At 37.8% G+C, this 230,686-nt stretch carries 210 protein-coding genes, 2 tRNA genes, 1 pseudogene and 1 riboswitch (2 of these 214 running past the window's edge); of the genes and pseudogenes, 104 read left to right on the forward strand and 109 right to left on the reverse strand.

Translation table 11 applies throughout. The annotated features are described in order from the left end of the window. From DUT68_RS01405 to DUT68_RS01455, 11 genes are all read right to left on the reverse strand, one after another. A protein-coding gene (locus tag DUT68_RS01405; protein ID WP_113635047.1) for a cytochrome-c peroxidase crosses the window boundary here: on the reverse strand, positions 1 to 212 show its beginning. 829 nt of this gene lie to the left of the window's left edge; the window shows 212 of its 1,041 coding nt (coding positions 1-212); the start codon lies at positions 210 to 212; the stop codon falls past the left edge of the window. A 2-nt stretch (positions 213 to 214) separates the two neighbouring features. Continuing rightward, on the reverse strand, positions 215 to 1,054 hold the full coding sequence (locus tag DUT68_RS01410) for an MbnP family protein (protein WP_113635049.1): 840 nt from the start codon (positions 1,052 to 1,054) through the stop codon (positions 215 to 217). 5 nt (positions 1,055 to 1,059) lie between these two features. Further along, positions 1,060 to 2,127 carry a cytochrome-c peroxidase gene (locus DUT68_RS01415; RefSeq protein WP_113635051.1) on the reverse strand — a complete coding sequence of 356 codons (1,068 nt, stop codon included), beginning with the start codon at positions 2,125 to 2,127 and terminating at the stop codon, positions 1,060 to 1,062. Positions 2,128 to 2,129: 2 nt separating this feature from the next. Beyond that, positions 2,130 to 2,918, reverse strand: a complete 789-nt coding sequence (locus DUT68_RS01420; protein ID WP_113635053.1) for an MbnP family protein — start codon at positions 2,916 to 2,918, stop codon at positions 2,130 to 2,132. Positions 2,919 to 3,209: 291 nt separating this feature from the next. Next, complete coding sequence (locus DUT68_RS01425) at positions 3,210 to 3,587, reverse strand: hypothetical protein (RefSeq protein ID WP_113635055.1); 378 nt, start codon at positions 3,585 to 3,587, stop codon at positions 3,210 to 3,212. Between the two features lie 51 nt (positions 3,588 to 3,638). Further along, positions 3,639 to 6,089: a ligase-associated DNA damage response DEXH box helicase gene (locus DUT68_RS01430; protein ID WP_113635057.1), complete on the reverse strand. Its 2,451-nt coding sequence runs from the start codon at positions 6,087 to 6,089 to the stop codon at positions 3,639 to 3,641. A gap of 119 nt (positions 6,090 to 6,208) precedes the next feature. After that, a complete protein-coding gene (locus DUT68_RS01435; protein ID WP_113635059.1) occupies positions 6,209 to 7,387 on the reverse strand; it encodes a class I SAM-dependent methyltransferase in 1,179 nt (392 codons plus the stop codon). 7 nt (positions 7,388 to 7,394) lie between these two features. Next, positions 7,395 to 8,660: an aspartate kinase gene (locus DUT68_RS01440; protein WP_113635061.1), complete on the reverse strand. Its 1,266-nt coding sequence runs from the start codon at positions 8,658 to 8,660 to the stop codon at positions 7,395 to 7,397. Then, positions 8,661 to 9,470 (reverse strand): DUF3298 and DUF4163 domain-containing protein, encoded by an 810-nt coding sequence (locus DUT68_RS01445; RefSeq protein WP_113635062.1) that lies wholly within the window; start codon positions 9,468 to 9,470, stop codon positions 8,661 to 8,663. A 10-nt stretch (positions 9,471 to 9,480) separates the two neighbouring features. Continuing rightward, the gene (locus DUT68_RS01450) at positions 9,481 to 9,948 is read right to left on the reverse strand and encodes a GNAT family N-acetyltransferase (RefSeq protein ID WP_113635064.1); all 468 of its coding nucleotides are present in this window, start codon (positions 9,946 to 9,948) and stop codon (positions 9,481 to 9,483) included. 21 nt (positions 9,949 to 9,969) lie between these two features. Further along, positions 9,970 to 10,665 carry a YggS family pyridoxal phosphate-dependent enzyme gene (locus DUT68_RS01455; RefSeq protein WP_113635067.1) on the reverse strand — a complete coding sequence of 232 codons (696 nt, stop codon included), beginning with the start codon at positions 10,663 to 10,665 and terminating at the stop codon, positions 9,970 to 9,972. Between the two features lie 76 nt (positions 10,666 to 10,741). Between DUT68_RS01455 and DUT68_RS01460 the strand changes: the two genes are divergently transcribed. The 6 genes from DUT68_RS01460 (at position 10,742) to DUT68_RS01485 (ending at position 16,656) form a co-directional block, all read left to right on the forward strand. Beyond that, entirely contained in the window at positions 10,742 to 11,122 is a 381-nt protein-coding gene (locus tag DUT68_RS01460; protein WP_113635068.1) for a DUF4296 domain-containing protein, read from the forward strand. A 1-nt stretch (position 11,123) separates the two neighbouring features. Further along, positions 11,124 to 13,496, forward strand: coding sequence for an endonuclease MutS2 (locus tag DUT68_RS01465; protein ID WP_113635070.1), 2,373 nt, complete (start codon positions 11,124 to 11,126; stop codon positions 13,494 to 13,496). A 48-nt stretch (positions 13,497 to 13,544) separates the two neighbouring features. Continuing rightward, positions 13,545 to 14,624: a PQQ-dependent sugar dehydrogenase gene (locus DUT68_RS01470; RefSeq protein ID WP_113635462.1), complete on the forward strand. Its 1,080-nt coding sequence runs from the start codon at positions 13,545 to 13,547 to the stop codon at positions 14,622 to 14,624. A 198-nt stretch (positions 14,625 to 14,822) separates the two neighbouring features. Beyond that, positions 14,823 to 15,536, forward strand: a complete 714-nt coding sequence (locus tag DUT68_RS01475) for a CoA transferase subunit A (RefSeq protein ID WP_113635071.1) — start codon at positions 14,823 to 14,825, stop codon at positions 15,534 to 15,536. A 24-nt stretch (positions 15,537 to 15,560) separates the two neighbouring features. Continuing rightward, on the forward strand, positions 15,561 to 15,917 hold the full coding sequence (locus DUT68_RS01480) for a four helix bundle protein (protein WP_113635073.1): 357 nt from the start codon (positions 15,561 to 15,563) through the stop codon (positions 15,915 to 15,917). Between the two features lie 79 nt (positions 15,918 to 15,996). Beyond that, positions 15,997 to 16,656, forward strand: a complete 660-nt coding sequence (locus DUT68_RS01485) for a CoA transferase subunit B (protein WP_113635075.1) — start codon at positions 15,997 to 15,999, stop codon at positions 16,654 to 16,656. 122 nt (positions 16,657 to 16,778) lie between these two features. On the opposite strand, the gene DUT68_RS01490 is transcribed toward DUT68_RS01485, so the two are convergent. Beyond that, positions 16,779 to 17,621 (reverse strand): NAD(P)-dependent oxidoreductase, encoded by an 843-nt coding sequence (locus tag DUT68_RS01490; protein ID WP_113635464.1) that lies wholly within the window; start codon positions 17,619 to 17,621, stop codon positions 16,779 to 16,781. A 92-nt stretch (positions 17,622 to 17,713) separates the two neighbouring features. Continuing rightward, complete coding sequence (locus DUT68_RS01495; RefSeq protein WP_113635077.1) at positions 17,714 to 19,447, reverse strand: phospho-sugar mutase; 1,734 nt, start codon at positions 19,445 to 19,447, stop codon at positions 17,714 to 17,716. A 226-nt stretch (positions 19,448 to 19,673) separates the two neighbouring features. On the opposite strand from DUT68_RS01495, the gene DUT68_RS01500 reads away from it, so the two are divergent. Beyond that, positions 19,674 to 20,987, forward strand: a complete 1,314-nt coding sequence (locus tag DUT68_RS01500; RefSeq protein ID WP_113635079.1) for an aspartate kinase — start codon at positions 19,674 to 19,676, stop codon at positions 20,985 to 20,987. Between the two features lie 243 nt (positions 20,988 to 21,230). Then, positions 21,231 to 22,382 carry a diaminopimelate decarboxylase gene (gene lysA, locus DUT68_RS01505; RefSeq protein WP_113635081.1) on the forward strand — a complete coding sequence of 384 codons (1,152 nt, stop codon included), beginning with the start codon at positions 21,231 to 21,233 and terminating at the stop codon, positions 22,380 to 22,382. Positions 22,383 to 22,438: 56 nt separating this feature from the next. On the opposite strand, the gene DUT68_RS01510 is transcribed toward lysA, so the two are convergent. The 4 genes from DUT68_RS01510 to DUT68_RS01525 all read right to left on the reverse strand — a co-directional run bounded on the left by DUT68_RS01510 (position 22,439) and on the right by DUT68_RS01525 (position 25,294). Next, a complete protein-coding gene (locus DUT68_RS01510) occupies positions 22,439 to 22,651 on the reverse strand; it encodes a hypothetical protein (protein WP_113635082.1) in 213 nt (70 codons plus the stop codon). 45 nt (positions 22,652 to 22,696) lie between these two features. Then, positions 22,697 to 23,494, reverse strand: a complete 798-nt coding sequence (locus tag DUT68_RS01515; protein ID WP_157960752.1) for a hypothetical protein — start codon at positions 23,492 to 23,494, stop codon at positions 22,697 to 22,699. 97 nt (positions 23,495 to 23,591) lie between these two features. Beyond that, positions 23,592 to 23,981, reverse strand: a complete 390-nt coding sequence (locus DUT68_RS01520; RefSeq protein ID WP_113635086.1) for an SRPBCC domain-containing protein — start codon at positions 23,979 to 23,981, stop codon at positions 23,592 to 23,594. A 122-nt stretch (positions 23,982 to 24,103) separates the two neighbouring features. Further along, a complete protein-coding gene (locus DUT68_RS01525; RefSeq protein WP_113635088.1) occupies positions 24,104 to 25,294 on the reverse strand; it encodes an acyl-CoA dehydrogenase family protein in 1,191 nt (396 codons plus the stop codon). 147 nt (positions 25,295 to 25,441) lie between these two features. Between DUT68_RS01525 and DUT68_RS01530 the strand changes: the two genes are divergently transcribed. Beyond that, a complete protein-coding gene (locus DUT68_RS01530; RefSeq protein WP_237088234.1) occupies positions 25,442 to 25,798 on the forward strand; it encodes a dihydroneopterin aldolase in 357 nt (118 codons plus the stop codon). An 11-nt stretch (positions 25,799 to 25,809) separates the two neighbouring features. Here DUT68_RS01530 and DUT68_RS01535 read toward each other — a convergent pair whose 3' ends face one another. Next, positions 25,810 to 26,301 (reverse strand): acyl-CoA thioesterase, encoded by a 492-nt coding sequence (locus DUT68_RS01535; protein ID WP_113635090.1) that lies wholly within the window; start codon positions 26,299 to 26,301, stop codon positions 25,810 to 25,812. 78 nt (positions 26,302 to 26,379) lie between these two features. On the opposite strand from DUT68_RS01535, the gene DUT68_RS01540 reads away from it, so the two are divergent. Continuing rightward, on the forward strand, positions 26,380 to 26,814 hold the full coding sequence (locus DUT68_RS01540; protein WP_113635092.1) for an Hsp20/alpha crystallin family protein: 435 nt from the start codon (positions 26,380 to 26,382) through the stop codon (positions 26,812 to 26,814). Between the two features lie 392 nt (positions 26,815 to 27,206). Continuing rightward, on the forward strand, positions 27,207 to 28,520 hold the full coding sequence (locus DUT68_RS01545; RefSeq protein ID WP_113635094.1) for a nicotinamide mononucleotide adenylyltransferase: 1,314 nt from the start codon (positions 27,207 to 27,209) through the stop codon (positions 28,518 to 28,520). 17 nt (positions 28,521 to 28,537) lie between these two features. Here the strand turns inward: DUT68_RS01545 and DUT68_RS01550 are convergent, their stop codons facing one another. Together DUT68_RS01550 and DUT68_RS01555 are read right to left on the reverse strand one after the other, a co-directional pair. Further along, the gene (locus DUT68_RS01550; RefSeq protein WP_113635096.1) at positions 28,538 to 28,990 is read right to left on the reverse strand and encodes a GNAT family N-acetyltransferase; all 453 of its coding nucleotides are present in this window, start codon (positions 28,988 to 28,990) and stop codon (positions 28,538 to 28,540) included. Positions 28,991 to 29,118: 128 nt separating this feature from the next. Beyond that, the gene (locus DUT68_RS01555) at positions 29,119 to 29,610 is read right to left on the reverse strand and encodes a YajQ family cyclic di-GMP-binding protein (protein WP_113635098.1); all 492 of its coding nucleotides are present in this window, start codon (positions 29,608 to 29,610) and stop codon (positions 29,119 to 29,121) included. 66 nt (positions 29,611 to 29,676) lie between these two features. Here DUT68_RS01555 and DUT68_RS01560 point away from each other — a divergent pair, with 66 nt between their 5' ends. The 3 genes from DUT68_RS01560 (at position 29,677) to DUT68_RS01570 (ending at position 33,311) form a co-directional block, all read left to right on the forward strand. Further along, positions 29,677 to 30,288 (forward strand): hypothetical protein, encoded by a 612-nt coding sequence (locus tag DUT68_RS01560; RefSeq protein WP_113635100.1) that lies wholly within the window; start codon positions 29,677 to 29,679, stop codon positions 30,286 to 30,288. Between the two features lie 90 nt (positions 30,289 to 30,378). After that, on the forward strand, positions 30,379 to 32,433 hold the full coding sequence (ppk1, locus tag DUT68_RS01565; RefSeq protein ID WP_113635102.1) for a polyphosphate kinase 1: 2,055 nt from the start codon (positions 30,379 to 30,381) through the stop codon (positions 32,431 to 32,433). Further along, positions 32,433 to 33,311, forward strand: a complete 879-nt coding sequence (locus DUT68_RS01570) for a Ppx/GppA phosphatase family protein (protein WP_113635104.1) — start codon at positions 32,433 to 32,435, stop codon at positions 33,309 to 33,311. Before ppk1 ends, DUT68_RS01570 begins: the two co-directional genes overlap by 1 nt. A gap of 42 nt (positions 33,312 to 33,353) precedes the next feature. Here the strand turns inward: DUT68_RS01570 and DUT68_RS01575 are convergent, their stop codons facing one another. Further along, a complete protein-coding gene (locus tag DUT68_RS01575) occupies positions 33,354 to 33,746 on the reverse strand; it encodes a hypothetical protein (RefSeq protein WP_113635106.1) in 393 nt (130 codons plus the stop codon). Positions 33,747 to 34,000: 254 nt separating this feature from the next. On the opposite strand from DUT68_RS01575, the gene gatB reads away from it, so the two are divergent. From gatB to DUT68_RS01590, 3 genes are all read left to right on the forward strand, one after another. Then, a complete protein-coding gene (gene gatB, locus DUT68_RS01580) occupies positions 34,001 to 35,470 on the forward strand; it encodes an Asp-tRNA(Asn)/Glu-tRNA(Gln) amidotransferase subunit GatB (RefSeq protein WP_113635108.1) in 1,470 nt (489 codons plus the stop codon). Between the two features lie 42 nt (positions 35,471 to 35,512). Beyond that, a complete protein-coding gene (locus DUT68_RS01585; protein WP_113635110.1) occupies positions 35,513 to 36,628 on the forward strand; it encodes a TlpA disulfide reductase family protein in 1,116 nt (371 codons plus the stop codon). A gap of 98 nt (positions 36,629 to 36,726) precedes the next feature. Next, the gene (locus tag DUT68_RS01590; protein WP_113635112.1) at positions 36,727 to 37,416 is read left to right on the forward strand and encodes a response regulator transcription factor; all 690 of its coding nucleotides are present in this window, start codon (positions 36,727 to 36,729) and stop codon (positions 37,414 to 37,416) included. A gap of 47 nt (positions 37,417 to 37,463) precedes the next feature. Here the strand turns inward: DUT68_RS01590 and DUT68_RS01595 are convergent, their stop codons facing one another. Next, positions 37,464 to 38,522, reverse strand: coding sequence for a helix-turn-helix transcriptional regulator (locus DUT68_RS01595; protein WP_113635114.1), 1,059 nt, complete (start codon positions 38,520 to 38,522; stop codon positions 37,464 to 37,466). Positions 38,523 to 38,841: 319 nt separating this feature from the next. On the opposite strand from DUT68_RS01595, the gene DUT68_RS01600 reads away from it, so the two are divergent. From DUT68_RS01600 to DUT68_RS01615, 4 genes are all read left to right on the forward strand, one after another. Continuing rightward, complete coding sequence (locus DUT68_RS01600) at positions 38,842 to 40,266, forward strand: RtcB family protein (protein WP_113635116.1); 1,425 nt, start codon at positions 38,842 to 38,844, stop codon at positions 40,264 to 40,266. Between the two features lie 156 nt (positions 40,267 to 40,422). After that, positions 40,423 to 41,013: a class I SAM-dependent methyltransferase gene (locus DUT68_RS01605; protein WP_113635118.1), complete on the forward strand. Its 591-nt coding sequence runs from the start codon at positions 40,423 to 40,425 to the stop codon at positions 41,011 to 41,013. Then, the gene (locus DUT68_RS01610) at positions 41,010 to 41,510 is read left to right on the forward strand and encodes a hypothetical protein (protein WP_113635119.1); all 501 of its coding nucleotides are present in this window, start codon (positions 41,010 to 41,012) and stop codon (positions 41,508 to 41,510) included. Before DUT68_RS01605 ends, DUT68_RS01610 begins: the two co-directional genes overlap by 4 nt. A 6-nt stretch (positions 41,511 to 41,516) precedes the next feature. Continuing rightward, positions 41,517 to 41,885: a diacylglycerol kinase family protein gene (locus DUT68_RS01615; RefSeq protein ID WP_113635121.1), complete on the forward strand. Its 369-nt coding sequence runs from the start codon at positions 41,517 to 41,519 to the stop codon at positions 41,883 to 41,885. A gap of 58 nt (positions 41,886 to 41,943) precedes the next feature. Here the strand turns inward: DUT68_RS01615 and DUT68_RS01620 are convergent. The 5 genes from DUT68_RS01620 to DUT68_RS01645 all read right to left on the reverse strand — a co-directional run bounded on the left by DUT68_RS01620 (position 41,944) and on the right by DUT68_RS01645 (position 45,932). Further along, positions 41,944 to 42,028: transfer RNA gene (locus DUT68_RS01620), tRNA-Ser, on the reverse strand. Positions 42,029 to 42,593: 565 nt separating this feature from the next. Beyond that, the gene (locus tag DUT68_RS01630) at positions 42,594 to 43,574 is read right to left on the reverse strand and encodes a YihY/virulence factor BrkB family protein (protein WP_113635125.1); all 981 of its coding nucleotides are present in this window, start codon (positions 43,572 to 43,574) and stop codon (positions 42,594 to 42,596) included. A 125-nt stretch (positions 43,575 to 43,699) separates the two neighbouring features. Next, complete coding sequence (locus tag DUT68_RS01635) at positions 43,700 to 44,107, reverse strand: acyl-CoA thioesterase (RefSeq protein ID WP_113635127.1); 408 nt, start codon at positions 44,105 to 44,107, stop codon at positions 43,700 to 43,702. Beyond that, entirely contained in the window at positions 44,107 to 45,156 is a 1,050-nt protein-coding gene (mltG, locus tag DUT68_RS01640; RefSeq protein ID WP_113635128.1) for an endolytic transglycosylase MltG, read from the reverse strand. The genes DUT68_RS01635 and mltG overlap by 1 nt, the downstream gene beginning before the upstream one ends. Before the next feature lie 8 nt (positions 45,157 to 45,164). Continuing rightward, positions 45,165 to 45,932, reverse strand: a complete 768-nt coding sequence (locus tag DUT68_RS01645) for a PASTA domain-containing protein (protein WP_113635130.1) — start codon at positions 45,930 to 45,932, stop codon at positions 45,165 to 45,167. 165 nt (positions 45,933 to 46,097) lie between these two features. Between DUT68_RS01645 and DUT68_RS01650 the strand changes: the two genes are divergently transcribed. Next, positions 46,098 to 47,081 carry a D-alanine--D-alanine ligase gene (locus DUT68_RS01650; RefSeq protein WP_113635132.1) on the forward strand — a complete coding sequence of 328 codons (984 nt, stop codon included), beginning with the start codon at positions 46,098 to 46,100 and terminating at the stop codon, positions 47,079 to 47,081. A gap of 3 nt (positions 47,082 to 47,084) precedes the next feature. On the opposite strand, the gene DUT68_RS01655 is transcribed toward DUT68_RS01650, so the two are convergent. Beyond that, positions 47,085 to 47,696 (reverse strand): MarR family winged helix-turn-helix transcriptional regulator, encoded by a 612-nt coding sequence (locus tag DUT68_RS01655; protein ID WP_113635134.1) that lies wholly within the window; start codon positions 47,694 to 47,696, stop codon positions 47,085 to 47,087. 148 nt (positions 47,697 to 47,844) lie between these two features. Between DUT68_RS01655 and DUT68_RS01660 the strand changes: the two genes are divergently transcribed. From DUT68_RS01660 to DUT68_RS01670, 3 genes are all read left to right on the forward strand, one after another. Then, positions 47,845 to 48,798 carry a fasciclin domain-containing protein gene (locus tag DUT68_RS01660; RefSeq protein ID WP_113635135.1) on the forward strand — a complete coding sequence of 318 codons (954 nt, stop codon included), beginning with the start codon at positions 47,845 to 47,847 and terminating at the stop codon, positions 48,796 to 48,798. Between the two features lie 129 nt (positions 48,799 to 48,927). Next, a complete protein-coding gene (locus DUT68_RS01665) occupies positions 48,928 to 51,363 on the forward strand; it encodes a TonB-dependent receptor (RefSeq protein ID WP_198659515.1) in 2,436 nt (811 codons plus the stop codon). 42 nt (positions 51,364 to 51,405) lie between these two features. After that, on the forward strand, positions 51,406 to 52,173 hold the full coding sequence (locus DUT68_RS01670; protein ID WP_113635138.1) for a tryptophan-rich sensory protein: 768 nt from the start codon (positions 51,406 to 51,408) through the stop codon (positions 52,171 to 52,173). Positions 52,174 to 52,182: 9 nt separating this feature from the next. Here DUT68_RS01670 and DUT68_RS01675 read toward each other — a convergent pair whose 3' ends face one another. The 3 genes from DUT68_RS01675 to folE are packed head-to-tail and all read right to left on the reverse strand — an operon-like array spanning position 52,183 to position 54,188. Beyond that, positions 52,183 to 52,815: a flavin reductase family protein gene (locus DUT68_RS01675; RefSeq protein WP_113635140.1), complete on the reverse strand. Its 633-nt coding sequence runs from the start codon at positions 52,813 to 52,815 to the stop codon at positions 52,183 to 52,185. A gap of 3 nt (positions 52,816 to 52,818) precedes the next feature. Then, positions 52,819 to 53,538, reverse strand: a complete 720-nt coding sequence (locus tag DUT68_RS01680; protein WP_113635141.1) for an SDR family NAD(P)-dependent oxidoreductase — start codon at positions 53,536 to 53,538, stop codon at positions 52,819 to 52,821. Beyond that, positions 53,538 to 54,188: a GTP cyclohydrolase I FolE gene (gene folE / locus DUT68_RS01685; RefSeq protein ID WP_113635143.1), complete on the reverse strand. Its 651-nt coding sequence runs from the start codon at positions 54,186 to 54,188 to the stop codon at positions 53,538 to 53,540. Before folE ends, DUT68_RS01680 begins: the two co-directional genes overlap by 1 nt. Before the next feature lie 169 nt (positions 54,189 to 54,357). Between folE and DUT68_RS01690 the strand changes: the two genes are divergently transcribed. Beyond that, positions 54,358 to 55,707 (forward strand): PhoH family protein, encoded by a 1,350-nt coding sequence (locus tag DUT68_RS01690; RefSeq protein ID WP_113635145.1) that lies wholly within the window; start codon positions 54,358 to 54,360, stop codon positions 55,705 to 55,707. A gap of 63 nt (positions 55,708 to 55,770) precedes the next feature. Here DUT68_RS01690 and DUT68_RS01695 read toward each other — a convergent pair whose 3' ends face one another. From DUT68_RS01695 to DUT68_RS01720, 6 genes are all read right to left on the reverse strand, one after another. Further along, on the reverse strand, positions 55,771 to 56,778 hold the full coding sequence (locus DUT68_RS01695; RefSeq protein WP_113635147.1) for a FecR family protein: 1,008 nt from the start codon (positions 56,776 to 56,778) through the stop codon (positions 55,771 to 55,773). Between the two features lie 8 nt (positions 56,779 to 56,786). Continuing rightward, a complete protein-coding gene (locus DUT68_RS01700) occupies positions 56,787 to 58,751 on the reverse strand; it encodes a T9SS type A sorting domain-containing protein (protein WP_113635149.1) in 1,965 nt (654 codons plus the stop codon). Positions 58,752 to 58,818: 67 nt separating this feature from the next. Next, positions 58,819 to 59,379, reverse strand: coding sequence for an RNA polymerase sigma factor (locus DUT68_RS01705; protein ID WP_113635151.1), 561 nt, complete (start codon positions 59,377 to 59,379; stop codon positions 58,819 to 58,821). Positions 59,380 to 59,464: 85 nt separating this feature from the next. Then, complete coding sequence (locus DUT68_RS01710; RefSeq protein WP_113635153.1) at positions 59,465 to 60,679, reverse strand: TCR/Tet family MFS transporter; 1,215 nt, start codon at positions 60,677 to 60,679, stop codon at positions 59,465 to 59,467. Between the two features lie 370 nt (positions 60,680 to 61,049). Beyond that, entirely contained in the window at positions 61,050 to 61,298 is a 249-nt protein-coding gene (locus DUT68_RS01715; protein WP_113635154.1) for a hypothetical protein, read from the reverse strand. Positions 61,299 to 61,428: 130 nt separating this feature from the next. Continuing rightward, the gene (locus DUT68_RS01720) at positions 61,429 to 63,597 is read right to left on the reverse strand and encodes a S46 family peptidase (RefSeq protein WP_113635156.1); all 2,169 of its coding nucleotides are present in this window, start codon (positions 63,595 to 63,597) and stop codon (positions 61,429 to 61,431) included. Positions 63,598 to 63,781: 184 nt separating this feature from the next. On the opposite strand from DUT68_RS01720, the gene DUT68_RS18270 reads away from it, so the two are divergent. Next, the gene (locus DUT68_RS18270) at positions 63,782 to 63,940 is read left to right on the forward strand and encodes a hypothetical protein (RefSeq protein ID WP_157960753.1); all 159 of its coding nucleotides are present in this window, start codon (positions 63,782 to 63,784) and stop codon (positions 63,938 to 63,940) included. Here the strand turns inward: DUT68_RS18270 and DUT68_RS01725 are convergent, their stop codons facing one another. The 4 genes from DUT68_RS01725 to DUT68_RS01740 are packed head-to-tail and all read right to left on the reverse strand — an operon-like array spanning position 63,941 to position 67,704. Continuing rightward, entirely contained in the window at positions 63,941 to 65,080 is a 1,140-nt protein-coding gene (locus DUT68_RS01725; protein WP_113635158.1) for a cytochrome-c peroxidase, read from the reverse strand. Between the two features lie 18 nt (positions 65,081 to 65,098). Beyond that, a complete protein-coding gene (locus tag DUT68_RS01730) occupies positions 65,099 to 66,475 on the reverse strand; it encodes an MATE family efflux transporter (protein ID WP_113635159.1) in 1,377 nt (458 codons plus the stop codon). A gap of 45 nt (positions 66,476 to 66,520) precedes the next feature. Further along, entirely contained in the window at positions 66,521 to 67,171 is a 651-nt protein-coding gene (locus tag DUT68_RS01735; protein ID WP_113635161.1) for an AlbA family DNA-binding domain-containing protein, read from the reverse strand. A gap of 47 nt (positions 67,172 to 67,218) precedes the next feature. After that, positions 67,219 to 67,704, reverse strand: a complete 486-nt coding sequence (locus tag DUT68_RS01740) for a DUF4442 domain-containing protein (RefSeq protein ID WP_113635162.1) — start codon at positions 67,702 to 67,704, stop codon at positions 67,219 to 67,221. Positions 67,705 to 68,007: 303 nt separating this feature from the next. On the opposite strand from DUT68_RS01740, the gene gyrA reads away from it, so the two are divergent. The 4 genes from gyrA to DUT68_RS01760 all read left to right on the forward strand — a co-directional run bounded on the left by gyrA (position 68,008) and on the right by DUT68_RS01760 (position 73,517). Then, complete coding sequence (gene gyrA / locus DUT68_RS01745; RefSeq protein WP_113635164.1) at positions 68,008 to 70,551, forward strand: DNA gyrase subunit A; 2,544 nt, start codon at positions 68,008 to 68,010, stop codon at positions 70,549 to 70,551. A gap of 85 nt (positions 70,552 to 70,636) precedes the next feature. Beyond that, positions 70,637 to 71,719, forward strand: coding sequence for a tetratricopeptide repeat protein (locus tag DUT68_RS01750; RefSeq protein ID WP_113635165.1), 1,083 nt, complete (start codon positions 70,637 to 70,639; stop codon positions 71,717 to 71,719). Between the two features lie 80 nt (positions 71,720 to 71,799). Then, positions 71,800 to 72,942 carry a tetratricopeptide repeat protein gene (locus DUT68_RS01755; RefSeq protein ID WP_237088235.1) on the forward strand — a complete coding sequence of 381 codons (1,143 nt, stop codon included), beginning with the start codon at positions 71,800 to 71,802 and terminating at the stop codon, positions 72,940 to 72,942. 242 nt (positions 72,943 to 73,184) lie between these two features. Next, complete coding sequence (locus DUT68_RS01760) at positions 73,185 to 73,517, forward strand: type II toxin-antitoxin system RelE/ParE family toxin (RefSeq protein ID WP_113635167.1); 333 nt, start codon at positions 73,185 to 73,187, stop codon at positions 73,515 to 73,517. Here DUT68_RS01760 and DUT68_RS01765 read toward each other — a convergent pair. Continuing rightward, the gene (locus DUT68_RS01765; protein WP_113635169.1) at positions 73,478 to 73,786 is read right to left on the reverse strand and encodes a hypothetical protein; all 309 of its coding nucleotides are present in this window, start codon (positions 73,784 to 73,786) and stop codon (positions 73,478 to 73,480) included. The genes DUT68_RS01760 and DUT68_RS01765 overlap by 40 nt on opposite strands. Positions 73,787 to 73,918: 132 nt before the next feature. Between DUT68_RS01765 and DUT68_RS01770 the strand changes: the two genes are divergently transcribed. The 3 genes from DUT68_RS01770 (at position 73,919) to DUT68_RS01780 (ending at position 77,947) form a co-directional block, all read left to right on the forward strand. After that, a complete protein-coding gene (locus tag DUT68_RS01770; RefSeq protein ID WP_113635170.1) occupies positions 73,919 to 74,815 on the forward strand; it encodes a 3-hydroxybutyryl-CoA dehydrogenase in 897 nt (298 codons plus the stop codon). A gap of 103 nt (positions 74,816 to 74,918) precedes the next feature. Continuing rightward, positions 74,919 to 75,941, forward strand: coding sequence for a Holliday junction branch migration DNA helicase RuvB (gene ruvB, locus DUT68_RS01775; protein WP_113635172.1), 1,023 nt, complete (start codon positions 74,919 to 74,921; stop codon positions 75,939 to 75,941). 497 nt (positions 75,942 to 76,438) lie between these two features. Beyond that, positions 76,439 to 77,947, forward strand: coding sequence for a carbon-nitrogen hydrolase family protein (locus tag DUT68_RS01780; protein ID WP_113635174.1), 1,509 nt, complete (start codon positions 76,439 to 76,441; stop codon positions 77,945 to 77,947). Positions 77,948 to 77,962: 15 nt separating this feature from the next. Here the strand turns inward: DUT68_RS01780 and DUT68_RS01785 are convergent, their stop codons facing one another. Continuing rightward, the gene (locus DUT68_RS01785; protein WP_113635176.1) at positions 77,963 to 78,184 is read right to left on the reverse strand and encodes a hypothetical protein; all 222 of its coding nucleotides are present in this window, start codon (positions 78,182 to 78,184) and stop codon (positions 77,963 to 77,965) included. A gap of 106 nt (positions 78,185 to 78,290) precedes the next feature. Here DUT68_RS01785 and queG point away from each other — a divergent pair, with 106 nt between their 5' ends. Together queG and DUT68_RS01795 are read left to right on the forward strand one after the other, a co-directional pair. Further along, positions 78,291 to 79,223, forward strand: coding sequence for a tRNA epoxyqueuosine(34) reductase QueG (gene queG, locus DUT68_RS01790; protein ID WP_113635178.1), 933 nt, complete (start codon positions 78,291 to 78,293; stop codon positions 79,221 to 79,223). Continuing rightward, positions 79,220 to 80,059 (forward strand): hypothetical protein, encoded by an 840-nt coding sequence (locus tag DUT68_RS01795; RefSeq protein ID WP_113635180.1) that lies wholly within the window; start codon positions 79,220 to 79,222, stop codon positions 80,057 to 80,059. The genes queG and DUT68_RS01795 overlap by 4 nt, the downstream gene beginning before the upstream one ends. Here DUT68_RS01795 and DUT68_RS01800 read toward each other — a convergent pair. The 10 genes from DUT68_RS01800 to DUT68_RS01845 all read right to left on the reverse strand — a co-directional run bounded on the left by DUT68_RS01800 (position 80,056) and on the right by DUT68_RS01845 (position 88,783). Then, complete coding sequence (locus tag DUT68_RS01800) at positions 80,056 to 80,661, reverse strand: DNA-3-methyladenine glycosylase (protein WP_113635181.1); 606 nt, start codon at positions 80,659 to 80,661, stop codon at positions 80,056 to 80,058. The two genes, DUT68_RS01795 and DUT68_RS01800, sit on opposite strands and share 4 nt — an antisense overlap. After that, positions 80,654 to 81,130, reverse strand: a complete 477-nt coding sequence (locus DUT68_RS01805; protein WP_113635183.1) for a GAF domain-containing protein — start codon at positions 81,128 to 81,130, stop codon at positions 80,654 to 80,656. The genes DUT68_RS01800 and DUT68_RS01805 overlap by 8 nt, the downstream gene beginning before the upstream one ends. Positions 81,131 to 81,204: 74 nt before the next feature. Beyond that, positions 81,205 to 82,299 (reverse strand): DNA polymerase IV, encoded by a 1,095-nt coding sequence (gene dinB, locus DUT68_RS01810; protein ID WP_113635185.1) that lies wholly within the window; start codon positions 82,297 to 82,299, stop codon positions 81,205 to 81,207. Beyond that, complete coding sequence (locus DUT68_RS01815) at positions 82,296 to 83,246, reverse strand: hypothetical protein (RefSeq protein ID WP_157960754.1); 951 nt, start codon at positions 83,244 to 83,246, stop codon at positions 82,296 to 82,298. Before DUT68_RS01815 ends, dinB begins: the two co-directional genes overlap by 4 nt. A 10-nt stretch (positions 83,247 to 83,256) precedes the next feature. Next, positions 83,257 to 84,003 (reverse strand): hypothetical protein, encoded by a 747-nt coding sequence (locus DUT68_RS01820; RefSeq protein ID WP_113635188.1) that lies wholly within the window; start codon positions 84,001 to 84,003, stop codon positions 83,257 to 83,259. A 35-nt stretch (positions 84,004 to 84,038) separates the two neighbouring features. Next, a complete protein-coding gene (locus DUT68_RS01825; RefSeq protein ID WP_113635190.1) occupies positions 84,039 to 84,722 on the reverse strand; it encodes a pseudouridine synthase in 684 nt (227 codons plus the stop codon). 32 nt (positions 84,723 to 84,754) lie between these two features. Beyond that, positions 84,755 to 85,654, reverse strand: a complete 900-nt coding sequence (locus tag DUT68_RS01830) for a histone deacetylase family protein (RefSeq protein ID WP_113635191.1) — start codon at positions 85,652 to 85,654, stop codon at positions 84,755 to 84,757. 14 nt (positions 85,655 to 85,668) lie between these two features. Then, positions 85,669 to 86,529, reverse strand: coding sequence for a bestrophin family protein (locus tag DUT68_RS01835; protein WP_113635193.1), 861 nt, complete (start codon positions 86,527 to 86,529; stop codon positions 85,669 to 85,671). Then, positions 86,522 to 87,817 (reverse strand): kynureninase, encoded by a 1,296-nt coding sequence (gene kynU, locus DUT68_RS01840; RefSeq protein WP_113635195.1) that lies wholly within the window; start codon positions 87,815 to 87,817, stop codon positions 86,522 to 86,524. Before kynU ends, DUT68_RS01835 begins: the two co-directional genes overlap by 8 nt. Before the next feature lie 30 nt (positions 87,818 to 87,847). Beyond that, a complete protein-coding gene (locus DUT68_RS01845; RefSeq protein WP_113635196.1) occupies positions 87,848 to 88,783 on the reverse strand; it encodes a 3'-5' exonuclease in 936 nt (311 codons plus the stop codon). Between the two features lie 212 nt (positions 88,784 to 88,995). Here DUT68_RS01845 and DUT68_RS01850 point away from each other — a divergent pair, with 212 nt between their 5' ends. Both DUT68_RS01850 and DUT68_RS01855 read left to right on the forward strand, forming a co-directional pair. Then, complete coding sequence (locus tag DUT68_RS01850; protein ID WP_113635198.1) at positions 88,996 to 90,972, forward strand: DUF3857 domain-containing protein; 1,977 nt, start codon at positions 88,996 to 88,998, stop codon at positions 90,970 to 90,972. Next, positions 90,969 to 92,870, forward strand: coding sequence for a DUF3857 domain-containing protein (locus DUT68_RS01855; RefSeq protein ID WP_113635199.1), 1,902 nt, complete (start codon positions 90,969 to 90,971; stop codon positions 92,868 to 92,870). The genes DUT68_RS01850 and DUT68_RS01855 overlap by 4 nt, the downstream gene beginning before the upstream one ends. A gap of 57 nt (positions 92,871 to 92,927) precedes the next feature. On the opposite strand, the gene DUT68_RS01860 is transcribed toward DUT68_RS01855, so the two are convergent. The 5 genes from DUT68_RS01860 to mutS all read right to left on the reverse strand — a co-directional run bounded on the left by DUT68_RS01860 (position 92,928) and on the right by mutS (position 97,788). After that, positions 92,928 to 93,542, reverse strand: a complete 615-nt coding sequence (locus DUT68_RS01860) for a thioredoxin family protein (RefSeq protein WP_113635201.1) — start codon at positions 93,540 to 93,542, stop codon at positions 92,928 to 92,930. A 36-nt stretch (positions 93,543 to 93,578) separates the two neighbouring features. Further along, entirely contained in the window at positions 93,579 to 94,055 is a 477-nt protein-coding gene (locus DUT68_RS01865) for a TlpA disulfide reductase family protein (RefSeq protein WP_113635202.1), read from the reverse strand. Positions 94,056 to 94,059: 4 nt separating this feature from the next. Further along, positions 94,060 to 94,623: a redoxin domain-containing protein gene (locus tag DUT68_RS01870; protein ID WP_113635204.1), complete on the reverse strand. Its 564-nt coding sequence runs from the start codon at positions 94,621 to 94,623 to the stop codon at positions 94,060 to 94,062. Beyond that, positions 94,623 to 95,081 carry a C40 family peptidase gene (locus tag DUT68_RS01875; RefSeq protein WP_237088236.1) on the reverse strand — a complete coding sequence of 153 codons (459 nt, stop codon included), beginning with the start codon at positions 95,079 to 95,081 and terminating at the stop codon, positions 94,623 to 94,625. The genes DUT68_RS01870 and DUT68_RS01875 overlap by 1 nt, the downstream gene beginning before the upstream one ends. Before the next feature lie 97 nt (positions 95,082 to 95,178). Continuing rightward, a complete protein-coding gene (mutS, locus tag DUT68_RS01880; protein ID WP_113635208.1) occupies positions 95,179 to 97,788 on the reverse strand; it encodes a DNA mismatch repair protein MutS in 2,610 nt (869 codons plus the stop codon). 251 nt (positions 97,789 to 98,039) lie between these two features. On the opposite strand from mutS, the gene DUT68_RS01885 reads away from it, so the two are divergent. Further along, positions 98,040 to 98,417 carry a response regulator gene (locus DUT68_RS01885; RefSeq protein WP_113635210.1) on the forward strand — a complete coding sequence of 126 codons (378 nt, stop codon included), beginning with the start codon at positions 98,040 to 98,042 and terminating at the stop codon, positions 98,415 to 98,417. 2 nt (positions 98,418 to 98,419) lie between these two features. Here DUT68_RS01885 and DUT68_RS01890 read toward each other — a convergent pair whose 3' ends face one another. The 3 genes from DUT68_RS01890 to mqnE form a co-directional block, all read right to left on the reverse strand. Further along, the gene (locus DUT68_RS01890) at positions 98,420 to 99,145 is read right to left on the reverse strand and encodes a menaquinone biosynthetic enzyme MqnA/MqnD family protein (protein WP_113635469.1); all 726 of its coding nucleotides are present in this window, start codon (positions 99,143 to 99,145) and stop codon (positions 98,420 to 98,422) included. A gap of 6 nt (positions 99,146 to 99,151) precedes the next feature. Beyond that, complete coding sequence (locus DUT68_RS01895; RefSeq protein WP_113635212.1) at positions 99,152 to 99,766, reverse strand: histidine phosphatase family protein; 615 nt, start codon at positions 99,764 to 99,766, stop codon at positions 99,152 to 99,154. A gap of 81 nt (positions 99,767 to 99,847) precedes the next feature. Further along, positions 99,848 to 101,032: an aminofutalosine synthase MqnE gene (mqnE, locus tag DUT68_RS01900; RefSeq protein WP_237088237.1), complete on the reverse strand. Its 1,185-nt coding sequence runs from the start codon at positions 101,030 to 101,032 to the stop codon at positions 99,848 to 99,850. 174 nt (positions 101,033 to 101,206) lie between these two features. Here mqnE and DUT68_RS01905 point away from each other — a divergent pair, with 174 nt between their 5' ends. Then, the gene (locus tag DUT68_RS01905) at positions 101,207 to 101,626 is read left to right on the forward strand and encodes an acyl-CoA thioesterase (protein ID WP_113635215.1); all 420 of its coding nucleotides are present in this window, start codon (positions 101,207 to 101,209) and stop codon (positions 101,624 to 101,626) included. 182 nt (positions 101,627 to 101,808) lie between these two features. Continuing rightward, on the forward strand, positions 101,809 to 103,233 hold the full coding sequence (locus DUT68_RS01910; protein WP_113635216.1) for an MATE family efflux transporter: 1,425 nt from the start codon (positions 101,809 to 101,811) through the stop codon (positions 103,231 to 103,233). A 583-nt stretch (positions 103,234 to 103,816) separates the two neighbouring features. On the opposite strand, the gene rplT is transcribed toward DUT68_RS01910, so the two are convergent. From rplT to DUT68_RS01945, 7 genes are all read right to left on the reverse strand, one after another. Continuing rightward, a complete protein-coding gene (rplT, locus tag DUT68_RS01915; protein WP_113635218.1) occupies positions 103,817 to 104,161 on the reverse strand; it encodes a 50S ribosomal protein L20 in 345 nt (114 codons plus the stop codon). A gap of 72 nt (positions 104,162 to 104,233) precedes the next feature. Then, complete coding sequence (rpmI, locus tag DUT68_RS01920) at positions 104,234 to 104,434, reverse strand: 50S ribosomal protein L35 (RefSeq protein ID WP_113635219.1); 201 nt, start codon at positions 104,432 to 104,434, stop codon at positions 104,234 to 104,236. 24 nt (positions 104,435 to 104,458) lie between these two features. Beyond that, entirely contained in the window at positions 104,459 to 105,031 is a 573-nt protein-coding gene (gene infC / locus DUT68_RS01925) for a translation initiation factor IF-3 (protein ID WP_113635221.1), read from the reverse strand. Between the two features lie 12 nt (positions 105,032 to 105,043). After that, positions 105,044 to 106,969: a threonine--tRNA ligase gene (thrS, locus tag DUT68_RS01930; RefSeq protein WP_113635223.1), complete on the reverse strand. Its 1,926-nt coding sequence runs from the start codon at positions 106,967 to 106,969 to the stop codon at positions 105,044 to 105,046. A gap of 240 nt (positions 106,970 to 107,209) precedes the next feature. Next, positions 107,210 to 108,145, reverse strand: a complete 936-nt coding sequence (locus DUT68_RS01935) for an ABC transporter substrate-binding protein (RefSeq protein WP_113635224.1) — start codon at positions 108,143 to 108,145, stop codon at positions 107,210 to 107,212. A gap of 69 nt (positions 108,146 to 108,214) precedes the next feature. Continuing rightward, a complete protein-coding gene (locus tag DUT68_RS01940) occupies positions 108,215 to 108,820 on the reverse strand; it encodes a DUF6580 family putative transport protein (protein ID WP_113635471.1) in 606 nt (201 codons plus the stop codon). 104 nt (positions 108,821 to 108,924) lie between these two features. Continuing rightward, positions 108,925 to 110,793: a TonB-dependent receptor plug domain-containing protein gene (locus DUT68_RS01945; protein ID WP_198659517.1), complete on the reverse strand. Its 1,869-nt coding sequence runs from the start codon at positions 110,791 to 110,793 to the stop codon at positions 108,925 to 108,927. A gap of 97 nt (positions 110,794 to 110,890) precedes the next feature. Then, positions 110,891 to 111,084: riboswitch (cobalamin riboswitch) on the reverse strand. A gap of 240 nt (positions 111,085 to 111,324) precedes the next feature. Here DUT68_RS01945 and DUT68_RS01950 point away from each other — a divergent pair. Continuing rightward, complete coding sequence (locus DUT68_RS01950) at positions 111,325 to 112,524, forward strand: serine hydrolase (RefSeq protein ID WP_237088238.1); 1,200 nt, start codon at positions 111,325 to 111,327, stop codon at positions 112,522 to 112,524. 45 nt (positions 112,525 to 112,569) lie between these two features. Here DUT68_RS01950 and DUT68_RS01955 read toward each other — a convergent pair whose 3' ends face one another. Next, the gene (locus DUT68_RS01955) at positions 112,570 to 113,571 is read right to left on the reverse strand and encodes an LLM class flavin-dependent oxidoreductase (protein WP_113635229.1); all 1,002 of its coding nucleotides are present in this window, start codon (positions 113,569 to 113,571) and stop codon (positions 112,570 to 112,572) included. A 282-nt stretch (positions 113,572 to 113,853) separates the two neighbouring features. Here DUT68_RS01955 and DUT68_RS01960 point away from each other — a divergent pair, with 282 nt between their 5' ends. The 11 genes from DUT68_RS01960 (at position 113,854) to gcvP (ending at position 130,615) form a co-directional block, all read left to right on the forward strand. Next, positions 113,854 to 114,531, forward strand: a complete 678-nt coding sequence (locus DUT68_RS01960) for a response regulator transcription factor (RefSeq protein ID WP_113635231.1) — start codon at positions 113,854 to 113,856, stop codon at positions 114,529 to 114,531. A gap of 127 nt (positions 114,532 to 114,658) precedes the next feature. After that, positions 114,659 to 116,179, forward strand: a complete 1,521-nt coding sequence (locus DUT68_RS01970; protein WP_157960756.1) for a hypothetical protein — start codon at positions 114,659 to 114,661, stop codon at positions 116,177 to 116,179. Between the two features lie 109 nt (positions 116,180 to 116,288). Then, positions 116,289 to 117,659 carry a sensor histidine kinase gene (locus tag DUT68_RS01975; RefSeq protein ID WP_113635237.1) on the forward strand — a complete coding sequence of 457 codons (1,371 nt, stop codon included), beginning with the start codon at positions 116,289 to 116,291 and terminating at the stop codon, positions 117,657 to 117,659. A 115-nt stretch (positions 117,660 to 117,774) separates the two neighbouring features. After that, complete coding sequence (locus DUT68_RS01980) at positions 117,775 to 119,037, forward strand: TolC family protein (RefSeq protein WP_113635239.1); 1,263 nt, start codon at positions 117,775 to 117,777, stop codon at positions 119,035 to 119,037. Position 119,038: 1 nt separating this feature from the next. Further along, positions 119,039 to 120,133: an efflux RND transporter periplasmic adaptor subunit gene (locus tag DUT68_RS01985; protein ID WP_113635241.1), complete on the forward strand. Its 1,095-nt coding sequence runs from the start codon at positions 119,039 to 119,041 to the stop codon at positions 120,131 to 120,133. A 77-nt stretch (positions 120,134 to 120,210) separates the two neighbouring features. After that, on the forward strand, positions 120,211 to 123,327 hold the full coding sequence (locus tag DUT68_RS01990) for an efflux RND transporter permease subunit (RefSeq protein WP_113635242.1): 3,117 nt from the start codon (positions 120,211 to 120,213) through the stop codon (positions 123,325 to 123,327). A 108-nt stretch (positions 123,328 to 123,435) separates the two neighbouring features. Continuing rightward, complete coding sequence (locus tag DUT68_RS01995) at positions 123,436 to 123,786, forward strand: DUF6370 family protein (protein ID WP_113635473.1); 351 nt, start codon at positions 123,436 to 123,438, stop codon at positions 123,784 to 123,786. 275 nt (positions 123,787 to 124,061) lie between these two features. After that, positions 124,062 to 124,793, forward strand: coding sequence for a pyridoxine 5'-phosphate synthase (locus DUT68_RS02000; protein WP_113635244.1), 732 nt, complete (start codon positions 124,062 to 124,064; stop codon positions 124,791 to 124,793). Positions 124,794 to 124,878: 85 nt separating this feature from the next. After that, entirely contained in the window at positions 124,879 to 125,790 is a 912-nt protein-coding gene (locus DUT68_RS02005; RefSeq protein WP_237088239.1) for an EamA family transporter, read from the forward strand. A 129-nt stretch (positions 125,791 to 125,919) separates the two neighbouring features. Further along, the gene (locus DUT68_RS02010; protein WP_113635248.1) at positions 125,920 to 126,477 is read left to right on the forward strand and encodes a hypothetical protein; all 558 of its coding nucleotides are present in this window, start codon (positions 125,920 to 125,922) and stop codon (positions 126,475 to 126,477) included. Positions 126,478 to 127,735: 1,258 nt separating this feature from the next. After that, on the forward strand, positions 127,736 to 130,615 hold the full coding sequence (gene gcvP / locus DUT68_RS02015; RefSeq protein ID WP_113635249.1) for an aminomethyl-transferring glycine dehydrogenase: 2,880 nt from the start codon (positions 127,736 to 127,738) through the stop codon (positions 130,613 to 130,615). 644 nt (positions 130,616 to 131,259) lie between these two features. Here the strand turns inward: gcvP and DUT68_RS02025 are convergent. The 3 genes from DUT68_RS02025 to DUT68_RS02035 form a co-directional block, all read right to left on the reverse strand. Beyond that, positions 131,260 to 132,471, reverse strand: coding sequence for an exo-beta-N-acetylmuramidase NamZ family protein (locus DUT68_RS02025; protein WP_113635253.1), 1,212 nt, complete (start codon positions 132,469 to 132,471; stop codon positions 131,260 to 131,262). An 88-nt stretch (positions 132,472 to 132,559) separates the two neighbouring features. Continuing rightward, positions 132,560 to 133,864, reverse strand: coding sequence for a M23 family metallopeptidase (locus tag DUT68_RS02030; protein ID WP_113635254.1), 1,305 nt, complete (start codon positions 133,862 to 133,864; stop codon positions 132,560 to 132,562). Between the two features lie 2 nt (positions 133,865 to 133,866). Then, a complete protein-coding gene (locus DUT68_RS02035) occupies positions 133,867 to 134,772 on the reverse strand; it encodes a diacylglycerol/lipid kinase family protein (RefSeq protein ID WP_113635256.1) in 906 nt (301 codons plus the stop codon). Positions 134,773 to 134,852: 80 nt separating this feature from the next. Between DUT68_RS02035 and surE the strand changes: the two genes are divergently transcribed. The 7 genes from surE to DUT68_RS02070 all read left to right on the forward strand — a co-directional run bounded on the left by surE (position 134,853) and on the right by DUT68_RS02070 (position 145,954). Beyond that, the gene (surE, locus tag DUT68_RS02040; protein ID WP_113635258.1) at positions 134,853 to 135,578 is read left to right on the forward strand and encodes a 5'/3'-nucleotidase SurE; all 726 of its coding nucleotides are present in this window, start codon (positions 134,853 to 134,855) and stop codon (positions 135,576 to 135,578) included. 124 nt (positions 135,579 to 135,702) lie between these two features. Beyond that, positions 135,703 to 136,407: an SDR family oxidoreductase gene (locus tag DUT68_RS02045; protein WP_113635260.1), complete on the forward strand. Its 705-nt coding sequence runs from the start codon at positions 135,703 to 135,705 to the stop codon at positions 136,405 to 136,407. Positions 136,408 to 136,605: 198 nt separating this feature from the next. Beyond that, a complete protein-coding gene (locus DUT68_RS02050; RefSeq protein ID WP_113635261.1) occupies positions 136,606 to 138,222 on the forward strand; it encodes a CTP synthase in 1,617 nt (538 codons plus the stop codon). 18 nt (positions 138,223 to 138,240) lie between these two features. Continuing rightward, positions 138,241 to 140,037 carry a membrane protein insertase YidC gene (gene yidC, locus DUT68_RS02055; RefSeq protein ID WP_113635263.1) on the forward strand — a complete coding sequence of 599 codons (1,797 nt, stop codon included), beginning with the start codon at positions 138,241 to 138,243 and terminating at the stop codon, positions 140,035 to 140,037. Between the two features lie 342 nt (positions 140,038 to 140,379). Further along, positions 140,380 to 143,268, forward strand: a complete 2,889-nt coding sequence (locus DUT68_RS02060; protein WP_113635264.1) for a S9 family peptidase — start codon at positions 140,380 to 140,382, stop codon at positions 143,266 to 143,268. Between the two features lie 130 nt (positions 143,269 to 143,398). After that, positions 143,399 to 144,556: a M14 family zinc carboxypeptidase gene (locus DUT68_RS02065; RefSeq protein ID WP_113635266.1), complete on the forward strand. Its 1,158-nt coding sequence runs from the start codon at positions 143,399 to 143,401 to the stop codon at positions 144,554 to 144,556. 120 nt (positions 144,557 to 144,676) lie between these two features. Continuing rightward, positions 144,677 to 145,954, forward strand: a complete 1,278-nt coding sequence (locus DUT68_RS02070; RefSeq protein WP_113635268.1) for a nucleoside recognition domain-containing protein — start codon at positions 144,677 to 144,679, stop codon at positions 145,952 to 145,954. Positions 145,955 to 146,023: 69 nt separating this feature from the next. Here DUT68_RS02070 and DUT68_RS02075 read toward each other — a convergent pair whose 3' ends face one another. The 3 genes from DUT68_RS02075 to DUT68_RS02085 form a co-directional block, all read right to left on the reverse strand. Next, a complete protein-coding gene (locus tag DUT68_RS02075; RefSeq protein WP_113635269.1) occupies positions 146,024 to 147,478 on the reverse strand; it encodes a RagB/SusD family nutrient uptake outer membrane protein in 1,455 nt (484 codons plus the stop codon). A gap of 19 nt (positions 147,479 to 147,497) precedes the next feature. Next, complete coding sequence (locus DUT68_RS02080) at positions 147,498 to 150,728, reverse strand: SusC/RagA family TonB-linked outer membrane protein (protein ID WP_113635271.1); 3,231 nt, start codon at positions 150,726 to 150,728, stop codon at positions 147,498 to 147,500. Between the two features lie 97 nt (positions 150,729 to 150,825). After that, the gene (locus DUT68_RS02085; RefSeq protein ID WP_113635272.1) at positions 150,826 to 151,275 is read right to left on the reverse strand and encodes a PaaI family thioesterase; all 450 of its coding nucleotides are present in this window, start codon (positions 151,273 to 151,275) and stop codon (positions 150,826 to 150,828) included. Between the two features lie 28 nt (positions 151,276 to 151,303). On the opposite strand from DUT68_RS02085, the gene DUT68_RS02090 reads away from it, so the two are divergent. Then, a complete protein-coding gene (locus DUT68_RS02090; protein WP_113635274.1) occupies positions 151,304 to 151,708 on the forward strand; it encodes an OsmC family protein in 405 nt (134 codons plus the stop codon). Between the two features lie 17 nt (positions 151,709 to 151,725). On the opposite strand, the gene DUT68_RS02095 is transcribed toward DUT68_RS02090, so the two are convergent. Next, positions 151,726 to 153,306 carry a Na+/H+ antiporter gene (locus DUT68_RS02095; protein WP_113635275.1) on the reverse strand — a complete coding sequence of 527 codons (1,581 nt, stop codon included), beginning with the start codon at positions 153,304 to 153,306 and terminating at the stop codon, positions 151,726 to 151,728. 138 nt (positions 153,307 to 153,444) lie between these two features. Between DUT68_RS02095 and DUT68_RS02100 the strand changes: the two genes are divergently transcribed. Continuing rightward, on the forward strand, positions 153,445 to 153,876 hold the full coding sequence (locus DUT68_RS02100; RefSeq protein WP_113635277.1) for a DUF1801 domain-containing protein: 432 nt from the start codon (positions 153,445 to 153,447) through the stop codon (positions 153,874 to 153,876). A gap of 84 nt (positions 153,877 to 153,960) precedes the next feature. Here the strand turns inward: DUT68_RS02100 and DUT68_RS02105 are convergent, their stop codons facing one another. Beyond that, positions 153,961 to 155,157 carry a cytochrome-c peroxidase gene (locus DUT68_RS02105; RefSeq protein WP_113635279.1) on the reverse strand — a complete coding sequence of 399 codons (1,197 nt, stop codon included), beginning with the start codon at positions 155,155 to 155,157 and terminating at the stop codon, positions 153,961 to 153,963. A gap of 867 nt (positions 155,158 to 156,024) precedes the next feature. On the opposite strand from DUT68_RS02105, the gene DUT68_RS02110 reads away from it, so the two are divergent. Both DUT68_RS02110 and DUT68_RS02115 read left to right on the forward strand, forming a co-directional pair. Next, a complete protein-coding gene (locus DUT68_RS02110; protein ID WP_113635281.1) occupies positions 156,025 to 158,181 on the forward strand; it encodes an FUSC family protein in 2,157 nt (718 codons plus the stop codon). An 86-nt stretch (positions 158,182 to 158,267) separates the two neighbouring features. Then, positions 158,268 to 158,678 carry an organic hydroperoxide resistance protein gene (locus DUT68_RS02115; RefSeq protein WP_113635475.1) on the forward strand — a complete coding sequence of 137 codons (411 nt, stop codon included), beginning with the start codon at positions 158,268 to 158,270 and terminating at the stop codon, positions 158,676 to 158,678. A 45-nt stretch (positions 158,679 to 158,723) separates the two neighbouring features. Here DUT68_RS02115 and mgtE read toward each other — a convergent pair whose 3' ends face one another. From mgtE to DUT68_RS02130, 3 genes are read right to left on the reverse strand one after another with little or no spacing between them, the layout of a single operon-like run. Then, positions 158,724 to 160,073, reverse strand: a complete 1,350-nt coding sequence (gene mgtE / locus DUT68_RS02120; RefSeq protein ID WP_113635283.1) for a magnesium transporter — start codon at positions 160,071 to 160,073, stop codon at positions 158,724 to 158,726. Between the two features lie 26 nt (positions 160,074 to 160,099). Then, the gene (locus DUT68_RS02125) at positions 160,100 to 160,804 is read right to left on the reverse strand and encodes a DUF3307 domain-containing protein (protein ID WP_113635285.1); all 705 of its coding nucleotides are present in this window, start codon (positions 160,802 to 160,804) and stop codon (positions 160,100 to 160,102) included. A 1-nt stretch (position 160,805) separates the two neighbouring features. Next, positions 160,806 to 161,414, reverse strand: coding sequence for a transcriptional regulator (locus tag DUT68_RS02130; RefSeq protein ID WP_113635287.1), 609 nt, complete (start codon positions 161,412 to 161,414; stop codon positions 160,806 to 160,808). Positions 161,415 to 161,571: 157 nt separating this feature from the next. Here DUT68_RS02130 and DUT68_RS02135 point away from each other — a divergent pair, with 157 nt between their 5' ends. Further along, positions 161,572 to 162,606 (forward strand): ligase-associated DNA damage response exonuclease, encoded by a 1,035-nt coding sequence (locus tag DUT68_RS02135; RefSeq protein WP_113635289.1) that lies wholly within the window; start codon positions 161,572 to 161,574, stop codon positions 162,604 to 162,606. Then, positions 162,603 to 164,195, forward strand: coding sequence for an ATP-dependent DNA ligase (locus tag DUT68_RS02140; protein ID WP_113635291.1), 1,593 nt, complete (start codon positions 162,603 to 162,605; stop codon positions 164,193 to 164,195). Before DUT68_RS02135 ends, DUT68_RS02140 begins: the two co-directional genes overlap by 4 nt. Before the next feature lie 47 nt (positions 164,196 to 164,242). Here DUT68_RS02140 and DUT68_RS02145 read toward each other — a convergent pair whose 3' ends face one another. From DUT68_RS02145 to DUT68_RS02165, 5 genes are all read right to left on the reverse strand, one after another. Further along, entirely contained in the window at positions 164,243 to 164,464 is a 222-nt protein-coding gene (locus tag DUT68_RS02145) for a DUF2795 domain-containing protein (RefSeq protein WP_097129232.1), read from the reverse strand. A 77-nt stretch (positions 164,465 to 164,541) separates the two neighbouring features. Then, the gene (locus DUT68_RS02150) at positions 164,542 to 165,096 is read right to left on the reverse strand and encodes a cob(I)yrinic acid a,c-diamide adenosyltransferase (RefSeq protein ID WP_113635293.1); all 555 of its coding nucleotides are present in this window, start codon (positions 165,094 to 165,096) and stop codon (positions 164,542 to 164,544) included. A gap of 95 nt (positions 165,097 to 165,191) precedes the next feature. Next, a complete protein-coding gene (locus DUT68_RS02155; RefSeq protein ID WP_113635296.1) occupies positions 165,192 to 165,950 on the reverse strand; it encodes an ABC transporter ATP-binding protein in 759 nt (252 codons plus the stop codon). A 163-nt stretch (positions 165,951 to 166,113) separates the two neighbouring features. Next, the gene (gene gatC / locus DUT68_RS02160) at positions 166,114 to 166,404 is read right to left on the reverse strand and encodes an Asp-tRNA(Asn)/Glu-tRNA(Gln) amidotransferase subunit GatC (RefSeq protein ID WP_113635298.1); all 291 of its coding nucleotides are present in this window, start codon (positions 166,402 to 166,404) and stop codon (positions 166,114 to 166,116) included. Between the two features lie 63 nt (positions 166,405 to 166,467). Next, a complete protein-coding gene (locus DUT68_RS02165; protein ID WP_113635300.1) occupies positions 166,468 to 167,190 on the reverse strand; it encodes a lysophospholipid acyltransferase family protein in 723 nt (240 codons plus the stop codon). Between the two features lie 199 nt (positions 167,191 to 167,389). On the opposite strand from DUT68_RS02165, the gene trpS reads away from it, so the two are divergent. The 13 genes from trpS (at position 167,390) to pgl (ending at position 176,933) form a co-directional block, all read left to right on the forward strand. Continuing rightward, on the forward strand, positions 167,390 to 168,388 hold the full coding sequence (gene trpS, locus DUT68_RS02170) for a tryptophan--tRNA ligase (protein WP_113635301.1): 999 nt from the start codon (positions 167,390 to 167,392) through the stop codon (positions 168,386 to 168,388). Between the two features lie 84 nt (positions 168,389 to 168,472). Next, a complete protein-coding gene (locus DUT68_RS02175) occupies positions 168,473 to 169,087 on the forward strand; it encodes a deoxynucleoside kinase (RefSeq protein ID WP_113635303.1) in 615 nt (204 codons plus the stop codon). Next, on the forward strand, positions 169,088 to 169,288 hold the full coding sequence (locus DUT68_RS02180; protein ID WP_113635305.1) for a DUF5808 domain-containing protein: 201 nt from the start codon (positions 169,088 to 169,090) through the stop codon (positions 169,286 to 169,288). Then, positions 169,285 to 170,013: a 3-deoxy-manno-octulosonate cytidylyltransferase gene (gene kdsB, locus DUT68_RS02185; RefSeq protein ID WP_113635306.1), complete on the forward strand. Its 729-nt coding sequence runs from the start codon at positions 169,285 to 169,287 to the stop codon at positions 170,011 to 170,013. Before DUT68_RS02180 ends, kdsB begins: the two co-directional genes overlap by 4 nt. 33 nt (positions 170,014 to 170,046) lie before the next feature. Next, positions 170,047 to 170,580 carry a hypothetical protein gene (locus DUT68_RS02190; RefSeq protein WP_113635308.1) on the forward strand — a complete coding sequence of 178 codons (534 nt, stop codon included), beginning with the start codon at positions 170,047 to 170,049 and terminating at the stop codon, positions 170,578 to 170,580. Positions 170,581 to 170,631: 51 nt separating this feature from the next. Beyond that, on the forward strand, positions 170,632 to 171,267 hold the full coding sequence (gene pdeM, locus DUT68_RS02195) for a ligase-associated DNA damage response endonuclease PdeM (RefSeq protein ID WP_113635310.1): 636 nt from the start codon (positions 170,632 to 170,634) through the stop codon (positions 171,265 to 171,267). 130 nt (positions 171,268 to 171,397) lie between these two features. After that, positions 171,398 to 171,482 (forward strand) — tRNA-Ser (locus tag DUT68_RS02200). A 98-nt stretch (positions 171,483 to 171,580) separates the two neighbouring features. Then, positions 171,581 to 172,138 (forward strand): hypothetical protein, encoded by a 558-nt coding sequence (locus tag DUT68_RS02205; RefSeq protein WP_113635477.1) that lies wholly within the window; start codon positions 171,581 to 171,583, stop codon positions 172,136 to 172,138. After that, entirely contained in the window at positions 172,135 to 172,578 is a 444-nt protein-coding gene (locus DUT68_RS02210; protein ID WP_113635312.1) for a hypothetical protein, read from the forward strand. Before DUT68_RS02205 ends, DUT68_RS02210 begins: the two co-directional genes overlap by 4 nt. 148 nt (positions 172,579 to 172,726) lie before the next feature. Next, positions 172,727 to 173,050, forward strand: a complete 324-nt coding sequence (locus tag DUT68_RS02215) for a hypothetical protein (protein WP_113635313.1) — start codon at positions 172,727 to 172,729, stop codon at positions 173,048 to 173,050. 9 nt (positions 173,051 to 173,059) lie between these two features. Next, on the forward strand, positions 173,060 to 174,478 hold the full coding sequence (gene gndA / locus DUT68_RS02220; protein WP_113635315.1) for an NADP-dependent phosphogluconate dehydrogenase: 1,419 nt from the start codon (positions 173,060 to 173,062) through the stop codon (positions 174,476 to 174,478). A 154-nt stretch (positions 174,479 to 174,632) separates the two neighbouring features. After that, positions 174,633 to 176,141, forward strand: a complete 1,509-nt coding sequence (zwf, locus tag DUT68_RS02225) for a glucose-6-phosphate dehydrogenase (protein ID WP_113635479.1) — start codon at positions 174,633 to 174,635, stop codon at positions 176,139 to 176,141. A 72-nt stretch (positions 176,142 to 176,213) separates the two neighbouring features. Beyond that, positions 176,214 to 176,933 carry a 6-phosphogluconolactonase gene (pgl, locus tag DUT68_RS02230; RefSeq protein ID WP_113635316.1) on the forward strand — a complete coding sequence of 240 codons (720 nt, stop codon included), beginning with the start codon at positions 176,214 to 176,216 and terminating at the stop codon, positions 176,931 to 176,933. 150 nt (positions 176,934 to 177,083) lie between these two features. On the opposite strand, the gene DUT68_RS02235 is transcribed toward pgl, so the two are convergent. Both DUT68_RS02235 and alaS read right to left on the reverse strand, forming a co-directional pair. Beyond that, positions 177,084 to 177,608 carry a hypothetical protein gene (locus DUT68_RS02235; RefSeq protein ID WP_113635318.1) on the reverse strand — a complete coding sequence of 175 codons (525 nt, stop codon included), beginning with the start codon at positions 177,606 to 177,608 and terminating at the stop codon, positions 177,084 to 177,086. A gap of 31 nt (positions 177,609 to 177,639) precedes the next feature. Next, on the reverse strand, positions 177,640 to 180,255 hold the full coding sequence (gene alaS / locus DUT68_RS02240) for an alanine--tRNA ligase (RefSeq protein ID WP_113635320.1): 2,616 nt from the start codon (positions 180,253 to 180,255) through the stop codon (positions 177,640 to 177,642). Positions 180,256 to 180,459: 204 nt separating this feature from the next. Here alaS and DUT68_RS02245 point away from each other — a divergent pair, with 204 nt between their 5' ends. From DUT68_RS02245 to DUT68_RS02280, 8 genes are all read left to right on the forward strand, one after another. Next, the gene (locus tag DUT68_RS02245) at positions 180,460 to 180,795 is read left to right on the forward strand and encodes a MerR family transcriptional regulator (RefSeq protein WP_113635481.1); all 336 of its coding nucleotides are present in this window, start codon (positions 180,460 to 180,462) and stop codon (positions 180,793 to 180,795) included. 93 nt (positions 180,796 to 180,888) lie between these two features. Then, on the forward strand, positions 180,889 to 181,692 hold the full coding sequence (locus DUT68_RS02250; RefSeq protein WP_113635321.1) for a PorV/PorQ family protein: 804 nt from the start codon (positions 180,889 to 180,891) through the stop codon (positions 181,690 to 181,692). After that, on the forward strand, positions 181,682 to 183,724 hold the full coding sequence (locus DUT68_RS02255; RefSeq protein WP_113635323.1) for a ComEA family DNA-binding protein: 2,043 nt from the start codon (positions 181,682 to 181,684) through the stop codon (positions 183,722 to 183,724). Before DUT68_RS02250 ends, DUT68_RS02255 begins: the two co-directional genes overlap by 11 nt. A gap of 147 nt (positions 183,725 to 183,871) precedes the next feature. After that, a complete protein-coding gene (locus DUT68_RS02260) occupies positions 183,872 to 185,839 on the forward strand; it encodes a ComEC/Rec2 family competence protein (protein ID WP_370738844.1) in 1,968 nt (655 codons plus the stop codon). Positions 185,840 to 185,843: 4 nt separating this feature from the next. Next, positions 185,844 to 186,623 (forward strand): enoyl-CoA hydratase/isomerase family protein, encoded by a 780-nt coding sequence (locus DUT68_RS02265; protein WP_113635326.1) that lies wholly within the window; start codon positions 185,844 to 185,846, stop codon positions 186,621 to 186,623. Between the two features lie 18 nt (positions 186,624 to 186,641). Beyond that, positions 186,642 to 187,322 (forward strand): DUF4412 domain-containing protein, encoded by a 681-nt coding sequence (locus tag DUT68_RS02270; RefSeq protein WP_237088240.1) that lies wholly within the window; start codon positions 186,642 to 186,644, stop codon positions 187,320 to 187,322. Positions 187,323 to 187,400: 78 nt separating this feature from the next. Next, complete coding sequence (locus DUT68_RS02275) at positions 187,401 to 189,266, forward strand: LTA synthase family protein (RefSeq protein WP_113635329.1); 1,866 nt, start codon at positions 187,401 to 187,403, stop codon at positions 189,264 to 189,266. A 6-nt stretch (positions 189,267 to 189,272) separates the two neighbouring features. Then, positions 189,273 to 191,435, forward strand: a complete 2,163-nt coding sequence (locus tag DUT68_RS02280; protein ID WP_113635330.1) for a S9 family peptidase — start codon at positions 189,273 to 189,275, stop codon at positions 191,433 to 191,435. Between the two features lie 55 nt (positions 191,436 to 191,490). Here the strand turns inward: DUT68_RS02280 and hemF are convergent, their stop codons facing one another. The 4 genes from hemF to DUT68_RS02300 form a co-directional block, all read right to left on the reverse strand. Further along, the gene (gene hemF / locus DUT68_RS02285; RefSeq protein ID WP_237088245.1) at positions 191,491 to 192,387 is read right to left on the reverse strand and encodes an oxygen-dependent coproporphyrinogen oxidase; all 897 of its coding nucleotides are present in this window, start codon (positions 192,385 to 192,387) and stop codon (positions 191,491 to 191,493) included. A 225-nt stretch (positions 192,388 to 192,612) separates the two neighbouring features. After that, positions 192,613 to 193,839, reverse strand: coding sequence for an MFS transporter (locus DUT68_RS02290; RefSeq protein WP_113635334.1), 1,227 nt, complete (start codon positions 193,837 to 193,839; stop codon positions 192,613 to 192,615). Positions 193,840 to 193,936: 97 nt separating this feature from the next. Beyond that, positions 193,937 to 195,055 (reverse strand): magnesium/cobalt transporter CorA, encoded by a 1,119-nt coding sequence (gene corA / locus DUT68_RS02295; protein ID WP_113635336.1) that lies wholly within the window; start codon positions 195,053 to 195,055, stop codon positions 193,937 to 193,939. 38 nt (positions 195,056 to 195,093) lie between these two features. Beyond that, a complete protein-coding gene (locus tag DUT68_RS02300; protein ID WP_113635337.1) occupies positions 195,094 to 195,696 on the reverse strand; it encodes a WbqC family protein in 603 nt (200 codons plus the stop codon). 37 nt (positions 195,697 to 195,733) lie between these two features. Here DUT68_RS02300 and DUT68_RS02305 point away from each other — a divergent pair, with 37 nt between their 5' ends. Further along, positions 195,734 to 196,606 carry a lysophospholipid acyltransferase family protein gene (locus DUT68_RS02305; RefSeq protein ID WP_113635339.1) on the forward strand — a complete coding sequence of 291 codons (873 nt, stop codon included), beginning with the start codon at positions 195,734 to 195,736 and terminating at the stop codon, positions 196,604 to 196,606. Between the two features lie 19 nt (positions 196,607 to 196,625). After that, a complete protein-coding gene (locus tag DUT68_RS02310) occupies positions 196,626 to 197,645 on the forward strand; it encodes a glycosyltransferase family 2 protein (protein WP_113635340.1) in 1,020 nt (339 codons plus the stop codon). Here the strand turns inward: DUT68_RS02310 and DUT68_RS02315 are convergent. Next, positions 197,640 to 198,368, reverse strand: a complete 729-nt coding sequence (locus tag DUT68_RS02315) for a TlpA family protein disulfide reductase (protein ID WP_113635342.1) — start codon at positions 198,366 to 198,368, stop codon at positions 197,640 to 197,642. The two genes, DUT68_RS02310 and DUT68_RS02315, sit on opposite strands and share 6 nt — an antisense overlap. Positions 198,369 to 198,392: 24 nt before the next feature. Further along, a complete protein-coding gene (aroQ, locus tag DUT68_RS02320; protein WP_113635343.1) occupies positions 198,393 to 198,824 on the reverse strand; it encodes a type II 3-dehydroquinate dehydratase in 432 nt (143 codons plus the stop codon). A gap of 126 nt (positions 198,825 to 198,950) precedes the next feature. Here aroQ and xerD point away from each other — a divergent pair, with 126 nt between their 5' ends. Further along, positions 198,951 to 199,850 (forward strand): site-specific tyrosine recombinase XerD, encoded by a 900-nt coding sequence (gene xerD, locus DUT68_RS02325; protein WP_113635345.1) that lies wholly within the window; start codon positions 198,951 to 198,953, stop codon positions 199,848 to 199,850. 73 nt (positions 199,851 to 199,923) lie between these two features. Here xerD and DUT68_RS02330 read toward each other — a convergent pair whose 3' ends face one another. Both DUT68_RS02330 and prmC read right to left on the reverse strand, forming a co-directional pair. After that, positions 199,924 to 200,787, reverse strand: a complete 864-nt coding sequence (locus DUT68_RS02330) for an OmpA family protein (RefSeq protein WP_113635347.1) — start codon at positions 200,785 to 200,787, stop codon at positions 199,924 to 199,926. Between the two features lie 105 nt (positions 200,788 to 200,892). Continuing rightward, entirely contained in the window at positions 200,893 to 201,771 is an 879-nt protein-coding gene (gene prmC, locus DUT68_RS02335) for a peptide chain release factor N(5)-glutamine methyltransferase (protein WP_113635349.1), read from the reverse strand. A gap of 113 nt (positions 201,772 to 201,884) precedes the next feature. Between prmC and ribD the strand changes: the two genes are divergently transcribed. The 5 genes and pseudogenes from ribD to DUT68_RS02360 all read left to right on the forward strand — a co-directional run bounded on the left by ribD (position 201,885) and on the right by DUT68_RS02360 (position 205,913). Then, positions 201,885 to 202,937, forward strand: coding sequence for a bifunctional diaminohydroxyphosphoribosylaminopyrimidine deaminase/5-amino-6-(5-phosphoribosylamino)uracil reductase RibD (gene ribD, locus DUT68_RS02340; protein WP_113635483.1), 1,053 nt, complete (start codon positions 201,885 to 201,887; stop codon positions 202,935 to 202,937). Continuing rightward, a complete protein-coding gene (locus DUT68_RS02345; protein WP_113635351.1) occupies positions 202,934 to 203,800 on the forward strand; it encodes an EamA family transporter in 867 nt (288 codons plus the stop codon). The genes ribD and DUT68_RS02345 overlap by 4 nt, the downstream gene beginning before the upstream one ends. After that, positions 203,790 to 204,404 (forward strand): annotated as a pseudogene (locus DUT68_RS02350) (IMPACT family protein). Before DUT68_RS02345 ends, DUT68_RS02350 begins: the two are co-directional and overlap by 11 nt. 116 nt (positions 204,405 to 204,520) lie before the next feature. Beyond that, on the forward strand, positions 204,521 to 205,393 hold the full coding sequence (locus tag DUT68_RS02355) for a nucleoside phosphorylase (RefSeq protein ID WP_113635485.1): 873 nt from the start codon (positions 204,521 to 204,523) through the stop codon (positions 205,391 to 205,393). A 7-nt stretch (positions 205,394 to 205,400) separates the two neighbouring features. After that, the gene (locus tag DUT68_RS02360) at positions 205,401 to 205,913 is read left to right on the forward strand and encodes a GtrA family protein (RefSeq protein WP_113635353.1); all 513 of its coding nucleotides are present in this window, start codon (positions 205,401 to 205,403) and stop codon (positions 205,911 to 205,913) included. Here the strand turns inward: DUT68_RS02360 and DUT68_RS02365 are convergent. The 4 genes from DUT68_RS02365 to DUT68_RS02380 are packed head-to-tail and all read right to left on the reverse strand — an operon-like array spanning position 205,910 to position 209,841. Continuing rightward, the gene (locus DUT68_RS02365) at positions 205,910 to 206,686 is read right to left on the reverse strand and encodes a polysaccharide deacetylase family protein (protein ID WP_113635355.1); all 777 of its coding nucleotides are present in this window, start codon (positions 206,684 to 206,686) and stop codon (positions 205,910 to 205,912) included. The two genes, DUT68_RS02360 and DUT68_RS02365, sit on opposite strands and share 4 nt — an antisense overlap. A 3-nt stretch (positions 206,687 to 206,689) precedes the next feature. After that, positions 206,690 to 207,619, reverse strand: coding sequence for a glycosyltransferase family 2 protein (locus tag DUT68_RS02370; protein WP_113635357.1), 930 nt, complete (start codon positions 207,617 to 207,619; stop codon positions 206,690 to 206,692). Then, positions 207,609 to 208,778, reverse strand: coding sequence for a glycosyltransferase family 87 protein (locus DUT68_RS02375; protein WP_113635358.1), 1,170 nt, complete (start codon positions 208,776 to 208,778; stop codon positions 207,609 to 207,611). The genes DUT68_RS02370 and DUT68_RS02375 overlap by 11 nt, the downstream gene beginning before the upstream one ends. A gap of 19 nt (positions 208,779 to 208,797) precedes the next feature. Continuing rightward, positions 208,798 to 209,841 carry an aldose epimerase family protein gene (locus tag DUT68_RS02380; RefSeq protein WP_113635360.1) on the reverse strand — a complete coding sequence of 348 codons (1,044 nt, stop codon included), beginning with the start codon at positions 209,839 to 209,841 and terminating at the stop codon, positions 208,798 to 208,800. Between the two features lie 131 nt (positions 209,842 to 209,972). On the opposite strand from DUT68_RS02380, the gene DUT68_RS02385 reads away from it, so the two are divergent. The 4 genes from DUT68_RS02385 (at position 209,973) to DUT68_RS02400 (ending at position 213,081) form a co-directional block, all read left to right on the forward strand. Then, the gene (locus DUT68_RS02385) at positions 209,973 to 211,136 is read left to right on the forward strand and encodes a galactokinase (protein ID WP_113635361.1); all 1,164 of its coding nucleotides are present in this window, start codon (positions 209,973 to 209,975) and stop codon (positions 211,134 to 211,136) included. Between the two features lie 32 nt (positions 211,137 to 211,168). Beyond that, complete coding sequence (locus DUT68_RS02390) at positions 211,169 to 211,699, forward strand: RNA methyltransferase (protein WP_113635363.1); 531 nt, start codon at positions 211,169 to 211,171, stop codon at positions 211,697 to 211,699. A gap of 24 nt (positions 211,700 to 211,723) precedes the next feature. Then, positions 211,724 to 212,386, forward strand: coding sequence for a YdeI/OmpD-associated family protein (locus tag DUT68_RS02395; protein WP_113635365.1), 663 nt, complete (start codon positions 211,724 to 211,726; stop codon positions 212,384 to 212,386). A 68-nt stretch (positions 212,387 to 212,454) separates the two neighbouring features. Next, a complete protein-coding gene (locus DUT68_RS02400) occupies positions 212,455 to 213,081 on the forward strand; it encodes a hypothetical protein (RefSeq protein ID WP_113635367.1) in 627 nt (208 codons plus the stop codon). On the opposite strand, the gene DUT68_RS02405 is transcribed toward DUT68_RS02400, so the two are convergent. The 8 genes from DUT68_RS02405 to DUT68_RS02440 all read right to left on the reverse strand — a co-directional run bounded on the left by DUT68_RS02405 (position 213,073) and on the right by DUT68_RS02440 (position 220,589). Continuing rightward, positions 213,073 to 213,534: an RES family NAD+ phosphorylase gene (locus DUT68_RS02405; RefSeq protein WP_113635369.1), complete on the reverse strand. Its 462-nt coding sequence runs from the start codon at positions 213,532 to 213,534 to the stop codon at positions 213,073 to 213,075. The two genes, DUT68_RS02400 and DUT68_RS02405, sit on opposite strands and share 9 nt — an antisense overlap. Beyond that, positions 213,531 to 213,962, reverse strand: a complete 432-nt coding sequence (locus DUT68_RS02410) for a hypothetical protein (protein WP_113635370.1) — start codon at positions 213,960 to 213,962, stop codon at positions 213,531 to 213,533. Before DUT68_RS02410 ends, DUT68_RS02405 begins: the two co-directional genes overlap by 4 nt. Before the next feature lie 45 nt (positions 213,963 to 214,007). Further along, a complete protein-coding gene (locus DUT68_RS02415; RefSeq protein ID WP_113635372.1) occupies positions 214,008 to 214,697 on the reverse strand; it encodes an SIR2 family NAD-dependent protein deacylase in 690 nt (229 codons plus the stop codon). A gap of 102 nt (positions 214,698 to 214,799) precedes the next feature. Then, positions 214,800 to 215,690: a hypothetical protein gene (locus tag DUT68_RS02420; protein ID WP_113635374.1), complete on the reverse strand. Its 891-nt coding sequence runs from the start codon at positions 215,688 to 215,690 to the stop codon at positions 214,800 to 214,802. A gap of 110 nt (positions 215,691 to 215,800) precedes the next feature. Beyond that, entirely contained in the window at positions 215,801 to 216,538 is a 738-nt protein-coding gene (locus DUT68_RS02425; protein WP_113635376.1) for a (Fe-S)-binding protein, read from the reverse strand. A 17-nt stretch (positions 216,539 to 216,555) separates the two neighbouring features. After that, positions 216,556 to 217,947, reverse strand: coding sequence for an MFS transporter (locus DUT68_RS02430; RefSeq protein ID WP_113635378.1), 1,392 nt, complete (start codon positions 217,945 to 217,947; stop codon positions 216,556 to 216,558). 44 nt (positions 217,948 to 217,991) lie between these two features. Beyond that, positions 217,992 to 218,621 (reverse strand): putative polyvalent protein kinase domain-containing protein, encoded by a 630-nt coding sequence (locus DUT68_RS02435; RefSeq protein ID WP_113635380.1) that lies wholly within the window; start codon positions 218,619 to 218,621, stop codon positions 217,992 to 217,994. 72 nt (positions 218,622 to 218,693) lie between these two features. Further along, positions 218,694 to 220,589, reverse strand: coding sequence for a RecQ family ATP-dependent DNA helicase (locus tag DUT68_RS02440; protein WP_113635381.1), 1,896 nt, complete (start codon positions 220,587 to 220,589; stop codon positions 218,694 to 218,696). A 551-nt stretch (positions 220,590 to 221,140) separates the two neighbouring features. Between DUT68_RS02440 and DUT68_RS02445 the strand changes: the two genes are divergently transcribed. Beyond that, positions 221,141 to 224,392, forward strand: a complete 3,252-nt coding sequence (locus DUT68_RS02445) for an amidohydrolase family protein (protein ID WP_113635383.1) — start codon at positions 221,141 to 221,143, stop codon at positions 224,390 to 224,392. A 335-nt stretch (positions 224,393 to 224,727) separates the two neighbouring features. On the opposite strand, the gene DUT68_RS02450 is transcribed toward DUT68_RS02445, so the two are convergent. Further along, positions 224,728 to 225,915 (reverse strand): BaiN/RdsA family NAD(P)/FAD-dependent oxidoreductase, encoded by a 1,188-nt coding sequence (locus tag DUT68_RS02450; protein WP_113635385.1) that lies wholly within the window; start codon positions 225,913 to 225,915, stop codon positions 224,728 to 224,730. Positions 225,916 to 226,116: 201 nt separating this feature from the next. On the opposite strand from DUT68_RS02450, the gene DUT68_RS02455 reads away from it, so the two are divergent. Further along, a complete protein-coding gene (locus DUT68_RS02455) occupies positions 226,117 to 227,256 on the forward strand; it encodes a 5-(carboxyamino)imidazole ribonucleotide synthase (RefSeq protein WP_113635387.1) in 1,140 nt (379 codons plus the stop codon). Between the two features lie 231 nt (positions 227,257 to 227,487). Continuing rightward, positions 227,488 to 227,970, forward strand: coding sequence for a 5-(carboxyamino)imidazole ribonucleotide mutase (gene purE / locus DUT68_RS02460; RefSeq protein WP_113635389.1), 483 nt, complete (start codon positions 227,488 to 227,490; stop codon positions 227,968 to 227,970). A gap of 248 nt (positions 227,971 to 228,218) precedes the next feature. Here purE and DUT68_RS02465 read toward each other — a convergent pair whose 3' ends face one another. Beyond that, positions 228,219 to 228,782: a YqgE/AlgH family protein gene (locus DUT68_RS02465; protein WP_113635391.1), complete on the reverse strand. Its 564-nt coding sequence runs from the start codon at positions 228,780 to 228,782 to the stop codon at positions 228,219 to 228,221. Positions 228,783 to 228,881: 99 nt separating this feature from the next. On the opposite strand from DUT68_RS02465, the gene pdxH reads away from it, so the two are divergent. Then, on the forward strand, positions 228,882 to 229,532 hold the full coding sequence (gene pdxH, locus DUT68_RS02470) for a pyridoxamine 5'-phosphate oxidase (protein WP_113635393.1): 651 nt from the start codon (positions 228,882 to 228,884) through the stop codon (positions 229,530 to 229,532). Between the two features lie 89 nt (positions 229,533 to 229,621). Next, positions 229,622 to 230,686 carry the 5' portion of a peptide MFS transporter gene (locus tag DUT68_RS02475; RefSeq protein ID WP_113635395.1) on the forward strand. 396 nt of this gene lie beyond the right edge of the window, so 1,065 of the gene's 1,461 nt are visible here — the first part of the coding sequence; it begins with the start codon at positions 229,622 to 229,624; its stop codon lies beyond the right edge, outside the window.

The following is a 230,686-nucleotide window of genomic DNA, read 5'->3' on the forward strand; positions in this document are numbered from 1 at the left end:
TTTCTCGATAATCTGACATCGTAGAATAACTTTCTTCCCAACTCAAATCCCTCTTTTGTAATTGGATTATTGGCTAAATTATAAACCGGAGCCGGAAAGTTTTTGGGCGATTGAAAGCCTAAAAATGTTTCAGCTTGCTGCTGAACATCTTCACTTTTTTTACAGGCATAAACAAACACCAACAATAAAAATATGTATTTGAAATATTTCATGGCTAGTTTTCAGTATGATCGTGGGTAAAAAGTCCAGTGAAATTGTCGGCAACGCTTGATGAAAAATCGCCAAACATTACATTAGGATTTTGTTGAATACTGATTGTATTTTTTCCGTTGAACACTTTCATCAAATCCACAAACAAGTGAATATTACTTTGCCTATCTTTTCTAACTTTAGCAATACCTGCAGTAGTCAAGTCAATAGTGACTTTTCGGATATTATTGATTGTTTTAACCTCATATCCACCGAAAAAACCGATGTGATATTTGAACTGCTTTTTACCCGTCGGATCACCTAATTGATCGTTACTTACCACATTTGAATTGCCTTCGAACCTGAAAAATATATAACCAGAATTCCATCCCCAATACATGCCGCCACTATCATGATCGCCATTTGCTGCTGGGTCTAACACACCGGTTCTTTTGTCGATAGGCATAGTACTTCGCAGGCTATCAACCCCAACAATGAAACTCACTTGACTGTAATCACCTTCTGGTACTTTAACTTTTGCAAACCGAGTGGCTTTATCCGAGCCTTTGATTAGGAAATAGGAGCTATCTTGTTTCACCGTGTATTTTTGGCCGCTTGTGGTAGTAACTTCAATATTGCTAATGAAATATTGAACCAAGCTGATGGTAAATGATTCACCTTTGGCATTGGTATAAGGCACTGCCGTATTGTTGAATGTTAATGTTCTACCTCCAACAATGTTGTCGAACTCCACAGATAGCGGTGCTAAATTTTGCTCTTCAAAATCTGGAGTGATATCTGCTTTTTTTGAGCAAGCAGTTAATATGATTAAAAATGCTACTATTATAAAATTTGTCCTTTTCATTTTAATTATCCATTTGGATCACTAACTGTTTTGTTGTTAATCAGTTCTTGATCAGTAAGTGTATTAAGGAAAGCTTTTATTGCTACTTTTTCAGTTGTAGTTAATGGTATGCCTAAAGTCCCATTGTTTTGAAACAAATGCTTGTCAACCGTTGCTGATGGTTTGATGCCTGAGCTGTAATGGCCAAGCACCTCGTCAATGGTTTTAAACCTGCCGTCGTGCATATATGGTGCGGTAAGCATAATATTCCTGAGTGTGGGCGTTTTGAAAGCGCCAAGGTCTTGCGGATTGAATGTTACCCGGAACCTCCCTTGATAAATCCCCTCTACATCATCACTGAAACTAATGTCGATTCCATTATTGTGAAATTTGTTATCGGTAAATAATTCACCTTGATGGCAGCTTTTACATTTTTCTTCCACCAGCTTTAACCCCTGTAGTTCCATTTCACTGAGGGTTATTCCTTCGTTACGTTTAAATTTGTCGTAGCGGGAACCTGCCGATATTAATGTGCGCTGAAATTGTGCCAGCGCCTTCACCACATTAGCTGAGGTAATTCCGTTATTAAAAGCCTTTTCAAAAAGTTCCCTATATTTTGGTACCGCCTTTAACTCTGCCTCCAGTTCGTATAGGTTTTGCGCCATCTCGTCTGAACTCGTTAACGGTCCAAAAGCTTGTGATTCTAAATTAGTAGAACCGCCATCCCAAAAAAGCCCGCTATTGGCCCAAAGCAAATTAAAGATAGTGGGGGTGTGCCGATGTAACTGTTGTTTAGAAACACCAGTATCATTTAAAGCCACCCCATCACTAAATGCCAATTGCGGTTGATGGCATGAAGCACAAGATAATTGGTTATTTCCCGAAAGTCTTTTATCGTAAAACAGCAAACGACCTAATGCCACACCACTTTTAGTTAAGGGGTTGTCTACATCATCAACCCAAGCAGGCATGTTATTAGGCAAAGCGAGGTGATACTTTTCATCATCGACCATAAGGTTAGTTTCCTCCTTTTTACAGGAAGAAACTAACAGCAATAAAGCTAAGCATAAAGTATACGCAGTAACTTTAGTCATTTTTAGTTTACTGAGACTACGCTAAAAACCTTCGTATTATAATTGTTGGCAACGGCTGTCATTGTGGTCGCTTGTGCAGCACCAACAGTTGGTGTAGTTATTACATCAATACCGTCTAATGCCATGCCTACATCTGCTTTTAAGTTAATAGCTGTAGCCTTTGATGAGCCAATTTTTACGTTTTGAGGGAAGCTCAACGAAACCGTTTTATAGTTGGCATTGAGGCCTGTTTCAACTTTTATTGTTTTGTTGGTTGTTCCCTCGGTAACTTTTCCACCAACGGCGGTAAAAATATAGCTAGTGTGCCACATCCAAGATACATTCGTCATTCCGTTCAATTGGGAAAGTTCTCCAATAGTTAAACTTAGGTTGTCGTTATATTTTTGCTCAACGCCAATTCCGAATTTGATGCCTTTATAATCGCCAGCGGCAATGTTAGTGAGCTCAACTGATTCACGCTTGTTGGCAGGATAGGTATAAGCCCCTTCCTGTACGGCAACTGCTGAAGTTTCCTCTAACAAATAGCATGATTTAGGAACGCTAACCTCCTCGCCATTGGCCTTGATTAAAACTATATTGCTTACCCAATACCTAAACTTATCAAAGTTGTAGGTTTTTGTGCCTGAGGTAAAATTTGTATTTAGAGCGAAATCAGATGTCCCAAAAACCGCATCAAAGTTAACAGTAACTTTCCCCGGGATATCTAGTGTTTCAGTAATAGCATCATCTTTTTTATCGCAAGAAGAGAAAATGATAGCAGCAGTAATTAATAAAAGAATATTTTTTTTCATTTTGTATAAGTGACAATTCTGCTATAAGCAGAAGAAAGTGATTTAATTAATAAGATTGATATCGATTATACCCGTTTGATACTAGTTTACTTGTATTTAGGGTATGTTAAATGCATTACCGAGATGGTATTCAACATTAAAACATATTTTATGTTAGAGATGATGAACCGCATTCACGATAATTTTAATATGAGTAGTTGTGGCATTTAACCCAACTGATTTTTGCAGTATAGCAGAAAAGCAGACCTTATATTTAAGGCCGTAGCATACAGCATACCACAAAAATTGAAATTAAACTGTTTTAGGAGGATGAAAGATATTGTTAACAGCGCCGATTGGACTTTTTTGTAGGTAATGAGGAACTGAATAAGGAAGGTTTTCTTCAAAATTTTCGAAAACCAACGATGCCAATTGTGGCGCCACGCTCTCGATCAAGCGTTTAGAATGCTCCTGTTCCTGTTTGTTTTTTTGCTCCAGCTCTTTCAATTTAATGTCTAAAAAACATTTACCCTCACAATGAAGTTGAGGTTTATCTTTATTAGAACATAAAACAGTGGAGATATAAGATTTATTGAAGTGGTAAGAAGATGAGATAATCAAGTAGTTGAAGCTATTCGACAATACGCCGAACAATAAAACTACTGCAATTAACCTTCTTAATAGTAACATTGTTGCAAAAGTAGTAAAAATGTAGTTGCTGCAAAAAGAAAAATCGTTTAGTTATTTGAAAACTTCTTTTTTCATACGTTCAATACGTTGCTCCAATTCTTCCGAACTCATATTGGCACGTAAGCTATCTACTTTAATTGGAAACGATAAAGGAGTGAACCGAGTAGGATAGGTGATAATGATGTTGCTTTGCTGAATACGGTTTAACGCTGCTGCTAATCGTGGTTCTTCCAGCTGCTGATAGAACACCTCCTCATAAGCTTGTCGCAATAGCAGGTTTTGTTTATCAAAATCGTTAAACACATTAAAAAATAACCCAGCACTACTTTGTAAGTGTTTGTTGGCAACATATTTCCCTGGATAACCCTGAAAAACCAACCCAGAAATACAAGCAATATCCCTGAACTTTCTTCTAGCCATTTCAGTAGAATTGATGCTTAACGTGATATCTTCCGCTAAATTTTTAGGAGAGAAAACCTCGTAGGCAATGCCATCATCCATCGGTATTTCGGTATCGCTAAGCAACTCAAAGCCATAATCATTCATGGCAATAGAAAATGTAATAGGCACCAACTTACTTAAACGATAGGCCACCAAAGCGCCTAAAATTTCGTGGACAAGGCGGCCTTCAAAAGGATAAGCAAATAAGTGAAATCCTTCTCTGTTGTGGATCATTTCAATTAAAAGTTCATCGCTTTGCGGCACATGTGAACGTTCTTGCTGCGTTAAAAATAGGGGGTAAACCACATCCAATTCTTCATCCTGATGTTGCTTATCCAGTACTTCGTTGTACTTTTTTCGAAGTACTGCACCCAAGTTGGATGAAAGCGGCAATCGACCACCCAACCAACTTGGCGACATTGCTTTTTTCTGTTTGCTGCGCCGCACAATTACCGTCATGTCTTTGATTTGCACAAATTCTAAAATTCGGCCGGCTAGCACAAAACTATCCCCCGGCTTAAGTTTCGAGACAAAATATTCCTCTACCATGCCGATATATCCGCCACTCAAAAACTTTACTTTCAGCATGGCATCGCTCACAATGGTACCAATATGTAGCCTATGTCGCATGGCAATTTGCCTGCTTTTCACCTTCCACAAGCCATCTTCATCTTTCACCACTTTTTTAAATTCGTTGTAGGCAGTAAGGCTGTTGCCTCCCGACGTGATGAACTGCATGGCCCAGTTCCATTCCTCAGGCAAGAGCTCGTTAAAAGCGTTGGTTTGTTTAATTTCCTCGTAGATTATTTTGTCATCAAAGCCATCGCCAACGGCTAGGGTTACCAAGTATTGGATTAAAGTGTCGAAAACCATTACAAACGGCTCTCTGCTTTCAATGTTGTTTTCTTTGGCTGCTTCCTTAATGGCAGCGGCTTCCACCAATTCAAGCGCATGGGTGGGTAAAAAATAAATTTTGGAGGTTTCGAAAGGAGAGTGCCCCGAACGACCGGCACGTTGTAGAAAGCGGGCCACACCTTTTGGAGACCCTATTTGTACTACGGTATCCACTGGCTTAAAATCAACCCCCAAATCCAATGACGAGGTTGCAATTACTGCCTTGAGCAGTCCGCTGTGTAAGCTTTCTTCAATCCAATTACGTAATTCAAAATCGATTGAACCGTGATGGATTGCAATACGTCCCGCTAAATCGGGCTCTACATCCAGCAGGTGCTGATACCAGATTTCAGATTGCCCACGTGTATTGATAAAGATAAGCGTGGTTTTACTTTCGTTGATAATTGGAATGAGCTTATGCGCTAATTTTAGGCCCAAATGACCAGCCCAAGGTAAGGTTTCAATATGATCAGGTAATATCGACTTGATTACGATTTTCTTTTCCAATTGCGCTCTGACGATGATTTTTTTAACGTCCTTTTCAGGAACAATTACATCCAAAGCTTCCTGTATATTCCCGATGGTTGCTGAAATGCCCCAAACCCTTAAAAGTTGCTCGCCATTGGCCTTTTGCAAACCTTTAATTCGAGATACCGCCAACTCTACCATTACGCCGCGTTTACTTCCAAGCAGCTCATGCCACTCATCGGCAACAATGCATTTCAACTCCTTAAATAGATTGGAGCTCCCTTTTTGAGCTAAAAGTAAATGCAAACTTTCCGGAGTAATTAGCAGAATTTGAGGCATGGTTTTCTTCTGCTGCAATTTTTCCGCTTGCGTGGTGTCACCATTGCGTACGCCAACTTGCCAATCTAAATCAAGCGCTTCCAGCACTTCACGCATGGCTCTTGCAATATCTTTTGCCAAGGAGCGTAATGGGGTAATCCAAATAAGTTGTAAGCCTTTTACCGGTTTTGGTTGATTTAAACCTTCGATTACTGTGGCTAAAAATACCGAGAATGTTTTTCCAAATCCAGTTGGTGCATTGACTAAACCACTGTAACCATCTAAATAATACTGCCAGGTGTCTTTTTGAAAATCAAAAGGCTTTCTGTTATCGGCTTTTAGCCATGAAATAACTTGCTTATAGCCTTTAGTTTTCTGCATATTTTTTTAACGCCAATTTATAGAATTGTAGGCGATATAGAAACCAATGAAAATCATTTATGTGTTAAAAAAAGTGATTTTAGTTGAAGATTTTCAGCGTTTGGTTAGCAAAAGCTTAACTAATAATACTGCACAATATTGGTTTTGACAACCACGTAGTTTTGACCAAGCTGCGTAAAAAGATAAAAAGTTTGCTGATCAGGTTTGATTTTGAACTTTTTGACTAAGTTTTCCGCTTTTTCTGGAAAGTTACGTACAATCACGTTGCCAGTTAATTGTTTCGCTTTTTTTAGTTCATTGGGATTTAGCACTGTATCAATTTCAAAAATACGTCCTGCAAAAGACGTTTGCTTGGTTTTGCTGTAGTAGAGATGACTTTGCTTACCCAATTTCTGCAAGTCGTATAAATTAGCAATGGCGTTAAAAGCACCGCTTTTCATTAAAGCCGCATCAGCTTCGTATAAAAAGCCTTCAGTAACATCTTCAATTAAATAGTTTGTTGTTGAGCTGTCGTTTAAGGGGAACTCAACCTGTTTGGTATCGGCATTTAAGGTAGCGCACACAATTTTTGGTTCACCTTTGAAACCCGCATCCAGTATCCAAACTAGCTCTTTGCACTCGTTTTTAATGCTCAAAATGTGAACTGCTGAAACTTCCCGAAGTTCACTCAACCCAGCATGAATATCCAACAAAGGTGATGTTTTGATGATTACTCTTTCCGCTTTCTGTAGCAGTAAATCCAAATGTTCCACCACGTTTGGTGTACAATCAGCAAGTTTGAAAACCTTTCCGCCGCTATTTCTGCGGGCCGGGTCAACGTAAATGGTGCCAAATTTTTCTTTGCTTTTTTCAAGAAAAGCTAAACCGTCTACCGCTAAGCAGTTGATGTTGTTTAAACCCAAAACTGATGCATTATGGGCAGTAATTTCAGAAAGTTGCGGGTTGATTTCACAGCTAAAAACCTGTTGCGCTTTTTTTGCAAAATAGTAGCTATCTACACCAAAACCCGCAGTGATGTCCAACACACTACTTCCTCTAATCAATTGTTGTTTGTAAGCTGCAGTATCTTCTGATGAAGTTTGCTCAATAGATAGGGTACTTGGATAAATAATATTTTCCTGATTAAACCAAGTGGGTAATTTCTTTTCCGCTTTCTTTTTGGCAGCAATTTGATTGGCCAATTCAGCGGCACTAACCTCAGCAAAAGGAGATTTACCTAATACAATTTTACTCACATCAGCATTGATATTGCTGTTGATGTAAAGCTGTACTTCTTTCGCTAACAGGTCAGTATTCATAAGGTAACTACTGAATATTTTTCATCACCATTTGGCAAGTATTCCTACTTTTCACCTCCAACCAAACTTTTTTGTTTAGCGTAACCCTGTCAATGGTTTGCTGATTGTAGTAACGGATAGTCACCAATTCCATATCCTTGTTGTATTTCACCTTAAAGTTCACCGACAAATCAGCTATTAAGCGTTCAATTTTTTGTTGGTCATCATCAATGCTAACCGAAAAACTGATTGCCGAATTGAGCATGGTGTTAACTTTTACCTTGTTTTGATGGAAAATAGCGAATATATCACTTAAATTTTCCTCGATGATGAACGAAAAATCTTTGGGAGAAATCGATAACAACACCTGATTCACTTTAAATATGAACGAAGGTACCGGAATGGTGGTAGCCTGAGTACTTACTTCGGTTCCTGTTTCGTTAGGGTGAATAAAAGACCTCACGAATAGCGGAATGCCTTTATTTTTGATTGGTTTTATGGTTTTCGGGTGGATTACCGTAGCTCCGTAATAGGTAAGTTCAATAGCATCATGGTAGGAGAGTTGAGGTATTTTCTCTGTTTCATCAAACCATTTCGGGTCAGCATTCAACACACCTGGCACATCCTTCCAAATAGTCATTTTTTCAACGTCCAGTGCAGCGCTAAAAATTGCAGCAGTATAATCTGAGCCTTCGCGACCTAAGGTGCTGGTGAAGTTTTCGCTTGTAGCACCAATAAAGCCTTGAGTGATGACCACACCTTGCGATAAATAGCTAGGCAATTGTTTTTGAATCGTAGCAGTGGTTTTGTCCCATTGTACGTTGGCTTCACGGTAGTTGTTATCTGTTTGGATATAATTACGGGCATCTTGCCAAATGGTAAATGTGCCTTGTTGGTTCAGGTAAGCGGCAATAATTTTCGATGATACCAGTTCTCCAACCGATACAATTTGATCATACAGATAGTCTGCACTGTCTTCCGCTTCTTCTTCCAATAGCCATTCTATCTCCACAAAAGTATTCGCTACATCATTGTAAACAGGATTTTGCGTATCTGTAAATAGCTTCGAAATAATATCGAAATGAAAGGACTTGATATCCTCCAACAGTTGATGCTTATTGTCGTCGCCGTTGATATGGGCAAAGGCTAATTCCTGCAATCTATCAGTAGTTTTATCCATTGCGGATACCACAACTAACAGGTTGTTTGTGCCGTAAGCTTGAATAATTTGAGTAACGTTTTTAATTCCTTCGGTGTTTTTGATGGATGCACCACCAAATTTATAAACTTGCATTTATGGTGTAGGTGTTAAGATGGTTTGTGGTTTGGCGATATCGGTAAGTTTTGCAAACGGAATTGTCAATTCGGTGATACCGCTTGCGTATGGTTTAATTTCATATTGATTATAAAGAAACGTTAAGCCTTTGTTGCTTACATAAAAAGCCGCTGGCAAAGAAAATTTCCCATCAGTGAAAAAATAACGGTCTTTTAAAGGTTCCGTAGCACTAATGTTTTCATCTTTCCTAAATATTTCTTCCGCAACTTTAAGCAGTGCCAATTTTTTATCAGGCCTAATTAAAGAATCAAGCGTAATTAAACTGGAGGTTTTTGGATTGAAATTGATGAACGTAATGTTAGTACTGCCATGAGCGCCACCTGCATAGGAAGCATTGATGTATTTTAGCGCTACATAATTGTGCAATTGCCTTACTACTTTCACATCAATTAGCAAATACCACCATTGTGCAGTACCTGGATTTTCTAAATAAAATTGATTGTATTTTCGGATGAAGCTGCTGGCAATATCCTCATAAGCATTGGGATGATCTTCTTCTTTAAAAAAATCGAAGACCTGTTGTTTCACAAAGTTGTTAAGTTCGTCATTGTCGAAAATTGGATATTTCACCACCGCATTGGCAGTATCAGCATAGCTATTAAGCTCGGGCTTTACCAAATTGTTGCTTAGTACTTTAACTGAATCATACCTGTAGGTTAAGGTATCATTTTCGGCAGTAATTACATGTGCCACTTTTTTATCGTTATTGCTGTTGGTACAGGCCAATAATAGGCTTGCTGCTAACAAAGAGAGAACTATTTTCTTCATCACTTAAGTTTTAAAGTTTACCCAATTGCTCTTTGGTGAACGAAGCGTTTAGCCATTCGCTCTCGTAATTAGCGCCGTACTTATCATAAAAATTAATAGCTGGCTGGTTCCAATCCAATACTTGCCAGTTCATTCCATTAAAGTTTTTTTCCTTTGCTTCCTTTACTACACGGTCGAAAAGTAAATTTCCAATTCCCTTACCTCTGTAATTTTCCGTAACCAAAAAGTCTTCCAAGTATAAACGGCAACCTTTCCAAGTTGAGTATCTGATGTAAAACAAAGCTAAGCCAACTATGGTTTGCCCATCAAGTGCTACAAAGGCTTTCCATACTGGATTATCGCCAAAGCCGGCCTTCACAAATTCATCTAAAGTAACTGTTACTTCCTGGGGCGCCTTTTCATAAACGGCCAATTCCATAATCAGTTCCAATAAACGCGGACAATCAGCAGCAGTGGCGGTTCTTATTTCTATATTCATGAAATGTATCTTTCGAAATGCTTAATTTTCGTTGTTTTTCCAATGCTTAATTACTCTCTTTCCAAAAATATTGCTTCCAATTCTCACCATAGTACTTCCTTCGTCAATCGCTATTTTGTAATCAGAAGACATTCCCATTGAGATCTCTTTGAAAAAATCATCTTTCCTGAAAAAGCTTGTTTTTATGCCATCAAAAAGTACCTTTAACTCATTAAATTCAGCACTTGTTTGTTCGTCGCTTGCAGTATTGGTGGCAATTCCCATTAAGCCAACAATACGTACGTTCTTCAACGCATCAAATTCTTCAGAGCGTAATAATTCAATTGCCTCATCGAAACCTAAGCCAAATTTGCTTTCTTCATCAGCAATGTAAATTTGTAATAGGCAGTCGATTACACGGTTGTTTTTTGCAGCATGTTTGTCTATTTCCTTCAATAATTTTAAGCTATCAACCGATTCGATAAGTTTTACAAACGGCGCAATGTACTTCACTTTGTTAGTTTGTAAATGTCCAATCAGGTGCCACTCAATATCTTCAGGTAGTTGGCCCTGCTTTTCAACCATTTCTTGTACTAAATTTTCTCCAAAAACCCGTTGTCCAGCGTCATAGGCCTCTTGTACAGCCTCCGCCGGATGATTTTTAGATACAGCTACTAACTTTACGCCAGCACTTTCAATTTCTGTTTTATATTTTAATAAGTTATCGGCTATGCTCATTTATCGCTATTTTTGTGGGTAAAATTAGATAACCTTTTTTAATTTGGCTATAAAAGCCGAAGTTTTTAATATACAGATGACGAGATTTTTATTGATGTTGCTAGTTGTTTGCTCAATTTTTGCCTGCAAACCTGGTATTCCAAAAGATATCATCCAGCCCGCCGAAATGGAAAATATACTACATGACATTCATGTGGTTGATGGATATGTAGCTAACATACCAACACCAGATAGTGCGAAAAAAGTAGTATCGCCGTTATACAAAGGTATTTTTAAAAAGTACGGGGTCGACTCAGCTTTACATGCCAAAAGCATGACTTATTACTACCTTCACCCTGATGTGCTTACCAAAATGTACGATAACATTAGTACAAGGTTAGGGAAAGAAAGGGACATCGAAGCAAATAAACAACAAAAATCTACCACTCCAGAAGCGCCAAAGGAGTTGAAAAATTAATATGCTATATCCAGAAAATTGTGAAGAGAGATTAGGCTTTAACGAAGTTAGGCAAATGGTGCGTCAGCATTGCTTGAGTACCATGGGACAAAACTTGGTTGATAAAATGCAAGTAATGGCAAAACATGATCAGATCGATAAGTTTTTACGCCAAACAAAGGAATTCAAAAGCATTTTAGAAAACCAAGAACCACTACAAATAAGTGCTTTTTTCGATATTAAAATATTAGCTGATAAAATTAGGGTTGAAGGAAGTTATCTCATAGAAGATGAACTTTTTAAAATATACACCTCTTTACAAACCGTTTTTGCCGTTATTAAATTTTTTGATGATAGAAAAGACGTATATCCTAGCTTAGAGGCACTTTTTGAACATTTGCCTATAGAAAGGAATATCCTCCGGAAAATTGAAGATTTGCTAGACGCCAAAGGTAAAATTAAGCCCAACGCCTCTAGAGAATTACTTGATATTACTACAGCAATAGCGAAAGGTGAGCAGGAAGTTCGCCGTAAAATGGATAGCATTTATAAAAGTGCGGTAGCTAATAATTGGGTGGCAGATGGTAGTTTGACAGTTCGTGACGGTAGGATGTGTATTCCTATTTTGGCCGAAAATAAGCGTAAACTTAAAGGTTTCATCCATGATGAATCTGCCAGCGGCCAAACTGTTTATTTGGAGCCAGAAGAAGTTTTTACGCTCAATAATAAGTTAAGGGACTTGGAATTTGATAGGAGGCGGGAAATTATCAGGATTTTGATTGCCACCACCAACGAGCTTCGTCCTTACATTCCCATCTTGTTATCGTACCACGGTTTTTTAACTAAACTTGATTTTGTTAGAGCTAAGGCCTTATTTGCCATTCAGGTTGGTGCACAAATGCCGGTATTGTTGAAGGAAGCTAAAACCAAGCTGATCAATGCTCGCCACCCTTTGTTATTGTTATCCTTCGCTGCCGATCAAAAAACAGTAGTGCCGCTTAATATTCAATTAGATGAAGGTACTAGGGCGGTGCTGGTTTCTGGACCAAATGCCGGAGGAAAATCGGTGTGCATGAAAACCGTAGGATTGCTACAAATGATGTTGCAAACTGGGCTACTTGTGCCGGTTGATGAGCACAGTGAAATGGGTATTTTCCATCAAATTTTCGCTGATATTGGTGATGATCAATCTATTGAATCGGATTTGAGTACCTACAGTGCCCATTTAAATAAGATGCGCTATTTCGTAGCTCATGCCAACGCAAAAACTTTGGTTTTAATTGATGAATTTGGCACAGGAACAGATCCTCAATTTGGCGGGCCAATGGCCGAAGCAGTACTGGAAGTGCTTAATAACAAGAAAGTAAGAGGTGTGATTACGACGCACTATAGTAATTTGAAATTGTTTGCTGGCGATACCGATGGACTTGAAAATGCATCGATGTTGTTTGATAATAGCAGGATGAAGCCACTGTATATTCTTGATATTGGGAAACCTGGAAGTTCCTATGCGTTTGAGATTGCCCAAAATATTGGTTTGCAGAAAGATGTGTTGGAATTAGCGAAGCAAAAAATCGGAACTAATCAAAACAGTATTGATAGCTTATTGGTGGATTTAGAAAAGGAAAAGCGCCAAGTACATGAGTCAAAAGTAAAGCTGGCCAACCAGCAAAATAGGCTAAATCAGTTATTGGCAGAAAACGAAAAGCAGAAATTATATCTTGAGGAGAATAAGAGAAATTTAATTAAAGACGCCAAATTACAGGCTCAAAATATCATTAAAGATGCCAATAAGTTGGTAGAAAATACCATCGCACAAATCAAGAAAAAACAGGCTGATAAGGAAGCGACACGTGAGTTGAGGCAAAATTTACAAAAAGGCTTGGTTAAGAACGAAGTGAAGATTGAGGAGCCTAAACCGGTTGTGGTTTACGAAAATACGGCAATTGAAGTTGGCGATTGGGTACAACTCAACGGAACAGAAAGCACTGGACAGGTGATGGAAGTGAACAAAAGTAATTTGGTTGTTGCTTTTGGTGATTTGCGATCGGTGGTTAAAATGAACCGTGTACAGAAAATTAGCAACAAGCAAGTGAAGAAACTAGTTCAGCGTAGCTCTTATACCAATAGTTTAAGTGATGCAGTGAGCAGCTTTAGAGCCGAGTTGGATTTGCGAGGAATGAGGGGAGAAGTTGCACTACAAGAGCTAGAAAATTACTTCGATAAGGCAATTATGCTTGGCTTTCCATCTGTTAAAATTATTCATGGCAAAGGTGATGGTATTTTACGTAAGTTAATTAGGAATCATCTTAAATCATACAAACAAGTGGATAGGATGGAGGATGAGCACTTGGATAGAGGTGGAGATGGAATTACCTACGTTTACATGAAATAAAACCAATGCTGCCCAAAGTTGTTAATCAAAAAACAAAACGTATTGGGTATGAAAAAGGTAGTGTTCTTTGCAGCTATTTTAATTTTAGCTTTGTCGTGTAAAAAAGATCGTAATGATGTTGAAGATTTAACACCAGTAGACTTAAAAACAAAAGTCTTAGTTGGAAATTTAACCATGCCTTGGGAGTTAGTTTATGGCCCAGATGGTTTGATTTGGTTTACGGAAAAATCAGGCAAAATCAGTCGATTAAACCCAAGTAGCGGTCAAGTTAGCCTATTACACACCATTAGCGAAGTTAGAATGCAAGGTGAAGGTGGTTTATTGGGGATGGCCCTGCATCCTAATTTCAGCACCAATCCATATGTTTACGTATTTTACGGCTACGGCAGCAGTTACAAAAATAAGTTAGTGCGCTTCACGTATGGGAATAATTCCTTGAATAGCGCAATAACACTGTTAGACAATATTCCTGCGTCCAACAATCATAACGGTTCGAGAATATTGATTTCTGGAGATAAACTGTTTCTTACCACTGGTGATGCCGAAGATTTAAGTACTCCTCAAAATATTAACTCGCTAGCTGGGAAAATATTGCGTTTAAATTTAGATGGGAGCATTCCTTCGGATAACCCTTTTCCGAATAATCCCGTATGGTCATACGGACATCGAAACCCTCAAGGCCTAACTTTAGTGGGAAATAGGCTGTTTTCTTCTGAGCATGGACCATCATCAGATGATGAAATCAACATCATAGAAAAAGGCAGAAATTATGGCTGGCCCAATGTTACGGGTAAATGCAATGCAACAAATGAAACGGCTTTCTGCAATCAAAACAATGTAGCCGAATCGATTTTCGAGTGGACTCCAACTATTGCACCTAGTGGAATGACTTATTACAATTCTAATTATATCCCTCAATTTAAAAATTCGCTACTCCTTTGTTTGCTTAAAGATAGTAGATTAAAACAGCTAGTATTAAATGATGCCCAAAATGCCATTAGTGAAGTGAAGGATTTTTATGTTGGGGAATATGGCAGATTAAGAGCAATATGTCAATCTCCTGAAGGTAAAATTTACTTTTGCACAAGTAACGGCAGCGCCGATAAGATTGTTGAAATTTCAAAATAATTACGGTTCAAGGTAGTTGAATAATAAGCTGAAATTTTGGTACTTACAAGTTGTAAACGTGTGGTTTAACTTATGTTTAGAAGTTGACGTTAGTGTATAAATTACAACACACCGCTACAACTTTTGCTTTTGTAAAGCAGTAAAGAAACCCTAATTTAGCCAACGCTTTACCCGAACATTCGGGAAAATATACCAAATATGATTAATAAAGTTGTAGCAAATGCTAATGAGGCCGTAGCTGATATTACGGACGGTAAAACCTTAATGTTAGGCGGGTTTGGTTTGTGCGGTATCCCAGAAAACTGCATCGCCGCTTTAGTGGAAAAGGGTGTTAAAGAACTTACCTGTATTTCAAATAATGCCGGAGTTGATGATTTCGGAATTGGTTTGATGTTGAAACAACGCCAAGTCAAAAAAATGATTTCTTCTTATGTAGGTGAAAACGCTGAATTTGAACGTCAGCTGTTGAGCGGAGAGTTGGAAGTAGAGTTGATTCCTCAAGGCACCTTAGCCACGCGTTGTTTAGCTGCTGGATACGGTATGCCAGCAATTTTTACCCCTGCTGGTGTTGGAACCGAAGTTGCCGATGGCAAAGAAACAAGAAATTTTAACGGCAAGGATTATTTAATGGAATATGCTTTTGATGCTGATTTTGCCATCGTTAAAGCATGGAAAGGAGATACCGCAGGGAATTTAATCTTTAGATCTACCAGTAGAAATTTCAATCCCGTAATGGCCATGGCTGGAAAAATCACCATTGCAGAAGTGGAGGAACTGGTAGAAGTTGGTCAACTAGATCCTGATCATATTCATACCCCAGGTGTTTACGTACATCGTATTTTTCAAGGAGCAGCTTATGAAAAGCGCATTGAACAGCGAACTGTTAGAAAATTAGATGATATGAAAATATGATCATTAGCTAATTAATACCTACCTATGAATGATGAGAGAATTAAAAACAACATTATTGTTAAAACAAGCTTCGAGTTTGCGTTAGAGATAATAAAATTTGCTGAAGAGTTGGAGGAGAGAAGAAAATTTGTGGTTGCAAATCAGCTATTAAAGTGTGGTACTAGCATAGGTGCTAACATTTGGGAAGCACAAAATGCTGAAAGTAAAGCCGATTTCGTTCATAAAATGAAAATCTCTGCAAAAGAGTGCGAAGAAACCAAATACTGGCTATTGCTGTGTAAACATTCCGATAATTATCCAAACAGTAGCAACCTGTTAAATAGCATTGAAGTTGTTCAAAAAATACTAAACAAAATTATAACCACTGCTAAACATAATTAACTCAGCGGATAATTATAGGCAATGATAGCCCGCTAGTTCATTATCAAATTAGCTAATAAGCAAATCATCACATTAATATATGCTTGATAAAAATGGTATAGCGAAACGCATCGCTAAAGAAATAAAAGACGGTTACTACGTTAATTTAGGTATCGGTATCCCAACCTTGGTTGCAAACTATATACCTAATGGTGTTAACGTAGTTTTACAGTCGGAAAATGGATTGCTTGGGATGGGACCGTTCCCGTTTGAAGGGGAGGAAGATCCTGATTTGATCAATGCAGGCAAACAAACCATTACTACACTTCCAGGTTCGTCAATCTTCGATTCGGCCATGAGCTTTGGAATGATTAGAGCGCAAAAGATAGATCTTACTATTTTGGGAGCGATGGAAGTTTCTGAAAATGGAGATATCGCTAACTGGAAAATTCCTGGTAAAATGGTAAAGGGAATGGGCGGTGCAATGGATTTAGTGGCATCTGCAAAAAATATCATTGTAGCAATGCAACATGTAAACAAAGCCGGAGAAAGCAAATTATTACCTGCCTGTACTTTACCCTTAACTGGTGTGAACTGCATTAAAAAAGTGGTAACTGAACTTGGTGTTTTTGATATTTTGCCTGAAGGCGGATTTAAATTGTTAGAACGAGCACCAGGAGTAACAGTAGAAGAAATTAGGAATGCTACGGCCGGCAAATTGTACGCTGATAACGATGTTCCTGAAATGATAGTGGATTAGTTTGGTAATTAGTTCATTGGTTCAATAGTTCACTGGTTCAATAGTTCATTGGTTCAGTAGTTGAGATTTACGAAGTTTTTAAAACTTCGTAAATCTTGCATTGCCACAGCAAAAATATCAGTCTACTTCATCGCTTCAATGATAGCAATCACATCTTTTTTACCCAAGCCCTTTTCATGCGCATCTTGGTAAGTGGAAATCATAGCCTGCGACAAAGGAAAACCAGCTCCTGCTTTTTGAGCTAACAGAACATCCTTAAGCATCAAATCCAATGCGAAAGCTGCCGGATATTCGTCCTTAATAAGAAGTGGTGTTTTAATTTTAGTTGCACCGTTTCCACAAGCACTCTCATTGATAATTTCCAGCATGTCTTTGCGTTCAATGCCCATTTTTTCAGCAAATAATACCGTTTCCGCCAATCCTTGGTAAATTAGCGAAAGGAAATAATTGATGGAAAGCTTTGCAGCAATGCCACTTCCATTTTTCCCTAAATGCTTGGTTAATTTTCCTAAAACATCAAAGTAAGCACTAGCTCGTTTCACATCATTTTCTTCGCCGCCAACCATCATAATCAATGTTCCGTCGGTAGCAGGAGCAGTACTCCCAGCAACTGGTGCATCTAGAAACGCCGCATTTTTAGCTTTAATTAGTTCGGCTATTTTCAAAGAACAGCTTTGTGATATCGTACTACAGTCTATAAATAATTTGCCTTCAATATCCTGCTCAGAAATTTCATTGTAAACTTCAGTCACGGCATCATCATTAGTAAGCATGGTGAAAATTACATCGCTTTGCGCAATCAAATCCGCAATACTGGTAGAAATGGTTGCCTTGTCCTTAAAGTCTGTAGCTTTATCTGAAGATCTGTTATAAACTGATAATGGAAAACCAGCTTTAATCAAATTGTTGGCCATTGGTTTCCCCATATTTCCTAAACCTATCCAGCCTATTTTTTCGTTACTCATCATTTTAATTCATAAAAAAAGCGTTTATAAAAACGCTGCTAATTAAAAGAAAAGACTTACGAAATCGTAAAACTTCGTAAGTCTGAAAATTGTTATGCCTGTAAATCGTTCATGATAGTTTTAATCTTATCATTGAGTTTTTGTTCAGTGGCTTTAAAATCACTAGCGCTTGCCAATGGTTCGTTTACACTGCAATAAAACTTAATTTTGGGCTCGGTACCACTTGGCCTTGCCGAAATAATGCTACCATCAGCGGTAATAAACTGCAAAACATCAGATTTAGGAAAACCTAACTTTTTACTTGTGCCAGCATTAATATCGGTTTCCTTATTTAATTCATAGTCTTTTAAGGTAACTACCGCCGATCCTCCCAACGTTGCCGGAGGGTTGTTTCTAAACTTCTCCATCATCGCTTTAATTTCCTCAGCTCCAGTTTTTCCTTTTTTAGTGATAGAAACTAAATCTTCTTTGTACATGCCATATTTCACATACATTTCAATCATCGCTTCATATAAACTACTTCCCTTATCTTTATAAAAGGCAGTCATTTCGGCAATAAAAGCACAAGAAATCACGGCATCTTTATCACGAACTAAATCACCAACTAAATAACCATAACTTTCCTCGCCACCAACAACAAATTGTTTCTTGCCCAACAATTCAGTCATTACTTTTCCTATCCACTTAAATCCTGTTAGGGTATCAAAATATTCCACACCTTTTTCATCAGCTATAGCTTTAATTAGTGGAGTGGTCACAATAGTACTTACTACATACTCATTTCCAGTTAGCTTTCCTTTTTCTTGCCAAGCTGTTAAAACGTAGTTTACCAACAAGCTTCCCGTCTGATTTCCATTAAGTAGAACGAAATTGCCGTCCGTATTTTTTACGGCAATACCTACACGGTCTGCATCAGGATCGGTCGCTAAAACTAAGTCAGCGTCAATTTCCTCCGCTTTCTTTAATGCAAGCGTTAAAGCTTCTTTTTCTTCAGGATTAGGATAAACGACAGTTGGGAAATTACCGTCGGGTTTACTTTGCTCTTCAACCACAGTTACATTGGTAAAACCAAACTGGGCTAATGCTGGCGGCACTAAAGTAATCCCGGTACCGTGAATAGGGGAGTAAACAATTTTTAAGTTTTTTTGACGTGAAATGGCATCAGGAGATACCGAAAGCGCTGTAATTTGATTGAGGTATTTTTGGTCGATTTCATCACCAATCATTTCAATATTAGCTTCATTCCTTTGGAACTTCACTTCATCAATGCTTTGAATCGCTGCAACTTCGTCCATCACCATTTGATCATCAGGAGAGGTAAATTGACCGCCATCCGGACCGTACGCTTTGTAACCGTTATATTCCTTCGGATTATGCGATGCCGTTAGCATTACGCCACTTTTACAATCTAATTCGCGTATGGCAAAAGAAAGTTCTGGTGTTGGACGTAATGCAGTGAAGAAATAAACCTTAATTCCATTTGCAGAAAAAACATCAGCAGTAATGTTTGCGAAAACATCAGAGTTATTTCTGCTATCATGAGCAATAGCTACACAAATCTTCTCCGATGGATATTTTTTTAGCAAGTAGTTAGAAAGTCCTTGTGTTGCGGTACCAATGGTGTATTTGTTAATCCGGTTAGATCCTACGCCCATGATTCCACGCAAACCGCCAGTTCCAAACTCTAAACTTTTATAAAAAGAATCTGTCAGTTCTGTGCTTGCTTGCTCATCTATAAGCTGTTGTATGGTTGATTTTGTTTTTTCATCGTAGTTTCCGCTTAGCCAAGTATCAATGGTTTTCTGCGTTTGTGGATCTAATTGCATATTTAAATGGGTTATAATCGATATAGATAACAAATATTATTTGGTAGGGTTCATTAAAAATAAAAAAATCAACATTTTATTTCGGTGTTTTGACTAAAATTAACAGTCTTTTATTTATTTTCACACCCCGTTACAATAATAACAAAAATCTATATCCTATAACTTAAAAATGAAAACATTTCCGCTTTAATGAAATGTTTTTTAAAGTAAAAACAATTAAACTTAAATGAAAATCTTAAAATTCGGTGGCACCTCGGTTGGCAGCCCAGAACGTATGAAAAAACTGTTGGACATTATTGATCCATCAGAAAGACAAATTGTAGTGTTATCGGCAATGTCTGGTACTACAAATAACTTGGTTGAAATTTCAAATGCGTTACTGAAGGAAGACAAGAAGAAGGGCATCGAATTAATTAATACGTTAAAGGAGAAATACGATGCAGTTGTTGTAGAGCTTTTGCCCGAAGGCGAGTTTAGAGAGCAAGGACAGGAAGTAATTGATTATCATTTCAATTTCCTATTGAATTTGGCTAACAACCTGTTTACGGCTATCGAAGATAAAGTGGTATTGGCACAAGGCGAACTATTATCTACTACTTTATATCATGTTTACCTGAAGTCTATCAATGTGCCATCTGTTTTATTGCCGGCGTTGGATTTTATGAAGATAGATGAAGACAACGAGCCTGTAATTCCATTTACTACAGAAAATTTAACGCCTTTATTGGAAGCTAATCCGGATAATAAGCTTTTCATTACACAAGGTTTTATCTGTAGAAATAGCTTTGGCGAAGTAGATAATTTACGCCGTGGTGGTAGTGATTATACGGCATCATTACTTGGTGCAGCCATTTTAGCAGAGGAGGTTCAAATTTGGACTGATATTGATGGAATGCACAACAACGACCCGCGTATTGTAAAAGGCACTAAACCTATTGCAAACCTATCTTTTGATGAGGCTGCAGAGTTAGCTTATTTTGGTGCTAAAATTCTACATCCACAATCTGTTTTTCCTGCTCAGAAATACAAAATTCCGGTTCGTTTACTTAACACCATGGAACCGAAAGCTTTGGGTACAGTAATTAGTACGGAGAGTGAAAAAGGTAAAATCAAATCCATTGCGGCTAAAGATGGTATTACAGCCATCAAAATACAGTCGAGCCGAATGTTGCTAGCTTACGGTTTTTTACGTAAGGTGTTTGAAGTATTTGAGCGTTATAAAACGCCAATTGATATGATTACCACTTCGGAAGTAGCGGTGTCATTAACAATAGATTTTACCGATAACTTAGATAAAATTATTGATGAATTAAATGCTTTCGGAAGTGTTGAACTGGATAGAAACCTTACTATTGTTTGTGTAGTGGGCGATTTTGGAGCGGAAAGACATGGTTATGCCGCTAAAGTTTTGGATTCAATCAAACACATCCCTGTACGAATGATTTCTTACGGAGGCAGCGCTTACAATATTTCGCTATTGGTAAATACCGACGACAAAGTGGAGGCTTTGAGAAGCTTGCACAACAGGATTTTCGAATAATTTATTACAACACTTGAATTAAACTAGCGTATTTAGGTTGATTTTTCTCAGGTGTTTTAATTGAAAAACCTTTAACGATAGTAGAAGTAAATAAATATTATAATTAACAGTAAAAAAATCCAGATGCGAACTCTTCTTTGAAGTTCTAAACGGGTGATGTAGCCACGGCGATATTCAAAGTAATTGCCGATGTAAATTACGCCCAATAGCAACAAAAAAAGAAGTACTAGAATTTTCAAGATTATGTTTTCCGATAAAGATATAGCACATTTTTCGAATTTAGAAACACCATTTTATTATTACGACCTTAACTTGCTGCGCAAAACTTTAGAAGCTTGTAGCGAGGCTGCAAATAAACATCGTTTTCATGTGCACTACGCAATGAAGGCTAACTTTAACGATAAAGTGTTATTGCAAATTAAACAGGTTGGTTTTGGTGCCGATGCCGTGAGTGGAGGAGAAGTCAAAAAGGCAATTGACAGCGGTTTTCCTAATCAAAAGGTGGTTTTTGCCGGTGTAGGTAAATCCGATAAGGAAATTAATTACGCTTTAGACCAAGATATTTTTTGCTTCAACGTAGAATCACTACAAGAATTGGAAGTAATTAATCAGTTGGCCGAACAAAAAGGAAAAATTGCCAAAGTAGCTATTCGTATTAATCCAAATGTTGATGCGCATACCCATGCCAATATTACAACTGGTTTAGATGAAAATAAGTTTGGTATCAATTCATGGGATATGCCCGCTTGTGCAGATATCTTGAACATTTCGGCTAACCTGGAGTTTGTAGGTATTCATTTCCACATTGGTTCTCAAATCACCAATTTAGATGTTTACAAAAACCTATGCGTACGTGTAAACGAATTTGCCGCTTGGTTTGAAGACAAAGACTTTAGGGTGAAAGTTTTAAATGTTGGCGGAGGCTTAGGGATCGATTATCACAATCCAAATGAGCAAATTCCAAATTTTGAAGCCTATTTCAAGATTTTTGCAGATTTCCTAGAAGTAAAACCGCATCAGGAAGTACATTTCGAATTAGGAAGGGCATTGGTGGGGCAATCATCATCACTGATTAGTCGTGTGCTTTACGTGAAAAATGGTAAAAAGAAAAATTTCATTGTGTTGGATGCTGGCATGACAGAGTTAATGCGCCCAGCATTGTACCAAGCTTATCACCAAATTGAGAACTTGAGTCAAAAATCGAATGCAGTTAAGTATGATGTTGTTGGCCCAATTTGCGAAAGTACCGATTGCTTTGGAAAAGAAGTACCATTGCCAGAAACATTTAGGAACGATTTAATAGCCATTAGAAGTACAGGAGCTTACGGTGAAGTAATGGCCTCAAACTACAACTTACGCGATGCTATCGTTACTGTTACTAGCGAAGATTATTAACGTAACGCACATGAATAGATATGACAAAGCCAGTAATTTATTTACTGGCTTTGTTGTTATTTACGTTTGGATAAAGCAAAAATTGCAACGCCTGCAATTACAGCAACGCCACCAACATAAGGCGGCCAATTCACAGTTTTCTGTTTATCCGCTGAAATCTGTATCGGTCCTGCGTCAACAATTTTTTCCTTCTTGGTATAAGTAAAACCACTCCATACCAACATAATTAATCCAATTACAATTAATAATATTCCAAAAGGCTTGCCCATAATAAGTTGTTTTTTATTACGGAACAGCTACAGATATGTTTTGTTTTAGAAAGCGTAGCCTAATGTTATTTTTCCGGAGTTACTAAGCTTATTTGCGCCGCTGCTTAAAATTCCGTAAGCATTTCTTATTTTAAGATAGAAAGAAAAATCGCTAGCCAAGCCATTAATTTTCTCACTAGTATAGTTAATATTGCGCTGTAAACCTACTGTGGTTCCCAAAAACAAACGAAAGCCATACTGTCTATCTCTGTTTTTCTTTCCATACCAAATAATTTCTGTGGATCCACCTGTGGTAAATAAAGTGGTTTGGTTAGCGGCTATAGCTAACGGATCAGCTTTGGATCTTACGTTTTTTCGAAATTCGGCGTAGTTTCCTCCTTCAAAACTGAGTGAATTTTCCCAATTCAATATCCTAAACTCTGTATTGCCAGATTGTTCAGCAAATCCAACAGAGGTTCTTAATCCAAAGCCGTGGAAACCTTTTTCATAATATTCTTCACTAACTTTTCGGGTAGAGTTTTCATAACCTCTAGATGTACCACCAAAGTAAGCAAAACCGCCATAAGAGAAGTTCAGGTTTTTTAATACATGAGACCTATTGTAGTTAACGAATCCTGTGAGCATTTCTGCAGTTTCATACGGCAAAACACTGTTAGAAAAACTGCCACTAATATAGTTCTTTACTTTAACGCTGTCAGACATCATGGGTTTAGGCATGTACGAAACATCGTTTGAAACTGCTGCAGGTGTATAAAATACTGGTAAATTATTTATAGCACTTCCACAGGATTGTAGCAAAATCGCACCTGCGACTATGGCTAATAAAGAGAGAGATTTTTTCACGAATTTAGTTGGTAATAATTTGATTTATAAAAATATAAAAATAGATTTTGTTACCGTGTTAAATAATGTTAATAGCTGATAAATAGCGGAATAGTTCTTAAAGCATCTCTTCCTCAAAAAAATCTTCCAAACCACCTAAGTAATATTCTTTTATTCCTTCCGTAAAATCATCGAAATCTTCATCAGGAATATTAGTTTGTGAAAATTCTAGCGAAGTTCCTTTTTTATCGGGGTGTAATTTAATTGTAACTATAGATGGTTCGTTATCTTCACCAAAATACCATTGTTGAACAATTTTTTTTCCGTATTCAAATGATATGTTTTTGCCTACAATATCACCATCCCAAAAAGAAAATTCTGTATCTGGCAACTCTTCAAATTCTACCTCAGCGCCAGTCCATAATTGAATGCTTTGTGCTTTGGTAAGCGCTAAATAAACTTCTTCGGGAGGGGCGGGCAGGAGTATGTATTTTTTAAAAGGTTTCATCTGGATATTTTCTGTCTGTATCAGGATTTGCTTGATTTTAGGATTGTCAGGATTTCGGAGGCTTAATTTAATTTACTCTTACATTTAAAAATTAATCTTAAAATCCTGATGATGACATTATACTATTTAAACGCATTAAGACCAGTAACGTCCATTCCCGTGATTAGCAAATGCACATCATGCGTACCTTCATAAGTAACTACCGATTCCAAGTTCATCATGTGTCGCATGATTGAATATTCACCAGTAATACCCATTCCGCCAAGCATTTGTCGGGCATTGCGGGCAATATCTAAGGCAATTTCTACGCTGTTGCGTTTCGCCATCGAAATTTGTTCAGCCGTAGCTCTATTCTCGCTTTTTAATTGTCCCAAACGCCAAACCAATAGCTGACCTTTGGTAATTTCAGTGATCATTTCCGCTAATTTTTTTTGCTGCAACTGAAACCCGCCAATAGGTTTTCCAAACTGCACACGCTCTTTTGAATAGCGTAAAGCGGTGTCGTAGCAATCCATTGCGGCTCCTAAAGCGCCCCAAGCAATGCCATACCTAGCTTGGTTTAGGCAGCCCAACGGACCTTTGAGGCCTCTAATATCAGGAAACACATTTTCCTTCGGAACTTTAACATTATCGAAAACCAATTCACCGGTTGCTGAAGCTCTTAAGCTCCATTTATGATGTGTTTCAGGCGTACTGAAGCCTTCCATTTCTCTTTCCAGCACCATTCCTCTAATCTTGCCTTCCTCATCTTTTGCCCAAACCACGGCTATATCGGCGAAAGGGGCATTAGATATCCACATCTTAGCACCATTAAGCAAAAAATGGTCGCCCATGTCCTTAATGTTACTCACCATACCACCAGGGTTTGAACCGTGGTCTGGCTCAGTTAATCCAAAACAGCCCATTAATTCTCCTGTTGCCAACTTAGGGAGATATTTTTTTCGTTGTTCTTCGGTGCCGTAAGTATAAATTGGATACATCACCAATGAGCCTTGTACTGATGCCGTAGAGCGAATCCCAGAATCGCCGCGTTCAATTTCTTGCATAATTATGCCGTAAGCAGTATAATCTAAGCCAGCGCCGCCATATTCCACCGGAATTGTTGGTCCAAAAGCTCCAATTTCTCCAAGCCCTTTAATTAAGTGTCTTGGAAATTCTGCTCGTTGTGCATAATCTTCAATAATCGGACTTACTTCTTTTTTCACCCAATCTCTTACCGATGCCCTTATAAGCAAATGCTCTTCTGATAAAAGTTCATCAATTAAGTAATAGTCTGGTGATTCGTAAAGGTCTTTTCTTGAAGTATTGCTCATTTCTGTAAAGATTTTGGTTTTAAATGGTTGTCTTCCAAAGTTAGCAAAATACCGCAATCCTTAAACAAAATTTAGCTATTATTGTCCGTTAAATCATCAGTAATTAAATGTGGAGTTGTAAGTACTGCAGCAAATAAAATGGATCAAATGTATATACAAACCGTCGCTTTGCGAGATGTAAAATGCCATGCATTACATGGATATTATCCAGAAGAACAGCTAATTGGATGTTATTTTGTTGTTGATGTAGAAGTGAAATTTAACGCAAGTAGCGAAACCGAAAATTTGGATAAAACAGTAAATTACGAGGTGCTTAACCAAATCATTATTGATGAGATGGCTAAAACCCAAAAGCTGCTAGAAACCGTAGTTATGAATATTTTAAACGCAGTTAGAAGCAATTATCCATTTCTAATTAGCGGTACGGTGGGCATTAAAAAACTAAACCCACCTATGCAAGGGGAAATTGGTCATTCGTACGTCGCGTTAAGTTTTAACGTTTAATAAAACATCTGCTAAAACTGGTCTAACTGCTCAAACTCTATCATTTTAGCTCGCTCACGGGCTGGAATAGCAATAGGACTTTTGGTTTCATAGTCGTAAACCACACACACGGTTTTGCCTTTACTACAAACTACCTCTCTTCCATTAATGGTTTTAACAATAATATATTCTAGGTCGAAACTCGTAGTTCCAATCCTTGCCGTTCTAACGTAAATGCTAATTTTATCGCCTAAATGGATGGGTTTCATATAATTGATACCTGCTTTTCCAATTACTACACCAGTTTTTTTCCAATCCCATTGTATAGTTTGTTGCCAATATTTGGTTCGGGCAATTTCCATGTACGTAAAATACATCGCGTTGTTCACATGCCCCATCATATCTAAATCAGTGAAACGCATGTCAATGTCTGTGCGGTACTTAAAAATGTCGGTTTTTATTTCTATATCTGACTTTTTGTCTTTTGAAATTTCTTTTTTACGCCAAAATGTCTTAAAAATCATATTTTTTTGGATTGGAATGTAGTTTGAACAAGGATAGTTATCAATTAAAAATTAAAAAAATACACGGAGGATATAAAAATGAGCTTAGTTAAATTCAACAACAGAACCAGAAACACAGCACCTTACTTTAACAACGTATTTGATTCATTGTTTAGCGATGCATTAAATAAAAACTATGGTATCAGCAAAATGCCTGCTGTTAACATTGCCGAAACTGCTGTGAGCTACAAAATTGAGTTAGCTGCCCCAGGTTTAAATAAAGAAGATTTTAAAATTGAATTGAAAAAAGATAATTTATCAGTATGGGCAGAGAAAAAATCAGAACAAACTGAAGAACAAAAAGATTACACAAGAAAAGAGTTCGAATATCTGTCTTTTGCTAGGTCGTTCGTTTTACCTGAAGGCGTTGATACAGAAAAAATTAGCGCAGAATATGTAAATGGTGTATTGAACATCACACTAGGTAAAAAAGAACCAGCTAAAGATGAGCATAAAGAAATTGTAGTTTCATAATACAATGGTTTGATACGCCCTTAATGGGTGTGAGTTTAAGGTTGCAAGGGCACAAGTAAAATTGATGCCCTTGTTTTGTTTTTAGCCACAGATTTTTAATTATTATCCGTTCACTAATATTAGGTTGATATCTGTGCATCTGTGGCCAAACATCTCAAAGTCTTTTTCAGCCACAGATACACAGATTAATTTTTGTCTAATTCATCGAATATCAGATTTATCTGTGCATCTGTGGCCAAACATCTCGAAGTCTTTTTTAGCCACAGATACACAGATTTTTAATTCGTTAAATATCAGATTGATATCTGTGCATCTGTGGCCAAACTTGTTTAGAACCAAACCAAATTAAAACACATCATATCCTAATTAAGTGATTTTTGTAATTTTGCAGCATGCAACAGGAAACTATCGATATCAAACGCAAGGCATTAAAAATTAATTTAAACCCTAAAATCTACGGAACTTTCGCTGAAATTGGCGCCGGACAAGAAGTCTCTAGGGCTTTTTTTAACGTAGGCGCTGCTTCAGGAACCGTTGCAAAAACCATTTCTGCTTATGATATGACTTTCAGCGACGAGATTTATGGTGCTGAAGAATCTGGCAGGTATGTAAGTCAAACCCGACTTTTAAAAATGCTTGATCATGAATACACTTTGCTGATTGAGCGTTTAAAAGGAGAAAAACATAAAGACAAAACCTTTTTTGCGTTTGCTAATACAGTAACTACGTTAAACTACACTCGTACCAACGACCCTCATGGTTGGGTTGGTTTACGTTTTCAAAGCGAACCAGGCGGGCTGCCAAATGAAATTTACTTTCACGTACGCTTATTGGATACCGATGTGCAAATGCAACAGCGTGTGCTGGGCATGATTGGCGTTAATTTAGTTTACGCTGCATTTTACTATGCTAATGATCCACGAAAAATGATTGAATCATTGGTAGATAATTTGAACGTCGGTTCGGTGGAAATAGATTTGATTTCTGTACAAGGGCCAGCTTTTAAGGATGTAAATAACTTGCTGCTAAACCTTTATTTAATAGTAAAAGATTTTTCTACTGCAGCGATATTTGATTCAGATTCGCATCCTAGACAGGCGAAGGACTTGCTTTACAAAAAGGATGTGATGATTTTGCGTACCAAATACGGACAAAAATCAAATCCTAACTTTAGCTTATTTAATAAGGCAGCCGACCAGTTTAAGTTAGTAAACAAAGTGGAAGACAATAACTTAATTGTAATGATTGAGGTATTAATCACCAACGTACTTACGGCAGCACAGGAAACACCAGATGATATTGATTTAGAGGTGGTAGCAAAAAGGGCAGAAGAGATGTGTAAAACAGGTAACTTTGTAATCGTTTCCAATTTTACCCGTAAAAACAGGTTGGCAAAATACTTGGATAGATGTAGGCCTAAAAGCGTGGGGATGTCAACCAACATCAACAACTTAAAATTTGTATTTAATTCGGCTAATTTTGGTGAAAACTACACCGGACATTTGTTAAGCTATGTTAACGATATGTTTAGCAGAAATGTAAGGCTTTTTGCTTACCCATTTTTGGATAAAAAGAGCAATACAGTAATTACTACCGAAAATATGCCGGTTTCTCCAGAAGCTAAACCATTGTTCGATTTCTTGATTATGAACGGATATATCACAGATATCAAGGATTACGCTGAAGGGGAAGTAAAAACTGTTTAACCGTTATTAATCGTCTGCTAATTAGCTTCCTTAGCTTTACTGTACAAGTCTTTGAAAACAATTCCCATCTGCCGTTCGGGATGTTCTATGGCTTTGAAACCAAACTGTTCATATAGTCCATGCGCATCCAACGTAGCCAACTGGTAACGGCGTAAACCCTGCAAATCGGGATGAAAAAGCATTAATGACATTAGCTTTTTTGATAAACCTAATCCCCTGAACTCATCTAGCACATAAACATCGCATAAGTAGGCAAATGTGGCTTTGTCGGTAATCCAACGGGCAAAACCAACTTGTTGTTGTGCTTTATAAATACCAAAACAAAGTGAGTTTTCAATAGAGCGCTTTACCAAATCAAATGGAATATCCTTTGCCCAATAAGATGATATGCTCAGGTATTCATGCACAGCTTTCGCATCCACAAGGTTGCGGTCATCTGAAAATATGAATCCATTTTCTTTGATTTCCATTATATAGGTATCAGGGGTTAGGTATCAGGGATTAGTTGTCAGGCATAAATAGTTGGATATTAGCACTAATTCTGCTAACAATCGACAATTAACCAATTATCAAATTAACCAGTTATCAAATCATCAAATTAGTTTCTCATATTGATATATTGCAACGGCTGACCGAAGTCTTCAGTTCTGCAAAGCTGGATTACTTTCTGCAAATCATCAATGTTTTTACCCTGAACACGCACTTGATCTTCCATCATAGAAGCTTGGACTTTAATTTTGCTGTCTTTAATCTTAGCAACAATTTTCTTTGCCGTTTCTTTGTCGATGCCCTCTTTCACTTTTACTTCTTTTCTAATCATATTGCCAGAAGCGATAGTTTCCTTCCCGAAATCCAAACTATTTGGGTCTAAATGTTGTTTCATCATTCGAGAGATAATAGAATCAGTAATGGCTTTTAAGCGCATGTCATCTTCCGTTAATATCGTAACCACGTTCGTTTTTTTATCCAGCTCAATACTACTATTGGAAGAATGAAAGTCGTACCTGTTCAAAATTTCCTTTTTTGCATTATTAATTGCATTATCTAAGGTCTGACCGTCTATTTTGCTAACTATATCGAAACTTGGCATGTTATGATCTTTAATTTGAAAAGAATTGATAAATTTATTTTACCATACAAAAAACGCTAAAAAATTATGAAATCGAAAACTAATAAAGCAAAACCATCAAAAAAGTCGGTTAAAAAAGCAGCCAAAAAGCAATTGGAGCAAACGTTAACAGAAAAATTTCTGGATGCAATTAAAGGTTTGGGCCACAATGCCGAATCTATAGCTGCAGATGTAGCAAAAGCAAGTAAAGCGGTTGCGAAAAAAATGGCAAAAACCTTTGAGGGAGTGAAAGAGGTGGTAGGTCACAAAATTGAAGATATTACTTCATCGGCCAAGCCAGAAATTAAACAAAAAACCAAAGCAGTAAAAAAGGAAGGAGTTAAACTTGCCAAAAATATTGATAAATCGGCCACTAAAATAGTGAGGAAGGCTACAAAAAAGGCTAAACCCGTAGTAAGCAGTGTTAAGGTTGCGGCTTTGGAAACTGAAGAAAAAGTAGCGAAAGCTGTTAAAGCACCAGTTAAAAAAGCGGTTGCACAAACTAAAGCAGCGGCGAAAATAGCTACGGAAGCAGCGGCTGAAAAATCATCAGCGGTAGCTAAAAAAACAACTAGGGCAGTAGCACAAAAGGCGCCGGCAAAAGTAGCAGGAAAAACAGCAAAGGCACCTACGGCAAAAAAGCCTTCTAATGTTAAATAATTGATTTTTGTTAACTTGCAATTAATGATAAGTTAATATTAAAATTTTCTTTTTGGAAATCCCTTTTTAGGGATTTTTTTAATTCAACTAATGGCTAAACAGAAGCTTCCGTTTTTAAATAGAGAAATAAGTTGGTTGTACTTTAACGAACGTGTGCTGCAAGAAGCGGCCGACGAATCAGTGCCATTAATCGAACGTATCAAGTTTTTATCTATATTTTCTTCTAACCTTGATGAGTTTTACAGGGTACGTGTTGCATCTCTCAACCGATTGGTGAATTTAAACGATAAGGCAAAGGCCTTGCTAGGTTTCAATCCGAAAAAAGTATTGGATGAAATCAAAAACATCGTAGTAAAACATGAGCGAAAATTCGAAACGTTATTTCAAGATATTTTAATTACCGAACTTGCCCAGCAACGTATATTTATCCTCAACCACACCCAGCTTAACGTCGCTAGGGGCGAGTTTGTTCGACAGCATTTTAGGGATAAGATTTTATCTAATCTGGTGCCAATCATGATTGATGCCAATCACCCGTTTCCAGAATTGAGAGATAGGGCGCTATACTTTTTTGTGCAGTTGTCGAACAATTCCGGCAAGAGCAAAAAATATGCAATACTGGAACTTCCGGATAGCATTTCTAGGTTTTTAGTGCTGCCAGAAACCAACGATTTAAAGTTCATTATTTTACTAGAGGATATCATCAAATATTGTTTGGATGATATTTTTTACGTTTTCAACTATGCTGAAATTCTAGCCTATTCCATTCAGCTTACTAGGGATGCGGAATTAGATATCGACAAAAATGTAAGTGATAAATTTATTGAGGAGTTACGCAAAAGCATTGATAAGCGGAAAAAAGGCAAACCAATGAGGTTGCTTTACGATAGTGATATGCCCTTTGAGATGTTAAGTTTCTTGGTAAGCAAGCTTAAAATTGGTGCGGATGGCTTAATTCCTGGTAACAAGTATCACCGTTTTGGAGATTTTATTGCGTTTCCAAATGTTGGTGCGAAAGAATTGGAATATAGCCCGATGCCTGCTTTAAAGGTGAAAAACTTGCACCGTACGGAAAGCTTGTTCAAAAAGATTGCGGAGAAAGATTATGTGGTACATCTGCCATACCAATCTTACGACTACATTATTCTTTTCTTGCGTGAAGCGGCCATTGATCCAAAAGTTACGGAGATCAACATTACTTTATATAGACTGGCGGAAAACTCAAAGGTGATAAATGCGCTAATTAATGCCGCTAAAAACGGTAAAGTGGTAAACTGTTTAGTGGAATTGAAAGCCCGTTTTGACGAGAGTGCCAATATCTTTTGGACTAATAGATTGATGGAAGAAGGTGTAAACGTAAATTACGGATTGACTGACTTCAAAGTGCATTCGAAAATTTGCTTAGTTAAGCGTGTAGAAAAACGTAAAACCACGTATTATGCCAATTTAGCAACAGGAAATTTTAATGAGAAAACAGCTCGTATTTACTGTGATCACAGCATTTTCACTTGTAAAACAGAAATTACAAGCGAGCTAGTGAAGCTATTTGGCGCACTGAATAAACGTAGCGTAGCTAAAGGTTTTAAGCATTTAATTGTTTCCCCAATTGACTCAAGAAGCAGAATTTATAGTTTTATAGATAGAGAAATTAAACAAGCAAAAGCTGGGAAAGCGGCGTACATGATTTTAAAAGTTAACAGTTTGGCCGATGAAGGTATTGTGCAAAAGTTATATGAAGCCAGCAATGCAGGTGTGCAAATTAAACTCATTGTAAGAGGCATTTGTTGTTTGGTGCCTGGTGTTAAAGATTTTAGCGAAAATATTAGCGTAGTTAGTATCGTAGATCGATTTTTGGAACATGCCAGGGTCTTTATTTTTGGCAATGGCGGCGATGAGGAAATGTACCTTTCTTCTGCAGATTTGATGTCGCGTAATTTCGAACATAGGGTAGAAGTTGGTTTCCCAATCTTGGATTCGGATGTGAAACAAGAAATACGCGATGTGATTGATTTTCAACTACAAGACAACGTTAAAGCACGCATCATCGATAAAGCTAACGATAACAAATACCGCAAAAACAGGTCTTCAAGTAAAATAAGAGCACAGGTTCAAACCTATAATTACCTTAAAAATAAACACCAATAATGTTAAGATACGCCGCCATCGATATTGGCTCAAATGCCGTACGTTTACTCATTGCTGATATCAGCCATCACGAAAATCGGAATAGCTTTAAGAAAAATACCCTGGTACGCGTACCGCTTCGCCTTGGTGACGATGCTTTTTTGGATCAAAATCTCTCTGATAAAAAGATTGACGACTTGGTGAAAACAATGGTTGCCTTTAGAAACTTAATGGATGTATACCACGTTTCAGCATACTTAGCTTGTGCTACATCTGCCATGCGTGAAGCTAAAAACGGCAAATCAGTTATTGAAAAAGTAAAGAAATTAGCCAACATTGATATCGAAATTATTGAAGGGCAACGCGAAGCTAGCATCATTTATTCCAATCACATTGAGGAAAATCTCGATATTAAAAAAAGTTACTTATACATTGATGTAGGTGGTGGTAGTACGGAGCTTTCCATCTTTGTCAACAGACAACCCGTGGCTTCAAAATCGTTCAATTTAGGAACCATCCGTATTTTGGATAACCAAGATAAAGAGGAAACCTGGAATGAAATGAAAGATTGGATCAAACATCATACGAAGGAACTCAAGCAAACTGTAGGGATTGGTACAGGCGGAAATATCAATAAACTATTTCGTATGAGTGGAGAAAAAGATGATATGCCGCTATCATTTTTAAAACTCAAAAATATGTACAATGAACTGAATGCTTACTCTTTAAAAGAGCGTATTTCGGTACTCAAATTGAATCCCGATAGGGCAGACGTGATTATCCCAGCTTGCGAAATTTATCTAACGGTAATGAAATGGGCAGGTATTAAGCAAATCTTCGTGCCAAAAGTGGGAATGGTTGATGGGATTATTAACCTATTGATAGAAGAAAACCTGTAGTAGTTATAAATAAAAACCCCGAAGTAAATTCGGGGTTTTGGTTTAATGTCTTCCTTTTCCTCTATGGTGTTTCGGACCTTTATGATGCGGACCATGTTTATCAACCATAATCACCTGAGTCGTACGATTTCTTAAGTAAGGCCTAGGTTCGTTAATCACCACTTTCCTTCCTTTATATAAGTCGTAACCTCTATAGGCTCTAGGTAAAGTTGTTCTACGTACCCAACTATTTCCTTCGTAGTAAACGTAGCGCCTGGTAGGTACATGATAGTAGGTTCTAATTTCTGGCAAATAATAATATTCAACATAATCGTAACCTCTAGGGCCCCAATTAGGTTGTGCACCTATATTAATATTTAAACTAACTTGAGCGCTTGAGTTGTAAGCTGTAATTGCTACTATAGCAATAGTCAGCGTCATCATTAATCGTTTCATAACATTTAGTTCTTGTGTGTGTTAAAACTAAAACGAATACCGTGCCATTTGATTGTGTGCTATTTTCGTGTTTCAGTATTGATACAATAGCTTACGCTGATTTTCACATCATCAAAATAAGTGTAAACTTAAGCGCATCAGCTAATAAAATTGACGCAAACCCTTTGTGAAAACGGCAATTACTCCATATTTTATCCCTATATTTGAAACTAAAATACTACACTTGATATCCTTTAAAGGGATATTAGCCGATTATGAGCACAACTACAATTGCAAATGAAGTAACCGATTTCGAACTTGTTTCGGGATTAGAAATACATGTCCAGTTAAATACACAATCCAAGATATTTTGTACCGATAGCGCTGCTTTTGGTGCAGGCCCTAATGAACACATTTCAACAGTATCGTTGGGACTTCCTGGAGCTTTACCTAAATTAAATAAAGAGGTAGTAGAAAAGGCAATGCGAATTGGATTGGCACTTAACTGTGAAATCAACCAATACAATTTTTTTGATCGCAAGAACTATTTCTACGCTGATTTACCAAAAGGATATCAAATTACACAGGATAACAGTCCAATTTGTAAAAATGGGTTTTTAAGTGTTCGCTTAAGCGATGGCAGCGAGAAAAGAATAGGTATTAACCGAATTCACTTGGAAGAAGATGCAGGAAAAAGCATGCATGATCAGGATGAAAACTTTTCTTTTGTTGACTTGAATAGGGCTGGCGTTCCACTAATTGAAATTGTAACCGAACCTGATATTCGCAGTGCCGAGGAAGCGTCAGCTTTGTTAACTGAAATTAGGCAATTAGTGCGCTTCCTGAACGTTAGCGATGGTAACATGGAAGAAGGATCTTTGCGTTGCGATGCTAATATTTCCATTCGCAAAAAGGGTGATACTGCATTCGGAACGAGGTGCGAAGTAAAGAATCTAAATTCCATCCGCAATGTGCGCAGAGCGATTGATTTTGAATTTGGCAGGCAGGTAAAAGCAGTTGGCAATGGTGAACAGATTATTCAAAGTACCTTAAATTTTGATGCCGATAAAGGCACAACTTCGCCAATGCGCAGTAAGGAGGAAGCAAATGACTATCGTTATTTCCCTGATCCGGATTTACCGCCTGTAAAAATTTCAGATGAGTGGTTAGCGCAGGTTAAAGCGACAATGCCAATGCTGCCTAAACAAATTGCTCAAAATTTAGTGACCGAATTAGGTATCAATTTATCAGAAGCTGCAGTATTAGCTGATGAAAGTGCATTTTATGAATATTATGTTGCTGCCGCTAAGGAAGTTACAAATAAAAAGAGTTTAGTGAATTGGTTGCTTGGAAACATCAAAGCTATTTTGAATGAAAAGCAAATTGGCATTAACCAATATACATTGACTCCATCGCAGTTGGCGCAGGTAATCAATTTGGTAGATCTTAAAAAAATATCACAACAAAACGCCCTACAACAACTTTTGCCCGCTTTGGAAGCTGACGCAAATCAAAATGCAGAAAACTTAGCACAACAACTTAATTTATTGATAGTTGAAGATAACGCTGCGCTGGAAGGACTAATTGAAGAAGTGCTCACTAAATTCCAAGCTCAGGTTGAGGCATACAAAAAAGGAAAGAAAGGCGTTTTAGGTTTGTTTGTTGGCGAAGTAATGAAATTGGCCAAAGGTAAAGCCGATGCGAAAAGCGTAAATGAATTAATCCTAAAAAAATTGGAGCAATAGCTCAATTACTGGTAATCTCATATCTAATTCAAAAATTAAATAATGAAAAAAATAACATTGATTGTATTGGTTTTAGTAGCAGCTTTAAGCGCTTGTAAAGATAAAACCAAATTCACCATAGAGGGAAAGTTAAAAAACGCCAATATAAAAAATAAGGTGTATTTGTATGGTATGGCTAGCAATACCATGGTGTTGTTGGATTCTACCAATTTATCAGAAAATGGCGATTTTAAGTTCGTTAATACCAAGCCTGAAGCAGATTTCTTCAGAGTGAATTATTTGACCAACGAATATATTGTGATTGCAAAAAATGGTGATAAAGTTGATATCACCGCTGATGTAGCCGATAAAAATCAGCATTATACCATTGATGGTGCAGATGATGCCGCTAAACTAGCAGAGTTCAACGATTTGAAAATCAAATACCAAACGAAAATATTTGAAGTAAGTAAGCAATTTGAGGAAAAAGTAGCTGCCAACCCCGACCAAAGAGATGCACTATTACAACAGCTATCGCCGGTATACAACAACGCTTTAAATGATTTGAATCAAGCGATCATCAAATTCGCAATGGAAAACTCTAAATCTTTGGTGAGTTTTTACGCCATTAGCCTGGTTAATCCAATAGGAAATGAAAAAGCTTTGGTAGCTTATGCAGATAAAGTTGACGCAGGTTTAAAGCAGCACTCGGCAGTTAAAAATTTTGTGGAAAAAGTTGGTAGGTTAAAAGCAGTACAAATTGGTCAAACCGCACCTGATTTCACCATTCAAAGCATTGATGGTAAAACGGTTAAATTAAGCGACTACCGAGGAAAGTATGTGCTGTTAGATTTTTGGGCATCGTGGTGTGGTCCATGTAGAGCAGAAAACCCGAACGTGGTAAAAGCTTATCAAACTTACAAGGATAAAAACTTCACTATATTGGGCATTTCTTTAGATAAAGATAAAAATGCTTGGGCACAGGCGGTTAAGCAAGATAACTTAGCATGGGATCAAGTTGGTGAATTAAAAGATTTTGAAGGCGAAACAGTGAAGTTGTATCAGGTTGAGGCTATTCCAAGCTCATTTTTACTCGATCCAAATGGCAAAATCATCGCTAGAGATTTGAGGGGCGAGGAGCTTAATGCATTTTTAAACAAAACCTTACGCCAATTCTAAATCTATGTTAAAATATGGAGTAGTCTTAACAATTTATTAACTTCATTTTAACTAAATGTTGCAATTGTATACTTACTTTCGTAACAAATAAAACCGCAATGAGTACAGCTAAACAAAAGATCCTAATAGTTGATGACGAACCGGATATCCTTGAGTTAATAGAATATAACTTAAAAAAAGAGGGTTATCAGGTTTTTTTAGCCAGCAATGGTCAAGATGGTATCAATGTAGCTAAAAAGGTTCAGCCAGATTTGATTATTTTGGATATCATGATGCCGAAGATGGACGGTATTGAAGCTTGCCGTTTAATGAGGGCCATACCTGAATTTAAAAATACTTTTATGGTGTTTTTAACAGCTAGAAGCGAGGAGTATTCTGAAATAGCGGGTTTTAATGTAGGTGCAGATGATTATATTGCTAAGCCAATAAAGCCAAGAGCATTAGTAAGCCGCATCAATGCAATTTTGCGTCGTAATGCAAGTAGCGATGAGATTTCTGAAAATAGATTAGAAATTGGTGATTTGGTGATAGATAGGGAATCTTATTTAGTTTATCAAAATGGAGAAAAAGTGGTGTTAGCGAAGAAAGAATTTGAATTACTTTACTTATTAGCATCTAAACCAGGTAAGGTTTACACACGTGAATCCATTCTTAAAAATATTTGGGAAGATTCCGTGGTAGTCACCAACAGAACAATAGATGTTCACATCAGGAAATTACGAGAGAAACTCGGTGAAAATTACGTTTCAACCGTAAAAGGTGTTGGATATAAATTTGAGTTATCCTAATTGATAACAAAACGATAGCCCTGAGTTCCCCTCAGGGCTATTTTTTATTAAAGTGCCAGCTGGCTTTGTTTTCCTTTGGCTGCCTGTGCATCATCAAGTTCATATTTCGCAGCGGCATGTTTTATTCTTCTTCTGATTTTCTGTGCTAGTATTCTAGGGCCTAACACTTTCACACATTCCCCAAAACCAAGTATTTCGCGTTCCAATTCATAGTTAAGTACAACATCGATCCTAAAAACAGAGGTGACTTCTTTTTGTGCCACAAGTTGTTGCGAGTGGTGTAAAGGCTTAGTGATAATATATGGGGTAGTTGCAGCATCGAATTCTAAAATTACTTTTTGCGCCCTATCTGTAGCGTTTTTGGTAACGCCAATTAGGTCGTTGTAATATCGGTCAAAGTCAACTCCATCATAAGGTAAAAAAGGTTCATTTGGTAATTCCTGAAACTCAATAATTCGATCTAGTGCCAAATTCATTAACATGTTAGTTTTTTTGGCTCTAACAATTAAAAACCATCTGTTCCGATACTCCTTTAATAAATAGGGGTAATAAATGGTATTTTGCGATTTTTGGGCTTTGAAGGATTTGTACTCAATCAGCAGTGCTATTTTTTTTAAGATGGATTGATAAAGGGCAGGAATATATTCAGTTCCTTTAACTCTATTATTGTTTTCTAACTGAATGTAATTTCCATTTTTATGGGTCGATTTATGCAGGTTGTTTTCCAAACGAGCAATCATGTCGCTCATTTCATCGAAATAATTGAAAGCATTAAACTCTTTTAACACGCCAACAATTTCTTTCATTTTATCTACATCGGCGTTATTAATTGGCGCTTTCGTAATGCTAAAATTGGGATCTTCATAAACATAAAATCGTTTGTCCTTAACCACTATTGGTGCCTTATAACCCAACTTATCACTTCGCATCAGTTGGATATCCGCTTGTATGGTTCGCTTGCTTACGCCGGAAGTAATTCCTTCGAGTTCATAAAGCGTATCGGAAACTTTTTCGATGAGGTCTTCCAAAGTCCATTTCTTGTATCTGTTTCTTAAACAATCATCAATTGTTTTATATCTTATTAAAGCTAGTTTATTGACGGCCATATTAAAATTTTAATTGCTTTAGCAGTAGCTATGCAATAAAACTAATAAAAAATTATTCAATAATTAATTTGATCTGCGCATTGTATTTGCGCACATCAAATTTTTTGAAGTGTATTTGATGTTAATTTAATTTTAATTATATAAAAATCAATTACTTAAATAAAAATCAAAATAATTTACTTATTGCGCAATTGTACTGCGTACATCCGCTTGCATCTTTGTAATGTTGCCGGTTGATTATATCGTAATAGTTTACTGGATAACTAAATGACACCCTCGGCAAGTGAACGATGCTTGCCGAGTTTTAAGAAAGAATAATATGAAAACAATCATTACAGGAAATGAGCTTTTAACCGTGGGTTTCTCCGAAGGTAAAACAATAGGCTTAGCTTTAACTTTAATTGCTGAACATTTTGAAGATTTAGCTAAAGAAGAGATTTTGAATCTGTTAAAGAAAATTAAAAGCTATCCAGAAAGCTTTTTGGACGACGACAAGTTAGCACCATTGGCCGAACTAATTGTAGCAGAAAATAATACCGAATTGGACGACACCATTTCATTAAATAACGTATCAAAAGACTACCGTATTTTCGGGGAAAGTTACATTGAAGAAGGCGCCAGAAAGCAAATGAACATTGCAATGAAATTGCCAGTTACCGTTGCCGGTGCATTAATGCCAGACGCCCATCAGGGCTACGGATTGCCAATTGGTGGTGTTTTAGCTACAAATAATAGCATTATTCCTTACGGCGTTGGCGTTGATATTGGTTGTAGAATGGCTTTAAGCATATTTGATATACCGGAGAAGCATTATTTCGGTAAGGATGACAAGTATAAAAGAGAATTAATTGCCTTTACCAAGTTTGGTGCCGGTAGGGAATTTAGAGGTTTTGAGAGGGCCGACCACGAGGTGATGGAAAGTGAAACATTTCAAGCTACTCCGCTGCTAAGAGGGTTGCATGCAAAAGCTTGGGCGCAGTTAGGTACTTCTGGTGGCGGTAATCATTTTGTGGAGTGGGGCATCATTGATTTTGCGGAACGTGATGAGATCTTGAATATCGATAAAGGAAGATACGTTGCCTTGTTAACACATTCTGGTTCAAGAGGATTGGGTGCAACCATTGCTGGCCATTACACAAAAGTAGCAAAACAGCTTTGTAAACTTCCTGATGATGCCGCAAACTTAGCCTACTTGGATTTAAATAGTGCAGAAGGTCAGGAATATTGGATTGCCATGAATTTAGCCGGCGATTATGCCTCTGCCTGTCACGAAGTGATCCATAAAAGATTAACCAAAGCCATAGGTGCTAAAGTGCTAGCTAAAGTAGAAAACCATCATAATTTTGCATGGAAAGAAACTTTAAATGGCGAAGAAGTGATTGTGCATAGAAAAGGCGCAACGCCAGCAGCAAAGGGTGTGATGGGAATTATTCCAGGCAGTATGACAGCTCCCGGTTTCTTAGTAAGAGGAAAGGGAGAAGTGGAGTCAATCCATTCGGCTTCACACGGTGCGGGTAGGTTAATGAGCCGTTCAAAAGCTATAAAAAACATCACCAAAGCGGAGATGAAGGCGGTGTTGAAGGATCATGGTGTAACTTTGATTGGCGCCGGCTTAGATGAAGCACCGATGGCGTATAAAGACATACATCAAGTGATGGCTGCACAACAAGATTTAGTAGATGTAGTAGCCAAGTTTGAACCAAAAATGGTGCGTATGGCCGATGATGGGAGTAGAGAGGATTAAGTTAAATCCAATGGTGTAAATCATTGGATTTTTTTTATGTCCTAAAATTCTATTTAACAAAGTACTTTGAAATATAAAGTAAATGAATAAATTTGCTTGGCAATTATTCAATAGCTTTTGTGATAGTTGCTGGATTAAATGAAATTATAAGTTAACATGACTGAGCGTACCGCTAATTTTTACAATAAGTTTTCCATATGCTATCCTTTGGTAGATATTTTACTTAAGCCCCAAAAGAAAATTTTATTTAAAGAAGTGTGTTTGTTGCCAAAGGGAAATTTATTGGAGATAGGAGTGGGAAACGGGCAACACCTGAAATATTATGGCAAACATCAAATAACAGGCATTGATACCTCTATTGCGATGTTGAACGCGGCTAAGAAATATGATACGGGCAATGCTGATTTGCTTGAAATGGATGGTAAACAGCTCCATTTTAGTGATAAGGCATTTGATTATGCAGTATTATCGCATGTTATTGCAGTAGTGGATGATCCTAACAGAGTATTATCTGAAGTTTACAGGGTGTTAAAACCTGGCGGAAAGCTATTCATCTTAAATCATTTTACACCCAATAACTGCCTGAAGTACGTTGATAAAATGTTTGAGCCTTTTTCAAAAGCTTTTCATTTTCGTTCTGTGTTCAAAATAAGTGAACTCACTGTTTTAAAACAATTCACGTTAGTTAAGGAAGTTGGTTTTGGTTGGGGTAGTTACTTTAAATTGCTTGTTGTTGAAAAGCCATGAAAAAATATGTTGCTATTGGTTTGGCCTTATTGGTTAGCTTGCTGATTTATTTATTTTACAGAACAGAAAAAACTGTAGTCACCTGTTTGTTCATCCAATTGGTTTCTGCTGAAAACTATCTGCTTTTGAAGCATAGTATTGTAAATGCTGTTCCATTAAACAATATGCTTATTTATTCATTACCAGAAGGCTTATGGGTATTGTGCATTACGCTCACCTCTAAAAATTATGATATTAACTTTGGTAAATGGCGTTTGAATTGCACCTTTATTCCACTTATTTTTTGTTTTACCTTAGAGCTGCTGCAGTTATTTCATATAACCAATGGCAGATTTGATATCGTAGATATTATATTCAGCCTAGTATTTTGGTTATTGGCCAATGGATTTTGGAACGAAAAAATGGAGCGGCAAAACTTGCTCAAATCTAGAAATGCAAATGCTTTGATTTGTTTAGCAAGTTATTGCATTGTGTATTTGGCACACGTATTTAATTAAAAAGCAATGAGCAGATTAAATAAACATCTAAAAAGTTATCGGTATGCTTGGCGAGGTATTTTGCTGGCATTTAGAAATGAAAATAACATGCTCTTTCATTTGGTTGCGGCCATTTTAGTGATAGTGCTTAATACATTACTACAGGTTAATAAGTTTGATTGGCTAATTACCTTACTATTGATTGGCTTAGCTTGGACCGCTGAAATTTTCAATACGGCCATTGAAACACTGGCCAACCGTGTAACGGAGCAGCAAGACCCCTTGATAGGAAAAACTAAAGATTTAGCTTCAGGTGCGGTACTGGTAATTTGCCTCTTTGCATTGATTTGCGCAGCTATTATATACTTTCCGTACTTTTTGCTGTTGATAAACTGAATGGCCTGAAATAAAAAATCCTGCTACAATAATGTGCAGGATTTCTATTTTATTTCCGCGGAAAGTGAGGGATTCGAACCCCCGGTCCTGTGACAGACAACGGTTTTCAAGACCGCCGCATTCGACCACTCTGCCAACTTTCCGGGGACAAAAGTACAAACTCTAGGTTATTACGCAAATTATAGTTTAGGTATTTTATGAAGTTTGTTTTAAGCGCTTAGTTATCAGCTATAAAAAATGATAATTGACTTCACAAAAAATGCTTGAACGGTTTGCAGATTGAGGTTTTTGATTATTGCATGGCAGTTGGTTAACTAAACCCGGTAGTAACGGATACCGGCCAAGTGGATAAGGCCCAGCGTTGACTGAGGCGCTGGCGCAGGCGTATGAGTGGATAACGGGACTAACGAAAATAGTACTGGGAATTGGCTTTACTACTAATTAAGAGATAAATAACGTGAGTATGGATTAAGTACTTTTATAATTCTTTAAAAGCTGCATTAAATGTGTTTTTTTAGCTCGCCGCCGCTGGGCTCTTACTTTTTGACCGCAAAAAGTAACAAAAACTCTCGGTTGCTTATTTTTCTTTCAAAGAAAGTACTTTGGCTCATTAGTGCAGCCCGAAAAATAAGAGACCGAAAATTAGGTGAACGAAGATTTGAAGCGCTATCGCTAGCAAAAGCATAATTCTCTTATACGGAACCTATGTTAACTATTTTCGTCTTTATTGTTGCTTTTAAATAGATTAAAATTTGGCCTTATGATTTTTACACTTCTTTTAGAAAGATCAACGCTGGCATTAAGCTCGAAGCCCACCAACAAGATTAAAGAATTGAGGTATAGCCAAATCATTACCACCATCAACGTGCCTATTGAGCCGTAAATTTTATTGTAGGCACTGAAATTATTGATGTAAAAAGAGAAGCCCCAAATGGTTAGGAAGGCTAAAATGGTGGCTAGCCATGAGCCTGCACTAAAAAATTTCCACTTTTTTGCATGAGCAGGACCGTAGCGGTACAAAATGGAAACGTTAATAAAGTACAATACGCCCAATAATGCCCACTGTGTAATTTTGATGGCGTAAATTGTTAAACTTCCATTGTAGTTGATTTCTTTTCTGAAAAAATCGATGGCCAACTCGCCCAAAGTCATTGCGGCAATACAAATGATCATAGAAACCACCAAAACAATGGTGAGTACCAGAGCCACCAACCGTCTTTTAAGCAAGGTACGGGTTTCAACTATGAGCGATGATTTGTTGAACGCCATCATCAAGTTATGTACGCCATTAGTGGCAAAAAATAACGAAAGGAAAAAACCAATAGAGAGTAGACTTCCGTTTTGTATGTTCACAATATCGTTAATGGTGGCTTCGAACGCTAAATAGGCATTGTTTGGCAATACCAGTGCCAATAAAGACATCAAGCCCTCTTGAAAACCAATGCGTTTTGGGATGTATGGAATTAACGTAAATAGGAAAATAATTCCCGGAAAAATGGCCAACATAAAATTGTAGGCTAGCGAAGAAGCTTTGTTTACCAAGGTATCTTTACCTATTTCTTTAAAGAAAAAAGTGGCGACAGTGTAAATTGGCAACGGACTGAAACCGGGCAAAACACAAACCTTGGTCCACTCAATAAACAAAGAGTAGGGCCTCAACTTTAATAGCTGTTTGTGTAGCCAGTTCATTAAATATATTTACGATTTTAGATTACAACTACGATTTAAATATATCGCTTAATTATTTTAATTGTAGAAATGCATATTTAAGATGCTACAAATACATTTCAAAATTGTACTTCTACAATTTTAAATCAAAAATACTGCCTTACATTTTTCATAAAGTTTTCTGGTGGCTGACAAGGCCTCCGAGTGTGCTTATCTACAAATACTAGCGTTGTTTTTCCAATATTGATGAGCTCATTGGCTTCGTTGTAGATTTCGTATTCCACATGTAACCTTACGGTGGGCAACTCCTTCACTATTGATTTAATAGTGAGTACCTGGTTATAAAGTGCTGGCTTTAAGTATTTGGATTGCAATTCTAATATTGGTAGCATTACGCCATCAGCTTCCATTGAGGCGTAGGTCATACCAGAGCAGGCTTCAAAACATTCTGTACGGGCAATTTCGTAATATTGGGCATAATTTCCGTGATATACCACGCCCATCTGATCAGTTTCTGCGTATCTAACTTTAACCTTAGTTTCGTAAGTGAACATTATCTAAAGATATTTCTTTGATTTAAAGCCTCTCTGTATTTTTTAGCATTGATGTTATGCTCCTGAACTGTTGCCGCAAAGTTGTGGTAGCCAGAAAAATCTTCCTTAGCGCACATGTAAAGGTAGTTATTGTCTTGTTTGTTAAGTACGGCATCAATTGCGTTGATACTTGGCATGTTGATTGGTCCCGGAGGCAAACCTACATATTTATAGGTATTGTATCTCGAATCGGCACCTAGCATTGCTCCGGTAACACGTTTCACCGTAAAATCGCCATTGGCAAAAATTACCGTTGGATCAGCTTGTAACAACATTCCTTTTTGCAACCTATTCCAGTAAAGACCCGCAATTGTTGGCATTTCTTTGTCGTAAAGCGCTTCGGCATCAACAATTGAAGCCAATATGGTTGCTTTAATTGGATCAAGACCGAGTGCAGCAGCCTTTTGTTTACGATCAGCGTTCCAAAATTTAACGTACTCTGCATTCATCTTTTTGAAAAACTCTTTTGGCGAAGTATTCCAGTACATTTCGTAGGTGTTTGGAATGAACATGGTGTAAACATTATCTGTATTGAAACCATATTGTTCCACATAAGCGGCAGAGTCGAACAGTTTAATAAATGCGGTAGAATCTGGTTCTAAATTTTTAGCCAACAAGGCAGCTAAGCCATCAATTTTTCTGATGTTTTGAAATTTCAACTTCACAGGTTCCTGATTACCAGCTTTTAGCATATTGATAAAGGCTCTGTTATTCATGCCTTCTTTTAAGCGATACCTACCAGGCTTCAGTGGCCCTTGTAAGTTCATGTTTTCAGCAGCTTCCCAAAAAGTTCCAATGTCATTTAAAATATCCTTGTAACGCATGTCGGTTACTAAGTCTTCAAAAACATAGCCTGTTTTAATGTAAAGGTATTTTTCTTTACCAGTTACGTTTGGTGCAAAGTAAGTTTTATAAAATTTTAAACCGAAATAGCCTCCAACTAAGGCTACCACAGCCAAAACAACTAATGCAATTTTATAGCTTTTTTTAAGGGGTTTGTTTGTGCTCATTTGGTGGGTTATTGTTTGTTTGTTAGCGTTATGTTAATTGGCGTACCTATGCGAACTTTGCTTAAGCTATCTGTTGCTAAAGGAAATTGGCTTACGATTATGGCGTTGGCAGTATCAGTAATAGTACCTTGGTAAGTAATAGTTCCAATAGTTAGCATGGAGCCTTTTAGAGAAAACTTAGCCTCGTCAATAGTTAAACCTGTTAAGTTAGGCAGTTCAACTTCTTCATTTCCGCGGCCATCGCCTAAAACAAAATTGATTCTTGAACCTTTTGGCAAACTTTCGCCAGCTTTAATTGGCTGTCCGCCAAACAAAGCTTCCAAAACCACATCTCTAGCTACGTCTGGTTTGTAGGTGGTATCACCCAATTTTAAACCGTAGCTTTCAATAATTGATTTCGCTTCGCGGAGGGATTTAGCTTCGATGTCAGGAAATCTAACATTAGGAGCATTATTGGTATTAATTGTTAAATAGATGGTACGGTTGTCTTTCACAAAAGTTTGCGGGTCGGGATCCTGATCGGTTACAATGCCAGGCGGCTGATCCATAATGTAAACAGAGTCGATTTCGTAGCGTAAGCCCAAGCCTTCCAATTTGCTTATAGCATCTTCTATTTTTAAACCTTTTAGGTTAGGTACTTCTAAGCCCTCGCCGTGTTTGGTGTAGTAACGTAAACTGAAAAAAGCGATAAGTAGAAGTGCGAAGAAGGTGCAAATTGCCGCTATGATATTGGTTCGAAAAGACTTTGTTTTAAGGTACTCGGTAAAGTTGCCCATTAGCTTTTGATTAAAATTAAGCCCAAATTTAGCTTAAAAAAATATTTATCTTAAATTAAAAACAAATCTGTTTAACTAATTTCTATTTTTGAGGTATAAAGTTATTAAACTCATAATTTTTTATTTTCAATTAACACAAGCATAAATAAAACTAATTTTTAAAAGATGAAGAAGACCATTGCACTACTAACTGGCGGAACCACAGGCGAATGGGTGGTTTCGGTAAAGAGTGCTGCAACAATTGCCCAAAATATAGATACTAGCAAATACGAAGTTTATAAAATTATGCTTACTGAAAATGGATGGTTTTACGAACCAGCAGATTCAGTTAAAATTGAAGTTGACAAAAACGATTTCTCTCTAAACATTAAAGGGAAAAAGATAGTATTTGATGGCGTTTTTATTGCCATTCACGGATCGCCGGGAGAAGATGGAAAATTACAAGGTTATTTTGATATGCTGGGCGTACCTTATACTACTTGTAACGCGTTAACCAGTGCCATTACCATGAATAAAGGCTACACCAAAGCAATTGTAAATGGAATCAAGAATTTAAATGTGGCCAAATCACTTCAACTATTTAAAGAAGATTACGACGCTGAAGAAGTAAAAGCACAATTGAAGCTGCCTTATTTTGTTAAGCCTAACAATGGTGGCAGCAGTATTGGTATGAGCAAGGTAAAACATGTAGATGATTTAGCTGCTGCATTAGAGAAAGCCTTTAATGAAGATACCCAAGTTTTAGTAGAAGAATTTGTTGAGGGAAGGGAGTTCTCCATAGGTGTATTTAAAACCAAAGGCAAAATTGTGGTATTGCCCACTACTGAGGTGAAAACCAAAAATGAATTTTTCGATTTTGATGCTAAATATACACCAGGTGTTACCGAAGAAATTACTCCTGGAGATATGAGCGAAGAAGAAAAGGCTAGGGTAGAGCAGGTAGTTGCCGATGTTTATCAAAAACTGAATTGCCGAGGGATTGTAAGAATAGATTATTTCTTAGAACACGGAACTGGAAATTTTTACTTCATCGAAATCAATACCATACCCGGACAAACCGCAACTAGCTTTATTCCGCAACAAGTAGCCGCAATGGGTATGAAATTGCAAGACTTTTATACCCAGGTACTAGAAGAAACTATAGCCTAACGACTATAACTTAACAGCTCTTGCCTCGTGGAAGTCTTCCAATTTGGTAAGTAACCTGATAAGTTCCATTTTTTCTGCATTTGATAACGGTTCCGTAACATTTTGCGAAGCCGTTCTCATTTGCTCAATATGTTTATTTAAAGCACTTTTACCTTTTTCAGTAATACTGATCATCCTATTACGCTTATCATCATGCGTAGTTTCCTGCGTTACAAAACCGCCGGTAATCAGTCTATTTACAATTTGTATCCCTGCAGATTTTTCGTGCACATTAAGCTTAATTAATGCAGTTTTGGTCATGCTGCCATGAGACATTAGGCTAATCAGATAGAAGAAATCATCAGAAGTAGAGAATTCCGAACCTGCAATAGCTTCTTTAGCATGTTGTTTTGCGTATCGATATAAATGCACTAAAGAAGTATTAATTACGCTGTCGGCAGATCTACCGTAAATTTTTCCATTCCAATCAGGTTCAGGCAAGCTTACTGAAGTACCGTCCAAGTGTTGGTTAATCCATTGTACAAATCCATGTACATCATCTTTTTTTGCATGTACATTTTCTTGTTCGTAGCGTTCAGCTAATCCAATGATTTCTTTAACTAGGTGATATGACATTTCGTAAATATTTTAATACAAAAATAAATAAAATTAGTATAGAAATGAACTAAATAATAGTTGATGATATTTTAAAAAATACTTTAGTGTAATTTAAAACCTTTTGGTATTTATTTTGTAGTGATATTGTATAAAAAAATACTAAAATATGAAAACACTTAACTTTAAATTTTCGAAGCTAGCGTTAATGGTTGCGCTTGTTGGGTCTGCCTTTTTTTCTTCTTGCAAGAAAGATAATGATGTACAAGAAAATCTTTCAATTGCTGATATTGTTGCAGCTGATGACAATTTCTCTTTATTAGAAACTGCGTTAAATCATGCACAGTTAACTGGAACGTTGAAAGGTGAGGGTAACTTCACTTTATTTGCGCCAAACAATGCTGCATTTGCTGCTGCTGGTTTAGATACCGATGCAAAAATTACGGCAATGTCTGCTGAAACCTTGAAACAAATTTTACTTTACCACGTATTGCCTAACCGTACGCCTGCATCAGCTATACCAACGGCGTCAAACACGGCTGTTGCTACTTCGGCAAATGCCAACGTATTTGTAACTAAAAATGCTAACGGTGTATTCGTAAATGGTGCTACTGTGTTAACCGCAGATGTAAATGCTAAAAATGGTGTGGTACACATTATTAACCGAGTGTTGATGCCAGCAAGCGGAAATATAGTTCAAGCGGCACAGGCAAACGCTAACTTCAGCTTTTTAGTTGCTGCAATAACTAGGGCTAGTCAAGGAAGCACTAACGTTGCACAGGTATTATCGGGTACTGGTCCATTTACCGTATTTGCACCTACTAACCAAGCTTTCATCAATGCTGGATTTACAACCATTGCTTCAATTCAAGCAGCTAGTCCTGCAACATTAACTAATATTTTAACCTACCACGTAATTGCTGGTCGCGTACTTTCAAGTGATTTAACTGAAGGCGCTATGCCAACTACTGTACAAGGTGGAAAAGTAACCATAAGCTTAACAGGTGGTGCAAAAGTGAAAGGTTTAGGTAACACTACATCTTCAAACATTACTACTACTAACGTAATTACAACAAACGGCGTAATCCACGCTATCGACCAAGTATTGTTACCTGGTATCTAAAGATCGTTTTTTCATGGCTGATTCTCGCCGAGGTAGGTATAATTTTGTACCTATCTCGGCTTTTTTTATTAAGCCTTGCTTTGTAATTGGTTATATTTGTACACAATTAAACTTTTAAATCCATTTAAATTGAAAGTCAAACATTTACTTATTCTAATTTTATTAAGCTTTAGTCAACTTGTTAAAGCTCAAAACAGTGGTTTAATTACTGGAACTGTACAAAACGCAAATACCAGCGCTGGCGTTGTTGGTGCTACCATTTTGGTTAATGATATCAACTTGCAAACCGTAACGGATAGCCTTGGTAATTATAAGATCAAGGTGCCTGCCGGGACGTTTAAAATCTCGGTAAGCAGTGTGGGTTTTACCAGTCAAATTAAATATAACATTGTGGTAAGCACAGGTACGCCACAGTTGGTTAATTTTGATTTACAACCTGAATCGAAAAGCTTGCAGGAAGTTAATATTAAATTTAGCAAGCAAAAATCTGCAGTGGCAACTGATTTAGTGACGCCACTTTCTGTACAGCAGCTAACTACCGAAGAAATTAGAAGCAACCCAGGTGGTAATTTTGATGTTTCAAAAGTGGTTCAAACGTTGCCAGGTGTAGGAATCAGTAATGGAACTGGCGAAAGAAACGATATCATTATCAGAGGCGGTGCGCCAAATGAAAATGTGTATTACCTAGATGGAATTGAGATTCCAGTTTTAAATCACTTTCAAACGCAAGGTAGCTCTGGTGGTGCGCAAGGTATTTTAAATGTTTCTTTTATAGAAAGTTTGAAACTAAGCTCGTCAGCATTTGATGCTCGTTACGACAACCCTTTGGCATCTACCTTTGTAATTAAACAACGTGATGGCAATCCCGAACGCTTATCGGGAAATGCAAGGGTGAGTTTTACGGAAACTGCACTTACTTTAGATGGCCCTTTGGGTAACAACACCACATTTCTGGCTTCGGCCCGTAAGTCATACCTGAGCTTCCTGTTTAAACTAATTGACTTGCCCATACGCCCTGATTTTGAAGATTTTCAATTCAAGATTACACACAAGTTCAACGATAAAACTAAACTTACGGCTATTGGGTTAGGTGCCATTGATCGTTTCAGATTCGCACCTACTAAAGAATCGACATTAGAAAACACTTATATTCTGCGTTCAACACCATACATTAACCAATGGAATTATACGGTTGGCATTAATATCAATCATAAAATTGAAAACGGATTTTTAAACTTCACGCTTAGCCGAAACATGTTTGATAACAAGTTAGATAAGTTTGAGGATCAAATAATGGATGAGACTAAACGTGTGCTGAGGGTTGCGTCGCAAGAAGACGAAAATAAGTTCAGGTTTGATATCAATAAGTTTGTAAATGGATGGAAAATAGGTGCTGGACTGATGGCACAAGCGGTAGGCTACCAAGGAAATTTGTTCAATAAACTTAGCAACGCCGTTTACGACGGTAGTGGCAATCTCGTTAGTCCGCAACGTAGCATTGTTTTTAACAACAGCATCAATTTTTGGAAGTATGGCGCATTTTTTCAAGCCTCTAAAAACCTGTTTAATGAGCGTTTGCTAGTTTCAGGAGGTGTTAGAACCGATATGAATTCGTTCACGAACGGAGGAAGTAATCCGTTAAGCACCTTATCACCGAGGATCTCTTTCAGTTATCACTTGAACCCGAAATGGGATATCAATGCATCAGTTGGAACTTACTTTAAAATTCCTCCGTATACAGCGCTTGGTTACTTAGATAACTTTGGCAATGCATTGAATAAAAATTTAGACTATATCCAATCTACACATTATGTACTGGGTACTCAATTTCTACCTAAAACAGATTTAAGATTTACATTTGAGGCTTTTTACAAACGTTACAGTAATTACCTAGTTTCGGTAAACAACGGAATTTCATTAGCCAATCAAGGCGCTGAATATACTTCTTTCGGTAGCGAACCTCTGTTGAGTATAGGTGATGGAAGAACTTATGGTTTTGAGGTATTTGCACAGCAGAAATTAATTAACAAACTGTTCTACGTGGCAAGTTACTCTTATGTAGTGAGTAAATTTTCTGGGGCAGATGGTCGTTTTATTTCTTCATCTTGGGATAATAGACACCTGCTATCATTTACCTTGGGCTATAAATTGAGAAGAAATTGGGATTTAGGATTGAAATATCGTTATGCAGGCGGTACGCCTTATACGCCTTTTGATTTGACAGCTTCGCAACTGAACTACATTAGTTTGGGAACAGGTGTGCTTAACTTTAATCAGCTAAATTCACAACGACTGGGCGCCTTTAACCAACTGGATTTTAGGGTAGATAAACGCATCAACTTCAAGCGTACTGCGGTTAATTTCTATGTTGATATCCAAAATATTTTGAAAGCCAAAAATGACGATCTACCCAAATACACATTCCAACGTACATCAGATAACAGCAACTTTTTAACTACTGATGGGCAAGCTATTAAATCGGATGGATCAAATGCTATACCGTACATTTTAAACACAAGTTCAGGTAATCTGATCCCATCTTTAGGTGTAATATTCGAATTTTAAACATTTTAATAAATTGATGGTTTTGTATCAAAGCTAACAGTGATGAAAAAATTATTTCCAATTGTAAATGGTGTAGCATTAGTGAGCACCATTTTTGTCAACTATCTATCTAATACGGGCGTATTTAACGGAAACACCATGAAAACGGTATCCGATCGATACTTTAATTTTTTTACACCAGCGGGATACGCCTTTTCAATTTGGGGTATCATTTATGCGGGTTTATTAGCATTTGCTTTTTACACCGGCAGAAGTCTTTTCAACAAACAGCAGCCACATCCGGCATTGGAAAAAATAGGGTGGTGGTTTTTAATTTCCTGCATTGCAAACTCATGCTGGGTAGCCGCCTGGCTTTATGATTATACTGCACTAAGTGTAGTATTGATGGCCATTATCTTAATTTCATTATTAAAAATCATCGCTAATCTTCATATCAATTTAACTAAACAGCATACAAAGGATTATTCTTTCATCAATTTGCCATTTACTTTGTACGTTGGCTGGATATCTGTTGCCATTATTGCGAATGTGGCAGCCTTACTTACTAAAATCAACTGGGGTGCTTTGGGAATAAATCCAATCACTTGGACTATCGTTATGGTAGTAATTGCGGGGGTAATAAATGTGATCATAGTAACCCAACGTAACATGCGAGCCTATGGATTGGTAGGTATTTGGGCTTTATTAGCAATTGCATCAAATCAAAATGCAGAAGGCCAATCCATTGTTTATGCATGTTACGCTGTAGCCGTAGCCATATTGATGAGTGTTGTGTTAAACTTTATTAAACCGAAGTGGCGTACCGCTTAATTTTGTTCATTAGCTTAAATTAATGGGAACCACGTCTGGTTTAGCATACGTTAACCTGCCTAAAGCAGTAGCTTCGAAATAGCTATCTAAACCCGTAACGGTAACTGTTTGTGCCGCTTGATGATCTACATATCCATCAGTGCCCACTAAATTAGGCGTTAGTAAGATATGCTTTACCTCGCCAATAACTATGGTGGTGTTGTTTAAGTTGACTGGCATAATTTCCTTTAACTCCAAAGCAATTTTTACACTTGATTCTGCCACGAAAGGTGCTTCGAAATCTGGCAGGAAAAATTCTGTTAAGCCACATTCAACAAATTCAGAAACGCCACTAGGAAAACGAGCACTGGTGTGGTGCGCCTGTTTGTAAAACGATGGAAGCACGTTGTTAAGGGTGTAAAACCCGTTGCGCTTAATATTGCTTAAGGTATCGTGATCTTCGGACTGTGGCCTAAAAACCATCCCCAACAAAGCCGGTGACGCACCTAAATGAAAAATAGAATTAAACAATCCTAAGTTGCTGTGTCCGTTTTCATTTAAGGTTCCAACTAACTGCAAACATTTGTATCCCGGTAGCGAGTTAATGAAGGTTGCTCGGTACCTGTTATCCATTTGTTTAAGTTCTTCACTGCTGATTTTCATAGCTTAAATGTTCGTTCTAAGTTTACCCATTCCACCATCAACACCTAAAATTTGGCCGCTTACCCAGCTGCTATCATCACTTAAAAAGTAACTAATTGCCGCGGTAATGTCTTCAACAGCACCAACTCTACCCAAAGGATGTCTTTTGCCTGCAGCCTCACGCTTCTCTGGCGTGTTGAGCAGGCGCTCCGCCATTGGTGTATCCGTAAGCGAAGGCGCAACAACATTTACACGAACTTTAACAGGTGCCAATTCCGCGGCTAATGCCACCGCAGCACCTTCTAATCCAGCTTTAGCCGCTGCCACACTGCTATGAAATCCCATTCCGGTTTGCGCTGCTACAGAACTGATAAATACCACCGACGCTCCATTTGCCGCTTTTAACGCGGGAAGCACCTGCTGTGTAGTCAATACTGCACCCACAACGTTCAATTGAAAATCGTTCAGTAAATCATCCTTTGTGATTCTTGAAATAGGCTTTAGGTTGATGTTTCCCACAGCGTAAACCAAGCCATGCAACGGCGAAGGTATAAATGAGGATAGTGCGCTCAGATCTTCCTTCACATCCAAACTAAGGTACTGCACTTCAGTTGGCAATTCATCATTCTTTGTTCTTGAGGCAACATACACATTTGCACCGCTTGCAGTTAAAGATTTTGCCAATTGAAGTCCAATACCGGAACTGCCGCCGATAACTAAGATATTTTTTCCTTCAAAGTTCATTAACCAACGTATTTTAAAAATTCGTTCTTTGTTTCTGTATCTTTAAATTTTCCGCTAAAAGCGGTTGTAATGGTTGAGCTTCCTGCATCTCTAATCCCTCTGGCAGATACGCAGTGGTGGTAAGCATCAATCATCACAGCCACATGTTCTGTGCCTAAAACCTTTTTAATTTCTTCGCATATTTGGATGGTTAAGCGTTCCTGTACCTGCGGGCGACGGCTGTAATACTGTACAATACGGTTCAGCTTTGATAAACCGATTACTTTACCGTTACTGATATAAGCCACGTGTGCCTTACCTGTAATTGGTACAAAGTGATGCTCGCAGTTACTAAATACGGCAATGTTTTTCTCTACCAACATTTCTTGATATTGATAGGAGTTTTCAAATAGAGTAGGGTCTGGTTTGTTCGCAGGATTTAGTCCGCTAAAAAACTCGTTTACGTACATTTTGGCAATACGTTTCGGACTGTCTTTTAAACTATCGTCCTTCAAATCTAAGCCAAGGATGGTTAATATTTCACGAAAATGATTAGTGATCAATTCTATTTTAGTTTGATCATCCATTTCAAAAGCACCGGATAATAATGGTGTTTCAAAATCAGCTAGGTTAATTTTTGGGCTGATTAGTTCAGCTTGTTTGTTATTCATGATCCGGTAATTAAGTGAAAGTTTAATAAAGTACTTCAAAAGTATAATAATACACTTTTATGCGCAAATTGTTTCAGTCTGTTTAAAGTAATATTTAGCGCTATTCATTTTAATTTCCTGTAATGGCGGCAGCACTTTATAATTCGGGCATAAAATGATAAATTTATACATGGCAAAAAGAGAACATTCCGCAGTTAGCAGCTATAAAATTTTTGTACTTGATACATCGGTGATTTTGTACGATCACAATGCGATATACAATTTCCAAGAGCATGATGTAGCCATACCAGCCTTGGTACTTGAGGAGCTGGATAACTTCAAGAGTGGTAACGACACCCGCAATTTTGAAGCAAGAAACTTTATCAGGATTATTGATATCGCATCTAAAAGCAATTTGATTAACAACTGGTTTAAGCTAGGTAAAAGTAGCTTGGGTAGGTTCAAGGTACAAATTGCTGAAGTGCCTAAATCCACTAATGCAGAAACACTTTTTAGCGAAGGTAAATTTGACAATAGAATACTTAATGCGGCTTTAGCGTTGCAGGATGAAAATCCTGAGCATAAAGTAATTTTGGTATCAAAGGATATTTGCTTGCGATTAAAGGCGAAAGCGCTAGGGTTAAACGCAGAGGATTATGAAACTGGCAAGGTTAAAAATGTAGAAGAACTGTATAGCGGTAAAACTGAAATGAAAGTTGCCGACTTAAGTGTAGTGGAAAAGCTCAGAAGCGATGGTTACTTACCCATTTCAGAAATACCGCTACCACAACAAAGCAGCAATCATTTCTATGTTTTTAAGTATCAACGCAAAACGGCGGCAGCTTTTTACAGTGTTAAAGATAGAATGCTAAAGTTGGTAAAAAACGATACGGTGTTTGGTATTATACCGCGTAATATTGAACAGAGCTTTGCATTTGATGCCTTATTAAACCCGGCTATCAAGTTAGTTACCATACAAGGAAATGCAGGCACTGGAAAAACATTGTTGGCATTGGCCAGTGCTTTGGAGCAAAGGCGTGATTATAGACAAATCTACATTACTAGGCCAATTGTGCCGCTTAGCAATAAAGATATTGGCTTTCTTCCGGGAGACATGAAATCAAAGGTTGACCCTTACATGGCACCTATTTGGGATAATTTGAAGTTGATTAGGGAACAGTTTGCCAAAGATGAAAAGATGCAACTAAAAATTGATGAGTTGGTGAAAACGGAAAAAATTGAGATTGCACCTTTGGCGTTCATTAGGGGCCGTACGCTAAATAAAATTTTCTTTATTGTAGATGAAGCCCAAAACCTCACACCTCACGAAATTAAAACGATCATCAGCAGGGCAGGAGAAGATACTAAAATTGTTTTCACTGGCGACATTTACCAAATTGACACCCCTTATCTTGATTCAGAAAGTAATGGTTTATCTTACTTGATTGAGAATGCAAAAAATCATCCGCTTTATGCGCACATTACCTTGCAAAAAGGGGAACGTAGCGAACTCGCCAATTTAGCGACGGAGTTATTATAGTCACATCTTAAACAAAAGCCTATACCACAATTGCGATATAGGCTTTTATATAATGAAGATGAATTACTTCACAATGATGGTGTCACCTTTTTCTACATAAGAAATATTCTTACTAAAGCAGATGGCTTCGATTACAGTTTTGTAATCTGCATTTTTGAAACTTGAGTTATAGCTCCAATTGTTAGCGTTACTTTTATTAATGAGCTTTTTGCCGAAGTATTGTTGCATAGCCAAAGCAATATCATCAAAATTAGCACCGTTAAAAATGATCGTATTAGTTAACCACGCCACCGCCTGGTCGGTATCTCCTTGCTTTAAAATCAATTGGTTATTTGCTTTATCAAAAAGTGCTTGTTCTCCAGGATTAAGCAACACTTGTCCAATTTCATTTTTTCCGTACACTTTAACTTTGCCTTCTAACAACGACACCTTAACTTCTTTACTTGAGGGCAGGTTAGTCACATTAAATGCAGTACCTAAAGCTTGTGTGCTAATTTCTCCAGAATGCACAATAAACGGATGCGCTTTGTCTTTCGCCACTTCAAAAAATGCTTCACCTTCTAAAAAAACTTCCCTGGTTTCACCTTGATATTTTAGTGGATAACGTAAACTAGCGTTTGAATTTAAGGTTACTTTGGTGCCATCACTTAACGTAAGCTTAATTTTTTTGCCTACTGATGCAGTACTTGTTTCCCAGATTACCTCATTTGAACTTCCCAAATATTGATAGGAGAAGTAGCCTAAAATCAAGGCGAAGCAGGCAGCCAAACCAAACTTCAGCCACAAAGGAAATTGCCTTGTCGGAATTGGTGAGTTATCAATATTCGGCGCTGCTGAAGTGCTGATATGATTCAGCAATCTTTGGCGCTCATGGGACATTTCCTGAGCAGATGGAACATGATACACCGCATCCAACAGTTCGCATGCTGCTGTAGCTTGTGTTGCATTTTGGGGACTAGCTGAAATCCAAAGCTGCCATTTTTCTACATCAGCAGCATTTATACCGCGATAATAGTTAATGAAACTTTCGTTAGCAGCTAGTTCTTCAGGCGTGTAAAATGTAAAGTCCATCTATATAATTAATTTTTAACTACCGGATAAGATACCTTTTCGTTTCCTTGTTTGATGGTAAGGAAATACATCCCTTTGCTTAAGTTTGATACATTAATAGGATAAATACTTTGAAGATTTTTCCCATTTACGGATGCGTTAAATTGTATTTTGCCAGTAATATCTGTCAGGGTAAAGTTATATAACTTATCAGTAAATATTTGGTTAAGTTTAATTTTAAGTTCCGCCACCACTGGATTTGGATAAATCTGCGCTCCATTGCCAGATAAACTGAATGCCACTTGTGCGACATCGCTGTAGGAAAGTGTGCCGTCGGCATCTACGCCCTTCACCCGATAATAATTGTTGCCACTTAAAGGATTTAAATCTGTATAACTATATGCTGATTTTTTCAATGCGCTTACACTACCAATCTCAACAAACTTGCTGTCATCGCCACTGCGCTCCACTACGTACTTCATGGTATTTACTTCAGATGCCACATACCAATTAACCTGCACCGAAGAAGCAGACAGTTTCGCTTGAATACCTGTGTAGGTTACCGGAAGTACCCCAGTTGGCAGTATCCTCGAAGCATAAATTTCAGAATTTGTTGTGCCACTGCGGCCGTCTGTCCATGCAATAATGACATTATCGTTTCCATCAGTTTCGGCAACTACGTTTGCTTGAGAACCATTTGCATTACAAACAATCACACCAGCATCGTCCCAGCTTTTGGTTCCATCTGCATTCAATCGTTGTGCGTAAATGTCGTTACCTGTAGTAGCTGTATTTCTTGTATCCTGCCAAGCTAATATACTAGTACCAGCAACCTTTCCACTCATTAAAGTATATACTACTGTTGCGCTAACCACTTGGCCGGTTGCCACCGTAACCCCATTTGAAGCCCATTGTATCGCACCTAAACTGTTGACACGTTGTGCGAATATTCTTCTGCCAGTTGTTAAGTCGCGTGGATCCATCCAAGTAACAATAGCGCCATTATTTCCATCGCTAATTACTTGCGCAAAGTCTTGACTGGCAGTGGCGTTACATAAGGATATCCCTCCAGCTGTCCAAGAAACACTACCATTGGCATTAACTTTTTGCATAAAGATATCGGCATTTGTTGAGCCGTTTCTCAAATCTTGCCAAGTAATAAAAAAGCCACTTGTACCATCCAAGGCTATGGACGGTTTAATTTGATTAGCAGCCACACCAGGAGTAATATTTACGCCATTTGCTGTCCATAAAAGGGTGCCATCGTTGTTAATTCGCTGAACATAAATATCAGAATCGGAAGTAGTAATTCTAGGATCACCCCAGGCTAAATAAGCGCCACCACTGCCATCGGGCAATATCGACTGAGCAGTTTGCGTATTAGCAGCCGCAACCACATTTACGTCGCCAGTCCACACGGGAGTTCCATTACTGATGTTTATTTTATGAACGAAAAGATCGGTTCCTGTTCCGCTGTTTCTAGCATCACGGAAAAAAATCATCGCTTCAGTACTATTCACCATCTTAATTACGGGAGCTAGTTGGTTTGCGCTAACACTAATCAGCTGAACCCCATTGCTGGCATACACAATGTTTCCAGCAGCATCAACACGTTGCGTGTAAATTTGAGTGTTTGCGCCACGAGCATCGGCCCAAGCCACAATAACCCCATCATTACCATCTGGAGTAATTGAGGGCGATGACTGGTTTCCTGAGGCATTACAAACTAAAACTCCATTCGATGTCCATGCAACGCTTCCGTCATTATTGATTTTTTGAATATAAATATCATCTCCAGTAGTGGCGCTATTACGGCTATCCACCCAAGCAACAAATACATTGTTTTGGCTATCTTTGGTGGTAACAGGAGAAGTTTTAGTACTTGTGCTTACTAAACCAGCAACGAGGTTGTTTTGGCTAGGATCACCGCTCCAGGACTGCGAAAAAGCAAATAAAGGCAGCAAAGCCAGTAAATTAAGTAAAGTTTTTTTCATATCAATTAGGTTATAGTTAAAGGTTTTTTAACTACAGAGCACTAGTTCATAGAAATTTACTACGATTTTAAAATAATAATTTGAAAGAGGAGCGAAGGCGCTTCAAGGCATCATGAACTTGGTTGTATATAGTCCTAGGTTTGTTGTTCAACTGATGCGCAATTTCTTCGTAAGACATGCCATCGTAATATTTAAGCAGCATGATTTGTCTTTGAGAGGGGCTTAATGATTGGAATGCATTGGCCAATTTCGCAGCATTCATTTCTTCGGTTTGGTTGGCAATGATTTCATCTTCGATAGATGGCGCAATTTCCTCCTGTATATGAATTAACTTCGATGGTAGTTTAATGTCTTTTATGATTTTTCGTTTCAGACAGGTAAAGAGATAGGATTTGATGTTGTGAACTGTCGATAATCTCGTCCTTTTCTCCCATATCTCACAAAATAAATCATGGATTTGATCCTTCACAATATCAGCATCTTGGCAAATACTAAAACCAAAAAGATATAAGTGCTTGTAATTGGCATCATAAACTTGCATAAATGCAGTTTCATCTCCCGATTTTATTTTATTCCAGGTGATTTCGTCTGTGCTTCTTACTTTGTTGTCTGGGGAATTTTCTTGCACTATAGTTCAAAAGTAACGATTGCGCTCAGAAAATCAAAGAGATCCGGTCTTATTTGGTTAGCTTACCAATTCACGTACAACGTAGTTAATGATATTTTTTTAAGGTGCGATAACAAATTAATATCGATATACAGGCAAGCAAGGCGGCTGTAAAAAATGGAGCACCTGGAAAATAAATCGAACTGCTATTATGTTTAGTGAAATGGGCAAAAATGAACGACATTAGCGTTGGCCCAATGATATTAGCCAAACTCATAAAGCCAGTCATAATTCCTTGCATTTCACCCTGCTCATCGGCTTTTACTTGAGTGGAAATGATACCCTGCATAGCCGGTCCGGTTATCCCCGCTAGGGCATAAGGCACCATGAATGCAAACATCATCCAGCCTTCAGAGGCAAAAGCGAATAAAATAAAGCCAACTACATACAGCATCAAGCCCATCATTACTGCCTTTTTATTGCCAAATTTTGGAATGATAATGCGAATGAGCCAGCCCTGAACAATCCCAACGGTTAGGCCTACGAAACCTAAAGAATAGCCAACCCAAGCTTTATTCCAGCCAAATTTTTCTTTGGTGTAGTAGGTCCAAACGGTTTGTGTTGACTGCGCTGCAATATATAAAATCAGTAATGCTGCAAGCAACCCAAGTAAAGCTGGAAATTTCTTCAATCGCAATAATGCGCCAACCGGATTGGCTCTTTTCCATTCAAATGCTCTTCTGTTTTCTGGTTTCAGGGATTCAGGCAAAATGAAGTAACCGTAAAGCCAATTCAGCAGCGATAAGCCACCTGCAATCATAAAAGGTACTCTAGTACCAATTTCTCCGAAAACGCCACCAATTACAGGGCCAATAATGAAACCTAAACCAAACGCAGCACCAATTAAACCGAAGTTTTGTGAGCGCTTTTCAGGTGTGCTTACATCGGCAATATAAGCGGAAGCGGTAGTAATGCTGGCACCACATAAACCTGCTAAAATGCGGCCGATAAATAACAGTGTGATGGTATGCGCAAAAGAGAGGAAGAAATAATCAACAGCCATACCAAACAGCGAAATCAACAACACTGGCCGTCTGCCTAGTTTATCGCTCAACGAACCCAAGATAGGTGAGCAGGCGAACATCATTAACGAGTAGGTGGTTAGTAAAATACCACCATACTCCGAGGCTTTACTTAAACTCGAACCCGTAAGTTCTTGTATTAAATCCGGCATAATCGGGATAATAATTCCGAAGCCGATACAGTCGAATAGGATGGTTACTAGAATGAAGAATACGCCAGCACTTCTGTTGTTTGACATTTGATATTTGTTGACCTACAAATGTAATTTAATTATTTTCAATTATGGAGGTAGAATATAAAAGGAAATTAAGAGATCAAAGTAATCAACTTAATAATGAAACAGCTATTGAAGTGCGAAGATAGTATGGTCTTAAAAATTCAATCAAAACATCAAACTTACCATTTATTTGGTGAAAATAGTAACCAAATTAAATTCTAAATTAAAACATAACTATTTATAAATTAATAATATAAAAATATTAAGATAAAGTTTAAATTTATCTTAAACCCCAGTTACAAGCCTTAATTGTTTAAATATTCAAAATTATATTCTGTTTAATATAATTTTAAACTGTATTACAGCTATTTATGGTTTTTATATTAAGTATTTATTGCTGTCTTTGGTAAGCGGCAGTGAAATCTGATCTCATGGTTCTAAAGCGCTCCACTACACTGTCGATAAATGCTTCATCGATAATTTGAAAGACTTCATTTACGCCGCCACCGGTTAGGTCTAACTCTGATATTTTATAACTCTGCTCATACGGACCTTGCTCAAATTTGACGATGAATTTTTGATTCATACTAAAGATGCTAATCTTACATTGTGGATGTGGAAGTTCTGCGATTACTCTCATTTTAAATACGATTTGGGTTTAGAAATTAGCTAGGAAGATGTGTTGCTAAAGTGTTTGGCTGTTATCTTAAGAAATCAAAAAAGCGACACCCATTAATTATTTTAATGCAGTGCCGCCTTAATAAATTGAATTATAATTTAACGCCCATTTCTTGAAGTAGAAAGTCGGCTTTATCTATTTTAGATGCTGCCCAAAGTACGTATCTGATATCGACACCTATTGATCTGCTGTAGCTTTCATTCCAAGCATAATCATTAATGGTAGCGCCATAAGCACGGTCGAAATTTACGCCAATTAATTCGCCATTTGCGTTCATGATAGGTGAGCCAGAATTACCTCCGGTGGTATCCATATTGTAAAGAAATGCTACCGGAACATCGTTAAGTTCCTTTTTGGCGAACATTCCAAAATCCTTATTTGCCCATAATTGCTTAATGATGCTAGGGTAACCAAAATCTGGATTACCAGTAGCGCCTTTTTCCAAAATACCTTTGATTGTGGTATATGGCGACATGTAAGTTGCATCAGCAGGAGAGTATCCACGCACATAGCCGTAAGTTAACCTTAACGTGCTGTTGGCATCTGGCACAAAATTCTTCTTTAAGAACTTCTCTTTTACATTCACGTAGTCACCCATTAATTTGTTTAGTATACCATCTCTGCGATCTTTTTCTGGCTTCAGCTCCGCAATCTGACGAGCGATATCATTTTCAAAAAGCAGCAAACCATCATTATAATCACTAATAGATTTGCTGGATTTCAGCAGCGTATTTAGCACGTAATTTTGATCTTTTAATTTGGTTAACCCATAAGCATCGTTAATGTAGTCATCAACCATAGCTTCGTTATTGCTACCCCTGTTCGTAATTTTATCTACAGCGGCAACACGTTGGTTAGGTGTAAACGCAACGGCATCCATCATCATTCGCTTCAATATCTTTCGGTCCACGTCCACATCATAAGCTTCGTAAATGTTATTAAGCGCTTGTTTTACTCTGGCAATGTTATTATCAAAAAATGCCTGCTTTTGAGCCGCGGGTTGTTGGTTCAAAGCCGATTTAAATGAGTTGATATTTTTAGCCACGTTTAGTAAGCTTGTGGAGTTATAAATCTGACTTAGCCAAAGATCTCTATTTGCATCTCCATTAATCAATTGGTATAAACGATCAATATTTTCCATCAAATTGCCATACTGCGCCTTCATGTCCACGTTTTCATTGATGAATTGCGCCAAAGCAGCATCTTCTTGTTTCTTTTGAGCAACGAGGTCTATTCCCTTAATTCCAGCCATTTTACCGCGATAGTTTTTCATCACGTTGGCATTTCTTTTAATACGGGTAGCCAATTTGATTTCGGTAGCTTTACTCTTTTTACCTACACTTTCCATGGTGCTATTTTGAAAATCGTAAAGCTCAGAAGTATAAGGAAGCACGTAATTTGCCTGATACTCGATAAATTGAGCCGGACGGTGACGGAAAGTACGTCCAGGATAGCCTAGAATGAAAACAAAATCTTCTTCGTTAGTTCCGTTAGGATTTACTTTTAATGATTTTTTTGGCTTGAAAGGTACATTATCCTTACTGTATTTTGCCGGCTTGCCATCTTTGCCAACATAAGCTCTCATGAACGAATAATCGCCGGTATGCCTTGGCCAAACCCAGTTATCAGTTTCGCCACCAAATTCACCAATTTGTCGGTTTGGTACATAAACCAATCTTACATCCTGTATCGTTTTATACCTGAAAAGCACATAGGTTTTACCTATAAACATTTCAGATACTTCTGCCTTAATGCTTGGGTCCTTTTGCTCGGCTTCAGCAGCGATATTTTTCATTTGATTATTGATCATTTGCAAACGAGCTGCCGGATCATCAACATTCGCTACGGCTCCTAAAACTCTATCCGAAACATCTTCATAGCTATCTGTAATTCGGCAAGTTAGGCCTTTTGCTTCAATTTCCTGTTCACGTGTTCTAGCAACAAAACCATTGTTCAAATAGTCGTTTTCAGGTGTACTTGCTAATTGAACGGCACTAAAAGCGCAATGATGGTTGGTGATGATTAAACCTTCATCAGAAACAAACGAACCAGTACAGCCGCCTACGTTTACCAATGCGTCAACTAAACTGATGCCATTGGGGTTATAAACTTCGTTTTGATCAATTTTTAAACCAGCCTTTTTCAAGTCTACTTTATGGATCTCACTTAGCGGGAACATTCCTTCTTCACGCACATTATACCCAACTAAACTTACCGCACCAACAAGAAGTGAAGTAATTAATAAGCTCTTTTTATTCATTTTATTGTGAGTTAACTTGTAATGTTTCAAAGCTACTGAAATACTTTTAACTGCAAAAAACCAAGAGCTAGCAGCACAATGTTCGTCCAGCCAAGATTAGTGGGCTAACTACTTAAGATTTTGATGATAATTACTTAACAGACAATTAATTTAACCGCCGTAGCTTTGTATTAAAACAATAGCAATGAAAATCAATTTTATTATTGTTGCGGTAGCTCTGGTAGCTATTTTAGGCTTCATTTACTTTGTAATTAAGCGCAATCGAAAAGATCAGGCTGAGTTAGAAAAGGAGCTAAACCAAAGCGAATTGAAAGCACCAAAACATAGCGCTCCTAAAGTATAATTATCTGGGCAATTGATTAGGCGCCTGTATTTTTATTGGAGATGATAGCGCTTCTAAAAACGCGATAATTGCTTTTCTTTCTCCAACGCTCAACATAATCCCACGCAATAGCTTATCGTTTTTAGGGAATAATTTATCCAGTTTTTGATCTCCCTCGGGGGCAACATCAGGCATGCCCATGTTGTAAAGAATCATTAAACTATCCAATGTTTTTACCGAACCGTTATGAAACCAAGGTCCCGTTTGAGCTGCATTCCTCAATCCTGGCGTTTTAAATTTACCCACATCCTCGTTTTTCCTACTCACGTTGTAAAGTCCTAAATCTTGGTTTGCTTTTCCGTATTCGGATAAACCGAGATTATGAAACTCATTATCGGTAAAATATGGACCGTAGTGGCAATTCATGCATCTAGCTTTGGTTCTAAAAAGATGCAAGCCCCTCAACTGCTGGTCGGTTAAAGCAAGAGTATCTCCATTTAAAAAGTGATCAAATGCAGATGGTTCGCTAACTATGGTTTGTTGAAATGTAGCCAAACTTTTGAAGATACGTTCATTAGTCACTTTTGCCGTTCCAAAGGCAGACTTAAAATACATCTTATACCCCTTAATCTTCGAAATTTTAGAAGCTAAAGAACTTAAGTTTTGGTTCATCTCATTGTGTGCACTAATTGGACCTTCAGCCTGTTGCGCTAAGGTTTTTGCCCGCCCATCCCAAAAGAAGCTTTTGTAAAACCACACATTTTCCAAAGCCGGCGCATTGCGTATATTCGGTAAGTCATCATGCCCTAAGGAAACCTCTTTTGCATCGGCCCAAAACAAATTGGGAGCATGGCAAGTAGCGCAGGATATTTTTTTAGATGCCGATAGCCTCGGATCAAAAAACAGCAACTTCCCAAGTAAGATGATTGGTTGTGTTTCAATGTCAGAGGTATCAATAGGAGATTTCAGCAAAGTTCCAAGCTCGGTGAATTTCACGCTCTGATCTACGTTAGGCTTGGGCCAAAGGTGGGGTGGCCGCGAATATACTTTTCTAAGCGTGTCTGCATTTGATTGTATTTCAACACTCCATTCTGACGACTTGAACGAAAGCAAAATCAAGCCGATAAATAAAATAGAAAGTAAACTAAGCGCTTTATTCATGCCACAAAAATACAAACCCTAAACTTTTAGCTTAATTGGGTTCTCCAAAAGCTTTTTCGTTCTATTTTGAAATCTGATAAATAGCAGGATAGAGGCGGCAAGTAAGCCAAAAGTTAATCCATACCAAATCCCATCAACACCTAATCCAAGTTGGAAGCCTAATACATAACCAACCGGAATACCAATAATCCAATAGGAAAGAAAAGTAATAAATGTTGGCATATTTACATCACCTAGTCCGCGTAATACGCCTAAACCAACCACTTGGGTACCATCAAATAATTGAAACAGTGCCGCTAATAACAAAAGCTTGGCAGCAATGCTGATCACCTTTAAATCGTTAGTGTAAATGTATGGCAGGTAGTTATTTGCAAAAACAAAGATCAAGGCAGTTAATGACATAAATGCAATCACAATGTGATAACTGGCAATGGCCGATAAACGCAATTCTTTATAGTTTTTAGCACCGAAGTTATTGCCAGTTTTAATAGTAGCTGCATTGGCAATTCCGGAGGCCAGCATATAGGTAAATGCCGCTAAAGAAAGTGCCGAAAAATGTGCGGCCTGTTCTACCTTGCCAATCGTTCCAATTAAAATGCCTGCCCCGCTAAATGCGCTAATTTCAAAAGAATATTGCATTGCTACCGGAGCACCCAATTTAATGATTTTTTTAATGCGACTCAAATCAACTGAAAACAGCTTAAACTGCACTAAGTAAGCTTTAAAATTTTTGGAGTTGAACACATAAGTTCCCATTGCGGTGGCCATCAATATGCGGTCAATTAACGTTCCTAAACCTACTCCTGTAACGCCCATTGGAGCAATGCCAAACATGCCCTTTACAAAAACTATCCCCAACAAAACATTAATTAAATTTCCCCAAATAGAAATCATCATGGCTTGTTTGGTGAAGCCTAAGCCTTCGGTAAACTGTTTAAACGCTTGAAAAAGCATTAAGGGAAAAATTGATAAACCCAATAACCGTAAAAATGGTTTTGCATGTGCTACTACGTCAGCAGATTGACCAATATGATCGATCACTTTGTATTCTACAACACTAACCAAAGCAAAAAGAACAATGCTGGTAGCAAAATTGATGAGCAAACTATTAGATAGCAGCTTACCACATTCTGCTTGGTTGTTAGCCCCGTTAGCTTGCGCAATTAAGGGTGTTAGTCCGTAGGATATGCCCAGGCCTAGCACTAAAACCAACATAAATAAACTGTTAACTAACGATACCGCTGCGAGTTGTGCAGTATCTGCAAAGTGGCCAACAATAATTCCATCTGCCATGTGCACCAACGTATGGCCCAGCTGCGAACCAACAATAGGCAATGCGAGTATCAAGTTATCTTTATAAAAAGATTTGTATTTGGCAAAGGAATAAGTGAACATAGCCGACAAAAGTCGGAAATTTAGCTGTAACTAAGATGCAAAAACTTATAAACGCTTATAATCGGCTTCTAAATTTGCTAAAATGTAGTATTCTTCTTTTTCGGTAATGTGCGGTAAAATAATGCCAGATAAAATCAAATTTACAATTACTTTTTGTGCCTTTTTGTAAGCGCTCCTGGTTAACTTACTGAATTCCTTAAGCGTAATTCTTCCGTGGCTATTCAAATAGTTAAGCAAAAGTTTTTCTTGTTCTGAGTATTGGATCAACGTACCTTCTTCTGCCGAATCGCGTTTTAATACTTCAATTAATATTTTGCTGGCCAGTACCGTTTTATCTTGAACCCTAAAATAAACCCACCATTTACCATTTTCATCCAAGGCATAGTGCGGTTTCAAATCGCTTTTAGGAATTTCGGCCACTAAAACTAGTTTTTCATCCACCAAATACTCTTCAAAACGGGGTTCCAAGGCAGGCTTACAATACTGATGTGCCGCTTTACTGATCATGTACTTTTCTTCCTCTTCGGATTTCACACCTTTGATGGAACCGTCATCAGCAACGCCAATTAAAAGTTTACCGCCTTTGTTATTGGCAAAAGCAACCAGTGTTTTTGCAATTTTATCGGCTTTGCTAATGGTCTTTTTAAAATCTAAGCTAACATTCTCGCCTTCAAGTATCAGTCTTTTAATGTTCATCTTTTTTATGTTTGGTGCTAGCTTAAACAATAGGTAACATAGGTAGGCTAAATGGCCACCCGCTGTTTTTCTCCTGGAAATTTCAATCTCAAATACACTTCATTCATTACAGTGGCGCAAAGTTCGCCCTTTTCATTAAACAATTCCATAGGGTAGGCCTTTACAAACTTTCCTTCGCTATTTAATGCCGCTTCTGCTTCGGCAATCATCTCTTCGGTAATTTTAATAGTGAAATAAAGTGCGCTTAAACCGGGCTTAATGTATTGGATACTTGCACTTTTTAACCAAACTCTGCATTTATAACCTTTACGCTGCATCAGCTGATCAAATAAAATAGCATAAAATGGATCTGTGGCCGCATAGATAGTCCCACCAAAAATAGATCCGTTGTAATTTCTGTTTAAAAAGCTATTGCTGATTTTCACATCAACCCCCAAAAAATCCTTATGGAACTTTTTAACCCAAATACGTTGAAATAATAGGGGTGGATATAAACTTAACGCCCACTTAAGCGTATTTTCCGAAACTATCATGATAGCTAAATATCAATATTTGCATTGAAGTAAAAAAACTTTGTTTACAATTTATTGTCGTCTTGCTTTTAATAAAGAAGATTTAGAAATTCTGATCTCAAACCAGTGTTTTTTTTGCCCCTAACAATTACAATTTGAATAGGTTTTTAATTGTGTAAAACTTTTCCACAATGGCGTGTAATGTGTAGCTTATTTTACTAAATTCGCAAGATTATAATAATACATAAAAACTCTTGTGTTTAGCGCAAGCATTAGGCCTTAAAAACCTGCTTAAAGCACGCCAAACGCAAAATATAGAAATTTATGGCAGAAGATTTAGAAAATCAAGAGAACGCAAATAAGATTATCCCCATTAATATCGATGAGCAGATGCGTACTGCTTATATCGATTATTCGATGTCGGTAATTGTAAGTAGGGCACTACCCGATGTTCGTGACGGCTTAAAACCGGTACACCGTAGGGTTTTGTATGGTATGTTGGACTTGGGTGTTGGTGCTGGTAAACCTTACAAAAAATCTGCCCGTATTGTGGGTGAGGTTTTAGGTAAGTACCACCCGCATGGCGACTCCTCTGTATATATGACCATGGTACGTATGGCACAACCTTGGAGTTTACGCTATATGATGGTTGATGGACAGGGAAACTACGGTTCAGTAGATGGTGATTCACCAGCGGCAATGCGTTATACTGAAGCCCGTTTCCAGAAAATTGCGGAGGAAATGTTATCGGATATTAATAAGGATACCGTTGATTTCCAAAACAACTTTGACGATTCCTTAGAAGAACCAACGGTTTTACCTGCTAAAGTGCCTAACCTTTTAATTAACGGTGCATCAGGTATTGCTGTAGGTATGGCCACTAATATGGCACCGCATAACCTTACCGAAACAATTAACGCTACCATTGAGTACATCAATAATAGGGAAGTAACGATAGCTGAGTTGATGAAGTTCATCAAAGCTCCTGATTTTCCTACTGGTGCAATTATATACGGTTATTCTGGTGTTCAGGAAGCTTTCGAAACAGGTAGAGGACGTATTGTGATGCGTGCCAAAGCGGAAATCGAAACCATCAAAGATCGTGAGGTAATCATCGTTACCGAAATTCCTTATCTAGTAAATAAAGCTCAGATGATTGAGCGTACCGCTGAACTAATTGGCGAGAAAAAGATTGAAGGCATTTCGAATATCAAAGATGAATCTAATAAAGACGGTATCCGTATCGTTTACGAAATCAAAAGAGATGCAAATGCTAGCATTGTATTAAATAACTTATTTAAGCAAACTGCATTACAAAGCTCTTTCAGTGTAAATAATATTGCACTAGTCAACGGCCGTCCGCAATTGCTTAACCTTAAAGATTTAATCCATCACTTTGTTGAGCATAGGCATGATGTAGTAATTCGCAGAACTCGTTTTGAGTTAGCTGAGGCTGAAAAACGTGCCCATATCTTAGAAGGTTTGCTGATTGCACTTGATCATATTGATGAGGTAATCAAGTTAATTCGTGCATCAAGCACTCCAGAAGAAGCTAGAACAGGCTTAATGGAGAAATTTGGTTTGACGGATATTCAAGCCCGTGCTATTTTGGATATGACCTTGCGTAGGTTAACCGGACTAGAGCGTGATAAGATCAAAGAGGAGTACGCAGAATTGATGAAAACTATCGAGTACTTAAAATCTATTTTAGCAGATGAAAGTTTGCGTATGCAGATTATTAAGGATGAGCTTTCTGAAATGCGTGACAAATACGGCGATGAGCGTAGAACAACTATTGTTCACTCTGCTGAAGATATGAGCATGGAAGACTTCATCGAAGACGAAGAAGTTGTGATTACCATTTCTCATGAAGGCTACATCAAACGTACGCCTGCAACAGAATATCGTACCCAAGGTAGGGGCGGCAAGGGATCAAAAGGAAGTGACTCAAGAAACGAAGACTTTATTGAGCATTTATTGATTGCCAGCAACCACAACTATATGTTGTTCTTTACCGAAGCTGGTAGATGTTTCTGGTTGAGAGTTTACGAAATACCTGAAGGATCTCGTCAAAGTAAGGGCCGAGCACTACAAAACATCATCAATATTCCAAAAGAAGAAAAAGTTAAAGCTTACATCAAAGTTAAGAACTTAAAAGATCAGGAATATTTAGAGAATAACTTCATTATCATGTGTACTAAGAAAGGTACCATTAAGAAAACATCATTAGAAGCTTATTCTCGTCCACGTGTTAATGGTATCAATGCTATTAATATCAATGAAGGTGATCAGTTATTAGAAGCTAGCTTAACCACCGGCAGCAGCGAAATCGTAATGGCATTACGTTCGGGAAGAGCTATTCGTTTTAATGAAAGTACTGTAAGACCAATGGGTAGAACTGCTACAGGTGTTAGAGGTGTTACATTGGCACATGATAAAGATGAGGTAATTGGCATGATTGCTGTAGATAGTCCTGATGCTACCATTTTAGTGGTATCAGAAAAAGGCTATGGTAAACGTACCGATATTGAAGATTATCGTGTAACTAACCGTGGTGGTAAAGGTGTAAAAACCATTAACGTTACCGATAAAACTGGTAATTTAGTGGCAATCAAAAACGTTACTGATGCAGATGACTTAATGATCATCAATAAATCGGGCATTGTAATTAGAATTGCTGTTAGTGAATTGAGAGTAATGGGTAGAGCAACACAAGGAGTGAGGTTAATCACACTGAAAGGAAGCGATGAAATTGCCTCAGTTGCCAGAATTGACCACGAAGACGAGGAGGAAAATGATGTTTTAGCACCAAATGAAGGTGAAAATCCATCAGATAATACCAGTGAGGAAAGTACAACAGAAAATTAATTAAACTAAAATAAGGCGTGTTTAATGGTAGCCGAAAGGCAATATCACCAAAGCACTAGCGTTAAAGAACCAAATTTGTAAATAGATGAAAAAGTTAATTTTAAGCCTAAGCATTGTGAGTTTATCTACATTTGCTTTCGCCCAAAAATCTGAAGTTGCTGAAGCCAAAAAATCTTGGGATTTGTTTCAGGCAATGAATCAAACTCAAAATTTGAAGAGAAATTTAGAGAACCTTAACAAAGGCTTAGGTCATACCGACTTAGCAATCGCTAACGAGAAAACAAAAAACACGGTAGAACCTTGGGCTTTGAGAGCTTCTATGGCTTCGGCTATTGCTTTGATTGATACAGTTGATGTTGCCAATTCTACAGCAAAACAAAAAATTGCAGAAGAAGCTATTGCTAAAGCTACCGAGCTTGACAAAAAAGGTGAACAAAAAGATAACATCACCAACGCAAAAATTAACATCACCAACGCTATTCAAGGTAGAGGTATCAGAGCTTACAATAAAAAAGATTTTGCTACGGCTTACCAAATTTTTACCGAAATCACAGAGAAAAACCCATCAGATACATCAATGTATTTGAATGCTGGTGTAGCGGCAAAACAAGCTGGTAATTATGCTGGTGCTGTAAAAAACTTTAAAAAAGTAGCTGAATTTGGTGTTCCGGAAAGTAAAAACCTGCTTTTAGAGGCAATTAACATCCAGTTGGTAAATTTAAAAGATACTACTGCTGCCTTGGCTTCAATAGATCAAGCCTTAACTAAATACCAAGATGACCCTGATTTTGTAGGTACGCAAACCGACATTTATATTGTTAGGGGTGAAATTGAAAAATCTCAAGCTTCTTTAGGTAAATTGGTTGCTAAAGATCCTAACAAAGCAATTTATCATTTCTTATTAGGCGAAACTTACTACAAGCAAGCTTTGGCTGTTCAAAATGAGCGTCAAAAAGTGGATGCTAAAAAAGTAAAGGAATACAATGCCTTAACTGCAAAAATGACTGCTTTAATCGACAAGTCGTTACCTTATTACAAAAAAGCTCAAGAGTTAGATCCTAAAGCTACACATACATTGGAAGCATTGAAACAAATCTACGCTTTCAAAAATGATACGAAGAGCTACGAGGAAACTAAAAAGCTTTTAGATGCCTTACAGAAAAAATAAAGGTTGCTTGAAATAATCATAAAAAAGGGAGATAATTAAACTATATCTCCCTTTTTTAGTTAATTTGTATAAAGTTTTTGATGATGCGTAGAATATTTTTAATCTCTTTCATAGCTATAGTTTCGTTTAACAGTACTGTATTTGCCCAAGGTTCACAAGTCAAAATAGCTAACAATAGCTTAGCTAAACTACAAAATAGCATTGCAGAAAAAGCTGATGTAAAAAAACAATTGACCATTATAGGAGAGGGGATTAAAGCTATTGAACTAGCAGAGAAAGATAGGAAAACCAAGAACTGGCCAGAAACTTGGGCAATTAAAGCTTATCTATGTTCTTATACTGCATTAATTGATGATAACGAAACCAATGCAGATAAATACTTTAAGTTTGCACAAGAAGCCCTGGAGCAAGCGGTAAAATTGGATAAATTTCAGTCAAATACAGAGCTGATTAAAGCATCTCACCATAATATTAACGTAAAAAAGCAAAGGCGTGCCACCGAAGCTTTTGCTCAAAATGATTTTTTCACGGCATACGAGCTGTTTAAAACTGTAAGCGATTACCGACCTACAGATACTGCTTTGGCAGTTAATGCTGGTGTTTGTGCGCAAAACTTACAGCAGTATAACGACGCACTTAGTTATTTTATTAGGGCTAAGGAAAATGGAGCAAAAAACGCAGCATTGTTTCAAAACATCGCAACAATCTATGCTTCTAAATTTGAAAATGAACTAGCCATCAAGTATTTGGAGGATGGATTAAATATAAATCCGTACAATCCATTGTTAACCAATGATTATATTAATTTGCTGTTAGATACAGAGCAATATGACAAGGCTACAAAAGCCATCGAAAACTCTCTAAAAACTGATAAAAAGAGCAAGTTATTGTACTTTTTGTACGGTTATCTACAACAAAACCAGGTAAAAAATATCAGTACTGCTGAGTTAGCTTATCAAAAAGCGCTAGAGGTTGATTATAACTATTTCGATGCATTGTATCAGCTTGCATTAACTTATATGCAAAGCGCTAATCAGGCATTGGAAAAAAAAGATAAGCAAAAATACAATGCTTTTGTTAACCGAGCCGAATATACCTTGTTAAGAGCCCATGATATTAATATCAACCATAGAAACACAATTAAACTTTTAATTGATATCTATGAGCGTAAGAATAGGCTAGACAAAGTTCAAGAACTGAAAAGGAAATTAAACGAATTTTAAAGCGTTACGAGGGTATGAATAGCGTAGCGATAACATAACTTAACATAACGTTAATTATAAGACAAAAAAGATGCTGCTTTTTAGTGTATCGAACCATATCAGTATAAACCTTTCCTTGTAAGCGGGTGTATTTTATCGTACTTAAAAATTTAAGTTCCGATGAAAACATTATTTTTTAACCTATTGAGCGTTTTATCTGTAAATATGAAATTTACGATATTTGACAAAATCAAACTACGCCAATGGAAATTATCTGGACGCTTACAGCAAAGAATACTTTTAAAAATAACATCAAATATTTGCTTAAAGAATGGAGCAAAAAAGAGGTAGATAATTTTATCAATGAAGTATACAAAAAGCTTGAAACATTGTCTGAATATCCATTGATTGGAACATTAGATGAAGATTTAAAATGTCGCAAATTTGTGATTGTAAAACAAATCACTTTGCTTTACAATTTCGAAGGCAACAACCTATATTTGCTTAACTTTTGGAACAACTATCAAAAACCTTTAAAAAAAACTACTCTAGAAAGTTATAGCAACTCTTTCCTTATTTCTTCTATAACATCTTGATGCTTGAAAGTTCTTCCGGCTTTGATATCGTCCTTAGCATTGCGAATACTCTCTTTCAATTCAAATAAATAAGCTTCTTCAGGATTAAGTATTTTAGCAATCGAAAGCGCTTCATCAGGTGTGAAACTTGAGCCTTTCATTTTTCTATAAAAAGTCGCAGGTGGAATCTTTGTCTCTTTGATTATATATTCCATCTTAAAAGGCGATTTCTGCAATAACTCCCCTAAGTTTTGCAAAATGTTCTTATAAGTTATAATCTCTGCTATCATTATTGATAATTATTTCTTGTATATATGGTAAATATAATGACTAAAAATGACTTTACATAACTTAATTATAACGCTAAAATACTATTGTTTAAAATGCTTAATTTAGGCGCAATTTCTAACTAAAATATAAAGATGAAAACTATAGCTGTTATTGGATCTGGAACTATGGGCAATGGTATTGCACACACCTTTGCTCAGTTTGGTTATGCTGTAAATTTAATTGACGTTAACGCAGATGCGCTAAAAAAAGCAATTGAAACTATTGGTAAGAATTTGGACAGACAAGTTGCTAAAGGAACAATTACTGATGCCGACAAAGAAATGACGCTTGCCAACCTTAGCACTTTTACTGATTTAAAAACTGCTGTTGCTAATGCCGATTTGGTTGTTGAAGCGGCTACAGAAAATACAGCATTAAAATTAAAGATATTCAAAGATTTAGATGAATTTGCTAAGCCAGACGCTATTTTGGCATCTAACACTTCTTCTATATCAATTACGCAAATTGCTGCTGTTACTAAGCGTGGTGATAAAGTTATTGGTATGCATTTTATGAACCCTGTTCCAATTATGAAATTGGTTGAGGTTATTCGCGGGTATGCAACTAGCGACACAACTACAAATTTAGTTATGGATTTGTCTAATAAGTTAGATAAAGTTCCTGTTGAGGTAAACGATTATCCTGGATTTGTGGCTAACAGAATATTGATGCCTATGATTAATGAGGCCATTTATTCGCTTTATGAAGGTGTTGCCGGCGTTTACGAAATTGATACTGTGATGAAATTGGGCATGGCGCATCCTATGGGGCCACTACAACTGGCTGATTTTATTGGTTTAGATGTTTGTTTAGCAATTTTAAACGTATTGCACCAAGGTTTTGGAAATCCGAAGTATGCCCCCTGCCCTCTTTTGGTAAATATGGTAACTGCCGGAAAAAAAGGAGTGAAATCTGGTGAGGGTTTTTATGATTACAGCAATGGCATTAAAGAAGCTAAAGTTGCTCCCAAGTTTGCAAAACTGGTGTAAAATTAAAAATTGCCGCTGTAAAATGTGAAGCTATATTTAGCATTTTGAGCTTGCTTGGTATTTAGCAATAACGCAATAGACCTAATTTTTTTATCTTTACCACATGAACGAAAATTTGGATCCTTCTTCTGAAAATTTATCGCCAACGGAACGTGATATTGAAAAAGTGTTGCGGCCTCAAGAATTTGAGGATTTTACTGGGCAGGATAAAATTCTTGAGAATTTAAGGATTTTCGTAAAGGCAGCTAAATTACGTGGCGAGGCGCTTGATCATGTACTTTTACATGGCCCTCCGGGACTTGGAAAGACTACTTTATCCCATATCATAGCCAATGAAATGGGCGTAAATATTAAAGTTACTTCTGGTCCGGTGTTGGATAAACCGGGCGATTTAGCTGGCTTACTAACTAATCTAGACAGTGGTGATATCCTATTTATAGATGAAATTCATCGTTTATCCCCCTTGGTAGAGGAATATTTGTATTCAGCCATGGAGGATTTTAAGATTGATATCATGTTGGAAAGTGGGCCTAATGCTCGCTCCGTACAAATTGGCTTAAATCCATTTACCTTGGTTGGTGCTACCACTCGCTCAGGCTTGTTAACTGCACCGCTAAGGGCTCGTTTCGGCATTAATTCAAGGTTAGCCTACTATGACGCCAAGTTACTCACCACCATTGTGTTAAGATCATCGGCTATTTTAAATACGCCTATTACAGAGGAAGGCGCTTATGAAATTGCCCGGCGTAGCCGCGGCACACCACGTATTGCCAATGCATTACTTCGCAGAACACGAGATTTTGCCCAAATTAAAGGGAACGGAGAAATTGATACAGCAATTGCCCGCTATGCTTTATCTGCTTTAAATGTGGATGAACACGGTTTAGATGAGATGGATAACAAAATTTTGTTGGCTATCATCGATAAATTTAAAGGTGGCCCCGTGGGTTTAAAAACAATTGCTACAGCCGTTGGAGAAGATGATGGCACCATTGAAGAGGTTTATGAACCATTTTTAATTCAGGAAGGTTACTTAATGCGTACCGCCCGAGGACGGGAAGTGACAGAAGCTGCCTACAAACATTTGAATAGAGTAAAACTAGGACAAACGGGCAAATTGTTTTAGCAAATAGCTATCTATCCGTGCCATAGCGTTTTATAGACTTGCATCAATTTATTTTTTTTGAAAAGCAATGTTTCATTTCCAATCATCGGTTGGCCGGGCTATCCGTTTCAAGTCCTCTCCCAATTTACATTGGGATTGCGGGCTTTACACTTCTATCCCGTTTAAAATGCACTGACTTTGCTCATGGTAAAAGCAAGCTTTAGCTACTTTCACTGGTATTGCAAACTAAACCCGGTAGTAGCGAAAATACTTTTTGTTGGGTGCTACCCTGAGCTTGTCGAAGGGTTGTTTGTTAATAGTAGATGCTTCGAAGAGCTCAGCATGACAGCAATAAATGTTAATGCCAACAAAAAATATTGTAGCGGATAACGGGACTTCAGTTTACGAAGCACTGCTAACATTCTTTTTCTAAATCATTTACACACATGGTAAGTTGGATTCACTAATATCGACTTCAGCCGCAGTAAACAATCAGTTTGCTTTTTTGTTCATTATACATGAATATAGAATTACGTAAACTCGGTATCGAAGACTACCAAGATCTTCGAGAATCCATGCAACAAGCTTATTTAGATAGTGGAAATGGTGTTTGGAGCAAAGCGAAAATCAATGACTTATTGCGCATATTTCCAGAAGGCCAACTCTGCATTGCAGTAGATGGCAAAGTGGTAGCTTGTTCACTTTCAATTATTGTGGATTACGATTTATTTGGTGACACCCATACTTATGAAAAAATTACCGGAAAATATACTTTCTCTACCCATACACCACATGGTAATGTACTTTACGGAATAGAAATATTTGTACATCCAGAGTATAGAGGCTTGCGTTTAGCTAGAAGGTTGTATGAAGCTAGAAAAGAACTTTGCGAACTGCTCAACTTGGAAAGTATCATTGCTGGCGGCAGAATTCCGGGTTATCATGAGTATGCGGACCGGTTAACACCACGACAGTATATCGATAAAGTTAGAGCAAAGGAAATTTACGATCCTACTTTATCTTTCCAAATTGCTAACGATTTCCACGTAAGAAAAGTGCTTAAAAACTACTTGCCTGGCGATCAAGAATCTAAGGAGTATGCTACGTTAATTGAATGGAATAACATTTACTATCACGACAATGTTTCTCCACGATCGGCACAAACCATTAGATTAGGTTTAGTACAATGGCAAATGCGCTTGTTCAGTGATTTGGATGCTTTTTACGAGCAGGTCAAATTCTTCGTTGATGCGGTAAGCGGTTATAAATCGGATTTTATTATGTTTCCGGAGTTCTTTAACACTCCTCTCCTACAACCTTATAATCATTTGCCCGAACAGGAAGCAATGAAAAAATTAGCTGATAAAACAGAGGAGATTGTACTTAAGCTTCAGGAATATGCGGTAGCTTATAATGTGAATATCATCTCGGGCAGTATGCCTGTAAAAGAAAATGGTAAATTGTACAACGCTACTTATTTATGCCATCGCAATGGATTGACTGAAAATTATAGGAAAATACACATCACTCCTAATGAGAAAAAATACTACGGCATGAGCGGTGGCGATAAGATTGGTGTTTTTGATACAGATTGCGGTAAAATTGGCATTTTAATTTGCTATGACGTTGAGTTTCCTGAACTGAGTAGAATTTATGCCGACCAAGGAATGCAGATCCTTTTTGTACCATTTTTGACTGATACGCAAAACGGCTACACCAGGGTGAGGCATTGCGCACAAGCGAGAGCTATTGAGAATGAATGTTATGTGGCCATTGCGGGTTGTGTGGGTAACTTACCGAAGGTGAACAATATGGATATCCAGTTTGCGCAGTCGGCGGTATTTACACCTTCAGATTTTGCTTTTCCAACCAATGCAGTGAAAGCTGAAACGACGCCAAATACAGAAATGATGTTGGTAGTTGATGTGGATTTGCACCTATTAGACGAATTGCACCACTTTGGAACAGTAAAGATATTGAAAGATAGACGGAAGGATTTGTATGAGGTGAAGCTACTTAAGGAGTAGCTCCACCCTTGTCAATTATTTGGTAACATTATTTCTGAAGAAGAAAAACCAGATGATAAGCAACACCACTACCACAATTGGAATAATCCATTTCATTGCCTGACCAGCACCGCCATTATCGGGTTCATTTACCGTTGGTGCTGGTTTTGGGTTTTGTTTATGGGCGTCGTAATCATGCTCTACTTCATGAGTAACATGTTTATTTTGATCGTTTATATTTTCTGCTTGATTTTCCATAATCTTAAGTTTTAATTTAGTTGTTGGTAATATTTTAATCTTACTACTTAAACAATAAAGCTATTAAAAGGTTTTTTGGGCTAATTGCTATTATCTTTGCAGTGCAATGTTAAACAAGCAAGTACAGTACAGCCAAATGATTAAGCAAGAAGCGCTACGCTTAGGCTTTATGAGCTGTGGTATTGCTAAGGCAGATTTTTTAGAAAAAGAAGCGCCTAGATTAGAGCATTGGCTGAAAAATAATCATCATGGAGAAATGGCCTACATGGAAAACCATTTCGATAAACGACTTGACCCCAGATTATTGGTTGATGATGCCAAGTCTGTCGTTTCCTTAACACTAAATTATTATACCGGTCAACAGCAACTTGACCCGCAGGCACCTAAAATTTCCAAATATGCTTACGGCACGGATTATCATCACGTAATTAAGGAAAAATTACAGGAATTGATGGCTTACATTCGTGAAAATATTGGCGAAGTTAGCGGCCGTTGCTTTGTTGACTCTGCCCCGGTGATGGATAAAGCTTGGGCTGAAAAAGCGGGTTTAGGTTGGCGTGGCAAAAATTCAAACTTAATTAGCAAGCAAGTTGGCTCTTTCTTTTTTTTAGCGGAGCTGATTATTGATCTGGATTTGGCTTATGACAACCCCTTCCCTACGGATCATTGTGGATCTTGCACTCGTTGTATTGATGCCTGCCCTACCGATGCGATAGTTGCGCCATACGTAGTTGACGGGAGTAAGTGCATTTCGTACCTTACCATTGAGCTGAAAAACGAAATTCCAGCTGAATTTAAAGGAAAAATGGATAACTGGATGTTCGGTTGCGATGTTTGCCAAGATGTATGCCCTTGGAATAGATTTTCGACACCACATCAAGAGCAACAATTTGAACCCAAAGAAAATTTACTTGGGCTCAGTACAAGCGAATGGACCGACTTAACCGAAGATGTGTTTAGGAAGGTATTCAAAAATTCGGCAGTGAAAAGAACTAAATTTAGTGGTTTAAAAAGAAACATTGATTTTTTGAAACAATGATGAAAAAGGTATTATTGATGATGTTATGCGGCACTTTCTTATCATGCACAGTGCAGCAGCTAAAATTTGCCAAACGTGATGCAAGTGCATTAAGCGGTAGTCAATTTTCAAAAAGCATTGCTGATACAAGTTTAACGCTTGAAGCACGAGAACAAATCATTTTTGAGGAAATTAAAAACGGAAATGTTCCTGATTTTTTTAGAAAGTTAGCCACAATTGACGTTACGCAAACCATCAACGGGAAGTTGTATCATTTAAGTTATCAAGTTGCGCCAGATTATTTGCTTATTGGGAACGATGAAGATTTCTTTTATACACCAACTACGCCAATGTTAGCGCAAAAAATTGCCAATTTAAGCAAAGCAATGCTACCAACTAAAAAAATGGTGGACGATATTTATGCCAATGCTTTAATAAAATTGGCACCTCAGCCTATTCCGCCAAGTAAACTGATGACTACAGTTCCTGTTTTTATAGCTCATAACAATATCGTAATTAAACAGCTGGATAGCTTGAAGAAAAGGCATTTACAATCTGAATTAACTGCAGGAAACAAAAAAGACATCATTATTTCCAATAAAATATATGGTCAACCTACGCCCAGAGTGGTCATTTATGGTTGGCATAAATTAGATGGAAAAGCAATTCAACCGGTTTATAATAAACACACCAACACCTGGGCTGATTACAGTCACGGGGTGAGATTAGTGTTGAACGACGCGATTTTAAATGGCAAAAAAGTGAGACTTGCTGATATTTTAAAAGATCCTGTACTGCATGTACTGCTGAGCGATGAAGGAGTAATTGCCAATGCTACCTATCCAATAGCTAATTAACCATTATTGGGTTTACTCACAAAACGATTCCCCTTGATGTAAAATCGGAATGGCCAAAGTGCGTGTTCCTGTGCATAAGCTACACCTATACGTGTAGTAGAAACGATTTGGCCTTCATCCACATCGGCTGCCTGCTCAATCCAAATTTCATCTGCTGTTAAAAATTTAGCATTGATTTGCTTATCGATTCCCAAAGCTTGAGCTAATGCGCCGGGGCCTGCCGTAATACGTGGTGCAAGTTTTTGCATTTTTCTTCGCTTTAACATCACATCTATACCGGTGGTTGGCTCAATACCTCTTATTAATATCGCCTGGGGATTTCCTTCTTTACCGCTTACTACGTTAAGCAAATGATGAATGCCATAACATAGGTACACATAAGTAACGCCACCTGCCAAGTACATGGTAGCAGTTCGGTTTGTATTTTTACCACCGTAAGCATGGCAGGCCTTATCAATTATGCCGTCGTAAGCTTCCGTTTCAGTAATGATTCCACCAGTTAGCTCACCATTAATATTGGTAAAAAGCCTTTTCCCCAAAAGCTGCTTAGCTAGGCTAACCACATCCTCTTGGAGATAGAAATCTGCAGGCAGTTTAGACATCCAAAAACCTCAAAATTTCGGTTAAATATTTAGCATCTATTTCATCAAAATGAGATAAATGTTCACTATCCACATCTAACACACCGATGATTTCGCCCCGCATAAACAATGGTAGTACAATTTCTGATTTAGAAGCAGAAGCACAGGCAATGTGCCCCGGAAACTCATCTACGTTAGGTACAATTAGTGTTTGTTCTTGCTCCCAACTGCTGCCACACACACCTTTGCCTTTTTTTATACGGGTACAAGCAACTGGACCTTGAAATGGGCCTAATACTAATTCATCATCTTTAATAAGATAAAAGCCTACCCAAAACCAATTGAATTGTTCTTTCATTGCTGCACAAACGTTGGCCAAATTGGCAATTAGATCTGTTTCGCCGGTTAATAATGCTTGTATTTGAGGTAAAATAGATTGGTATTGTTCTTCTTTTGAAGCTTCTTTTAAAATTGTTAAATCTTCTGCCATGCACAAATTTAACTATAAATTCGCCAACGTTTCAATTAAAAATTGGCTTATGAAACTGTGATGAAATTAAGTTATCAAAATAACAAACGTTGTTCATCTATTTTGCTTCTTGATTTTGACTCGTGAAAATTAGAAAATCCTACACCAATTAAACGCACTAATTTGCCTTCAAAATCGGCATTTTCTAACAGTGCCTGTGCAGCATTATAGGCTTCATCTTCCTCTGTTATAGGCTGCTCAAAAGATATGCTCCTAGTAATCTGTTTAAAGTCTGCAAACTTAATTTTGAGCGTTAATGTTCTGCCGTAAAGTTGGTATTGCTTAACTCTTTTAAAAGCCGACTGTGTGATTTGCAACAAGCGTTCGCTCAGCTCGCTGCCCTTATCCAAATCATAGCCAAAAGTATCTTCAGAACTTACCGATTTAATTTCACGATCAGGCTTAACAGCACGATTGTCGATTCCACGGACGATATTGTAGAAAAACTTTCCGGACTTGCCAAATAGTAAAGTTAACCGCTCTTCACTTAGTTTTTTCAAGTCGCTTCCTTTACGTATGTGCTGCATTTTCATGCGCTCAGCGGTTACTTTTCCTACGCCATGAAATTTTTCCACTGGAAGTTTTTCCATGAACTGTTCAATTTTAGATGGACCTATAAAGGTTAAACCATCAGGCTTGTTCATGTCAGAAGCAATTTTAGCTACAAATTTATTGATTGAAACCCCTGCCGAGGCCGTAAGATTCAACTCGTTTTTAATCGCTTTTTTAATTTCTTCAGCGATGGTAATTGCAGAACCTATATTCAGTTTGTCGTGGGTAACATCCAAGTAAGCTTCATCCAGTGAAAGCGGTTCAATTAAATCGGTGTACCTGCTAAAAATTTCCCTAATTTGCTTAGAAACTTCTTTGTAGGCACTGAACCTTGGGTAAACGAAAATAGCATAGGGACATAATTGCTGTGCTTTTTTTGATGACATTGCCGAGCGGATTCCGTACGCCCTCGCTTCGTAACTTGCTGTTGCTACAACACCACCCCTTCCATCTGGAGAGCCCCCAACTACTAAAGGTTTTCCTCTTAATTCCGGAAAATCACGTTGTTCAACCGAGGCATAAAACGCATCCATATCCACGTGAATAATTTTGCGAAATTTTGCTGCCTCGTTTTTCATTCCTCTAAAATAAAACTTTCATATGCTCTTTCAGCCCAAAATTGATAGTTTTTTGAAGCGTAAGGCGTTCCATTGAAAATCGTGTGGATGAACCCATTTTTTTCGACTAAAACGGTATGGTAAATTTTTGCCTCTGGATTTTTAAGCAGTAGCAAACTTACATTGTTGCGGCTATTACTCCATTTTAGGCAGGTAGCTGTTTCTTCTTTTTTAAGCTTTTGTAGGTCATTGGCCATCAATTTGCTTCTATACCAAGTGCCGCCAGTTGGCGATACCAGGGGTTTGCCGTTAAACACCACTACACTGTCATTATAAGCTATTACTTGTAAAGAATTGTTTTTGTTGTTAAGCCATTGCTTTAATTTGGCTTGATGCTTTTCTGGTTCGTAACCATAATTGGCATCCAAAAAACCTAGGCGGTTAATGTAAGAAGGGATGTTATTGTAAGCATTAATGAAACCGAAAATGAAACTACCACCCCCGCTGTGGGCGCACAAGGTTATTTTGGGTGTTAGTGTCTTATACTTTAACTGAATTTGGCTAATCAACGTGGCAATTAAACTATCAGCATTTTGATGATTTTTTCGCCAAGAAGGCCAACTTTTGAGGTTATTTTCGGCATAAACTACAATGTAATTTTTTGTGGTGTCATTTTTCCTAATGAATTGAGTTTGTGCACCAATATGTTGGATGTCGAAATGCCAGTCAACGCCAGGTTTTAACTTTTTACCGAAGGTTTGTGCTGTAGTATTACCGTTGGGCAGAGCGTAAATAATGAGTTCGGTAGGCTTACTGTTGCTAATTTTACCCTCGTCAAACGTGAGTGTAACGCTGCTATCCGGCAAAAGCACAACTTGAGAAGTAGCGTTGTGAAAAGAGGTTTGTGCTAGTACATTACAATAACCCAGTAGCGAGGACGAAAGCAAAGCGAACAAATATCTCATCATTTTAATCAGATTATTTTTTAGGCTTTCGTCCCAAATTAATTACCGCTCCAACGCTAAACACCGAGTGCCCCGCATTAAGGTATTTTCTATTGCGTAAGCCGATGTTACTTCCACTGGTATATTGCAATTGAAATTGTTCGCTCAGTACCATTCTGGTGAAGAAAACAGGTTCAATGAATATGTTATCCTCATTTGGCGTGGGAACACCGTTTAATTTAAAATCGTTAGTTGATACGAAGCTCAAACGCCAAGCAGTACCATAGTTAAGCCCAAAATCAATCCCCAACAAACGTACTTTACTGGTTTTTTTTGAAGTGTAATTGGCTTGAACAAAAGTTTTGGTATACTTAGCATCATAAATGTCACTACTTATTAAAACCCCATCGTCAAAATCTCTAAATACACGAAAGCTATTTGCGGTTCCCATCCCTGCGTAGAATTCTAAAATCCTATTGTCATCTGGTCCAAAGGTTTTAAAATATCCGCCAGCAATTTCAAAATACCGATGGTCAATATCCTTCCGCTTTTTTTGAATATCCAAAAAACCGAAATTTACCATTGCTGCCAAGTGGTCACTTACGGCATAAGCACTATTCACATTTACATTACCTCTCAACGAAACGTGTGCACCTCCGGCAAATTCGCCTTTGGTAGTAAGCATTGGTGTGTTTGGAACACCTGGCATATAAATGGACGAACAGCTGCTAAAAAAAATACTAGCAAATAAAATAATGGTTAAATAGGATTTGGACAGCATATGGTTAATAACAGCAATAAATAGAGAAAATTGTTTTAAAGCGTAAAATTCATCAAATCAAGCATTCTTTTAAACTCTGGTTGTAAACTAGCAGATATGGTAATTTTTTGTGAACTAACAGGATGTACAAAACTGAGCGTTAACGCATGTAACATCATGGTGTTCATCTCTAAATGCTCCTTAAAATAGCGATTTTGTTTGTTACAACCATGTGGCCTATCGCCAATTATTGGATGAAAAATATGGGCAAAATGTTTACGCAACTGGTGCATACGACCTGTTTTTGGATTGGCTTTAACTAAGCTATACCTCGATGTTTCATGTTTTCCGATGGCAAATGGCATTTCTGCCTGCTGCAAAGTGACGAATTTGGTTTGAGCGTCCTGCAAAGTGCCATTTTCTTTGGCCAAAGGATAATCAATTTCTAATTCTGGTGGAGTATAGCCCCTAACAATTGCCAAGTAGTGTTTATCCACTAAGCCTTCCTGAAATTGCTTCTGCATAGCGATTTCAGTACTTTTATCGAAAGCAAAAAGTAGTACCCCTGAGGTTTTTCTATCCAAACGGTGCGTTGGATTTACCTGCCTACCCACTTGGTCCCTTAATAATTGCAAAGCAAATTCCTTTGCATCATCTGCTATTTTAGAACGGTGCACCAATAAGCCATGAGGTTTATTGATTGCAATGAGATGCTCGTCCTGATATAAAATTTCTAACACGCAACGAAGATAAGCATTGTTGTTTTGCTTTTTTAGTACAAGCTAAATGCCGTTCTAAAAGTATTGCAGTGAGCGTCTACTATGATCTTAATATCTTCCGAATAACCACCGCCCATACTTACCTGAACGGGTAATTGATTTTTCAAACAATGTTCAAATACAATTTGATCTCGCTGTTTGCAAGCTTGTTTACTTAATGCTAGCTTCCCTAACTTATCACTGGCCAAAACATCTACACCCGCCAAATAAAATACAAAATCTGGTTGATGTTTTTTGATGAGTTGAGGCAGTTTTTCATCTAAAATTGAAAGAAATTCATCGTCAGTAACACCATCAGCTAAGCCAATATCCAAATCAGATTGTTCTTTTCTAAAAGGAAAATTCTTATCGCCATGCATGGAGAAAGTAAATACGCTATCTTCTTTTTGAAAAATTTCAGCGGTGCCATTGCCTTGATGAACATCTAAATCAATAATTAATATCCTAGATGCTAAATAATTATTTAATAAATAGTTAGCAGCAATTGCCTGATCATTCAGTAAGCAAAAACCTTCACCCCAATTGCTCCCTGCGTGGTGGGTTCCTCCTGCAACATTAAACGCAACACCATGCTGCTGTGCAAAAATTGCACCGTCAATAGTGCCTTGTGCTATCCTTATCTCCCTTTCTACTAACTGTGCATCAAGCGGAAAGCCAATTCTCCGCTGCTCTTTATAAGGTAAGGTAAGCTGTTTCAATTGTTGCCAATACGCTTCGTCGTGAGTACTTACAATATATTGCTCAGCCAAAGGTTCTGGAGCAAATAAATGGCTTTGCTCAATGGTGCCTTCATGTAATAATTGTGCCGGAATAAGCTCATATTTCAGCATTGGGAACCGATGTCCCTCCGGTAGTGGATGTGCGTAAATGGGATGATAAGCAATCTTTATCATGGCACAAGCATAGCTTAATCTAAAATCTCTCCTACGTGTTTCTCAATATTGTTGCAAATTTGATCAACTGGCAAATCGTTTGCGTCCATGCCAAAAGGATTTTCAATTTCTTCGGCAATAAGTTCCAAACTGGCAAGCACATAAAGAATAAACGGAACAATGCCAACCACAAAATAACCTAAGCTAAACACCCATCCAAACGGTAGGGTAATAACGTACACAAAGATGAATTTTTTGATAAAAGCACTGTAAGAGTAAGGTATTGGTGTATTCTTAATTCTTTCGCAAGCACCACAAACGTCGGTAAATTGAGTGCTATCGTTGCTAAGCGTAATTAGTTGTTCGCCAGTAATTTTACCAGCTTTACTTAAATCAAAAAGTTTATTGGTAATACTCACAGCAACCTGATTTGGAATGTGCTTTCCTCCATCAATTTCGATTAGAATACTGTTTTTACCAAAGTACTGTTTTTCACGCAAATGTTCCTTTAAAGCAAAGGCATATTTCGGGATAGCGTATTTGAAAAATTCCCTGTCTTCTTTACTTAAATTGAGTGCGTTTAACCTGATAGCAAAATTGCGACTTACATTAACCAACTGCCCTAATAAACGTCTTCCTTCCCACCATCTATCATAAGAGGTATTAGTACGAAAAACCAATAACATGGATATCACGAAACCCAAAAGGCTGTGCATCATACCAACGTTTTTAATATAGCTAGTTTCTGATAATTTAACGTAATTAAGCTCCAAGTAGGCAATGATACCGGAGAAAATCGCTACGCTCAGCATCAATTTCCAAAGCTTGTAAAACGAGTCAGCTTTGTGAAAACGAAAAATAAAATTGATCCACTCTTTCGGATTGTAGTTAATCATTATTTAAAGATTTACCAACAGATAAAAGTAATTCGCCTGTTTTAAACACATCTTTAAAGCTATTATACATTGGCACCGGGCTCAATCGAATCACGTTTGGTTCACGCCAATCGCCTAGTACGTTATTTTTAACCAAGTGATCGAAAATTTGTTTGCCATTTGACTTAGCGATAATGGATACCTGCGCACCCCGTTCATTTTCGTTAGGAGGTGTAATGATTTTGAACTGCTCTTCTCCTAATTCGTTATTCACTTCGTTAATGATGTAAAACAAATAGGCAGTTAACGTTTTGCTTTTGTTTCGTAGCGGCTCCATAAATCCTATTTTTTCAAACAGTTTTAAAGATGCATGATATAAAGCCATTGGCATTACTTGTGTACAACTTACTTGCCATCCGTCGGCACCGGCCTCAGGAACAAAACCTTTTTCCATTAAAAAGCGATTTTTCTCTTGATAGCCCCACCAACCAGCAAATCGAGGTATATCCTGATTGCCGAAATGTTTTTGATGTACAAAAACACCACTTATACCACCCGGGCCAGCATTTTGATATTTGTAAGAACACCAACAAGCGAAGTCTACATTCCAATCGTGCAGTTGTAAAGGTACATTTCCTGCGGCGTGTGCCAAATCGAAACCAACAATTGCCCCTACTTCATGACCTGTTTTCGTAATGGCTTCCATATCAAATAATTGGCCTGTAAAGTAGTTGATGCCGCCGAATAACACCAAAGCTATTTCTTCTCCATTAGTTTGGATGGCTTCTAAAATATCAGCGGTAGCTAAAGTATAAGCGCCACTTTTAGGCGCAACTTCAATAATTGCTTCTTTAGGATCATAACCATGAAAACGCACCTGACTTTCAATGGCGTATTGATCGGAAGGAAAAGCGCCTGCTTCCATGATAATTTTGAAGCGCTTTTGTGTGGGCCTGTAAAAACTCACCATCAACAGGTGTAAGTTAACAGTTAAGGTGTTCATAGGGCAAACTTCCAATTCGCTGGCTCCCACTATTGGCGCCATTAACTTTTTTAGCTCCTTATGATAAAACATCCAAGGTTTATCGCCTTCAAACCAACCTTCTACAGCTAAATTTTGCCAGTTGTTTAGTTGTTCGTTTAAAACCTCTTTTGCTATTTTAGGCTGTAAACCTAGTGAATTGCCACATAAATAAATAAATGGCTGTCCATTTTGTTGAGGAAATAAATACTCGTCCCTCATGGCCTTTAACGGATCGGCTGCGTCCATAGCCTGTGCAAAGGCTAAGTTGTTTTCGAAATTTATCATATTAAATTAAGACCTAGAATTGACTTGAACTTATTTGCCAAATTTCATTTTAAGCTGCTCCAACATATAATTGGTAACTGGCTTGGCAGGTTCTTGCTTTTTTGGTTGTTGATTCCTTTGAGGTTGATTTTGGCTAGCTACAGATTGCTTTAGTTCTTGTTTCTTTTTGTTCCAACGTTTCCAAATTTCTTCTAACTTCTTTTTAGTAAACAAAGGGAAATCACCTTGCATCATCCAGGCGTAATAGCTTGGCTCCGTGTCAAAAATGCTCTCCAAGGTTTTACCTTTATGCTTTCCAAAATTGATACATTCTTCGCCATTATCGTTAAAAACTATACGACCAGCATAATCTACAGACTTGTTCAGATTGGTGAAAAGGTGTAGTGCATCAACATCGTTAACTACTGGAACAGAAACTTTCCCTTGTTTGTCTGTAAACTCTACGTCTTTATATTTATCCAACTGCGCTAAAAGCACCTCATATGTAGCTCTAATATCCGCCTCAGCTGCGTGTGCGTTAGTCAAATCTTTATCGCAATAAAATTTATACGCGGCTTTTAATGTACGTTGCTCCATTTGGTGAAATATATTCTGTACGTCAACAAACTTTCTATCCGACATATCCAAATCCACTCCAACACGTAAAAATTCCTCTAAAAGCATTGGTATATCAAATTTGTTGGAGTTGTATCCGGCCAAATCCGCATCGCCTATAAAATCTGCTAACTCTTGCGCTACATCACCAAATTTGGGTTCATTTTTAACATCCTCGTCATAAATACCATGAATTAAAGAAGTTATCAAAGGAATTGGAATTTCTGGATTAATTCGCTTAACTAGCATTTCTTCAGTACCGTTTGGCATTGCTTTAAGTATCGCAATTTCCACTATCCTATCCGCACCAACATTTACTCCAGTTGCCTCCAAGTCGAAAAATGCAAGAGGGCGTTTTAAATTTAATTTCATAAAGGTTTTTCTAAGTTCCAAATTTGCTAAAATAGTATCGTAATTCCTCCTTTTCACTTAAAAAAGCTCTCAATTAATACATGTCAGTATATTTTTTAAATGAGATGACGTGGGATAAATCAATCGTTGACGACAATCCAACACAATATTTTAAACATTACTTCAATAAGTGAATTGCTTAGTTTAAATTGCAACTTATTAAGCTCACTCTAATGAAACGCAGATTACTGTACTTACTTCTACTATTCCCATTAAGTTCATTTTGTCAAGAATTTGATTTCGGTAAACCTACAAACGACGATTTCAATTTCGAACGTACAAAAATTGATAGTAATGCCAATGCAGTTTATTTGGACGAATATGGCACTACACGTTTTTCATTCGATTCGGAAACTGGACAAATGAAATTGCTTCACGTTTATCATGCTAAAATTAAGATTTTTAAAAAGGAAGGATTTGAAATTGCTAATGTGGTAGTGCCGTTATATAAAAGTGGTACCGGAAATAGTCAAGCGGAGTATATTTCGCAAATTCATGGGGTTACATTCAACTTAGAAAATGGCGATATCAAGGAAGATCAGATGAATGAAAAGGCCATCTTTAAAGAAGAAAAATCAAAATATTTGACCTTGGCAAAGTTCACCTTGCCCAATTTAAAGGAAGGATCAATTATTGAGTATGAATATACCATAGAAAGCCCTTACTTGTTTAATTTTAGAACATGGAACTTTCAGGCGCAATATCCAAAATTAAAGAGTACCTATGTGGCCAATATTCCGGCAAATTACAAGTACAATGTTTCGTTAAGAGGCTTTTACAAGCTTAGCGAAACAAAGGCCGAATTGAATAGCGCATGCTTACGTGTAGTAGGCAAAGATATGGATTGTTCCAAATTAACGTATGTGATGAAGGATTTACCAGCCTTTATTGAAGAAGATTACATGACTGCTCCATCCAACTATAAAGCCGCTATATATTTTGAGCTTTCAGAGGTTTATTATCTCAATGGATCTATTCAGAAATATACCAAATCGTGGAGCGATATTGATTATGAACTTGCCAGTGGTAAAGACTTTGGCGGGCAGATGAAACGCAAAGAGGTGTTTAAAAATCTGCTGACTAGCATTGTAACTCCTAATGATACAGAACTGCAAAAAGCAAAAAAGATTTTCGAATACATTAAAAAACAGCTGAAATGGAATGGTTATTACGGTAAATTCAGCGAAACAAGTGTTAAAGAAGTAACCGAAAAACGTTCTGGAAATGTAGCCGATATTAATTTAAGTTTAATTGCTGCGTTAGGTGCTGCTGATTTTGATGTTGAGGCCGTAATTTTATCAACTAGGGACAATGGCACTGTCAACAAATTGTATCCTATCATCAGCGATTTTAACTACGTTGTTGCAAAAGTTAACATTGGCAACGAAAGTTATTTACTAGATGCTACAGATCCTTTAATGCCATTTGGTTTGTTGCCATTAAGATGTATCAATGATCAGGGCAGAGTAATTCCTTTGAGAAAACCATCCTATTGGATAGATTTAAAAGCTTCGAGAAAGAGCTTTACCACCTACACACTTGTAGGCGAAGTTTCCGAAAATGGTAAAATATTCGCTAAACTCACTAACGTATCTATGGGATATGATGCAGTAAATGCGAGAAAAGAAATTAAAAAATACACATCTATTGATGAATACGTGGAGAAGCTGGATGAAAGCTTAACTAACATCAGGATTAAAAACTTTAAAATTTCCAATGTCGACAGTGTAGAAAACGAAATGATCGAGGAATACGAAATTGAACTGAATACTGGAGCCGCTGCAGAAAATGGTATGACATTTAATCCCTTCTTCATTTACCCAATCCGAAAAAATCCTTTCAAGTTGAAAGAGCGAAATTACCCTGTTGATTTAGGGGCAGCCAGGGAAGAGCGGATTTTAATTAAAATTGGATTACCAAAAGGCTTGGTAGTGAAAGAACGCCCGAAAGATTTCTCGCTGGCATTACCCAACCAAGGCGGCAGGTATATTGTACAAAGTGCTATGGATGAGAATGAGTTCACTTTAAATCAACTTTTCACGTTGAATAAAGCAATTTATACTTCAGAAGAATATCATTATTTAAAAGAGTTTTATAATCAAATTATCCAGAGTCAAAAGACTGACGTTGTTATAGTTAAAAACAAATGATTAAAAAATTAGCGCCACTTTCCTTAGTTTTTGTAGTCTATTCAGCAAGTTTTGCGCAAAATTTTGCCGCTTCTAGCATCAGCTACAAGCTTACTAATAAAGCCCACGCTGTTATTAGAGACAGTAAAGTAGTGGTAGATATGCAATCAACGGATAATGTGCTATTCAGCAATTATAAAGCCATTACGGTGCTCACTAAAAATGGTGATAAATATGGTCAGTTGGCTTTGTTTTATGATAAAAACACGGTAATCAAATCAGCCAAAGGCGAAATTTATGATGAGTTTGGAAAGTTAATCAGTAGATTTTCCTTAAGCAATTTTAAGGAAGAAAGTGCGGTTAGTGATTTCTCGTTATTTGAAGATAGTAGAGTAAAATACTACATTCCGCAAGTAAATTCTTACCCTTACACCATCGTTTACCAATACGAGATAAGAAACAAACAAAACTTGATCATCCCCGATTGGAGGCCTTTGCCCGGTTTTGATATCTCGGTAGAAAAAAGTTCTTACCAGTTCACCTACAATCCAGGTGACGAAATACGTGTGCTGGAGCGGAATTTTAAGGGATTAAGAGATGAAACGCCCGTTGGCAAAAGAAATGGCAAGCAATGGATTGCAGAAAATCTTCAAGCAGTTAAATACGAAGCGTATGCTGCTAATCCTGAAACTTATTTTCCTTCAGTAAAAATAGCGCCTAAAAATTTCAGTTATTATAGTTTTAAAGGCAGTTATACCAACTGGAACGAACTTGGTAAAATATCCTATGACTATTTGTTGAAAGACGGAGGCGAGCTACCTGTTACAACTGTTAATTTCATCAAAAATTTAGTTAAGGATGAAGCTAGCGACAAAGCAAAGGCTAAAAAAATCTACGAGTATTTTCAGCAAAAAACCAGATACATTAGTGTACAAATTGGTATCGGCGGCTTTAAGCCAATGAGTGCGGTTGAAGTTGACCGCCTAGGTTATGGCGATTGTAAAGCTTTGGTGAATTATATGCAAAGTTTACTAGCCGCGGTGGGTATCGAATCTTATTACTGTGTGGTTGATGGTGGCGAAGACAAAACTGACTTAATCCAAAATTTTGCCAGTATGGAACAAGGAAATCACATTATTTTATGTGTGCCTTTAAAAGGAGAAAATATTTGGTTGGAATGTACCAGTCAGGACGCACCATTTGGTTATTTGGGTTCGTTTACTGACGATAGATGGGTTTTAGCGTGTACAAAGGAAGGTGGCAAGCTCATGAAAACCCCTAAGTACGAAACGAGCAAAAGCACCCAAATACGTAGTGCAGAATTGCTGTTGGCCGACAACGGTACCATTAATGGCACCATGATAACTGAATTCAGCGGCTCACAATTTGACAATCACTTTTTTTTAACCAAGAAAGCACCTTTAGAGCGTGAAAAACAATTGAAATACCTGTATGACATTAACAATATAGAATTTACAGCCGTTGAATTGGAAGCAAATACCGATTTACAGCGCTTTACAGAAAAACTGACCTTTGAAGCTGCTGCCTACGCAAGCGTAAATAATGACAGGATAACGTTTTCACCAAATTTGTTCAACATCAAACGGAATGTTTCAACAGTAAGAAACAGATCGTTAGCATTTGAAATTAAGCGTGGTTATACTGATGACGACCAAATCAGCTTTAATTTCGGAAAGCAAATATTGCCAGTCATTTTGCCCAAAACGATGCAATTAGATAGCAAGTTTGGAAGTTATTTTGCAGAGCTCAAATTAGCAGATGGAAAACTAAACTACCGTAGGAAATTCGTTTTAAATGATGGGCTTTATCCAGCGGAAGACTACGAAGCCTTTGAGAATTTTATAGCTGAAGTTGGAAATTACGATAGACTAAGAATTGCCTTGCCCATCAAAAAATAAACCCCAGAACCGACCTTGATTTTGCTTCGCTCCTGGGGATTTAACTTATAGCTCAAATTACTTACTCGCTTCTTTTTTCCATTTGATGGTGCAGCCGATAGCTTTTGTAGATGATACTGCAGGTTTTTGACCAATTAGCAATTGGTTGACTGCATTTTGAACATAATTATCACGCTGTGCATTAAGTTCTTGCTGATCATTATCAATGGCACCTATGTAAACCACCTCATTGCCTTTATTTGTTTTTTGCAATACAAATACATGTGGCGTACGCTGTGCACCATATTTTTTGGTGTAAATATGATCCGGATCTAGTAAATAAGCAAACGTAAATCCTTTTTCTTTAACTCGTTCTTGCATCTTTTCGTAAGTATCTCCAGGAGACGCCACAGGATCATTGGTATTAATAGCTACTACGGGATACCCCTTTGTTGCATACATTTGATTTAATGCCTCAACCCTTGTTTCGTAAGCTTTAGAAACAGGGCAAGTGTTGCATGTGAACACAACAATGTAGCCTTTTGCGTTTTTGTAATTGGCTAACGATACATTTTTTCCATCAACATTTTTCAGGGTGAAATCTGTGGCCAAATCTCCAACCTGATAACCAGTCTGAGCATTTGTAACCATTACAACAAGGGCAGATAAAAATGTTAAAATCAACTTTCTCATTACTTAAAATTTAGGTTTACGAATAAATATAATTACCTAACGGTGATTTAGCACTGCTTTCAATTCTTCATAATTAAATGTTCGTTCGTAAAAAGAGCGCCTACTTTGGGCAGTGTTAATGATCAAAGTTGCTGGTAAAGCACCCGACCATTTCTTATCTACCCTATCTATTAACTTTTGCTGATCTGGCTCATCAACTACAAATACTTCTGATTTGATTTGATGTTGTGTTACAAAAGGGATGACATCTTGCGTTAGCTTCGATTTGAAATCTAAACTCATCAAAATTACTTTTACCGGCTTTTCAAACTTCGCTGCATTTAGTTTTTCAAAATAAGGAAGCTCCTCTACACAAGGCACACACCAAGTAGCCCAAAAATTAATCACGTAAGTGGTATCGTTTCCCTTCGCAACTCTTGCGTCTAACTCATTTAAAGTTAGTAATTTAACTTGGGCATTAGCAACTAACCCAGTCAAAATCAATACAATTGTTACAGTTAGTTTAGCTAGCATATTTTTAGCGATTTGAACGGTTTAAAAGCAGCTTGTTAACTTCTTCTTCCACATACTTTCTAGTGGCTACTGATTTCTCATCTGGCTGATTATCGATATTACCAATGTATTTCACTTCAAACCCCTTCCCTGTGCGCTTTAATACGACTGCTTTAGGTGTTTGCCTGATATCAAATAGCCAAGTGTATTTAAATTTTTCATCGGCTAAATAAGGGAAAGTAAACCCTCGATCTGTAGCTAATTTTTTCATTGCCGGCATGGCATCAAACGGATAGTCTTTCTCGTTATCTCCATAAGGGCCAATAGCAACTACCGGATAGCCTTTTAATGCGTATACCTTGTTGAGTTCAATTACTCGATCAACATAGGCCAAACAGTGATCACAACTTGGTGTCATGAAAACCAATATAAAGCCGCTTTTGTTGCGATCTGTTAAGCTAAAATAGCTGCCATCAACGTTTCTTAGTCGGAGACTATCAAGCGTATCTCCTACCTTCAAAACCTGTTGTGCCTTAGAAGACACGCTTAACGTTAATAGTATTACAACTACAGCAAATATTCTTTTCATCAGTTTAAAGTTCCTGTTTTAACAATGGCTTGCTGATAGGCTGGTAACGATAAATCATCAACAACAACCCCGCGGGTGGTTGAAGCATGTACAAAGAAATCACCGTTTAAATAAATGCCTACATGGTCTACTTCTTTCCCTCCAAAGGAGAAGAAAATCAAATCGCCCTCCTTTAAATTACCCAAGCTTTTCTTTTTTATGGCTTCCGCTTGATCTTTAGACCTTCGGGGAAGTTTTTTACCATAGATATTTTGCTGCAGTAACAGGGCAAAACCCGAACAATCGATGCCGCTTTTGTCTAAACCACCAAGTTTATATCTCACTCCAGTCCAATCATTGATAAACCTATAAAGTGATTTATTTTTCAAATTAGCCATCGCTTCGGCGGCACGAGCCGCTTTAGTGTTACTAGTGCTTTTTCTGCTACCGCATGATGCCAATAATAGCGTTAAACACATACAGATCAATAAAAAATAACTTCGCTTCGTAGTGATGATCATTCGATTTAAATTTTGATGACTACTTAACGTTCTCCAATTGAAAAGTGCAGTAGCTTTAATTTTTAATCAGTCTCTGGATTTCGTCCAGTTTTAATAACGCCTCAACAGGAGTTAGCGTATTCACATCCAAGTTATTCAGCGAATCTCTAATTTTAACCAACACGGGGTCATCAATGGCAAACATCTGCAATTGGTAAGCCTGATTTTGCACTTTTTTGATGCTGTCTTTAATGCTCTGCCCCTCAGTTCTGTCAATCTCCAGTCGTTTCAGTATCTCATTGGCCCTACCAATTAATTTAGCTGGCATTCCCGCCATTTTAGCCACTTGTATACCAAAGCTATGCTCGCTACCGCCAGGAACTAACTTACGTAAAAAAATCACTTTGTTTTGCAGCTCTTTAATTGTCACGTTGTAGTTTTTAATACGGCTCATGGTATTCTCCAGGTCGTTCAACTCGTGATAATGTGTAGCAAAAAGTGTTTTCGGACGAGCAGTTGGGTGTTCATGTAAATACTCTGCAATGGCCCAAGCAATAGAAATACCATCGTAAGTGCTTGTTCCCCTGCCAATTTCATCCAACAAAATCAAGCTCCTATCAGAAATATTATTCAGGATACTTGCGGTTTCGTTCATTTCAACCATGAACGTACTCTCGCCGCTGGAAAGGTTGTCAGAAGCACCTACCCTAGTGAAAATCTTATCGACAATGCCCAAACTTGCCGCTTTAGCCGGAACAAAACAGCCCATTTGAGCCATCAATACAATTAATGCAGTTTGCCTCAAAATGGCAGATTTACCAGACATGTTCGGTCCGGTAATCATCATGATTTGCTGGGTGTCATTATCCAAATAGACATCGTTGGTAATGTACTCTTCGCCAACTGGCAAACGTTTTTCGATGACCGGATGTCGTCCTCCTTTAATATCAATTTCTTTTTTGTTGTTTAACTCAGGTTTGGTATAGTAGTTTTTTACTGCCAACTGGGCGAAACATAACAATACATCAAGCTGTGCAACCAAATAAGCGTTGAGCTGAATTGGCTTGATGAAATGAGCAACTTGATACATTAGTTCGTTGTAAAGCTTAACTTCAATTGCTTGGATTTTTTCCTCTGCACCTAAAATCTGTTCTTCATATTCCTTCAGCTCTGGCGTAATGTAACGCTCTGCATTTACCAAAGTTTGTTTTCTTATCCAGCTCTCTGGAACCTTATCTTTGTGTGTATGCGTAACCTCTAAATAATAACCAAAAACGTTGTTAAAGGATATTTTTAAAGACGGAATACCTGTATTTTCAATTTCCCTACGCTGAATTTCTACTAAAAATTCCTTGCCACCGAAGGCGATTTTGCGCAACCTGTCCAACTCTTCATCTACGCCATCTGCAATTACATTACCTTTGGCTAATATTGCCGGCGGGTCGGCCTGTAGCTCTCGTTCCAATTTATCCTTAATGGTGGCACAAGCATTCAATTGTGAGCCTAGTACCTCTAGAAATGGGTTCTTGCTCTGTTCCGCTAATCTTTTGATTTCTTCAATGTGCGACAATGCTCTTTTTAACTGCAGTAGTTCTCTAGGGCCGGCTTTCTGCAAACCAACCTTCGAAATAAGTCGTTCTAAATCACCAATAGGTTTAATATGTTGCAACAACTCATTCGAAAAATTTTCATGTTTAACCAAGAAATCAACCATACCCAAGCGTTCTTGTATTGGCTTAAGTTCTTTCAATGGCATGATGATCCACTTATGCAACAACCTCGCTCCCATTGGTGTACAGGTGTCGTCCAGCACGTCAAATAGCGTTACCGCATTATCATTTGATGAACTTACCAATTCCAAATTACGGATAGTAAACCTGTCGAGCCACATGTACCTTTCTTCCTCAACCCGGGCAATACTGGTAATGTGCTGTAAGTTGCGGTGCTCGGTTTCACCCAAATAGTATAAAATAACTCCGGCAGCCACAATACCTGAAGTAAGTTTATCTACTCCAAATCCTTTTAATGAATTTACTTCAAAATGTTTGGTTAGGATTTCATTTGCATAATCTTGGGTAAACGCCCAATCATCAATGTGATAGGTATAAAACTTATCGCCAAAATACTGAGGAAACTCACTTCGTTTACTCTTTTGATAAACTACCTCGGTAGGTTTAAAACTTTGAAGTAATTTATCTACATATTCTGCACTGCCTTGCGCCACCAAAAACTCTCCCGTCGAGATATCGCAAAAAGCTACGCCAAATATGCCTTTCTCAAAGTATACCGCTGCTAAATAATTATTTGATTTCTGACTTAGGATATTATCGCTGTAGGCTACACCTGGTGTTACCAGTTCCGTAACGCCACGTTTAACAATAGTTTTGGTCATTTTTGGATCTTCCAACTGATCGCAAATTGCAACGCGTTGCCCGGCCCTAACCAATTTAGAAAGGTAATTTTCTAAGGAATGGTGCGGAAAACCCGCCAATTCTAATGCGCCGTTGGGGCCTGTTCCTCTTTTGGTTAAAACGATGCCCAAAATTTGTGCTGTTTTAACTGCATCCTCTCCAAATGTTTCGTAAAAATCTCCAACCCTAAACAATAATAATGCACCCGGATACTTTGCCTTGATGGCATTGTATTGCTGCATTAATGGGGTTTCTTTTGTATTTGCCTTGGCCAAAACTATCCTAAATTACTAAGCTGTAAATATACCATTTGCTAAGTGGCTAGGCCGATTTTGTGGAAAAATAATGGCGTTGTGGATTTACAAATATAAGATTTAACAAAAAAAACAGGCTATTACTTAGCGATTGGGATTATAAAAATATAACAAACTGGAAACTAAAAAGTTGATAACTTTTAACTTGTTAATAAAAACCATAAACCACTGATTTGCAATATACGTTTATTGATTAAACTAATTCAAATGTTATGGAAGCAGCAGATAAAAAATTGGTTTATGTATTGGAAGATAACGCCAACATTGGTGACATTATTGAGTTCTTGTTAACAGAGGAACTTTACGAGGTGAAAGTTTGCAAAAGCGTAGCTTGCTTTTGGGATGAAATGAGCCAAAAGAAGCCTGATATGATTGTGCTTGATATTATTTTGCCAGATGGAAATGGTTTAGACATTTGCAAACAGTTAAAAAGAAACATCAGTACGCATCAAATACCGGTGATGATGATGTCGGGCAATAACTATTTGAGCAAAGTGAAATCTAAATGCGATGCAGATAGCTACATCAATAAGCCATTTGATTTAAATGATTTTATGCAAAGAGTAGATTTCTATAGCCACTCGGCTTAATTTTAAAGCTTACTTACTAAGTCTAAAAACAAATCTTTGGCTTTCAATTTATCTGCTGTTAAGTTGAAATCAAGTTTGTGCTGTAAGTAATCGCCAAGATCTATGCCTTCTATTTTTGGCAGTTGCGCAATTACGTCCGGTATATGCTGAATGCCTAAGCCTAATGCCCTATCAAATTCTTCAATAAACTGCGTTGGAATTTCCTTATTTGCTACCCAAGCTGCATACATAAAAGGCAAAGCCGTAAACTTCATCCACTCCTCACCCATATCGTAAACGTAAGCGAAATCATTTTTCCTACCAAAAGTTCTATCTCCGATCAACACTATTGCATCTGCTTCTAAATCTTGGTCTGATAGGAATTCTACTTCTACCTTAAAATGGTTCTTTAACAATACCTTCGCTAAATTGTTAGATGTACGCGATTGTGGATCTAACCTTACTGTCTTAACTTCGTGTATCGGTTTATCAGCAAATATAAACACTGAATTAACAGCACCAACAGAGCCAATGCAATACGATCCGATGATTTGAGCATTAGAAACGAATGGGATTGCGGCAACAGGAATCAAACCTATATCTACTTTGTTATCAATAAGTTTACTGGCACAATCTGCAGGAACGTCTAAGCTTAAATCTAGCTGATCTAAAATAGCTGAATGCTGCAAACCATAGATGAACGGCTTTGTATTGGTATAGGAAACGGCAGAAACTTTAATTTTATTCAAAATCAATTAAACTAAGTGTGAAGTATTGTTTGCATCGATCAAAATGAATTTTCCAGTTTTTTCATCGAATGTCAAACGGTATAAAGTCGTGTTGGTATGTAAAAACTCTTCCATATCACTGTAGGGTTTTTCCAATAGCAAGCATAATATCAATCTCATTGCTCTTCCATGCATGCACACTAAAACAGTCTTTTCTTCAGTTTGGTGTTTGATATGATCAATTGCCTTCGCTAAGCGTAAACCAACTTCGTTTGGACTTTCTCCACCACCAAATTTAGCATCGTAATTACCCAGCTGCCATTGCCTTACCACTTCTCTAAAAGCTGTTCTCGCTTCTTCTGTGTTCGGTTTCCCTTCCCACTCGCCCCAAGCCATTTCGTCCAGCTCTGGCAATTGCTCCCAAGGTAATCCTAAATCAATAAAAGCTTTAACAGTTTGATGCGTTCTAACTAAGGATGAAGTATATACCTTATCAAATGGTACCGATTTGTATTTGTTGAAAAATGCAGCTGCTTGGGCTACGCCTGTTGGATTTAAATCTGCATTAACACCTCTACCTTGAACAATTCCTAACCTGTTAAGTTCAGTTTCGCCATGGCGGATGATATAAAGTTCTTTCATTAATGATTGAATTTTGACTTAAAGAATGATTGAATTTTGGATAGCAATAATTACTCATTCAAAATTCAATCATTTAAAATTTTAATTGACTACCGGCAGCTTATAGTAAGATGGTTTTGCGTCATCTTCAAAAATATAATCCGAATAATCTGTCACGACATTGTACAAGGTATCACGTTCAATCGGTTTGCGCTTTACGTTCTTAATCAGTTCTACCAGTTCTTTGGTACTCATTGCAGGCGTTTGTTCCTCAGCACCAGCCATTGAATATATTTTCGTGGTATCATCAAGTGTACCATCAATATCATCCACCCCAAAATTTAAACTTAGTTGTGCAGTTTCTCTGCTAATCATTGCCCAGTAAGCTTTAATATGCTCAAAATTGTCGAGGTATATTCTGGCTATGGCATAGTTTCGCAAATCCTCAACTACCGAAACTTCAGGCACATCGCTCATTTGATTGTTTTGGTTCCTAAATTTCAATGGAATAAAGGCTTGAAAACCTCCCGTTTTATCTTGCAGTTGGCGCAAACGTTCCATGTGATCTACGCGGTGCCAAAATTCCTCAATATGTCCATAAAGCATAGTAGCATTAGAACGCATCCCTAATTTGTGCGCTTGTTCGTGAATATCTAACCATTGTTCAGCATTACATTTATCGTGAGCAATTTTCTCTCTTACCTCTGGATGAAAAATTTCTGCTCCACCACCAGGCATTGAATCTAAACCCGCTTCTTTCAGGTATTTCATGCCATCATAATGGCTCAATTTTGCCTTTTTAAAGATGTAATAGTACTCTACAGGAGTCAACGCTTTGATATGCAAATCTGGTCTGTGCGCTTTTGCACGTCTGAAAAACTCAGCGTAAAAATCTAAATTTTGTTTTGGTACTACACCACCAGTGATATGTACCTCAGTAACTGGCTCATTATCGTACTTTTTCAAGATATCTATCATGCCATCTACTTCCATTTCCCAACCTTCTTCTCGTTGCTTAATCATGCGACTATAGGAACAGAATTTACAATCGTAAACACAGATATTGGTAGGTTCAATATGGAAATTCCTGTTGAAGTAAGTATTGTCGCCGTGCTTCCTCTCCCGGATATAATTTGCTAACACACCTAAATAACTCAGCTCCGAATGTTCATACAAATAAACACCTTCATCAAAGCTGATGCGTATACCATCTTTAACTTTAACTGCGATATCTTTTAACGGTTGCGCAAGGTTTGGATTCTGTAAAAGTATTGCTAATGATTGCACTATTTTTCTCCTTTAGATTTGTACAAAAGTACGTTTAATTGCTGAATTGTTTTGTTGTTGAAAAGTTGAAATGTTGTAAAGTTTTAACGTTGGTGCAGAATTACGAATTGTTGAATATATAACTTATGTGGTTTCATTCTTTGCGCCTTTGTGGTTTAAATATACCTTTGCAACATGATACAAAACCAGTATAGCATTTTCGAAAGTGAGTTAAACGTAAGACCGGATGATATTGATATGTTTAACCATGTGCATAATAGCAAGTACTTAGATTATGTATTAGCGGCACGTTACGAACAAATGGACAGGTTTTATGGGATGAGCTGGGAAAAGTTTGAGGCGCAAGGCTACGGGTGGGTAGTATCAAAAGTTACCATTGCATTTAAACGTCCGTTAAAAATGGGCGACCAATTGGTGATAAAAACCGGAATCTTAGAAATTAACGAACGAGGATGTGCAGTGCAATTTGAAATCGCGAATAAAAAGACTGGCAAAGTAGCCTCCGACGGTGTTTTTGAATATGTGATGATTGATTTAAAAACACAACGCTCAAGCAAGGTAACACCAGAAATGATTGAGGCTTACAGTATTTAGCTAACAGCATTTTTTTGAGGTTTAACTTTTTTCTCTACCTTTGAATATCAAAATATCACGAACCATGAAGTTTTTTGCAGTCCGTATCAGAATAGCTTAGTAAAGCAAGGACTCCATATCTAAATAATTAATGATGTCAATCTTTTGGCATCTCATGGTAATTTCTTTTTATATTTTTATATATGTCACAAACTATCAAGGCAAAATCACGTTTGTCTAATTTTTTTACTGTACTTGGCCAGGCCTTTACTGGCACCGAAATAGATTACACGAGTATCAGCATCCGAAAAGCAATTATGCTTTTAGCGGTTCCAATGATGTTAGAAATGATGATGGAATCTGTATTCGTGCTGGTGGATCTGTATTTTGTTGGTCACTTGCCAAACAGTGCCGAAGCTATTCAAATTGTTGGCTTAACGGAATCAGTGCTTACCATCATATACTCGTTAGCAATGGGGCTAGGCATGGCTGCAACTGCGGTGGTAGCTCGCAGAATTGGAGAGAAAAACGTCCCAGCGGCTTCTATGGCTGGTATGCAAACCATCGCTATTGCAATATTTGTTTCAATGCTTATAAGTATAACAGGGTTAATTTTTGCAAAAGACATTTTGCTACTAATGGGCGCTAGCGAACAAACAGCACAACAAGGGGTTGCGTTTGTACGAATTATGATGGGAACGAGCATTGCAATTATGCTGTTATTTTTAATTAACGGCATTTTTAGAGGCGCTGGAAATGCAGCCATTGCGATGCAAAGTTTATGGTTGGCCAATACTATTAACATCATTTTATGCCCAATTTTAATTAGAGGACTAGGACCAATACCAGCAATGGGGTTAACTGGCGCAGCTTTAGCTACAGGCATCGGTCGGGGGACCGGGGTGTTATTCCAGCTTTATCATTTAGCTAAAGGCAGTGGAAACCTAAAAGTTAAGCTCGCTTATTTAAAGCCTCATTTTGATCAGATTAAAGCGATTATAAAGGTGGCAGCTCCAGCAGTGCTTCAATTTGTAATTGCTTCGTGTAGTTGGATTTTTCTGGCTGAGTTGGTAGCTACAACAGGTGGAGATCATGGTTCTGCTGGTTACCAAACAGCGCTAAGGCTAATGATGTTTTTCATGCTTCCGGCTTGGGGCTTAAGTAATGCAGCAGCAACATTAGTTGGACAAAACATGGGCGCTAATCAATTGGAACGAGCAGAAAAATCAGTATTTACCACCATCAAATACTCGATTATATTTATGGCTGTGGTAATGTTGCTATTTTTGACTTTCGGACATTTATTTGCATCATTTTTTACCGAAGACAAGCAGGTTATTGCGGTGTCAACTGAAGCATTAAGAATACTGAGTTATGGATTTGTACTTTATGGTATTGGGATGGTACTCATCAGTGCTTTTAACGGTGCTGGTGATACTTGGACACCTACAAAGATCAATGTCGTAGCTTTTTGGTTCTTTCAAATTCCTTTTGCGTACTTTTTAGCAAAGCATTTGGAAATGGGGCCAACGGGTGTTTTTATTGCTATTCCGGTGGCTGAGGTTGGGATCACATTAGCGGCATATTTGATTTTCAAAAAAGGAAATTGGAAAAAGACTGCGGTTTAGTTATTGATGATTTTATTTTCTGTTGCCTGAATTTAAATCTAGTCTTTGCGAAAGCTTGGCGTTCTTTGTGGCTTTGCGGTTATATCGATTTAAGATTTTTTTACCGCAAAGTTTTTTTAAGGTTTCGCAAAGTACGCTAAGCTTTAAGCGTGGATGATGAATGTTCAATCCAATTCTTTGCGAAAACTTGGCGTTCTTTGCGGCTTTGCGGTTAATTTTATTTTATCGCAAAGATATTTTGAAGATTTCGCAAAGAGCGCTAAGTTGGAATGTCGGCTTAATTAATACTTCGTGAAAACTTAGCGTTCTTTGCGGCTTTGCGGTTAATTTTATTTTATCGCAAAGATATTTTGAAGATTTCGCAAAGTACGCTAAGTAATGCCTACTTAATTAATACTTCGTGAACACTTGGTGTTCTTTGTGGCTTTGTGGTTAATTTAATTTTTTACCGCAAAGTTTTTTAAGGTTTCGCAAAGTACGCTAAGTCTGCAACTCGCGGTTAACATTTCAAAACAAAACCCATTGAAAACAAAAATGCCGTTCCACAGAAGCAGAACGGCATTTTCAAAGTTATTGAAGTATCTTATTTTACCGCATCAACAACAGCTTTGAAAGCTTCTTTGTTGTTCATCGCTAAATCAGCCAATACTTTACGGTTTAAACCGATATTTTTTGAAGCTAATTTACCAATCAATTGCGAGTAAGAAATACCGTGCTCACGAGCACCAGCATTGATACGTTGAATCCATAATGCACGGAATTCTCTTTTCTTAGCTTTACGGTCACGGTATGCATATTGCAAACCTTTTTCTACTGTGTTTTTAGCAATGGTAAAAACCTTGCTTCTTGAGCCCCAATAGCCTTTGGCCATATTTAGGACTTTTTTCCTTCTGCGTCTAGCAGCTACTACGTTTACCGAACGAGGCATAATGTGTTAAGTTTTGATAAGCGGTGTTGCTTTAATAGCAAACTTGAAACCGAGTATCGGGTTAAAAATTAATTACTTACCGATGCAAAGCATACGTTTAACGTTGCCCATATCCGCATCATTTACCATACTAGTGTTGGTTAAGTTACGCTTACGTTTAGTACTCTTTTTTGTTAAGATGTGACTTTTGTATGCGTTCTTTCTTGCAATTTTACCTGTTCCAGTAAGCGAAAAACGCTTTTTGGCACTGGAATTGGTTTTCATTTTTGGCATAACCTGATTTGTTTATATAATTTATTATTTCTTTGCTGTTGCTTTTGGGGCTACCGTTAAAAACATACGTTTACCCTCTAATTTAGGCAATAACTCTACTTTACCCACTTCCTCTAATGCCTGTGCAAATTTCAACAATAAGATTTCGCCTTGTTCTTTGTAAACAATAGCTCTACCTTTAAAGTGAACGTAAGCTCTCACCTTTTCACCAGCTTCTAAGAAACTGATTGCATGCTTTAGCTTAAATTGGAAATCGTGATCGTTGGTATTAGGTCCGAAACGGATTTCTTTAATTACCGTTTGCTTCGCATTAGCTTTGATTTCCTTTTGCTTTTTCTTTTGCTCATACATGAACTTGCTATAGTCCATAATACGGCAAACAGGTGGATTAGCATTTGGAGAAATCTCCACTAAATCCAATTCAAGCTCATCAGCAATTGCCAATGCCTTTGACAATGGATAAATACCTTGCTCTACATTATCTCCAGCTAGCCTAACTTCTTGAGCACGGATATGCTCGTTAATATTATGTTCTGCTTCTTTTTTCTTAAAAGGCGGACGTGGTCCCCTATTAAATCCTGGTCTTCCTAATGCCAAATGCTTTCCTTGTTAAACGGTTACTTCTTTATTAATTAATGCACTAAACTCTGCTAAAGTCATACTTCCTAAATCGCCCTCACCATGTTTCCTAACTGAAACCCTTCCTTCTTCCATCTCTTTTTCGCCGATGATGAGCATATAAGGCAGTTTTTTAACTTCAGCGTCTCTAATTTTCCTTCCGATTTTCTCATCACGAAAGTCAATTAGACCGCGAATATCGGAATTATTTAATTCTTCTGAAACTTTTTTTGCATATTCTTCATACTTTTCTGAAATAGGAAGAATGATGTACTGCTCAGGAGAAAGCCATAATGGGAAGTTTCCAGCGCAGTGTTCAATTAGTACTGCCACGAAACGTTCCATTGAACCAAACGGCGCTCTGTGGATCATTACCGGGCGGTGCTTTTGATTATCGCTACCAGTGTATTCCAGTTCAAAACGCTCTGGCAAGTTATAATCTACCTGAATGGTACCTAACTGCCATTTTCTACCTAGTGCGTCACGCACCATAAAATCTAGCTTAGGACCGTAAAAAGCAGCTTCGCCATATTCAATTACTGTCGGCAAGCCTTTCTCTTCAGCAGCTTCAATGATGGCAGTTTCCGCCAACATCCAGTTTTCATCAGAGCCAATGTACTTCGCTTTATTTTCAGGATCACGTAAAGATACCTGCGCAACATATTTCTCGAAGCCTAACGACTTGAAAACATACAGCACTAAATCAATCACCTTTTTAAATTCGTCCTTTACCTGATCTGGGCGACAGAACAAGTGCGCATCATCTTGAGTAAAGCCACGTACACGGGTTAAGCCATGCAACTCACCACTTTGCTCGTAACGGTATACTGTACCAAATTCAGCAAATCGAACTGGCAAATCTTTATATGAACGAGGTTTAAATTTATACAACTCACAGTGGTGCGGACAGTTCATCGGTTTTAAGAAAAACTCCTCTCCTTCTTGTGGTGTTTTTATCGGCTGAAATGCATCTTTACCATACTTTTCATAGTGGCCAGAAGTGATGTATAAATTTTTGTGACCAATATGTGGTGTAATTACTTGCTCGTAACCTGCTTTTTGTTGTGCTTTAGTTAAAAACTGAACTAAACGCTCACGTAATGCAGTACCTTTTGGCAACCACATTGGCAAGCCCATTCCTACTTTTTCTGAGAAAGTGAAAAGTTCCAATTCTTTACCCAATTTGCGGTGATCGCGTTTTTTAGCCTCTTCAATCATGTGAAGATACTCGGTAAGCTCGCTTGCTTTAGGGAAAGTTACTCCGTAAATACGAGTTAATTGCTTTTTAGTTTCATCGCCTCTCCAATAAGCACCAGCAACATTCATCAATTTTATTGCTTTGATGAAACCTGTATTTGGAATATGTGGTCCACGGCACAAATCAGTAAAATCACCTTGTGTGTAAAAAGTAATTTTTCCGTCTTCCAAGCCATCAATTAAATCCAACTTGTATTCGTCGCCTTTTTCGGTGAAGTATTTTACCGCATCAGCTTTGCTTACGCTTTTGCGCTCGAAAACCTCTTTCTGCTTGGCCAACTCCAACATTTTGTCTTCAATTTTTTTGAAGTCGTCGGAAGAGAACTCTTTATCACCAAAGTCTACATCATAGTAAAAACCAGTTTCAATAGCCGGGCCGATACCGAATTTAGTTCCCGGATAAAGCGCTTCTAAGGCTTCGGCCATTAAGTGAGCGGAAGAGTGCCAAAAAGTAGCTTTGCCTTCAGTATCATTCCATGTTAGTAGTTTAACAGAAGAATCTGCTTCGATTGGACGAGAACTGTCCCAAACTTCGCCGTTTACTTCGGCAGCTAATACGTTTCTTGCTAAGCCTTCTGAAATAGATAAGGCAATTTGATGAGCGCTAACGCCCTTTTCGTACTGACGAACAGAGCCGTCAGGTAGTGTAATGTTAATCATCTACAACTATGATTTAAATTTTAAAAATAGATTAAATAGCAAATCACCTACGTGTGTGATTTATTTTGTGCAAAGATAAGAGTTTTTAGCGAGATTTTTAACTGCTGTTTCAGAAGCTAGTAGCACATAAACAGCTGCAATTTTGACAATAAATTGAGTGAGACTCGTTAACGAAGGCGCTTGAAAAGTGAAATAGACTCGTTAACAGGGATACTAACGAGAGACATCAAAAACATTATCTTACCTTACAACATTGACTGTATCGTACAGATTAAAGTACTTGTCCTTAATTTCATCGCTTGGCGAAAAAATAGACGGATGAAACATGCAAGCCAACGCCTCGATGCCCTTTACCAAGGTACCAACGCTAGGTTGCGTAAACATATCAAAATCAGCTATAAAAACTTGCTTATTTTTAACCGCAGTTAAATGTTGCCACGTAGGTTTACTGGTCAGCAAATGCAACTCCTCCAAAGTACGTTCTTTACTGAAACCGCAAGGTGCAATTACCAACACTTCAGGATCATACTTCACAATTTTTTGCCATTCGGTTACAATACTATCGCCTGCCGGATTAGACAACATATCCACGCCACCAGCTTGCGCAATTTGAAAAGGAATCCAATGGCCGCAATTGTAAATAGGCTCAATCCATTCCATCAGCATCACTCGTTTTAAAGGCATATTGTTTTCCCTCAGGGTAGTTAATACACGATCGATAATTGCCTTTTGGGAAGCCAAATACAACAAGGCTTTAGTCTCTTCGCCTAAAACCCTTCCAATGGTGTAAGCTGCATCAAAAACATCGTTAAGGTTATTTGGTGATAAGGGTACAAGTTGAGGTTGTTTGCTAAGTTTAGCCACAGCCGCAGAGGTGCACTGCGTATCAATGTTACATACCTCACACAAGTCCTGCGTAAATATCACGTCTGTCTGCGTTTGTTCTAACAGTTCTTGCTCCACCCAATACAAGCTTTTCCCTTCTCGTTTGTACGAAGAAAAAATACGATCTATCTCGGCGCTGCTATAATCTTTACCTTCAAAAATACACCTTACAATTTTAGGTAGATGATGGGCTACCGTTGGGCATTCGAACGTGATACCTTGAAGATATCCCTCTAAGCCCATTTCGTACATCATTTGCGTGGCCGCTGGTAAAAAGGAAACTGCTTTCATGATTATTAATGTAAAAAAAATAGGCTTACAAGTAATTGCAAACCTATTTAAAAATCGTATTGCGTTAAATTATGCGGCTAAAACTTCTTTACGTTGCAAAGCTGGATATTTGCTTTTTAGTAATTGGAAGCTGCCGAACATTACTGTGCCGTAAATTAGCGTACCAGATAAAAATCTAAGTTCAAATGGAATAGCTAACACTAAACAGTTCCAATAACCTAGTAAATCTTGTGTAAATAACGGGTTGTTGTACGGATTGCCGTACCAAGTGCCAATGTTAGATACCAGCCAATGCACTACAGTAACTACAATTGATGCTAATGCACCATTAGCTAAAGTAATATTTCTTAATATGTACTTACCTACCACTACCATTAAAATAATAGCTGCGTAAGTCCAATACCAACCGCTGTACAAAAAGCCATCGCTATAACTTTTGTAAATGGTGTTGGCAAACAAAATATCAGTAATTAACAAACTTAAAACCGGAAAAGAATATGCTTTTAAATTGCTGGAAAAATAAGCTCCCCCAAAAAGCGCAACCGCACCAACAGAAGAAAAATTAGCGAAGCTGAGTGCTTCAGTATTAAAAACGATCAATACACGCATCAACATAATGGCTAAAATAACTACCATTAAAACAAGTGAACGCGGATTAAATTTGATATGTGACATAGTTGATTTTTTTGTAAAGATAAGAAACACTTTAAAAATATCTAAATTAAACAACCACATGGGTAAACCCAATGGAAAAAGCAGCCCATGCGGTTGTGATTGTACTAGTGGATATTAAACCTTACTCCAGCGTTACCGTTGAAACCTAAACTGTTGTATCCATAAACCTCGTTGTATTTTTCGTCCAAAATATTCTGCACGTCTACAAACAACTTCACTTTTGATTTTACCAAGCTGTACTCAGCATAAGCATTTAATAACTTGTAAGAAGGCAAATTAACTACAGCAGCCGGAAAACTGTCGAAATCTCCATCGGTGCGGCTACCAACATAACGATAATTTACACTCAGAAATAAATCCTTAGTTGCTTGTAAGCCTGCGGTTGCACCGTAAGTGTGTTTTGGTCGGCGGAAAAGATAATCAGCCACGCCATTGTCTACGAAATTAAACTCATTACCTTCTGTATAGCTATAAAATCCGTTCAAGCTGAATATTCCCAACTTAAAGGCAGGCTCAATTTCAAAACCTTTAGTTTTTTGGCTAACCTGGTTTTCATAGCCTTGCGGATAATTGTAAATGATGGCATCGGTTAAATCGCGTTTATACGCTGCTCCGCGTAACTTGTATTTTCCATCTGCAAAGTTAAACTCCACTCCCGCTTCGTAGTTTTTAGATTTCTCCGGTTTTAAATTTAAGTTAGCTCCAAATGCCCCAAATAGCATATTTAACGTAGGAATTTTAAATCCAGTGGAGATATTTCCAAATAACTTTACTTCTTTCACTACGTTGATGCTTGGCGTAATGGTGTAAGTCCAGTTTTCGCCGTATTGCTCGTGTTTGTTGTAACGACCGCCAACTTCTAAATTGAAAATACTCAAATCGTGTAAAAACAACGAACCATAACCGGCTAAAATATTCGTGTTAGGTTGTCCCGCTAAATTTGGCAACTTCATATCTCTATGATCAACACCTAACAGAAGATCCAATTTTTTGCCTAAAGTTTGATTGTAATACACATCCAAGAAATTAACTTCTCCTTTCAACAACGATGGATAGGCATTGTGCACATCATTAGATGATTTTTGATGACTATAATTTAACGTTACTTTACCTGAACCCATTTGGTAAACGGCATTGGTACCAAGCGCCAAATTCTTAAGGATAGAAAAGTTCGCCGCATCTGCAAATGGTCCATTATCGAAATTATAGGTGCCGGTATTATACCTTACAAATGGATTAATAGAAAAGTTATTGCTCAGTTTCAAGCCGAACTTAGCATTTACACCATCTGTTTTTAGGCCATCTTTATCAAATGGCGAAGTGTTTCCTACAGGATTTGCTGCCTCAGAAATACCATCGCTTTTTACATGCGTATAGCTGATATTGTAATCGAAATTACTCACATTACCTTGCAAACCGATAGTACCTTTGTACGTATTGTAACTCCCAGCGCTAGCTACACCGTAAACGTTCAATGGTTGCTTAGCACCTTTTTTAGTGATGATGTTAATTACACCACCAATAGCATCAGAACCATAAATGGTTGATTGGCCACCTCTTAAAATTTCAATGCGTTCAACTTGATCAATAGGCAATAAACGCAAATCAAAAGCACCGCCGTTGCCAGAAGGATCATTCTGTACAATGCCATCGATAAGCACTATAGCATAAGCGCTTCCCGCTCCTCTAACGAAAAGCGATTTGTTAGCGGCATAATTACTGGTAGCGCCGGTTACAATAACACCAGCCTGCTCAGCCAATAGCTGCGGTAAAGTTTTACCATAACTTTTGTCTAAAACCTCTGGGCCAATAATGGTTGCTACCTTACCAGTTTGCGATTGTTTTTGATTGTTTTTTGTGGTAGTAATTACTACGTCTTTTAGCGTTGTTACGCTGTCTGCAGGTTTTGTTTGTGCCAAAACCACTGATTGTACAAGCCCTAGGCCTGCAAGCAATGCAATTTTTTTCTTCATGCTGTGTTTGTGACTTTTGATCACAGCCAACAGTTTTACCAGGAAATGGTACGTATAATAGTAGTACAACATTCCAAGCTTCAATCCCCGAAAGCTATGAATTATAGTGCTAAAGGCAGGTCTTCTGACTTACTCCCCGTTTACCGCCTTCCCTTCCATTACAAATTGGAAAGTGGCTTAGAATGGCAAACAGTTGTAGAGCTTACAGCTGCGGGACAGTTACGGATTTACACCGTATTCCCTTTTAATTCCGAAGCGTTACCAACGGAAACCAAAAGCGGTGCAAATATAGGTTTTTGGTTGTTTAGTTGTTTGGTTTTTTTGTTTTTAGTTCATTGGTTCATTGGTTCATTGGTTCATTGAGCATTGGTTCATTAGTTCATTAGTTCATTGGTCATTGGTTCATTGGTTCATTGGTCATTGGTTCACTGGTTATTGGAATTTGATTATTGGATATTAATTCTCGGTACCTATCTTTATCACATGCGAAAAGTTATTACTTGTTTTTTATTATCGATCAGTACAATTGCTATGGCTCAACAAACGGACACCGTTTTCATTAAAAAATTATTGGAAAGTAAACCAGAATTGTTTTCGGGCATCCTTAACCATCCCAATAAAAATGAAGTACAGGTAATGTACACGCAGGTTAACAGAGATAAAAACAACAAGCCTAGCTTTAAAACTTACACCTATCGCACTGATCCTAAGCATTACTTCTACCCTGCGAGTACCGTAAAATTAGCTGCGGTTATTTTTGCTTTGGAGAAAATCAATGAGCTGAAAGTGCCAGGCCTAACTGCGTATAGTACTATGATTACCGATAGTGCTTTTAACGGACAAACCACGGTAAACGAAGATAAAAGTGCTGCCAATGGCAAACCAACTATTGCACATTACATAAAAAAGGTGCTACTTACCAGTGATAATGACGCCTACAATCGATTATTTGAATTTATTGGCAGGGCCGAAATTAATGCGAAACTTAAAAAGTATGGCCTAGTGAACAGCAGGATTTTAAATCGGTTGGCTATTGGCGATGGCGGCGAACGAGAGAAAAACACCAACCCAATTCGCTTTTATGATGGGGAGAAATTAATTTATAGTCAGCCAGCGCAATACGATCCTAAGGATTATCCGCTAGCACTTACCAATTTGATTGTTGGCATTGGCTATATCGATGGTAACGAACAATTAGTAAACAAACCTTATAGTTTTGAAAACAAAAATGTCTTCACTATAGCAGATCAACAATCGTTGATGAAGCGCTTAATGATGCCGGAAGCTTACCCTACAAAACAACGTTTTAACCTCAAACCGGAAGATTACCAACTCATCTACACCTTTATGAGCAAGCTGCCAACTGAAAGTGATTTTCCTAAATATGATGCTAAAGAATTTTGGCCAACCTACGCTAAAATGTTGTTTTACGGTAGAGATAAAAATGCAGCCTTAGATTCAAATATCAGGATATTCAACAAGTATGGCGATAGTTACGGGTTCATCATCGACAATTCATATTTCGTCGATTTCAAGAATAAGATTGAATTCTTTTTAACCGCAGTGGTGCAAAGTAACGAAGATGGCATTTACAACGACAGTAAATACGAGTACGAAACCGTGTGCTATCCATTCATGAAAAACCTAGGCCGTGCCATTTACGATTATGAGCTTAGCCGAAAAAAAGATCATCAGCCTAATTTGGAGCTTTACCGAATGGATTATCAATAAAAAAACTTCTGATACACTTAAAGCGCTAACACTTTTGAAGACTTACTAGCTTTGAAGCACATTGGCCAAAATTTCGTAAGATTTCAACCTAGCCTGCTGGTCATAAATGTGTGAAGTAACCATCAATTCATCTATTTTGGTGTGTGAAACAAAAGAGTTCAACTGTGATTTCAGTTTTTCAGGACCAGCGATAAAAGCGAAATCCAACATTTGTTCCACGGCCGCTTCTTCTATATCAGACCAGTTCATACGCTCAACGGGTGGCTGCAATAATCGACGTTGATTAGTAACAATCCCCAAAAACAGTGTTTTTAACGAGGTAGACAAACGCTCTGCTTCTTCATCCGTATCGGCAGCAACCACATTTACGCAAGAAAGCACGTAGGGCTCCTTCAACACTGCAGAAGGTCTGAAGTTGTTTCTGTAAATACTGATGGCTTCTAAAAAGTGTGTAGGTGCAAAATGACTTGCAAAAGCATAAGGTAAACCGTAGGATGCGGCCAAATGAGCACTTTCTGTGCTTGAGCCTAAAATCCAAATGGGCACATTGGTTCCTTCGCCGGGAATGGCCCGCACCTTACTATCATAGTTATCGTCGCCGAGATATTGTTGCAACTTCAACACATCTTGAGGAAAATGCTGTGGTGAGTGAAATCGCTCTCCCCTAATTTCAAAAGCAGTGAGCTGATCTGTACCGGGCGCTCTCCCTAAACCTAAATCAATACGGTTGGGATACAACGTAGCCAAAGTACCAAATTGCTCTGCTACAATTAATGGCGTGTGATTAGGTAACATAATTCCGCCCGAACCTACCCTGATACTACTGGTGTGCCCAGCAATGTGGCCAATTAACACGGATGTTGCAGAACTAGCCACACTGATCATGTTATGGTGTTCAGCCAACCAATAGCGGTTGTAACCCAATCGTTCTGCATGTTGCGCTAATGCAACGCTGTTCTTGAAAGTATCTGCAATATCAAAACCTGCTCTAACCCCAGCTAAATCTAAAACGGAATATGGAAGTTTACTTAATCTATTTTCACTCATGATATCACAAAGATAAACTGTATGGGTGTAGCTCGCCATTCCTGTAGCCAGAGATGACACTAATTTGAACGAGATGTTAGATTGAGATGATAAGCCGGACGATAACGAATAGATAATATCAATAATCAATAGCCAATAATCAATAGATAATAATCAATAGCTAATAATCAATAATCAATAGCCAATAACCAATAATCAATTCGAAACTACCGAATGAACCAATGAACTAATGAACCAATGAACTAAAAACCTCCGCCAAATATTTTTTTTACCTTTGAATCCATGTATCGAATTGGTTTAGCTGAAGATGATCAAAAAATAGCATCGCTCATTAAAAACGGATTGCAAGAGCAGGGATATGTAGTAGAGATGTTCCATGACGGGAAGGCTGCACTTGATGCTTTTATTGCAAAAGATTTTCAGTTATTGATATTAGATGTCATGATGCCAAAGCTTAGTGGGATAGACATTTGTACTCAACTCCGTAATAGCGATATTAAGGTGCCTATTTTGATGCTTACCGCTTTAGGAACGATAGACGACAAAGTGAATGGTTTAGCTGCCGGAGCAGATGATTACCTAGTAAAACCTTTTCATTTTCGGGAACTGACTGCCCGTATTGAAGCCATGCTGAGGCGTTGGAACTTCAATCAAAATGCGATAGAAAGCAAACTTACTTTTGAAGACCTGATGCTTGACTTACATAGCAAGGAAGTAAGCAGGGCTAATCAAGAAATCAACTTAACTGCTAAGGAATTTCATCTGCTCGAACTGTTTATGCGCCATCCCAACAAATTGCTTTCTAGGCAATATATTGCAGAACAAGTTTGGGACATTAACTTTGACACTGGTACCAACGTGGTTGATGTTTACGTAAATTTCCTTCGAAATAAAATTGAAAAAGGCTTTGATAAAAAGCTAATCCACACCAAAATAGGCATGGGCTACATTTTAAAGTAAGCCGCCCTCCTATCATTTCAATATCGTTTTCGTGTCGTTTGTCGATTTTTTGCGTTATTGGTCGACTTTGTTCTACTTGTTTGAAACGTAAAGTCAATTCTGATCGTCTTAAGACAAAACACACAAAATGAAAACTATTTTTACTACAACATTAATGTTAGCGCTATTGCTAACGATTAGCTCCTGCAAGAAAGACAGGACTATCAATCAACCTCCACAAAACAAGCTTAAATTTGCAATTAACGTAGCTAACTTGCCAACATCAACGCCTGCAAATAGCAATCTCACTGCAATTGTTAGTGTTAAATCATCAACCGGCGAATTGGTGATTACTGATGCAAAGGTAAATTTAAACTACAGTAATGGCTTTTTAACAGATGTACTCGAGTTACCTAAAGGAAACTACAGGATAACGAAACTAATTATTCAGGACAGTAACAGCAATGCTCTTTTCGCTAGTCCGCTGGCGGGTTCTGCAAAAGCACAAACGGTAGTCCAGCCTCTAGAAATGCCATTGGCGTTAGAGAATGAGTTGACTAAAATTTTGACGATTGAAGTGACAGCCATTTCAGATTCAGATAGGTCAGAAGATTTCGGATATGCAGCGGGCAGTTTCAGGCTTCCTCCTCCCGATCAGAATAGCGATTTGTTTAAAGTTGAGATAAGGCCTTTATTTAGAGTTGGTGAAGTTGTTTATGATAGCATACCAGCTTCTCTTCGAATTACTACTTATGGCTTAAACGGCACCCAAGCCGTCAGTACGCAGGTACTTCCAGCTGGTGGTAAAACCATAACCCTCTCTAAAAACGTATCAAAATATAAAATTATGGTTTCTAAATGGGGTTTAAGTGATGAAATGGAAATCCCTGCGAATGAGATGAAAGACATGTCGCTAAGCATTGGTGGCGCCAACCTAAAACCCAAGAAGTTGAAGAGCGAATCGGTTTATCAGTACATAAATGGTCAGTGGGTTGCTGATACTAGAAAAGAATACGAATATTTCGCTACCGGAAAATTATTCCGAATCAATTATTTAAGCAAAGATGTGAATGGCAACAAAGTGCTTGATGCATCTGAGGAATTCGAGTATCAAAACAATCGGGTAAGTGAGATTTATTTCACCAGTACTTCTGGAGATAGAACACAGTATTTTTCTTATCTGGCCGACGGAAAAATTGATAAAATGCGTGAAGTAAATAACGAAGGAACTATAAATGCAACGGTTAGCTATGCAGCCATCCCTGGTAAAAGAGGCATCACTGGCAACTACCAAATTGGCGCTACCTATTCATTTTCTTACAAGTATTATCAGCAGCACGTTTTTATGGATATGTACGGAGGAAATGCAGAGAACTATTCTAATACAACCACTCACGGCAATGCCAAGCTGAGCTTAATCTCTTACGATTTTAATATCAATCCGTATGCGCATTTAGGAGTTCCAAACTTTTGGTTGAATAATGTTTCAAAACACAATAAACTTAGCGATATCTCAAACTACAGCATCATTATACCAAATGTGGAGGCTTACGCTTTTAGTTATACCTATGATGCTGATGGCTTCCCTACTGAACTTTTTACAAAGTACAGAAATCCGGTAACCTTTGCGGATACCCACGTTACTAAGACTGTATTCGTCTATCAATAACCGTAATAAACCACGCTGGCTTGCTAAACTTATATGCATTGCTAGCGTGTTTACTTGGCTATTGAAACTGCGGTAAATTTATAATGGCTATCTTTGCTATTAGTACTCCATGAAACTAAAAGATAGATTAGCTTTATATTTTACGTTGATTAGCACTGGCATTTTAGCTGCTGTTTTAGTGGTAGTGTATTTCATTTTCGTAAAGTTTTTGGAGAGTGATTTTTACGATCGTTTAAATGACCGGGCTTTTATCAACGCTAAACTTTATTTGGAAGCTGATGAAATATCGACCGACTCGCTAAAAACAGTTAAAACTGAATATCTTGAAACCTTACATGATGAAGTAGTTAGAATTTATGATGATCAAAACAAGGCTCGTTTCATTAAAGATCAGCAGCAATTTTGGACTAATGATGTCATCAATCTGGTAAGGAAAAACAAAAGAATTAAACTGAAAGATGGCTTGCGACAAACGGTGGGCATCTATTACAAAGACAATCAAGGTAATTTCGTTATCCTTGCTTCGGCTGTAGATAAAAGCACTCACGCCCGAATTGGTAAGTTGCGCATCAGCATGTTGTTTACTTTTATTGCCATTGTTGTGGGTTTGCTACTTTCCGCTAGATGGATCGCTGATAAAATACTACAGCCCTTGAGCAAATTCGTTTCAGATGTGAAATTGGTTAAGTCAAACAACTTAAGCTTTAGGGTGCAGGAAAGCGCAAACAAGGATGAGATTACTTCCTTAGCGCAAAACTTTAACCAGTTGTTGGATCATTTGGAACAGGCCTTTATTTTGCAAAAAACCTTTGTAGCCAATGTTTCACATGAGTTGCGCACACCCATAACCAGTTTGTTAATGGAAGCTGAAATTGCGCTCAATCAGCCAAGAAATGCGGAAGATTACCAAAAAGCGCTACGTTCTATCATTGAGGATACCGACAAAATGAACCAAATGATCAATGGTTTGGTTAATTTGGCACAAGCCGATTTGGAGTTGGGAAATCTGCATACTCAACACATCAACTTAACAGAGCTGCTGCTTGAGGTCAAAGCCAATTGGGATAAAAAATATCCGGCAGTACCAAGTCTTCATTTGGAGATGAATCATCCAAAGAATGCAGCACAATTGACAATCCATTTCAACAAATCGTTGCTAGAAATAGCGTTGAACAACATTATTGCCAATGCCTTCAAATTCTCTGATCAAAAAGATGTACATGTGAGGTTGCAATCAAGCGATGAAGAAATTTCAATTGCTGTGCAAGATTTTGGCACTGGCATACCAAATCAAAATGCCGAATTAATTTACCAGCCATTTTTTACGTCTTCTGGTGAAAACAATAAAAAAGGAACCGGACTTGGTTTGTACATGACGCATCAAATCATCACCTTATCCAAAGGTAATTTGAGTTTCAAATCTGACGAAAACGGAACTACATTTTGGATAACCTGGAAGCGTGGTTTTTTGGTTGTTTAGTGTTTTAGTTGTTTAGTTTTTTAGAGATTTAAACCTTGCACTTCCAGCTTTCTTTAATCGCTTTTTAATTTCGATTTAATTCCCCTTTAATTCCGCTAAAATAGCTTTGCCTGCAATGAAAATTAAGTTAATATTCATCGCAGGCTGTTTTGCTTTATGCCAAAATTTAATGGCTCAGGATACGCTCAAGTTAAGCATTGAGGATGCCGAAAAGCTATTTCTGAAAAACAATTACCAGTTGTTACTGGCAAAATATGAGATTGAACAGGCGAAAGCTGATGTGATTACAGCGAAATTATTCGATAATCCGGAGCTCAGTCATGAGAACCTCTTTTACAACCACGAAACCAAACGCTTTTTAGAAACTTCTTACGCAACTGGCCAGTTCAGTACGCAAATTTCGCAACTTTTTAAGTTGGCGGGTAAACGAAACAAAAGCATCGCATTAGCCAACACCGCAGTGAAATTACAGGAGTTTGAGTATTTCGATTTGATACGCACTTTACGCTATCGGCTTCGGACTAGCTTTTTTAAACTGCATAGTCTGCAGCAATCCGCTAATATTTATAAAGTGCAGATAGCTGCATTACAACAACTTATTGATGCCTCAAGTAAACAGCTTTTATTAGGCAACGTGGCAGCTAAAGATGTGCTTCGGATCAAATCATTGCTTTACAACTTACTTGCTGAGGAGCTTCAGGTTAAAAATGAAATGGCAGGTTTAACGAATGAATTGAAATTGTTGACTCAAATTGACGCAGCAACGGAAGTACAGACCATTAGCAACAAGTCAACAGAAAACCAGTCGCTTAACAAACAAGCTTACACTACTTTACTAGAAGCAGCCAAAGCAAACCGCATTGATTTAAAATCAGCTCAAACTGCGATTACTTATGCACAGCAGCAATTAAAGCTTCAAAAGGCAAATGCCATACCCGATGTGCAATTATCCTTAGCCTACGATTTGAAAGGGAATTACCCAGAAAAATATACAGGTTTGGGCATCAGCATTCCTATTCCGCTCTTCAATAGAAACCAAGGCGAAATTAAGCGAGCTAAAGTGACAGTTGAAATGCAGGAAGTAGCATTTAATCAGCTAGAGAATACGTTAAAAAATGAGGTTTTCCAAGCGTACCAAAATGCAGAACGAATAGAAAAACTAACTACAAACATGGATAAAAACTTCCATAACGATTACCAACAATTGATTCAAGAAGTTACCAATAACTTCAAAAAAAGAAATATCGGTTTGTTAGAATTCCTGGATTTCTACGAGTCATTTAAAGAAACCACTTTACAGCATCACCAATTGCAATACGAGCGCATTAACGCTCTTGAAGAAATCAATTTTGTTACCGGAACTAACATTTACAAATAACATGTCTCAGTCCATATATCTCCAAAAAATCAGCTTTTCATTATTATTATTTGCTGCAATTGCCCAAGGTTGCACTTCGACTGTTAGCGAAGTAAAAAACGACAAATTTGAAATCACAGATTCACTGATCAACCAGTTATTGATTGACACGGTGCAATCTGCAAATAACCTTAATGTGCTCAATTTCTCTGCTAAAATTGCCACCAATGAGGATCTGCAAACTGAAATATACCCTATGGTAAGTGGCCTTGTTGGTGCTGTAAACGTAAAAATTGGGGATAAAGTAAGTAAAGGTCAAGTACTGGCCAGCATAAGTAGCGTTGAAATGGCTGGTTTTGATAAAGAATTAATAAGTGCAGAAGCTGAACTGAAAAGCACTGAACGAGCTTTTGCGCAAGCCGAGGAACTGTACAGAAGTGGTTTAACATCTGCAAAAGAATTGGAAGAAGTGAAAAATGAACTTACCATCAAAAAGGCAGAACTCCAACGAGCGAAAACGGCACTAAAAATTAACGGTGGAAATGTAAAGGGCAACTACAAAATGGTCACCCCAATTTCTGGTTTCATCATCGAAAAAAACGTAAGCAGCTACATGCAGTTGCGCCCTGATAATGAAACAGCTGCCTTTAAAGTGGCCGATTTATCTCAGGTGTGGGCAATCATCAATGTTTATGAAAGCGAACTATCTATGCTTAAGGAAGGCGATCAAGTAGAAGTATCGGTAATCTCCTATCCTGAAAAAAACTATCAGGGAAAGATAGACCGAATATATCAAACTATTGATAATGAAAGCAGGGTAATAAGTGCCAGAGTAAGTATCAAAAACACAGATTTAAGTTTGAAACCTGGAATGATGGCCACTGTAAAAGTAATGGCGAAATCAGCTATCAAGTTACCTTCCGTAAAAGCAAGTTCTATCATTTTTGATGAGAATAAAAATTACGTTTTAGTATTGGATGCAGAGAAGAAAATCCGCGTACAAGAAATTGAAATTGGAAGAAAAACAAGCAATAGAGCGTATGTAAGCAGCGGCTTAAATGCCGGAGATAAAATTATCGCCTCTAAGCAAGTATTTCTTTTCGAGAGTTTAAAGTAACAGCAAAGCTTAGCCTTCATCATTTTGGCATCCTGATATTTCTTCGGTAACAATTGCCAGACACAAATTTCCTTACAATGAATAAATTCATTAAAACAATCATTGGTTTTTCACTAAAACATAAATACTTCATCTTTTTCACCACCTTTATTTTGGTGCTGGCCGGGTATTTCAGTTTTAAAAAAACAACAATTGAGGCATTTCCAGATGTAACCAATACCAGCGTCACCATCATTACGCAGTGGCCCGGAAGGAGTGCAGAAGAAGTTGAGAAATTTGTAACCCGCCCCTTGGAAATCGCTATGAATCCAACTGAAAAGCGGACTAGCATTCGTTCTTCTTCCCTATTTGGCCTATCTATTGTTAAAGTGACTTTTGAAGATGAGATAGATTATGCTTTTGCAAGGGTTCAAATTAATAACCATATCGCTGAAGCTGATTTGCCCGATGGCATACAACCAGAAGTACAACCTCCTTATGGTCCTACCGGAGAAATTTTTAGGTATACCCTAACGAGCAACAAAAAATCGGTAAGGGAACTCAAGACCATTCAGGATTGGACCATTGAAAGGGAATTACTTTCTGTAGCGGGCGTAGCCGATGTGGTAAGCTTTGGCGGAGAAGTAAAAACTTATCAAATCACCGTTGACCCGCAGAAGGCCATACAATACAACATCAGTGCTACCGAGCTATTCGAGGCCGTTTCCAAAAGTAACATTAATGTAGGTGGCGATGTAATTGTACAAGCTGGTCAGGCTTATGTGGTGCGTGGCATTGGCGTACTTAACAACATCGAAGAAATCAAAAATGTGGTAGTTGATAACCACAACGGCACGCCTATCTATGTAAAAACCATTGCTGAAGTTACAGAATCGGCGCTGCCACGTTTAGGTCAAGTTGGTAGAGATTTAGATCCAGACGTAGTACAAGGCATTGTTGTAATGCGAAAAGGCGAAAATCCAAGCGAGGTAATTAAACGACTAAAGGTGAAAATAAGTGAGATAAATGATCATATTTTGCCAGATGACGTGAAAATAAAATCGTTTTACGACAGAGAGGACTTGGTGAATTTTGCAACACATACGGTGATGGGTAATATGTTTGAAGGCATTTTATTTGTTACCGTTATCGTTTTTCTTTTCATGGCCGATTGGCGCACCACTTTAATCGTTTCTCTGGTTATCCCTTTAGCATTATTATTTGCATTTATCTGCCTTAAACTAAAAGGTATGTCGGCCAACCTGCTGTCTATGGGCGCCATTGATTTCGGGATTATTATTGATGGTGCAGTGGTGATGGTCGAGGGGATTTTTGTAGTGTTAGATCAAAAAGCAAAAGCGGTAGGCATGCAAAAGTTCAATCGCATTAGCAAATTAGGCTTGATAAAAAAGGCTTGTTTAGAAAACGGGAAAGGCATTTTCTTCGCCAAGCTAATTATCATTACCGGATTGATGCCCATTTTTACTTTCGAAAAAGTAGAGGGTAAAATGTTCTCTCCTTTGGCTTGGACATTGAGTTTTGCCTTACTAGGCGCTTTATTGTTAACCTTTACTTTAGTGCCCGCAATGGCAAGTTTATTGCTAAAAAAGAACGTTAAAGAAAAGCATAACATCTTCTTAGAATTCATTACAAAACACACTTTAAAACTATACGATAAATGCTTTAAATACAAAAAGATAGCATTTATAACTTCAATTACAATTTTAATTAGTGGAGCGGTGAGTTTTAAATTCTTAGGAACCGAGTTTTTACCCAATTTAGATGAAGGGTCAATTTACGTGAGAGCTACTGGACCTTTGAGTATTTCGTTGGATGAAACGAAAAAGCTCTCTAACGAAATGCGTAAAATCTTTTTGAGTTTTGAAGAAGTAAAACAAGTGCTTTCGCAAACCGGCCGACCGAACGACGGAACTGATGCAACTGGCTTTTACAATATGGAGTTTCATGTCGATATCTACCCTCGCAAACAATGGAAACGAAAACAGAGCAAAGAGCAGTTAATTGAGCGGATGCAAGAAAAGCTGAAAGCATTTCCAGGAATTAGTTTAAACTTTTCGCAACCCATTTCTGACAATGTGGAAGAAGCCGTATCTGGTGTAAAAGGTTCCATTGTAGTGAAGTTGTTTGGTGATGATTTTGAGTTTATTGAACAACAAGAAGAAAAGATCTTCGACATTTTAAAAACAGTAGATGGTATTGACGACTTAGGAATTTTGAGAAATCTTGGTCAGCCTGAACTTCAAATTGATTTAAGCCAGCGTAAAATGGGGCTTTACGGTGTGAGCACAGCCGATGCCAATGCAGTAGTTGAAATGGCTATTGGAGGTAAAGCAGCAACTCAAATTTATGAAGGAGAGAAAAAGTTCGACTTGGTAATTCGATATCCTGAAGATTTCAGAAATGACGAAACTGCAATTGGAAATTTGCGTATTCCCACTATTTCTGGTGCTAAAGTACCGTTGGGCGAAATAGCAAGGATCAAAAAGACTACTGGCCCCAGCATGATTTACCGCGACAAACACCGCCGTTATGGCGCAATTAAATTTTCAATTCGTGGACGAGATATGGGAAGCGTGATTAGCGAAGCCCAACAAAAAGTAAATGCAGCCATCAAGCTGCCAAAGCCATACCGTTTAGAATGGGCAGGAGACTTTGAAAATCAGCAGCGAGCAAGCAAACAACTTTCTCAAGCAGTTCCTATTAGTTTATTATTGATTTTCTTTATCCTGTTCATTTTATTTGGTAACGCTAAAGATGCGCTCCTTGTGCTTAATAACGTACCTTTTGCTATGATTGGAGGCATATTTGCGCTTTTAATTACAGGCATTAACTTTAATATTTCGGCCGGTATTGGTTTTATTGCTCTATTTGGGATATGCGTACAGAACGGCGTAATACTGATTACCAAATTTAAAAGTAATATTATCGAGCTAAAACACCACGCGAATTGGAGCTTTGCTGATGCTGTAAAAGATGGTGTGGCTAACCGAATGCGCCCGGTAATTATGACAGCGCTAATGGCAGCCATAGGTTTACTTCCCGCTGCGGTTTCAACTGGAATTGGTTCTGAAGCATCAAAGCCTTTAGCGGTGGTAGTCATCGGCGGACTCATTACCAATACCTTATTCAATTTATTTGTTTATCCAATTGTATTTTATTGGGTTTACAGCAAAAAAGTTAAACAATTAAATTAGCTCAGTTGAGCTATATTTTTTGTAAAGTGATTTAGGAAGTAAAAAGATTTGATGTCAATCATTTCTATAATCAACTACATTTCACATATTTGCGTAAACAACAATAACATGAAAAAATTTAAGCTCTTATTATTGCTATTAGCATCCGTGTTAGTTACAAACGCACAAACAAAAACCGCCACAAAAAAAGTGGAGAAAAAAGAAGTTGAAATTGCCTGCGGCGAATGTATGTTCCAAATGGCGGGCAAAGGCTGCGATTTAGCAGTTAAAATTGATGGAATATCCTATTTTGTTGATGGTCGTAAAATTGATGATTTTGGAGATGCGCATGCGGACGACGGTTTTTGTAATGCTGTTAGAAAGGCAGTAGTAACGGGCGAAATTGTAGAAAAGCGGTTTAAGGCGAAATCAATACAACTAATTGAACAAAAGAAAACTGAAAAGCCGAAATCTCGATAACTTGTTCCAAACACGCAGCGCATCTTAATTTATCAAAGCTTTTTTATCTGTGCATCTGTGGCTAATTAAAGCTGTTAATTAGTTCAAAAAACGGAGCGCATTTAAATTACCAAAGCTATTTTTTATCTGTGCATCTGTGGCTAATTAAAGCTATTAAAAACCAAACGCCGCAATAATTAGTACCCGAGATGCACGGAACTACCATAAAGAGAGATTTATGAAAATCTTAATTCTTTTTTATCCCTGCATCTGTGGCTAAAACGTATCTTTGCAACATGACAAAGTTATCGGTGAATATCAACAAAATTGCCACATTACGTAATAGCAGAGGTGGTAATAACCCTAATTTAGTGCAAGTTGCCTTAGACTGTGAACGTTTTGGTGCGCAAGGAATTACAGTACACCCTCGCCCGGATGAGCGCCATATTCGCTACCAAGATACTTTTGATTTAAAAGCTGTGATTGCAACTGAGTTTAATATAGAAGGAAATTGCAAAGAGCAAAAATTTGTTGATTTAGTGTTGGCAAATCAGCCAGCGCAAGTAACCTTAGTCCCTGATGCTGAAGGTCAGATTACATCAAACCACGGTTGGGATACCATCAAACATCAGGATTACCTGAAAGAAATGGTATCGGTTTTTAAAAATGCTGGAATTAGGGTTTCTATTTTTGTAGATCCTGTAGTTGAGATGGTTGAAGCTGCCCTATCTACTGGAACTGACAGAATAGAGCTTTATACCGAAGCTTATGCGCAGCAGTATACCAACAATAGAGAGAAAGCTATTGCACCTTATTTGGCTGCAGCGCATAAAGCCAACGAGCTTGGCATAGGCATTAACGCTGGCCACGATTTGGACTTACATAATTTGAAATATTTTGCGCAAACCATACCTGGTCTGTTAGAAGTTTCCATAGGTCATGCGCTTATTAGTGATGCGCTTTACTTAGGGCTAGAGGAAACGATCAAGCGTTATTTAGCACAATTGAAACCAATTTCTAATGTATGATGACCGAAGTTTCACAGTAGCCCAACTAAGAGCTACAATAAAAATTATTAAATTTCATCACCCGTCTTCGGACATCTGACTAATTTTGACTTTAAAGGGTATTCTTCTCGTTTTACTCGGAGCCTGTAGCTTCGGCATATTATCCACTTTTGTTAAGTTGGCCTACGCAGAAGGCTATAGCTTGGGAGATGTAACAGGAACACAAGCTTTGTTTGGCGCTGTTTTATTGTGGTCAATTTTTCTAATTCAACGTAAAGTACAACCTGCAAACCATCCTAAGCCGGTAATCAAAACGCACTGGATTAAGTTGGTTGCGGCTGGCTTTTTCACAGGATTGGTTAGTCTGAGCTATTACCAGTGTGTAAAATTGATTCCAGCGTCAGTTGCAATTATTTTATTAATGCAGTTTGTATGGATTAGCGTTTTGTTGGAATTTATATTCTTCAAAAAAAGGCCTAGTCGTTCACAAGTTTTAGCAATTGCGTTTATTTTAGTTGGCACAGTTGCAGCGAGCGGCTATTTTGAGCAGACAGGCACAGCTTTAAGTATAGCAGGTATTGGTTATGGTTTAGTTGCTGCGCTTTGTTACGCGATATTTTTAATGCTCAACGGTAACTTAGGAAACGAATATCCACCCCTACAAAAAAGTGCATTGATGATTACCGGTGCATGCTTGTTGATCTTTATTATTCTACCTCCTTCTTTTTTGTTTAATGGAGCATTAGCTGGCAATTTATTGAAATGGGGCTTGATTTTAGCCATATTTGGAACAGTTATCCCTCCATTGTGCTTCGCTTCTGGTATCCCAAAAATTGGTTTAACATTAAGTTCGATACTGAGCTCAGCAGAACTTCCGGTAGCGGTAAGCATGTCTGCCATTGTTTTGCATGAACAGGTAAACTTTTTGCGCTGGATTGGTGTTATCATCATTTTAATAGCAATGATTATCCCAAATTTGGAAAATCTAAAGAAAGCGAATAGCTTTAGTAAAACTTAAAGCCCGCTCTGGATACTAAATCTCTCCCGGAGAGAGAAGCAAGTAGCTTAAACAAAACGTTATGATCCTCCAGAGGGATAGATGCCCAAAGGGTGGCGAGGGAAACTTGACACTATAATTAATGAATTTATGAAAAAAACAATATTAATTGCACTAATTACCTCTACCCTTTTTGCTTGTAAAAATACTTCTACCATTAACACAGATGAGGCAGGTAGGGTAATTACCACCTATTTGAAAGGAAATCCGGAGTACAAAACAACTAAGTTCGAGTTCGGCGAATTGAAGTTTAATAGTGAAAAGGAATATGCGGAACTGGCAAATTATCGCCAATTGGCTAACGAAGGCTATATTACGTTTACCCTATTGAGTGCTAAAAAGAAGTTTCTTTCTAAAGATAGCAGCTACGTTTACAGTGCTAAGCTTACCCAAAAAGCCAGTGAATATGTATTGCAGCAAAATAACGATAAAGCCACCGTTAAAGCGGTAATTTATGAACTTACTGAAGAAAAACCCGTAGATTTTTCCAAAGTAAACGATGCCACTGCTAAAGTAACGGTATCATTAAAGAAAACTAATACGCCTTTCGCAGCATTTCAAAAAAATCCCGAAGAAAACAGTGAGTTTTTAACGAAAACCTACCGACTAAAATATGATAAGGAAGAAGGTTGGAAAGTGAGAAATTAGGGGAAGGATAAAGCCTCCTTTCAAAAATGCCTATTTTCTTTGACAATTTACTGCGATTGCTTGCAACAGAAATACTCTTGTCTTCTTGAACCGTAATTCTGACCAGCAGTGAAGGATTTGAAATTTAAACGTTAAATAATAGATTCCTCCTAACGTCGGAATGACAAGAACCGAAAAAACAAAAGATTACAGCGGATAGCAGGACTGGGTACTTTGCGAGGCTTCCAAAACTATCGCTCTTCGGAGTTTGCAACTCCGAAGCAGTATCGTCGGATTTATAATCCGAACAGCCGTATAGTTAACTTATAGCAAACGGAATTAAAAATTCCGTGATAAGTAGTTCGACATTACAAATATCGAACGGCTTGGATAGATTCCTCCTAACGTTGGAATGACAAGAACCAAAACACAAAAGATTGCAGCGGATAGCGGGACTGCGTACTTTGCGAGGCTTCCAAAACTTTGCGGTTAATCTTAATTGAAATTTTACCGCAAAATACACGGATTGCGCAAAGATCAGCGAATAGCATCACGAATCCGTATCGTCGGATTTATAATCCGAGCAGTTCGTATAGTTAACTTCTAGCAATTGGAATTAAAAATTCCGTGATAAGTAGTTAGACATTACAAATACCGAACGGCTTGGATAGATTCCTCCTAACGTTGGAATGACAAGAACCAAAACACAAAAGATTGCAGCAAATAGCAGGACTAGATGTAACGATAAAAACTGTCGCTCTTCGGAGTTTGCAACTCCGAAGCCGTATCATCGGATTTATAATCCGAGCAGTTCCAAAACTTTGTGGTTAATCTTAGTTGAAATTTTACCGCAAAGTACACGGAGATTGCGCAAAGATTAGCGAATAGCATCACGACATCTGATACTTTTACTATCGAAGTAGCTACGCATTTGAGCTATTTGCACTCCTTTTGCTGAACTAAACCTGATAGCAACGGAAATCCTTTTTGTTTTTTAAGGCTTTCAACTTAATCATAGTGAAGGATCTGAAATTTAAGTGTTAAATAATAGATTCCTCCTAACGTCGGAATGACAAAAGCTAAAAAACAAAAAGATTGGAGTGAATAGCAGGGCTACAGGTGACGATGAAAAACCAAAACCTGTTTTTCAAAAACTAAACTATTTTCTACAAAAACTATAGAATTTATCAGCTCTAATATGACTTTTTATTAAGGATTTGTTACGATAATATCTCCTTTTAAATACTTACCTTTGCGGCATTAAAAATGCTAGCATTCCATGAGCTTAAACATCCATTACCAAGAGAACTTCAAAGACCGCCATATTGCGCCAAATGAGGCCGATACCGAGGCAATGTTAAAAACTGTAGGAGTAAATTCAATAGACGAATTAATTGAGCAAACTATTCCTGCAAGTATCAGATTAAAACAAGGCTTAAACCTGCCGGAAGCGAAATCTGAAGTAGATTACTTAAACAGCCTTAAACAAACAGCATCTTTAAACAAAGTTTTCAAATCATTTATCGGACAAGGATATTATGATACCATTACTCCGGGCGTTATTTTGCGTAACGTTTTTGAAAACCCGGGATGGTATACCCAATACACGCCTTATCAAGCTGAAATTGCACAAGGTCGTTTACAGGCACTGTTGAATTTCCAAACCATGGTTATTGACCTTACGGGAATGGAAATTGCGAATGCATCTTTATTGGATGAGGGTACTGCCGCTGCCGAAGCCATGTTTATGCAGTACAGTTTGCGCAAAAAAGAGCAAGGCAGTAAGTACTTCGTTTCGGAAGCGATCTTCGCACAAACTATCGATATCCTAAAAACCAGAGCTAATCCTTTCGGCATTGAATTGGTAATTGGTAACCACGAAACTTTTGAGCCTACCGCTGAATTTTTTGGTGCTATTGTACAATATCCGGCTGCTAACGGTGAAGTTTATAATTACGGCGACTTCGCAAATACCTTACATGCTCAAAACGTAAAGCTTACGGTAATTGCTGATTTGCTTAGCTTAACGCTTTTAACGCCTCCGGGCGAGTGGGGCGCTGATGTGGTAGTTGGTACAACGCAACGTTTCGGTATTCCAATGGGATTTGGCGGTCCTCACGCAGCGTTTTTTGCTACTAAGGATGAGTACAAACGTTCTATCCCGGGTCGTATTATTGGGGTAACCATTGATAGCAATAACAACTACGCTTTGCGTATGGCCTTGCAAACTCGTGAGCAGCACATCCGTAGAGATAAAGCAACCTCAAACATTTGTACAGCGCAGGCTTTGCTAGCTATTATGGCTGGTTTTTATGCGGCTTACCACGGACCAAAAGGTTTAAAATTAATTGCTGAGCGTGTTCATGGTTTAACAGTTTCATTGGCAGAATCTTTAAAAGCTATTGGCTATAAAGTAAGTAATCAGGCTTATTTTGATACCATTGAAGTGGAGCTTGGCGACTTAAAAGGTGCTATCCATAAAGATTGCTTGGACAACAACGTTAACTTAAATTACCAAGGTGAAAAAGCTACCATTTCTTTAGATGAGACTACCAACTTCGCTGATGTAAGTTTGCTAGTTCGCATTTTCTCTAAAGTGAAAGCCATTGCTACTGATAGCGTGGTGGTTGTTGATGAAGTAAGTACCACTATCCCAACTGATTTACAACGTACTTCTGAATATTTAACACATCCTGTTTTTAACTCGCACCATTCAGAGCACGAAATGTTGCGTTATATTAAATCATTAGAAACTAAAGATTTATCTCTTTGTCACTCAATGATAGCTTTAGGATCATGTACCATGAAACTTAACGCTACCACTGAGATGATTCCAGTAACTTGGCCTGAGTTTGGTAAAATTCACCCTTTTGCGCCAAGCGACCAAGTTTTAGGTTACTACACTATTTTTGATGAGCTAGATAAATGGTTAAGTGAAATTACTGGCTTTGCCGCAATGAGCTTACAGCCTAATGCCGGTGCGCAAGGCGAGTACGCTGGCTTAATGGTAATTCGAGCTTATCATCAGGATCGTGGTGATCACCACCGTAACATCGCATTAATTCCAGCTTCGGCTCACGGTACTAACCCTGCTTCTGCAGCTATGGCCGGAATGAAGATTGTGGTGGTAAAATCTACCGAAAAAGGCGAAATTGATGTAGAAGATTTGAAAGCAAAGGCTGCGGAACATTCAGCTAACCTTTCTTGCTTAATGGTTACCTACCCTTCTACCCACGGTGTGTTCGAAGAAAGCATCATCGAAATCTGTAAAGCAATTCACGAACACGGCGGTCAAGTGTACATGGACGGCGCTAACATGAATGCACAAGTAGGCTTAACTAGCCCGGCTAATATCGGTGCCGACGTTTGTCACTTGAACCTACACAAAACTTTCTGTATCCCTCACGGTGGCGGTGGTCCTGGTATGGGTCCAATTGGTGTGGCAGCACACTTAGTACCTTACTTACCTGGTCACGCTGTAGTAAATATCGATAAAGGAAAATCTATCCCTGCAGTATCTTCGGCTCCTTGGGGTTCGGCAAGTATTTTGTTAATTTCACATGCTTACATTGCCATGATGGGCGGCGAAGGCTTAACGAATGCAACTAAATACGCCATCTTAAACGCCAACTACATGAAAGCTCGTTTAGAGCAACATTACCCAGTGTTGTATGCTGGTGCAAATGGCCGTTGTGCACACGAGATGATTTTAGACTGCCGCGGTTTCAAAAACTTTGGTATTGAAGTGGTTGATATTGCTAAACGTTTAATGGACTATGGCTTCCATGCTCCTACAGTTTCGTTCCCAGTTGCTGGAACTTTAATGGTTGAGCCTACAGAAAGTGAACCTAAACACGAGTTAGATCGTTTCTGCGACGCTTTAATTGCCATTAGAAACGAAATTAGCGAAGTTGAAGCTGGTAGCTTGGATAAGGTGGACAACCCACTGAAAAATGCGCCACACACTGCTGCTGTGGTAACAGGAAATGATTGGGATCATGGTTACAGTCGTCAAACTGCGGCGTTCCCATTGCCTTACGTAGCTGCCTATAAATTCTGGCCTTCAGTAGGCAGGGTAAATGACAGCCATGGCGATAGATCTTTGATTTGCGCCTGCCCTCCATTGGAAAGCTACGTAGAGGAAGAGGCAATGGCTTAAGGATTTACGATCGTAGATTTTAGATTTACGATTTTGCTTAACCACTGTCTATTCGACGATTTGTCAGCCTTCGCTTGTCGAAGAACCTCATAAACATCAGATAACAATAGCTCGAGCGAAAGTTCGAGCTATTTCTTTAACACGCCTGTCATCCTGAGTGCAACGAAGGATCTATTTTCTATTATTCTGTTTCTGGCACCTGTCATTCCAATCTTACCTGTCATTCCAATCTTACCTGTCATTCCGACGCTAGGAGGAATCTATCCTGAAAAGCAATTACAGCACTTCATTTTAACGTTAGCCCCGCTGTAGCATAATTGTTTTACCTGTCATTCCGACGCTAGGAGTAATCTATATTGAAAAGCAATTACAGCATTTCATTTGAACGTTAGTCCCGCTGTCCGCTACTATCTTTTTGTTGCTACTGCCTTTCACTTTTATAATACAAAGCCTCTCGAAGCGCTATGATCAAACATCTTTCGACAAGCTCAAGATGACAGCAGTGGAGAACAAAAAGGATATTCGCTTCCATCAGGTTTATTTAACTCAAACCTTTGCAAAAAACAAACACCCTAAAGTATTGCATAAAAAAAGGCTTACGAAGTTTCAAAAACTTCGTAAGCCTTAAATTACATCAAATGCAGTTAAGGATAAAGCAAATACTTCTTCCTCATTTCTTTATATGCCTTCAACCCCGGCTCCCATCCTGCCCTTATAGTTTCAATAGGAACATCATCGATTATTTGCTGTCTGAAATCGCCTCTACCAATTTGTATTTCAATATTATTCATTTGGTTGCTAAACTTCGACTCAAAGAATTGTTCTTTTTTAGGATGTGCTTTGTAAAGTTCCTTTATCCACTCGAAGTTGATTTTTTTGCTTTTTCTTAATTTCTCTGTATCGTAATTGCGCAAATCAATACCGTAACATACTTCATCCATAAAAATTGGACTCTCTGCCATGCCTTTAATGCTTTTTGGGGTAAAGCTGAAACTGTAAATCCCTTTGTAAGCAGGGCTGCCTAACACAGTAAACGGATTATATGTTCCCCTACCATGGTTCACATAAACCCCTTCGAACATACAAACACTTGGGTAAAGCAAAATCGCCTGTTGCGTATTCAAATTTGGTGATGGCGGCACTGGCAAAGTGTAAGGCATATCATGGTTGTAATTTGCAACTTTAATGATTTTTAAATCTGCCTTAACCTTGTTAGTCAGCCAACCCTCGCCATTTGCCATTTGAGCAAACTCTGCAACCGTTAATCCATGCGACATTGGAATTGGGAACATGCCAATGCCTGATTTGTACTTCATATCTAATATTGGCCCATCAACCAAATAACCGTTTGGATTAGGTCTGTCTAAAATCAACAATGTTTTATTATTGGCTTCGCAAGCCTCCATTAAACGAGACAAGGCATTGATATTGGTGTAAAAACGAACACCTACATCCTGTAAATCATATACTAAAATATCTACATCTTTCAAATCTTCATTGCTAGGCTTATTCTTCTTTCCGTATAAAGAAATGATCGGAATTCCTGTACGTTGATCAATCTCGTCCGAAACCCTGGCACCTGCACTTGCATTGCCTCTAAAACCATGTTCAGGGCCAAATACTTTCACGATGTTTATCCCGAGCTTCTGCAAACTATCCACCAAGTGCGTTTTACCAATAATGGTTGTTTGATTAGCCATGATAGCCACTCGTTTCCCTTTAAGCAAAGGCAAGTAAAGTTCTGTTTGGTCGGCACCGGTTTTAATTTTTGATGCAGGGCTTTTATCGTTAGCGTTAATTTTGGGAGAGCAAGCGCATAAAAGAAATGCAACAGCTAGTAAAGAAAAAAATTTCATCGTAATTGGTTTTGATAGCTAAAGATAACCAAATAAATTTAACCCGGTAGGAACTTGCAAACTATCAACTACCTCAAAAAACAAGTCATTATTTTAAGCTCAACCAGCCTATCGTATTGTCGTTAGTGCTTACGAGTTGAAAATCATCGAAGTTTCCTAATACAGACACCGTTTTTCCCGCCGGCAGGCTCTGTTTAATACCTGCATTTAAGTTTGGGCTGTCATACAAATTTTGACCTGCCACAGCTATTTTACGAGTAGATAAAGGCTTTGTATCAGTCAATAATTTGGCGTTTACATAACCAATTCTGCCATCTGGCAATTCTACTTTATACTGGTTATCTGATGCGGCTAACACCCTCAATACTGTATGTTGTGTTAAGTTGATTGAACTTCCTGTTTGTTCAGTAGCGTTCAACTTCACATTATTTAAAGTTCTTAAGGTAGTATTCAATTTAGTGATATCGCTACTAATTTTCGGCGTAGGCGCCACTAGCGGATCAATAAACGGAAGTGGATCAATTGCTCCACCACTAGTATAAAGTCCAAAATGCAAATGTGGTGGCGTTGTTTTAGCATTTCCAGTATTGCCCATCAAACCCAAAGTATCTCCTAATGCCACATCACTTCCTTCAACTGCAATTTGTTCGTCCAAATGTGCATAGTAAAGTGTGTAGTCTTTACCTTTTGGTCTAAACCAAACCACCCTACCGCCTAAGTTATTCTCATTTACTCTAGTAACCGTTCCATCAGCCACAGCCAAAACAGGGGTTCTAAAACTCGAAAATATATCAACGCCCTCATGTTTGCGTGTACCATTATCCCGTCCAACGCCATAAAAACTTTGGATCTGCTTTCTGCTGGCATTCTTCAACGGAAAAGCTAAGGATGGCCCAACGCTAATTTCTAAGGTGTAAGACCCAGAAACCAACAGTTCTGGCTGTAAACGCAGTAAATAGGTTCCGCTTCGCTTGGCTTCCAGTTTTAAACTTGCTCCGGTACTATCTGCAAAAGCTAGCTTTTTAAATTCACCGTTTTCCTTTTGTTCCCAAATATCCATGTAAATTACAAAGCCATTAACGGATTGAACGCTTAGATTTGCCGAAAGCATTTGGCCGCGTTCCAATTTTAGGTTAAATGCGGCGCCTTCTATTTTCTCTGCGGAAAAGTAACCCATTTCTTTGTAAGGCAATTTGATCTGCTTACCGTCATCGAACAAAGATTTTGATTTGGCAATCCAGCGCTGACCCATCGCATTTTTATCTAATCCTGCGTTAATCAATTTGTTTTCATATTGCTCATGCGGCGATGATGGTTTAATCAAGCTAAAAGGTCCACTTTTACAAGCACTTAAACAAACTACTAACACCAATAAATAAATGCTGATCCTCATAGCTAGTTAGTTAATACAACATCAAATAAATTGGGCAATACTGAAATATCCCAGGTATGAAATTTAGCGTCCTTCAGCTCGTCATCCACATGCAAATCTTTACAAGTTACCGATAACTTTAACTGAGTGACAGGAACTGATTTTATCGGAAAAACAGGCTTCTTCGCAGCAATGATTTCTTCAAAATATTTGATAAGTTGCGGGCGTTGATTCTCTTTAACCATAATAAGTTCCAACTTACCATCACCAGGATTAGCATTTTTGGCCAATTCTAATTTAGGACCTAATCGAGAGATGTTAAGCAGTTCAAGCATGAGGAACTTGCCTGAAATTTCTTTGCCATCACTAACTAATGTAGCTTCAAATGTTTCATAATGCTTACTTAAATGCAAGAGCGCATTATGTGCTTGACGTACTTCATCTTCCGGATCTTCAGCGGGAGTTCGAGCTTGTTCATCCATCCATTTTACTAACGCCGGAAATAATCCAAATCCGAAAGATTCGATAAAATATTCCTCTTCTTTTTTAGTTTTCGCTAATCCAACATCTAGTTTTTGAAGTTTTTCTTTCCTCCAAGCATCAACATTTAACTTTAAATTTTCTTCTATTTTTAAAGAACTAGCGATATTATTTGCCGTACCTAATGGCAAAATCGCAATTGGGCGCTTGTACTTCATCTTCTTATCCAACAAGGCAATTATCGACTTTCTTACGGTACCATCTCCGCCAGCTACGACAATCAATCTGCTATCCACTGCAACTTTTTTGAGGATCTTTTTTTTCGACGAGCCATAATATACTTTGTAGCCTGCAGCTTTTAGCAACTCCGTAAGATGTTCTGCTTCATGTTCTTCTGCACCAGCAGTTGGATTATGTACAAGTTCAATTTTAGTCGGTTCAATTTTCATAGCGAAATATCTATTTTCATTTCTTGTCAACAATAACAGGCTTCTAATAGTTTTTAAGATATCACCAAAAAATATGGCGCATGAATATTTTAATCACTAATGACGATGGCATTTACAGTCCAGGGATAGCCGCTTTAGCACAAACCGCATCTAAATTTGGCACCGTAAGAATTGTTGCACCGGATGTGGAGCAATCATCCATGGGACATGCAATTACGCATTCTAGGCCACTTACTTATAAAAAATCACCCATTACTTTTGAGGGAATGGAAGCGTTTAGAGTGAACGGTACCCCTGCCGACTGTGTAGCTTTGGGCTTGCACCTTTACCCTGACACCCAAGTGGTGCTGTCGGGCATTAACATGGGACCAAATTTAGGCAATTCCATGTGGCACTCTGGTACTTTGGCAGCGGCAAAACAAGCGGTGCTATTGGGAGTTAAAGGAATAGCGTTAAGCACTCCAGTAGGAAAAACAGAACCAAATTTTGATCTCTTAGCACCCTTTGTTGAGCAAAGCCTACAGTTGCTATTCAAAACTGACGAACCTGCATTATACAACGTCAACTTTCCTCAACAGCCTATCTCCATCAAATGGACAAGGCAATCGGTTAGTTTATATGATGGAACAGTGATCCCAAGCGAAGACCCGATGGGTAGAAGAAATTTCTGGATTTCGGTGAAGTCATTAGATCCAGCAGAAGAAAACAGCGATAGATGGGCAATAGAAAATAATTTTGTTTCTATCACCCCACTAAGACTTGATCTTACTGACGAGAAAAGATTGAAAAATGAAGTTGAAGGGTAATGAAATGTGATTAACTGATCTAATTGCTAATTGTTAATTGTTAATTCCTCAATTTTATTATTTGACACCTAGAAAACACTGGATTGACACACAATCAGCAATTTTGACTTTACTTAATTAAAAAATGATGAATATAGAAAATAAAGTTGCCTACATTACCGGAGGCACAAAAGGTATCGGTTTTGGAATTGCAAAATCACTTTTAGCAGCGGGTTTAAAAGTTGCTATTTCGGGAAGGAATTTAGCCGATGTAGAAAAGGCAAAAGCCGAATTAGGCAGTGAAAACGTGTTAGCACTAGCTTCTGATGTACGCCACTTTACTGATGAAGAAAACGCTGTTAAAGAAATCGTTGCAAAATTTGGTAAATTAGATATTGTAATTGCCAACGCAGGCTTAGGAAAATTTGCGCCTATAGATCAGTTGAGCTTAGAAGATTGGAACGCGATGATTGACACCAACTTAACTGGAGTTTTTCATACGCTAAAAGCGAGTGTCGAGCAATTAAAAGCAAATAAAGGTTATTACTTTTCTATTGCGAGCTTAGCTGGAACTAACTTTTTTGCCAATGGTGCCGGTTATAATGCCTCAAAGTTTGGCGTTGTAGGATTTACCCAAGCAGCGATGTTAGATTTAAGAGCGTATGACGTGAAAACCACTACCATTATGCCGGGTTCGGTTACTTCGCACTTTAATGAACATCAACCTAATGATGCCGATGGTTGGAAAATACAGCCTGAAGATTTAGGGCAGATGATTGTTGACTTGCTTAAGTTAAACTCAAACGTATTACCTTCTAAAATTGAAGTTAGACCAACTAGAACTAAATAATTCATGGCGGTTGGCTTAAGCCAACCGCCATGAATTATTTATAAACAGACCTTGCATTTATATTATCATTTGTAGGTCAATGTATTGCCACTGATAAAAATATATTATCAACAGCCCTCTAACAACGGCAATATTTTCTTACCTTTGTATCCCGTACAAAAAGCAACAAAATGTATTTGTTGCACCAAAAATTCATTCATGACTAAGTATATTTTTGTTACGGGCGGTGTTACTTCCTCTTTAGGTAAGGGCATCATCTCCGCATCTTTAGCTAAACTTTTACAAGCCAGAGGTTACCGTGTAACCATTCAAAAGTTCGACCCTTATATCAACATTGACCCAGGAACTTTGAACCCTTATGAGCACGGCGAGTGTTTTGTTACTGAAGACGGTGCAGAAACAGATTTAGACTTAGGACATTACGAACGCTTTTTGAATGTACCTACCTCTCAAGCAAACAATATTACTACAGGTCGTATTTACCAAAATGTAATCAGCAAAGAGCGACAAGGTGAATTTTTAGGAAAAACAGTACAAGTAGTTCCACATATTACCGATGAGATTAAACGCAACATGCGTATTTTAGGAGAAAGTGGCGAGTACGACATCGTGATTACTGAAATTGGTGGTACAGTTGGTGATATCGAATCTTTACCATTTGTAGAGGCAGTGCGTCAATTTAAGTGGGAAGAAGGTAACAATAACGCCATTGTAATTCACTTAACTTTAGTACCGTTTTTAGCTGCCGCTGGCGAGTTGAAAACCAAACCTACACAACACTCTGTTAAAGCGTTATTAGAGTACGGCATCCAGCCAGATATTTTAGTCTGCAGAACAGAACACCATATCAGTCAGGACATTAGAAGAAAAATTGCATTATTTTGTAACGTAAACATCAATGCAGTAATCGAATCAATGGATGCATCAACAATTTATGATGTACCGTTATTGATGTACAAAGAGCAGTTAGACAAAACCGTTTTAAGCAAATTGAAGCTTCCTACAAAGGCAGAGCCTGACATGGAAAGCTGGAAAGATTTCTTAGGTCGTCTGAAAAATCCTACTTCCGAAGTTAGGTTAGGATTAGTAGGTAAATACGTTGAGCTTCCTGATGCTTATAAATCTATCACGGAGGCATTTATACATGCTGGCGCCAAAAATGAATGCAAAGTAAGAGTGGAATATATTCCTTCTGAAAGCATTTATCCAGATAATGTGAAAGAAAAATTGGGCCACTTAGATGGTGTTTTAGTTGCACCTGGTTTTGGTAGTCGTGGTATTGAGGGAAAAATTGATGCCATTAAATATGTTAGAGAAAACAACGTACCTTTCTTTGGCATTTGTTTAGGCATGCAATGTTGCGTAATTGAGTTTGGTAGAAATGTTTTAGGATTGAAAGATGCTAACACTACCGAAATCGACGAAAATGCGCCTCATCCAGTAATTAACATGATGGAAGAGCAAAAAAGCATTACTACCAAAGGTGGTACAATGCGTTTGGGCGCTTATCCATGCGATCTTAAAAAAGGCACAAAAGCTTTTGCTGCTTATGGAAAACAGCATATTTCTGAGCGCCACCGCCATCGTTATGAGTTCAATAACAAATACTTAGCACAATATGAGGAAGCTGGAATGATTGCTTCTGGAATTAATCCAGAGAGTAAATTGGTGGAAATTGTTGAGCTTAAAAACCATCCATTTTTCGTTGGTGGACAATTTCACCCAGAATTAAAATCAACAGTTGCTAATCCTCACCCACTTTTTATTAAATTTGTCGCCGCTGCAATGGAGCATGCGAAAAAGAAAACGATTTAAAACGCAGTATAACAACTAATGGATAGAAATACTTTCACGGGTCTGTTCCTGATCATGATCATATTGGCAGGCGGCGTGTTCTTTATGAGGCCTTCCGAAGCTGAGGTAAAAAGAGAACAACAAGTTCAAGACTCGATTAAAAATGCAGGTAAAAAGAAACCTGCTGCTACTCAACAAAATGTAGTAGCTAATGTACCTAAAGCGGTGGATTCAGCTGCTTTAAAAGGCCCATTTGGTGCTAACATGACTGGCACAGAACAAACTACCGTAATTGAAAATGAAAATTTAAGAATTACATTAAGCAACCTTGGTGGTAAAATTCAATCGGTAGAAATTAAAAACCAAAAAACTTACGGCAAAAAGCCATTGATTTTATTCGACGGCAGTGAAAACAAGTTCGGGTTTAACTTTAATATTAACGGAAAGCCGTTCAATACCAACAATTTATATTTCACTGCTACAAAAACCGCTAATGGTGCTACCATGCGTGCCAACTACAGTGAAAATCAGTACATTGATTTTACCTACAACATTCCAGCAAATGGGTACAATGTAGATTTCAATGTAAATGTGAACGGTTTAAATCAGGTAGTTCAGGGTAACACCATTTCCTTAAATTGGGAAGCCACGCTACTGCAGCAAGAAAAAGACGCTAAAAAAGAACAGGAACATTCTGGACCTTATTTCAAGTATGAAAAAGAAAATCCTGATCACTTGAACTTACATAAAGACGAGAAAAAAGAACTGACTGAAGGAAAAATCGAATGGTTTTCTTTCAAGCAACACTTCTTTTCTGCAGTTTTAATCCCTACAACACCGTTCGAAAAAGGTGATTTAGAAATCAAAACATTAGCTGAACCTGGAAAAATCAAATGGTACAATGCCAATATGCAATTGGCATTTAATCAACAGCCTACACAAAACTATGGCTTCAAATTTTATTTTGGCACCAACAAGTTTAGCGTTTTAAAAGAGCAAGGTCACGAAATTGAAAAACAGGTAGATTTAGGTTACTGGCCGCTAAAATACATCAATAGGTTTGTGGTACTTCCGGTATTTAACCTGTTAGAAGGCTTTAACTGGGGCTACGGATTAATCATTTTGGTATTGACTATCCTACTTAAACTTGCTATGTCGCCGTTAACTTACAAATCGTATGTTTCTATGGCTAAAATGAGGGTGTTAAAACCTGAAATGGATGAAATCAAAGCTAAAGTTGGTGAAGATAACCCTACCCTTTTACAACAAGAATATTTGAAGTTATATAAACAAGTTGGCGTAAATCCGCTTGGTGGTTGTTTGCCAATGTTACTTCAATTACCATTTGTAATGGCTTTCTTCTTCTTCTTCCCTAACCTTTTTGAATTAAGAGGAGAAAGTTTTCTTTGGATGAAAGATTTATCTACTTATGATGATTTCATTAAGTTTGGTTTTACTGTTCCTTTTATTGGTGATCACTTGAGTTTAATGTGTATTTTGATGACTGTTTCGACGTTAATTTACACTTACTTTAATAACCAAATTTCAGGTGCTACAGGTCAAATGAAATACATTGGCTACATTATGCCAATCATTTTCTTAGGGGTGTTAAACAGCTATCCATCAGGCTTAAACTACTATTATTTCCTAGCTAACATGTTAACTTTCTTGCAACAGTTCATCATCAGAAAAATGGTTGATGATACCAAGATACACGCCATTTTACAGGAAAATAAAGCAAAACCTAAGGTTGAGAAAAAGAAATCAGGATTTCAAGCTCGTTTAGAAGATTACATGCGCCAACAACAACAGCAAGCTAATCAGAAGAAAAAATAGCAACAACAAAACAAAACAATAATTAGAAGCACCAGAAATGGTGCTTTTTTTTTGTTATAGATGCGCTAATTTTTTAAAAGAATTCCGCATTGCGTTGTAGGCAGCATCTTGTACGATACTTTATTACTATCGATAATTATCCAATTCTTCTCATAAAAGATGATTGATCGGAAATTGAAATTAAATGCTTGCAAGTTCTATATTCCACTATACCTATCCATTCACGTGTAGCATTCACAAAAGCAGATTGTAAAATTTCCCTTAATATTTGCTTTAAGCTAGTTTTATCAGCATTTTTAGGAACAATTTAAACCAAAAACTTAAATATTTATAAAAGATAACATGCAAAAGAAACTGATCTTGTTTTTTGTGCTACTTAACAGTGCCGTTTTTGCTCAAAAAAAACCGCTGGACCACAGTGTTTACGATGCTTGGGAATCTGTAGGTAGCAAACAACTCTCTAACAATGGCCTTTGGGCTAACTTCATTATCAATGTGCAAGAAGGCGACGGTAATCTTTATTTTCAAGAAACGGCACCTACAAATCGTAAATTAAAAATAGCCAGAGGATCCAACGCTACTTTTAGCCCCGATTCAAAGTTTGCTGCATTAGCAATAAAGCCATTGTTTAAGGATGTTAGAATGGCAAAGATCAAGAAGAAAAAGCCGGATGAAATGACAAAAGACACTTTGGCTATAGTGAATTTAACCTCACTTGCTATAACTAAAGTGCCCCGAATCAAATCATTTGCATTTCCCAACAAAGGTATTTCAATTATAGCCTATCAATTTGAAAAACCGCTAGATACTTCTAAAAAAGCTAGGTCTACATCTGCTATGCCTGAAAAAAATGATAACGACTTTTTTGCTGATGAACCCGCAACTGGGAATGCTGCAAGCAAAGAAGGCACTGATTTAGTGGTTAAAAACTTGATTACTGGTATTGAAAAAACTTATAAGTATGTTAGTGAATATGCTTTTAGCGAGGATGGAAAACTGTTAGCCTTTGCTTGTACAGGATCAAAAAAAGATGCTACTGCTAAACCTGGTGTCTTTTTACTAAACACTGAAAAGTGGACTTTAAAGACTTTGGTGAAAGAAAAAGGAAATTTCAAAGGTTTTGTTTTTGATGAAGAAGGTGACCATTTGGCCTTCTTGGGTGAAACAGACCCTGAAAAAAAAGAAATCAAAGACTATAACATTTATTATAACTCCCTCACTTTAGATACCGCTCAAGTTTTGGTAGACAATGAAATTGCCGGTATGCCTAACAAATTTGTAGTAAGTGCAGATGGCAGATTGAATTTTAGCAAAGATGGCACGAAATTGTTCTTCGGCATTGCACCAGTAAAGCTGCCTAAAGATACTACGTTAGTTGATTTTGAAAATGCTAAGCTTGATATTTGGGGCTACAAAGACGACTATCTGCAAACAGTGCAGCTGAAAAATGCAGATCGTGAGTTACGCAGAAGCTACTTGACTGCCATTGATGTTTTTAGCTCTGATCCGAAAATTGTACCATTAACTGATGCAAAGTTACCTGATGCAACGATGTTAAATGAAGGTGATGCGCCATTTGTTTTAGCGTCTACAGATTTTGGTAACCGTATTGCTAGTCAGTGGACAGGTGCTACCAAAAGAGATTATTATTTGGTAGATGTGAAAAACGGCAGCCGCAAAAAAATCATCGAAGGTTTAAATGGTAATGTGATGGCTTCCCCTAGCGGTCAATATATCCTGTATTTCAACAGAGAAAACAGCAATTGGTACACTTATCAGGTTGCTACAGGAAAAGTTACTTGGCTAAACAATGGCATGTCGGTTAAATTTGCAGATGAAGAAAATGATGTTCCTGACTATGCTGGTAGCTACGGAATGGCGGGATGGACAGAGGACGACAAATCGGTGTTGATTTATGACCGTTACGATGTATGGGCATTTTCTCCCGATGGCAAATCGGCACCAAAAAACGTGACTATAGGTTTTGGCCGTTCGAACAACTTTACTTTACGCGTTGAGCGGGTGAGTATTGGCGAAGAGCGCCTTGGAGCTAGAGTTGGCCGCGTAAATAACGAAAATAAGTACTTTAAGAAAAACGAGGTTTTGTTATTAGATGCCTTTAATAATACTACAAAAGAAAACGGCTTTTTCCGCAAAGCGATTAACGATAACAAATTGCCTGAGCAGATTGTAATGGAAAAAGCGAAGTTTTCATCTGTTGTAAAAGCTGATGGCGCAGAGATGTACATTTATGATAAAGGAAGTTACATCAACTCTCCTGATGTTTACTTAACTAAGGATTTTAAAACTAGCACTAAAATTAGCAACACCAACCCACAACAAGCTAATTACAACTGGGGTACTAGCGAATTGGTAAAATGGACTACGCCTAAAGGATACAAATCAGAAGGAATTTTATACAAGCCGGAGAATTTTGATCCTAATAAAAAATACCCGATGATTGTTTATTTCTACGAAAAATTATCTGAAGGTTTATACAGCTATCAGGCACCGGCTCCTACGCCGTCACGCTTAAATATTCCTTATTTTGTAAGCAATGGCTATTTGGTTTTCACACCAGACATCAGCTACGAAACTGGACATCCGGGAAAATCTGCTGAAGAATTTATCAATTCAGGTGTAGAATATTTAAAGAAAAATGCTTGGGTTGATGGCACTAAAATTGGTATTCAAGGTCAAAGTTGGGGTGGCTACCAAGTGGCTCACCTAATTACTGCAACTAACATGTATGCAGCTGCCTGGGCTGGCGCACCTGTGGTAAACATGACTTCCGCTTACGGTGGTATCCGTTGGGAAAGTGGTATGAACCGCCAATTCCAGTACGAAAAAACACAAAGCAGAATTGGAGCTACTTTATGGGAGAAACCTGAATTATATATCGAAAATTCGCCGTTATTCAATTTACCGAAGGTTAACACGCCTGTGGTAATCATGTCAAACGATGCTGATGGTGCAGTGCCATGGTATCAAGGTATTGAAATGTTTACCGGCTTAAGGCGTTTAGGCAAGCCAGTGTGGTTACTGAATTATAATAACGAAGCACACAACTTGGTACAACGTCAAAACAGAAAAGATATTCAAATTCGTGAGCAGCAGTTTTTTGACTACTATTTGAAAGGTGCAAAAGCTCCAGTTTGGATGGTTGGCGGCATTCCGGCAACTGAAAAAGGGAAAACCTGGGGATTTGAACTAACGGATGAGAAACCTTAGTCATTTCAGTTAGCAGATTTTAGCTGACAGTTATCATATTAAATCGTCATTGCAAAACGGGAAGCAATCTCTCCAAAAAGAAAGATAATTCTCTACCCGCAATGACGATTTTTATTTAATTTCGATCTCAATGAATGTCAAATCAATCCTAGACCATTATTTCAACTTTGAAGAAAAAACCCTAACTAATCGTTTTTTCAAACATAAACATATCCTTCCTTTAATTACTCGATTACCTACAACGTTTAAAGTAGAGCAACTTGGAATTTCTGTGAAAGGAAAAAGTATCAATGCCGTTAAATGGGGAAAAGGAGAAACCAAGGTGATGCTTTGGAGCCAAATGCATGGCGACGAAGCTACGGGAACAATGGCTTTATTTGACTTGTTTAACTTTTTGCAGCTAGAAAACGAGACGGTGAAGTTGCTAAGCGACAACTGCGAATTGCTCATCATCCCGATGGTAAATCCAGATGGTGCAGAAGTATTTACAAGAAGGAACGCTCAACAAATTGACATCAATAGGGATTTTTTGCAAACCGTAACACCCGAAGCAAAAATCCTACGACAAGCTAGGGATGAGTTTAAACCGCATTTTGGGTTCAACCTGCATGATCAAACTACTTTATGGAGTGTTGATGGAATATTGAAGCCTGCCACGCTCTCATTTTTAGCGCCAGCTTTTGATAAGGCAGTTTCGGTTAACAATGTGCGCCAAAATGCAATGCTGGTAATTGCTGATATCTACAAAGATTTAAAAGAGCTACTACCCCAGCACATTGGATTATTTGATGATGAATATGAACCACGGGCTTTTGGCGATAACTTTCAAAACGCTGGCACTTCTACTATTTTAATTGAAGCTGGAGGTTATCCACATGATCCCGAGAAACAACAAATACGCCAGTATTACTTCGCTTCTATCCTATCTGGTTTAATTTCAATTGCTGAAAAAAACTACGCATTACAGGATATAGCGCATTATTTGTCCATTCCAAAAAATACAAAGCAAATATTTCATATCCTCATTCATCATGTAATTTTAAATGGAATTGATGTTAGCATAGGAATCAATTACGATGAATGTCCAAATTCAGATGGATACGGCACTTATAAAACTTATAGCATTCAGGATATTGGAGATTTAAGCTTTTGCGATGCTTACACTGTTTACAACGCAAAAAACTGCATTTTAAACGGCGAAATTGTTTACAATAAAATAGCTCACTTTAGTTTGCTTAATGATGAAAAACCATTAGTAGCTTTTGAGAACGGAAATTTAATTGTATAAAAACGGATGCTTAATTTTTTAGAATGGTTTAAAAGTGAAATTTATACGGAAAAAATCATCATTCTTTATGATAAAATACCGCAAAAACACTAAATTCAACGCACAAACAAATACAAGCAAATGGCATTAAGTAGAATTTGGTCTGCATTTATTATTGTAGCAATCGTTGTAGCTTCAATTAAATGTTTCTTTTTTGGTCAAACAGAAATATTTAGTTGGATGGTAATTGGTAAAGCCGATGATCCGACCAATTTAACTAAAGTTGATGGCGTAATACAAACCTGCTGGAATGCGGTAGAGATGTGTCTTAAGTTAATTGGTATATTGGCATTTTTTATGGGCTTAATGAGCATCGCCGAAAAAGCGGGAGGTATTCGCTTATTATCTAAAATTGTGGGCCCGTTTTTCTCCCGCCTTTTTCCGGAAATACCTAAAGGTCATCCAGCTACAGGCCACATGGTAATGAATTTTTCTGCGAACTTGCTTGGACTTGATAATGCCGCTACTCCTTTTGGTTTAAAGGCTATGGAGAGTTTGCAGGAGCTCAATCCTAATAAATCGGTTGCAAGCAATTCGCAAATTATGTTTCTGTGCTTGCATGCTGCTGGCTTAAGTTTAATTCCGGTAAGTGTAATTGCGCTTAGGGCTTCCTCAAATGCTAGCGATCCTACTGATATTTTTATTCCGTGTTTAATAGTAACTTTTGTGGGTACTTTAACCGCTATGCTAATCGTTTCGCTAAAACAAAAAATTAATTTGTTGCAGCCAGTAATTTTAGGTTGGATATTAAGCATAAGTACGGTAATTGCCTTATTGGTATGGTACATTACCTCACTTAATCCAAAGGATATCGCATCGTTTTCGGGTACATTAAGCAGTGGGGTGATTTTGTTTATTGTGCTAGCCATTTTATTAGGCGGTGTCTATAAAAAAATTGATGTGTTTGATGCATTTGTTGATGGTGCCAAAGGCGGATTTGAAACAGCTGTTAAAATTATTCCATATTTGGTAGGCATGTTGGTTGCTATTAGCATGTTACGCACCAGCGGAACTTTCGATGTGGTAATTTTAGGGATTAAAAACTTCTTCGCTTTTTTAGGTGCCGATACTCGTTTTGTTGAAGCATTGCCAACAGCGTTAATTAGACCGTTAAGTGGTGGTGGTGCCAGAGGCATGATGGTAGATACTATGACCGCCTACGGGCCAGATTCTTTTGCAAGCAAGCTCTCAGGAGTATTTCAAGGTGCTGCTGATACTACTTTTTATGTGATTGCAGTCTATTTTGGTTCCGTGTCAGTAAAAAATACAAGATACGCTGTAGGTACCATGTTGTTGGCAGATTTAGCCGGAGTTTGTACCGCTATTGGATTAGCCTATTTATTTTTCGGTAACAGCTAGCAGAAATTTAACTCGTAAAAAAACCGCATCAAATCAACATTGATGCGGTTTTTTTTATAGTAGGATTGTTTAATATCCCGGATTTTGCTGCGCCCTAATTGGCGGGTTAGCGTTTAGTTCAGCCAAGCTAATTGGCAGTATCGTTTTAAAGAATGTCCTGTCTATGGTTTTAGCTCTATGAGGAACTGTTAAACCTCCAAATTCATCATTAAAAGTAATTGACCTGTTTGTTCTCATCATATCAAAGAAACGTTGGCCCTCACCGTACAGCTCTTTACTGCGTTCATCTAAAATCATATCCAGGTTGATGGTAGCAATCGTAGCTGGTGCCAAGTTAGGCGCACGTTTTCTAATTTGATTTAAGTACAACACCGCCTTCGCAGGATCGGAGCTTAACGCAGCCTCGGCAGCAATCAAATAAACTTCCGACAAACGAATTACTTTGATATTCACTGCAGTATTAGTTGCTTTTCCATCGCCCAATAAAGCTGTATTGCCGCTATACTTATACAGCGCTCCCAAACGAGTTGTAGATGTTTCGTCAGCTGCCATTACACCCCATCTTACATCAGCAGGATCTTGTCTTAGCCTGTTTAAAAAATAATCGCTCGCTACAAAGAAACCTAAAGCCTGTGTTACCCCATGGTTTCTTCTTCTATGATAAATCCCCAATGAACCTGTAGTTAAATCGTTTTCCAATGGAACCATTCCCAATTCAAATATTGATTCGGAACCGAATTGTGTAGTCCAGGAGTTTGTCCAATTGGCGTTGCTATATAAGCTGTATAACGAAGTGGCGTTAATTACCTCTTCTGCAGCTGTTAATGCATTACCGTACGACTGCATGTACAAATACACTTTCGCTAGGATAGCTTTATTAGCATAGTAGTTGATATAGCCGTTTAACTTTGTTTTTGGCAACAATGGTGCAGCATCATTTAAGTCTTTAATGATTTGTACATAGTTTTGGTCTACTGTTGATCTCAGTGGCTGAGCATCTGTAGATAATTTGTTCAAAACCAATGGTACACCGTAGGCATTTTTATCCTGATCGTAAACCTTACCATACAATCGCACCAAATCAAAATACATTAATGCCCTTGCAGTAAGTGCCTGCCCTTTTGCTGTGTTAAAACCTGTAACACCTAAAGCTTCTTGCTTTTGGATATTTTCCAACAAATTATTCACCTGCAATAAACAGTAGTAAATTTGCGACCAAAAACCAGAGTAGCTCCCGTTATCAGCAGCATGGTTAAAGGTATATAAACCGTCTAGGCCTCTTCCTTGAGAGTAAACCGTAAAATCTCCGCCTTTCGCATCGCCATATATCAAGAAATTCCTTCCGTAATAGTCTGCGGAGGTCATTGCTCTCATAATTCCATTAATTGCCACCGATGCATCTTTTGGGGTTTTGATTGCCTCATCCGCATCCGCTGAATTGGTGGGCTTCATGTCCAGAAAATCCTTACATGAGAATAAACTTATGGTAAGTAATCCAACCAATATGATATTAAATCTTTTCATCACAATATCTTCGTTAATATTAAAAACTAAACTCTAAACCAAATGTGTAAGTTTTTCCAAGAGGTGTTTCCCAACCTCTAGTACTATATTGGTTTACCTCAGGATCTGCTTCTTTATACTTAGAGAATATCAACAGATTAGTTCCATTAAAGTAAATTCGAGCATTTGAAGCACCAACTTTCGATACGATTTTGGTTGGTAAGCGATAAGCCAATAAAACATTCTTCAATCTTAAGAAAGAGGCACTATGCAATTGTCGGGTGCTGTACTGCATTGGATCCGTTAAATCCGTACCTCTTAACAAAGGCAAAGAGCCCGAAGTATTCTGAGGAGTCCACATATTATCGTAAGTACTTTTCGCTCTAATTCTTTCCCAATAATAACCATCGTCAGCTACATCCTTGTAAGCGCCATCGTAAATATCGCCACCTAATTTGTAGTTAAAAACTAAGCCAAAGCTGATTCCTTTGTATTCTACATTGGTATTAAATCCTCCATAAACATCAGGAATACCATCGCCTATAATTTTTCTGTTTGCGTTGTTAAAATTGTAAGTAATTCCCCTGCCGTTAAATATCTCGTCGCCTGCCGTTGGATTGTTAGGGTTGTTTACATACCACATATTTCTTCCATCATTTGGATTAACTCCGGCCCACTCGTAACCCCAAAAACTTAATGTTGAGGCACCTTCTCTGTAAATAAATTGCGCCCTAGCATCTCCTCCAGTTGGGTCATTCCAAATCACATCATTACCCATTGCTGAGCCTTCTAATCCATATAACTTGGTAACCTTTGAAGATAAAAACGTTGCATTTATCCCAAAAGTCCAATTAAAATCTTTTTTGGCCAATAAAGAAGCGTTCAGATCAACCTCAATTCCTTTATTATTAATGCTACCCACATTTTTTAATACAGAACTTACTCCTGTTACAGTGGAAATTGGAACATTTTGCAAGAGGTCTTCCGTATTTCTATTAAAATATTCCACAGTACCGGTAATGCGCTTAAACAATCCGAACTCCACGGCTACATTTGTCGCTAAATTTTTCTCCCATTTCAAATTCTTGTCAGGAATACTACCCAACGCTGAGCCAGCTTGACTTAAATATTTGGAACCATAAGATACCAATGCCCTCCACCCATAATTTGACGTTGGAAAAGTTCCGTTTGTACCGTACGAAGCTCTAAGTCGTAGGTTGTCAACGAAGCTAATATCTTTGATAAAATCCTCCTTACTTAACGCCCAAGACCCGCCAACAGACCAAAAATTACTCCATCTGGCCTCTGGATGTAGCCTTGATGATCCGTCTCTGCGGTAGGAACCCGATAGGTAATACTTCTCTTTAAAATTATATTCCAAACGAGTTAAACCAGATACTAGCGAGTTGCCCCACTCATAAGAACTGGCGCTTTGTACGCCCGCTGTTACTACGGTGGGCAAGCTACTTGCTGGCAAATCTGTACCGGTGGCACGCTGAAAATCAGTAACATTTTTTTCAGTTTCAAAGCCGGCTAAAAATCCAAGCCTATGATCTCCGAAAGTTTTATTGTAGTTTAATGTAGTTGTTGAAACCAATTTATTGTCATTGGTAGTTATATCATTTACCGAACCGTTAGTAGCAGAGCCATTGTAGTGTACTGCGCTGTAATAAATGTGATCCGTAATTTGTGAGTTGTCATAAGAAAAAATTGATTTCACATTTAACTCTGGCAATATGTTAAACTGTACATAAGGACTAGCAAAAATTCTTTTAGTTACTGATTTGTTATCCCATTCATTATCATAAAACACATTGTTTTGCGCTAAACTACCATATCTTGCCGTAAACGGCTGACCAGTTTTATAGTCTGTAGGCCAATACAACGGCCATAAAAGATTTCTAGTTTGCATGAAATAGTTCGAACCTGTATTTCTGCTATCATTAAAACCAGTTTGTTCAGAACGGGCAAACGTGGTATTTACACCAAATTCAAAAATCTTTCCAATTTTTTGAGACAAATTTACACGACCAGTGATGCGGTCGAAATTATTGATCTTGATCCTGCTTTGATCTTTAGTATAGGAAAGTGATGTGTAATATTTACTGTCTTCAGTTCCTCCGCTTACAGCCAAGTCGTTAGTTTGAAACTGCGCTGTTCTGAATAGTGCTTTTTCCCAATCGTAGTATTGGCCATCACGGTTTTCTACGCCGTCTGTTTTACCTTTAATGGTCACGTTTTCGTTCATTCCAGTACCTTGGGTAGAGAACTCGTAACCATGCATACCAAAACCATAAGCTGTTGTTGGCGTACCATAAGAAGCTCCTGGAGTCCAGTTTCTGGAGTTCAAGCGCATTAAAGTTTGCTCATTGGCTTGTTGTGGTGTTCTGCCTGCGGCGATACGAGAATCATAAAGGATGCTATACAACATGTTAATTTGCTCCTGAGGGCTAGCAGTTTCATAATTATCAGTAGCCCACGATGGTGTTAAACCTAATGACGTCCTGAATTCTACTTTCGGTTTGCCTGATTTTCCCTTTTTGGTGGTAATGATAACCACACCATTGGCAGCTCTTGATCCATACAATGAAGAAGCAGAAGCATCTTTCAATATCGTAATACTTTCAATATCAGAAGGATTGATAGTATTCATGATATTATTGGTAGCGGTGGTATAATCGCTCATTTGCCCAGCATTTCCTTGGTTAACAGGCACGCCGTCTATTACGTAAAGTGGATCAAGAGAAGCATTCATCGATCCAATACCTCGAATTCTAATAGCTGGAGTAGCACCTGCCTGTCCAGAGCTTTGAGTAACCTGTACGCCGGGAGCAATGCCTGCCAGCGAATTTTGAAATGAAGTGTTTGGCCTCTCTTTAATATCGTCGGCTTTTATTACCGCTGCCGATCCGGTGAAACTGCTTCGTTTGGTAGTTCCGTAGGCTACCACCATTACTTCATCAAGCTGTTGGTTAGCCGCCTTGAGTGAAACATTGATAGTACTCTGTGTGCCTACTGTTAGCTCTTTGGTTTCAAAACCAATATAGCTAAACACTAAAACCGCATTATTTGATTGTACGTTAATCGTAAATGTACCGTCGTTACCGGTTGCCACAGTGTTACCACTTTGGCCCTTGACTGACACACTTACTCCCGGGATGCCTTGTTTGTCTGCTTCATCGGTTACCTTTCCTCTTACCACCCGTTGGGCATAAGTGAAAAAAGTAAACGTTAGCAACAAACACAAGCTCAATGTAATTTTCTTACTCATAGTTTGTGATTGTTAATTAGTGATTAGTTGATTGTCAACTCAATATAAGCACAATTATGCAAAATACCTCACAAACTTGACATTTTTATTACATTTCCTATATTGCTCCTACGTTTACCATATTGGAAGTTCCCTTTGCAACAACTCTGTTTTTAGCCTTCAAATACACTTCACATTGTACATTGATGATTGTTTTGCCTTGTTTAACAATGCATGTTTTTGCGGTAATTAAATCTCCCTCTTTAGCTGGGGCAAAGTAATCAATATTGTTGTTAACGGTTATGTAGTGATGGTTTAAACCCAAGGTAAAAATGGTAGCTCCAATTAAGTCGTCGATGATACCGGCCGTAACGCCACCATGTAGCACACCAAAAGGGTTAGTCATTTCTTTTCTTACGGTGTAACTACAATGCAAGCTGCCAATTTCTGCAGCGATAACGGTTGGCTTTAACCAGTTCATAAAATTTGATGGTGAAGTTGTAACTTCCTTTCCTATTAACGATTGGAAAACTTTTAACCGCTCGTTTATGCTTTTTTGTGGTTCCATTTCTTAAATTTATGCAAAAAACAAAGGAATGAGCAAAAAACAAATTACTGCCGTAGTAGAGTTAGACCAATCAAGATTTAAGACAAAGATATTTGCCGATGGCCATTTCATTTATGCTGATGAGCCTAAAGAATTGGGCGGCACCGACGAAGGCATGTCGCCGGGAGCGTTATTATTAGCAAGTTTAGGTAGCTGCACCGCAATTACTGTTAGAATGTACGCTGATAGGAAGCAGATTCCCTTGGAAGGCATTACCATCAATCTAAAAATTTGCGCAGAAGATGAAATGAATAAAGGCACTGTAATAGAGCGCAAGATAGAACTAAAGGGAAACCTAGATGATGAACAGTATAAAAGATTAATGTTTATCGCTGATAAATGTCCTATCCATAAAATATTAACTAACCCCATTGAAATTATAAGCGTATCTTAATACAGATGCGCTTATAACTAAATTGCCCTCAACCGCTCTTCTTCCAAATCAATTTGGTACAACTGCTGCCTAATGATTTCTTCATTAATTTTTGGGTCGTTATTTAACGCTACCAAATAGTTACGCTGACTTTCCAACATCTCCAAGAATATAAGCTTAGTTTTATCGTTCATCCAACTATCATCTTGAATTTTAGATCGTTCCTCCCATTGATGAATAAATTTCTCCATTACCTCCTGCCCTTTCCACTCTGTTTCATACCTGCTGTTCAAAAATTCGTAGACATGTTGTTTCAAGCCTCTTTTCATTGCTTTTCTTGCTTCTTCTTCCTCTGCTTCGTTAAAAATACCTTCAAACAAGCGACTTCTTCTTATAAAATATGGTAAAGTAAGGCCTTGCAATAATAAGGTAAGTAGTATCGCTACAAACGTGATGAATAAAATCAAATCTCTTTGAGGGAACATCGCTCCATTCAGTTTCACAGGAATTGCAAGTGCAGCAGCTAAGGATACAACACCCCTCATGCCTGTCCATCCTAACAATGCCGGCATCAAATAGCGTCTTCTTTTATTGTTAATGTGTGGCACTGATTTACGCCTAAACAACATCGTTGCAAATAATGCGGCATAACTACTAATCATTCTGGTAATGATCAGTACCGTAGTAACCAACACACCGTAACCAATTGCTTCATCAAGAGGAATGCCTGATGATTTTATACCTGCTACAATTTCAGGTAATTCCAATCCGATGATCAAAAAAACCACACCATTTAAAATAAAAACGAAACTTTCCCAAACACTATACGCCTTAATACGACCTGAACTCGACAAAAAGGTAAGTCGTTTAGAAGACATGTACACGCTTCCCGCTACTACAGCTAAAACACCTGAGCTATGCATCGTTTCGGCAAGCAAATAAAACAGATAGGGTTCAATCAGTGTTAAGGCGATATCCGACGAAGTATCTGTAGGTAATTTCCGATGTGCTTGTACAAACAACCATCCTAATAGCAAACCTATACCAGCACCTCCGAACACTGTCCACAAAAAGCTCGTCGCTGCTTCCTGCCAAATGAACTGTCCTGTACCAACCGCCACTAAAGCAAACCTAAATATAATCAAGGAAGAAGCATCATTTAATAAACTCTCCCCTTCCAAAATTGCCTGTGTTGCTTTGGGAATCTTAACAAACTTAGTTATGGCAGCTGTACTTACCGCATCGGGCGGGGAAACTATACCGCCTAATAAAAAACCTAGGGCAATGGTAAACCCGGGAATAAAATGGTTGGCGGCAACAGCAACGGCAAGCGCTGTGAAAAACACCACCAAAAATGCAAAACTAGTAATCATTCGATACCACTTTCTCATTTCTTTAAGTGAAACTGACCAAGAGGCTTCGCACAGCAATGGAGGTAAAAATATGAAGAAAATTAAATCGGGATCTATTTTCAGCACGGGTAAACCGGGAATAAAACTAATTAGCAAACCGGCTACAACCAACAAAATAGGATAAGCTATTTTTAGTTTAGTGGCAAAAATATTCAGCAACACAATTACGGCTACCATAGCCAGCAAAAAGGGTAAAATGGAATGCATAATGTGAAATAGATGTTATGGTTTTTGATCAACCTAATTTAAAAAACTTTAATTAATCTTACACGTGCTTTAAAAATTTCCGTTAATAACAAATGAGATATTTTCGTAAATTGGTTATTTACAATTAACTAAAAATCAATGGCTACTGTTAAAACCAAACAAACCACAGCAAGTGTAGGAGATTTTATTAATTCGTTTGCTGACACTGACCAAAAACGTAAAGACGCCTTTGAGTTGGTAGATATCATCAGTAATTTTACTGGTTACGAAGCTAAAATGTGGGGACCCAGCATCATTGGCTTCGGGGTATATCATTACAAATCTGATAAAAGTAAGCAAGAAGCCGACTGGCCTTTAGTGGCATTTTCACCACGAAAAGCCGCCATATCACTTTACACCTACTCCAATACGGAAAAAAATCAAGGTTTACTAGAAAAACTTGGAAAGTTTAAAAAAGGCAAAGGATGCATCTACGTTAAAAAATTATCAGATATAAATGTTGACATACTCAAAGAAATGATTGCAGAGACCATCAATTTCGTTGAGACAAAGTACGGCAAAGTTAGCTGAACTACTAAATAAAAGAGGCTGCCTTAGTTGGTTAGCACCAGCTTTCAGACAGCCTCTTACGCAGTTATATCTATTTATTTTCTTTTACAAAAACGGACTAGCCCACTTTTTATTGGTATAAACATCATTACCATCTAGCGTTCTAATAAATGCAATAACTGCATTCACTTCATTCGCTGTTAGGTTCAGTTTCTGCCCCATTCCGTTCGGTCTTAACTTAGGATCTAAATTGTTATTTCCAGGTGCAATATTAATTGTTCCATAGTGACCGATAACATTTTGTAAAGTAGCAAGATTTCCGGTATGCATGAAAGGGCCGTTTTCATTTCCATTAGCTCTTCCTACGTTACGTAATGTCGGCGATTTAGTATTTGTTAAATCGATTCCAGTTGTTCCAATCACACCAATAATGCCATTGTTCAACGAATTTGGATCAATATCAAACTCAGGTGGGCGGTGGCAACCTGCACAACCTAAACCGCCAGCAGTGCGAGTACCAGTGGCATCAAATACCGGTGGAGTTAAAAACAGGTTTTTACCGGTATTTTCTTGTGCAGTAAAATTAGCAAAATTAGCTTGGTCGTTAGGTGCTGTTGCTCTGCCAGCATCATATTTGGAATCGAAAGATTGAATACTTCTTACAAACTGCGCCAATGCATTTTGGATACGTACCTGAGTAACCGTAGCATCTCCGTAAACAAATTTGAAAAACTCTTGGTAGTACTTTATATTTTGAAGTTTAGTAATGAGGGCAGAAAAGTTTTCATCGCCGTTGGTGCCACTAAAGCCCATTTCTTTATGGTCTTGTATAGGCATAACCGTTTGGGCTTCCAAGTTGGCCGCTCGTTCATCCCAAAAGAATTTACCTTCTAAGGAGAACCTGGCGTTAACTAAACGCATAGAATGTCTACCTGTAGTTCCGTTTACGCCAACACTTGCTATGGCATTATCTCCAAAAGCAAAATCCTGCTTATGGCAACTTGCGCAAGAAATCGTATTATTTTTTGATAGGTTTTTATCGTAAAACAGTACCCTTCCTAACGTGGCGCCTTTATCAGTAATTGGATTAGAGTTAGTGTTGTCTCTGGTGATATAGGCAGGAATGGTTTGCTTCGAATAATTTTCCAGCGCATTGAGGTTAATATTATCGCCAAACGCAGCTTTAATATTTGGGTAATCAGCGGAAACATCTGTGGTACTTTCTTCACTGCTTTTTTTACATGCGGAAATCGCAGCAAAAATCGACGTAGAGAGCGCAATGCAATAAACGATTTTTTTCATAAGGTTTTAATTGGTTTGGTTAATTGCCTTTAGGACTAAACTTTACAAGCAAGGTTTAATCAATATTAACAAATTTGTTGCAAATGAAAAATGGCGAAGTTCGGATTAGATGCAATAGTTTTAAGAAGGTACTGGGATAGCCATAAACAGAAACGGAGAACTGCCTCTTTCGATTTAGTTCTCCGTTTTAAACTTACCTCACCCGTAGATGCTGTAAGCCATCAGCCGAATTTTACTTGACCTTTTCAATTTTACAATTCTTACACTGCAAATTTGTCAATTTGATGTTCTCGAGCTTTCTTTCCATAGAATTCCAGCTTTTCCCACCATTGTCTGTTACTAATTGTACCGCTTAGGTGTTAACCTTTCCTGTGCTTCGTTCTTTCTTTCGAATAAACTGAGCCTTTGGAATTAATCGATTTGTTTTTCAACTTATCGACTTGCTGACAATTTTTTTATCCCAAAAGTTTTAGCCTTTCAGCTTCTCTTTCGTTTTGGATTTTCAGACGGTCAAAGTACTTCGTTTTTGATATCACTAAGTTAATATGAGTTTGAATTTTAACCAAAAAAACGGACTAAATCTTACTAACAATTTATTAACCAATAATTTAGGATTATGCACATTTTCTTTAGCTATATAACCTGATAACTGTTGTTGTTTTCGCAATATTGCGTCAATATTATTTAAGTTATTAACAATCAGATTTTTAACATTTTCATCATTTTATAAAGTTTCTCAACACATTTTTTCCAAAAACTAAATCAAAGTTTTGCGTGTTAAACTTCTAAGTGAAAATATCTCGCACTTTTATCAAAGGCTTTTCTCATAAAATTTAACGTTTAATCACAATAGTGTTAGCTTTGTATATGCTTCATCGCCCAATTAGAGATACACAGGATTTTTTGCTCAGCAATTATTTTGCTGAGGGCTTGCGTATCACTTTTGGCGTACTCTGTCCATCTTTGATTATGGCACAGTTTGGTATGCTGCAATACGGCATGACCTTATCATTAGGTGCACTTTGTGTGAGCATAGTAGACTCTCCGGGACCAATCCAGCATCGCCGAAATGCTATGTTTGTTACAACCGCTCTCCTATTTCTGGTCACCATTATTGTGGGTTTAACTAATAAAAGTGCCGTATTTACGGGCATTCTGATTGTAGCTTTCAGTTTCATTTTTTCGATGCTTTTTCTTTACGGAAATAGAGCAGCCTCTATCGGAACATCAGTTTTACTGATTATGATTTTGAGTATTGATGATGTAAGGCCTTGGCAGGAAGTTATTTTTTACAGCATTTTAGTTTTTATAGGAAGCATTTGGTACACTGCCTTAAGTTACATCATTTATCGTTTACGCCCTTACAGGTTAGCTCAGCAAACTTTAAGTGACTCAATACATGAAGTGGCCGATTTTCTTAGAGCAAAAGCAAAATTCTACTCGCAAAATACCAATTACGAGAAAAACTATGCTGCTTTGTTACAATTACAAGTTGATGTAAGCCAAAAACAGGACGAAGTTAGAGAAGTGCTTTTCAAAACCCGCGAAATAGTACGAGAATCTACACCACAGGGTAGGTTTTTGCTCATCGTGTTTACGGATATGGTTGATTTGTTTGAGCAGGTAATGTCAACCTATTACAATTATAAACAGCTCCATGAGCAATTTGACGAAATAGGCATTTTAAATCACTACGAAGATGCAATCAATAAAATTGCCGATTCTTTAGATGATATCGCTTTTGCTTTAAAAAGTGGTGGCGTACCAACCCTTGCTGAAAATTTAGAAAAGGATCTCGAAAATTTGAGAAACGAAATTAGTGAACTAGAGCAGCATAAAAGCAAAACTTACAATACCTTAGGCCTAATTGCATTAAGAAATATCGAAGTAAATATTGAAAACATTGTTAGCCGCATTAAAACAATTAACAGGTATTTTAACAAAAAAGAACAGCGCAAAATAAAGAAAGGTGATATTGACGTTGGCAAATTCGTCACCTCGCAGGAAATCAATACCAAAATATTAGTTAACAACCTCACTTTCAGCTCATCTACATTCAGACACTCGTTGAGGGTGGCCATTGTAATGCTGATTGGATTTTTAGTTGCCAGAAGTTTAGATTTTGCACACAGCTATTGGATTTTACTTACCATTTTGGTGATTTCGAAGCCTGGTTTTAGCTTAACTAAAGAGAGAAATTACCACAGAATTATTGGTACGGTAGCAGGCGCATTTTTGGGGATGGCGGTACTTCATTACGTTAATGATAAACATACACTTTTCGGTATCCTCATTGTATTTATGGTGGCTGGCTACAGCTTTCAGCGTAAAAATTATGTCGTTAGCGTACTGTTCATGACACCATACATCTTAATAATGTTTGATTTTTTAGGCATGGGTGTAATGTCAATTGCAAAGGAACGTATCTACGATACATTGATTGGCTCTGGAATTGCATTGTTGGCAAGTTACTCCTTGTTTCCAAATTGGGAGCATGAAAAGTTAAAGGAAGCAATGCTAGATGTGATAAAATCAAATAAGAATTATTTTATAGAAGTAACGAAGCTATATTTTAACGAGAATGCAGATAATACAGCTTACAAATTAGCTCGTAAAGACATTTATGTAAAAACTTCCAACCTCGCCTCCTTATTTCAACGAATGTTTTCAGAGCCGAAAAGCAAGCAGTTGTACATGAAAGAGTTGCATCAGTTTACCGTATTAAATCACCTGTTAACTTCTTATGTTGCCAGTTTATCGCTTTACATCAAAGAACACCATTTTGTTTGCGCTACATTAAAGGATGTAAAACCAATTGCCGACAATACAAGCTATCTATTGGAAAATGCAGCCGAAAATTTGGATAAAAACAATGACGGCTTAAGTAATGTACCATTAATCAGGTTTAAAATTGATAATGAACTAGCCCTTTCTCATGCCGACATGGTGGTTTCTGAACAATTTGACCTCATTCAAAAAGTATCTTACGACATTTTTAAACTCACGGAAAAAATCAAAATCTAGCTTTAAATTAATTAACCAGCTTCATTGACAAGCTACAATTGCAAACTAAAACGATACTAATTTGTTGCTTGTAAAAAATGAATGTTATGGAAAAGATATATACGGCTTCTGTTGTTGTAATTGGCGGCAGAGATGGCCATGCGAAAAGCAGCGACGGAATTTTTGAAACAGATTTAAGAAAACCGAAGGAAATGGGCGGACAAGGTGGAGCGCCTAATCCTGAACAACTATTTGCCACCGCCTGGGGATCTTGTTATTTAGGTGCGTTGCAAACCGTTGCTGAACATGCAGGCGTTGATGCTACTGACACCAACGTGAATGTTCACATTTCTTTCAATAAAGATGGTAATGGCTTTGCACTATCAGCTGAATTAGATGTGCATATTCCTAAAATTACAGTGGAAGAAGCGCAAACGTTAGCCGAGAAAGCACATGCAGTTTGCCCGTATTCAAAAGCCACCAAAGGCAATATTGAAACTAGGATAACTGCGGTTTAAGTTATTGGCGAATGAAGTAGTCCCACTTGCTTCATTCGCTATTTATTACAACAGCAGCTTACTTGCTAGCCCTAATAACAGCAAGAAACCAAAAACATCAGTGAAAGTGGTAATGATAATAGATGACGCAATTGCAGGATCAATTCCTATACGTTTCAGCAATAGCGGAATACCTGCGCCTGTAATTCCTGCAATGATCAAGTTTCCTGTCATTGCCATAAAAATCACTAAGCCCAGCATCAAATTGGCATCAAAAAAATAGGCAAATATCAATACAATCAAACCAGTTACTGCTCCATTAATCATCCCTACAGTAAACTCTTTTAAAACAGTACGATAAGCCTGTCTATCCGTTAAATCGAATAATGAAATACGCCTAACCGTTACCGCTAAAGCCTGCGTAGCGGCATTCCCTCCCATTCCCGCAATAATGGTCATGTAGGCCGATAGAATCGCCAAATGTGCTAACGTGTCTTCGTAATAACGCACTACCGCCGAAGCCAAAAAAGCCGTTCCTAAGTTAATAATTAGCCAAGGCAAACGAGATTTTACCGCATCAACCCAATTACCGGCTAATTCCTCATCTTCTGATACACCGGAAATTTTAAGGATATCTTCCGTATTCTCATCTTCCAATACGTCGATAACATCATCAAAAGTTACCCTACCCAACAAAACCAAATCGTCATTTACTACTGGTATACTTGTTAAATTATATTGCGAAAGCAATTTAGCCACTTCTTCCTGGTCGGTATCTGTTTTTACATAAACGGCATCTGGTTTCACCATTTCAGTAATTTTCACATTTCCTTTGGCTTTAATGATATCCTTTAACGATACAATACCTTTAAATACACCCGAATTATCAACTACGAAAACGGTGTAAAACTCCTCTATTTCTTCGCTTTGTCTAATAATTTCGTCAATAGCATCTTTTTTAGTGAAATTAAAGTTTACCGTAATCATTTGAGTATTCATCAAACCACCTGCAGTTTCCTCGTGGTAGCTCAATAAATTTCTAATGCTTTGCGCATCATCGGCACTTAAATCCTCTAATATTTCCTGCTGCTCATCTTCATCCAACTGCGAAATGATATCCGTAGCGTCATCATAGTCAAGTTCTTCAACAATCTCTGTACGTTTCTCTGGATGTAATTGGATCAAAAGTTCCTCCGGATGCGCTTCTTCGCTCATTTCCGCAATCACTTCAGAGGCTTTTTCAACTTCTAATAAATTGATGATACGCTGCCTATCTTCTGAATTAAGATTATCGAATAAAATGGCAATTTCAGACGCATGGTATTCGGCTAAAGTTGATGCCAATAACGCATCATCGCCTTCTATAGCTTTCCTAAGTTTTGAAAGGTCTGTTTTATCAAGCTCGAACGATTGCATATATTTCAAATTACAATGTTGATGATCTATAAATTAATTTGCGCAATGCCAAGTGATACCACAATGGCTATTCCGAAACTCAAAAGTGTACCTATCAGTACATACTCGGTAAATTTCAGTTCATTGCCCTCCTTTAAGTCGCCAAACCTAAAAATTGATTTTGCTGCTAATAAGAAACCTACCGCCTCAAAGTGTTGGGTAATAATAAAGATATAAATGAGCAAACGTTCCAAAATCCCAATGAATTTGCCTGCTTTATGCAATGAAATGGTATTTTTATCGGGTATAAAACGTGCTATCGCTACTCTAATAATTACCGCAGTTGGTGAGGTTAAAAACAATGCTCCCAGTACATAAAGCCAAAGTTTTTCATTTTGGAAGAAACTGATATCAACACTAATTTGAGTAGTAAATGCTAACCAAACAGCAAGTATTACCAACAAATGCATCAGCTGATCTGCAAAAAACCATAATCGCTTATTGTTTGGCTTTTGAAATTGCAATTTACAGGCGTCAATAATCAGATGACTTATGCCAATAATAAGTGCCTGCGGAAACACGCTAAAATTAAAAAACAGCAAGAAAATCAGCACAATATGTATAGCAACATGCAAGTACAGTTTTCCCGATTTAAGTTTTTTTTCTTCCTTTTCGGCTACCCATTGATCAGGTTGAAGAAAAAAATCACCAAGTACATGGGCGGATAAAAGTTTAATTAAAGCCAATTCCATATCAAAAAGTTGCCGCTAAAAGTGTCCTGAATTTATTCTCCAACTCCATCATTTCCGAAAAATGCGCTCTTTTAAGCGCTTCACTAATGGAGGATTGACTTCTCCCCGAAATCTTTGCTATTTTATCTTGTTTTTCATTGAAATTCTCAATGGTTTGCTTCACCACCTGCGCTGCAATGGGGCTCCAACTATCCATTGCAATTAGTGCTAATTTGAAATACAAGTTCATATCTTCATCAAATTGCGCTGATGGAGTTTTTACCGTTAGGTTAACTTTACTGCTTTTTAAGGCATCAAATCCTTCTCCCGAATTGATATAAGCTTCTCCATTTGCTTCCGTTACCTTAGCTACACGGTCGTCTAAAACACTTCCGATTCCAATACTCATCCTTACGTCAGCACCTTTCAATGCCCTCATGCAGGCTTTTACATATAATACCGTTAAAAAAGCTTCCGTAGGCGGTAGGGCTATCTGAAAACTATCGCCCCTAAAAATTTCCCACTTCGTATTTTTTTTTGGCAAAGCCGATAAAGCCTCTTTCAAAGTAGCCATCCATAGTAAAGGCAATTCCCTTGAGTTAATGATATCACCTGTTATAACTGCAATCATACAAGCAATATCGGCAAAAAAGCCGATAAAACAAAATATCGGCTAATTAACCGATAAAACAAAATATCGGATGTTTTGCCGATAACCAATTATACTTAGAAAAGAGTAATATCTTTAAGGTACGAAAACTATAACTTAGTGTGTATGTTTATAAGCCATGGCATTAATCCAATTCACTAATAAGGGTATTTTTTGTAAACAGGGCGATTTTTATATCGACCCTTGGCGACCTGTAGACAAGGCAATTATTACGCATGGACATGCCGATCATGCTCGTTGGGGAAATAAATACTATCTGTGCCATCATCTTACCAAACCTATATTAACCACCCGATACGGCATTGAAAATGAAATACAAACTTTAGGTTACGGAGAGGAAATCACGATTAATGGCGTAAAAATTAGTTTGCATCCGGCAGGACATGTAATAGGTTCTGCGCAAATTAGATTGGAATACAAAGGCGAAATAGTAGTAGTTTCTGGAGACTACAAAACAGAAAATGATGGGATTAGCACTGCATTTGAACCAGTTAAGTGCCATACTTTTGTATCAGAAAGCACATTTGGATTACCGATTTATAAGTGGGATGCACAGCAAATCATCTTTAATCAAATGGAACAGTGGATTGCAAGTAACCATTCCAAAAACAAAACCAGTGTATTAGTGGCATATAGCTTAGGAAAGGCACAACGTTTAATTACAAATCTTAAGACGAGCTATCCAATTTTCGTCCATCAAACTATACAAAACCTAAATGATGCTTTTGCGGAAAGCGGTGTAAAACTACCAGAAACCATTAAAATTACCGCCGACATCAAAAAAGATGAGCTGCAAAAAGGAATTGTAATTGTACCGCCAGCTTTGGCAGATAGTCGCTGGGTTAAAAACCTAGTTAACCCGGCCACAGGTGTTTGTAGTGGTTGGATGGCTGTACGGGCAGGAAGAAGATGGCGAAGTGCTGATGCGGGCTTTGCATTAAGCGACCATGCTGATTGGGATGGTTTACTTAGTGCTATTAAAGCAACCGAAGCCGAAAAAGTAATGGTAACACATGGCAGTACAGCCGTTTTTAGTAGGTACTTAAATGAAATTGGCATTAGCGCCGAAGAAGTGAAAACGCAGTACGGAGATGAAGAAGAGGCCGAGGATAAAGTAGAAGAAGAACAAATAAAAACAATTGAAGCCTCATGAAACGTTTTGCACAGCTCATACAGGAATTAGAATTAAGCAACAAAACTACCGACAAAATGGAAGCTTTGGTGAATTACTTTAACGAGGCTAATCCGTTAGATAAACCCTACGTTATTGCCCTGTTTACTGGCAAGCGTCCTAAACGACCAATTACTACCACTTTAATTAAGCAGTGGGCAATTGAGCTAAGCAATATTCCTGAGTGGCTATTTACAGAAAGTTATCATAGTGTTGGCGATTTAAGTGAAACCATTGCATTGGTACTACCACCTGCAGCACATGCCGTTGAAAAACCATTACATCAATGGATAAGCGAACTGGCAAATTTGCAAAGCCAAACCGATGAACAGAAAAAAGCCTATATCCTAACAGCTTGGAATAGTTTGGCTACACAGGAGCGTTTTATCTTTAACAAACTAATTTCCGGAAATTTTAGAATTGGTGTTTCCAATAAAATGTTGGTAAATGCTATTGCCAAGCAAAGCGGAAATGACACTAACAAAATTATGCATAGCATTATGGGCAAATGGCAGCCCAATCAAATTAGCTATGAAGAACTTACCTCCGGAAGCCATGTAAACACAGATAACTCTTGGCCTTACCCCTTTTGTTTAGCTTACGCTTTAGATAATGAGCCAGAACAGTTAGGTGATACAAATTTATGGCAAGCTGAGTGGAAATGGGATGGCATTAGAGGACAAATCGTGAAACGCAATGGCGAGTTATTTATTTGGAGCCGCGGTGAAGAGTTAGTAACAGAACAATTTCCTGAGCTGCATTTTTTAAAAGATGAATTGCCAGATGGAACGGTGTTAGACGGTGAAATATTGGCCGTAAAAAATGGCATGGTACTTCCATTCAGTACGCTACAACAACGGCTTAATAGAAAAACCATTAATAAAAGTCAGCTGGATGGTGCGCCTATTGGATTTTACAGTTACGATATACTTGAGCACCAAACTATTGACATCAGAAATGAACCTTTATCTAACCGACGTGCTTTGTTAGAAAAACTCATTACTTCACTAAGCACTAAACAAATTGTGTTGCTATCTCCAACCATTAAATTTAACAGCTGGAACGAATTGGCAACAATCAGAGAAACGGCGAGAGAGATCAATAGCGAAGGGATTATGTTGAAACATCAGGATTCGATATTTCATGCTGGGAGAAAACGTGGCGACTGGTGGAAGTGGAAAATTAACCCATACACCGTTGACACAGTGATGATTTACGCTCAAAAAGGCAGCGGCAGACGAGCTAATTTTTATACTGACTACACTTTTGCTGTAAGAGATGGCGACAAGCTGATTACCATCGCCAAAGCTTACTCGGGCTTAACAGACAAAGAAATTAAGGAAGTAAACAGTTTCGTCAATAAAAATGCAATTGAAAAATTTGGTCCGGTTCGTACCGTTAAACCCGAATTGGTATTTGAAATTGCTTTTGAGGGCATTGCCGAAAGTAAAAGACACAAAGCTGGTTTAGCTTTGCGCTTTCCACGCATAGCCCGTTGGCGAAAAGATAAAAAGGCAGACGAAATTAATACACTTGATGATTTAAGGCTGCTTTTAAACGCTAACAGCTAATCAAAAGTTACAAAAAACAAAATCCCGATAGTTATCGGGATTTTGTTTTAATATTCATCTTCGTTAAAGAAGAAATCGTCTTTCGTTGGATAATCTGGCCAAATTTCCTCAATGGTTTCATAAGGCTCACCATCATCTTCCAAAGCTTGTAGGTTTTCAATTACTTCTACTGGTGCTCCTGAACGAATGGCGTAGTCAATTAATTCATCTTTAGTTGCAGGCCATGGAGCGTCTTCCAAATGCGATGCTAATTCTAAGGTCCAATACATATCTTAATTATTATTAATTCGTCAATTACTATTTCCGCAAAACATGTGAAAAAAATTGAGCATTACAAATATTTTTTTCAACTATTTTGTCTAGGCAGCCAAATGTTTTCCACAACACCCGCATCATGCCCTAATTTACGGCCTAAAGTGAACAAATAATCACTCAATCTGTTTAAATAAACCGTAACCTTATTATCAACAAAACTGCTTTCTGCTAACGCTACAGTTAATCTTTCTGCTCTTCTACACACACACCTAGCAATATGGCAATAAGATACCGTGGTACTTCCTCCTGGTAAAACAAAATGCTTCAATTCAGGCAAACTTTCATTCATGGCATCCATTTCCTTTTCCAGCAAGGTAATGTCACTTTCCAACAAGTCTGGAATTTTCATTTTAGATTTTTCTGGATCTGCGGCCAAAGAGGCACCTACCGTAAACAATCTATCTTGAATTTCTTTTAACAGCAGCTTAACATCAGCGCTGATATCTTGCGAAGCAATTAAGCCAATGTAAGAATTCAGCTCATCAACGGTACCGTAACTTTCTATGCGAATATGATGTTTGGGTACTCGGGTACCTCCTATCAATGAGGTTTGACCTTTATCACCCGTTTTGGTATAAATTTTCATGCTGGGAAAGTTATAAGTTTAAATATTAAGTTTTGCGTTTAAGCTGTAAAATTAGAAAATTCTACTACGTAAAACTTAAAATGTGCACTCAATAACTAAACAATACTCTCAAAATCGTTACCGCTTTCTCGTATGGCTTTTAAACGTGGCGAAACTGACTTTACATCTTCATTAACGTAGTCTTTTTCTACCAAACCATCACGCATCCGCACAATTCTGTGGGCATGCTGTGCAATATCTTCCTCGTGTGTTACCAAAATAATGGTGTTACCCTTACTGTGAATTTCTTCCAGCAAGCCCATAATTTCAATAGACGTTTTGGTATCTAAGTTACCGGTGGGTTCATCGGCTAATATAATGGAAGGGTTGTTAATTAAAGCCCTGGCAACAGCTACCCTTTGACGCTGACCACCCGAAAGTTCATTTGGTTTGTGTGTTACCCTATTTCCTAATCCTACACTTTCCAACGCCTTATGAGCACGAGCGTCACGCTCTTTTTTACTAGCTCCAGCATAAATTAAAGGCAAAGCAACATTGTCTAATGATGTAGACCTGGGCAATAAATTGAATGTCTGAAAAACAAAACCTATCTCCTTGTTACGCACTTCAGCCAGCTGATTATCGCTCATATGGCTCACATTGATACCGTTAAGGATATAATCACCTTTGGTTGGAGTATCCAAACAGCCTAAAATATTCATTAAGGTAGATTTTCCAGACCCAGAAGGCCCCATCAATGCTACGAACTCGCCTTCATTAATGGTTAAACTTACAGATTTTAATGCGTGTATAACCTCAGTGCCAATTACATACTTTCGGCCAATATCTTTAATGGTGATGAGTTCTTTCTGCATTGTTTTTTTGTTTTTTAGACGAGTGCCCGTAACACAATGTTACAATTGATTTACGATTTTAGATTTTCGAGGTAAGATTTGATTCATTAAATACGAATTTTTTAAATATGTAAGCCGTTAACTGATACCTTACAACTGATACCTAATACCTTACAACTGGAAACTATTTTTCGATAATCTTAGGCACCATAAAGAAACTTTCGTTATGTACAGCCGCGTTCTTTAAACCATCGGCTACGCTAATTTCGTTAACTGCAATGTCTTCACGCCACACATTGGCTTCTTCGTTCATGTAAACTAGCGGCGCTACGCCATCGGTATCTAATTCATTAAGCTTTTCCATGAAAGTCAAAATCTTGTTCATCTCCTGCGTCAAATCATCCACCTCATTCTCCTTAATTTCAATCCTCGCTAAATCAGCCACTTTATAAACCGTATTTTTATCAATTATCATTTTATTGCGATACTAAATTATAAGTCTAACCTACTGCTCAAAACATCGTAGGCAAAACCTAATCTACAATTTGCTTTTAATTCTATTGAAAACTTCGTTCTTTAAAACTTCATCATTTTCTGGCGCTAAGATACTGGTTAAAATTGGTTGATGCACCTTAACATTAATAATCCCTGGTCTGGTACCGTACTTCATCCCATCATCCCACATCACTTTCCAAGCGTTAGTGATACTTACCGGAACAATTGGAATATTTTTTTCAATGGCCAAGCGGAATGGTCCGCTCTTAAAGTCTTGCAAAATTGGAGGATAAGCATCATCTATTTTACCCTCGGGGAAGATAATCAAGCTCATTCCACTTTCTAAATTGTCTGCGGCTTTTTTAAATGCCCTAAATGAAGATATTTTACTTTCTCTGGAAACTGCAATATCAATTGTTTTAAAGAAAATCCCAAGTAAAGGGTTTTTCATCAGCTCTTCTTTCCCCATAAAATGATACCTGCCCCTGGCTAAAATACAAAAGATGATAATATCAAGATTGGAGGTATGGTTTGCACAAAAAATATAGGTTTGTTTAGGATCAAGTTTCTCTGTAAAATCAAATTTTAAAAAGATGCCCGAGAGCGCCGCTGACGTAAAAGAGTGTATTGTCCTAAACTTATTGAGTACTTCATAATAACGCGGATGTCTTGTAAACCAATAATAAAACGGCCAAAACAAAACGAAAAATAAAAATAGGCAGAACAGGCACCATGCCCAATGCAGCTTGCGGAGCAATTTAATCATCAATACCAAAAATACAATTTTGGCTTAATAGCTCTACGTTTTTTTAAAAATCGTTCTTTTAAAGTTATACTAGCAAACTTAAATACATTTGGTAACTAAATGGGCCTTGTTGAACTGCAATTGTCAAAAGCTTATAATTTACCATTACAAGTATCAACATTCTTCTCACTTGTCAGTTTTTTCATTAATTTCGGCCACTATGAAAGAAACAGTTGTTAGCGGGATTAGATCCACTGGAAAATTACATTTGGGCAACTATTATGGTGCTGTAAAAAATTTCATTAAAATGCAGGATGAATACAACTGCTATTTTTTCATTGCTGATTGGCATTCGTTAACAACACATCCTACCCCAGAAAACCTACACGGAAACATTAAAAATGTAGTTGTAGATTACCTTGCTTGTGGTTTAGACCCTGAAAAAAGTACAATTTATGTACAATCAGATGTTCCTGAGATCATCGAATTGTATCTTTACTTAAACATGAACGCTTACTTGGGAGAACTGGAAAGGGCTACATCATTTAAAGATAAGGTAAGGTCAAGCCCAGATAACGTGAACGCAGGTTTATTGACTTACCCGGTTTTAATGGCGGCTGATATCCTCATCCATAAAGCCACAAAAGTTCCTGTTGGAAAAGACCAGGAGCAGCATTTGGAAATGGCACGTACTTTCGGAAACCGATTTAATCGTTTATATAACCAAGAGTATTTCCCTGAACCTTACGCTTTTAGCTACACAGATAAGCTGGTAAAAGTACCAGGTTTAGATGGGAAAGGAAAAATGGGAAAATCAGAAGGTGATGCTAACTGCATTTATCTTTCAGATACGCCTGAAGCTATTCGCAAGAAAGTATCTAGGGCGGTTACCGATGGCGGACCAACTGAGGAAAATCAGCAAAAACCTGAAGCAATTCAGAATTTGTTTGATTTGATGAAAATTGTTTCAACAGAAGATACCTTGACACATTTTGATGATTTATACAACAAGATGGCGATCCGTTACGGTGATTTCAAAAAACAATTAGCAGAGGATATGGTAATCGCCACAGAACCAATGAGACAACGTATCAACGACATTGCAAATGACAATGCTTATTTACAAAAAGTGGTGCGTTTAGGTGCTGAAAAAGCCAGAGAAAGCGCTCAACGTACCATTAAAGAAGTACGTGAACTAATTGGTTTTAAAAGTTTTTAATTTCGTAGTATTGTGTATTGCGGTTTGCGTAACGACATAGGACGCCAATCGCAATACGCAATACTTTATACTCAATACTAAAATATGCATATAGCAATTGTAGGCAACATCGGTGCTGGAAAAACAACATTAACTGGCTTATTAGCCAAAAATTACGGATGGGAAGCACTTTACGAAGCTGTGGATAACAATCCCTATTTAGAGGATTTTTATAGCGACATGAAACGCTGGAGCTTTAACCTACAAATTTATTTCTTGAACAGTCGTTTTCAGCAAATAGTAGATATTGAAAATAAGAAACGTAATGTTATTCAAGATCGTACCATTTATGAAGATGCGCACATTTTTGCGGATAATTTGCACGAAATGGGCCTCATGACTAGTCGCGATCACGATAACTACCGAGCAATATTTGATAACATTACTTCTTTTATTAAGCCACCAGATTTGTTGGTTTATTTAAGGGCATCGGTACCAACTTTGGTAAATAATATCCAGCGCCGTGGCCGAGAGTATGAAGCAAGTATCAGAATCGATTATCTATCTAAATTGAATGAAAAATATGAAGCTTGGATAAAAAACTACAAGCTAGGTAAGTTGTTGATTTTAGATAAGGATAAGCTTGATTTCACCAACAATCCAGAAGATTTAGGAGCGGTGATCCAATCTATAGAAGTGGAAATCAACGGATTATTTTAAATGAATAAGGACTTCCAGCACGGGAATCCAGACAACTGGAAATGGGGCATCTTCTATTACAATAAAGAAGATCATCGGTTGATTGTGCCTAAACGAATCCCAGTAATGGGTTGGACTTTTAACTTTGCCCATCCCGCTGGTTATATTTTTTTAGCATTGGTTGCGCTGCTGATTATTTTTCAACTTATCTCATCATCATGAAAATTATAGGTATTATTCCGGCTCGTTATGCCTCTACCCGTTTTCCAGGAAAACCTTTGGTTGATATTTATGGAAAAACCATGATCCAAAGGGTTTATGAACAATCAATTAAAACCAAAGGACTAGCAGAAGTAGTTGTAGCAACTGATGATGAGCGCATTGCCGAAGAAGTAACCAACTTTGGTGGTAAGTATGTGATGACCTCCCCTGCTCACCAAAGCGGAACCGACCGTTGTGCGGAAGTAGCTGCTCAATTACCTGATTATGATATCATTATTAACATTCAAGGTGATGAGCCATACATCAGTCCGGAACAAATTGAACTTTTAAGCACTTGCTTTGCCGATAAGGAAACGCAATTAGCTACATTGATTAAAGAAATCAGCACCGAGGAAGAACTCTTTAATGTCAATATCCCTAAAGTAACCATCAACTGTCGACAAGAAGCGCTGTATTTCAGCAGGCAGACTATTCCTTTCATTCGCAGCGCCGAAAAACAGGATTGGATCAACAAGCATCAGTTTTACAAACACATTGGCATTTATGGCTATCGTAGAGATGTGCTGTTGGCCATTACTAAACTACAACCTTCATCTTTAGAAATGGCAGAAAGCTTGGAGCAGTTGCGCTGGTTGGAAAACGGCTTTACTATCAAAACCAAAGTAACGCAACTAGAAACTATTGCTATTGACACTCCAGAAGATTTGAAGAAAATTTCTAAATAATAGCTATATTGGATTTCAAAAAAAACTGCTCTAGTGAAGAAAAAAATTATCCTTTTAGTTGCAATTGTAGGCCTCGCTTACGCCTGTAAATCTCCAAAATCAACGGAAGTTAACCCTGCAGATTTGGTAAAGACTGCTACTTATGCTTTTTCTGACACTGCAAAACTAGATACATTTAAAGTAGCCATTACTGGAAAACAGCTTAGCGAAATGAAGTTGGTGTTTACCATCCACTCTTTTAACGGAAGTGAAATTTACAAACAAGAAGTTAGCGCCAATGAACTGCTCAAAAGTTATTTGGCTAGCGCCGAAATGAAAGACGACGAAGATAAAGTCAATTTCTTGAAGGAGGAAATCAGCTACTTTTTTGACGAAAAGCATTTTTTAGAGCCTGCTGTTACGGAAAATGAAACTCCAGACAAAAACGTACCTGACGTAACTTTTTATAACGAACTAAAAAAATCCAATTTAAACGGCTTTGAATATCGATTCAGTAAAGATAAGAGCTATTACATTGCTTGGTCGGCTACGGAGCAAAAAGTGAAAGTTTACTATAGATGCTGCTAATTTCAGCAGAAATACTACAAATATTAGCTTTTTACTGCGTAAATTTACGGCGTGAAAATATCGTTTAGAGGAGAAGAATTAATTTTAGATAAGGAACGAGCACTGTATTTGCCAAAAGAAAAATTACTGGCTATCAGTGATTTACATTTAGGAAAAGCGGCACATTTTCGTAAATCCGGTTTGGCAATCCCTAACGCAGTTTCAAAAAATGATTTAGAGCGATTATCGGCATTGCTGCACCAATACCAACCTGAAATACTGCTGATTAACGGCGATATGTTCCATAGCGATCATAATTCGGAAATTGATGAGTTTATAGCTTGGAGGCAGCAATTTAGCAGCATTGAATTTATATTGGTGAAGGGAAATCACGATAAACAACATGATAATATTTACGCTGCTTCCAGAGTGACGGTGAAAGACCCCACCTACCAAACCAATGATTTCTGTTTCATTCATGATGCTTTCAAGTGTGAATCACCCCTCTATTCCATAGGCGGTCACATTCATCCGGGTGTACGGATGTACAACAAAGCCAAGCAAAGCATTAAACTTCCCTGTTTCTACTTCGGAAATGAGTACGCTATTCTTCCAGCGTTCAGCACTTTTACGGGCTTACAAGTGGTACAAGCTCGGGAAAATGACGCCATTTATGCGGTAACGCCTTCTAAAATCGTAGAAATTTAAAAATTATTTATCGATACAAGTTGCTAATTTACAAAGGAGTAAGTTCAAACAGCGTCTAAAATTGAATGTTTGGTTAACATTTTTTTAATCAAAGTTTGCAGAATCGCTCAGAGTTTGTACTTTTGTCCCCGGAAAGTTGGCAGAGTGGTCGAATGCGGCGGTCTTGAAAACCGTTGTCTGTCACAGGACCGGGGGTTCGAATCCCTCACTTTCCGCGGAAATAAAAACAAAGCAAGCCCTTATTTAGTTAATGGGCTTTTTTTGTGCCTTTCTGTTTCCTTTAAGGTATCACGAAGCAAGGGTAACTTTATTAATGGCAAAGAAGAAAATTAGGTTAGTAACTATCGCACTTACATTTTTTGTACAGTTGTTGTTTTTAGCTGCCATTTTCTTTGAAAAACTACAAAACAGCTACACTCCCGTCGTCATCATTTTACTAAGCGTACTGATTCTTGTATCCTATTTCAAGGCACCCATACATCACAGAACCAATTTACATGAGCATATCCTCATCGTGATTTGGATACCTGCAGGTGCTTTAATTTGCTATTACCTGAATCATTATTTAAAGCTTGGCCCAGTAATGGCCGCTGGCTTGGTTGGTACAGTAGCTTCATTTATACCATCTATAAATCCAAAATCCGCGTATTTAAAGCAGTTGCCCGCCACTTTTTATTGTGGTGCTTTCATCGGGATGACAAGCTTAAACATCGCATCATCCATTTATTTCGTGTTAGCGGCTTCCTTTTTTGCGGGCGTGCTACTGTTAGTTTCCAAAAGTTTATTTAACGGACTTGGCGGCAAGCTGGGCACCATCGCTTTCACCGCCGTTACAATCACTTCGTTTATATTTTTCCTGCTTTTTAAATGATAAACGCATTGGTCTACATATTTACCGCAATTTTAGCAGCCATGCTAACTTTCTACGTTAACCATAGCCTTAAACAAGGCGCTGTAAGGTCATCTGCTTTGTTAGCATTGCTGGTTGCGTTACTATTTCATTATGTTCCAGATATATTATCAGCCACGCTTACAAAAAATATCCCTGTGGTTTTTATAGGCGGCTCATTCATCGGAATGGCGTCCAAAAAAATAGTAGACAGTTACTTTAAACTTGCGATTTCGGGATTTGTATTTGCTATCATCTACCTAAACACTAGCAGCTTTTTTAACGGCTACGGAGGTGCATTAGGTGCTTCAGCGGGCATATCGCTATTATCTGTTTTGAGTCTTCCGTTTTTCAGTACTAAACAACATCTCACCAATGGAATTTTGCAGCTTCGGAAAATCATCATTAGAAAAAGAAATTGAAAATACTTTGAGCCAAGGCATGCAGAAAGTGATTCGCAAAACCTATCGCTCAATTGATTGTTAAAATTGCATCAAATTTCCTGCAAATACTGCCAAATAAAGGCAATTCTTAGCTGGAATATATGGTAAATGTTAGTAAATTAGCCACATGTTTTACGCCAATAAAAAAACTACGGTGACTGCAAACCAAGCGCAGCAAACCGCTAAAATTTTAGCCAACGTAAAATCATTGCTCGAGAAAAAGCTCATCTCCATTGAAGGTAATTCCATTTTTTTGCAACCCCAACTTTGGAAAGATGAGCCAGCGGCTATCAACTGGATGAAATGCCTTCAAATTTATTGTATGCTAAAAAGACAATTTAAAGAGAAGGAAACGCTAAATTTCTACGATATAAATACAAAGCAAGCCATTGGCATAATTGCCAATAAACGGGCAAAACTGATAGATTTCGAATTTAAACACCAAGAATAATAACACAAAATGAGCACTACAAACAGCACCTATAACTTTGGTATGATTGGCTTAGGCACCATGGGTAGAAACTTACTACTTAACATGGCGGACCATGGATTTTCAGTAACTGGACACGATAAAAGTGAAAAAATGTTGCAATTACTGGAGGAAGAAGGTAAAGCGCATAACTTAAAGGGTTTCGCAAAAGTGGAAGAATTTGTGAATAGCTTAACTTCGCCTAAAACCATTATATTATTGGTACCTGCTGGAAAAATTGTTGATGATGTAATTAACGAAATTACACCGCTTTTAAACGAAGGTGATATTATTATTGACAGCGGAAATTCCTATTACGCAGATACCACTAGAAGATCGAAGGAATTGGCTGAAAAAGGTTTCCGTTTCTTTGGAATGGGAATTTCAGGTGGCGAAGAAGGTGCAAGATTTGGACCAAGCTTAATGCCTGGTGGCGAAAAAACGGCTTATCCGGTAATTAAAGATGTGCTTGAAGCCGTTGCTGCAAAGGTAAATGGAGAACCTTGTGTCGCATATATCGGTCCTGGAGCTTCAGGGCACTTCGTAAAAATGACACACAACGGTATCGAGTATGCTATCATGCAGCTTTTGGCTGAAACTTATGACATCCTTAAAAATGGCTTAGGTTACAGCAATACGCAAATTCAACAAGTGTTTGAAAAATGGAATAACGGCCGTTTGAAATCATTTTTAATGGAAATTACCAAAGATGTATTTTTATTTAAAGATGAGAAGACTGGTAATTTACTGGTGGATGAAATCAAAGATCAGGCGAAATCAAAAGGTACTGGAAAATGGACTTCTCAAATTGCGATGGACGTTGAAGTGCCGTTAAATACCATTGACGCCTCTGTTGCTGCCAGAAATTTATCCAAATTAAAAGACCTTAGGGTGGAATTGGAAAGTGCATTTGGGAAAGCTGGTAAAATTGAAAATGTTAGCGATTTTGAAGCGCAGCTAGAGGAAGCGTTTTTCTTCTCAATGGTATCTGCCTATGCGCAAGGTATGCACTTGCTTTGGAAAGCATCTAAAGAGTACAACTATGATTTAAACATGGCAGAAATTGCTAAAATTTGGAGAGGTGGATGTATCATTCGTGCAGAGTTTTTACAAGATATGTACGAGGCTTATCAAAAAGATCCAAATTTGGAGCATTTATATCAAGATGCTGCCATTCAACAAAAAATCCAGACTGGTTTAAAGCATACACGTAGCGTTATTACAGCTTCAATTACGGCAGGAATAGCTGTTCCTTGTTACGCAGCGGCAATTACTTATTTCGATACGTTAAAAACCGGCAGAATGCCATCTAATTTAACACAAGCACAGCGTGACTATTTTGGCGCACACACTTTCGAACGCATTGACAGTGAAGGCGTGTTTCATGCAGAATGGAATAAATTAAGTTAAAATTCACAAGTAAAGATGTATAAACTGCAGATGCACAATGATTTATTTGAAAAATTCGCATCTGCTACAAAAGGAGCAAAAGTTTTATCGTTGACATTCAGATAATCAAAGATGTTTTGGTATTCTTTATTTCTTCGTGGTAACAAAAAAAGCAATGAAAAAAGCAAGTAAACTTAACCCCACCATATTTGTAATATTTGGCGGCACTGGCGATTTAAACAAAAGAAAATTGGCGCCAGCGTTGTACAATTTATATACCGAAGGTTATATGCCTTCAAAATTTGCTATCATAGGTACCGGGCGCACAGCCTTTACCGATGATAAATACCAAAAAGAGATGCTCCACAGTATCAATGAATTTTCAAGGAGCGGGAAGGTAAAGAAAGATAAATGGGATGTGTTTAGTAAAAATATCCACTACTGCCCTATTGATGTTAAGGTTCAGCAAACATTTGAAAATTTAAAGAACGAAATTGAGCGATATGAAAGTGATTTTGGCGAAAAAACACAGGTCATTTTCTACTTAGCAGTTGCTCCTAACTTATTCCCGTTAATTGCTGAGTGCTTACATAAATATAAATTAACGGGTAACGAAGAAAATTGCCGTATCGTAATCGAGAAACCTTTTGGTCATGATCTAGAAAGTGCCAAGGAACTGAATTTATTACTTAGCGGCATCTTTACCGAGAAGCAAATTTATCGTATTGATCATTATTTGGGTAAAGAAACCGTGCAAAATATGATGGCTTTTCGCTTTGCCAACTCATTATTTGAGCCACTTTGGAACCGCACCTATATCGAACATATCCAAATATCGGTAACTGAACAACTTGGCGTTGGTGATAGAGGTGGTTACTACGAAGGTGCTGGTGCACTTAGGGACATGATTCAGAACCACTTGCTACAATTATTGTGTTTGGTAGGTATGGAAGCTCCAATTTCTTTCAATGCTGATGAAATTAGGGACAGAAAAGTAGAAGTTTTGCGAGCCGTTCGTCCGTTTAAACCGGAAGAAATTAGCGGACATGCAGTAAGAGGCCAATACAGCAAAGGATGGGTTGAAGGTAAAGAAGTACCAGGCTACCGTTCGGAGCACGGCGTTGATCCGCACTCCAATACAGAAACCTTTGCCGCAGTTAAATTTTTCATCGATAACTGGCGTTGGCAAGGCATTCCGTTTTATTTGCGGACTGGCAAAAGGATGAACCAAACTTCATCTATCATCACCATTCAATTTAAGGATGTACCGCATCATATTTTTTCTAACAACGTAGCTGAAACTTGGCAACAAAATCGCTTAATTATCAGTATACAGCCAGAAATGAGCATTAGGTTACAGGTGCAATCCAAACGCCCAGGATTGGACATGGTACTTAATCCGGTAGATATGGTGTTTGACTACAAAGGCACTTACGAAAATGATAGCCCTGAAGCTTACGAAACATTATTGCTTGATGCCATGACTGGCGACCAAACTTTATTTATGCGTGGCGATCAAGTGGAAGCAGCCTGGGAGTTGGTGATGCCAATTATCCATACTTGGGAGAATAAAAAATCTTTAAGTTTCCCTAATTATGCGGCTGATAGCTGGGGACCAGAAGAAGCCGAAGCCCTGATAGCTAAAGATGGCTATCATTGGTTTACCTTGCCAATTAAAGATTAAATAATTGAAATGTTGTAAAGTTGACATGCTTAATGTTGCAACTTTACAACATTCAAACTTAACAACACCAAAATGAAACTAAACATATTTAACAGTCAAGGTGAGCTGAACGAGCAACTAGCGCAATACACCATTGCCATTGCTAAGGAAGCTATTGCACAAAAAGGCCGTTTTGATTTCGTTTTAACTGGCGGAAGCTCACCTAAGGGCCTATATCAACTGCTTTCTACTACCTATAAAGATCAAATTGATTGGGATAAAACTTATTTCTTTTTCGGAGATGAGAGAACCGTTTTACCTTTTGAAAAAGACTACAACGGCTTAATGGCAAAAGAAAGTTTCTTCGATAACTTATCGCTGAAAGATGGACATGTTTTTTATGTAGATACCAATTTATCTCCTGGAGAAGCAGCAGCCGATTACAAATCGAAGTTGGATGAGCATTTTCAAAATCAACCTATAGCTTTTGATTTAATTTTACTGGGCATGGGTGATGATGCACACACGGCATCCATTTTTCCTTATACCGATTTAGTTCACCAAACTAATGCGACAGTGGCACGTGTTTGGGTTGAAAAATTGAATACCAACCGTGTAAGCTTAACCGCACCCTTAATTAACCAAGCGAAGCACATCGCTTTTATTACTTTTGGTGCAAACAAAGCAGAGGCTTTAAAAAACGTTTTAAGCGATCACAAAGATGTTGAAAAGTATCCCTCACAATTGATTAATCCTAAAGATGGAGATTTACAATGGTTTGTGGATGAAGCAGCTGCAAGCTTACTGAGTTAAAATTTAATGTAATATCATTAAAAAGTCCCGAGTTTTTAATTCGGGACTTTTTAAAAAACATTAAATTTCTTTGTTAAATATAGGCTTTCACGTATTGTATTCGACAGTCTCAAACTAACAAAGTATAACTATACTGAAATTTAAAAGATTCTAAAATCTTTTTCCTATCGTAATACCTACTCTAGGATAGGCCTCTACAACAGCATTCCTGTTGAAAATTCTGCCAACTCCGCCGTATATTTCGCCAATAAAGCCATTTTTTGTAATAAACTTAGCACCGGCAGCAGCACCCAAGCCAAAATTCAAATCTGAGGTAACATGGGCGTAATACTCATAATTCCCATAATAAACGTAATTATATGTTTTAGTACCAATTAATGCCGAGTTTGCTTCGATGAAAAAACCATTGGCTTTCTTACTGCCAAAATAGATTCGATAATATGGCATAAACCCATATTTATATTCTAGGTCATCATCTACCCCGATAAACGCACTTATTCCCAAAGCATCGTCGTCCTTCAAAAGCCGTTCATAGGTAATTTCGGGCATGCCCAATATTGTACCAAACAAGTTGAGTTTAATTTCATTTTTTCCGTCAACTTTTTTTGTTTCGCTTTGCGCAAAAGCTAAGGCAGCCACAAATAGCAGCGATAGCGTTAAGAGATTTTTTTTCATTTTGGTAGTTGTTATTATTAATTGTTACATATTATTTAATTAAAAAACCTTTTGCCTTTTTTATAGCATTAGCAAGTCCAGCCGCATCTTTTCCGCCCGCAGTAGCATAAAAAGGCTGACCGCCTCCGCCACCTTGAATTTCTTTAGCCAGCTCCCTTACAATTTGGCCCGCATTTAGACCTTTAACCTTCACTAACTCTTCATCAACCACAACAGTTAGCTGTGGTTTCCCATCTATCACAGCACCTAAAACTAAGAATAAGTTCTGTACTGATCCTTTAACAGCATAAGCTAAGGTCTTAACTGCATCAGCGGTAGGAAGCTCAACAGTTGTAGCGATAAAGTTAACATCATCAATATTTTGTATTTGTTTTTCTAAATCAGCTCTTAAAGCCACCGCTTTTTCAGTCACACTTTTTTCAATCTCTTTCTTAAGCGAGCTATTGTCTTCAATAATTTTATTTAAAGCTGATACGAAATCCTTTGGATTATTAAGCAAATGATTCAGTTGCTTCACTAAGTCAAAGTTTGCTCTAATTACACTTGCTGATTTTTCTCCAGTAATAGCCTCTATCCTACGCACACCTGCTGCAACTGCACTTTCAGCTGTAATTTTAAAGAAACCGATTTGACCGGTAGCTTTCACATGCGTTCCACCGCAAAGCTCTTTGGAGAAATGATCGTCAAAAGTAATTACCCTCACAAAATCACCATATTTTTCGCCAAACAAAGCAGTTACGCCACTATCAATTGCTTCCTGATAAGGCACATTGCGTTGCTCTTTTAACAAGATATTTGCTCTAATTTTTTCGTTAACGATATCTTCAATTTGATTCAACTCTTCATCTGTAACTTTAGAAAAATGCGAAAAATCGAATCTCAAATTGTCCGCATTAACCAAACTCCCTTTTTGATTAACATGTTGACCTAAAACCTGCTTTAATGCAGCATGCAACAAGTGAGTGGCAGAGTGATTATTTTCTGTTTCTTTGCGTTTATCTTCATCAATTACTGCCCAAAACTTACCCTCCAAGTCCGCAGGTAAAGTATCGGCAAAGTGTACAATCAGTCCATTCTCCTTTTTGGTGTCGGTAATTTCAACCCAAAACTGGCGACTGTGATCTTCTAGTCTGCCGGTATCACCTACCTGACCACCACTTTCAGCATAAAAAGGCGTTTGCGATAAAACGATTTGATATTGCTCTTTGCCTTTGGCTGTTACTTTACGGTACTTTATAATCTCTGTTTCGCACTCCGTTAAATCGTAACCTACAAATTCACTTTCTCTGTCTTCATTTACCAATACCCAATCGCCGGTATCAATAGCTGTAGCAGCACGTGAACGATTTTTTTGTTCTTCCAACGCTTTTTTAAAGCCTTCCATATCAACTGAAAAACCTTTTTCACGGGCCATCAAATCGGTTAAATCTATAGGAAAACCAAAAGTATCATACAATTCAAAAGCAAAGTTGCCGTCAATCACCTTACCGCCGTCGTATTTCTCAAAACGTTGAATACCAGTAGCCAAAGTTCTTAAAAATGAGACTTCCTCTTCTAATACGACCTTTTGAACAAAATCCTTTTGATGATAAAGTTCATCGAAAACTCCATTAAACTGCTCAGCCAAAACCGGAACCAGCTGGTTTAAAAACGGTTCTTTTAAGTTAAGGAAAGTATAAGCATACCTCACTGCCCTTCTTAAAATACGACGAATTACATAACCTGCCTTGTTATTTGAAGGCAACTGGCCATCGGCAATTACAAATGATATTGCTCGAATATGATCTGCCATTACACGCATAGCGATATCCGTTTGCTCTTCTTTTCCGTATGCAATACCCGATTTTTCAGAAATAAATTGGATTAAAGGCTGGAAAACATCTGTATCGTAATTGGAAGCTTTGGTTTGTAAAACACGTACCAAACGCTCAAATCCCATTCCTGTGTCAACATGTTTAGCAGGAAGTGGTTTTAATGAACCGTCTTTTAAGCGGTTAAATTGCATGAATACGTTATTCCAAATTTCAATCACCTGCGGATGATCGGCATTTACTAACGATTTACCTTTACCATCTGCACGTTCTTTGGCACTGCGGCAATCCACATGGATTTCAGAACAAGGACCACAAGGGCCAGTATCGCCCATTTCCCAGAAATTATCTTTTTTATTACCCAAAACAATGCGTTCTTCCGGTACAAATTGCTTCCAAATGTCGTAAGCTTCTTGATCTTTAGGCAAACCTTCCTTTTCATCGCCTTCAAATACCGAAACGTATAATTGATCTTTCGGAATTTGATAAACCTCTGTTAACAACTCCCAGCTCCAAGCAATGGCTTCTTTCTTAAAATAGTCCCCAAAACTCCAATTGCCAAGCATTTCGAACATGGTATGGTGGTAAGTATCAATTCCTACCTCTTCCAAATCGTTATGCTTTCCAGATACACGCAAACAACGCTGTGTATCTACCACTCTTGGATATTTAATCGTAGCTTCACCCAAAAACAAATCTTTAAACTGATTCATTCCGGCATTGGTAAACATCAAAGTAGGATCGTTTTTAACAACAATTGGCGCCGAAGCAACAATTTGATGTCCTTTGCTTTTGAAGAATTCTAAAAAGGTTTGTCTTATTTCTTTTGCTGTCATTTTGAATAGGTTTTAGGTTTTAGGTTCTAAGTAATAAGTTTTGTAAACTTATTTTTTAACGAAAACCCCTTAGTGTTCTTTGTGTCTTAGTGGTAATATTTTATGCGCAACAAAATTATAATTTTCTTGTGGTTTTCTGCTAAAATCGGTTTACATTTGAATACTTTAAGTAAAACTTATAATCATTTAATAATCAGCACAAAAATGCCGTATAAAGAGAGAGAAATTAATAAAATGTATTATACAATGGGCGAAGTGACCGAAATGTTTGGCGTAAATGCTTCGCAAATTAGGTTTTACGAAAAGGAATTTGAAGTGCTTAAACCCAAGAAAAATAAAAAAGGTAATAGGCTTTTTACTCCTGAAGATATTGAAAACCTGAAAATAATTTTTCACTTAGTTGATGACAAGGGCTTCACGTTAAAAGGAGCTAAAGAGCATATGAAAAGCAACAGCGGAGAAGTAAAAGAAAATCAAAAAATCATTGATTCATTAGAACGTTTAAAAAGCTTTTTACTTAAACTTAACGAAGAAATATAATTAAAATCGAGGCTGTGCATCAAGCATTTTCCGCCTCTAACTAAATTGCATCATTACAATAATATTTGCTAAATTGCCCTTACCAAACAGCCTATGCGCAAACTTTTACTATTTATTACGATTTCCTTCTTAGCAAATTCCAGTTACGCTCAATACAATCAAGGTGCAAGACTTACCGGTATGGGAAAAGCAAGCGCCGCCGTAAATGACATTTGGAGCTTAAATGCAAATCCTGCAGGAATTACCGGTCAAAAATCCCCAATTGCTGCCCTAAACTATGCACGATACTTATTTGGTGAGGAACTAAGCGAACAGAGCTTTGCATTTGTATTGCCGTTCAATAATAATTTTGCCGGAGTAAGCGTAAATAGGTACGGCATCAATGAATTTAATGAAATTAAAGCTGGTTTTGCGCTAGCCAAGCAATTTGGTGAGCAATTATCCATCGGCGTTAAGGCTAACCTACACCAAGTTAAGATTACCAATTATGGTTCGGCTACAACTTTTTCAGTTGACGCTGGTTTAAATTATGCGTTGAGTAAACAAATAGGTTTGGGACTTTACGTAAATAATCCTTCGTCACAAAGTTATAAGGCCACTAATGTGGCTACCTATATCCCAACGGCAATCCACTTAGGCGCTACTTACATGCCTACCAACAAACTTATTTTGGCAACAACAGTTACAAAAGATTTTGAACAAAAGTTTGACGTAAACATTGGCGTAGATTACAAGTTTTACGACATGCTAAGTTTACGTGGTGGGATAAGTGCAAAACCATTCAAACAGTACGTTGGCGTTGGTTTAAATTATCAAAAATTAGTTATGGATATAGCGGTAGAAAGTCATCCGCAAATTGGTTACACTCCTCAAATTGGTTTGTCGTATGCGTTTTAAACTATTTGTATTATTAGGCTTTATACTTATTGGTTTTGCGGCAAAAGCACAAACACAAGAAGATCAACTAATTAAAGACCTTATTGAAAGTATTGCTGAAAATTTACCTGAGGATTATGATTTGTCGGAATTGCAGGATCGCCTGACCTATTATCGTAAGCATCCAATTAATTTAAACAACACCAATGCGGAGGAGTTAAAAACGCTTGTGTTTCTTTCGCCATTACAAATCAGCAATTTATTTGAGCATATCCGAAAAAATGGTAAACTCATTGACATTTTGGAACTGCAAAGCATCCCTGATTTTGATTTGCAAACCATTCAACGTTTAATGCCTTTTGTAACTTTAGAGCAGGGTTCAGTACGAGATGAAATTACGGCAAAGAATTTACTAAAATACGGCAACAATGACCTGATTGTGCGCTATGGGCGTGTAATTGAAAAATCCAGAGGTTATACAGATTTGCCAGGCAGCAGATATTTAGGAACGCCAGACAGGTATCTTTTCCGTTATAGATATACGTATAGTAACCGCGTATCGGCATCATTGGTTTTTGAAAAAGATGCTGGCGAGTATTTTTACAACGGACCAAAACAGCGTCCTTTTGATTTCCTATCTGGCCATGTGGCGATATTGAACACTGGCAGACTGAAAAAATTCGTAATCGGCGATTATTCTATGCAGTTTGGACAAGCACTAACCCTGTGGTCGGGTTTTGCATTTGGTAAATCTCCCGATATTACTGGCGTAGCTAAACGCGATGTAGGCTTACGTCCCTACACATCAGCTAACGAATTCGCATTTTTCCGTGGAGTGGCTGCAACCGTAAATATTGCCAAAAACATTGATCTTTCCCCTTTTGTCTCGCATCGAAAATTAGATGCCTCCATCAGTACTAATGCTGCTGGTGAGCAAACGGTGAGTACAATTAACGAAACAGGACTACACCGTACACAATCAGAAATTAACAATAAAAACAGTACCGAACAAATTGTATACGGAGGTGTGCTTCAATACAGAACCACCGCATTGAATATCGGCGCCGTAGCTTATCATACTTCTTTTAACAAAACTTTTGTGCCAGGCTCGTCACTTTACCAAAGTTTCAATTTTGCGGGTAAAGAACTTACCAATGTAGGAGCACATTATAGTTATACCTACAGAAATTTTTACTTTTTCGGTGAGTTTGGAAAAGCGCTAGACGCAGGTTTAGCCTACGTAAATGGTGCTTTGGTAAGCCTTTCTCCTACTGTTTCGGCTGTAGTATTGCATCGAAACTATCAGAAAAACTACTACAACTTCTTCAACCAAGCTACTGCAGAAGCAAGTGAAGCATTCAATGAAAAAGGTTTCTATGCTGGTTTGAATATTAATCCGAATAAAAAATGGAGTATTCAATTTTATGGTGATTATTTTAAGTTTCCATGGTTAAGATTTAGGGTTGATGCCCCTTCCGATGGTTATGAGTTTTTAGGGCAGGTGAACTATACGCCGACAAAAACTTTTAGGGTTACGTTGAGATTTAAAACGGAAGTAAAACAACAAAATACGGCTTTAACTGTACCATTCAACTATCTGGATCAAGTAAAACGTGAAAATTACCGTGCTGAAGTGAAATGGGCTTTGAGCAAATCATTCGATTTCCAAAACAGAGTTGAGGTTGTGCAGTTCAAAAAAGGGGCTGCTGATGCAGAATTTGGTTACTTAGCTTATCAGGACATCAATTACAGCCCACTCTCCTCACGACTTAGTGCGAACCTAAGGGTTGCATACTTTAATACAGCTTCATACGATAGCAGAATTTATGCCTACGAAGACGATGTGTTGTACAATTTCACTTTTGGATTGTACAATGGAAAAGGCTTACGCGGTTACGCTAATTTGAAATATCGTTTAGCAAAGCGATTAGATGTTTGGGGCCGCTACGCATTGTACAACTATGATAATGTAGAAAATGTTGGCTCTGGATTAGATCAAATAGACGGAAAGATGAAGTCGGAAATGAGGGTGCAATTGAGATATCAATTTTAAGTGACGATGAAATAAAGTTTTTTATAAATGTTTTGACATTTAGATCGGAAATAGTATTCGCAAGGATCATAATGCCGTTCATGTTTGGTATTGTCTTAGCCTACTATTTTCAAACAACAACTTTTAAGAATATCCGCGTATCTCCTAATCGCCCTGCTTTTAATTGCGGCATCAATCAACTTATTTTACAAAAAACTAAAAGCATGGCGTTTTAAAACCTCTTTAGCTTTTCTTTACTACGGGATTTTCGCCATAGCTGGAATTTTTACATGTCTTTTTAATTCAGATCAACTTAACAGCGACTATTTTGCCAACAAAAACTTCAACCAATTAAAAGTTTGGATAAGTAACGAGCCGCAAATTAATGGTGATATTGCCAGGTTTGAAGCTAATGTAACTAAAGGTTATTTTGGCGGTAAGACCGAAACTTGTTCAGGCACACTACTTATTGCACTTAAAATTGATAGCCTGCACCCGCTTCATTTAAAATACGGAGATGAATTTTTGATTACAGCAAAATATCTCCCGGTAGAGCCACCCTACAACCCTAACGAATTTAATTTCAAGCAATGGCTGGCTAGTAAAAACATCTACCATCAAACTTTTATAAGACAAAGTCAGTTGATAAAAATTGCCGAAAATAGAGGCAACCCGATAAAAGCTTTCGCATTGCGACTCAGACAGCAACAAGTAAATGTTTATCGTAAACTCATTAAAAATGATGAAGCTTTTGCGGTAGCATCCACACTGATATTGGGCTATCGTGCTGATTTGAGCAAGGAAACGCTTTCAGCCTACAGTAAAACTGGAACCATACATGCCCTTTCCGTATCCGGGATGCACGTTGGGATTATTTACATTGCGCTCAATTTCCTGCTCGGGTTTTTAGACAGAAGAAAAGCTACCCTTCTTATTAAGGTGGTGTTAATTTGTGTACTGATTTGGGGCTATTCCTTGCTTACGGGTTTTTCGCCTTCGGTACTGCGCTCGGCAATTATGTTAACGGTATTCATTTTATCGAAACAACTCAACAGAAGTAGTAACAGTTATAACGTAGTTGCTTTTACAGCATTTTGCTTGTTAGTTTATCAGCCATTTCTAATTTGGGATGTTGGTTTTCAACTCTCATTCATGGCGGTAATTGGGCTAATTTATTATCAGCCTAAAATAAAAAAGTGGCTTTATTTCAAAAACAAATGGGCTAATAAACTATGGGAAACCACGGCAATGGGATTAGCTGCCCAATTAGCCACACTTCCATTGAGTATCTATTATTTTCATCAATTCCCGGTATATTTCATCATCAGTAACCTATTTATTTTAATACCAATTACACTGATGATGTATTTAGGTATTGCCATCTTACTTTTACGGCTCTATTTCCTAGCTCCAATATTTGAATACCTGATTAACTTCACCAACGGAGGGTTAAAATGGATTGCAGACTTACCTTATGCCGGCATTACCGAAATATGGATTAACCGATGGGAATTAATTTTGTTAGCGTTTTTTCTTCTATTGTTAAGTATTGGATTAAGTAATTACAAACGAAAGCTAATTTTATTGAGCCTTGTAGTATTGGTTGTTTTTCAAGGTTGTGTTGCGTATCGGAAAATCAACATTATGCATCAGGAGGAATTGATTTTTTTCAGTCTTAGAAAAAACTATGCAGCTGCATTCATCAATGGAAACCAATGTGTTTTAATCACTGATTTAACGGCTAAAGACCGAAATTTCGAGTTTTTTGTAAAGCCTGCGCTAGATGAAATGGAGATCAAAAAAACTACCTTCGTGACATGGAGACAAGATTTCCGAAATGATCAACTAATTAAAAGCGATCATCAAATTCTTTACAGAGGAAAATCTATTTTATTGTTGGACGAAAATTTCAATAATAAAAAAATATCATCACCTGCAAAATTTGATTGGATTTGGGTGCATAACAATCCAAAATATAAACTGGACGATCTAGCGAAGGAAATTAAACCTTCAGGCGTATTAATTGATGCATCTAATAAAGATTATATGATTTCACAGTTGTCAAAGCGAGCTATTCTGCTAAATTTGTCTGCATATAGTTTAAAAAAGCAACAGGCATTACACTTGAAATTATAACTGCATGGAAAATTCACTCGTTTTGTACAAAGTAGAGAAAAGGATTGCTTACCTCACTTTAAACAGAGCCGAAAAACGCAATGCCTTCAATCCGGATTTGGTAAAACAACTTACGGATGCATTGCTTAAAGCGCAAGATGATGAAGCGGCAAAAGTAGTAGTGATTAAAGCCAATGGTGAGGTGTTTAGCGCAGGTGCTGATTTAGCATATATGCAACAGCTTCAACATTTCTCCTATGATGAAAATGTAGCGGATTCGAATAATTTGAAGACATTGTTTGAAACCATCAGAACACTTTCAAAAGTTGTAATTGCACAAGTTGAGGGACATGCTATTGCTGGCGGCTGTGGTTTGGCAACTATTTGTGATGTTATTTTTGCTGTACCCGAAGCTAAATTTGGCTATACTGAAGTAAAACTTGGTTTTGTACCTGCTATTGTAAGTTGTTATTTAGTGCAAAAAACAGGTGAAACTTTAGCTAAAAAGCTGTTGCTCAGCGGTGAGTTATTTACAGCTGATGAGGCACTGCAATATAATTTAATCACCTATGTAACAAAGGCAGCAGATATCTGTCAAACGGTTGAAAATTTTGCATTAGATTTGTGCAACAATGCTTCTGGTAATTCGTTAATGCTAACCAAGCAACTGATTAACCAAGCCACCAAAACTTGGCTTGGAGATTGCTTAACAAATGCAGTTAGCATCAACGCAAAAACTAGGGAAAGCGAAGATTTTAAAAGAGGCATTGGTGCTTTTTTAGCAAAAGAAAAAATTAATTGGTAACTAAACTTTAAAAAAAATATGATGTTCAAATCAGTAAAAACGGGCGTATTAGCAGCCTTTTTAGTAGGTTCAGCAATTATTGCTCACGCACAAAAGAAAATAGCTCAGGGAACCATTACTTATGGAGCTGAGTATTCTTTACCTCCAGAAGCTGCTGCGATGGCCTCGCAAATGCCTAAGGAACAGAAAATCAAATTTAGTGGAAACGTAATGCGTATGGACGTGCAGCAAGGCCCGGCTAGCATTGGCATAATTAATGATTTTGTTGAGAAAAAAGGGTTGATGTTAATTGATGTGCCCATTGCACAAATGCAATTTGCTGTAAAAATGAGCAAAGAGGAAATTGAGTCTGCTGAGGCTTCTGCTCCGAAATTATCTGATTTTAAAGCTACTGGCGAAAAGCAAAATGTTGGTGGTTATAATGCAGAAAAATATACTTACAAAGATGACAAAGGTAACAACTACGAATTGTGGGCAACTACCGACATTGAGTTACCTGCTGGTTTATCAGGTTCGCAATTTAAAGATGTAAAAGGTGCGCTAGTGAAATACACTACTTTCCAACAAGGTGCAAAAGTAACTTTAACTTTAAAAAACATTTCTGAAGACAAAGTAGGACCATTCTCTTTAGAAGTTCCAAGTGGTTATGAATTAAAAACCATGCAAGAAATTATGGCAATGCAAGGTGGCGGCCAATAAGGCAACTCACTGAAAAATAAGCTAGCCCACGGTGTAAATCGTGGGCTATTTTTATTGGATTTTTACCTAATTTGCGCCATGTTTAAGAGTCTACTTTTTTTCGTTAGATTTTTCATTTTTTGGCTACTTTATTTCGCCATAGATAGATTTATCTTCATTTTCATTTTCCATAAAAAGCTTCGCAGCATTCCCCTTTCGGAGAAATTAGCCACATTTTACCATGCGCTTAGGCTTGATTTCTCTATGGCGGCTTACATTGCTGTTATCCCCCTACTCGTTTACTCGTTTTGGTACTTCACAAAAAGGGAAACTGTAAGCTTCAGTTGGGTAAAAAAATACAACATTGTACTGTTAAGTTTATTCAGCCTTATTTCGGTAATCAACTTTAATATTTACCGAGAATGGGGAAGCAAAGTAAACTCACGAGCCATAGAATTTGCCATTAGAACACCTAACGAGTCGTTGGCATCTGGTGCATCCTCTCCTATTTTTCTAACGTTATCTGTACTGCTAATTTTAATATTAGTAGGCCTTTATCTTAACTTTAAACTGATTCCCAAAAAGATAGAATTCATACCAACGCCAATTGCTGCCAAGTTTGCTATCATTGTTTTAACATTAGGTTTCAACTTCTTACTGATTCGTGGTGGAGTGGGCACAGCGCCTAACTCGCAAAGCATGGCTTTTTTCTCTAACCATCAAATATTAAACCATGCTGCGCTTAATACCGAATGGAATTTAACTTCGAGTATTCTTGCCAGTAACACGGTTAAATCAAATCCTTATCAATATTTCGAAAAACAAGAAGCAGCTAAAGAAGTAGCTAACTTGTTTAGTGTTGCTAAAGATACGACTGTATCTATTTTGAAAACGGACAGACCAAACGTGGTTATATTTATTTTGGAGAGCTTTACGGCGGATTTAACCAAGACTTTGGGCGATGCAGATGGGATTACGCCAAATCTAGATAGTGCCGCAAAAAACGGAATTTTGTTCAGTCAGGTATATGCAACGGGTAACCGTACCGATAAGGGATTGATCGGATCGCTAACAGGGTTTCCAACTTTAGCAATTGGAAGCGTTGTAAAATGGCCTGAAAAAATGCAGAGAATTCCAGCTATTAGCCAAAAACTATTTCAAAACGGCTATAGTACTTCCTTTTATTACGGTGGCGAATCAGAATTTGATAACTACAAAGCATTTGTTTTAGCGCATAACTATGAAAGATTGGTGGATAGAAACAGTTTCGACAAAAAAGACATGAACTCCAAATGGGGAGCTTACGATGGCACTGTTTTTCAACGACAACTGACCGATGCGAACGCCACCAAACAACCATTCTTTTCATCTATTTTATCCTTAACCAATCACGAGCCGTTTGAATTACCTGGCAAACATAAATTTGGCACCTTGGATAATGCTCAACAATTTAAAAGCACTGCGTTTTATACGGATTCCTGCATTGGAAGCTATTTAAAGGAAGCGAAAAAACACGCATGGTACGCAAATACCTTATTCATCTTCGTTGCCGATCACGGTCATTTATTACCAAAAGGTGATCATGAAATTTTTGAGCCCCAACGTTATCACATTCCGCTAATTTTTTATGGTGATGTAATTAAAGATGAATTTAAAGGCAGGGCTTTTAGTGAAACAGGCTCACAACAAGATATTGCGGCAACACTTTTGGCTCAGCTTAAAATTAACCATAAGGATTTTAAATGGAGTAAGAACTTACTTAATCCTTACACAAAACATTTTGCTTATTTTAGTTGGGATAACGGATTAGGATTCATCGATAATGGACATGCGGTTACTTTCGACAACATTGGTAAAAGTATTTTATATAACAGCAACCCGAAGGATGCTAAACAAACAACCCAAATTTTGAAGTCGGGAAAATCCTACCTTCAAACGGTTTACGAACAATTTATAAATCTTTAATAAATGATGAACATTAAAAATTTCATTGGTGCAGTTACCATTACGGTAAGTTTATTATCAACGGTAAAAGCACAAAATATCACATGGACTAAAGACGGGAACAGTTATTTGCAAAATAGCGGCGGTGAAATTGTAAAAGTTACCCTGCCAAAAGGCGATAGAACCACCATTGTAAGTCGCGAATTGCTTTATCCAGCAAATGGAAGTACACCAATTAAGGTAAGAAGTTTTCAGCTGAGCGATGATGGCAGCAAAGCGCTGATTTTCACAAACAGCAAAAAGGTTTGGCGTTACGATACTAGAGGCGATTATTGGGTGATTGATCTCAAGACAAATCAGCTCACCCAATTGGGCAAAGGCAAACCAGCTTCATCGTTAATGTTTGCTAAATTTTCACCAGATGCTACCAAAGTAGCCTACGTAAGTGGCCACAATATTTATGTGGAAGATCTTCAAACTAACAACATCAAACCATTAACTACTGACGGTACCGACAGATTGATCAATGGTACTTTTGACTGGGCTTATGAAGAGGAGTTTGATTGCAGAGATGGTTTTAGGTGGAGTCCTGATGGAAAATCTATCGCCTACTGGCAAATTGATGCTCGAAAAATACGCAACTTTCTGATGATCAATAATACCGATTCCATCTATTCTTTCAATGTTCCAGTAGAATATCCAAAAGTTGGTCAGGACCCTTCTGGCTGTAAGATTGGTGTGGTTGATGTGGCTGCTGCACAAACCAAGTGGCTTGCAGTTCCTGGAAGTCAGATACAAAATTATATCCCTAGAATGGATTGGGTACCAAACACCAACAACATTATTCTACAGCAGCTAAATCGTGAGCAAAATGTGAGTACTGTTTATTTGGCCAATGCAAATGATCTTACCTTAAAAGAAATTTACAAAGAAACAGATAAAGCTTGGATTGATGCGATTGAAAGTTTTGAGTGGATCAACAACAACAAAGAGTTTGTTTTAAAAACTGATAGAGATGGTTGGGCACATTTATATCGTGTAAACATCGATAATAAAAAAGCCACTTTGATTACCAATGGAAATTACGATGTGATTGACGTTAATTTGATTGACGAGGCTACCAACACCGTATATTTTAGTGCATCGCCAACCAATGCGACCCAAAAGTATCTTTACAAAACTAAACTAGATGGCAAAGGCAAGTTAGAAATGGTAACTCCTTCTGTGCTGCCTGGAACACATAATTACAACATCTCTCCAAATGCGGCTTTTGCAATGCACAGCTACCAAAGTTCTACCGTTAGACCTGTGAGCGAATGGATGAATTTCAAAACCAATAATCCGCTTACTATGCAAGGTAGCATTACCAGTCAGGTCGGTGCGCAGCAGCAGTCTAAAAATAAAGTTGAGTTTTTTAAAGTAACTACTGAAGATGGCGTTGAACTTGATGGATGGATGAAAAAACCAGACAATTTTGACCAAACTAAGAAGTATCCAGTGGTATTTTATGTTTACGGCGAACCAGCATCAGCAACTGCTTTAGATGTTTACAGCGCAGGAATGAACAGGTTATACGCTGGCGATATGGCAAAAGATGGCTACATCTACATTTCGATGGACAACCGTGGTGCACCTGTGCCAAAAGGTAAAGCTTGGCGCAAAGGCATTTACAAAAACATCGGTATCTTAAATATCAGAGATCAGGCGATGGCGGCGAAGAAATTATTAGCAACCAATGCTTTTATGGATAAAGATAGGGTTGCCGTTTGGGGATGGAGCGGTGGTGGTTCATCAACCTTAAACCTGTTGTTTCAATATCCTGATATTTACAAAACAGGAATTTCAATTGCTCCGGTTGCCAACCAGTTAACTTACGACAATATTTATCAGGAGCGCTACATGGGAACGCCATTTCCAACTACCGACGCTTATGTAGCGGGTTCACCTGTAACACATGCTAAAAACTTGAAAGGAAACTTGTTGTTGGTTCACGGTACTGGCGATGATAACGTACACTACCAAAACGCAGAAATGTTGATTAATGAACTGGTAAAATATCGTAAAACTTTCCAGTTGATGAGCTACCCTAACAGAACCCACAGCATTAGCGAAGGAGAAGGAACAAGCGAACATTTAGCATTAACTTTTACTAAGTTTTTGAAAGAAAATTGCCCTCCGGGAGCTAAATAACATTTGGTTGCCTACAAAAAAGCCTCATAGTTTTAATCCTATGAGGCTTTTTTACTTATACCCAATCAATTCCTTTTTTAAGGAGCTGCAAGGTTTGCTCCTCCTCTGAATTTGGCTTTGGTTGAGCATTGTAGTGCCATTTAGCAGTTGGTGGTAAACTCATTAAAATACTTTCAATTCTGCCGTTGGTTTCCAAACCAAACTTTGTACCCGAGTCATATACTAAATTGAATTCTGCATACCTACTTCTACGAAGATATTGCCACTCTTTGTTGAACTCATGATATTCCTTATCTCGGTTCCTGTCGATTAATTCTGTGTAAATAGGCAGGAAACTATTTCCTATCGCTAAGGAAAAATCAAGCAATTGATCGTAGCTTAAGTCTGTATTTTCAGGTTTTAGGCGATCATAAAAAATACCACCTACTCCCCTTGTCTCATCACGATGTTTGATGAAAAAGTAATCATCAGCTTGAGCCTTAAATTTGCTATAAAAATCTGCTTTAAATTGATCACAGGCTTGTTTTAAATGGTAGTGAAAAAACCGCACATCAGTTGGAATCACGTAATGTGGTGTCAAATCTATACCTCCACCAAACCAACGAGTTTGTTCATCCATTTCGAAATAACGAATGTTCATGTGAATAATTGGCACAAACGGATTTTCTGGGTGGATTACAATAGAAACACCAGTTGCAAAAAACTCGTCATTTTCAACTTTAAAGGCTTTTTTAACTGCTTCTGGTAATTTACCGTAAACCGCCGAAAAATTAACCCCTCCCTTTTCAATTACATTTCCATGCTGCATTACCCGGGTCCTACCACCCCCTCCGCCATCGCGTTCCCATATTTCTTCTTCAAAAAATGCTTTGCCATCAGCAACTTCCAACCCCCCACAAATGCTATCCTGTATTTGTCGATAAGCTTCAGCAACTTTTTCCTTAAACATGATTTCCTCCAATTGTTTCTACAAATTTACGCTTATTGGCGGGCTTGTTACCTTTAGAATTTTAGATAGTACATTAGATTGACACTTTAAGGAGAAAGGATAAAAATCTGTTAGATTGACATGACTTAACATTATCTAAATGAAAAGCATTGCCATAAAAATTAGCAGGATAGGAATAGTTTAGCGGATCTATGAAATCTGCTAAACTTTGAAGCGAGTACGTAGGCCTTATTTCTCTACGTAATCCAAATCTTTACTAAAAGTTTCCTTAAGCTGACTTAAAGCCAAAATTGAAATGAAAATACAAACGGCACCAACAACCATTGCACCCTGTAAAATTCCAAGTTTATCTTTAAAATAAATGAAGCTACTGGTAATTAATATCAACGAACCTCTGATGAAATTAGGAACGGTGGTAGTTACCGTAGCCCTTAAATTAGTACCAAATTGCTCGGCTGCAATAGTTACAAAAGTTGCCCAATAACCAGAGGCAAAACCCAACAACAAGCTAAGCGTGATGAACCTTTCTGGAGTTAACCCAAACGAATATAGATAAACTGCAATGGCTACGCCAGATAGCAATAAGAATATAAGCATTACCTGTTTTCTTGATTTAAGCATTTGCGAAAGGAAGCCTGCAACTACATCACCAATTGAAATACCAATATAGCAATACATAATTCCCTTACCAGCATCCAAAGCACCACTAGCTTTTAAAGCTTTACCAAACTCGGGCGAGAAGGTAATAAGTACCCCCACCACATACCACAGCGGCAAGCCGATGAAAATACAGCAAATGTATTTTTTAAACCTAGACCAGTTGTTAAAAAGCATGAAAAAATTACCTCGCTGTACGTTTTCGTTTTCGGTAGTTTCTTTAAACATACCTGATTCTGCCAAACCAACCCTTAACGAAAGCAAAAGTAAACCCATACCACCACCGATAAAATAACTGGTTTGCCAGGTATAGCGCTCAGAAATTTGAGCTGCCATTACCGCCCCCATCAATCCCACGCAAGCTACAACCATAGTGCCGTAGCCTCTATTTTTCTTACTCATCGTTTCAGCTACAAGCGTGATACCAGCGCCCAATTCTCCAGCTAAACCTACTCCTGCAATAAAACGAATAATCGTATACTGATCTACTGTGGTGGCAAAACCATTGGCGATATTTGCCAAAGAATAAGTGATAATAGAGCCAAAAAGCACACTCAATCTTCCCTTTTTATCACCCAATATGCCCCAAATTAGTCCGCCTACCAACATACCTAGCATTTGACTATTAATGATAGTGGCTCCAACCTTCAGCATATCATCGGGAGCAACACCTAAATCTTTAAGGCTTTGTACACGTACAACGGAAAATAAAATTAAATCATAAATATCTACGAAATAGCCTAAAGATGCTACTAAAATGATGAGAGCAATGTTTTTGCGTTTAGCTTGTTGGTCCATTATAGTTTAGTTTGATAAAGTGAAACTACAAAAAATCTTCAACAAAAAAACTATTATTAAAAAAAATTAAAAATAAATATTTACTTATTTAATTTTATTATTTAAACCAGCCTTTACGCCAAAAAATAAATATTTGCACCACGCCTATCAACCCCATTATTAGCATGGTATAAAAATAGCCGTGTTCTTGATATAACTCGGGCATATTGAACGGCATAATTTTGCCAGTAACAGGATCCTGTTTGGCGAAATTCATTCCATAAATACCTGCAATAAAAGTCAGCGGAATAAAAATGGACGAAATAATCGTCAACACTTTCATAATCTCATTCATGCGATTGCTGATGATAGACAAATACATATCAATATTACTGGAAGAAATTTCTTTCATACTTTCAACCATATCCATTAGCTGCACACAATGATCGTAGGCATCTTTAATGAACATTTTTGTTTGATCTGAAATTAAATCACTTTCGGTGCGTAAGATGTCGTTCATTTTATCCCGTTCAGGCCAAATCACCCTACGCAATGCGATGAGGTTTCTTTTAACCAGCTGCATTTCATACATCACTGATTTATCCGGATTAGCAAGCAAACGGTCTTCTATCAAATCCATATCTTCGCTCCACTCATTCAGGACTGCAAAATACTCATCAACAATCATGTCCATGAGCGCATACATTAGGTAGCCTGTACCGCCTACGCGGATGTTTCCTTTTCCCTCCTTCAACCGGTTACGAACCGCATCTAAACAGTCGCCATAGGTTTCCTGAAAGGTGTAAAGCACATTTTTAGTTTGAATGAAAGAAACTTGCTGATTTTCCAATCCCCTATCTTCAGCTACGCTCAGCATCCTGCTTATGGCAAAATTATACTGGTCGTACTCTTCAAATTTAGGGCGATGATAAGTGCGTGTAATATCCTCCAAAACCAATTTATGAATATGCAGCTCCTCACTTAAAACATTAAAAAGCTCAGCCGAATTCAACCCCTTTATTTCAACCCAATAAAAATGGGCTTCGTTTTTAGTCCGTTTAGAAATATCTTGTAAGCTGTTAAGCGATACTACGTCGAATTCTTCAGCACTGAAAGTATACAAGCTTATCTTAGGCTTTAGCGAGTTTTCATCAATGTAGATAAAACCCGGTGTAGTTCCCGGTTCTGGAACCGCATACTTCTTTTTCTTATGCTTAAAGCGTATTGGTTTCGACATATCTGACTTTTTTAATTCCAAAATAAAGATGGCAACTACTAAAAATAGTTTTTAGCCTGTGGACCTTGATTAAACAACAAATCAACAATACTTAAATTTGGCATAAATTCGTTTCTATCGCTGAACACTTGAAAATACGACTTTGTTTGCACTAGAGGCACCTCTCTTTTAGTCATCGCATTTCGGTAATCTAATTGTACCTCTTCATCATAATTAGCTGTTGTAGTTAATGGCACATTCAATTTCAACTGCTTATTGAGCCAGGTTAGTATTTCGTAGTTATAATCAAAAAGGTATTCGTACTTTTTTTCGTAGAACGATGCTAAACCATCTTCATAAAATTCAAAGTATGCCGAGCTACGATAGCAATTTTGAAGGCTTAACCAATGTAAACGCTGCCAACGCTCATCGTAACTAATTTTAACATCTTTATATGGCGTATGTATCTTCGCTCCTTTTACTACCGGTATAGCCAAATCTAATCGTCCATTTGGCGAGGCTATTGTGGCCCGGTTACGAAAGGTTTGTTTCGGAAAATGCTCAAATTTTTCTAGTGTAAATTCGAAATTATTTTCTTTTAGCAATGTAAAATAACTAACAGGAGGAAGATAAAATAGTGGAAATATAGCTTGATTTTGCATCTGATATTTTAAGTTTGCAATTCAGTTGGCCAAATTAATGATTAAAAAAGGTTTTTTGCGAATAGGTACTTTTTTTTTGCATCTGCTATCCTACCTGCCGTTATGGTTTTTGTTTGGCATTTCTAGCCTGCTTTACTATTTGGTCTATCACGTAGTTGGTTACCGGAAGAAAATTGTCCGCAAAAATTTAACGCTCTCCTTCCCAGAAAAATCTGAACAGGAAATTATTGCTATAGAGCGCAAATTCTATCGTTATTTAACTGATTTAATGGTGGAGATCTTGAAAATGAGTTCCATCAGCAAAGCCGAAGTGTTCAAGCGTGTAAAAATGAACAACTTTCATTTGGCAGAGGCATATTTTGAAAAAGGTGAAAGCGTACTTTCTTGTAGCGGGCATTATGGAAATTGGGAATTGGGAATGATGGCAGCTGGATTGCAATTTTCCATCAATCCGCATGTAATTTACAAACCCATCAACAATAAGGTTTTTGAAGAATGGTTCAATGCACTAAGGACGAAGTTTGGTAATGTATTTGTTCCCATGCGACAGACGCTGAGAGCAGTTGCAGCCACGAGAAAAGAGGCCAGCATGTTTTGTTTTGCTAGCGATCAAAGTCCAACAATATCTGATGTGCAACATGTTATTGAGTTTCTACATCAGCCAACTTCTGTTTTGTTGGGTTTGGAGAAAATAGCAAAGCAAACTAACCGCCCGGTTTTTTATTTCGATATTAGAAGGAAAAAGCGTGGTTACTATGAGATTGACTGTATTCCGATGTGCTTGAACCCAGATGAGACTAAAGAATTTGAAATTACAGAACTGTTTTTTAAACATTTGGCTGTAACTATACAAGAAGAACCGCAATACTGGCTTTGGAGCCACAACAGATGGAAAGCCAATAGATCATAAATTTTTGACTTTGATAAAGATGAACCCTAGTGTAGCTGTAGTAATTTTAAATTGGAACGGTCGGAAATTTTTAGAGCAGTTTTTGCCCAGCGTTGTACAAACAGCGTATGATAATCTTAGTATCATCGTTGCCGATAATGCTTCAACGGATGATTCGGTGGCTTTTGTTCAACAGCAATATCCGCAAGTACGCCTCATCATAAACGATCAAAACTATGGCTTTGCAGAAGGATACAATAAAGCGCTGCAACAAGTTGATGCAGCTTATTTTGTTTTACTCAATTCAGATGTTGAAGTGCCAAAAAACTGGGTAAAGCCAGTAATTGATTTGATGGAAAGCGACGCTGCAATTGCAGTGGCACAGCCAAAAATTAAATTACAGGCCAGCCAACATTTTTTTGAACATGCTGGTGCAGCCGGTGGTTTCATTGATTACTTTGGTTACACTTTTTGCAGGGGAAGGTTATTTGATACTTTGGAAGAAGATAACGGGCAGTACAATACTGATATTGATATTTTTTGGGCTAGTGGTGCGGCGTTTTTCATTAAAGCCTCCGCTTGGCACCAAGCTGGTGGCTTAGATGCAGATTTGTTTGCTCACATGGAGGAAATTGATTTGTGTTGGCGTTTAAAAAACCTAGGTCACAAAGTTGTATGTTGCACCGCGACGGAAGTTTACCACGTTGGAGGTGGCACATTAAACGTAGGGAGCCCATTTAAAAGCTATCTCAATTTTAGGAACAATCTCATCATTATGCAAAAAAACCTCCCGTTTTGGGAGGCATTTTACAAAGTTCTAATTCGTTTATGGATAGATTTAGCGGCATGGTTTCAATTCGCTTTTAAAGGGCAGTGGAAATTTGTTTTTGCTATTAGTAAGGCTCACTGCCATTTTTTTAAATATTTCTTCAAAACAGCTGCTAAACGTAAAAGCCCACAAATTGCATTAGCAAAACATACAGGTGTATACCATGCTAGTGTGGTTTGGAATTACTTCATCAAAAAGAAAACTAAGTTTACCGATTTGAAAGGCTTATAGCTGTTCTTTGATGACTTTATCCACCCAGTAAACTGTATTTGAGGCAAGTCCCATCGTGCTAAATTTCACTGTTCCATCTTTTCCAACCACTACATGCGTTGGATAACCTTTAATATCATATTTATCAGAAAAATATCTCCCATCTGGAACGATGTTGTAGTTAAACGGAGATAATTTCAAGAAATTTTTCAAACTGTAAGAGTCGTCCAAAGCAATGGCAATAAATTTGACGTTTGGGTTTTCTTTGTATTTTTCAACTAAATCATTTAATTCAGGGATTTCCTTTTTACAAGGCGGGCAGTTAATAAACCAAAAATTAAATACTACCACTTTTCCTGTATCAGTCTTAAAATCATATTTATTCCCGCTTAAATCCTTCATTTTTTCAAATTTGAACTTTTGGCCGTCTGTAAATGCTTCGCTAGGGCGTGGTTGAGGTAATTTGGCCAACATCTCGGCACGTCGCTTTCTGTACACTTCCATTTGTTCAGCGGTCATTCTGTAAAGCTGAAATTCGGGAGCTACACCATCGTTTCTCGCCACTAACTTAGCTGAATATTGTCCAGTTTCTAATAACTTTTTCCAAATGGCATAAGGATAAACGCTACCATTTTCGTCTTTTACAACTGCATTTTCGTCTAATTTAGGTTGTTTAACGGCTGTTTGTCCGTTCGAAAAATAGAAGCTAAAAAGTAAAATAATAAGGAGTGAAGTCTTTTTCATTCTGCGTTAATTAAATAAATTTTATTAAACCTGGCTATAATGGAAGAGCAAACTTTCGATTGCTAAGCGATAGCCATTTAACCCGAAACCGGTAAGAACACCTTTGCAGTTTTTTCCGGTCAAAGATACATGTCTAAACTCTTCTCTAGCATAAATATTGGAAACATGAACTTCTACTACGGGAGTTTTTATCGCTGCAATAGCGTCAGCAATGGCCACCGAAGTATGTGTATAACCACCAGCATTAATGATAATTCCATCGTATGAAAAGCCAACTTCATGCAATTTGTTAATCAATTCGCCTTCCACATTACTTTGGTAATAATCAATTTGCAATATCGAATATTGCTCTCTCAATTTCTCGATGTATTGGTCAATACTTTCTGAGCCATAAATTGTTGGTTCTCTTAAACCCAACAAATTCAAATTTGGGCCGTTGATAATTTGTATCTTCATTTAACTGCTTTTAATTACCACAATAGCAACTCACAAATAAATAATGCTTTAAGGCTGTATAACTAAAAAGCTAATGTATTTTTGTAGCTGTTGCGTAACACAATGTTATAAAAAAGAACTCAAAAAATGAACTCTAGCCCGTATATTAAAGGATTTGCTGCCTACTTAAAACTAGAACGTTCATTGGCAGATAATAGCATTGCAGCTTACCTTAGAGATGTGGAGAAGCTTTTCCAGTATCTAAGTTGTATGGGAGAAGAGTTATCGATACAGCAAATTAAATTAAAAAACTTAAGAGATTTTTTAGTTTGGCTGAATGACTTAGGCGCCGAAGCAAGTACGCAAGCAAGGGTTGTTTCAGGCATTAAATCCTTTTTTTGGTATTTAACAGAGGAAGAATTAATTAGCGTTAACCCGGCAGAATTGTTAGAAACACCAAAGAAGACCAGAAAATTACCGGATACTTTAAACGTTCATGAAATTAATTTATTAGTAGCAGCAATTGATGCCTCCAAACCGGAAGGAATGCGTAACAAAGCTATTATTGAAACACTGTATAGTTGTGGCTTACGAGTAAGCGAACTTACTGAGCTTAAAATTTCCAATCTGTTTGAAGAAACCGAATTTATCAAAATTGTTGGGAAAGGTAACAAAGAACGAATTGTACCCATTGGTGCTACCGCCTTAAAATTTATTAAAATTTACATAGATGAAGTGCGAGTACACCAAAACATTAAAAAAGGAAACGAAGATTTTATTTTCCTAAATCGTTTTGGAGCCAAGCTGTCCCGTATCGCTATCTTTAATCTCATCAAGTCTCTTGCAGTAGCGGCTGGGATAGATAAAATAATTAGTCCGCATACATTAAGACACTCCTTTGCCACTCATTTAATAGAAGGCGGTGCCGATTTACGAGCCATCCAAGAAATGCTTGGACATGCCAGTATAACAACTACCGAAATTTATATGCACCTAGACCGCGATTATCTTAAAACGGTAATTACGCAGTTTCATCCTAGGGCATAAAAAAACCGCAGATGAATTAACATCTGCGGTTATAAACTTTTTAAAGGCTATTTCCGTAAAACGGATTTGTCAATTAATTGCTAGGCTTTTCAGCTGATTTACCTATCAAATCCATAAATTGATCCAATTTAGGGGTAATGATAATCTGCGTACGACGGTTTTTTGCTTTACCAGCGGCGGTATCGTTAGACGCAATTGGATTGTATTCTCCTCTACCTCCAGCTGTCAATCTTTTTGGATCTACGCCATAGTTATTCTGCAATGTTTGCACAACAGATGAGGCTCTTAGCGCACTTAAATCCCAGTTGTTTCTGATGTTACTCATTTTAATTGGAACGTTATCGGTATTACCTTCAACTAAAACTTCATAATCTTTGTAATCAGTGATGATTTTAGCAATTTTCGCCAAAGTCGCCCCTGCTTTATCTGAAATTTCATAACTACCAGATTTGTACAACATATTGTCTGACAGAGAAATATACACCACACCTTTAAGCACTTGTACATCTACGTCACTCATCTCTTCCCTACTTAATGATCGTGTTAAATTGTTAGTTAACACCATATTAAGCGAATCACTTTTATTTTTTGCGGCTATAAGCTCTTTGATGTATTTATTAGAGCTGTTAATTTCATCAACCAGTTTCGAAATATTAACATTACCCTGACTACTTGCGTTTAAGCATTTATTCAAAGCATCTTGCAGTTCCTTTGCGTTGGCACGTTCTCTAGCAATTGCCTCGTCCAAACTTGTAATCCTAGTTTTGGCGTTAGATAGCTCAGATTCAGTACCTATCAATTTTTTATTGAGATCGTTATATTGCTGTTGCACTTCGTTAAAATTACCTTGCAACTCAGCGTATTTCTTTTTGCTAACACCACAACTGGCAAATAGCACAACACCTAGTATTGCTGATATTGATTTTAAATGTTTCATGACAATTAATTTAATTGGTTAAAAATCTAAATATCAACAATGCTAAAGCCAAAAAAGTTTTGGGATAGGTTCGTTAGTATATTTATAGCAAGGGTTTATATCGAATTAAATAGGCTTTTGGGCGCTAATCATACGGTCTTTACCCTGCATATCTAATTTTAGTCGGATAGCCTCGAAACCCTTATCATGCAGCATTTTCACAGTTTCTTTCCCTAAAGCAGCATTAATTTCGAAGTACAACGTCCCTCCAGGTTTCAGATGCTTATTGGCAAAATCAGCAATTGCCTCGTAAAAAATCAGCGGTCGATCATTGGCAACAAATAGGGCCGTGTGTGGTTCATTTGCCAACACATTTTGATGCATTGCAGTTTTTTCCTCTTCCATAATATAGGGCGGATTACTTACAATTACATCTAGGTTGAGCATCTTAGCTTCTATCTGGGAATTCAAGATATCATCTTCAATAAAAACGACGGGAACTTCATTTAACAACGCATTTTGTTTGGCTGTTGTTAAAGCTGCAGTTGAAATATCAATTGCGGAAACTTGGGCTTTTGGTAAGTGCTTTTTCAATACTATCGCGATACAACCACTTCCTGTTCCAATATCTAATAAACTGATATTTAACTTACTATAATCTTCATCTGAAGTTTTACGACAAGTGGTCAATATCCATTCAACAAGCTCCTCAGTTTCAGGACGTGGAATTAAAACTGATGGATTAACGTTAAATTTCAGACCGTAAAATTCTGCATATCCCAAAATGTATTGTATGGGTTTACCTAGAACCAGTTCATTTAAGATATTATTGAGTCGCAATAAAGCAGTGTCGGGAACAATTTGTTGTTTATTTAGCAAATAATCACTTCTATTATAGCCAAGTGTATCCTTTACAGCCATTAAAAATAGCGACTGTACTTCTTCCTCATCGTAGAGAAGGTTTAATTTATCTTGATATAATTGAACTAGCTCGATGAATTGCATGGGATTAAAAACTTTGTTGATGGGATCAAAACAAAGTTTAAATGTACAAAAATGTGACTAATGCTTCAAATTTGGCATCGGCGAATGCCAAAATAAAAGTTATTTTTGTGCTGATGAATGACGAATTTTACATGCGCCGCTGTTTGGAACTTGCTCTAAAAGGCAAAGGAAATGTTAGCCCAAATCCGCTGGTTGGTTGTGTGATAGTTCATGACAATCAAATTATTGGTGAAGGTTATCATCAGAAATTTGGTCAGGCACATGCCGAAGTAAATGCAATTAATGATGTATTGCAGCAACATGGTGATTATGCTGCTGAACTTTTATCGAATGCTACCGCCTATGTTTCTTTAGAGCCATGTGCCCATTTTGGAAAAACACCACCATGCGCTGATTTGTTAGTGAAACATCAGTTAAAAAAGGTGGTAATTGGCAATACAGATCCATTTGATAGTGTGAATGGCAAAGGCATTGAGAAACTAAAAAATGCAGGTATATTAGTGGTATCGGGGGTACTTGATGATGAGTGCAGGGAGATCAACCGTAGGTTTTTTACTAGAATTACCCAGCAGCGCCCCTATCTTATTTTAAAATGGGCACAAACTTCAGATGGATTTTTCGCCCCTTTAGATCAAACGCAGCGTTGGATTTCAGGCTCCGAAGCCAAAGTACTTAGCCATCAATGGCGTAGCGAAGAAGATGCCATTTTAGTAGGTAAGAATACGGTGTTAGCCGATAATCCACAGCTGAACACTCGTGAAGTGCAAGGTAAAAATCCAATACGCATAGTGGTTGACAAGTCTTTATCAATTCCGGAAGATTACCATATTTTTAATGGGGATGCCAAAACTATCATTTTCAACGAAGTAAAAACGGAAGTAGTTAACAACATTCACTATGTGCAGATGGAAGACATGCACTTCTATTTACCTCAGAAAATAGCTTACCAACTTTACCTGATGGACATCCAATCGGTAATCATAGAGGGCGGGGCCAATTTGCTTCAGCAATTTATTAAAGATGGACTTTGGGACGAAGCCCGCATCTTTACCGCTAATGTGAATTGGGAAAATGGGATTAAAGCGCCACAAATTAATGGAGAATTAATGGATGAAATTTCAGTTGGAAATGATAAATTGCAGGTTTTAAAGCAAATTAAGTTATGATTTATTTAGTGTTGAGCGTTATTTGCAGTGTAACCGTAGGCGTACTTTTAAAACTTGCTAAACGCTATCAAATCAATATCACCCAAGCCGTTACGTGGAATTACTTATTTGCAATTTTATTAAGTTTAATTTGTTTTAAACCTAATTTAAGTGGAATTAGCTTGAGTTCCCTTACGCCTACCTATTACATCCTTGGATTATTGTTACCTACCTTATTCCTTGCTTTGGGATTATCTGTTAGGAAAGCAGGACTAGCCAGAACTGATATTGCCCAGCGTCTATCCTTATTTATCTCGCTCAGCGCTGCATATTTTTTGTTTAAAGAAAGTTTTGACAGGTATAAAGAAGTAGCGGTAGTATTTGGATTTTTGGCAATTATCTTCACCATGTACCGCAAAGGCGATAGAATGACGAGCAAAAAAAGTTGGCTATATCTTTTACTGGTGTTTCTAGGTTTTGGCGCTGTTGATATCCTTTTCAAAATGGTAAGCCAAATTACCGAAGTACCTTACACCACCTCGCTATTCATTATCTATACCATTGCTTTTTTACTTTCCATTTTATACCTCTTATATCTTGTAGTTCAAAAGAAAACAAAACTTCAACTGGTTAATTTCTTTTGCGGTTGTATTTTAGGAATCTTTAATTTCGGCAACATTTTATTCTATTTGGAAGCGCATCGTTCGATGTCTAACAACCCCTCAACTGTATTTGCGGCAATGAATATGGGTGTAATTGTAGCGGGAAGCTTAATAGGGATATTCATTTTTAGGGAAAAACTAAGCAACTGGAATTATGTGGGTTTGGCTCTAGCTATCGCTTCTATCGTTTTAATTACCTTATCCAAATTGTATGCTGTTTAATGATACCTACCAAACCATCCGTGAAGCTACCGAAGGAATTTTTAGGGATAAAGGTAGCAAGTTTATAGCATACGCCTACCCCATCAAAACTGAAAACGAGATCAAAGAAATTATTGCGGTACTTAGAAATGAGCACGCCAAAGCCAGACATTTTTGCTGGGCGATGCGTTTAACGCCCGACCGAAATGTACATCGTTTTAATGATGATGGAGAGCCTTCGGGAACTGCGGGAAGACCCATTTTAAATGCACTTTTATCAGCAGATGTTACTAACATTTTGGTAGTGGTGGCGAGGTATTTTGGAGGGACATTACTAGGTGTACCAGGTTTGATTAATGCATACAAATCAGCCACGCAAGAAGCGCTCAGTGCAGCAAACATTGTTCAGAAAACGGTTAACGATGTGTAGGAAGTTAACTTCGATTACCTGGCTATGAATGATGTAATGAAAATCATTAAGGAAGAACAACTGAATGTATTAAGTCAGGATTTTGATACGAAATGCCAGATAACTTTTGAAGTTAGGAAATCAAATTTAAACCAAGTTTTGAACAAATTAGACAAGGTAGAAGGTTTGAAAACCGTATATTTAGGGACAGTTTAGTTAGGGATTAGGTGTTAGGAATTAGTGAATAGGTGTTAGTGGTTAGTAGGTTAAAGGCGCTATTCTACAACCAACCAATTAAACAAATAGCAATTAACAAATCAAGTATTGTACTAATGAACCAATCAGCAAAGTTATCAGAAGCGGATTTAATCATCAACCAAGACGGAAGTATTTACCATTTGAATTTACTTCCTGAAGACATTGCCGATACAGTGATTACTGTTGGAGATTTAGACAGGGTTCCAGAAGTAAGCAAGCATTTTGACCGTATCGAACTAAAGAAAGGAAAACGTGAGTTTATTACGCATACAGGCTACATTGGAAGTAAGCGACTTACGGTAATTTCTACAGGAATTGGCACGGATAACATCGATATTGTTTTAAATGAATTGGATGCTTTGGTAAATATCGATTTTGATTCTAGAACAGTTAAGCCGCAGTTGAAATCGCTAAATTTGATTAGAATTGGCACTTCGGGCGCTATACAACCTGACCTACCAATGGGAACTATCTTGGCATCATCTCACGGCTTAGGTTTCGATGCACTGATGCATTACTACGAACAGCAACTACGTGAAGAAGAGCAGTCACTGCTCAAAGATATCCATACACATTTTGGCAATATGGATGGCATTAAACCTTACCTCAATGTAGCTGATAAAAGTTTGCTTGAGCAATTTGCTCACGATATGCCAACTGGGATTACTGCAACAGCGCCGGGTTTTTATGCTCCTCAGGGTAGAAAAGTTAGGGCAAAGGGTACAATAAGTGATTTTATTGGGAAATTAAACTCATTCGCCAGTAAAAACCAACGCATTACCAACCTAGAAATGGAAACTGCTGGGATTTATGCTTTGGCCAACACACTTGGCCATAAAGCACTATCAATCAATGCGATTTTAGCTAGCAGAGTGAAGTTTGAGTTTAGCACCAATCCAAATGCGATTGTAGAAAAGGCCATCACAACGATATTAGAGAGAATTTAACTGACAGATGAATTTCGCCAAAGGTTTACGAGCCATATTGCTTCCTGTAATCGATTTTTTTTATCCTCCATTTAGAAAGATATTTGATTTACAAACATTTAGATATTTAGCTTGTGGCGGTGGAAATGCTGCATTAAACCTATTAACTTTTTACCTAGCGTACAATTTCATTTTTCAACAAGAAGTTGTTTACTTGATGTCCTATCCTGTAAGCAGATATATTGCCGCTTACTTACTTGCGCTATCAATCAGTTTCCCCATAGGATTTACACTTAATAAGTTCGTTGTATTTCAGCAGTCTAATTTACAAAGCCATGTACAGCTCTTTAGGTATGCGTTTGTAACCGTAAGTAGCATTTTATTTGATTACCTGCTGCTACACTTTCTTGTTGGCTATTTAGGGTTTTGGGCAACACCGTCACAAGCCTTAATTATTGTTTTTCTATCCTTGTATGCTTATTTCTGCCAAACGTATTTCACATTTAAAACGGTAAAGTCGCCAGCCGAAAAGGAAAGTTAATCAACACTTTCTAAAAACGATGCAATAGTTGATGTTGGATAGTGATTGCGATTGATCCAAGCCATCAGCTGATCCAAGCGGTCTTTCATCTTTAATCCGGTATTCCTACTTACATAGCCTGGGAAGCCAAAGCGCTGTTTGTCGTTTAAATCATAAAACTCCCAAGGATGGAAGTAAATGTTGACGTAGCCATCTTTGCGGTAAGCCTTATTGAAGATGTGTTTGTAGTACCATAACGGGAAATTATGAAAAGAAAGCCAAAAAAGCGGAATACGGAAAATTGGCGTAACAGAAGCTGGCAACTGCATTACGCCTCCTAATTTGTAGTAAGTACGTGAGATATGCAAGTTGTTGTACCTTCCGGGCAGTAAAGTTGGATTGATGGAACTGTTGTAAGTATATCCGGCTTTTTCAATTTCTTCATCACTAACTGGCGCCATTCTGGGCATTCTAAAGCCAGTTACCTGCAGGCCCGAAAGTTCTTCCAACTTCTCCTTCGACTTGCGAAGATCTGCATCCTCAAATTTCGAATGGTAATAAGTATGCGAAGCCAACTCATGTCCATCGGTTTTTATCCTAGCGATGATTTCAGGCGCATTAATGGCAAAAGTTGCAGTCGAAAAAAACGTAGCCTTAAATTGATGTTTCTTTAGTAAATCCAAAATGACATGGCAACCACCTACAGATATACTCATCTGATCTTCAAAAGAGATCTCCTTACCATATTCAAATGGCATATCAAATTCTTCAATATCAAAACTTAACAATACCATGGCTTATTTAATATTTGTTGACCTGATGATATACGTAGGACGATTTTTGCCTTGCATGAACATTTTACCGATATAAATACCAATAATGCCCAAAATTACCAATTGTAACCCACCAAAAAATGCCACAGTAACAATAAGCGACGCCCAGCCATTAACGTGTTTAGCGAAAAAGTAGGCATAAAAAACATACGGAACGTAAAGCAGCGATAAACAAGAGATGAAAAAGCCAAGATAAACGGCCATGTGTAATGGTTTTACGCTAAGCGAAGTTACGCCTTGAACGGCAAGCTTCTGCATTTTTCTCAAATTGTACTTACTAGCACCAGCATAGCGTTTGTTAGGCATGTAATCAATAGCGTATTGCCTGAATCCCAGCCATTTGATCATTCCCCTAATAAACAGATCGTTTTCCTTGAAATTTCTAAATACCTCCACCACTTTTGCATCCATCAACCTAAAATCAGCAGTGCCAGCTTCTATTTCAGTTTCTGAAAGCGCATTCAGTAGCTTGTAAAAATACCTAGAAGTTTTGCGTTTAGCTAAAGGTAAATTGGGATCTTCTTCACGTCGTGTATAAACCACGTCGTATCCCTCCTCCCATTTATTAAGCATTTCAGCGAAAAGTTCAGGTGGATGTTGCAGGTCAGCATCTAACGAAATTACGCAATCACCATGAGCGTGGTCAAGTCCGGCTTTTAATGCAGATTGATGCCCAAAATTCCTCGAAAGCTCAATAAAAAACACTCTCGGATCATTTGCCGCCAATTGCTGCACCACACTCAATGTATTATCTCTACAACCATCGTCAACAATAATTATCTCATAGTCGTAAGAAAGCCCTGCCAACACTTGCTCAATACGTGTAGCAATAACAACGATATTTTCTTCTTCGTTATGAGCCGGGATAACTATAGAAACTAGCTTATTCTGCATGCAATTGTTCAGTTTGGTTAAATTTACTACACATCATTTGGTAAATAATTACCAACCAAACTATTAAACACGGCAATGCTTTAAGTGAGTAAGGTTTGATATAATTTTCCCTCACAAATTTAGGGAACAAATCTGACGGGGAGAAACTAGTGAGCAATAAAGCAAAGACAAATAACGCAATTTGCCAAATTTTAAAAGGTCGTTGTTGTATTAAAAACCATATGGACACACCTAAAAAGGCAATAATGTAGGTCGGCGATTCAGAGGAATTACTAAATATTACCGTAAAAATTAATGTTGAAGCTAACAACAATAATCTAAAATTTAAATCAGCGTAAGCTTTGATGCGCAGATATGGCAAAGCAAAAAGTAATAAGCCTCCAGCTAAGAAAGGAAGATTTGGAAGATTTACATCTCCAGAAATCCGCCTGGCCATTCCCATTACCGAAATATCTTGCATTGAGGTTAAACTGGCATTCAACTGCTGCTTTTGTGCTAGCGACCGATACCAATCCTGATAGCACTGCAAAATATAAGTTGGCGAGAAAAACACCATCGGCAGTATAAAAAATATCAAGGCCCAGCAAAAGCAAGAAAGTACAAAATTCCATTTCTTCTTTACAAAAAAGAAGAAAGCCAATCCAACGATACCGTAAAGTTTCACAAAAGTACCTAGCATAATCAGCATGGCGGCCCAAAAGTTTTTACCACGCTGTATAAAGGCAAAAGTTAAAATGATTATTGCTGCAATTGAAATGTTGAACTGAAAACTAAATAAGGCCGTCATCAGTTCATGGGCAACAATCCAATACACTGCATTTATTTTTTTAAATGCCAAAGGAAGTTGTTGAATAGCAAAAAAAAGAAAAAGCGTATTCGCTATCTGCCAAAGAATAGTGCCAATGTAATCAGGCAATAATGCAAACGGTGCAATTAACAAAGAGAAAAATGGACCGTAATGATTGGTATCGCCATATTGCTGTGGATATTCTGCATAAAGATTTAAACGTTCTACGGCGTGGTGATAAACATGTTTAAATATCAAGTAGTTGTTATACGACCCCTTATGATATTGTTTAAATCCCAGGAAAATGGCTAGCAAAAGCCAAATCCCTAGTATAAATTTTCTGTTGTTGAGCGTTTTTAAGATGGTATTCATAGTTTAAGTTTTGCAAAAATTATTTGCTAACCTTGTAGATGGTAGTTTGATGATAAACCTCTCCAGGTTGCAGAATAGTTGAAGGAAACGCTGGGATATTTAGTGAATTTGGTGCGTGTTGCGTTTCTACACAGAAAGCACTGAATTTACCATAGCTTTTTCCGTCTTTTCCGTTTTTCACATCAGTGTATTTAGCGGTGTACAAATGGGCCACTGGTTCAGTTGTGTAAATGGATAATGTAAGTCCGCTATCTACCGCCGAAGTCTTGCTTGCTAACGTCAATTCGCCATAGGTTTTATCCAGCACATAAGTTTGGTCGTAACCATTTTCCTCGTCCCAACCCTCGGCAAAGGTTTTTCCTTTTCTAAAATCATGGTGAGTTCCATCAACAGGAATTAGTTTGCCCGTTACCACGTAGTTATCATCCTGCTCCAACCAATTCGAAGCATTCATTTGATGAACGTGAGATCTGATATCGTTACTATTCGCAGCCAAGTTAAAGTAACTGTGATGCGTTAAGTTGATTGGTGTAGCTTCATCGGTATCCGCTTGGTAAGTCAAAATCAATTCGTCATTTTCCGTCAATGTAAATTGTAATTGTACAGCCAAATCTCCCGGGAATCCTTCTTCTCCGTCGAAACTGTAATAATGAAAAGTTACTGAAGCATTTGGCGACTCAGTTAGCTCCACAATATCCCATACTTTTTGATCGAAACCTTGTAAGCCACCATGTAAGCAATCATCTCCGTTATTTTTAGGCAGCTGATAGCTCGTCCCCTCAATAGTGAACTCCCCTCCTTTTATTCTATTTGCGTATCTTCCAACAATACTTCCAAAGTATGGATAATTGGAAAGATATTCTTTGCTGATATAGCCATCAAAATCATCAAACCCCAATACAATATCTTGATCTTCACCTTTTGCGTTTTTAACCACAAACTTATTGATGATGGTACCGTAGTTAAAGATTTTAACATAAGTTCCTTTTGTATTGCTTAACTCTACGGCAATTACTTCTTTATCATTTACAAATTTGCCTGTGGATATTTGGTTTGCTTTCATTATTGCTATCTTAGACGCCTATTTGGCGCTTACAATAATAATCATTGTTAAGTGAAATTTAAACACGAAAAACAGCGAAAATACACGATTTAGGATTTAAACTAGATCAAAGAAATGATAAACCCACCCGGATGAAAGATCAACTTCACCAATTATTTGAAAAAAATTTTGGCTATACACCTCAATATGAGTTTTTTGCGCCTGGGCGTGTAAATTTAATTGGGGAACATATAGATTATAATGGCGGATTGGTGATGCCTTGTGCAATTACCATGGGAACTTGGCTTTGCGTAGGTAAAACCGATGAAAATGTAATCAGATTTCGTAGTTTAAACTTTGAAGAACAGATAGAAATCCCTTTGCAAAACTCCTTTTCAAAAACTGGAAGTGAATGGTTTAACTATCCGTTAGGTGTAATTAATGAGCTACAAAAAGCATACGATTGGCAATGGGGCGGACTTGATTTGCTGTATCATGGCAATATTCCGATTGGCTCGGGGCTTTCGTCTTCGGCATCAATAGAAGTGGTAACCGCATTTGCCTTAAATCAAATTTATGATTTGGGAATAGATCGGTTGAGCCTAGTGAAACACTGCAAGAAAGTAGAAAATGAGTTTATCGGTGTAAACTCAGGTATTATGGATCAATTCGCTGTTGCTTTTGGCGAAAAAGATACCGCTATCGTTTTAAACTGCGATACACTGAAGCATAAGTTAATTGCATGTAATTTGGGTGATTATTCGCTAGCAATTATCAATACTAATAAACACCGAACACTTGCCGACTCTAAATACAATGAGCGAGTGCAGGAATGCCAAAAAGCCCTGCAATGTTTACAACAGGAAATTAACATTAACAACCTTTGCGAACTAAGTGCTGAGAAATTTGCCTTGCATCAACATTTGATTGAAGATGAAATTTTATTGAAGCGAGCCACCCACGTCATCAAAGAGAACGACAGGGTAATTTCAGCAGCAAAACTACTGTCAGAAGGCAATCTAAATTCTTTCGGTAAATTAATGTATGCATCGCATCAATCCTTAAAAGAACTTTATGAAGTTAGCGGTAAAGAGCTGGATACCGTTGTTGAATTTTGTAATGGCTATGAGCATGTAATTGGCGCCCGTATGACTGGCGCCGGTTTTGGCGGTTGCGCAATTGCCCTATTGAAGAAAGGATTTGAGGAAGATTTTGCAAAGCATTTATCTGACTATTATGTTAACAAAATTGGCTACTATGCCACCATATATGTTGAACAAATTGGTGCTGGACCAACAACGCTAAGGACAATTTAGTATTTCAGAAGTATTTATAGAGATATTATAAAATGAAAAAATTAAAGCTAGACGAACTTAATAGAGTAGATATAGAAGGATTTAAGGCACAAGAAAAACTTCCAGTGGTTATTATGTTGGATAATGTTCGTAGTATGCACAATGTAGGATCGGTTTTCAGAACTGCTGATGGGTTTGCCGTTGAAAAAGTGGTGCTCTGTGGCATAACTGCGCAACCGCCCCACCGAGAAATTGAAAAAACAGCTTTGGGAGCAACGCAATCTGTAGCTTGGGAGCATTTTGACGATACCCTAACGGCCATAGCAGCTTATAAAGAATTAGGTTACCAAATTATTGCTATTGAACAGGCGCAAAATAGTATAATGCTGAACAAGAACGAGCCAAATTTAAAAGAGAAGTACGTTTTGATTTTTGGAAATGAAGTAAACGGTGTTAGCGATGAGGCAATGGAACAGATAGACAAGTGCATAGAAATACCTCAATTTGGCACTAAACACTCATTTAACATTGTAATTTCAGCTGGAATAGTACTTTGGGATTTTTTTGCTAAAATGAAATTATAGGATAAACCATTCAATGTATCTACTATGGAAAATCAACTTTTAAAAAAGCTACAAATTAAAACTGGCTTTAGGGTAAGTGTACTAAATGCACCGGAAAATGCAGCAGTAATATTTGGAGAGGTTCCTCAATCGGTTCATTTCAGCTATGCTATACAGCCAGAAAATGACGCATATTTGGTTTTTGCAATTACAAAGCTAGATATGCTTAATGCGTTAAACGAAATTCAACCTTACATTAAACAACAAACAATAGCTTGGATTTTATACCCGAAAGCAAAAACGGCAATTGCCGCTGACTTAAACTTGATGCAATCCTGGGATGAACTTAAAAAATACGAGCTCAGTCCCTGCGCTTCGGCGGCTATTGATAAGGTATGGACTGCCATACGTATTAAACCGGCGGGAGCGCAAAAAAAATCTGGCGTTGGCAATGCCGAATTAGAACATAATATTTACGGTAAATACATTGATGTAGCCAATAAGATTGTGACTTTACCTGATGATTTAAAAGCGCATTTGATGCAATACCCTAAAGCTTTTGCATATTACGAAAAACTAGCCTACTCTCACAAAAAAGAATATGTGTTGTGGATCATTACCGCTAAACAGGAAAAAACCAAAGCCGACAGAATGGATAAAATGATTGCTAAACTTTTGGATAATAAAAAGAACCCATCGGAAAAGTAAACATTTGCGGTTGTTTTGAACTACCGCAAACAAAACAAGCAGGCTGTTGTTTTAGCGTAAAATAGATCATGCGTAAAACAACTCTAGCAGTACTTCTAATAGCTTTCGTGTCCGTTTCAGTTAAAGCACAAACCCGACCAGATAAACTTTATACCGTAAGTGGAATTGGCACTTCTGTACCAGTTGGTGAGACCGCTGATTTTTTCAGTCCAAAAATATCAACTACACTAGGCGTGAATTTAGGTTTGGGAAACAAAGGCTTATTTTTGTACCCAAAATTTAGCTTACATGCATTTGCTTACAATGGCATTACACCCGATGACGGGTTAACTTACACAGCACAAAACGGAAGAGCAACTACTTACCTTTTAAATGTAGCTTTAGGTTACAGAAAAATAACAGGAAAATTTGGGTTTTATGGTTACGCTGGTGCAGGTGGTGGCTTTATACTTACTCCAAAAGTGGAGGTTAATGCGACCTCATTGCAAGTAACTTCCTCTAATAAAGCACATGGTATGCCAATGATAGAATTGGGTACAGGTGTAGAATACAACTTGGGAGGTTTATCCTTATTTACAGAAGTAAGTTACATGAACGGCTTTAGTAAAATACAAAACAGAAATTTCACTACCATGCCACTTACGGTAGGTATCAAGCCAAATTTAAGTCGTTTGTTTAACGGTTCATCAAAATAACGAATTCATTAACCTATTATCGGTAAAAAAATCTGAAATCTTTTTGAACTTTACTGCGTTAAAAGCAACTGCTTGTGTATTGATAACGTAGTTTCTTTCTGATGGAACAATGACAGATGGAACTGAGAACGCAACAACTGTTATATCTTCAAGCAATTGTTTTCCAATCCATTGTGTGTATTGCGTATCTGAAGTCCAATCCTTTTGTAGCCTTGATTCATCTACATGAAAAATATCATTCTTATCCACTATTTCAATTTCCAACACGGCCAAATTACGCATGTGCTCCTTAAATTGAGCATGAACAAATTTCTCCAATAAGGCTAAAGATAGCGTTGCGCTAGCATATAAACAGGGATAATTAATTTCGTTCCAACGACCGCCAAATAACTTTGCACCTATCCCCTCCCTATCTTCTATGTAATCTTTATTGGCAAGGCGATATAAAATCATATATAAACCCCATGAGCTATGCGACCCAACTCATTGCTAATTAGTTTTACCCCCCAAAAAGAACGTAACGAAGCGAAATCTAAAATTGCACCTAATATTTCTTTTTTCTGCATTAGCCAATTTTTCACTACATCAGGTTTTCCAATAACCTGTTTAGCCAAACTAGCCATATTTTCAAGTTGGTACAAATGTTCAGCATGCAAGCCTTCAAAAGGCTTGTTGTCCTTTAGGTAACGTTGTAACGTCCTATCACTAATATGCAGAATATCAGCCCACTCAGATTGGCTAAATGGCAGTAAATCATTTAAATAAATAAAATTTTTGATTTGATAGGTTTGTAATTTAGGAGTAGTAGCATAGAGTGCTTCTGGTTCAGCTGCAACCAGCATTTGCCGATTTTCTGGATAACCGTATTTGATGGATTTCATAACATAGAATTTTGTCACACCAATATACGACTATTTTCTTGAAATTCAAAATTTCAGATAATTCAATAAATCTCTTACTCCTTCCGTAGCACTCTTGGAAATTTTTGTAACATTACTCACCCCCCCAATTTCTGGAATTTTAGGATCGATGATGAATTTTGGTGTTTTGCTACGTACATAATGTACCAAACCAGCAGCAGGGTAAACTGCTAAAGAAGTACCAATTAGCACAAAAAAATCAGCCTTAGCGCAAATTTTAGCTGCAATTTCAATCATTGGCACAGCTTCACCAAACCAAACAACATGAGGTCTTAAAGGTGATCCTAGTTCACAAACATCAGTCATTTTAATTTCATCACCTTCTATTGGATAAATCAAGCTGGCATTTTTGCTAGATTGTGCATAAGTAATAACACCATGCAAATGTGTGACCTTTTTTGAACCAGCTCGTTCATGTAAATCATCGATATTTTGAGTGATAATTTCCACATCAAATTCCTCCTGCAAAGCCGCCAATGCAAAATGAGCCGCATTAGGTGTGGCCGCTAAAACCTGTTTTCTACGCTCGTTATAAAAGCGTTGTACTAGTTTGGGGTTACGAAGCCAAGCCTCAGGTGTAGCCACCTCCATTACATCATACCCCTCCCATAAGCCATCAGCATCCCTAAATGTTTTTAAACCACTTTCTGCACTTATTCCAGCACCGGTTAACACCACAACTTTCCGTTTAATCATCTTTTAAAAAATTTATGTTAAAATAAGTGTTTAAGAAAGTTTTGGCAAAAAAAATGTCCCAACCAAACGATCAGGACATTTCAGAAAATATAAAATGGAAAATTAATTCACTCTCATTGCGCCACCTTGGCGGTTACCATTATTTCTAAATCTGGCCATCATTGCCGCTTGTTTAGCTTGATATTGCTCGGGCGTAATAGCAATTGCTTTCTTAGGTGCCGATACATCTTTAGCACTTACACCTCGGTACTCGATGCTAGTAGCTAACATACCACCTCCTTTTTTCTCAATAGCTAACACCGCACCCTCTGTCCATAAGTTCGGATCAGGAGAAAAACTAAAGCCTAAATCGTTAGTGTACCATAAAACAGTTTCATCAGTAATATCTTTTTCCATACCTAAAACAGTGGCTTTACGGATAGTTTTGATAGTTACTTTATTGCAATTTAGATTTACGATTTTTTTAGTTTCGTCTGACTTAATTACTTCGATAGTAGGTGGAACGTTTAAAAACTGTACTGCACTAGTGCTTTGATTTTGATTTCCGCCATTGTTTGGCCTACCGATGTTAGGGTTCACTACATTTACCGCTAATTTAGTTGGCATTACGTAAGTGGTATCCATTAAGTCAAATACTTCAACAACTTTTTGATCGGCAAAAGTATAATAGTACTCTTTATTTCCTCCACCAATACCGCCAAAACGCATCATCATACGCCCCATACCTTGCTGTCCACCACCACTGTTACTGTCTTCGGTTTCTACCACAGGCATAAAGCTTGCATTTGTAGCATTGTATAGCAACTCGTAATTGGCTTTGATAGATTTAGGCATTCTAGCCTTCATTTCTTCACTAATTGGAAAACCACTAGCTTCGGCCATAGCCACAGGATCTATAGAGGTTTGATATTGAATAGCACCCGATTTTTTTTGCGCTTGAACGCTAACCGTTAATGCCATTGCACTTAAAAAAGCAACAAATGTTTTTTTCATTTTCTTTAAAGTAATAAGCAACGCAAATCTAAATCAAAGCGGCGCTATCTAGTGTTAAAAAAGGTTAATTTATTTCGTTTATAACTAGAGTTTTACAATATCATGATGGCTTAGTACTCTGTACTTTCGAGCCATCCATTGGCAAGCACATCGGCTAGGTGCATGGTTTTTATGGAAAGATTATTTTTTTGAATGTAGCCATCTAAGTGCATCAGGCAAGAAAGATCAGTAGATATGATGTAATCGGCATCCATCTCTAATGCGTTGTTTATTTTTTGCTCTGCCATTGCCGAGGATATTGCATCAAACTTTACCGCAAACGTACCGCCAAAACCGCAGCACATGTCAGTATCCTTCATTTCTAGCATCTCTAAACCTATTACCCTTGAAAGCAACTGCCGTGGCTCTTCCTTGATTTTGCATTCTCTTAAACCACTACAAGAATCATGATAAACTGCTTTTCCTTCTAACTCAGCTCCAAAATAATCCTTTTTTAGCACGTTGATAAGAAAATCAGACAGTTCAAAGATATTTGCCTGGAGGCTACGGCACTTGTTATGAACTATGGTGTTGGTAAACAAATCATTATAACCGTTTTTGACCATACCTACACAAGAGGCAGATGGTGCAACAATGTATTGGGTATCTGAAAAATCAGTTAAAAATTTAGTACCTATTTCCTTTGCTTGTTCCCAGTAACCTGCATTGTATGCGGGCTGGCCACAACAGGTTTGTTTAGGATTGTAAACAATTTCGCAACCAGCTTTTTCTAGCACCTTTATGGTATTAAAAGCAGTTTCAGGGTATAATTGATCTACAAAACAGGGAATAAATAATTCAACTTTCATCAGATATCTTTATAGCTTTAAGCACGCTCATCAACTACAACAGACGACGGCTGAACTCGTTTTAAAAGCAGCAAAAATAGTAAACCAAAAACAAAAAACAGTGCTAAAGCTATTACTGAATTACGCATGCTACCACTAAGTACTTCAATATAACCAAAGCTGAACATCCCAAAAACTAATGCAACCTTTTCAGTTACATCGTAAAAGCTAAAAAATGATGTATGGTCGGGGCTTGATTGTGGTAAAAATTTAGAATAGGTAGAACGTGACAAAGATTGGATTCCGCCCATAATTAATCCGATAACTGCCGCTAAAGCGTAAAACTGAAATTCGGTATGAATGAAATAAGCGGCAATACAACAACCGATCCAAATGGTTACTACGCCAATAAGTACATTAACGTTACCAAATTTACGTGAAGATAGATAAGACATTAACATAGCGCCGGGAATGGCTACCAACTGTAAAATAAGAATGGTTGCAATTAGTTTTTCTGTAGGCAGATGCAGTATCTTCTCACCGAAAATTGTGGCTACTAACATCACAGTTTGTACGCCCATTGAATAAAAGAAAAAAGCGAATAAAAATCTTTTCAGATACTTCATTTGCTTTACCTGCTTCCATACCTTATTAAGCTCTTGAAAACCGCTACTCATAAGGTTTTTATGTTCTGTTTTAAAATTAGGACTCCCTTTTGGCAGATTTTTGAAAGGTATTTGGGCAAAACCAATCCACCAAATACCAACCAGAAGGAAAGACAAACGAGCTGGAATGGAGGCATCAACTATTCCAAACAATTTCGGCTCAAATACAAATACAAAACAGATCAATTGAAGAATGATACTGCCCACATATCCATAGGTGAAGCCCTTCGCACTTACCTTATCCTGCTCTTCAACTGTGGCAATTTCGGGCAGGTAAGAGTTATAAAATACCAAGCTACCCCAAAAACCTATAGCAGCAATTACAAACATAATCACACTAAAATTCAGTGTATCCACACCTTTATCAGCATTAATCTCAAAGAAAAAAAGCGCACTACAGGCAGTGGCGCCAATGTAGGTAAACATTTTCATAAAGATTTTTTTGTTACCTCGGGTATCGGCTACTGAGGACAAAATAGGTGATAACAGCGCTATAACTAAAAAAGCAAAGGCCATAGCGTAACTGTATAATGCGGAGTTAACAATTTTATAACCGAAAAAATAAACGTAGTCAATGGTATTGTCATCCTTATCGCCCGTAATTGCCGTATAATAAGCAGGGAATATAGTGGAGGTGATTACCAAATTATAGGCCGAATTGGCCCAATCGAAAAACGCCCACGAGCGAATTGTTTTTTTGTCGTTTTTAATTCCAACTGAATTAAAGTTAGCTTCTGTTTTTACACTTGAAAAGTGGTCGTTCATAAATTATTTTGTTTGCAAAAACTAAGATATAAAAATTGAAGAATTTAATCTTTCCAAAATTCTTCAGTTAAATAGAAAACAGTATCGATAAAAAATAAGATTTCGTTGTTTGTAAGCACATTTTCATCATGTAAATCCTCTAAAATTATTCCCAGTTCTTTATTGATATAGTCGTTATTACGTGAATTAGAGAAGCCATTTTGTTCAAGAAATTCTTTAACTTTTTTCAAATCAGTGATATTCGTGATGGCTACAAAATTCTGTTGCACAACAGCGTATAAAATTTCTTTCTCGTCCTTTGTAAAACCTAATAAATTGTAAGCAGTATCTGGAAAGAAGTAATTATGCAGCAGCAGATTATGGAAATAATCTATCCAAGAAGTATAATAAATAGCATCGTTGAGCTTAATGACGTGCTGGCTATCTTTTAAATACACCTTTTGTTCGGCACCCTCGCTCACATATTGAGAAAAGTCAATTTGATTTAACCAAAGACGATTTTCGTTAATGAAAGAAACTAAATTCTCTGTTTCTTTTTGTCGGAATGACTTTGATCCTTTAACCGCTTCGCCTGCGCTCTTGCTTTTTCCAAGGTAATTGGATATTGCTTGGATAACTTTTCCGAAGCTAACTTCGCTCTTTCCTGAAAGGACATTACGTATTTCATTTTTCACTAGCTTAAATCGTCAACACAAATATAGTAAAAATAGCACTTCAATTTCTAGGTCAATTCAGCGCTAACACCCCTACAAATAATACTTCCTTCCATCAGTTTTTATTTTACCAGCATCGAGTAATTCTCTTATCAGCTCAATTTTATCATTATCTGTACCTGTGGCAACTTGCGTCACTAGTTCATCCAAATCTAAATGATTACCCTGTAGCAAAGTACATATTTCAAATTCCATTTTATCGTAGTAGCTGGCTTTGTCTTCAGCTTTGCGTTCGGCTAGGCACACATCACAAACACCACATTTTTCAGCTTTGGTTTCGCCAAAATAGGTTAACAGCTGTACACTTCTACAAATATTATTGGCGGCATAAGCAAGCACTCCTTCTATTTGACTTCGTTGTATCTCTTTGCGCAAATTGATGAATTTAGCATCGATATCTAAGTGCAGCATGTCCATACGTGGCCTAACAAATTGCAGTTGAGGCTGATCTGTTTGCTGCAAATAAGAAATGATTTGATACTCTTGCAGTTTCTTCAAATAAGCAATCACATCTAAATAAGAAATCTTCAACCTGTTTGATAAATCACTCTCTTTGATTTTCACATATCCATCAAAAGCGCCACCGTAAGATCGTTGTATGGTTTTTATCAAAGGATCAAAAGCAGCGTTCTCAATCTGAAAACGATATACCTCTTCGTGGCTTATGGTAAACATCAGTCGTGAAGGGATAAATACGCTGTCAGTTAATGTAATGTAGCCGTCTCTTTCCAAAAATTTAAGCGCAGCCATCGTTTTAATCACGCCAATGCTGAACCTCTTACAAAAGTCGGCCAAGTCAAATTCAAAGGTTAGCCCTTCGGCAGCTCCGTACGCTAGCTGGTAATAATTTCCTAGGTGATGGTATACCTTTTTAATTTCCTCAACAGATGGAAAACTGTCGGTGTATTTGGCTTCTAGGTTCATCCTATCGGCTTTGTTTGTTAGCAGTACAGCAAATGCTCTTTTTTCGTCCCTTCCGGCCCTACCCGCTTCCTGATAGTACGCCTCCAAACTTTCCGGTAAATCTAAATGTACCACAAAACGCACATTGGGCTTATCAATTCCCATCCCAAACGCATTGGTGGCTACCATTATTCTGGTTTTATCCTGCTTCCAATCTTCCTGCTTTTGGAAACGTACATCTTTATCCAAACCCGCATGGTAAAAATCCGCTGAAATATGGTTACGCTGCAAAAAATGTGCAATATCAGCAGTTTCTCGCCTATTACGAACGTAAACTAAACCACAACCTTTTACATTTTTACAGATATCAATCAGCTTTTTATGCTTATCATCCAGATGGTAAACTACATAACTTAAATTCTTCCTTGAAAAACTTTTGACGAAAATTTGCGGCTCTTTAAGTGCTAACTTATCGATGATATCTGTCCTAACTTCTGGAGTAGCGGTAGCTGTTAAAGCTAAAACGGGAACATTAGGATGAATCTCCCTAAGCTCTTTTACCTTCAGATAAGGCGGTCGGAAATCATAACCCCATTGCGAAATACAATGCGCTTCATCAATGGCTATTAAATTGACGTTCATGTAGGAAATTCGAACACGAACCAAATCAGAAAGCAGTCTTTCAGGTGATAGGTAAAGGAATTTAATTTTTCCGTAAATGCAATTATCAAGCAAAATATCGATTTCCCTCTTACCCATTCCAGCATAGATGGCCACAGCTTCAATACCTTTAGCCTTGAGGTTTTCAACTTGATCTTTCATTAAAGCTACCAATGGCGATACCACGATGCAAATACCGTCCATCATCATTGCTGGTACTTGAAAGCAGATCGATTTTCCCCCGCCAGTAGGTAAAAGCGCCAAAGTATCGTATCCGCTTATTACGGAATGTACAATTTCTTCCTGCAACGGACGAAATACATCAAAACCCCAATATTTCTTTAAAACCTCAGTTGCAGTTGTCATATGCCAAGTCCAAAACTATGAAACGGTAGCGGCTTTTCAAAAAGCTTTTTAGCCACAGATGCACAGATGTATTTCTAATGAAACTTAATAGCATTAGAATGTTTATAAACACGTTGATGTGGACCGGATTATTTTTCAAAAGACTTTTTAGCCACAGATGCACAGATGTATTTCTAATCAAACTTGATAACATTAGCACGTTTGTAGTCACTAGATGTCAACCGGATTATTTTTCAAACGACATCCGTGCATCTGTGGCAACAAACACTTAAACTGCAGCCGTTAGATGTCAATCGCATTATTTTTTTCAAAGCTCTTTGGCCACAGATGCACAGATGTATTTCTAATCAAACTTAATAACATTAGAATGTTTGTAAACACGTTGATGTGGACCGGATTATTTTTTCAAAAGACATCTGTGCATCTGTGGCAACAAATACTTAAACTGCAACCATTAGATGTCAATCGCATCATTTTAAAAAAAAGACATCCGTGCATCTGTGGCAATAAATACCTAAATTGCAACCTTTAGATGTTAAGATAAAATGAGAATGAAGAAGTACCTATTTGCCTCAGCACTGTTGTTTACCTTAAATTCTGTTAATGCTCAGGAGAAAAAAGAATCTCCAAAATGGGATATAGAAAAATACAAAGGAACTACAAAAAGTTTCAGCATTAACACTAATGAAGGAACTTGGATGAATCTGGATGTGAGTCCTGATGGAAAAGAAATTGTGTTTGACATGCTGGGTGATATTTACGTAATGCCAATTACCGGTGGAACTGCCAAATTATTAAGTGGTGGCATTGCTTATGAAGTACAGCCTAGGTTTAGTCCCAATGGCAAGTACATCTCTTTTACAAGTGATAGAAGCGGCGCCGATAACATTTGGATCATGGATAGACAAGGGGAAAATAAAAAGCAAATTACTAAGGAAACTTTCAGATTGCTTAACAATGCCACTTGGATGCCAAATAGCGATTATATCATTGCTAGGAAACACTTCACAGCTTCACGTTCATTGGGAGCAGGCGAAATGTGGATGTACAGCATTTACGGGGGTGATGGCGTTCAGCTAACCAAACGTAAAAATGATCAGCAAGATGCCGGGGAACCTAATGTATCGCCTGATGGCAAGTTTCTTTATTTTAGCGAAGACGTATCGCCGGGACCAACTTTCCAATACAGCAAAGATCCAAATGGCTTAATTTACGCAATCCGTCAGTTAGATTTGAATACAGGCAAGCTTACCAATTTAATAGCCGAACAAGGCGGTGCAGTACGTCCACAGGTTTCTCCAGATGGAAAATATATTGCCTATGTAAAACGAGTTCGCCTAAAATCGGGATTATTTGTTCAAAACTTAAAAACAGGTGAAGAGTACCAGTTATATGATGACCTTTCTAAAGACCAGCAGGAAACTTGGGCGATCTTTGGGGTTTATCCCAACTTTGCTTGGACACCAGATGCGAAAAAAATCGTGTTTTATGCAAAAGGAAAAATCAAACAGATTGAACTGAACAACCTTTACGTAAGCGATATTCCTTTTGAAGTGACTAGCAACCAAACGGTGCAGGAAGCGCTACATTTTGATCAGCAAGTGTACCAGCCAGAGTTTACTGCAAAAATGATTAGGCAATTGACTACATCGCCGGATGGCAAAACAGTGGTATTTAACGCGGCTGGGTTTCTTTACAAAAAAGACCTACCCAACGGCGTGCCAGAGCGCTTAACTAACGGCATGGACTTTGAATTTGAACCTGATTTTAGTCCAGACGGTAAATTTGTGGTTTACACTACGTGGAGCGATGAATTTAAGGGAGCCGTAAAACGCACCGATTTAAAAACTGGTAAAACCATTACTTTAACTGATGAAAAAGGCTATTACTATTCGCCAAGTTACTCGCATAAAGGAGATAAAATTGTATTTAGAAAAGGAGTTGGAAACGAAGTATTAGGCTTGACTTATGGAAAAAACACGGGCATTTTTGTAGTTTCAGCTAATGGCGGAGCTAAAACATTAGTGTTGGATAACGGCATTAAACCTCAGTTTAATAGTGATGATAGCCGCATTTTTTACCAAAGTTATGATAGCGGTAAAAAGGCATTTAAAAGTGTTGATTTAAATGGTAACGGTGAGCGGCTGCATTACACCTCGCAATATGCAACACAGTTTTGCCCTAGTCCGGATGGGAAATGGATGGCATTTACCGAGTTATTTAACGCTTACATTACGCCAATGGTTACCGCTGGCACTGCTTTGGATTTATCCGCAGGCAATAAAGCAATTCCATTAGCTCGGGTTACTAAAGATGCTGGTACTTACTTACATTGGAGTGCTGATAGCAAAAAACTCCTGTGGACTTTAGGTGAAAAATACTATAACCGAGAAATCAAAAACACCTTTGCCTTTGTGGAAGGTGCGCCGCAAGTTTTGCCCGAGCCTGATACCACAGGAATATCGCTAGGATTGAAACTTAAAGCTGATGCCCCAACTGGTTTGGTAGCTTTAAAAGGTGCTAGAATCATCACTATGAAAGGCGATCAAGTAATTGAAGAAGGCACTATTTTAATTGAAAACAATAAAATAAAAGCCATTGGCAAAGCAAGTGATGTTGCAATTCCGGCGGATATTAAAGTAATTGACGTTACTGGCAAAACCATTATGCCGGGAATGGTTGATGTACACGCACATTTACGCACCAGTCCTGATGGTATAAGTCCACAACAAGATTGGTCGTATTTAGCTAACCTCAGTTTTGGTGTTACTACTTCCCATGATCCTTCGAGTAATACCGAAATGGTTTTTAGCCAAAGCGAAATGCTAAAAGCCGGCCGCATGATTGGACCTCGTCTGTATTCTACAGGATCTATTTTGTACGGTGCTGATGGTGATTTTAAAGTGACTATCAATAGTTTGGATGATGCGCTTTCGCACTTACGACGTTTAAAAGCAGTGGGTGCTTTTTCGGTAAAATCATACAATCAACCCCGCAGAGATCAGCGCCAGCAAATTTTAGAAGCGGCGAGACAGCTAAAAATGGAGGTAGTTCCTGAAGGTGGATCTACGTTTTTCCATAACATGAGCATGATTGCTGACGGGCACACGGGTATTGAGCACAGCATTCCAATTGCACCTGCCTACAAAGACGTAATCAATTTCTGGAACAACACCAATGCTGCCTACACTCCTACTTTAATTGTGGCTTATGGCGGCCAATGGGGCGAAAATTACTGGTACGATCGAACTAATGTTTGGGAAAATGAAAGATTGTTGAACTTTACTCCTCGGGCAATTATTGATTCAAGAGCAAGAAGAAGAACCACATCTGAATATGGCGATTATGGCCACATTGAAGTGGCAAGAACTACCAAACAAATTGCTGACGGCGGTACCAAAGTGAATTTGGGAGCACATGGTCAAATACAGGGATTAGGCGCTCATTGGGAACTTTGGATGTTGGTACAAGGCGGCATGGATCCGTTAAAAGCAATTAAATGTGCAACGCTGAACGGTGCCGAATATTTAGGAATGGGCAAGGAATTGGGTTCGTTAGAAACTGGAAAGCTTGCTGATTTAATTGTATTGGAAGATAATCCGCTTGAAGACATCAGAAATTCAGAAAAGATTAAATATGTGATGATTAATGGTCGCATTTATGACAGCATGACCATGAATGAAACGATTAGCAGAGAGAAAATTAGACCTAAATTATGGTTTGAGATGGATAAGGGAGTTGCATTTTCGCTGCCGTACAAAATGGCAGAAACGTGGACGTTTACGGTACCAAACTGCGATTAGACAGGACTGTTGTATAAATTATTTTTGATTGCATTGTCATTCCACACCTTGTCATTCAGAGCGCCTTGTCATTCGGAGCAAAGCGAAGAATCTATTAACATTCAATAGATGTCTCGTAACCTCGACATGACAAGGTGCCTTAAAATAAATCTGATAGCAAGTACTAAATACCGCTATCATTCGAAACGACTTGCTATCCAGAGAAGCCTTGTAATTTACAGTGTCCTTTCATTCAGAGCGCCCTTGTCATTCAGAGCACCTTGTCATTCAGAGCGAAGCGAAGAATCTACTAACATTCACTAGATGTCTCGTAACCTCAACATGGCAAGGCGCAATTAAATATGTTGCGCTATCACAAAACCGCTGGCCCATGCCCACTGGAAGTTGTAGCCGCCTAGCCAACCCGTTACATCTACACACTCCCCGCCAAAATAACAACCGGGTAGCTTCTTGCTCTCCAAAGTCTTTGATGAAAGTTCATTGGTATCAATACCACCACGCATAACTTCTGCTTTATCATAGCCTTTATCGCCTGCTGGCTTAACAACAAAATGGTGAATTGTTTGCGTTAAACTTTCCATTTCAGCCTTGCTTAAATCAGCAATAAGCTTTGTTAATGGCAAAAATTTACCTAAAGCCTCCGTAAATTTCTTGGTATAGAATCTATTTAACAAAGTAGATAACTGAACACCTCCATTTCGCTGTCTTTCAGTTACTAATACTTCTTGAATGTTTGCATTAGGTAGTAGATCTATCTCAATATTTTCGCCCCTAAGCCAATAGCTTGAAATCTGCAAAATAGCAGGACCACTTAATCCCCAATGGGTAAACAAAATATTCTCTTCAAAACTCGCTTTATCATTTGTAACTCTGCAAAACACGCTGTTGCCAGACAACTGTGCAAACCAAGCTTCATCTTTGCCGGTAATAGTTAAAGGAACCAAGGCAGGTGCGGTGGCGACAATATTTAAACCATGTTGCTTTGCAAATTTAAGCGCAAAATCAGTGGCGCCCATTTTAGGAATTGGCAGGCCACCCGTTGCTATCACAAGCTTAGGTGCTTGTAACGTTTTTTGCTTCCCGTTGGCACGATAAATCACTTCATAAATAGCTCCTTTTTCTACTGATAAGACTTCTGCACCACAAATAATTTGTTGATCCATTTCCTCGCAAAGCGATGTAAATACATTTACCACATCCTTGGCATTTTTGCCATCTGGAAACAGCTGTCCAAGTGTTTTTTCGGCTCCGTAAATACCGTAGGTTTCAAAAAAATTGATGCTATCGGCTACTGTCCATTGTTTAAAAGCAGATTTTATAAAATGTGGATTACTGGAAATAAATTGCTCATCAGTTGCACCTAAATTAGTGTAGTTACAACGGCCACCACCGGAAATCAATATTTTGGCACCTGGCTTATCATTTTTTTCAAGCAATACTACCCGCTTACCTAAAAAACCAGCTTGCACTGCACACATCAAACCGCAAGCGCCAGCACCAATAATTATCGCATCATAATCCATCTAACAAGTATAAACTTTAAAGGCAAAAGTAAAAAATGCAAAGCGATTATTACCTCTTGTTTTTTTAACCTATCTCACACAAATCACACTGAAAAATATTGCTAAAATACTTGAGGTTTTCTTAAATAAAATTGTAATTAGTAAATCTAAAGAACCAAAAATCCCCTATTTTTCCTATTTTTGTGCAAATAAAAAACAATAATGGCAAAACAAGTTAGCGAAATCAAATTAGGTATTTTAGGTGGCGGACAGTTAGGCAGAATGTTGATTCAGGAAGCAGTTAACCTCAACATTACAACTTTGGTACTTGATCCTGATGCCGATGCACCATGTAAAAGCATCGCTAACTATTTTGAAAATGGCTCCATCACCGATTACGATACGGTTTATAATTTTGGTAAAAAGGCTGATGTAATTACCATCGAAATTGAAAAGGTAAATGTGGAGGCATTAGAACAGTTGGAGAAAGAAGGAAAACTAGTTTACCCGCAACCACGAGTAATTAGGCTGATACAAGATAAAGGCATACAAAAACAATTCTTTAAAGAAAACGACATTCCTACTTCGCCATTTATGCTAGTTAATTCAAAAGAAGATTTGACCAGCGAAAAATTTCCTTTCCCCTACATTTTGAAATTACGAAGAGATGGCTACGACGGAAAAGGTGTAATGAAAATTACTGATTCAAGCGATGTTCATGAAGCTTTTGACGCACCTACGCTTATTGAAGAATGGGTAAATTTCGAAAAGGAAATTGCTGTAATTGTGGCTAGAAACGCCAACGGCGATGTTAAAACGTTTCCAATGGTGGAGATGGAATTTAATCCAGAAGCAAATTTAGTTGAGTTTCTAATTTCACCATCTACCTATCCGGACAGTATACAAGAGCGTGCCGAAAAAATTGCTAGAGATATTGCAGCGGCTTTAAATATTACTGGAATTTTAGCAGTAGAAATGTTTGTAACACCAAGCGGAGATATTTTGGTAAATGAACTAGCTCCTCGTCCGCATAACAGCGGCCACCAAACTATTGAGGGAAATTATACCTCACAGTTTGGTCAGCATTTAAGAGCTATTTTGAATTTGCCTTTAGGCGATACGCGTTCTATTTCCAACGCAATTATGGTAAACGTGCTTGGTGAAAAAGGCCATGACGGCGTAGCTAAATATGATGGTTTGGAGAAAATACTATCGGTAGAAGGCGTTTATGTTCACCTTTATGGCAAAAAATATACTAAGCCGTTCCGCAAAATGGGGCACTTAACCATTATTGATCAGAACAGAGAAAAAGCAATTGAAAAAGCCAGATTTGTTCAGAAAACATTAAAAGTAATATCTTAGGAATCAGGGATCAGTTTTCAGGAATCAGTTAATAGGGATTAGGACATAAGGATAGAATGCAAGAGAAACGGAACGAAGAAAACTACTAAGGACAGCAACAGGAATGAATAAAAAGTTTTAATATTTTTTTAGCCAATTAACCTGACCACTGATACCTGACCACTAACCACTGATACCTAACCACTAATACCTAATACCTAACCCCTAAATACGAAAACCTTAAATAAAAAAATGAAAGTTGGTATTATCATGGGCAGCAAATCTGACCTGCCTGTTATGCAAGATGCAGCTGATATCTGCAAAGAATTCGGTGTAGATTTCGAAATTACGGTGGTTTCAGCACACCGCACACCAGATAGGATGTTCAGCTATGCTAAAGAAGCAGCTAGCCGCGGAATCAAAGTGATTATCGCAGGTGCAGGCGGCGCAGCGCACTTACCGGGCATGGTAGCATCAATTACCACCGTTCCTGTGATTGGCGTTCCTGTGAAATCATCTAATTCCATTGATGGTTGGGACAGTATCCTATCTATTCTTCAGATGCCAAATGGGATTCCCGTTGCTACGGTGGCTTTAAATGCAGCAAAAAACGCAGGTTTATTGGCAGTACAAATTTTATCTACGGCAAAGCCTGAACTAGCTAAAAAAATGCAGACTTATAAAGATACATTAAGAGCAAAAGTTGAAGAGACTGCTGCTGAAATGGAAAGTTAGTTAAGAAGTCAGAGAGTTGCTAGTCCGCAAGTGGGAAAGATGTTGTAAGTCCGTAAGATTTTAGTCCGCAAGTCGGAAAGTGATGGGATTTAAGGCTAGATGTGATAAACCACGTTTCGCGAACTTCTAGTCTTCGGACTTCCCGACTTTCGGACTCCCCCACTTAATCAAACTCCTTTTTCTGGAAACTCTATATCTTCGGACATCGGACTTTTCCGTATTTCGGACTTCCCAAACAGCCAAAAAAACTAATTCAAACTAGGATCTATCGGAAAATTACTTACGTGAGCATATTTCGGTCCTAAGTTAATGATCACTTCTTTCCAAAGCTCTTCTTCATTATTAGAAAAAACAGTTTCTTGATGATATTGATCGGAGACAATCCAAGTGTTAGCAGCCACTTCACTCTCCAACTGCTGATAACCCCAACCTGAATAGCCTAAAAAGAATTTCACTTCGTCCTCTTTAATGCTATTATTGTTGATCATGAGTTTCAAAGTTTCAAAATCTCCGCCCCAATAAATTCCGTCGCCAATTTCCTCACCGCTATTTAGTTTGTCGTAACAACGATGGATAAAGTGAACGGTATCCACTTCTACGGGACCTCCAATAAAAACCTGAAAATCAGCTAACCACAAATCGGGAATTAAATCCTTAACTACCAAATTACTCGGTTGGTTTAGTATAAAACCTACCGTACCTTGCTCATTATGTTCAGTAAGCAAAACCACTGAGCGCTTAAAATTTGGATCCGACAAAAAGGGCTCCGAAATGATCAACTTACCTACAGAAGGGTTTAACAAACTTAACATAGTTCAAAATAACAAATATATTTTATGATTATGCTCATTTAAATCTTAAAAAATAGGCTAATATTAAAAAGTATAGCCTAACTAGCTTATTTTTGCTTGATGAAGCTAAGCAAAGAAACAATACAGAATTTAAGGCAGGAATATAAATCAGCCGAATTAAATGAACAGGATGTTATTAAAAATCCGATAGCACAGTTTGAAAAATGGTTTACCGATGCAATGAGTGCACAGTTATACGAACCTAATGTGATGACTTTAGCTACGGCAGACAAATCTGGCAGGCCAAACGCTAGGATTGTATTGTTAAAGGGTGTTGATGAAGAAGGCTTTAGCTTTTACACTAACTACTTGAGCCAAAAAGGAAAAGAAATCAAAAAAAATCCCTATGCTTGTTTAGTATTTTTTTGGGCCGAACTAGAGCGACAAGTGAGAATTGAGGGAAGAATTGAAAAATTAGATAAGGAAACCTCTGAACAGTATTTTCATTCGCGACCTACTGGAAGCCAAATTGGCGCAATTGCCTCTCCCCAAAGTCAGGTAATTGAAAGTAGAAACAATTTAGAATTGAAAGTACAGGAGCTAACGCAACAATACGAAGGAAAGCCAATACCAAAGCCAGCACATTGGGGCGGTTACATCGTTAAACCTACTTCAATTGAGTTTTGGCAAGGCCGACCAAGTCGTTTACACGATAGAATAAAATTTACTTTAGTTAACGGAAGTTGGAAAATTGAGCGTTTGGCTCCTTAGTTAATTAGTCAATTATCCGTCTGGCTCTTGTCGAAGGTCAAATTTTAAGTGCTATCCAAAAAACCAAAAACTAATCAACTAAAAATCTAATGAATACCAAGCACCCAAAACAGCTCTATCTCCTATTTTTCACTGAAATGTGGGAGCGTTTCTCATTCTATGGCATGAAAGCCCTGCTTTTGGCCTACATGGTTACGCAATTAAATTTCGATGAACCCAAGGGTTATGCCATTTTAGGTGCATATTCTGCTTTGGTATACACTATGCCTATGTTTGGCGGCATGTTGGCCGATAAATTTTTGGGCTACAGAAGAGCAATTATTTTTGGAGGAATAATGATGGCTATTGGCCATATTGTGCTGGCCATTCCTCAAGATTGGAGCTTTTTCTACGGGATGGCGTTCATTATTTGTGGTAACGGCTTTTTTAAGCCTAATATTTCAAGTTTAGTTGGTACACTTTACGAAAATAACGACCCCCGGAAAGATAGTGCATTTTCACTTTTTTACATGGGAATTAACGTTGGTGCGGCCTTAGGCGGTTTATTATGCGGTTACGTGGGGCAACAAATCAACTGGCATTACGGCTTCGGACTAGCCGGAATTTTTATGGTGCTTGGCTTAATTGTTTTCATCATTGGTAAAACTTCATTGAAAGAAAAAGGGCTGCCACTTACCAATAAGCTTAACGAAAAAGTACTTGGTTTTATCAAAATTGAATATCTCATTTACCTGCTAACTTTAGTGGTATTGCCCGTTATTGTTACTTTGTTCAATTATTATGAGGCGCTAGACAGTATCATGCTGGTATTGGCGGTAATTTCTGTTGCTTATGTACTTTATGTAGCATCAAAGCTCGAAAAAATAGCGAAGTTCAAGTTACTTTCGGCACTTATTATGGTTGTAGTTTCTACCTTCTTTTGGGCTTTTTATGAGCAAAATGCAGGTTCACTGAATCTATTTGCTATGCGCAATGTGGATATGCATGTATTCGGGTTGGAATTGCCTGCGCTATCAGTAAACAACTTTTTACCACCAGCTTGGGTAGTAGTGTTAAGCTTGTTTTTTGCTGCATTGTGGCCTTGGTTAAATAAGCGAGGATGGGAACCTTCGACACCTGGCAAATTCGCATTTTCATTCATTTTCGTGGCCATC

The organism is Pedobacter zeaxanthinifaciens, from assembly GCF_003313335.1.
In the GTDB taxonomy this organism is placed as follows: domain Bacteria; phylum Bacteroidota; class Bacteroidia; order Sphingobacteriales; family Sphingobacteriaceae; genus Pedobacter; species Pedobacter zeaxanthinifaciens.

Coding starts and splice junctions, on each gene's coding strand:
- DUT68_RS01410 (WP_113635049.1), bottom strand. CDS start 1,054: ATGAAAAGGACAAATTTTATAATAGTAGCATTTTTAATCATATTAACT.
- DUT68_RS01415 (WP_113635051.1), bottom strand. CDS start 2,127: ATGACTAAAGTTACTGCGTATACTTTATGCTTAGCTTTATTGCTGTTA.
- DUT68_RS01420 (WP_113635053.1), bottom strand. CDS start 2,918: ATGAAAAAAAATATTCTTTTATTAATTACTGCTGCTATCATTTTCTCT.
- DUT68_RS01425 (WP_113635055.1), bottom strand. CDS start 3,587: ATGTTACTATTAAGAAGGTTAATTGCAGTAGTTTTATTGTTCGGCGTA.
- DUT68_RS01430 (WP_113635057.1), bottom strand. CDS start 6,089: ATGCAGAAAACTAAAGGCTATAAGCAAGTTATTTCATGGCTAAAAGCC.
- DUT68_RS01435 (WP_113635059.1), bottom strand. CDS start 7,387: ATGAATACTGACCTGTTAGCGAAAGAAGTACAGCTTTACATCAACAGC.
- DUT68_RS01440 (WP_113635061.1), bottom strand. CDS start 8,660: ATGCAAGTTTATAAATTTGGTGGTGCATCCATCAAAAACACCGAAGGA.
- DUT68_RS01445 (WP_113635062.1), bottom strand. CDS start 9,470: ATGAAGAAAATAGTTCTCTCTTTGTTAGCAGCAAGCCTATTATTGGCC.
- DUT68_RS01450 (WP_113635064.1), bottom strand. CDS start 9,948: ATGAATATAGAAATAAGAACCGCCACTGCTGCTGATTGTCCGCGTTTA.
- DUT68_RS01455 (WP_113635067.1), bottom strand. CDS start 10,665: ATGAGCATAGCCGATAACTTATTAAAATATAAAACAGAAATTGAAAGT.
- DUT68_RS01460 (WP_113635068.1), top strand. CDS start 10,742: ATGACGAGATTTTTATTGATGTTGCTAGTTGTTTGCTCAATTTTTGCC.
- DUT68_RS01465 (WP_113635070.1), top strand. CDS start 11,124: ATGCTATATCCAGAAAATTGTGAAGAGAGATTAGGCTTTAACGAAGTT.
- DUT68_RS01470 (WP_113635462.1), top strand. CDS start 13,545: ATGAAAAAGGTAGTGTTCTTTGCAGCTATTTTAATTTTAGCTTTGTCG.
- DUT68_RS01475 (WP_113635071.1), top strand. CDS start 14,823: ATGATTAATAAAGTTGTAGCAAATGCTAATGAGGCCGTAGCTGATATT.
- DUT68_RS01480 (WP_113635073.1), top strand. CDS start 15,561: ATGAATGATGAGAGAATTAAAAACAACATTATTGTTAAAACAAGCTTC.
- DUT68_RS01485 (WP_113635075.1), top strand. CDS start 15,997: ATGCTTGATAAAAATGGTATAGCGAAACGCATCGCTAAAGAAATAAAA.
- DUT68_RS01490 (WP_113635464.1), bottom strand. CDS start 17,621: ATGAGTAACGAAAAAATAGGCTGGATAGGTTTAGGAAATATGGGGAAA.
- DUT68_RS01495 (WP_113635077.1), bottom strand. CDS start 19,447: ATGCAATTAGATCCACAAACGCAGAAAACCATTGATACTTGGCTAAGC.
- DUT68_RS01500 (WP_113635079.1), top strand. CDS start 19,674: ATGAAAATCTTAAAATTCGGTGGCACCTCGGTTGGCAGCCCAGAACGT.
- lysA (WP_113635081.1), top strand. CDS start 21,231: ATGTTTTCCGATAAAGATATAGCACATTTTTCGAATTTAGAAACACCA.
- DUT68_RS01510 (WP_113635082.1), bottom strand. CDS start 22,651: ATGGGCAAGCCTTTTGGAATATTATTAATTGTAATTGGATTAATTATG.
- DUT68_RS01520 (WP_113635086.1), bottom strand. CDS start 23,981: ATGAAACCTTTTAAAAAATACATACTCCTGCCCGCCCCTCCCGAAGAA.
- DUT68_RS01525 (WP_113635088.1), bottom strand. CDS start 25,294: ATGAGCAATACTTCAAGAAAAGACCTTTACGAATCACCAGACTATTAC.
- DUT68_RS01530 (WP_237088234.1), top strand. CDS start 25,442: ATGTATATACAAACCGTCGCTTTGCGAGATGTAAAATGCCATGCATTA.
- DUT68_RS01535 (WP_113635090.1), bottom strand. CDS start 26,301: ATGATTTTTAAGACATTTTGGCGTAAAAAAGAAATTTCAAAAGACAAA.
- DUT68_RS01540 (WP_113635092.1), top strand. CDS start 26,380: ATGAGCTTAGTTAAATTCAACAACAGAACCAGAAACACAGCACCTTAC.
- DUT68_RS01545 (WP_113635094.1), top strand. CDS start 27,207: ATGCAACAGGAAACTATCGATATCAAACGCAAGGCATTAAAAATTAAT.
- DUT68_RS01550 (WP_113635096.1), bottom strand. CDS start 28,990: ATGGAAATCAAAGAAAATGGATTCATATTTTCAGATGACCGCAACCTT.
- DUT68_RS01555 (WP_113635098.1), bottom strand. CDS start 29,610: ATGCCAAGTTTCGATATAGTTAGCAAAATAGACGGTCAGACCTTAGAT.
- DUT68_RS01560 (WP_113635100.1), top strand. CDS start 29,677: ATGAAATCGAAAACTAATAAAGCAAAACCATCAAAAAAGTCGGTTAAA.
- ppk1 (WP_113635102.1), top strand. CDS start 30,379: ATGGCTAAACAGAAGCTTCCGTTTTTAAATAGAGAAATAAGTTGGTTG.
- DUT68_RS01570 (WP_113635104.1), top strand. CDS start 32,433: ATGTTAAGATACGCCGCCATCGATATTGGCTCAAATGCCGTACGTTTA.
- DUT68_RS01575 (WP_113635106.1), bottom strand. CDS start 33,746: ATGAAACGATTAATGATGACGCTGACTATTGCTATAGTAGCAATTACA.
- gatB (WP_113635108.1), top strand. CDS start 34,001: ATGAGCACAACTACAATTGCAAATGAAGTAACCGATTTCGAACTTGTT.
- DUT68_RS01585 (WP_113635110.1), top strand. CDS start 35,513: ATGAAAAAAATAACATTGATTGTATTGGTTTTAGTAGCAGCTTTAAGC.
- DUT68_RS01590 (WP_113635112.1), top strand. CDS start 36,727: ATGAGTACAGCTAAACAAAAGATCCTAATAGTTGATGACGAACCGGAT.
- DUT68_RS01595 (WP_113635114.1), bottom strand. CDS start 38,522: ATGGCCGTCAATAAACTAGCTTTAATAAGATATAAAACAATTGATGAT.
- DUT68_RS01600 (WP_113635116.1), top strand. CDS start 38,842: ATGAAAACAATCATTACAGGAAATGAGCTTTTAACCGTGGGTTTCTCC.
- DUT68_RS01605 (WP_113635118.1), top strand. CDS start 40,423: ATGACTGAGCGTACCGCTAATTTTTACAATAAGTTTTCCATATGCTAT.
- DUT68_RS01610 (WP_113635119.1), top strand. CDS start 41,010: ATGAAAAAATATGTTGCTATTGGTTTGGCCTTATTGGTTAGCTTGCTG.
- DUT68_RS01615 (WP_113635121.1), top strand. CDS start 41,517: ATGAGCAGATTAAATAAACATCTAAAAAGTTATCGGTATGCTTGGCGA.
- DUT68_RS01630 (WP_113635125.1), bottom strand. CDS start 43,574: ATGAACTGGCTACACAAACAGCTATTAAAGTTGAGGCCCTACTCTTTG.
- DUT68_RS01635 (WP_113635127.1), bottom strand. CDS start 44,107: ATGTTCACTTACGAAACTAAGGTTAAAGTTAGATACGCAGAAACTGAT.
- mltG (WP_113635128.1), bottom strand. CDS start 45,156: ATGAGCACAAACAAACCCCTTAAAAAAAGCTATAAAATTGCATTAGTT.
- DUT68_RS01645 (WP_113635130.1), bottom strand. CDS start 45,932: ATGGGCAACTTTACCGAGTACCTTAAAACAAAGTCTTTTCGAACCAAT.
- DUT68_RS01650 (WP_113635132.1), top strand. CDS start 46,098: ATGAAGAAGACCATTGCACTACTAACTGGCGGAACCACAGGCGAATGG.
- DUT68_RS01655 (WP_113635134.1), bottom strand. CDS start 47,696: ATGTCATATCACCTAGTTAAAGAAATCATTGGATTAGCTGAACGCTAC.
- DUT68_RS01660 (WP_113635135.1), top strand. CDS start 47,845: ATGAAAACACTTAACTTTAAATTTTCGAAGCTAGCGTTAATGGTTGCG.
- DUT68_RS01670 (WP_113635138.1), top strand. CDS start 51,406: ATGAAAAAATTATTTCCAATTGTAAATGGTGTAGCATTAGTGAGCACC.
- DUT68_RS01675 (WP_113635140.1), bottom strand. CDS start 52,815: ATGAAAATCAGCAGTGAAGAACTTAAACAAATGGATAACAGGTACCGA.
- DUT68_RS01680 (WP_113635141.1), bottom strand. CDS start 53,538: ATGAACTTTGAAGGAAAAAATATCTTAGTTATCGGCGGCAGTTCCGGT.
- folE (WP_113635143.1), bottom strand. CDS start 54,188: ATGAATAACAAACAAGCTGAACTAATCAGCCCAAAAATTAACCTAGCT.
- DUT68_RS01690 (WP_113635145.1), top strand. CDS start 54,358: ATGGCAAAAAGAGAACATTCCGCAGTTAGCAGCTATAAAATTTTTGTA.
- DUT68_RS01695 (WP_113635147.1), bottom strand. CDS start 56,778: ATGGACTTTACATTTTACACGCCTGAAGAACTAGCTGCTAACGAAAGT.
- DUT68_RS01700 (WP_113635149.1), bottom strand. CDS start 58,751: ATGAAAAAAACTTTACTTAATTTACTGGCTTTGCTGCCTTTATTTGCT.
- DUT68_RS01710 (WP_113635153.1), bottom strand. CDS start 60,679: ATGTCAAACAACAGAAGTGCTGGCGTATTCTTCATTCTAGTAACCATC.
- DUT68_RS01715 (WP_113635154.1), bottom strand. CDS start 61,298: ATGAGAGTAATCGCAGAACTTCCACATCCACAATGTAAGATTAGCATC.
- DUT68_RS01720 (WP_113635156.1), bottom strand. CDS start 63,597: ATGAATAAAAAGAGCTTATTAATTACTTCACTTCTTGTTGGTGCGGTA.
- DUT68_RS18270 (WP_157960753.1), top strand. CDS start 63,782: ATGAAAATCAATTTTATTATTGTTGCGGTAGCTCTGGTAGCTATTTTA.
- DUT68_RS01725 (WP_113635158.1), bottom strand. CDS start 65,080: ATGAATAAAGCGCTTAGTTTACTTTCTATTTTATTTATCGGCTTGATT.
- DUT68_RS01730 (WP_113635159.1), bottom strand. CDS start 66,475: ATGTTCACTTATTCCTTTGCCAAATACAAATCTTTTTATAAAGATAAC.
- DUT68_RS01735 (WP_113635161.1), bottom strand. CDS start 67,171: ATGAACATTAAAAGACTGATACTTGAAGGCGAGAATGTTAGCTTAGAT.
- DUT68_RS01740 (WP_113635162.1), bottom strand. CDS start 67,704: ATGATAGTTTCGGAAAATACGCTTAAGTGGGCGTTAAGTTTATATCCA.
- gyrA (WP_113635164.1), top strand. CDS start 68,008: ATGGCAGAAGATTTAGAAAATCAAGAGAACGCAAATAAGATTATCCCC.
- DUT68_RS01750 (WP_113635165.1), top strand. CDS start 70,637: ATGAAAAAGTTAATTTTAAGCCTAAGCATTGTGAGTTTATCTACATTT.
- DUT68_RS01755 (WP_237088235.1), top strand. CDS start 71,800: ATGATGCGTAGAATATTTTTAATCTCTTTCATAGCTATAGTTTCGTTT.
- DUT68_RS01760 (WP_113635167.1), top strand. CDS start 73,185: ATGGAAATTATCTGGACGCTTACAGCAAAGAATACTTTTAAAAATAAC.
- DUT68_RS01765 (WP_113635169.1), bottom strand. CDS start 73,786: ATGATAGCAGAGATTATAACTTATAAGAACATTTTGCAAAACTTAGGG.
- DUT68_RS01770 (WP_113635170.1), top strand. CDS start 73,919: ATGAAAACTATAGCTGTTATTGGATCTGGAACTATGGGCAATGGTATT.
- ruvB (WP_113635172.1), top strand. CDS start 74,919: ATGAACGAAAATTTGGATCCTTCTTCTGAAAATTTATCGCCAACGGAA.
- DUT68_RS01780 (WP_113635174.1), top strand. CDS start 76,439: ATGAATATAGAATTACGTAAACTCGGTATCGAAGACTACCAAGATCTT.
- DUT68_RS01785 (WP_113635176.1), bottom strand. CDS start 78,184: ATGGAAAATCAAGCAGAAAATATAAACGATCAAAATAAACATGTTACT.
- queG (WP_113635178.1), top strand. CDS start 78,291: ATGTTAAACAAGCAAGTACAGTACAGCCAAATGATTAAGCAAGAAGCG.
- DUT68_RS01795 (WP_113635180.1), top strand. CDS start 79,220: ATGATGAAAAAGGTATTATTGATGATGTTATGCGGCACTTTCTTATCA.
- DUT68_RS01800 (WP_113635181.1), bottom strand. CDS start 80,661: ATGTCTAAACTGCCTGCAGATTTCTATCTCCAAGAGGATGTGGTTAGC.
- DUT68_RS01805 (WP_113635183.1), bottom strand. CDS start 81,130: ATGGCAGAAGATTTAACAATTTTAAAAGAAGCTTCAAAAGAAGAACAA.
- dinB (WP_113635185.1), bottom strand. CDS start 82,299: ATGAAAAACGAGGCAGCAAAATTTCGCAAAATTATTCACGTGGATATG.
- DUT68_RS01815 (WP_157960754.1), bottom strand. CDS start 83,246: ATGATGAGATATTTGTTCGCTTTGCTTTCGTCCTCGCTACTGGGTTAT.
- DUT68_RS01820 (WP_113635188.1), bottom strand. CDS start 84,003: ATGCTGTCCAAATCCTATTTAACCATTATTTTATTTGCTAGTATTTTT.
- DUT68_RS01830 (WP_113635191.1), bottom strand. CDS start 85,654: ATGATAAAGATTGCTTATCATCCCATTTACGCACATCCACTACCGGAG.
- DUT68_RS01835 (WP_113635193.1), bottom strand. CDS start 86,529: ATGATTAACTACAATCCGAAAGAGTGGATCAATTTTATTTTTCGTTTT.
- kynU (WP_113635195.1), bottom strand. CDS start 87,817: ATGATAAATTTCGAAAACAACTTAGCCTTTGCACAGGCTATGGACGCA.
- DUT68_RS01845 (WP_113635196.1), bottom strand. CDS start 88,783: ATGAAATTAAATTTAAAACGCCCTCTTGCATTTTTCGACTTGGAGGCA.
- DUT68_RS01850 (WP_113635198.1), top strand. CDS start 88,996: ATGAAACGCAGATTACTGTACTTACTTCTACTATTCCCATTAAGTTCA.
- DUT68_RS01855 (WP_113635199.1), top strand. CDS start 90,969: ATGATTAAAAAATTAGCGCCACTTTCCTTAGTTTTTGTAGTCTATTCA.
- DUT68_RS01860 (WP_113635201.1), bottom strand. CDS start 93,542: ATGAGAAAGTTGATTTTAACATTTTTATCTGCCCTTGTTGTAATGGTT.
- DUT68_RS01865 (WP_113635202.1), bottom strand. CDS start 94,055: ATGCTAGCTAAACTAACTGTAACAATTGTATTGATTTTGACTGGGTTA.
- DUT68_RS01870 (WP_113635204.1), bottom strand. CDS start 94,623: ATGAAAAGAATATTTGCTGTAGTTGTAATACTATTAACGTTAAGCGTG.
- DUT68_RS01875 (WP_237088236.1), bottom strand. CDS start 95,081: ATGTGTTTAACGCTATTATTGGCATCATGCGGTAGCAGAAAAAGCACT.
- DUT68_RS01885 (WP_113635210.1), top strand. CDS start 98,040: ATGGAAGCAGCAGATAAAAAATTGGTTTATGTATTGGAAGATAACGCC.
- DUT68_RS01895 (WP_113635212.1), bottom strand. CDS start 99,766: ATGAAAGAACTTTATATCATCCGCCATGGCGAAACTGAACTTAACAGG.
- DUT68_RS01905 (WP_113635215.1), top strand. CDS start 101,207: ATGATACAAAACCAGTATAGCATTTTCGAAAGTGAGTTAAACGTAAGA.
- DUT68_RS01910 (WP_113635216.1), top strand. CDS start 101,809: ATGTCACAAACTATCAAGGCAAAATCACGTTTGTCTAATTTTTTTACT.
- rplT (WP_113635218.1), bottom strand. CDS start 104,161: ATGCCTCGTTCGGTAAACGTAGTAGCTGCTAGACGCAGAAGGAAAAAA.
- rpmI (WP_113635219.1), bottom strand. CDS start 104,434: ATGCCAAAAATGAAAACCAATTCCAGTGCCAAAAAGCGTTTTTCGCTT.
- thrS (WP_113635223.1), bottom strand. CDS start 106,969: ATGATTAACATTACACTACCTGACGGCTCTGTTCGTCAGTACGAAAAG.
- DUT68_RS01935 (WP_113635224.1), bottom strand. CDS start 108,145: ATGAAAGCAGTTTCCTTTTTACCAGCGGCCACGCAAATGATGTACGAA.
- DUT68_RS01940 (WP_113635471.1), bottom strand. CDS start 108,820: ATGTCACATATCAAATTTAATCCGCGTTCACTTGTTTTAATGGTAGTT.
- DUT68_RS01945 (WP_198659517.1), bottom strand. CDS start 110,793: ATGAAGAAAAAAATTGCATTGCTTGCAGGCCTAGGGCTTGTACAATCA.
- DUT68_RS01950 (WP_237088238.1), top strand. CDS start 111,325: ATGGCTCAACAAACGGACACCGTTTTCATTAAAAAATTATTGGAAAGT.
- DUT68_RS01955 (WP_113635229.1), bottom strand. CDS start 113,571: ATGAGTGAAAATAGATTAAGTAAACTTCCATATTCCGTTTTAGATTTA.
- DUT68_RS01960 (WP_113635231.1), top strand. CDS start 113,854: ATGTATCGAATTGGTTTAGCTGAAGATGATCAAAAAATAGCATCGCTC.
- DUT68_RS01970 (WP_157960756.1), top strand. CDS start 114,659: ATGAAAACTATTTTTACTACAACATTAATGTTAGCGCTATTGCTAACG.
- DUT68_RS01975 (WP_113635237.1), top strand. CDS start 116,289: ATGAAACTAAAAGATAGATTAGCTTTATATTTTACGTTGATTAGCACT.
- DUT68_RS01980 (WP_113635239.1), top strand. CDS start 117,775: ATGAAAATTAAGTTAATATTCATCGCAGGCTGTTTTGCTTTATGCCAA.
- DUT68_RS01985 (WP_113635241.1), top strand. CDS start 119,039: ATGTCTCAGTCCATATATCTCCAAAAAATCAGCTTTTCATTATTATTA.
- DUT68_RS01990 (WP_113635242.1), top strand. CDS start 120,211: ATGAATAAATTCATTAAAACAATCATTGGTTTTTCACTAAAACATAAA.
- DUT68_RS01995 (WP_113635473.1), top strand. CDS start 123,436: ATGAAAAAATTTAAGCTCTTATTATTGCTATTAGCATCCGTGTTAGTT.
- DUT68_RS02000 (WP_113635244.1), top strand. CDS start 124,062: ATGACAAAGTTATCGGTGAATATCAACAAAATTGCCACATTACGTAAT.
- DUT68_RS02010 (WP_113635248.1), top strand. CDS start 125,920: ATGAAAAAAACAATATTAATTGCACTAATTACCTCTACCCTTTTTGCT.
- gcvP (WP_113635249.1), top strand. CDS start 127,736: ATGAGCTTAAACATCCATTACCAAGAGAACTTCAAAGACCGCCATATT.
- DUT68_RS02025 (WP_113635253.1), bottom strand. CDS start 132,471: ATGAAATTTTTTTCTTTACTAGCTGTTGCATTTCTTTTATGCGCTTGC.
- DUT68_RS02030 (WP_113635254.1), bottom strand. CDS start 133,864: ATGAGGATCAGCATTTATTTATTGGTGTTAGTAGTTTGTTTAAGTGCT.
- DUT68_RS02035 (WP_113635256.1), bottom strand. CDS start 134,772: ATGAAAATTGAACCGACTAAAATTGAACTTGTACATAATCCAACTGCT.
- surE (WP_113635258.1), top strand. CDS start 134,853: ATGAATATTTTAATCACTAATGACGATGGCATTTACAGTCCAGGGATA.
- DUT68_RS02045 (WP_113635260.1), top strand. CDS start 135,703: ATGATGAATATAGAAAATAAAGTTGCCTACATTACCGGAGGCACAAAA.
- DUT68_RS02050 (WP_113635261.1), top strand. CDS start 136,606: ATGACTAAGTATATTTTTGTTACGGGCGGTGTTACTTCCTCTTTAGGT.
- yidC (WP_113635263.1), top strand. CDS start 138,241: ATGGATAGAAATACTTTCACGGGTCTGTTCCTGATCATGATCATATTG.
- DUT68_RS02060 (WP_113635264.1), top strand. CDS start 140,380: ATGCAAAAGAAACTGATCTTGTTTTTTGTGCTACTTAACAGTGCCGTT.
- DUT68_RS02065 (WP_113635266.1), top strand. CDS start 143,399: ATGAATGTCAAATCAATCCTAGACCATTATTTCAACTTTGAAGAAAAA.
- DUT68_RS02070 (WP_113635268.1), top strand. CDS start 144,677: ATGGCATTAAGTAGAATTTGGTCTGCATTTATTATTGTAGCAATCGTT.
- DUT68_RS02075 (WP_113635269.1), bottom strand. CDS start 147,478: ATGAAAAGATTTAATATCATATTGGTTGGATTACTTACCATAAGTTTA.
- DUT68_RS02080 (WP_113635271.1), bottom strand. CDS start 150,728: ATGAGTAAGAAAATTACATTGAGCTTGTGTTTGTTGCTAACGTTTACT.
- DUT68_RS02085 (WP_113635272.1), bottom strand. CDS start 151,275: ATGGAACCACAAAAAAGCATAAACGAGCGGTTAAAAGTTTTCCAATCG.
- DUT68_RS02090 (WP_113635274.1), top strand. CDS start 151,304: ATGAGCAAAAAACAAATTACTGCCGTAGTAGAGTTAGACCAATCAAGA.
- DUT68_RS02095 (WP_113635275.1), bottom strand. CDS start 153,306: ATGCATTCCATTTTACCCTTTTTGCTGGCTATGGTAGCCGTAATTGTG.
- DUT68_RS02100 (WP_113635277.1), top strand. CDS start 153,445: ATGGCTACTGTTAAAACCAAACAAACCACAGCAAGTGTAGGAGATTTT.
- DUT68_RS02105 (WP_113635279.1), bottom strand. CDS start 155,157: ATGAAAAAAATCGTTTATTGCATTGCGCTCTCTACGTCGATTTTTGCT.
- DUT68_RS02110 (WP_113635281.1), top strand. CDS start 156,025: ATGCTTCATCGCCCAATTAGAGATACACAGGATTTTTTGCTCAGCAAT.
- DUT68_RS02115 (WP_113635475.1), top strand. CDS start 158,268: ATGGAAAAGATATATACGGCTTCTGTTGTTGTAATTGGCGGCAGAGAT.
- mgtE (WP_113635283.1), bottom strand. CDS start 160,073: ATGCAATCGTTCGAGCTTGATAAAACAGACCTTTCAAAACTTAGGAAA.
- DUT68_RS02125 (WP_113635285.1), bottom strand. CDS start 160,804: ATGGAATTGGCTTTAATTAAACTTTTATCCGCCCATGTACTTGGTGAT.
- DUT68_RS02130 (WP_113635287.1), bottom strand. CDS start 161,414: ATGATTGCAGTTATAACAGGTGATATCATTAACTCAAGGGAATTGCCT.
- DUT68_RS02135 (WP_113635289.1), top strand. CDS start 161,572: ATGGCATTAATCCAATTCACTAATAAGGGTATTTTTTGTAAACAGGGC.
- DUT68_RS02140 (WP_113635291.1), top strand. CDS start 162,603: ATGAAACGTTTTGCACAGCTCATACAGGAATTAGAATTAAGCAACAAA.
- DUT68_RS02145 (WP_097129232.1), bottom strand. CDS start 164,464: ATGTATTGGACCTTAGAATTAGCATCGCATTTGGAAGACGCTCCATGG.
- DUT68_RS02150 (WP_113635293.1), bottom strand. CDS start 165,096: ATGAAAATTTATACCAAAACGGGTGATAAAGGTCAAACCTCATTGATA.
- DUT68_RS02155 (WP_113635296.1), bottom strand. CDS start 165,950: ATGCAGAAAGAACTCATCACCATTAAAGATATTGGCCGAAAGTATGTA.
- gatC (WP_113635298.1), bottom strand. CDS start 166,404: ATGATAATTGATAAAAATACGGTTTATAAAGTGGCTGATTTAGCGAGG.
- DUT68_RS02165 (WP_113635300.1), bottom strand. CDS start 167,190: ATGATTAAATTGCTCCGCAAGCTGCATTGGGCATGGTGCCTGTTCTGC.
- trpS (WP_113635301.1), top strand. CDS start 167,390: ATGAAAGAAACAGTTGTTAGCGGGATTAGATCCACTGGAAAATTACAT.
- DUT68_RS02175 (WP_113635303.1), top strand. CDS start 168,473: ATGCATATAGCAATTGTAGGCAACATCGGTGCTGGAAAAACAACATTA.
- DUT68_RS02180 (WP_113635305.1), top strand. CDS start 169,088: ATGAATAAGGACTTCCAGCACGGGAATCCAGACAACTGGAAATGGGGC.
- kdsB (WP_113635306.1), top strand. CDS start 169,285: ATGAAAATTATAGGTATTATTCCGGCTCGTTATGCCTCTACCCGTTTT.
- DUT68_RS02205 (WP_113635477.1), top strand. CDS start 171,581: ATGGCAAAGAAGAAAATTAGGTTAGTAACTATCGCACTTACATTTTTT.
- DUT68_RS02210 (WP_113635312.1), top strand. CDS start 172,135: ATGATAAACGCATTGGTCTACATATTTACCGCAATTTTAGCAGCCATG.
- DUT68_RS02215 (WP_113635313.1), top strand. CDS start 172,727: ATGTTTTACGCCAATAAAAAAACTACGGTGACTGCAAACCAAGCGCAG.
- gndA (WP_113635315.1), top strand. CDS start 173,060: ATGAGCACTACAAACAGCACCTATAACTTTGGTATGATTGGCTTAGGC.
- zwf (WP_113635479.1), top strand. CDS start 174,633: ATGAAAAAAGCAAGTAAACTTAACCCCACCATATTTGTAATATTTGGC.
- pgl (WP_113635316.1), top strand. CDS start 176,214: ATGAAACTAAACATATTTAACAGTCAAGGTGAGCTGAACGAGCAACTA.
- DUT68_RS02235 (WP_113635318.1), bottom strand. CDS start 177,608: ATGAAAAAAAATCTCTTAACGCTATCGCTGCTATTTGTGGCTGCCTTA.
- alaS (WP_113635320.1), bottom strand. CDS start 180,255: ATGACAGCAAAAGAAATAAGACAAACCTTTTTAGAATTCTTCAAAAGC.
- DUT68_RS02245 (WP_113635481.1), top strand. CDS start 180,460: ATGCCGTATAAAGAGAGAGAAATTAATAAAATGTATTATACAATGGGC.
- DUT68_RS02250 (WP_113635321.1), top strand. CDS start 180,889: ATGCGCAAACTTTTACTATTTATTACGATTTCCTTCTTAGCAAATTCC.
- DUT68_RS02255 (WP_113635323.1), top strand. CDS start 181,682: ATGCGTTTTAAACTATTTGTATTATTAGGCTTTATACTTATTGGTTTT.
- DUT68_RS02265 (WP_113635326.1), top strand. CDS start 185,844: ATGGAAAATTCACTCGTTTTGTACAAAGTAGAGAAAAGGATTGCTTAC.
- DUT68_RS02270 (WP_237088240.1), top strand. CDS start 186,642: ATGATGTTCAAATCAGTAAAAACGGGCGTATTAGCAGCCTTTTTAGTA.
- DUT68_RS02275 (WP_113635329.1), top strand. CDS start 187,401: ATGTTTAAGAGTCTACTTTTTTTCGTTAGATTTTTCATTTTTTGGCTA.
- DUT68_RS02280 (WP_113635330.1), top strand. CDS start 189,273: ATGAACATTAAAAATTTCATTGGTGCAGTTACCATTACGGTAAGTTTA.
- DUT68_RS02290 (WP_113635334.1), bottom strand. CDS start 193,839: ATGGACCAACAAGCTAAACGCAAAAACATTGCTCTCATCATTTTAGTA.
- corA (WP_113635336.1), bottom strand. CDS start 195,055: ATGTCGAAACCAATACGCTTTAAGCATAAGAAAAAGAAGTATGCGGTT.
- DUT68_RS02300 (WP_113635337.1), bottom strand. CDS start 195,696: ATGCAAAATCAAGCTATATTTCCACTATTTTATCTTCCTCCTGTTAGT.
- DUT68_RS02305 (WP_113635339.1), top strand. CDS start 195,734: ATGATTAAAAAAGGTTTTTTGCGAATAGGTACTTTTTTTTTGCATCTG.
- DUT68_RS02310 (WP_113635340.1), top strand. CDS start 196,626: ATGAACCCTAGTGTAGCTGTAGTAATTTTAAATTGGAACGGTCGGAAA.
- DUT68_RS02315 (WP_113635342.1), bottom strand. CDS start 198,368: ATGAAAAAGACTTCACTCCTTATTATTTTACTTTTTAGCTTCTATTTT.
- aroQ (WP_113635343.1), bottom strand. CDS start 198,824: ATGAAGATACAAATTATCAACGGCCCAAATTTGAATTTGTTGGGTTTA.
- xerD (WP_113635345.1), top strand. CDS start 198,951: ATGAACTCTAGCCCGTATATTAAAGGATTTGCTGCCTACTTAAAACTA.
- DUT68_RS02330 (WP_113635347.1), bottom strand. CDS start 200,787: ATGAAACATTTAAAATCAATATCAGCAATACTAGGTGTTGTGCTATTT.
- prmC (WP_113635349.1), bottom strand. CDS start 201,771: ATGCAATTCATCGAGCTAGTTCAATTATATCAAGATAAATTAAACCTT.
- ribD (WP_113635483.1), top strand. CDS start 201,885: ATGAATGACGAATTTTACATGCGCCGCTGTTTGGAACTTGCTCTAAAA.
- DUT68_RS02345 (WP_113635351.1), top strand. CDS start 202,934: ATGATTTATTTAGTGTTGAGCGTTATTTGCAGTGTAACCGTAGGCGTA.
- DUT68_RS02355 (WP_113635485.1), top strand. CDS start 204,521: ATGAACCAATCAGCAAAGTTATCAGAAGCGGATTTAATCATCAACCAA.
- DUT68_RS02360 (WP_113635353.1), top strand. CDS start 205,401: ATGAATTTCGCCAAAGGTTTACGAGCCATATTGCTTCCTGTAATCGAT.
- DUT68_RS02365 (WP_113635355.1), bottom strand. CDS start 206,686: ATGGTATTGTTAAGTTTTGATATTGAAGAATTTGATATGCCATTTGAA.
- DUT68_RS02370 (WP_113635357.1), bottom strand. CDS start 207,619: ATGCAGAATAAGCTAGTTTCTATAGTTATCCCGGCTCATAACGAAGAA.
- DUT68_RS02375 (WP_113635358.1), bottom strand. CDS start 208,778: ATGAATACCATCTTAAAAACGCTCAACAACAGAAAATTTATACTAGGG.
- DUT68_RS02380 (WP_113635360.1), bottom strand. CDS start 209,841: ATGAAAGCAAACCAAATATCCACAGGCAAATTTGTAAATGATAAAGAA.
- DUT68_RS02385 (WP_113635361.1), top strand. CDS start 209,973: ATGAAAGATCAACTTCACCAATTATTTGAAAAAAATTTTGGCTATACA.
- DUT68_RS02390 (WP_113635363.1), top strand. CDS start 211,169: ATGAAAAAATTAAAGCTAGACGAACTTAATAGAGTAGATATAGAAGGA.
- DUT68_RS02395 (WP_113635365.1), top strand. CDS start 211,724: ATGGAAAATCAACTTTTAAAAAAGCTACAAATTAAAACTGGCTTTAGG.
- DUT68_RS02400 (WP_113635367.1), top strand. CDS start 212,455: ATGCGTAAAACAACTCTAGCAGTACTTCTAATAGCTTTCGTGTCCGTT.
- DUT68_RS02405 (WP_113635369.1), bottom strand. CDS start 213,534: ATGATTTTATATCGCCTTGCCAATAAAGATTACATAGAAGATAGGGAG.
- DUT68_RS02410 (WP_113635370.1), bottom strand. CDS start 213,962: ATGAAATCCATCAAATACGGTTATCCAGAAAATCGGCAAATGCTGGTT.
- DUT68_RS02415 (WP_113635372.1), bottom strand. CDS start 214,697: ATGATTAAACGGAAAGTTGTGGTGTTAACCGGTGCTGGAATAAGTGCA.
- DUT68_RS02420 (WP_113635374.1), bottom strand. CDS start 215,690: ATGAAAAAAACATTTGTTGCTTTTTTAAGTGCAATGGCATTAACGGTT.
- DUT68_RS02425 (WP_113635376.1), bottom strand. CDS start 216,538: ATGAAAGTTGAATTATTTATTCCCTGTTTTGTAGATCAATTATACCCT.
- DUT68_RS02430 (WP_113635378.1), bottom strand. CDS start 217,947: ATGAACGACCACTTTTCAAGTGTAAAAACAGAAGCTAACTTTAATTCA.
- DUT68_RS02440 (WP_113635381.1), bottom strand. CDS start 220,589: ATGACAACTGCAACTGAGGTTTTAAAGAAATATTGGGGTTTTGATGTA.
- DUT68_RS02445 (WP_113635383.1), top strand. CDS start 221,141: ATGAAGAAGTACCTATTTGCCTCAGCACTGTTGTTTACCTTAAATTCT.
- DUT68_RS02450 (WP_113635385.1), bottom strand. CDS start 225,915: ATGGATTATGATGCGATAATTATTGGTGCTGGCGCTTGCGGTTTGATG.
- DUT68_RS02455 (WP_113635387.1), top strand. CDS start 226,117: ATGGCAAAACAAGTTAGCGAAATCAAATTAGGTATTTTAGGTGGCGGA.
- purE (WP_113635389.1), top strand. CDS start 227,488: ATGAAAGTTGGTATTATCATGGGCAGCAAATCTGACCTGCCTGTTATG.
- DUT68_RS02465 (WP_113635391.1), bottom strand. CDS start 228,782: ATGTTAAGTTTGTTAAACCCTTCTGTAGGTAAGTTGATCATTTCGGAG.
- pdxH (WP_113635393.1), top strand. CDS start 228,882: ATGAAGCTAAGCAAAGAAACAATACAGAATTTAAGGCAGGAATATAAA.